The sequence below is a fragment of the Actinomadura vinacea genome (assembly GCF_039532545.1).
Classification (GTDB): Bacteria; Actinomycetota; Actinomycetes; order Streptosporangiales; family Streptosporangiaceae; genus Spirillospora; species Spirillospora vinacea.
The window spans coordinates 281622-503227 of the sequence record NZ_BAAARW010000016.1 but is presented as its reverse complement, the minus strand read 5'-3'; the positions used below and the strand labels follow the sequence as shown (position 1 = coordinate 503227).

Sequence of the window (221606 nt, the reverse complement as noted above, 5' to 3'; positions counted from 1 at the left end):
CACCGCCGAACTCGACATCCACGCCACCACCGCCCACGGCGACATCACCGCCCGCAGCCTCTGAGCGGCCGGCCGCCGGCCTACCGCCCCGCCCCCGAACCGCTCGGCGAGCTGTTCGCCCGAGCGTGACACCCAAGGACGAGGAACCATGAAACCCCAATCCCCTCCAACGCTCACGAAGACCAGGGTCCGGATGCCGTGGCTCTTCCAGCGAGTGGCGGTCACGGCGCTGGCGGCCGCGCTGCTGGCCGGGACGGCCACACCCGGGGTGGCCACCGCAGACGGCAGGCCGGCGCCGAAGGCCGCTGGGCAGGATCGCCCGGAACTGCGGAAGGCCACGCAGGCGTTCGTCGATGCCGGTTTCACCGGGGTGCAGGTGCGCGTGCACGATGAGCGGGGCGAGTGGGTCGGCAGCGCCGGGGTGCGCAAGCTGGGCGAGTCCGTCAAACCGCCGACGAACGGGCGGTTCTGGGTGGGCAGCAACGTCAAGACCTTCACCGCCACCCTGGTGCTGCAACTGGTGGCCGAGGGCGCGATCGGGCTGGACGCCCCGGTGGCCGGCTATCTGCCCGAGTTCGGCTTGGACCGGCGGATCACCGTGCGGATGCTGTTGCAGCACACCAGCGGCTTGTTCAACTACACCGGCGACTTCGACCCCGACGGGGCGTGGGTGCCGGGCATCGCCGCGACGGGCAAGGAGTGGTTGGACAACCGGTTCCGCAGCTACCAGCCCGAAGAGCTGATCCGGTTGGCGTTGTCCAAGTCGGCGCGGTTTGAGCCGGGGACGGACCAGAAGTACACCAACACCAACTACACGCTGGCCTTGCTGCTGATCGAGAAGGTCACCGGCCGCTCCTACGCCGAGGAGATGCGGCGGCGCATCCTGCGGCCGCTCGGGCTGAAGGGCACCCTGGTGCCGGGCAACCGGACGCGGCTCCCCGGGCCGTACGCCCACGGCTACTACCGCTACCAGGACGCCGCCGGCCAGTGGAAGGTGGTCGACGTCAGCCGCCAGAACCTCTCCCTGCTGGCTGGCGCCGGTGACCTGGTCTCGACCACCCAGGATCTGCACAGGTTCTTCTCCGCGCTGAACGGCGGCAAGCTCCTGCCGAGCAAGCTGCTGGCCGAGATGCGCAAGCCGCACCCGAAGATGGGCTACGGTCTTGGGCTGTTCGTGGAGGACTTGGGCCCGAACTGCGGCACGGCCCTCCGCCACAACGGTAGCCCCCCGCACGGCTACGGGGCGCTGATGTACAGCTCGCCCGACGGCAGGACGACCGTGACCGGCTCGGTGACCTGGGTGGACGAGGCCACAAGGGGCCCGGCGGCGAAGGAATTCCAGAAGCTGGTGGACAGCCTCGTCAAGGAAGTGTTCTGCGGCCGGCAGGCCGCGGGCTGACGGGGCCGAGCACCGGGGACCCGTACACGTCTGAGGGTCGACTCCTTCCGATCGTGCATCAGATAGAACGCGAACCGAGCCCAACGGGCTCGGCCGGCCGGTCCGCATGCACGGACACCGGGCCGAGCAGGCAACACCGCTCGACGAGTTGGGCCACCCCACCGTTGCGTCCCCGTCCTCGGTGAGTTCCTGGACAAGAGCCGGGTCGTGCCCACGTAACTTCGCCTTCCGGATGGGATAGTTCGGGTATGCGACCGAGTCAACGGAACCTGATCCTGGACGCCGCGATCCGTGTGACGGAGCGCGAGGGCATCACGGGCCTGACGCTGGAGTCGGCTGCCGAGGAGGCCGGCGTGACCAAGGGCGGGCTGATGTACCACTTCCGCACGCGGGACGAACTGCTGATGGCGATCCAGAAGCATCTGACCGGTGCGTGGGAGGAAATGCTCGCGGCGGAGCTGGGCAAGCCGCTCGCTGAGGCGTCGTTGCGGGAGACCACGGCGGCTTACATGCGGCTCGGCGCACATGGCGCGGCGAGCAAGGCCGATCTCGCGTTCATGGTCGAGTCGGCCACCACCCCGGAGTTGGCCGCGGTATGGAACGAGCTCCTCAGCCGCTGGGCCCCGCCGCCCGCCTCGGCGGAACCCCATGACATCGACCTTTTCCTGGCCCGGTTGGCCGTCGACGGCCTGTGGCTGCACCAGGCGGCCGGCGGCGTCCCGGTGTCGGAGCCGGTCAAGAAGGCCCTGCAAGAACGGCTGGCAGCACTGATCGAGGCGGCGGAGAACGACGCCGGCTGAAGACCGGCGCCCAGGACGACCTCCAGGGTGCACACCGCCGGACGAATTCGTGCGCTCAGGCGACGAAAAGGGGGCCGGCGCCTCGCCGGGCGGGGCCGACGTGTGGTCGGAGGCGCGATCAACAAATACCAGCACGCCACATAGCCCCGGCTCAAGCCCCGAACCTCAGTTATCTGGACACCTTTGGTCCTTCTTGGGCCGGATCGCCGTCTTCTATGGACGTGTCGCGCCCTTAAGGGCTCGCTATCGCGCCCGGCTCCGGGGGCGGTTCGTGGAGGAGCGCCTCGACGAGGTCACGGATCACGCCGCGATGGTCGTCGGGCCGCCACGCGAGCGCCAGTTCGCTCGGCGGCAGTCCCGTGACGGGGATGGCCCGCACTCCCGGACGCTGGTAGATGGCGGCGTTCCCGGAGGCGAGCAGGACGATGCCCGCGCCGCTCTCGATGGCCGCGAAGGTCTCCTCGGCGTTGGTGACCGTGGCGCCGATCCGCACCGGCTTGCCGCCGCGTTCGTCCAGGGCGAGCCAGTGGTCACGCAGCGGTCCGGCGCTCTCGGGGAGTGCCAGGAACGGCTCGTCCAGAAGCTCGGCGAAGTCCACCTCGTCGCGGTCGGCGAGCCAGTGGTCGGCGGGGAAGGCGACCCAGCGCGGCTCGCGCGCGATTACGCACACCTTGAACGCGTCCTGGTCGGGGATCGGGAGCCAGACGAACGCGACGTCCACTTCGCCATCGGCCAGCCCCGCGGAGGCGTCGTCCCAGTTGAAGTGACGCATCCGCAACCGCCAGGTGGGCCGCCGTTCGGTGAACCGAGCCCGCATGGTCGACAGCAGGCCGCGGCCGACGCTGGTGGACATGCCGACCGTGAGCCGGGCGGCGTCGGTCGCCGCGGCGTCGCTCACCGCGCGCTGCGCCTCGTCCCACTTCTGGAGGATCTCGCGAGCGGCGGGCAGCAGTGCCCTGCCGGGGGCGCTCAGCGCCACCGTGCGCCGGTCCCGGTCGAACAGCTTTACGCGGAGGAGGTCTTCGAGCTGCCTGATCTGCTTGCTCAGCGCCGGCTGCGAGACGAACAGCCGCTTCGCCGCCCGGGTGAAGTTGAGCTCCTCGGCGACCGCCACGAAATAGCGCATGTCGCGCAGATGGGCGTCCATAGCCGATAGCTATCACAGCGGGTATTGGACGCGCCAAGCCCGGCGCTCCGATGATGTCGGCCATGAGCGGCACCCTTGAAGATCGATTCGCGGTCGTCGAGACCTGCACCCGGATGGCATGGCACGCGGACCAGCGCGAATGGGACCGGCTGGGCGGCGTCTTCGCCGACTCGGTGATCGTGGACTACACCAGCCTGAACGGGGGCGAGCCCGCAGAGCGCAGCCCCGAGCAGATCGTGGCCGGCTGGTCGGCGACGCTCGGCGCGTTCGACGCGACCCAGCATCTGATCACCAACCACCTGGTGGACGTCGACGGCGACACCGCGGTGTGCACCGCCTCGTTCCAGGCGACGCACCGGCTGGCCGACCCGCACGGTTCCCCGCTGTGGACGCTGGGCGGGACCTACCGCTTCGATCTCGTCCGGGCCGGATCCGGATGGAAGATCAGCGGTGTCGTGATGACCGCGACGTGGGCGGACGGCAACAAGGATCTGCTCTCGCTCGCCGCCGCGGGGGCACGGTGATCGCACTCGTCACCGGCGCCAACCGGGGCCTCGGCCGGGAGGTGAGCCGCCGGCTGGCCGACCAGGGCCACACCGTCCTGGTGAGTGCCCGTTCGGCGGAGGCGGCGGAGGAGACCGCGCGCGAGCTGGGGCGGGCGGCCGTCCCGCTCCGGCTCGACGTCACCGGCGACGACCTGGACGAGGTGGCCGCCACGATCGGCGAGCGGTACGGGAGGCTCGACGTCCTGGTCAACAACGCCGCCATCACCTACGACACCTGGCAGCGGGCCGTCGAGGCCGACCTGGACGTTGTCCGCGAGGCGGCCGAGACCAACTTCTACGGCCCGTGGCGGCTGATCCAGGCGGTCCTCCCGTTGCTGCGGCGCAGCGAGCACCCCCGGATCGTCAACGTCTCCAGCGAGGCCGCCTCGCTCACCAACATGGGCGGTGGCACTCCCGCGTACAACGCCTCCAAGGTCGGGCTGAACGCGCTGACCCGCATGCTGGCCGCCGAGCTGCGCGGCGACGGCGTTCTCGTGAACGCCGTCTGCCCCGGCTGGGTGGCGACCGACATGGGGGGCCCCGGCGGCCGCCCCGTCGCCGACGGCGCGGCCGGGATCGTCTGGGCCGCGACCCTTCCCGACGATGGCCCGACCGGGGGTTTCCTCCGCGACGGCCGTCCGCTGCCCTGGTGACGTCCAAGAAACGGCCGCGGCCCCACGACCGGCTGCGGCTCCGAGAAGGGATACCTGACGATGTACCTGGTAACCGGCGCGACCGGCAATGTCGGCTCCGAAGTGGTCAAGGCCTTGGCTTCGGCGGGAGAAGGCGTCCGGGCGCTGGTCCGCAGGCCCGACACCGTGACGCTCCCCGAGGGTGTCGAGGCGGTCGGCGGCGATCTCAACCGGCCGCAGAGCCTCAAGGACGCGCTGACCGGCGTGCGTGCCGTGTTCCTGCTGCCCGGGTACGAGGACATGCCGGGATTGCTGGGCGAGGTCCGTTCGGCCGGAGTCGAGAAGGTCGTTCTGCTGTCCGGCGGGTCGGCCGGGAACGGTGACCTGACCAACGCGGTGACCCGCTATATGGCCGCCTCGGAGGCGGCGGTGCGGGCGTCCGGTCTGCCCTGGACGTTCCTGCGGCCGAGCGCGTTCATGTCGAACGCCCTGCGCTGGCTGCCGCAGATCCAGGCGGGCGACGAGATCCGGGTCTCGTTCCCGGCGGTGCGCACGGCGAGCCTCGACCCGTTCGACCTCGGTGCCGTCGCGGCCCGCGCGCTGATCAGTGACGACCACCGGGGTGAGATCCTCTGGCCGACCGGCCCCGAAGCGCTGCTGCCCGCCGAGCAGGTCGCCGTGCTGGCCCAGGTGCTCGGACGCGACCTGCGTGCCGTCGAGCTGACGGACGAGCAGGCCCGCGCCGAGATGACGGCCGCGATGCCGGTCGAGTACGTGGACGCGTTCTTCGACTTCTACGTGAAGGGGACGCTCGACGAGTCGATCGTCCGCCCGACCGTTCTCGAGGTCACCGGCCGCCGGCCCCGCACCTTCGTGGAGTGGGCGAACGCGCACGCCGGCGACTTCCGCTGACCTTCGAAGACGCGGGTCCGTCGCCGTCCGCCGCCCAGGAGCGGCTCGATTCACGGCTGCGTCCTCGGGTCCTCAGTCGGATCGGGGCGCAGTTCGTCATGCCAAGGCTCATCGCCATAGGTCTGACACGGCCCGTACGCGGCGCCGTGCTCAGGCAGCCAAGCTGCCGCACCGGGATGCGGCAGCTGGACCGGCTCGACCGTGCGGTACTCGAAGTGCCACCACTCGTTGGCGTAGATGCGGTAGAGCCCGTACCGTCCACCGTGCTCTTCGAGCCACCGCGCGCCCTCGGTCGGCCGGACGTCGAGCGCGTGCCCCCGCACGTGGCTGGATTCCTGCGGTGGCAGCACCCGGCGCCGCGCCGCGGACACCGAGCCGGTGCGCCGCACCTCCGCGGTGAAGATCCGGTGCTGTTCCGCCGCGTCGCGGTGTCCCGAGGTGAGGCCGATCAGCTGCCCGTCGCGCCAGAACGCCTCGGCCCGCGCGTGCGTGAACGCCGTCAGCGTTTCCGGTGCCAGCCCGCGGAGGTCCTCGGCGGGGTAGCGCAGGCCCAACGCCCATTGGCAGGCCAGGAAACGGGCGCGGCCCGGTGCGCGGCAGAAGGCGATCGGCACCAGCAGCACCGCGACGAGCCGAGTGACGGTCGCGAGGACGTGCGCTTTGATCTCAGAGGGTGGATTCGCCACAACTCACCACCGAAGGGTCAGGCCGTACGCAGGGCCTCGGTCGGCGAGAGCCGGGCGGCGCGCAGCGCGGGCATCAGGCCGGCGATCGCGCCGATGACGATGGCCGAGCCGATACCGCCCGCCCACGCCTCGGCGGGGATGACGACCGTCCAGCCCTTGACGCCGGCGTACACCGCGGTCGCCACGGCTCCGGAGGCCACGCCGGCCACGCCGCCGAGGACCGCCAGCATGATCGCCTCCGACAGGAACTGCGTGCGGATCTGTCCCCGGGTCGCCCCGAGCGCGCGGCGCAGGCCGATCTCCGAGCGGCGTTCCAGGACGGAGATGATCATGATGTTGGCCACTCCTACCGCCCCGACGATCAGCGCCACGACGCCGAGTCCCAGGAACAGGCTGTTGAACGCTCCTTTCGCCGCGGCACGGGCGGTGAGCGCATCGGAGGGCTGGCTCACGTCGACCTCGTTCGGAGCCTCCGGGTTCGCGGTTTGCGCGAGCACCGACTGCACCTCTTCGACCGCGTCGGTCTGCGACCGTACGTAGAGCGTGCTCGGTGGGCCGTCCGCCGGCTTGCCGCGGGCCATGCTGGTGTGGCCGAGGTAACGCCGCGCCGCCGGGTATCCGACCAGGGCACTTGTGTCGATGTCCGGCGCGAGCGTCGCAGGGGCGAGGATCCCGGCGACGTAGAACCACTGCCCGTCCAGCCACACTCGCTGCCCGGGATGGACGCGGTTGAACCCCAGTCGCCCCGCGGCCGCCGCACCGAGCACGACGGCAGGCTGCGTCGCCGTCGCCTCGTTGAGCCAGCGGCCATGGGCGACGCCGGCGCCGGCCACCCGCGGCAGGTTCAGACTCGCCGCCTGGACCTTCAGCCCGTTGGTGTTGATCGGAGGTATCAACGGGCTCCGGTACACGTTCGCGTCGCTGACCGTGCCGGTATGCGCCACTGCCTCGACGGACCCGAGCCGCGACATCCGGGCGGGCGCGGCGACCGGCATGACCGCTTCCTCCTGGGTGAAACTCTGGCCGGTCTTGGCGGTCAGCAGGTTCGTGCCGAGCCGGTCGATCTCCGCCAGCAGACCGGCCTGGGACGACGACGACAGCCCGAGGACCGCGACGATCGCCATGGTGCCGATCGCGATCCCGAGCGCGGACAGCACCGCTCGCAGCGGCCGGGCGCGCAGCCCGGTGCTCGCCACCCGGGCCTGGTCTCCGGCGCGCAAGCGTGCCGGCACGAGATGGGTCGGGATCCGCATGTCACTCCACCTCTCCCGGCCCGCTGTACGCGGCCGAGCCGGCGAACGCGCCGGCGCCGTCGTCGGAGACGATCCGGCCGTCCAGGACGTGCACCTGGCGAGGCAGCCGCGCGGCCAGGTCGCCGTCGTGCGTGATCATGATGATCGTCGCGCCCTCGGCGTTGAGCTCTCGCAGCAGTTCGAGGATCGAGGCTCCCGTGGTGCTGTCGAGGTTGCCCGTCGGCTCGTCGGCGAGGACGATCGCCGGCCTGCCCACCAGTGCGCGGGCGATGGCCACGCGCTGCCGCTCGCCTCCGGACATCTTCGTGGGACGGAAGTCGCGGCGATGCGCGAGCCCGACACGATCGAGTGCGTCGGCGGCACGGCGCCGCCGCTCGCCGACCTCGACGCCCGCGTACAGCAGGCCGTCCGCGACGTTCTCCAGGGCGGTGGAGTGCTCGGCCAGGAAGAACTGCTGGAAGACGAACCCGATGCTGCGGGCGCGCAATGCCGCGAGCCGCCGGTCGCCGAGCCCCGCCGCGTCGACTCCGTCGATCCGGATCAACCCGTCCGTGGGCCGCTCAAGCGTCCCCATGACGTGCAAGAGCGTCGTCTTCCCCGACCCCGACGGCCCGACGATGGCGACCAGTTCGCCGCGGCGGACGGTGAGGCTCACGCCCCGCAGCGCGGACACGGGCGGCTGTCCTCCGTAGATCTTGGTGACGCCTTCCAGCTCGAGCGCGGGCGCCCGGCCGTCTCGCTCGTGAGTCGTGCTCATGAGGCCGGCACCACCACTTGATCGCCGACGGACAGGCCCCCGGACACCTGCACGAGCCCGTTGTCGTTGTCGAACATGCCGAGCGTCACGGGAACCAGACGGCGCCGCTGGCCGCCTGCCGGGTCGGCCACCTCGACGACGTAGCCGCCTCCGGCCTTGCCCATGAGCGCGGTGACCGGGACGATCAGCGCCTTCTCGACCCCGTCGATCGTGATCCGCACCCGAACCGGGGCCTCGTCCAGCTTTCCCGCGTCCTTCGGGCGGTCGAGCGTGATGTACACCGGGATCGTGGAGCCGGACGAGTCCTTCTTGTCGTCGTCGGATCTCGCGACCGTCCCGATGCGGCTCACCCTGCCCGGGGTCGTCCTGTTGTCCGGAAGCGTGATCTGGGCACGGTCACCGACCTTGACCTGGGACTGCTGACCGGCGCCGAGTTCCGCCATCACCTGGCGCCGGGCCGAGGTGGTCTGGGCCACCTGGGCTCCCGGCGCCGCCCCCGTGCCGGCCTTGGCCATCGCCTTCGTCACCCGGAGCGGACCGGGCAGGAACACCGCGTCCCCGAGGGCCAGACTCCCGGTCTCGTCGACGCCCAGCTCATCCTGCAGTTCGGCGACCGCCTCCGCGGTCTCCGATCCGTAGTGGTCCGAGTCGGGATCGAGTTCGGACTTCTCGGCGTACCCGAGCTTCACGAGGTTCTCGTTGAGGTCGCGCACCTCACGGCCCTCGTCGCCCACCGACAGAGCGCGGTAGGCCGGTGTGCCGCCGCAGATCAGCACCACCGGTTTCTCGTCCACCCGGTACAGGGCCTTGCCGCAGCCGATCTCCCTGCCCTCGCCGGGGACCCAGGTGTAGATCCCCTTGGCCTGGTTGACCACCGCGTACGGGGTTCCGTCACCATGGGCCGCGTACGAGAGCGTCCCACTCTGCGTCACCTGCGTGGACAGCGGTCCTTCCCGCACGGCCGCCAGCGAGGTGCCATCGGTCGAGGACGCGGGCTGGGCGTCCCCGTCATCGAAGGGATCCATGACGGCGACACCCGCCGCGGCCAGTAGCACCAGGACCCCCGTCCCGGCGAGCACCTTCCGGCCTCTGCGCCGGCGCGGCTTCCGGCGGTCCGGAACCGGGACGCCGGGGGCGGTGTCCCCGGCACCGGGCGTACCGGAAGGCGCCTCGTTGACATCGGTGCTCATCCCCCAGCACCCGCCGGCCGCAGTGACTGGCATTTCTGCGCCGCGGCCTTGAACTGCGGCGACTCGGGATTGACGTCACCGGGGTCCAGTGTTCCGCCCTGGGGGTCGGGGAACTCGGGCACCCCGTTCTTGCGCATGCACTGCGCGTACTTCAGCATTTTGGCCTGCGCCGCCGGGTCCTTCCGGGAGGTCCATCCCGGCGGCCGCACCGACTCGCATTTCCGCCCCGCGGCCTTGAACTGCGGCGAGTTCGGATCAACGGCCCCCTTGGACGGCATCCGGAACTTATTGCCGTCAACGGGGTCAGGCCACTGCGGGACTCCGTTCTGGCGCATACATTGCGCGTACTTCACATACTGGGCGTTGTCGTTACCAGGGGTACCACCGCCCGCCGCCGCACTCGAACGGCCGCCCGCTGTCGCACCCGAACCGCCGGTGGAGGCGTCCGATCCACCGCAGGCCGCGAGCACCGGCAGGAAGATCGCGAGCGCCACCAGCGGCAGCGCCAGGGGCCGTCTCGGCTTCGCCTTGGACATGTCATGGTCTCCTTCGCGTCAGTGGATGGGCGCTGGAGGCCATTTCTAGGGAACGGGCGGTCACACCACGGTCAGAGCTCCTGTGACCCGGCTGTGACCGCGGCAGGGGCATCCTGATTGCACGATGAGAGTGCTGGTGGCCGAGGATCACGCCGAGCTCGCGGCGTCCGTGGCGAGGGTCCTGCGCCGCGAGGGGATGGCCGTCGACGTGGTCCACGACGGCCAGGCGGCCATCGAGCGGACCTCGCTGCTGGACTACGACGTCGTCGTCCTCGACCGGGACCTGCCCGCCGTCCACGGCGACGATGTGTGCCGCTCGCTGGTGAGCCGGACGCAACGCACCCGTGTCCTGATGCTGACCGCGTCCGGCACGATCGCCGACCGGGTATCGGGCCTGAGCCTCGGCGCCGACGACTATCTGCCGAAGCCGTTCGCGTACGCCGAGCTCGTAGCCCGGATCCGGGCGCTCGGCCGCCGGGCACAGCCGGCGCTGCCGCCGGTCCTCGTCCACGGTGACCTGCGACTGGACCCGGCCCAGCGGATCGCGACCCGGGCAGAAATGCGCCTGGCGCTGAGCCCGAAGGAGTTCGCGGTCCTGGAATACCTGCTCGGCGCCGACGGCCGTGTCGTGTCCGCCGAGGAACTGCTCGAACGGGTGTGGGACGAGATGGCCGACCCGTTCACGACCACCGTCAAGGCCACGATGAACCGGCTGCGGTCCAAGCTCGGCCCGCCACCGGTGATCGAGACCGTCCAGCAGGGCGGCTACCGGATAGGTGATGCCCGTGCGCCTTCGTGAACTGCTCCGCCCGAGCGTCTCCTCTCATCTATCGCTCCGGACCGTGCGCGTCCGTCTCACGGCCCTGTACAGCGCACTGTTCACGATCTACGGTGCGATGCTTCTCGCGATCACTTTCTGGTTCATGCGCCGCTCCAAGTGGGTGATCATCGTCCACGACGACAGCGGGCCGGAGGTCCGCGAGCGGCTGGAACGGCTCAAGGCAGCACAGTTGCGCGAGCTGCTGATGCAGTCCGGGGTCTCTCTCGCGATCATGATGGTGCTCTCGGTCGCGCTGGGCTGGCTGGTCGCCGGACGTGTCCTGCGGCCACTGCGCACGATGACGGCCACGATCCAGCAGATCTCCGCCCGTAACGTGCACCAGCGGCTCGCCGTCACAGGCCCCCACGACGAGATGAAAGACCTCGCCGACACCGTCGACGGCCTGCTCGGCCGTCTGGAAACCGCCCTCGACGCACACAAACGCTTCGTCGCCAACGCCGCACATGAACTGCGCACACCGCTCACCCTGGAGCGTGCGCTCCTAGAGGAGACACTCACCGACCGCGAGGCCACGCTGGAGTCCTACCGGGAGACCTCTGAGAGACTGCTCGCGATCAGCAAGGACCAGGGGCGGCTGCTGGAAGCCCTGCTCACCCTGACCAGCAGCGAGCGTGGTCTCGACCGCCGAGAACCCTTCGATCTGTCCGATCTCGCCCGTCAGGCCCTCGACTCAGCACACCTTGAGGCGGACGCACGCGGCGTGCGCATCCATACCCGGATCGCGCCCGCCCCGTCCGCGGGCCACCCCGCGCTGGCCGCACGCCTGGTCGCCAACCTCGTCGACAACGCCGTGCACCACAACGTGACCGGCGGCCACGTGGAAGTCGCGACCGAAACCAGGGCAGGGCGAGCGTTCGTCTCGGTGGTCAACAGCGGACCGGTCATCCCCCCGCAGCAGGTCGGCCGGCTCTTCGAGCCCTTCCAGCGGCTCGGCGGACGGGCCGCGCGCGGCGATGGCCACCACGGCCTCGGCCTTTCGATCGTCCACGCCATCGCGACGGCGCACGGCGCCGACATCACCGCACACGCGCGCCCGGGCGGCGGCCTCTCCGTCGAGATCTGCTTCCCCGCAACTGTCGCACCCAGGCCCCAGTACGCGCACACGCCTGACGACCCGCGGCAACCCGGCCTGCGCACGATCCCGGCCGCGCCCGCGACCTCCTCACCCGGGCGGTGGCCGCCGAACCGCACGGACAGGTGACACCAGAGCGGATCGCGATGTACGGCAGCCCTCGTGCTCGCCCACACCGCCGCCGTCGAAGACCTCAGCCGCACGACTACGAAGATCAACGCGCGTGCCGAGCGGCGGGTGGAGAAGCAGCCGACGGCGGAGCCGAAGAAGCTCCGGGGCAGGAGGACATCCTCTTCGAGCCGGAGGAGAAGGCCCGCGGCACCAGCGATACCAACCGGTCGGTGCGCATACGAAATCTCTCCAGGAATACACGACACAGGATGTCGTGTATTCCTGGAAGGCTCTTACCCGCACGACAAAGACCGATCGCACACAAGAGGTGATCCACATGGCACACGCCATTGTCAATCCGGACGGTTTGCACGACCCGGTCCCGTTCGGCTACAGCCACACCGCCACCGTCCCCGCGGGTACGGAACTGGTGCTTATCGCGGGTCAGTACGGATCGGGCCCAGACGGCGCGGTTGTTTCCACCGACTTCGCCGAGCAGGTGAAGCAGACGTTCCGCAACATCGGCGTCGCCCTTGCCGCCCATGGGCTCGACCTTGGCCATGTCGTCCAGCTCAGGACGTATGTGGTGAACCATGACGTCAGCAAGCTTGGGCCGATCGCCGGGGCCGTGCAGGAGGGCTGGGGTGCGAAACCGCCCACGCAAACCCTCATCGGTGTCGCGAGCCTGGCTGCGCCTGACGTGCTGTTCGAGGTCGAGGCCCTCGCCGTCCGGCCCTGACCGGTAACGGGGCGGCGTAGCAATGTGAACGGGCGCCATCGGACGCGAAAGTCCGGCAACACGTCGCTCTGGTGAGGGACCGCCTCGTAGGCGAGTGCACGCGGCTCGCCTACGAGGCGTCGACGAATTCGGTGTCGGGCTGTTGAGCCTGCGCGAAGCCCAGGTCGCCGCGATCTGGAGTTGAAGTGACGGGACGGGCGGCGATGAGGTCGCGGGGACGTCATCGCGGTACAAATAGGAAACTCTGTCGGGAGATAGGGATGACAGGCGGCATGCAGGCGACTCGGGATGTGGTCGACCTGATCCCCGGTAGGTGGAGGGCGCAGGCACTCTACACCGCGGTCGAACTCGGACTGCCGGACTTTATCGAAGCCGGCCGGACCACCTGCGGCGAACTCGCCGAATCGACCGGGGCGGAGGAAGCGGGTATTCACCGCCTGACGCGAGGTGTATTCGAGGGGAGCGAGCGGACCGGTTACCGGAATACCGAAGCGAGCACGGCCCCCTCGGGTTTTGAAGTGGCCCACAGTCAGTCGTTTTACGCCTATCTCAGTCCGCACGAGGACACCGCCAAGCGACCTCCGACCGATGGCAGGGGGGAGGGGTGACCGCCGAGACGGAGGGGCTGTTCAGGTTGCCTGCGCCCGACACTCCGCCCGCGGATCGGGTGCGGGCCACCGCGCCGTTGGCGGTGCGGATGCGGCCGCGCACGCTCGACGAGGTCGTCGGCCAGGCGCACCTGCTGCGTCCCGGTGCGCCGCTGCGGCGGCTGTTGGAGGGCGGGGCGGCGGCGTCGGTGCTGCTCTACGGCCCGCCCGGCACCGGGAAGACCACGATCGCGCGCCTGCTCGCCACCGTCGAGTCCCGGCACTTCGTCGCCCTCTCGGCGCTGTCCAGCGGCGTCAAGGAACTACGCGAGGTCATCAACGACGCGCGCCGTCGCCGCGACCGACACGACCAGCAGACCGTGCTGTTCATCGACGAGGTGCACCGCTTCTCCAAGACCCAGCAGGACGCGCTGCTCGGGGCCGTCGAGGACCGTCTCGTGCTGCTCGTGGCGGCCACGACGGAGAACCCGTCGTTCTCGGTGGTGTCGCCGCTGCTGTCGCGGTCGCTGGTGTTGCGGCTCCAGTCCCTGACCGGGGACGAGGTCCGCGACTTGCTGCGCCGGGCGGTGACGGATCAGCGCGGCCTCGACGGTTCGGTCTCGCTGTCGGCCGAGGCCGAGGACGCACTGGCGCGCCTCGCCGCCGGGGACGCCCGCCGCGCGCTGACCGCGCTGGAGGCGAGCGCCGACGGAATGGCGGACACGGGCGGCTCGGTGATCGACGTGCCGGCCGTGGAGCGGGCCGTCACCGAGGCCACAGTGCGCTACGACCGGCAGGGCGACCAGCACTACGACGTCATCAGCGCGTTCATCAAGTCGATTCGCGGCTCGGACCCCGACGCCGCGCTGCATTACCTGGCCCGCATGCTCGTAGCCGGGGAGGACCCGCGGTTCATCGCGCGGCGGCTGCTGGTGCACGCCAGTGAGGACGTCGGGCTGGCCGATCCCACCGCGCTGCAGGCCGCCGTCGCCGCGGCCCAGACCGTCCAGATGATCGGGATGCCCGAGGCCCGCCTCGCCCTGGCGCAGGCCACCGTGCACCTGGCCACGGCGCCGAAGTCGAACACGCTTATCGTCGGGATCGACGAGGCCATGGCCGACGTTCGCGCGGGTGCCGTCGGTGTCGTGCCCGCCCACCTGCGATACGGCCGCTATGCAGGCGCCGAGAAGCTGGGCAACGCGGTTGGCTACCGCTACCCCCACGCCACCCCCGACGGAGTCCTGGAGCAGCAGTACCCGCCGGACGCGCTGGTGGGGAAGGACTACTACCGTCCCACGCAGCACGGCGGGGAACGCACCCTGTACGAGCGCCTCGCGAAGCTCCGCCGCGCCGTCCGCGGCGGGTAGATGTTACCGACGCAATCCCACCTGAACCCGGTAGGTGAGTGATTTCCGGTGTTCAGGATGGCGACAGTCGGCGTCCATGGCCTCGACGGCGAGTCCGGCCAGGCGAACGCTCGGCGGGCCCGAGTTCGGGCCGACTGCTCTCAGGATGACACTGCGTAGCAGGCGGCGGTCGCGGCGGCGCGGTTGCGCAGGGCGGCGCGCAACCACTGCGGGGACAGGGCTTCCGCGCTCGTGGCGAGCTGCCACAGCGCCCATTCGGCGTGTCGTGAATCTTGGAAGGTCACCTCCAGCCGCAGCCGGCCGTCTGCGTCGGTTTCTTCGGCGTGGACGGCCAGCGCGGTGCTCACCAGGTCCTCCCGCCGCGTCGGGTTCATCACCACCAGCACGGTGACTTGGTCGCCGCCGGACCGAAACCGCGTGCTGCGTTCCTGCCAGGCCCGGTCCAGATCGACCCGGTCCGGGCGCTGTGTGGGCTCGGGGAGTTCCTGGGCGGCCAAGACCCGGGACAGCCGGTAGGTGCGGTCCGCGCCAGACCTCGTGGCCAGCAAGTAGCCCTGGTCGCGTACGGTGACCAGGCCGATCGGGTCCACCGTGCGCCACTTCGGGGTCTGGCCCACAGCCGCGTAGTGGATGCGCAGCTTGTGTCCGGCGAACACCGCGCGCCGGACCTCGGCCATTATGGTGTCGGGCACCTCCTCAGCGACCAGCCGGCGCGAGAGGAGGTCGGTCTCGGGGTCGATGAGCAATCGCTGGGCCGCGCCGGTCGCGGTGTCCCGGTAGCTTTCGGGTAGCGCGTCGACCACCTTGAGCATGGCCGAAGCGAGCGCCGAGCCGAGGCCGAACGCCTGCGCGCCGCGCCGTGATCCGGCGACCAGCAGGGCGAGCGCCTCGTCGTGGTTCAGTCCGGTGAGCTCGGTCTGGAAACCCGGCAGCAATGCGAAACCGCCGTGCCGGCCGCGTTCGGCGTAGACCGGGACGCCGGCCGCCGACAGCGCCTCGATGTCGCGCAGCACAGTGCGGGTGGACACCTCCAGTTCGCGGGCAAGCGTGGCCGCGGACAGCCGACCGTGCTGCCGCAGCAGCAGCACCAGCGATACCAACCGGTCGGCGCGCATGCGAAAACGCTACAGGAATACACGACACAGGATGTCGTGTATTGCTAACCGTTCGCGGCCCGGTCAAGCCAGTGGCCCCCGGATAGCCGGGGGCCACTGGGGGTTTGGCGACGGCGCTGTAGTCAGTCGGCTACAACGCCATCGCTTTCGGGCGCGCCACCAGCGCACATCGCGTCGATGAGCGCCAATGCGCCCTGCGGCGGGCCGGCCACGAACAGGTCGACCTTGTCCCGCAGTTTCTCGCCGACGCCCACCTTGAGCGTCGGCACGCCCTCGGCGCGCAGACGGTCGAGCTCGTCCATGGCGGCCTCGTCGGGCTTGCCGTCGCCCACGACCATGACCGCAGAGGGTTCCCGGGGAACAATCCTTTCGAGCCTTTCGAGGAATCGCCGGAGCGAGATCCCCTTGTCGAGTTCCTCGGGGACCAACCTGACCATGCCAGGGTCGTGCAGCAGCGTCAGATCCCCGGCAGCCTCGGCCACCTTCCTGAGCGGGGCGAGCAGCAGCTCGACCACCCTCGGGTCGGTGTCTTCCGCGTACCGGAAGGCCAACATGTACGCCTTGAGGTGAATGTGCCTGGTGTCCAGACCGAGTTCCTTCACCACCTTGTGCAGCTTGTCGGCGGCCGTGCTCAGCCCGGACGGTGGCAGCATCAGCGGGGGGCGGACACCGTTGTGCCAGTGCTCGGCGCCGAATTGCCCCAAGATGTGACAGTTGCGGACGGTCAGGTCGAGTTCATCGACTTGAGCGACCGACCAACCCGTCAAAATCCCAGCGACGCCGTACAGTTCCCCCATCTGGAGGAGCCCCTCGCGAAGGCCGGGGTCAACGCGCGGCGTGCCCCCAGGCGGGACGTTCTCCACCAGCGTCCCGGTGAGGTCCCACAACACGACGGCCCTCTTGGGGTGCTCCATGAGAGCGTCCCAGCCTTCCTTCCCCGCATCCGTGAGGATGGCGGAGCGTACGTCTCCTCCGGTGTAGAGAGGAGCGTCTCGGGTCCGTAACTCTCCGGATACCGAACTCATAGTTAGGGTTCTCCCTTCTTTGTTCGCGACTCGCATCGCCACGTTGTGGACCGTCCGCCGCCCGGAGCCGGACGCACGTCAAGGCTTCCGCGGCGAAGCTGCAACGAAGGGAAACCGCCCGATCGAGCTGACCAAAAGCACGATCAATGCCTGGCCTGGGGTGGAAATGGGAACACGCCGAAAGGCGAGACCGTGCACCAGCGTGCCGAACTCCGGGCACACGCACGGCGACCAGCCGACGTCGTGGACAGGGTTTCGGACCTGACCGTGCGGTGCGGTCAGGGCTACATACTGCGCGTCAGCGCCGACTCCTTGCCCGCTGCCTGCCCTCGACGGCGTCCAGGTCGTCCCGGTGTCAACGCCTTCGCGGCTACGACCGGATCGTGATCAATCGCAGCGCCAACGGCTGTACCGATATTCCCCGAGGCCCTCGGCGGTCTGCGAGGACCGCGAGATCCTCCGGGTGCTCGGTGTCAGGCGTCGCCGTTGAGCATGGCGGCGGTCAGGACGTTGCCGGCGACGCCCCAGCCGCCGTCGACGACTTCGTCGATGAGTACAACGGTGGTGGGGCGGGCCCGCTCACCGTAGATCTCCGCATACAGGTCGGTGGTGCGCTCAACGAGCTTCTTCTTGTCCTCGGCGGTGAGGGTGCCTGCGGGGACCTTGAAGTTGGCGAAAGGCATAGCGGTCTCTCCTGGGAGTGGGCCCTTTGCGGGCGTGGACGTATCTGTTCGTGCTGGTGTCGGTGGTCAGAGGCCGGCTTGGGGGGCGAGTGCACCACCACATCGAGCTGTCCCCGCTCGGCCGTCACCTGGTCGATGGCGGCGTCGACCGAGTCCTGGTCCTGGACGTCCAACTCCACAGCCGTGATCTGCTTCTTGGCTTGGGCGAGCGCGGCGACGGCGGGTGCGTTGCGGCCGGTGGTGGGGCTCATGCCGGCGACCGGCCCCGGCCAGAGCCCGTGCGGTGAGGTTGCCGCAGCCACTGGAGGCGCCAATGACCACCACGACCTTCGGCTGCCCGCTCACACCATGCCCCCGTTGGCCCGCAGGATCTGGCCGTTGATCCAGTGCCCCTCGGAGCTGGTGAGGAAGGCGACGACGCGGGCGATGTCCTGCGGGGTGCCCAGCCTCTCCAGGGGCGGGGCCTTGGCGAGCTGCTCGATCTGTTCGGGACCCTTGCCGTCGAGGAACAGATCCGTGGCCGTGGGGCCGGGCGCGACGGTGTTCACGGTGATGTCCCGGCCGCGCAGCTCACGGGCGAGGATCAGCGTGATCGACTCGATGGCGCCCTTGCTCGCCACGTACGCGCCGTAAGCGGGGAACCGGGTGGCGACCACGGAGGTCGAGAACGCCACGAACGAGCCTCCCGCACGCAGTCGCCGGGCGGCCCTCTGAGCCACGACGAACGTGCCGCGGAGATTGGTGCGCAGCACGGCGTCGAGCACCTCGAGGTCGAGGTCGGCGATGGGGGACAGGGCGAGTCGGCCGGCCGCGTTCACGACGACGTCGACGCCGCCGAATTCCTGCTCCGCCCGGTCGAACAGCGCGGTGACGGCGTTCTCGTCCGCCACGTCCGCCTGTACGGACACTGCCCGGCCGCCGGCGGCGGTGATCGTTGCCACCGTCTCCTTGGCGGCCGCCGCGTCGCGAGCGTAGTTCACCACGACGGCCAGCCCGTTCTGGGCGAGCCTTTCGCAGACCGCCCGGCCGATGCCGCGCGATCCGCCGGTCACGACGGCGACCCGCGCATGAGTTCGGTGGTCCGTAGTCATGTCCTCCACGATGCGCGGCCTTGACCAGGATGACCAGGGGATGTCATCCCCTGGGTCCGTGACCCGGCCGAGCGCAGAATGGAGTGCATGGCTTCTGCGAAGTACACCGAACTGGGCACCTTTCTGCGCTCGCGGCGTGATCGCATCCGCCCGGGCGACGTCGGGCTGCCGACCGGGCCCCGGCGCCGCGTGCCCGGGCTGCGCCGTGACGAGGTCGCCCAGCTTGCCGGGGCGTCGGTGGACTACTACAACGAACTCGAACGCGGAGCCGGATCCCAGCCCTCCGATCAGATGCTCGCGGCGCTCGCCAGGGCCCTACGCCTGACCGCCGACGAACGCGACTACCTGTATCACCTGGCGGATCGCCCGATCCCCGTACAGGGCGGAGCCGCCTCGCACGTGCACCCCGGCATGCTCGACCTCCTCGATCGCCTGACATCGACACCGGCGCAGGTGATCACCGACCTGCATGTCACCCTCGTGCAGAACCCGCTCGCGGTGGCCCTGCTCGGAGACCAATCCGGTTTCCGGGGCGCGCGGGCCAGCTTCGTCCACCGGTGGTTCACCGATCCCGACGCCCGGCAGCTCTACCCCGAAGCCGATCACGAGGGCCAGTCCCGCGCCTTCGTCGCCGATCTACGCGCGGCCGCCGCCCGGCGGGACGCCAAGGACACCGAAGCAAGCTCCATGATCAGCTCGCTGCTCGACACCTCCGCCGAATTCGCCACACTGTGGGCCGACCACGACGTCGCGTTCAGGCGGGACGACCGCAAGCGCCTCATCCACCCCACGATCGGCCTGATCGAGGTCAACTGCCTCAACCTGTTCAGCGAGGATGGCCGACAGCGACTGCTCTGGTTCACCCCCGCACTCGGCACGGACAGTGCCGACCTGCTCAACCTGCTCTCGATCATCGGCACCCAGGAAGTCGCCGAGCCGACACTCGAAAACCCGGCCAACTGAACAATGCCGGGGGATCCGTGGGCAAGGCGAGGAGGACGGTGCGCTCGGCGGCCGGATCCAGTGGAATCGCATGCAGAAAACGTCATAGCGCAGCAGGCCGACAACCTGCGGGAGGCCGCCCTCGGGTATGGCCGAAGAACAGTTACAACGGCGATGTAGGTCGTGTCGAAGGGCTTGCCGGTCTCCACCAGGCGGCCGACACCGCGCATCTCGACCACGATGGTCCCCGGATCGGTGGTCTGATGGATCCGCAGGTCGATGTGGTCGGGGTAGTCGCGCATGTAGGCGGCGACGGCGTCCTTGCCGTCCAAACGCTCGGGCCGGCCCTGGGGGGCGAAGGGGAACTCCACGATGCCGTCCTCGGCCCACAGGCCGACCCAGCCGGGAATGTTCTTGTCCAGCAGCAGTCGCAGGCTGTGGCGGCCCAGATCCGCTGCCCGAGGCAAGCCTCGCAAGGACGCCATCCGTAACCGGAGGGCCGTCCTCGCGGCCGCCGACACCCTCTTCGCCCGCTGCGAGAGCCCCGAGGACGTCCATATGGTCCACATCGCGGCAGCGGCCGGGAACGCTCTTCCGTGCCTTCGGCGACCGCACCGGACTGATCCGCGCCCTGTACGAGGCGCGACTCGAACCGATCAGGGACGCCGTCGAATCGGGCCCACCGCCCCTGGGGCCCGCCACTCCGCCGCTCAGCGCATACCCGCACTGCTCGACGCCCTCCTGTGCTTCAAACTCGAAAACTGCCGTCTCGCCTTTGCCCTGGAGGAAACGGGGAGCGCCAGTCCCTATCAGGCAGAGCATTACGGGCCATGCTGGAGCAGCTCCCCGGCCTGGTCGGCTGCGACTTCACCGCCCATGCCAATGACCGGCAGCGGATAAGGCCATGGACGAGCGTACGACCCTGAGGGCCCTCATCCAGTTCTGACGCTTGGCCGACCCGCTCTGAACAGGGGCGATTCCAGGTTATCCACGGACTGCCGCACGATCATGGCGAGATGCTGAACAGTGGGTATTGGGGCTACCTACTGGGCGGCGAAGCAATGAAAAAGGCAAGGAGGAATATCCACTCCTTGCCACTACCAATATATAGCACATGGGGGGCCTTGCCACAAGGCCCCGGTCATACCGCACAATCACCCCTCGACGCCGGAACGTACGGAAAGTGGGAGTCGCGGAATGCGCGTTGTGCTGGTGACCTACGGGTCGCGCGGGGACGTCGAGCCGATGATGGGGCTGGCCCTGCGGCTACAGGCTCTCGGCGCCGAGGTGCGGGTGTGCGCGCCGCCGGACTTCGCGGAGCTGCTGAACGGTGTCGACGTTCCGCTGAGCCCCGTCGGCTGGCCGATCCGCGCGCTGGCGACCGGGGCGGTCCCCGGCAAGGCGAAGGCGGGCCTGTCCGACATCGCCGCCGAGCTGACCGCCACGGCCTACGAGGCGGTCGTCGCGGTGTCCGAGGGCTGCGCCGCGGTAGTGGCCACCGGCTCGTTCCCGGCCGCGGCCGGTGCGCGGACGGCGGCCGAGAAACTGGGCGTGCCCTATGCGTTCACGTCCTTGTCCCCGAGCTACCTGCCGTCGCCGCACCACCCGCCTCCCCCCTGGCCGGGCCAGGTGATCCCCGCGCGGGTGACCGACAACCGGGGACTGTGGGACCTCAACGCCGAGCACAAGAACGCGCTGTTCGGCGAGACGATCAACAACCATCGGGCCTCGGTCGGCCTGCCGCCGGTGGACGGCATCCGGGACCACGTCTTCACTGACCACCCGTTCCTGGCGACCGACCCTGTCCTTGGCCCGTGGCAGGAGACGCCGGAGCTCGCCGTGGCGCAGACCGGCGCATGGATTCGGCCGGACGAGCGCCCGCTCCCGGCCGATCTGGAGGCGTTCCTGGCCGCCGGTGCGGAGCCGGTGTACGTGGGCTTCGGCAGCATGCCGATGCGGGGCGCGAACGCGCAGGACCTCTCCCGGGCCGTCATCGAAGCGGTCCGGACGCAGGGCCGCCGCGTCCTGCTCGGGAGCGGTTGGGCCGATCTGGTCCTGATCGACGACCGGGACGACTGCTTCGTCGTCGGCGAGGTCAACCAGCAGGCGCTGTTCCGCCGGGTGGCCGCGGTCGTGCACCACGGCGGCGCGGGCACCACGACGACGGCGGCCCGTGCCGGGACGCCGCAGGTGCTGGTGCCCCAGGTCGCGGACCAGCCGTACTGGGCGGGCCGGGTAACCGAGCTGGGCATCGGCACGGGACACGACGGTCCGACGCCGACCGCCGAGTCGCTGGCGGCCGCACTCGAGATCGCCCTGGCCCCCGCGACCGGTGCCCGCGCGGCCGTAGTGGCCGAGACGGTCCGCACCGACGGGGCGGAGCTGGCCGCGAAGCTCCTGCTCGACAAGATCGGCCGGAGTGCGTCCGCGGTGTCCGCAGACTGATCCCCCCGGAGGCCGCTCGGGCGGGCCCCCCACCTGTCCGCGCGTGCCCGCGGCCTGGTCGGGCTGCCGCCCCCCGACCAGGCCAGCAGGCCCTCCAATTGGTCCGTGCGACCAAGTGAAAGTAACTGGGCGTAGTCGTGGCGGCTGATGGTGAGCTGGTGCAGCTGCGTCGGAACGAGCCCTCCGCCGACCTGGCGCCGGCGTTCGGGGGCGGCGCCGCCACAGCGCACCGCTACGTCACCGAGGTGGTGGACTGGCACACCTGACCTGCGCCAAGCGCTGCGCATCGCGGCCAAGAAGGCCTACGTCATCCTGGATGGCACCCTCATCTCGACCGACCGGCTCTCGGGGTGCCAACGACCGGCTGTACGACTCGGCCAAGCACCGGGGCCACGGGATGAACGTGCAGTTCTTCACCGATCCGCACGGCGAGCCGATCTGCGCGTCATGGCCGGGCTCAACTCACGACCTGACCGCCGCGCGCCGGCACGGCATCGTGGCGGGACTGACCGCGCGGGCGGTGCGATCGGCACGCCCTGCAAACGCAAAAAGCACTGCAGGCTGGGCAAATACAAGAAGCTGTTCAACCGCCGCCACGCCACGGTCCGCGCACCGGGCGAGCGCGGCGCAGCCATCCTCAAGGGATGGCACATCCTGCGCAGAGCTCGGTGCTCATCCAGCCGCCTGACCGCTGTTGTCCAAGCCGTTCTCGCCCTTCACCACCCGGCCGGATGAGGATGGAATCACCTCAGTGTGCGGCACAATTCGGCACAGGTGCGGTCGGTGCTGCGGTTGTAGTCTCCTGGTGTACCGGTTCTCGCACGCGAAGGTGGGATCGACTGTGGCAAACCTGTTCGAGGCTCCGCGACTGGAAGTAGTGGAGACCCCGCATGACCTGCACTATCAGTTGAGGGATTCGAGTGCTGACACCGTGCTCGCCGACGTCGCACCGGTCGCCGTCGGCGAAGGGCAGACGTCGAGCTGGTTCAGCCGGTTAATGAAAAAAGTCCCCGGCAGGCCGGAGCGATACCGCCCGATGGAGCGGCATCACATCCCGCGGATCACCTTCAGGGTGTCGGACGCGCGGAACACCACAACTTTCTTTGTCGACCGATGCGACAGCCTGATCGGCAATCCGTGCATCCCGCAATACGCGGTCGTCGACGCGACTGGCGATATACTGGGATTTTACACTAACGACCATTACCAAACTCTCGCAATGAACCCGCCGACCGACGCCCAGGGATTTATCACTATGCAGGGGCGGCTCCATTTGCGTGACCGGAACCAGGAGATCGTGAGCGAGATCGTCCAGCGGGCACCGGCCACGAAGCCGGCGATACAACGCGGCTGGGATCCCGGGGACGCCGCCGTGCGATTTGTGGGGCCGGACGGCACCGTGTGGGCGAAGATACAGGGTGGAGAGCTGGCCGTGGAGTTCGCTCCGACGACTCCACAATGGATCAGAGCGCTGATCATAACCTTTCTCGTCGCCGGCAAAATGAATGAGCGACTTCATGTGGCCTTCTTTACGCCCGGCTATGTTCCGCCTGAACCGTTGGCGCCGACGACGGTGCCATATTCGGGATACGGCGACGTGCATTCCTCCTACATGCGCTATCAGGAGGAGTTCATCGAGTGGTTCAAGAAGGAGGCCAACAAGCTGGCCCGACAAGCGGCGGCAGCAACAGATCTTTGACCCGGATCCCCGCAGTTCTCCCGCCCTGCCCGGTTGGTCATTACCTTCGCCCTCATCGAAGATGATCTCGCATGACCCGAGGGAACCATGGACATCCTCATCTCGGGTGCCGGCGTGGCCGGACTCTCGGCCGCGGTCAACCTCGGCGCGCGCGGGCACCGCGTCACACTCGTCGAGCACTCGTCGCATTTCCGGGTCAACGGCTCGCCGATCGACGTCACGGAGAGAATGGGCCTGCTGGACCGGATCCGCGACCGGAGGCTGCGGATGGCCGAGAACGGCGTGTTCGTGGACGCCGGCGGCACGGTTCTCGCGCGGCTCCGGTGGCCGAGACCAGCGACTCCGACGACGACATCGAGATCGCCCGCGAGGACCTCGCGAACCTCCTGGCCGAGGCTCTCCCGGCGGACGCCACCGTGCTGTTCCGCGACTCCGTGGAGTCGCTAGTGGACGACGGCACCGGCGTCGACGTGCGTCTCCTGTCCGGTCGCGCCGAACGGTACGACCTGGTCATCGGCGCGGACGGGCTGCACTCCATGGTGCGGCGGCTGACCTTCGGCCCCGAGTCGCGGTTCAGCAAGCACCTCGGGGTGTACGCGGCCATCGCGGACCTGCCCGGCGCGGTCGGCAGCGCCGAGCGGCACAACCCGACGTACAACTTCCCCGGCCACATGGCGAGCATCATGCGGTACCACGACAAGGCGCTGGCGGTGTTCCTGTTCCGCTCAGCCGACTGTCGCTGATCTTGTGATGTCTTCTTGGCCGGCGGGGAGAACGCGTTTGCGGAGGAGGCCGAGTCCTGCTCTGCCGTACACGCGAGCGGCCGAGCCGTCGAGGCGGCCAACGTGCTGTCGATCGGTTCGGGTTCGGCCAACGCCACGATTCAGCAGGGCGTCGCGAGTCCACGGTACCGGCGACGCCCGGCCCGGGCCGTGGGCGGGCCGGGCCGGGCGGGCCTCTCACTCAGTGACGGGTGTTCAGCACCGCTGGCCGCGGTTGATGCAGGAGACAGCGCGGCGCATGAGCTTGTCGGACATCACGTTGATGAAGTCGCCGTGGTCGGTGACGGGCTTGTGCAGCTGTTCGGGGAAGCTGTCCAATGCGAACACCCGTCCCTGCGGGAGCTTGTAGCTGATGCGCTGCTCCAGCCTCGGGATGGCGCGCATGCCCGCAGGGCAGTTGCCCTTGGCGTCGGGGAAGGCCACGTGCGTGCGGTGGTTGGCGCTGTCGGTGTTGGTGCCGTCCCAGCAGCTCTGGAACTCCAGGATCCGCGTGACCTGGCTGCCGCGCGGGCACAGCGGGTACTTGTCGGTCAGCCGCCGGTTCTCGAACCCGCTGCAGGTCCACGACGCGCGGGCGTTGGCGGTGCCGTTGGTGAACGACTTGGCGTCCCCGGTGATGATGCGCAGGAACCGCGGCATCGCGGAGACCTTGCCGCGGGGGTTGCCGCTGAACGTCAGATTGACCCGGGCCGGGGTTTGGATCTTGCCGACGTTGCCGTCCAGGCCACCACCGGGCTTGTCGGCGTCGACGTCGTCACCGGCGTTGGTCAGCCGGACCACCGGCCAGTAGTGCGTGGACTTGTCGCCGTTGGTGCAGGTGGTCCGCGCCGCGGCCAGGCTCTCGTCGGTGGAGAAGCCGTTGGTGTCCTGGTTGCCCACATAGTCGTGGACGTGGTGGGCGCCGTTGGACACGCCGGGAGCGGCGATCACGTTGTCGGAGTTGAACTTCCCGTTCTCGTTGCGGCCGCACCGGGTGGTGAAGGTTCCGCGTGAGCCGGTGCGCCCGGGACGCGCGTTCTTGACGTTGGGCCGGACCTTGCGAATGTCGACGAAGTCGCTCGCGACCGGTCCCTGCTGAGGAGGCTGGCCCGCTCCGTTGCCTTGCCCGGCTCCGTTGCCCTGGCCGGCCCCGGCGCCGTTGCCCGCGCCGTTCCCCTGGCCCGCGCCGGCGTCGGGCGTGCCGGCCACGGTGCAGGTGGCCAGGGCGTCCAGCCCGGCGGGGCGCTCCGCGACGCGGCCGATCGCGGTGGCGATCCGGTTGATCGCGGCGAGGCGCTTGTCGCGCAGCGGCCCCACGATCGCGTTCTGCGCGAAGTTGGGCCCGCCCTGGTTCGCGGTCGCGGCCAGCCGCTGGTTGGCCTCCTGGATCTGCGTGTTGAGCTGGGCCAGGTTGCGATCCACCTCGGCGCGGGCCTGCGCCGGAACCGCAGGCAAGCCGGACGCTACGTCCGGGCATTGGACGGTCTGCGCCCGGGCGGCGGCGGTCCAGGACGAGGCGTTCGCCGGGACGATGCCGGACAGTTGGGCCAGCAGTATGCCGCCACCGGCGGTGAGGCCGATGACGTTGAAGAGTCTTCGCGATCGCCGTGCGTGTCGCATGCGGCGCTCCCTCCTTGTTAAGGGTGTGAGGAAGGGCACCCGGCTCCGTTCAGCAGGTACGGGCCCCGATCCAAGGGGGGTTCAACGCGAACTCGAAATTCACACTGCGTGACCAAGCCGCTGGGAACGGCGATGCGCGCTTAGGTGGCGCTCAGCGGTAGGTCAAGTGAGCCTTAAGAACCCGCCCAAGGCCCCTATCGGGTCTAATCTCAGCGACGTCACATGCACGTCATCCGAGGGCGGACGGCCCGCGCGGGATCCTGATAATCACCCGGCTTCCTGCCGCGCGGGCCGTCACCCTCTGACCCGAGGAGGCGGACGGAGGGGAACTCCGTTACGCGAAAGCGCATTGCACAGACCGACCGCGCCGGCGCGGGCGGCCCCCCATTTGCGAGTCTTGTCGCAGCGGATTGGTGGACTCCGGGATTTCACCGTTGGTACGTGCCATCACGGTGGTGCGTTCAACGACTGCCAAGAACACAGCCGTTCAAACCGCGCCCGGCCGGTACCGCCGCCAGCGCACCGGTCAGCTCGACCACTGGCAGCCGGTTCCCGAAACGGACCAAATGCGCCACATGCTCGGCAAAGGTCCGGGGCGGGCCCGGCCACGCCAGACAGCTCCGAGGCGGCGGAGCTCGACGCTCTGGAACGCCACCGCGCCGCCGACCGTGTCGTGGGCAGCGTCCAATCGCTGCGGTCCTAGCCGACGTGCACAGAGTCGATATCGTGTGCCGCGACATCAACCCCCAATGTGGTGATCGTCGACGGCGGCCTGGACTTCGGCATCGTGAGGCCGCTCTCGACCATCTCCTCGGGCGGCTGGCCGATGTCCCCAGCCCGGCCGGGCCGACGCCGCGCCAACAGTTGCACCGGCTGCCGCCACGCTCCTGCCGATCGTCGATGCCCGCCAAGGCCCTACACAGGGGACTCCGTAGCGGGTGGCGGCGCTGCCAGTGACGGGACGTGCGGAACGGCGGAGGCGGGATCGAAGCCGGCGAAAGCCAGCCCGATGACGAAACCCGCGACCTCCTCAAGCTGAGGAACGCGATCGAGCGAGCCCAAAACGGCCGGCGCACCGCCGACATCGCGCACCAGCTCACCGACTACCTGCAGCGCTGCCGGATCGTCGCCGCACATCGCCACCGTCACCGGCTGCTCGTCCTGGCCGGGCGCGCTGGTCCACTGTTCGGCCGGAAACAGGTGGAAGGCTTTGACGACATGTGCTCCCGGAGCCAGTGCGGCGATCCGCTCCGCCATCGCCTCGCCGCGGCCGGTCAGCGACACACCGACGCCATGCTCGACGGCATTGATGGGATCGATCAACGGGGTCCCCTCCAGCGACCCCTCGGACGCGCCCGCGCTTTGCAGCATCTCATCGACGCCGTCCCACGACACCGCGAGCAGCACCGCATCCCGTCCAGTGACCGCCTCACGCGGCGCGGCAGCGCGCACACCCCGGCCAAGCCGATCAGCAAGCTTCTGCGCCTTGGCCTGCGACCGCCCACCGATCACCAGATCATGTCCTGCGCGCGCCCAGCCCTCACCCAGGGACTCCGCCAGCGTTCCGGTTCCCAAGATCCCGATTCGCATCGTTGCTTCCCTCTCGTGCAGTGATCGTTGGGGCAGCCACGGTAGTAAGGCCGTTACGCACCGATCGGTGCCTAATGAACGCACGACAATGGAAGGCGAGATGAGCGATCACGAAGGACACTGCTACGAACTGGTCGCCGATTGCCGCCTGCGCGCGGCCATCGACCTCTTCGCCCACACATGGGATCCCGTCGTACTCGCGGCCCTGCGCTCGCGTCCGCGTCGACGCCGCGAGCTGCGCACCGCGATCGGCGGCATCAGCGACAAGGTACTGACCGAGACGTTGCACCGCCTGCTCGCCAACGGCCTGGTCGAGCGACGGGCCTTCGCCGCGGCCCCGCCTCGTGTCGACTACAGCCTGACCGACCTGGGCAAGAGCCTGGTTGATGGCCCGATGATGGCGCTCGGAGGCTGGATTATCGAGCACGGCGACGAACTTCTCGACGCCCAAGAACGCGCCGCCCGGACGCAATCGACCCGCGGGTGACCACCACGGCGACGCTCAACGAACCGGGTCACTGCTCTCACCAAGAGTCCGCTTGACAGTCGACCGGGGGAGCCCTGTCGGGCCGCAAGCCGCCAACCAGCAGAGCTGGACAGCGCTTGACTACAGATAAAGACCAAACCTCTCAAGAGGCAGATGTACGGCCGGGGAGGCTTCCATCTCCTGCGTCACCGCGTCCTCCTCGACGAGTTACAGGCCCGGCGGCTGGGGACAGCTTCGGGAGAAGGGCGCCGTGTCAGGTGTTGTCTGGGACAGGCAACACCTGGGCAACACCTCGCCCCTCCCATCGCGCCTCGGATCCAGATTGTTTTGAGACGCGCTCAGCCTGACAAGGGCGGCGGCCGCGGCGATCAGTTGTCCGGTGACGCCCAGGAGCCGCGGAAGTCGGCGGCGTGATCGGCTGCCCACTCCCGGAACGCGCGAGGAGGGATGCCCGCGACGTCCTTGAACGTCGTGGTGACGGGTGCCGGATCGGTCACCATCGCCGCGTACCCGTCGAGCATGAAGTCCACGAAGGACGGCGGCAGCCCGTGTGCGAGCCTCTTCCTCCTGGCCTCCTCCCGCGAGATCTCCTCCCAGCGCACCGGCCGGCCGATCACCTCGCCGATCGTCCGGGCGGACTCGGCCTGAGACAGGACCTCCTCCCCGGTGAGCACGTACCTGCTCCCCGCGTGCCGGTCCTCGGTGAGCGCGCGTACGGCGACCTCGGCGATGTCACGTTCGTGGATCAGCGGCATGGAGGCGCCGCCGTGGACGTCCCGGACGACGCCCTCCGCGCGGATCTCGGGCGCCCAGGCCAGCGTGTTGGCGGCGAAGGTCCCGGGCCGCAGAAAGCACCACTGCAGGCCGGACCGTTCGATCGGCCGCTCTAATGCGGCATGGAGTGCTCCGATGGGGTCGGTCTGCTCCTGGACGTCATCGCGTACGGTGATCGAGGAGAGCAGCACGACGCGGCGTGCGTACCGGGCGATCGTCTCGACGACGGGGACGGCGGCCTCGGGCGAGCCGAACGGCCACGCCAGGAACACACTGTCCACCCCGGCCAGGCTCTGCTTCAGGACGTCGAGGTCGGAGTGGTCTCCGCGCACGACGTCGACACCGGACGGCAGTCCGGCCTTCTCGGGCGACCGGGTCAGGGCGCGGACGTCCGTCCCCGCGGCCACCAGGCCGTCGACGACGTGGCGGCCGACCTTGCCGGTCGCGGTGGTCACGAGGATCATCAGGCGCCCCGCAGGCTGCGGTACGGACGGAAGCGCTTGATCCGGCGGGAACCGGTGTCCTGCTGAGGCGCCAGGTACGCCTCGAAGGCCGCATCATCGGTCCATTCGGAGTAGTCCAGGATCCGGCTGCCATCGGAGCTGACATGGAAGCCGGCGGTCAGCAGCCCCGACGGTCGGGCCTTCTCGCGGGCGTCGGCCATCGTGCCGACCCGGCGGCGGGCGTCGTCGGGTCCCCCGGCCGCGACGAACTCGGTGACGACGATCCCGGGCTCGTCGGAACCGATCGTCAGGCTCCGGTGCAGCCGGTAGAAGGCGAGATCATGCCGTTCGATGCCGGGAACGGCGGCGTCGACGCGCTCCATGCGCGGCTTGCGGCCGCTCTCGACGAAGTCCCGGTATGCCTGGTCGTCCCTCCACTGGGAGTAGTGCAGGATCGTGGAGCCGTCCGTGCCGGCGTAGAAGGTGTAACTGTGGAGACCCTCCGGCCAGTCGGCCTCGCCCCAGACCTCGGCCTGCAAGTCGAGCGCCTTGCGCTGGCGCTGTGGGCTGTGCACGGTCCACTCGCTGGACATGACCGTGCCGACGTCCGGGCGATCTATTCCAGGCACGACCCTTGATGCGCTGTTCATGATGGTCACGCTAGAAGCTCAAGTTGACTTGACGTCAAGCCCCGGTGGCATGAACCACCACCCACGTTCCTGGGGGGCGAAGAATCCAAGAACGGTGGTCGTCGCTGAGGTTGATCACGATCCCGGGCGTGGTGACCCGCTGGTGGCCGTTCCGTTCGGGGGACCTTCAACGAGACACTCCGGTCGACGCTGTACAAGCACGTGCCGGAGCCGTCCGGCGGCCGCCGCGCCGAACTCCAGGAGACCCCGTGAACGCCCCCTGCCGCACCTGCTCACCGCCGCCGCCCGCGCTCACGGGTGGGCGGCCGGGCGGCTCGCCACCGGCGACGGACGGCGCACTCGGCTCAGCCACTCAGAACGCTGTCGACGGCAGCGAACAAGGTTGCGGTCTCGGATGCGAGGAGAGACTCCGAGCCTGGAAGTGCCCTTTCGACCGAGAGACCGTTGATGACAGTGAGCAGGAACTTCGCGCGTTGAGCGTTGTCGCCGTCAGGGAGTGATCCTTCGTCGGCGAGGACGGACAACCAATGCTCCACGCGGTGTTGCGTTTGCCGTTCCAGGGCGAGGTACGCCGCTCGGGACTCCTCGGTCGGCTCGGGAGCGATGAGCATCTCGTAGATCTTGTCCCCATGCCTGCCTCGCCTGTTTCCCGGTCCCGACAGGCGCAAGTATCTGCCGCAGGCAGCCGACCAGTCGGTCCCGCGCGGGCAAGGCCGTGTCGTGGATGGGATCGCCTGGAAACACCATTCCATAGATGCTGGCGAGCACCCGAGTGCGCGCGGCTCAAGGTGCCGCTCGACTACCAGAAGCCGGAGGGTAAGCAGGCGGAGCTGGCGCTGCTGCGGGTGCCCGCGCGCGGCAAGGATCCGATCGGGTCGCTCGTGCTCAACCCCGGCGGTCCCGGCTGCCCCGGCACCGATCACGCGGCCCTGACCGCCGCGTGGGCGAGATCGCCGATCACCGAGCGCTTCGACCTGGTCGGGTTCGACCCGCGCGGCGTCGGCGCCTCCAAGCCTGCGCTCGACTGCCACACCGACGCCGCGCGCGACCGCGACGCGAAACTCACCACGATCCCCGCCGGCCTGGACGTCTGGACCGAGCAGCAGACCCACCGGCTCGTCAAGCAGTGCGCCAAGCGCTCGGGCGGCAAGCAGGTGCTCGCGCACGTCGGCACCCGCGACGTCGCGCGGGACATGGACGTGCTGCGCCAGGCCCTGGGCGATGACAAGCTCTCCTACGCCGTCAGCAGCTACGGCACCCGGCTCGGCGCCGTGTACGCGGAGATGTTCCCCAAGAAGGTCCGCGCGCTGGTCCTGGACGCGGCGGTGGACAACCTCAACGGCACCCGCAAGCGGCGCCTCCAGCAGGCCGCAGGGATGCAGGCCGCGTTCGAGCGCCTGGCCGCCGCCTGCGCCACCGAGCAGAAGCAGGACTGCCCGCTCGGCACCGATCCCGAGCGCGCCACCCAGGAGCTCCAGAAACTCCTCCGGCCGCTGATCGACAAGCCCGCGCGGACCTCCGACGGGCGCGAGCTGACGTTCAGGCAGGCGGTCGACGGGGTGGACACCGCGCTGTACAGCAAGGCGAGCCGGCCCACCGCGATCGCGGGCATCGCCGAGCTGAAGGCCGGCAAGGGCGACACCCTGCTGAAGCTGCGCGACAGCTCCCACGGGCGGACCGCCGACGGCGCCTACTCCGCCGCGTCCGAGGCCACGATGGCGATCAACTGCCTGGACGAGGAGCGCAGCACGCCCGAGCAGGAGACCGCGCTGGCAAGGGAGTGGCACAAGGCTGCGCCGTACTCCGACCCGATCAGGGAGGTGCGCGACGGCTGCGAGCAGTGGCCCGTCAAGCCGACCCTGGGCCACCCCTACGCCACCGGCATCAAGGGCCTGCCCGACACACTCACCGTCTCCGTCACCGGCGACGCCATCACCCCGCACCAGGGCGGCATCAACCTGGCCAAGACCCTGAACGGCAGCCTGCTCACCGTCGAGGGCGAGCAGCACGGCGCCATCCTGCCCGGCAACGCCTGCATCAACAAGGCCGTGGCCGCCTACCTCATCGACCTCAAGTCCCCGGCCGACGGGGCCCGGTGCAAGCTCTGAGCCGGGTACTGGCACGGCCGCCAGGATCACCGCAGGCAAGACGCATGCCGTCGTTCCAGGTGCGTCCGAACGCATTCCGCGCCGACCGTTCAGACCTGCCGGAAAGCATTGCGGACGCAGACCACACCCCATTTTTACAGATAGTGACTGATGATGTACATATAGTCACGCTCGGGTCGCTCGTGACGCGGGCGCGCACGGCATCGAAAGGGAACAGCCATGACCCTGCAGACGATCGACACCGCCATCGAGCCCACTGCCAGGCGTGCCGCCGAGGCGATTTCCACCGGCTTCGCCTACTTCGACACGTACGGAGAGGTGATCATCAACGCCACACTGGGCTCGTTCACACCGTCCACGCTGGTGACCGTCTCGATCGTGGAGGTGGACCACAACAACGCCCCGATGATCGGGGCCGCGCGCATGACCGTCCACAACATCCAGCCCTACCAGGGAGGCGTACAGACCTGGGTCAACATCGAATGGAACAGCCCCCTGCGCGTACGGGTCAGCTATTTCTGGCAGTGATGACCCGCCACGGAGCCCGTTCACCGGGAGATGACGTTCCCTCTCACATCAGAAGACGCCCTGCCCGATGGTCATGCCCACCAGGCGTTACCACTCCGAACGCCCGACCCGTGACAACCACGAAGAACCACCGACCCGCTATCTGACGGCTGGGTCACGCTCGGGAGAAGACCGCCGCATCGGAACGAGAAGCCACGCCAGCGTCAGCCAGGGCGACCACCTAACGCGGCTGGTCGAGCCCGGTTCTGATACGTGCGCTCAATGGTCCTGTGAGCGGGGCAGATAGCGGTGGGTGAAGGCCATCATGCCGCCGAGGTCGGTGGAGTTGCTCCAGCCGCGGTCGTTGGCATGGGCGCGTTTGCGGGCGGCGATGGCGGGGGCGTGGTGAGGGTCGGCCAGATAAACGCTCCGGCGAATGGTTCATGTGTCGGATTTGGTTTCGAACGGTCATTTGCCGTCGTTTCGCACGTCCACCGCCGCGGTCACGCCATATCACCCGTGAGCGCTCGAGCAGGTCATCACCGGTGACCGTGGTCGGGCAGGTGCAGCACATCCAGTGAGACTGGACCGTCCCGCGATCGCTCCATCCGGCGAGGGAGGTTGCGGGGCCTCTGGCCAAAGTCGCTGGGCCTGGATGCGACCCGGCCGACGCGCGTTGCCGGTCCGCGGTCTTGTCGACACGGATATGTGCCGACGTCCAGAGCCTTGGTGGCATCGGGCGCTCAGCCATGAAAGGAAGGACAGCGCATGCCCAGATCAGGACCCCGGGCGGCTCGCCGAGGTGCTGCCGCGGTCATCGCCGTGGCGGTGGTCTGCTCGACGGCATGCGACGGGCCTCACGTCGGCGCGGCCGGCAGACCGTCAGCTTCGGTGCCCGCCCCGCGACTGGACTGGAGCCCCTGCGTTCAAGGCAGTCAGTTCGACTGCGCGACCGCGAAGGTACCACTGGACTACGACAGCCCAGGTGGTCGCACCATCGAACTGGCCGTCGTCAAACGGAAGGCAACCGGCCCCGGGCGGCGCATCGGCACCCTGTTCTTCAACCCCGGCGGCCCCGGCGGGCCCGGGACGGTGCAGATGCCACAGAATTACGAGCTCTTCCCGCGGGAGGTGCGGGAGCGGTTCGACATCGTCAGCTGGGACCCCCGCGGGGTCGGCAGCAGCACCGCGGTGAATTGCTTCGAGAGTTCCAAGGAAGCCGACGCCTGGGTTTCGAGCAAACCGGCCGGCTTCCCTGTGGGCGAACAGGAGCGGACGACCTGGATTGCCGCGTACAAGGATCTGGGCTGGCGCTGTCAGCAGCGCGACCCCGAACTCCTGCGTCATGTGTCGACCGTCGACAGCGCTCGCGACCTCGACCACCTCCGCCAGGCGGTGGGCGACCCACGACTCACCTACCTCGGGATCTCCTACGGCACGATCCTCGGCGCCACCTACGCCAACGTCTTCCCCGGCAAGGTCCGCGCCATGACCCTCGACAGCAATATCGACCCGCAGGCCTGGACGAACCACGCCAACGACGCCCCCCGGCTCCCGACGCTCCTGCGCATGGGGGCGGACCTCAGCGCGGCCGCGACCCTGGACCAGTTCCTCGCCCTGTGCGGGTCCACGACTACCGCCGGCTGCGCCTTCTCCGCCGGCGGCCCGAAAGCGACCCGGGACAAGTTCGACCAGCTGATGCGGCGCCTCCGGGAGCATCCGGTGGGCACGTGGACCTATGGCCGTACGGTCGGTGACGCAGTGAACAGCCTCTACACCGTCCACCCCGGATGGATGGACCTCGCCGGCAGGCTGCAGGACCTGTGGCAGGGGCGCGTCCCGGAGCCGTTCCCACCCCCACCCGCACAACCGGTCCCGAATCCGAATCCGTACCTGGGCGAGGAACAGGCGGGTGCGGTGTTCTGCGGCGACAGCCCCAATCCGCGTGACCCCGGTGCCTACCACGCCCTGGAGGAGGCCAGTGCCACCCGTGCGGGCGACGCCGGACGCTTCTGGACCTGGGCCGCAGAGCCGTGTGCCACCTGGCCGGCCATAGCGGCCAACCGCTATCGCGGCCCGTGGAACAAACCGACGGCACACCCCGTCCTGGTGGTCGGCACCACCTACGACCCAGCCACCCCCTACTCGGGCTCGCAGGCCATGGCCAGTGAGCTGGCCAACGCCCGCCTGCTCACCAACCGCGGGTATGGGCACACCGCACTGATCAACCCCAGCAGCTGCATCAACAAGCACGAGAGCCGTTACTTCATCGATGGCACCCTCCCCCCGGCCGGAACCGTGTGCCGACAGGACACGCCGCCGATCTCGGCAGCCGAGTCCCAGGGCTGCGGCGGCAGCGTTGCGCTTGCCGAAAATCACGTCCATCCAGGTGGATGGCTTACGAGTCGGTGGGCTCCGCCGCGCTTGATCAGATGCAGGACGGGCCGCGGCAATGCGGTCGCCGCGGGATGATCGGTCAGCGGCCGAAGCGGTACGGCCGGAATGGCCAGGGAAGGGGCCGCCGGGGCAAGCCCGTTGTCGGACGGTGGGGATGCCGCCGAGCTGCCTATCGCACGATCTTCATCCGGTGCGGCTCCTTCTCAATGAGCGGTTGAGCTGGAACTTGTTGATCACGTTTCGTCCAGCTAGGCGATCAACAAGCGTTGGACGGTGCGCGAATGGACGCGAGTACCTGGACACTTTGCAGGTGACCAAGGGCGCCTTCGACTGGCAGGTCCTCTTCACCCAGGCGCCGCTGGGTGAAGAGGAGTTCGAGTCCGTGCGGAGGCGAGTGGCGGGCATGCTTGAAGCGTTGCCACCTGCTGACCCGGCTTACGACTCCGTCGGCTTGCGGGCGAGGAGACGGCCGTGCTGGAACCTCTCGTTCTCACCCGGCTCGCGGCGCAGCCGGCCGACCTCCGTGAGCCCGGCCTTGGACGCCAGGTCCGCGACGTGGTCGATGGAGAGCCGGTAGGCGAGAGAGACCTTGTGGTCGAACGGCTCGGCCGGGTGCGGCGAGTCGTCGTCGGTCGCGAAGAACCCGACGAGCAGGTGACCGCCCGGCGCCAGCACCCGTGCGAACTCCGCGAAGATCACCGGCAGGTCCTCCGGAGGCGTGTGGATGATGGAGTACCAGCCGAGAACGCCGCCCAGCGTGCCGTCCGCGATGTCCAGCGCGAGCATCGAGCCCTCGTCGAACCGCAGGTCCGGGAACTCCTGGCGGGCCAGCTCGATCATCGCCGGCGACGCGTCGACACCGAAGGCGGTCACACCGAGGGAGGCGAGGCGCGCCGTAACGCCGCCGGGGCCGCATCCGAGGTCGGCCACCGGCCCGGCGCCCGCGGCTCGTACGAACTCGGCGAACGCGGCGACCAGGACGCGGTCCAGCGGATGGCCTTCGACCGAGTCGCGGAACAGCTCGGCGTAAAGGGTGGCGACGGCGTCGTAGGCCGCCCGGGTGGTGTCCAGGGAGGAAGACTCGATCATGGTTGACGACCCTAGTCCGCGTAGTCCGACGGACGCGGTTCTCAGCCCGTCCCGGCGGCCCAGACGCCGCACGTCCGAAACCGCTTGCCCCAGCACTCACGCACGGCCCGAATCCGACCGATCTTTCGACAGGACTACCGGAACCCTCCAGGCCCCGCCGCTACACGATGCGCTCGGCGGACTCGACCATCTCCCCGAGCCGAGGCAACAGAGGCCCGGGAGGGGCGCCGGGGCGGCGTGAAAGCAAAACCAATGTCCGGCGGAGTAGAGGTGTGATGACCATCCCCGCACCTGCTGTCTAGGCGGGGTCCCGGAAGCAATCGCCGAAGAATCCAACCACCAGCTGCGGCCATCGATGCGCAGTGAACCGGCCCGCGCGGGCGAGCACCTGCTCAAAGCAGCTGATCGAGCAACACGGCGGCCGCGTCTTCGAGGGCGCGGCCGTCCGCGTCGCCCAGCGGATCCTGGCCATGACGGCGGCGCTCTGGCACAACCACCGCACCGGTCACCCGCTCACTGATCGCCTACGTCCATGAGGAGTCACTGTCAGGCGATGGCGCCGAGCCCGAAGCCGCCGTCCGCGACGATCTCGGATCCGGTTGCGAAGCGTGCCTGGTCGGAGGCGGCGAAAACGATGAAGTCGGCGATCTCGTTTGGGGTGGCTCGGCGGGGGATGGCGAAATTGTCGACCGGTACCAGTTCGTTGCCGTCAGGGCCGTAGGCGAGAGGCGTGTCGATGATATCGGGGTGGACGGCGTTGACGCGGATGCCGTCGCGGGCCAGCTCTTTGGCGGCTGCGCGCATGAGGCCGCGTAGCGCCCACTTGCTGCTGCTGTAGGCGACGAGGCCGGGAGCGGCCGCGAGCCCGGCGATGGAGTTGACGTTGACGACCACCCCGCCGCCGGCCTTGCGCATCGATGGGGCTGCGGCGCGGATGCCGAGCAGTGCGCCGGTGAGGTTGGTGTCGACCACGCGCCGGAACTCGTCGACCGGGATGCTCTCCGTTGTGCCGACGTGCAGGTAGGCGGCGTTGTTGATCAGGATGTCCAGCGGCCCGAAGTGTTCCTCGGCCCGGGTGATCGCCTCGGCCCAGTCGGACTCGCTGGTGACATCGAGGCGAACTCCGAGGTTTCTGCCACCGGTCTCGGCGGCGACCTCGTCGAATCGGGTCCGGGCCGCGACGACGGTGTTGGCGCCGGCCTGGGCGAATCGGGTGGACAGTGTCGCGCCGAGGGTGCCGGAGGCGCCGGTGATGAGGACGGTCTTGCCGGTGAAGTCGAACATGACGAGCTCCTTTTAGTCGCTGGTGGCGGGGGTGTGGGCGACGTCGTCGGCGTCGGTGGAGTAGGCGAGGCTTCGCCCGGCCTCCAGGGCTTCGAGACGGTTGCGCAGGGCGGCGGTTGCCAGCTCGTAGGCATCGGAGCCCAGCGTCAGCCGAAGCGGCGCCTCGGCCCGGTCGGCGGAGGCGATGATGGCCGCCGCGATCTACGCGGGGTCACCGGGGGCGGGCAGCGGCGGTAGTTCGCCGGAGAGCACGCGTCGCAGCCGCCCTGACGGACCGTCGGCGTACTCGGGCAGCGGCGCGCCGAGGACCGAGCCGCCGGCGCCGAAGTCGGTGCGGGACATGCCGGGCTCGACGATCGTGACGCCGATGCCGAACGGCGCGAGCTCGGCGGCGGACGACTCCCAGAATCCCTCGATTCCCCACTTGGTGGCGTGGTAGAGGCTCATGGCGGGGAAGGCGATCTGGCCGCCGACGCTGGCGATCTGGATGTACCGCCCGCCGCCCTGGCGGCGCAAGTGCGGGGTGGCGGCGCGGGCCAGCTGGATCGACCCCGTGAGATTTGTCGCGATCTGCCGGTCGATCTGCTCGTCGGTGAGTTCTTCGGGCGCCCCCAAAAGCCCGTAGCCGGCGTTGGACACGACGACGTCGATCCGGCCGAGATCGGCGAACGCGCGGTCCACGACCGCGCGCAGCGCGGTCGTGTCGGTGACATCCAGAGGGGCACGCCAGAGCTGCTCGCCGTAGCGGTCCGCCAGGTCGTCAAGGGTCTCCGGACGCCGCGCGGTGGCGGCGACCCGGTCCCCTCGGGCGAGTAGTTGTTCGGTGAGGCCGGCCGAAACCGGAGGACGTGCCGGTGATGAACCAGGTGCGGGTCATGCTTGCCCCCCGTAGGTAACTAACTAGATGCATTCATACTCCATCGCGGGCCGCATGTAAACATCTGGATGGTTATGTACGATGAGCGCATGCCACCTGATGCCACCGAGACCAAGCGGCGACTCTTGAAGGCGGCGGTCGACGAGTTCGCCAAGTACGGCCTGGCCGGCGCCCGGGTCGACCGCATCGCCGAGACCGCCGCGGCCAACAAGCGGTCGATCTACATGCACTTCGGGACCAAGGAAGAGCTGTTCGACAAGGTCGTCGCCGACAGCATGGTGGAGTTGGCGGAGGCGGTCTCGATCGACGCCGGCCACCTGCCCAGCTACGCCGGCGCACTGTTCGACCGGCTGGAGCAGCGGCCGCACGTGCGGCGGCTGTACCTGTGGGCAGGGCTCGAGCGACAGCGGCCCATCGAAGCCGAGGTCAAGGAGTACCGGCGGAACGTCGCCGCGATCAAGGCCGCCCAAGAAGCGGGCCACGTCCGCGCCGACATCCCGGCGATAGAGCTGATGGCCATGGTGATCGCGATGGTGATCAGCTGGGACACCGCCTCCTGGTCATTGAAGGCGCTGCAGGCGGAGACCGATCACGAATCCTTCACCGGCCGCAGGGCGGCGGTGATCGCCGCCGTAGCCGGACTCATCCAGCCGCTCTCGCCATCGGCCGCAAGCACATCAACGTGATCGGCACCTACTCCTTCACCGCTCCCGATCTCGGCCCGACCGGCGTCCGCGAACTTCGTGCCCCCGACGACGACTGACTCACGCGGCGACGACGGCGCCTGGCACGCCGTCGCCGACCGCAGGAAGATCCGTCCGCCCGCGCGGCCGCCGGGTGGGACCATCGGCCCAGGTCGGCGGGCAGATATCGGCAGCCGCAGTGCACGCGGGACAGTGCTGGGGGCGCGGTGGTCGGCCAGGAGCACCAGCCCGATTTGAGCAGGCGGGGCAGGAGCCGTGCGGTGCCGGGGGCCCAGTGCACATACTCGATCGCGCCGCCCTTGGAGGTGACGCGGGGCGCGGCGGAACTCGGGGTCCAGGTCCTCGATGTTGAGCGAGAGGAGTCGGCCAAGGCGCGCCTTCGTGCGCGAACCTGCGGCTGTCAGTCGTCAATGGCCTGGTAGAGGGTGCGTGGATGGCCCGTGCCGAGTCGGGTGAGCAGGATCCGTGCGGTCTAGATCGGGAGCGCGCCTTTGAAGTGCCAGGGAGTCACCTCAGGGTGGGTGGTGGCGAGCCAGCCGTCCGAGAGGTCGTCGGCCAGCATCAGGGCGTCGGGCGTGACGCTCATGTACGTGGCGACGGTGTCCGGGTCCGCTTTCTCGTCCTCCTCGTCCTCGAAGGCGAACGGCCCGCGGTGGCGGGCGCCGTCGCGTGCGATGTACCAGGAGCTGTCGTCACTGTCGTACTCGTCGTTGTAGTAGGCGTGCGCCTCGCCGCAGACGCGGCTGAGCCGCTTCGCCCAGTCGGTCAGGTGGCCCAGGCTCTCGTGGCCGAGGAAGAGGATCCGCCACCCCTCCACCGGCGGCGATATGAAGATCCGTTCGGCGTACTGCCGCTCACCCGCGGGGCCGGTGACGGTGATCGAATGCTCCTCCATCACCGCCGCGTGCACGCCCATCGGGACGGTCGCGCGGGTCAGGTGGTGCAGGCCCAGCTCGGCCGTGATCGCCTTGAGGCCGTCGCCGCGCACGGTCATCCAGAAGCCGGGCCAGTACCTCGGCCACCGGGCCAGGTCGTCCCCGTCGTCCGCGGCGTACTTGAGTCGGAGCCGTACCAGCCGTTCGACGGCCGCGCGGTCCCGGCGGTCCAGGCGGTGCGCGGCGCCGATGCTCGCGAGGGCCTCCAGCGCGTACCGCCGCAGCCGGCCCGGCCCCTCGCGCCGGACGCGCAGCAGCTCGTCGGCCGCTCCGCCGATCTTCTCGAACCAGCGTTTGAAGGTGTAAGGAAGTGTGCCCTCCTCCGCCGCGATCTCCAGCAGTTCCGGGACGAGCGGCGCGCCGCGATCCAGCAACTCCCGCTCAACCGCCCCCTTGCCGTCGAAGTAGGTGCCGCGCAACTCCTCGACGGTGGAGCGGATCTCGTCTCGCATGGTCACCTTCATGATTGTTCAAGGTATCGACACGTTGGCGGATCTGCTGATCGGGCCCTCTTCTTGCCGGAACGCCTTATGTCAGCGGTGCTGAAGTCGACTCCGGACAGGCCCAGGTGGCGCAGCTTCGGTCGGCACCCGCCGACTCGGCCGCGGGCCCGTGCGGAAGCGAGCCCATCGTTGGTGTTGGCCGTAGCCGGTGAGCATGTGTCGGAATCCATCGGGCAGACCGTTCACCGACGTTGATCCACGACACGGGTTGCCGACACTTCCCACCTGCGGGTTCGCTATTACGGGCGCGAGTGTCGGCAGACGGCCGTTCGCCGACACTCGGGGGTTCCTAGGCCGGTCGGCGTTGCACGGCGTCGGCGATGACCGCTGTCACGAACTTGTCGACGGCTGCCGTGGCCGGCGGGCCGGGGTCTCGGTCTGCGAACAGGAGATGCCCGCCACCGACCAGGGAGAGGGTGAGCGAGTCGATGTCGGCGTCGGCCGCGATGCGGCCCAGTTCACGCTCGTCGGCCAGATACGCGGAGATCGCGGTCGTGGCCTGGGCGAGGATTGCGATGCCGCCTCCGGGCCTGGCTTGCCGCAGCCGTGCGCGCAGCTCGTCCCGGAAGGTGATGAGCGGGATGATCGCCACCGGAATCGGTCCGAACAGGGTGGTCAGCCCGCTGGTGAGGTTGTCGGTCACCGTGCCGGTGCCGGCGGAGGCGCGCAGCGCGCTCGCCTCTGTCTCGAGCTGCGCGGCCCGGTCGAGCACGAGGTCGGTGAGGAAGGCGTCGAAGTCGGTGAAGTGCCGGTGCAGGACGCCTTTGGCGCAGCCCGCCTCGTCGGTGACGGCCCGGCTGGTCAGCCCGTTCGGCCCGTCCCGCAGAAGCACGCGTTCGGCAGCGTCGAACAGCTGCTGCCGCGCGTCGTGAAGGTGCACCCCAGTCGGCACTCACAACTCCTCTCGTGCGTCGACCCGCTGGCATCCGTTGCCTAGTGGGCGTATGCCCATTAAGGTGGGCGCATGCCCATACTATCGCGAGAGCAACCAGAACCGTCCCCAGCGGAGCCGAATAAGGCCCGGCGGATGGCCGAGTCGTTCGGCGTGGACGCGCCACGCTACGACCAAGCCCGGCCCGGCTACCCCGATGCGTTGGTGGCGCGGATCGTCGCCGGGAGCCCTGGGCCTGACGTGCTCGACGTCGGCTGCGGTACCGGCATCGCAGCCCGCCAGTTCCAGGCCGCGGGCTGCGCCGTGCTCGGCGTCGAGCCCGATGCGCGGATGGCCGACTTCGCGGGAGCTCGTGGCCTGCAGGTCGAGGTGGCGGCCTTCGAAGCCTGGCAGCCGGCCGGCCGGACGTTCGACGCGGTCATCGCCGCCCAGTCGTGGCACTGGGTGGATCCGGTCGCCGGCGCCGTGAAGGCGGCACGTGTGCTGCGCCCAGGGGGACGACTGGCGATCTTCGGGCACGTGTACGAGCCGCCTACCGAGGTGGCCGAACCGTTCGCCGCCGCCTACCGGCGGGCGGTGCCCGACTCCCCGCTCAACGGCCAACCGGCCCGACGTCCACTCGACCTCTATCAGGCGGCATACGCGCAGGTCGCCGACAAGATCCGCGAGACCGAACAGTTCAACGATCCCGAGCAGTGGCGATTCGACTGGGAGCGGTCCTACACGCGCGACCAATGGCTGGACCTGCTACCCACCACCGGCGGCCTCACCCAACTCCGTCCCGATCAGCTGGCCGAGATCCTGGACGCGGTCGGGGGCGCCATCGACTCCCTGGGCGGACGCTTCACGATGAACTACACCACCCTGGCCGCGACCGCCGTACGCGCCAGAGACCTGAACCCGTGACCGCCCCGCAGCTCGACGGCCCCTTCGTCCTCCCGCTTTCCCCCTCCGACACTCTCGTGCCGGCCGGGCCATAAGCCCGATGTTCCCCAACCTGGGGAGCAGGTTGAAGTTCAGCAAGTGCGCGAACGCAAAGCCACGATCGTATCCGTTGGCGGTCGATCTCCCCGCTCGTCAGGTGGCGGAGCAGACCCTCGATCATCGAGGCCACCTCGGACGCCGTCGTACTTGTGACCTGCGAATACATGCAGACCGACGTGCGTTCGACATCCGTATCTTTGGTGCCACTCGGTCATGAAGTGCGCCGACCGGGACGCGTCCACGGCGAGCGGCGTGGTCGGACGGTTCAGAACGGGGAGCGGCTGCGGGCGCGGCGCCCGGCCGACCCGCTGCGGCCGACGGCCCGCGAGGAGCTGCGGAACGGCTTGCTCAGCAGCCGCCCGAGAGCGCCGGGGGCCGAGGAGCCCGCGCGCGAGCCGATACCGAGCGCACGCTGCGTACCGCGCTGCGGGTGCCGCGAGAGCCGTGGCAGCAGGAATGCCAGGACGAGCAGGACCGCGCAGACGGCCACGATGGCGACGATGACCATGATCTTGACCTTTTCGAGCGGCTACATTCGCAGGCGCTTTACCCACACCCAGGCCGCGCAATCGGCCGTCCCGGCGCGCCGCGGTCCTCGAATGCGTCGCCGCCCGCCCGGTTGTCCACGGGTGACGGGCCTGGTGTTCATCGAGCACGGCACCCGCGGACTTCACCTGGGCGGAGTGACCGCGCGCCCGACCGGGGCGTGAGCGGACCTGGGCGAACGCCTCGACACGCCGCGGTTTGTGATTCATGACCGCGATCCGGTGTTCGCCGGGGTGTTCACGGCCGGAGGTCTGCCGATCATCACCACCCCGCCGCAGACGCCGCGGATGAACGCCGGCCCGCGGGGCCCTTCGACCGAGGCGAGCCACCCGGCCGCCCGCTGAGCGAAGGCGAGCGCCGAATTCTTCGAACGCGCCCGTCTAACGGAGTGCCCGCAGTCCTACGCGAAGATCTTCGGAGAAGTACTGCGGCTGTTCCCAGGCGGCGAAGTGCCCGCCCTCGTCGAACTTGTTGTAGTGCTCGGGGTACGCCCTCTCTACCCAGCTCCGGGGAGCCGCGTAGATCTCCGGATCACGGCATTCCCGGGCCCGCCGCTGCGTCGGCTAGGGAGTCCCCATGTCGCGGTCGGTGGTTTGGGCCCCCTGTCCTCGGATATCCCAACTGTGATGGTAAAAGGGGCCGAGAAGACCACCAAAAACGGTGAGGCGCGGCTGTCGAGGGCTTCGGCGTTCATCCAAGAAAGTCCAGACGCTTGGATGAGCGCGCCAAGGACACTGCGGCGCTATGCCGGAAATGCGAGTTCCGGCGGCATGGACGTTCGAGGTCTGCCTGCAGTGTCAGCGCATATCAAAACCGCGCTGGCGGCGCCGATGTCTCATCACCGATTCGAAAGCGGCTCACCGCCCATCGTGTTGCCGACTTGATGATCGAGGAGATGTGTCGATGACCATTCCACCTGCCCAAAGTCAGCCTTATCCGGGGGAGACCGGGCAGATGACGCCCGAGCCGCGAGACGAGATGCGCGATTATCCCGGGCGCGGGCTGTTGTCAGGGAAGCGGGCCTTGGTCACCGGCGGTGACTCGGGGATAGGCCGTGCGGTTTCGGTGGCGTTCGCCAAGGAGGGCGCTGATGTGGCCATTGCTTACCTGAGCGAGGACGCCGATGCCCGGCACACGGCCGGGCTGGTCGAAGCGGAAGGCCGCCGCTGCCTGACCATCGGCGGGGACGTGTACGACGAGCGACACAGCCGGGGCCTGGTCGCCCGCACCGTGCAGGAGTTCGGCGGCATAGACGTGCTCGTCCTGCACCACGGTACGCAGGATCCGGTGGACGATGTAAGAGAGATCGACACCGATCACCTCGAACGGACATTCAACGTAAACGTGCACAGTCTCGTCTGGATCGTGCAGGAGTCCTTGGCCCACATGCCCGACGACGGTGCGATCGTCGTCACCGGCTCGATCAACGGGCTGCGCGGCAACAAGACCCTCATCGACTACTCCGCGAGCAAGGCGGCGGCGATGAACTTCGCCCAGTCGATGGCCCAGGTACTGATGGACCGCGGTATTCGGGTCAACTGCGTCGCCCCCGGCCCGGTCTGGACACCGCTCATCCCGGCCACCTTCGACGCCGAACGGGTCGAGGGCTTCGGCGAACAGGCGCCAATGAGCCGACCGGCCGAGCCGGATGAGATCGCCCCGTCGTACGTCTTTTTCGCCAGTAACCGGCTCTCGTCTTACTACACAGGTCAGACCCTCGTCCCTGCGGGCGGTGAGATTCACCCAGGCTGACTGGGGCGGGGTGAGCCGCAGTCCCCGCGGGCTCGCGGCGCGGGCGGGCCCTCCCGTTCAGCATGCGGGGCGGCGACGATCGCGATGAGCTCACTGCTTCGAGCTCGTCCTTGGTCATGCTGGAGCGGCCCGAGATGCAGCCTTGGCGACGTCGCCGCAGGTCCTGCTTGGAGACGTTGGCGTCCAAGCGGCCCCGGCCGTCTTGCGCGAGGTGCCGCGGCCGCCCTTCGTCTGCTCGTCGGAGGGCCCCTCGGCACTCTTGGCTTGGGCTCCCAGTGGTCGCGGATCTTCTCGTGCGTGTGCCTGCGGGCGGCGCAGGAATGCGACATCTGCCGGGCCGTCGGAAGCGCATCACGATGCCACGCCCGGACGGCGTGCATCCAGACGCGTGATCGGCCCTGGCACGGGCTGGGTCACAGTGCTGACACCGGTGCCAGGATGAATCGCTCTCGTTTGAGGTCCGGCGCGCGGGATAGGGGCCCCTTGAACCCGATAGCGATGGAGGGAGGAGACGATCATGACTACGAAGGCGGCGGACGTCGTCAGCATTCTCACCCATGACCACCGTGAGGTGGAGGAGCTGTTCGAGCAGCTGGAGGCGGCCCGGCCGGACGACGTGGAGACCCGGCGGCGGCTCACCGACCAGGCGATCATTGAGCTGGTACGGCACTCGGTCGCCGAGGAGATGTACCTTTACCCGGCCACCCGGCGGTTCGTGCCCGACGGCGACAAGATCGCCGACAGGGAGCTCGCCGACCATGCCACGGTCGAAGAGATCATGAAGGACCTGGAGGAGGCCGACGCGGCCGACCAGGAGTTCTCCACCCTCCTGGCTCGGCTCATGACCGAGGTCCGGCTGCACGTCCGTGATGAGGAGGAGAACCTCTTCCCTGCCCTCTCACGGCACGCCGGGGCGCCCGAACTGGCCGATCTGGGCGAGAAGGTGCAGGCCGCCAAGGACAGGGCGCCCACCCGTCCGCACCCTTCGGCGCCTGACTCGCCCACGCTGCTGAAGATCCTGGCGCCCGGTGTCGGGCTGGTCGACCGGGCACGCGACCACCTGTCCGGCCGCGGCAAGTGACCGTCCAGACAAGTCAACGGAGCACATGAGCGATCCGGAGGCGGGGGCGCGAGGACGGCTTCCGCTTCCGAGCTCGTGCTCCTCAAAGGGGGAAAGCTGCTTGACGGCACCGGCCGGGCACCCCTGCGCCGGTGCCCGCCCCGGCGGCCGGAAGCCGGCGACGAACTGAGCGGTCAGGACGGCGGAGTGGGAATAGAGTTGTCGGCCGGCGCCGAGGCGACCGCCGACCAGCCCCGGCCCTCCTCGTTATCCAGGTAGCTCAGCCTGGGCCGGGGCCCGATTCCAGTACGTTCGCGCCTGGCCGGGGCTCATGTAGCCGAACTCGTTGAGTGCGCCGCTCAAATTGTTGATCACGTGGTGAGCGCCCGGCCGCGTTCCACCAGCTCCTTCGACTCGCGCCCGGCGCTGCGAGTCCAGCGGCCTCCAAGTCGGCGGCTCGCGCCCGCGACACCTGGCCGTACGGCTGGGTCCGCCGGGCCGCGACCGATGCCGCCAGCCCCTGCGCGCTCAGCGCCTCCAAGGTCGCTTGCACCCCCGAGACGGCCGACTGCACGATCAGCAGCTGCGCGGCGAACCCGGCGGGGTGCCCGCTTGCAGATCCGGTCGAGCAACGCCCGGCCGGTTCGCTACGTTCATGTCGAACGACTGGCTGGCCACCGGCCCGAGCAGGTCGCCCCGAAGCACCTTGATCTGCAACCGGTTCAGCCAGGCGTTGGCCCTGGGCGGCCAGCACAGCCCGCTCCGACGCGTCCGCGGCCGTCACTCGGCTGGTCATCGAGCGGTGATGATCTGTTTCGGGGGCACCTGGACCGGTGCCGTCCGACCCGGTCCCGGCCCCAGCCGGGTCCGTGGCGATCCGGCGTGCTCGTCCCGTGTGATCCATGCCCGCGCGGCGACGAGGGGTCACCTGCATGACTTCCGTGGAGCCTTTCTTGGTTGTTTGGGGCTGTATGCGTCGGGCAGGGGCGGGGACGCCGAGCGAAGGAGCAGGATATGAGCACGATCGAGCAGTCGATCGACGTTGCGGTCCCCGTCCGCACGGTCTACGACCAGTGGACGCAGTTCGAGGAGTTCCCCCGGTTCATGGGGGCGTCGACCGGATCGAACAGGTGACGTCGACGAGGACCCACTGGGAGACGAGTATCGCCGGGGTCCACCGGGAATTCGACGCGGAGATCAGCGAGCAGCACCCGGACGAGCGCATCGCCTGGCACTCGACCGAGGGCCCCCAGCAGGCGGGTGTGGTCACCTTCCACCGCATCGACCCCTCGACGACCCGGGTGATGCTCCAGATCGAGATCGAGCCCGAGGGAGTGGTCGAACAGGCCGCGGACAAGCTCAACATCGTCCAAGACCGGGTCAAGGGCGACCTCAGGCGGTTCAAGGAGTACATCGAGGAACGCGGCGGCGCGTCAGGCGCCTGGCGAGGCGAAGTCCCCCAGGACCCCCGCCGCTAACGGCCGACCGGCCCCGGTAGGAGCGGCGGCGGCTTTCGCGGCAGCCGTTCCTACCTGAGGCGGCCAATCGGTGTCGAGGTGGTCACGGCCGGCATCGGCCTGTCGGACGCCCCGCCCGTCGGCGGAGCCGGAGTCCGGCGCGGACCGGCCGATACCCGGCCTGCCAATTCCACCCACTTTCGGCCCGTCTTGCGCGGATCGCACGGCTCTCCCCATGGCATAAGGCTGCCCTGAGGGCCACGGGGGTGTTCTGGATCAGGTGCGGCGGGCGGCCCAGACGGTGCGCTCGGTGCGCACCGCCAGGTCGTCGCGGCACAGGATGCTGTGCGGGCCGCCGGTGTCGAGGAGCTGGTCGAGCGCGGTGAGGTCCTCGACGGAGAGCGTTCCGGCGACGGCGGTGCGGATGCGTTGCAGGATGCCGAGGGCGTAGCGGCCGATCGCTTCACTGGAGGAGCCCTTGATGTTCACGGCGACGGTGCGTTCGCCCTCGACCGTGAATCCGGCGGCGGTCAGCATCGGGCCCCAGTCGGCGCCGCGGTGGGGCACGCGCTCGGCGTGGAGGCGGTCGGCCGCGGCGTGGCAGCGCTCTTCCAGGCCGGGCCGGTCCTCGGGGGCGCATTCGGGTAGGAAGCGGGGGTGGCCGGCCAGTTCGACGACGGCGAACAGGCCGCCGGGCGCGAGCGCGTCGTGGACGGTGCGCAGTGCGCCATCGGGGTGGGCCATGTGGTGCATGGAGGCCGACGCCCACACCAGGTCCGGTGAGCCGAGGTCGGGCCAGGCGGGGTCGTCGAGGTCGGCCAGCACGGTGCGCACGCGCTCCTCCACACTGCGGGCGCATGCCTTTTCGCGCAGGTGCTGGAGGTGTCCGGCGGACGCGTCGACCGCGGTGACGTGCGCCTCGGGGAAGCGGTCGAGGAGGGCGAAGGTGCCCGCGCCCGTGCCGCAGCCCAGATCCACGATCCGGCGCGGGCCGGTCGTCAATGGCAGCCATGCGGTGATGGAGGCCATGTGCTCGGCGAGGATCTCGGCGTCCAGGTCGAGAAGCTCTGCCTGGCCGTCGGTTCCGTGCTCCTGGTGGCGTCCGTGCGGGTGCGCTTGGGTCATGTCTTCACGCTAGGACGGTCATGCGCCTGCGGCACGATTTCTTCCCGTTTACGCAAGACGATGGTCGGGTGTGCTGCCCGACGCGCAAGATGTCACCGCTGCGGAGGCCGTCGGGCGGCCCGCGCCGTCATGCGCGCGGGCCCTGAGCGTCCCGGACGCCGTCCTCGCGCTGGTGGCCGCGGCGGGCGTCGCGGTCGAAGATGCCCAGGATCTCGCACGGGCCGCCCTCGGCGCCGATCGCGTGCGGCATCATCGTGGGGAACTCGGCGGCCTGGTTGGTCTCGATGCGGATGCGGCGGTGGCCGAGCATGAGGCTCGCGGTGCCGGACAGGACGACGAGCCATTCGCGGCCCGGGTGGGCACGCATGCGCGCCGGGTTCTCGGGGGGTGGTTCGGTCATGCGCTGGCGTACCACGCTCATGCCGGGGTCACCCTTTACGGTCCAGCGCATCGAGCCGTGGGTGCTGTCGATCATCGGGCTGGTGACCACGTCGTCGGTGGCGGTCTCCACGAGCTGATCCAACGTGGTGTCCAGGGCGCGGGCGAGAGTGACCAGCTGATCCAGCGCGAGGCGGCGCCGGCCGTTCTCGATGCGGCTCAGTGAGGACTGGCTGAGGCGGGCACGGGTGGCCAGTTCCTCCAGGGACCAGCCCTGCGCCACCCGCAGGGCGCGGATGCGTTTGCGTACGAGGCTGTCCAGCTCTCCATCTTCTTGCGTCATGGGCAACACCGTATGCCCCATGTGCAAGACGGGGTGCTGCTGTCCGGCGCGATGCGGCATCTACCTGCGATCGCCTCCAGCTTCGTTCGGAAATGCGGATGCGTAGCCGAGTGACGATCGACAAAGCCCACGATCGCACCAGCCAGAAACGCGCCCAGGATGCTCTCGAGACCAAATCCCTCGGCGAGCACGACGAAGGCCACGAGCAGCGCTGAGCGGGCGCTTTGCGGCCGCCTGGGCGATGTGGTCCTGGTCGTCACCGCCGATCTGGCGGGGACGGCCTCCCGCCCACTGAGGGTCCAGGGCGGCCGGTCCCTGCTCGTTGAAGGCGTGGACGACGTCCCGCACGGTGTCCTCATGCGCCGCGACCAGTCGCGCCGGGACCGTCGACGCCATGATGATCAACGCCCGGCGGACCCGGATCGACTCATGCTTGCCCCGTCGCACGATCTGCTGCGGCTCCCGGCCTTCCAGGCCGGTCGGCCGCCGTGCTCTCACCTGTTCTGCCATCCGCGCCCTCACTCTCGACAGCGATCACCTCGCTACGAGCGTGAGGGCAACAGGCATCGATGCCGCGGACCCCAGTGGGCGTGTCGCCTGACCTGGCGAACGTATGTGGTCAGCGCACCGGTCAGGTGCCGATCCCCTCGAGTAGCGACTGAACGATGAGGTCGGCGCCCTGGGCGGGGGTGAGCTCCGGCATCTCGTGGGCGGCGAGGTTGGTCAGGTGTATGAGCTGGGATCGGGCCCAGCGGTCGGGCAGGCCGGGCCTGATCACACCTTCGCGTGTCGCCCGTTCCATGAAGGCGTCGAGGCATCCGATCAGCTCGTGCAGGCGGAGGGCTGACTGTTCGTCCTGTTGCAGTCGGCTCAGGTCGATGGGCCAGCGGCGGCTGACGTCGATGATGCCCTCGGCGTAGCGGTGCAGCGCGATGGGCACCGGTGCCTCGTTCAACCGCGCCTGGTCGACGACCTCCTGGCAGGCCTCGAGCTTGGCCCGGTAGATGGCGGCCACCAGCGTCTCGCGGTCGACGAACCGGCGGTAGACGGTGCGCCGGTCGACGCCCGCCTCCGCGGCGATCGTCGCGATGCTCGTGGCCGGGTCCTGGTGTAGCAGGCGCGCGCCGGTCTGGAGGACCGCGTCGAGGTTGCGTACAGCGTCGGCTCTCATGGCGACCACGATCCTACCCATCAGCCTGACGACTCACGAGCGAATCGCCCCACTATAGAGGCATCTACATTTTTAAGTGCTACAGTGATGTGACGCTAACTGATGAGGAGGTCATGGCATGGCTTTCGGCATTGCGATCGAGAAGGTGAGGGAGATGCTCGACTCCCCTGTGTTCGCCACCGTGGCGACGATCCGGCCGGACGGCTGTCCGCAGCAGTCGGTCGTCTGGATCGGACGCGACGGCGACGGGCCGCTCTTCGTGACGGCCGCCGACAACGTCAAGGGCCGGCACCTGCGGCGGGACCCGAGGGTGAGCGTGCTCCTGAATCCCCCCGGGACGCCCTACACCTACGCGGCGATCCGCGGTACCGCGACGCTCGAGCGCGGCACCGGACGCGAATTGGTGGACGCACTGTCGATCAAGTACACCGGACTGCCCTTCGCCGAGCACAACCCCCAGGCCGCGGCCCGCGCCACCGACCTGATCACCGTCCGTGTCACCCCTGAGGAGATCCTCGGAAGGACGTTCTGATGAAAACCTTCGTCATCACAGGCGGCACGGACGGCATCGGCCGCGCGGTGGGGCTCGCCTGCCTGGACAGCGGCCACAAGGTGGCGATCGTCGGGCGCAATGCCGACAAGGGGGCCGCCTTCCTCGATGCGGCCGGGCGGCTCGGCGCCGCCGAGCGGGCCCGCTTCGTCCGCGCCGACCTGAGCCTGATGGACCAGACCCGCCAGGCCGTCCGAGAGCTCAGAACGCACTTCGCGAAGGTGGACGCGCTGATGTTGTGCGCCCGGCACTTTCGCTCCACCCGCCTTGTCACGGCCGAGGGGCTCGAGAACACCTTCGCGCACTTCTACCTGAGCCGGTTCGTCATGAGCTATGAGATGACCGACCTGCTCGACGCCGCCGACGAGCCGGTCATCCTCAACGTCGCGGGTCCGGGGCCGAACCCCGAAGAGATCCGCTGGGACGACCTCGGCCGCGAGCGGGACTACGACGGCCAAGGCGCGATCATGCAGGGCGGCCTGCTGAACGACCTGCTCGGCACCGGATACGCCCGGATCCGGCCCTCACGCAAGGTCCGGTACGTGCTGTACAACCCCGGCAGCGTCGCGACGGCGCTCTCCGGCGAGTACGACGCGCACGTCGCGGCCCAGATCGAAGCAATGCGCAAGACCGCACAGCCGGTCGAGAAGGCCATCGTGCCGATCCTTGACCTGCTGAACGATCCACCCGCCGAGCCGCTCACCGCTTCGCTCATGGGCCGCCCGATCGCCATGGACGGCCCGGGGTTCGATCCCAAGGCCGCCCAGCGGCTCTATGACCAGACCCGCGAGCTCATCGCCTGAAGCGGCTTTCTGAAAGGGGAGGGTGTTCCATGCTTCGGTGAGGGCGGCGACGCGTTTGCCAAGCCAGGCCCGTTCGGACGGTGTCAGAACGCCGGAGTGGTGCTGGATGCTCGCCAAGGGATCGGTGAGTCCACGAATGGGGGCTGCCTGCGGAATCTTCCTTGAGATCACCGTGCCCGGCTCAGCCCGAGGCAGAAGCAGGCACCGCCCTCCTCGCTCGGTTCGTACCAGGCGGTGCCGTGATTGGCGCGGGCGAGGGTGCGGACGATCCACAACCCGAGACCGGTTCCTTCGGCTTGTCGCGCGGCGCTGGGGGCGCGGGTGAAGCGCTCGAACAGATCGGGCAGGAACTCCTCGGGTACGCCTGGACCATGGTCACAGACCCGGATCACCACCCGCGCGCCGTCCTCTGGCTGCGCCCGGATGTCGATCGGCGGGCGGCCGTAGGCGAAGGCGTTGTCCAGGTAGTTGCTGAGCATCTCGAAGAGCTCGCTGCGGTCGGCGAGGACGTCCAGGTCGGACGGGCACGACACGCGCACTTCCCGCGCTGGGTCTTCGCGGTCGGCCAGTCGCCCGAGGACGAGTTCGAGCACGGACACCCGCGCCATGTGGCCGGGCTCCGTCCTGGCTTCCAGGCGCGACGCGGTGAGCAGTCTGCGTACGAGCTCCTGGAGGTAGGCGGTGCGCTCGGCGATGCGGTCGAGGGCCTGTGCTCGCCGCTCCTCGCTGAGCCGAGCCTCGGGGTCGCGCAACGTGGACGCCAGGGCGCCGATGGCCGCCAGCGGGCTGCTGAGCTCGTGCGCCGCCATGGCGATCACGGTGTTCTGCCGTTCCAGTGCCCTGGACAGCTTGAGCTCCGCCTTCCGACGTCGCGCGGCGTCCCGCAGCACCACCAGGTAGAGTTGCTCGCCCTCCAGGTTCATCGTGGTGACCCGCATCTCGACCACCCGCTTGCGTTTGCCGGGGATGGCGAGATCGAGGTCGGTCGAGGCACCGGCGGTCAGTGGGAAGCCGAACGGGCTGCCGACGAGTTCGTCGGCCGGTCGGCCGAAGAGCTCTTCAGCGGTCTGGTTGCACAGCCGGATGATCCCGAGCTCGTCGACCGCGACGATCCCGTACTCGGACGTCCACTCCGGCAGTCGAGGCTCACCCATCGCGTCTCACTTAGGCGACTCGTCCGGCGGTTCCGGGATAAATTGCACCTCGGTCGCGTAACCACTGCCTGGAACGATCTGGGCGAGGGTGGTCAGGGGCGCACCGATGTGCATGCCCGCGCTGTCGATCGACACCTGGCGGACGCTCTGGTCATGGTCGGATCCGCGGGTCTGCAGCACGGCGATGCAGCGATCGACCGACCCGACGCGCTCGACGTAGCGCAGCAGGATGGTGACGTCGGCGAGGCTGGCGATCTCCATGGCGATCGCCGGTGTCGCCACCGGCGTCACCCGCCCGGTCGGGGCCGAGGTGAGCAGCGTGGTGATCTCGTGCTGGCGGAGCAGCGCGCCGAGTGCGATGACGAAGTCGAGCAGTGCCCGCGGGGTGACGATGCGTTCCAGCGCGGACAGCGGGTCGATGATCAGCCGCTGCGGTCGGAAGTCCTGGATCGCTCGGTGCAGCCTGAGGAAATGGTCTTCCAGCGAAGCCACCTCCGGGTAGTCGGCGAGTATCCGGGCGAACCCGGAGGACTCCATGGCGTGCAGGTCCATCCCCCAGCCTGTGGCGTTGCGGGCGAGCTGCTCGCGGGTCTCGTCGAAGGTGTAGAGCACGCAGCGCTCACCGGCCTGGTACGCGGCGTCGGCGAAGCGCAGCGAGGTCAGTGTCTTGCCCGTGCCGGTCGGTCCGCTGATCAAGGTGACCGCGTCCCGGAACACCCCGCCGCCGACCATCCGGTCCAGCGCGGCGTTGCCGGTGGAGACGCGTTCGCGCGACGCACGCTCGCGCGGGACGAGGAAGGCGAGCGGGATGATCACCATGCCTTCCCGCGGGTCGATGGTGAACAGCCATTCCCCGGTGTGGTGCGCCGCCCCGCGCAGCTTGACGATCTCGACCGTGCGGCGGCGCCGCTCCCCCCGCAGCACGTTGCGCAGGATGATGACGTTGTCGAGCACGAACTCCTCGACTCCGTAGCGCGACACGGAGTTGTACTCCGCGTGGCGTTCAGCGGTGAGCACAGCGGTGACGCCCAGCGTCTCGAGCGCTCCGGCCATCCGGAACAGCTCGTGGCGCACCATCCCGATGTCGCCGAACCGGGTGAAGATCGCGCCGAGTGAGTCGAGCGATACCCGGCTGGCCCCGACCCTGCGGACCGCGTGGTCGATGCGGGCCACGAGCGCGCCGAAGTCGTAGGTGCCGATGGTCGGCCCCTCCTGCGTCGTGTCCGCCGACGCGTCGACGAAGATCCACTTCCCATCCGCCTCCCAGTTCGCGATGTCGAAGCCGAGGGACCGCGAGTTGCGGCGGATGTCGGCCGCGGTCTCCTCGAAGGTCACGAAGACGCCGTGCTGGTCGTAGCGCTGAATGCCGCGGGCGAGGTACTCGACGGCGAAGAGCGTCTTGCCGCTCCCGGTCGTGCCGGTCACGAGCGAGGACCGACCGGTCGGCAACCCGCCCATCGCGACCTGGTCGAAGCTGCTCATGCCGGTGGCCAGCCGCTCGATCGGGTCTGAGTCGGTGCCGGTCATCGTCACCACCTTTCCGGGAACTCGTCCAGACCGGGGAGGCCGAGGAAGGCGGCGGCCCGCTCGTGGTCGGACAGGTCCCCGATCACCCGCAGCTGCGGCAAGGGGGCCAGCCTGAGCACGGTCGGGGTGGCGATGATCCGTTCCTGCTCGGCCAGTTCGGGCTGCTCCACGGCGTCGACCACTTCGAGCTCGTAGTTGCTTCGCAGCCGCGACTCACAGAGAAATCGCAGGTTGGACGCCGCCGCCTGGGATCGGGCCGTGTCCCCGGCCACGTACAGTCGAAAGGCGTAGATCATCTCAGCCCCGCTCCCACTGGCCGCCGTTCGCGGGTTGAGATGGCCGCCCCTCCAATTTCGTGATCACGCCCATCCCCACACCGTCACCACGGGAGGACCCGTTGACCAGACGGCGGTGCCAACGCCCCGCGGGCGTCGTCCCAGAGCCTGCCGGAGGCCGCCGGGTGCCGGACCGTGCGTTCTCTGGTTAGTTGCGCGAGACCCATGCTCAGGTCCGCCACCTCACACAATGTTACGGCCCGGTGCTCGGGGAGTATGGGCTCTGAGCAGCGTGTTTGGTTCTCGTCGTGGTAAAGGACCAGCTGGTTCCCGCCGAGGCGCCGTGAACCGCCGTCGACACCAAGCAGGGCTTTGCATGGGCGGCCAGGTCCGGCGGGACTCTGCTTCGCGACGACCCGCCGCGGGTAGGCTCGGAATGAGGGCCGCTGGACGAGGCCGTGGGGCATCTGGTGCGATCGGCACGGTTGAACATGGCTCCCCGAGCATGTCGGTCCGGCTCTCTACAGGTGTTTCGATCATTGGCGTGCGGCGGTATCCGATGACCCGGATTCTCGTGGTCGACGATCAGCAGACGCTTGCGGGCGCTCTGGAGATCGCGATCGACGCCCAGCCCGACATGGAGTGCGTCGGCGCGGTGGGAACGGTCGAGGAGGCCGTCCGGCTCGCCGTGGCGGAGAACCCAGATGTCGTGCTCATGGACCTCCACCTCCCCGATCTCGACGGAATCGAGGGCACAAGGCGGATCAGGCGATCTTGCCCGGAGACAAGGGTCCTCATCCTGACCGGGCATGCCACCGCCGGCAACCTCACGGCCGCGGCGGGGGCGGGCGCCGCCGGTTTCATCGCAAAGGACAGCGCCTTCCCGGACATCCTCGCGGCGATCCGAGCCCCGGTCAGTACGAGGATCCTGGTGGAGAGCCTTGCGCTTCCCGTGCTTCTCGAAGGCCTCAGGACCGGTGCGCAATCGCGGGCCGATCGTGCAAAGCGTGCGGGACTGACCGGGCGCGAGTTGGAGGTCCTGACTCTGATGGGGGAGGGGCTCGATCCCCGTGCGATCGCGGAGCGGCTGGTCGTGAGCGTGCACACCGCTCGTGGGCATGTCAAGAACGTCCTGATGAAACTGGACGCGCACAGCCAGCTCGAGGCCGTCCTCGTGGCCACCCGGGCCGGTCTCCTGCCCGACCCGCGGACGCGCGGAGAACGCCGCTGATCCAGCCCATTTGGGGGTGGCCATCGGACCATCTGGGGGGTGAAATGCGCTGTTTACTCATTTTAGCCTCGCTATATCGGAGGTTGATGAGAGGCCGTCGAGGTCTCGAAACCTCGGGTGAAAAACGCCGGGCCCCAGGTACGGGGCAGTGACGGCATCCACGACTCGGAGGCGCTGAGAGGGTTGACGTCCATCGAAGAGGAGCGTCGAACACAGGGATGGACGATCGCTGAGGTCGCGCATGACCTGCGATCCCCGCTGGCGGGGCTGCGTGCACAGCTGGAGCAGGCTTGGCTGGCCCCCGGGGAGACGCCACTGCGCGAGACACTTGAGCGCGCATTGGGCGATGTGGACCGGCTTGAAGCGATCATCACCGACGTCCTCGCGCGGGCTCGCCTAGGCGATGGCAACGGGACCCGGGAGAATCTGGACTTGGCGGAGCTGGTCTACGCAGAGGTCTTGCGACGCAGCGACCGGGTGAGCAACGAGCTCCGGTTGGAGCCCGGAGTGATCGTCAACGCGTGCCGTGTCCAGCTCGGCCGGTTGCTCACCAACTTGCTGGACAACGCTCAGCGGCACGCCGCGGGGAGCGTTGAGATCGAGGTCCGCCAGGACCGGGACGGCGCCGAAGTGGTCGTCGCCGACGATGGTGCGGGAATCGCCGAGGCCGAACGGGAAAAGATCTTCGAAAGGCACACCCGGCTTACGGCGGGCTACGAGCTCGACGGCCGGGGAGCCGGCCTCGGCCTGACGATCTCCCGCGAGATCGCCCATGCCCACTCGGGGATGCTGGATGTCGGGGACTCGGCCACCGGCGGCGCACGCTTCGTGCTCCGGCTCCCCGCTGTGTGACGCATGGTCCGGTACATCATTGAGGTCAACGGGGTGCCGTTGCTGAATTCGTTCGATGACAGGTATGGCCGACGTCGTCGGTGTGCATCCGGACCCGTTTCGATGGCGTACGAACCGCCGTGGTCGAACCCGTAGGCGGCCGCGGTCTCACGGCCGGTGGCGAAGACGATGTGCTCGACGTTGAAGTGGAGCGCGGCCATGTAGCACAGGGCGCACGGTTCCCCGGAGGCGATCAGCGTGGACCCCGCGGTGCCGAACCGGCCGGCCTTTTTCGCTGCGTTGCGCAGGGCGACGATCTCGGCGTGCGCCGTGGCGTCGTTGGTCTCCCGCACCTGGTTGAAGCCGGTGCCCAGGACGCGGCCGTTGCGGACGACGAGGCCGGAGAAGGGAATTCCACCCTCGGTGACGTGTTCCTGACTGATCCGCACGGCGTGTCGGATGTGCGGGATGAGGTGGTCGATGGTGTCGGTCTTCATCACGTGCTCCGGTCAGACGGCCGTGAGGCGCAGCAGGACGGCGCCGCCGATGATGGCTGCGAAGGAGACCAGGCGGGCAGAGGTGATCTTCTCCTTGAAGATGACGGCGCCGAAGATCACGGTGCCGACGCCGCCGAGCCCGGTCCAGAGGGTGTAGCCGACCGAGACGTCCAGTTCGCGCAGAGCCAGGGACAGGGTGTAGATCCCGGAGGCGGCGGCCAGGAGGGTGAGCACGGACGGCCACAGGCGGGTGAAGCCCTTGGTGGCGTTGGTGCCGAGCGCGAAGATCACTTCGAAGACGATGGCGATGCCGAGGTAGACCCAGGTCATGATGATGTACTCGCTTTCTGCTGCGGGGACGGGCTGAGATCAGGGCAGGCGGGTCAGGCGACGGGCTGCGGCGTGCGGTCGGCGCCGTTCTGCTCGGCGGCGGTCTTCTTGGCGGCGATGCTGTCGGAGATGCGCAGGCCGAGGGCGCCGCCGATGATCAGGGTGAAGGCGAGCACCTTCCAGACGGTCATCGGCTCGCCGTAGATGAGCGTGCCGAACACCACGGTGCCGACCCCGCCGATGCCGGCCCACACCGTGTAGCCGACGCCCACGTCCACGGTCTTCAGCGCCTGCGAGAGGGTGAAGATGCCGGCCGCCGCGGCCGCTGCGGTGAGCAGGGACGGACCGAGCCTGGTGAAGCCGTCGGTGGCCTCGGTGGACAGCGCGAAGGTGATCTCGAACAGTGAGGAGAACAGCAGCCAGGCCCAGCCGATGCTGGCGTTGTGGCGGTTGGTGTGCTGCGGGGCGGACATACGGCCTCCCAAAAAATATGCATGTACGTGCAAGTTCTGCGAAGTCGCAAAGCTCCTGCTTTGCGGGCTCGGCACGAACAGAAGCATGCATGTACATGCATGCTGTTGTCAATCGGCGCTCGGAAGGCACGCCAGTCATGATCGATTCCCGTCCCGCCCCCGAACACCGCACGCGCCGCTGTCCGAGGGCCGCTGCGCGATCTGCTACCGCGTCAACCCAGCGGCTGGGAGTAATCGCTGCCCAAGCGTCTGGACTCGATACCCGTGTTCCACGGTCGGGCGGTCATGTCCGGTCGCGGTAGCGTTGTGGACTGATCCCGCGTTCGCGCTTGAATGCGGTGCTGAGCGCGAACGCGCTGCCATAACCAACCTGACGGGCTACGGAGTCGATCGTGGCGTCCGACTCCCTGAGAAGATCGGCGGCCAGGTCGATTCGCCACCCGGCGAGGTATGCCATTGGTGGCATACCAATGAGGTCGGTGAAGCGGCGGGCCAACGTCGCCCGGGACACCCCGGTCCGCCCCGCGAGCGCGGCCACCGTCCAGGGATGGCCCGGGTGGCCGTGTATGAGCCGCAGGGCGGTGCCGACAACGGGATCCCCGTTGGCTCGGTACCAGGCCGGCGCTTCGGCATCGGGCCGGGAGAACCATGCGCGGAGGCTTGCGACCAGCAAGAGATCCAGAAATCGATCGAGCACGAGATCCTGGCCCGGCTCGTTTCGCATGGTCTCCTCAGCGAGTAGCGACACCAGCGCCGATTCGACGTGGGCGGCCCTGGGGACCACCAGAAACGGCGGCAACGCGCCGAGCAGGTGCGTAGCGATCTCGCCCCATCCCCGGTACTTGCCGATCAGCAGCACCGACGAACCGTCCGCGCCGTCGTCTCGCATGCCGTTGACCCAGGTGCGCACACCCATGTCCGCGACCTCGGGCAGTTCCGTGCCGGCTGAGGTCGTCCGTCGGGGGCCGGGCTGAATGACCACCTGGATCGGAGTGCGGGGATCATCGGCGAAGGTGAACGCGTCCGGGCCACGCATGATCGCGATATCGTCTGCATCCAATCGCACCGCATCGCCGGTGCTGGGCACAACCCAGGGCATCCCTCGTAGGACGGCCACCACGTTGAGCGGTGCCCGGTCCCGCACCTGCACCGACCAGGGTGGGGTCTGGACGGTCCGCAGCACGAATGCGCCCCTGGCCCTGACTCCGTCCAACAAGATCGACAAAGGGTCCACCGGCGCAGTGTAAGACGCACGATTATGGACCTGCGAGGCTCGACCATGGCCCGTGGCCCCGCATGTCGATGGAATGTGGAACATGACACCGACTGCGCCGACAACTTTGGTCCTCGCGGGAACAGGCAAGACCGGAAGCCGGGTCGTGTCCGGGCTCGTAGCGCGTGACGTGCCGGTACGGGTTGGCTCACGGCGTGCCGAGCCGCCGTTCGACTGGCAGGACGACACCACGTGGGAACCTGCGCTGCGAGGCGTGGACGCGGCTTATGTGGCCTTCTATCCTGATGCGGCGTTCCCTGGCGCGGCCAGGATCGTGGGTTCCTTCGCAGACCTGGCCGTGGCTTGCGGCATCCGTCGCCTTGTCCTGCTTGCTGACCGCGGTGCTGCCGAGGCTGAGCGGTGCGAACAGGCGGTGCGGGAGTCGGGTGCGGAGTGGACTGTCGTGCGGGCGGGGTTCATCACGCAGAACTTCAGCGAGGCGTTCCTCGGAGAACAGGTCCGGGCCGGTGTGGTCGCACTTCCGGTCGGCGATGTAGCGGAACCGTTCACCGACGCGGAGGACATCGCGGATGTCGCCGTCGCGGCGCTGACCGAGGACGGTCACGCCGGCCAGATCCACGAAGTGACCGGACCACGACTGCTCACCTTCGCCGATGCCGTCGGCGAGATTGCGAGGGTGACCCGCAGGGAGGTTCGTTATCTGCCGGTCACGCCCGAGCAGTTCGTCTCATCGCTGACCGGACGAGGTGTGCCGACCGAGTACGCGGCGCAACTGGCCGGCCTGATGGTCGAGGTCTTCGACGGCCGCAGGGCCAACGTGACCGACACCGTCGAGCGCGTTCTCGGCCGACCGCCCCATGACTTCGCGGAGTATGCCCGCAGGACCGCCGCTACCGGTGTGTGGGGTGTTCGCGCTGAGTCCTCCGATGGCGCCTGACAGACCAACAGCCCAAGATCGTGATCAAGTTCAGAGACACGTCAAGGTCGGCAAGACCCTCTACTCGGTGCCGTGGCGGCGTATCGGCCCACTGATGGCGTCGCGTAACAGGGTGTCGTGAGTTCGTGGGCCGGCGGCGATGGGAGGCGGCATGGTTGCCCGACGCCTTCGGCCTGTCCAGCCGGAGGCGTCACAGCGTCAGGTCCCACACGCCGACGGCCCCGCAGCCGGTGGTGATGGCGACCGGTGATCTGCGTGGTGGCCACCGCCCAGACACCCTCAGCGTAGGTATTCGGCTCCTGGCCTCCCTTGGTCTTGTGACCTGTGATGGCCTCACCTACCCGTTGTCCGCGCGTCAGGTCCCATATGCCGATCGTTCCGTCCTGGATACCGGTCATCGCGACCATGCCATGGTCGAGCCGGGCGGTGGCGATGGAGTGGATGGGTCCGGTGTGCCCGGACATCAGTCGTCAAAGACAGGATGTTCGTCGGGCCGTGGCCGGTCAGGATCTTCCGGCCTGTTTCCAGGTCCCAGATTCTGACGGCACCGCCCCCGAAGCCGGTTCCCAGGATGAGGGCGAGGTCATGGAGATGCCCCCGGTCACCACCGATTGCTCGGTGGGCCGATGCCGAGACCGTCTTCTTCGATCCAGGCGCCCTCGTTCCAGATCTCCCCGTAGAGATCGGGGACTGGATCCTCAGGAACTCTCACGAGGCTTGGTCGCGCCCTCGTTCATGTCTTCCAGCGGTCGACGGGCCGTCTCCGGCAGGACTGTTGCGACCACGACGATGGAGGCCAGGGCGAAGGCGGCGTACAGGGCGTAGCTGCCGGGGAGGGAGAGGTCTCGCAGAGTGGGGAAGGTCAGGTTCACGACGATTCCCGCGACCCAGTTGGCGGCTGCGGCCAGCGAGGCCGCACGTGCGCGCATGAGGTTGGGGAACAGCTCGCCGATGAGTACCCAGACGACCGGCCCCCAGGTGACCGCGAAGGAGGCGACGAAGAGGTTGGCGGCGATGAGTGTGATCGCGCCCCACGGGGCGACGAATGCCACCGTGTCGCCGGACGACGTCGCCTGCGCGAAGCCGACTGCCATGGTTGCGAGGGACACCGTCATTCCGACGGAGCCGGCCAGCAGCAGCCTGCGGCGGCCCACGCGGTCGATCAGGGTGATCGCGACGATGGTGGCGACCACGTTGATCAACGAGGTGAAGGCCGAGAGCCAGAAAGCCATCTCTTCGCCGAACCCGGCCTGGGCCCACAATGACGTGGAGTAGTAGAAGATCACGTCGATGCCGACCAGGGCCTGCAGTGCTGCGATCGCGATGCCGACCCAGACGATCGGCTTCAGCCGCCATGGCCCGGCGAACAGGTGCGACCACGCGGGCCGCTTCTTGTGCAGTGCCGAGCGGATCGCCTCGACGTCGTGTTGTGCTTCGGCCGGTGTGATGTGGTGCAGTCGCTCCAGCACGCGAGCGGCAGCGGACTCTTTGTCTCGCGTCACGAGGTAGCGCGGAGACTCCGGCAGCAGGAGGCCGGCGGCGACGTAGAGAAGGGAGGGCGCCGCGGCGACGAGGAACATCCACCGCCACGCCGGCAGCCCGGATACGAGGGTGGCGTCCGCGCCGCCTGCTGCGCGCACCAGGGCGGCGTTGGCGACGAGGGCGGCGAAGATGCCGAGCACGATCGACATCTGTTGCGCTGACGCCAGGCGTCCCCGCATGCGAGCGGGTGCGATCTCGGCGATGTACAGGGGGCCGACCACGGAGGCGATGCCCACGCCGAGGCCGCCGACGAAGCGCCACAGTGCCAGGACGGTGCCCGTGTGCGCGAATCCGCTCAGGAGCGATGTGGTGACGAAGAGGAGGCCTGCCAGCATCATGAGCGGACGTCGGCCGAGCCGGTCCGCGATCGGGCCCGCGCTGAAGGCCCCCACGGCCGCGCCGAAGAGGGCGGCCGCGACGATGGTGCCGACCAGTGCGTTCCCGATGCCGAACTCGCTTTTCATGGCGTCGACGGTGCCGTTGACGACGGCGGTGTCGTAGCCGAACATGAACCCGCCCAGCGAGGCTCCGAGCGTGGCCAGGACGACCAGTGGCGACGCCGGGGTGGCGCGGGGTGTCGCTGTGCCCGGTGTCGTCGTGGTCATGGCGTCTCCTCCAGGGCACTGCAGGGGAACGCGATGGTGCTGAACAGGGCGTTCGCTGCCTGGCGCGAGTCCAGGCGGGTGTGCTGGACCACGACGGGGCGGGACGAGGTCACGACCGCGGAGAAGTCCGTCGCGACCGGTACGGGCTCGGGCTCGTCGAGTTCGTTGAGCGTCACGTGCCGCACGCGGGCGGCGGGAACCGTCACTCGGTAGGGGCCGGCGGGCGGGCGGTCGGCGAAGTACAGGACGATGGCGACGTCGGCGTCCTGGCGTCCGCTGTTGAGGATGCACACGCTTTCGTGGCTGCGGAGCGCCGGGTCGTCTCCCGTGCTGTACGGGGGGATCCACCCGTCGCCGATCGCCCAGCGTGTTGCGCCGAGCTCGCGTTCGTGTGAGGGCTGATGCTGCACGGTTTCTCCCTTGCTAGACACTGATCGAGGACTTCGCCAGGACCCCGCCGTCGCACGGAAGCAGGGATCCCGTCGTGTAGGAGGCCCGGTCGGACAGCAGCCACAGCACCGACTCGGCGATCTCCTCGGGTTGTGCCATGCGCCCGAGGGGGACTTCGCGTTCGACCTGGTCGCGCATGCGATCCACCTCCGCCGGCGGCACGTTGGCCCACATGAGGGGTGTTTCGGTCGGTCCCGGGACGATGGCGTTGACGCGGATGCCGAAAGGCGCGTAATCGACGGCGAGCGTCCGCGTCATCGAGCTGATCGCACCCTTGGATGCGCCGTACGCGGTGGCGCCTCCGGCGGCGAACCCGACCTGGGCGGCCGGGGAACCGCACAGCACGATGCTGCCGCCGCCGGGCATCATCGCCTCCAGCGCGCGCTGGACGACGAGGAAGGTGCCGGTGGCGTTGACTTCGAGCACCCGCCGCCACACCGCGGGGTCCAGCTCGTGAGCGGCGCCGCCGGTGTCGATGCCCGCAGCCGTGAACAGGCCGCGCAAAGGGGCCGCCGCGGAGTCGAGTGCGGTGAAGGTCTGCGCGACCGCGGCGGCGTCGGTGACGTCGAGGCCGTGGCCGGTGCCGTGGCCGCCGCGCTGTTCGACCTGCTCCAGCGTCTGTGCGGCGGCCGCGTGGTCGATGTCGGCTGCGTGGACGTACCAGCCGTCGCGGGCGGCGGCCAGGCTGACGGCACGTCCGATCCCGGATCCGGCCCCGGTGATGAAAAGCGCAGGCGTGGTCATCGGGTCCTCCTGGAGGATGTGCGGGCCGGGCCGGTCATGCCAGGCCCAGCAGGTGGGCGGCGTCGGTGTAGTGGGCGAGCTTGTCGTGGTCGAGGTCGATGCCCAGGCCGGGTTCGTCGGGGATGGTGAGCATGCCGTCGGCGTCGAGCCGCCAGGGGCGGGTGGTGATGTCGTCGATGTAGGGCGATCCGGTGACGTACTCGACGAGATCCGTGTCTGGCAGCGCGGACGCGAGCTGGAGGTCGGTGGCGAGGCCGACGGCGGTGTTCCAGCCGTGCGGGATCAGCTTGATGCCGTGGTCGTGCGCCGCCCAGCCGATGCGCCGCAGCTCGCTGGTGCCACCGACCTTGGTGACGTCCGGCTGGACGATATCGAGCGCGCCGGCCTCGATCCACGGGTGGAACGACTGCCGGCGGGTCAGCACTTCGCCGCCGGTGATGGCGACGGGCGCAAGCCGGCGCAACTGAGTGTAGTCATCCAGCGCGTCCGGGGGCAGCGGCTCCTCGAACCAGGCCACGTCGTGGTCGCGCAGCATGTGTGCGGTCCGCAGCGCCCACTTGTAGCCGTGGCTCCAGGCGCTGTCGCTGCCGCCGGCGTCGACCATGAGCATCGCGTCCGGGCCGACGGCTTCACGTGCGGCTGCGACGATGCGCTCGTCGAGGTGGTCATCGACGCGGCCGAACGGGCCCCAGCCGATCTTGAACGCCGTCCAGCCGTTCTCCCGGAGCCGGAGCAGGTGGTCGCGCAGGGGTTCGGGCCGGTCCATGAGCAACGACGCGTACGGGCGGACGCGCTCGCGGTAACGGCCGCCGAGGAGGCGGCCGACGGGCTGCCCGGTGGCCTTGCCGAGGATGTCCCACAGCGCGGTGTCGATGCCGCTGATGGCGTGCGTGATCGAACCGCCGCGGCCCATCCAGAAGGTGCTGCGGTGCAGCCGCTCGCTGGTGCGCTCGGGCTCCAGCGCGTGGGCTCCGATGAGCAGGGGACGCAGCGTGTCGAGCGCGGCTCGCACCAGGTTCTCGCTGGTGAAGACGCTGCCGATGCCGACCATTCCGTCCTCGGCATGGACGGTGACGAGCGTGTGCACGACGTCTTCCGGCGTCAGCTCCTCCTGCCAGCCTCCTTCGGGCGTGGCTCCGCGCAGTCCGGCGGCCCTGACGTCGATGATTTTCACGGGGTTCCTTTCATGGTGGCGTGATCTGATGTGCGGTCAGCCGCGGGGCAGGTACTGACCCGCTCGGGTGCCGAGGTGCAGGCTGTCGTGGACGACGAGCCGGCCGTTGACGACGACGTGCGGCACCCCGGATGCGTAGCGTCCGGTGTAGGCGAACGTGTCCTGGGCGCTGAGGGCCGGCAGGTCGAGCACGGCGAGATCGGCATGTGCCCCCGCCTGGATGCGGCCGCGCCCGTGCAGGGCGAAGCGGTCGGCGACCATCGAGGTCGTCTTCCGCACGGCCTCCTCGAGCGTGAGGGTGCCGGCCTGCAGCACGTGGTGGGCGATGTAGTGCGTGTGGCCGGTGAAGAACAGCGGGTGCCGGGTCCGCTCGGCGAGGGGCCCGTCGGTGCGGCTGGTGAACCCGTCGACACCGAGGCAGAACAGCGGGTGGGCGATCGCCTCGGCGACATGCTCGGGGGTGAACAGTCTCCCTATCAGCTGGACGTCCTGCATGTCCGCGCCGGCCGCCCGAAGAATGTCGAAGTACGTGTCCCAGCAGTCCTGATCGAGGCGTTCGGCAAGCTGCGGGATGGACAGACCCTCCCACTCCGGTGTCGCCGGGCTGGACGCGAGGGTGACGCGGTCCCATTGGCCCTGGTGCACGAACCGCCAGTACCGGTCGCAGTCGCCGCGCAGCCGGGAGCGGACGGCGGCGTCACCCAGCAGCCGGGCTGCCCGGTCAGGACCGTCGGCGAGCAGCCAACCCGGCAGCAGGCCGGTGGCGAAGCCGATGCCGTGCGGGTAGGGGGTCATGTCGGCGAGCACGTCCATCCCCGCATCGCGCTGGGCGGCGAGTCGGTCGGCGGCCTCGTGCCACGCGCCCGCAGGGGCACCGGTGCCGTGCCGGACGTTGAGGTGCGACAGCTGCGCACGAAGGCCGCCCTGCCGTGCGATGGCGAGGAACTCGGCTACGGCGTCGAGAAGGTGGACGTCGCGGTTGCGGATGTGGCTGGCGTAGATGCCGTCATACCGTGAGAGTGTGGCGGCGACGTCGGCGAGTTCTTCCGTGCTCGCATCACGTCCGGAGCCGTACTCCAGCCCGCTCGACATCCCAAGTGCCCCCGCGTCCATTGCCTCTTCGAGGTGTCGGGCCATCCGGGAGACGCCGTCGGCGTCCGCACCCGAACCCCGCACTTCGGCGGCCTCGCGCAGCGCCGAGTGCCCGACGAACCAGGCGAGGTTCTGCGACGTTCCCCCGCCTTGGCGGTGCACGGCCTCGAGCAGACCCGGAAAGCCGCGCCAGGTGACCTCTCCGTCGTACCCGTAGGCGCGCAGGGCCTTGCGGGCCGCCGCGACCCCCGTCGGCGACAGGGGTGCGTACGTGACCCCGCAGTTGCCGACGATTTCGGTCGTCACGCCCTGGCGGATGGTGCTCTGGGCGTCGCGGTTACCCAAGATCGACCAGTCGCTGTGGCTGTGCGGGTCGATGAAACCGGGGACGACGGTCAGGCCGGTGACATCGACGCGCCGGCCTGCCTGAGCACGCAGACCTCTTCCTACCGCGACCACGCGGCCGTCCTTGACCGCGACGTCGGCCGGCCGCGGCGGCGTTCCGGTGCCGTCGACGACCTCTCCGCCGAGCAGGACGAGGTCGACGGCGGGGGACGTGTTCGCGGGCATCAGCGGAGCTCCTGGTCGTGGTGATCGCGCAGGCGGCTGAGAAAGGCCAGCGAGACCAGCGCCCCGAAGATCAGGTAGAACGCCGGGGCGACGTCGACGCCGGTCGACGTCGCGAGGAAGGTGTTCACGAAGGGGGCGGTGCCGCCGAAGACCGCGACGCCGATGTTGTACGAGCTGGAGAACGCGGTCGAACGAACCCGGGTGGGGAACAACTCGACGAACATCGCGGCCATCGGGCCCGACACCATGGCGAACAGGACGACGAAGACGACCTGCCCGATGAGGGCACCGGCGATGGTTCCGTTGGTGACGAGCATGAAGACGGGGTAGGTGCTGAGCGCGAAGAGCGCCATCGCACCCATCATCGGCTTCTTACGGCCGACGCGATCGGACCAGGCGCCCGCGGCGATGATCAAGGGGACTTCGATCAGCAGGGCCACCACGTTGGTTGTCAGGGCGTCCGCCAGGGGAAGCGCGTCGATGCCGGTGAGGAACGCCGGGAAGCTGGTCGCTGTGTACCCGTAGAGCGTCACGCCGAAGACGGTGCCGAGTACGAGCAGCCAGTTGCGGCGCGCAGTCGTACGCCACGCGTCGTCTGCGCCCGGTGAAGGTGAGCGCGCAGGCTCGTGAAGCTCTCGGTAGGCCGGGGATTCGTCGAGTTTGAGGCGGACGAACAGCCCGATCGCAGCGACGACGCCGCCGACGAGGAACGGCACGCGCCACCCCCACGCGTCGACCGTCTGCTCAGGAACGCCACGGACAATGGCGGTGGCGACGCCCGTCCCGAGCAGGAATCCGGTGACGGTCGATGCCTGCACGATGCCTGAGTACAAACCGCGCCGACCTGTGCGGGCATACTCGATGAGGAACGTCGCCCCACCGGTCCACTCGGCGCCCACCGCCAGGCCCTGGACCATCCTCAGCGCCACGAGCAGTGCTGGTGCGAGCACGCCGACCGAGTCGTAGGTCGGGAGCAGGCCGATGAGGGCGCTGGAGGCGCCGACGATCACCATCGTCAGTGCGAGCATGCTGCGACGGCCGGCGCGGTCGCCGAGCCGACCCAGGACGATCGCGCCGAGGGGGCGGCACACGAATCCCACGGCATATGAGCCGAGGGTCACCAGGAGCGAGACCGTCGGGTCGTCCGATGGGAAGAACAGACGGCCGATGACGGAGGCCATCGCCGCGTAGACCGCGAAGTCGTACCACTCCAGCACGGTTCCCAGTACCGCGGCGCCCGTGACCTTGCCCGGTACCCGGCGCTCCGGGGCGGTGCGCTCCTGCTGCCGTGCCGATGTTCCTGGTTCCATTCCGAACCTCCTCACGCGATGACGTGGACGTTAACCAGTAGATGGCAGATGGTCAACCATCAGCCATTTGCTAAGATGCGAGCGTCCACCGAAGGAGACCTGGAAGATGTCCGTGTTGCCTGCTTCACCGCCCGAGTCGCGGCGCGACTGGATCCTGCACAACCTGCGCGAACGCATCGCCTCCGGTGACCTGGCCGCCGGCGACAGGCTCGTCGAGCGCGACATCTCCGCGACCTACGGCATCAGCCGCGGACCCGTGCGCGAGGCGATCATGATCCTCGAACAGGAGGGGCTGGTCGTCTCGCATGCCTATCGGGGGGCCGTCGTCGCCGAGATCACCCAGAAGGAGATCTCCGATATCCTCGTGCCGATCCGACTCGTCATCGAGAAGGTCGCATTCCGTGGCGCGGCCGAGACCGCGAACGACGACCTCCTCTCCGCGCTCGAGGGGATCGTGCAGAGCATGGAATCAGCGACCCAACCGCTCGACGCACAGCGGCTCGCGGATTTCGACGTCGCCTTCCACGAGACCGTGATCGCGGCCGCGCAGCACACCCAGTCGCTGCAGATCTGGCGCACGATCCAGCCCCGAGTACGGGCCTACTTCCTCCGCGACGCCCCGCACCACGACAGCCCGCACGCCGTCGTCGAGCAACATCGCACACTCCTCAACGCCCTGCGCTCCGGCGACCCGCAGCGCGCCGAGGCCGAGATCACAGAACACATCGGGACGTACCTCGACGACTGACGGGCGGATGCACCACTGCCGTGTGCCGGACCAGCACCCGCATCTGTCAGTGGCTGGATCACTGGGAACGGCCGTCCGATGGCAGCGACTGATGGCCGGAGATCATCACGCTCGATGAGCTGCGCCGGGGCGACTCTAGCGTTGCTCGCTGGCGACAACGCCGATGTCGGCCGTCCCACCCGGCTAGCAACAAAATCCCACGGCACGGGAATGTCGAGCGCCTCCGCGCGAGCACGACACCGACGCCGCAGCGATCCTCCGGCACCCGCCACATCCCTGCTGTCCGCGTCCGCAGCCTCATCCACTCGCCGGACTTAACGCAACCAATGAACTGCGGATAGTGATCGTGTCGCAGGTGTCTCAACCGCCCGGGGAATCCTCATCATTCGGCTTGGCCCTGGCGCGCGTGCTGTCGCCCCGGGTGACAAATAACCCATTCATCACCTTTTTGCTCTGGTGACATAATTGGAGTAGATGTGCGTTCCTCTGGTGTCTCTGCGGGGTGCAACTGCATCTCAGGAGGTGGAGGAGGACGCTGCTGGGAGGTCGACAGGATTCTGAGAGTCGCTCCTGGATCCCAGTAGCATTCCTGCTGATCTGCCTGATGGCGTGCACCCGGGCGGATCTGCTCGGTCGAGCTTGACCAGCCCCGAGCATGAGCACGACCAGAGCGGGCGGCCCCAGAGGCGACCTCGGTCTCCAGACACAATTCCCCGGCGACCGCGCGGCCGTACCCGGCATGCTGCCCCCACCGGTCAGCCGGCAACTGCCCTGCCTCGTTCCTGGCCGTCCCTACTGCTGCGTCGTCGGCGGGTCCATCGACTCGACCCAGACCAGCACGATGGTCACCAACGCGCTCGGCACGGCCGTCCTGACCCACTGCGATCAAGGGGTATTTCCCGTTGCCTCCACTTATGTCACGTATGTCATACGTCTTTCGTAGATTTACTTTGGAACTTCACCTGTCAGGTTTGATGGGGTAGGGGAAGGGCATCTCCTTTGTGCAAAGCGAAAAGTTTCAGAGTTGCGGCATATCTAGGCGACTGTTTGCATGCAAGAATCACCCGGGCGATAGCACTTCTCGCCTCCGAGGTGAAGGGCGGAGTCGTCTTCGCCTGCCGTGTTGCCCTCGCCTGAATCCGCCATACCCCAGCGAGTTTCCCCCTCCGCATACATCGTCACCAACATAAAGGAACTTCGCGTGCGGCCGGCGCGCCGACCGCAGAGCGTCGAGAGAAAACGACAGCACGGATAGCCCGGTCGCGGATAAATCAATCCACGCACCGTAACGGGTTGCGCCGGGTCATCACTTCACATGCTGAGCGCTCCGATGCGCGCTCAATACGGCCATACCCCACCGGAAAAGGAGAATCGCATGGCCACCATCACCTCGCTCGCCTGCGGCCCGCAGGCCACCAACCAGGGAAATACCGGGCAGACACTGCTCATCAACGGCACCGCTCTCACAGGAGCCACCGCCGCCAAGATCGGCACCAGGACGGTCTCCGTCACCGTCAACGGCGGCGGGACACAGGCGACGTGCACCGTCCCGAGCGGCTGCGGAGTCCAGAACGTCACCATCACGGCCACCAGCGGTACGAGCAACGCGCGGCCGTTCTACTACATCTCCCCTCCGAACCTCTCCGGCATCGATCCGGTCGAGGGATCGGCGGCCACCCCCGCGCCCATCGCGATCTCGGGCGACAGCCTGCTCACCACCAACCAGGTGTCGATCAACGGCGACCCGACGACGGCCCCGCCTACGGTCAGCAGTGACAACTTGGTCACGGCGACCGCCGACGTCGGCGCCATCACCCCCGTGGGGGCGAACCCCTGGTTCCAGTCCGTGGACGTCTCCGTCCGCACCGCCGGCGGCACCGCCACGCTCGCGGACGCCTTCCTCGCCTACGACACGCCGGTGGTGACCACCCTGACGCCCGACACGGGGCCCGCGGGCACCGAGGTGGTCATCGACGGCCAGGCATTCGTCAGCGACAGCATCCAGGTCACCTTCGACGGGGTCCAGGCCGACCTCACCGCCCTCTCGGACGTCCAGCTCCTCGCCACCGCCCCCACCGGCCCGACCGGCGCGGTCGACGTCGTCGTCACCACGCCCGGCGGGTCCAGCGCCGCGGTGACCTTCACCTACGTGTAGGCACCCGGCGGCGGATCCGTACGAAGTAGTAACCCGCAGAACCCGCGTCCTGGCCAGCCCGAGTCCGGCCAGGACGCGGCGGCGATGCAGAGGGCGTGGTGGTCGATGGCCCCCCCAGTGGTCAGCAATCTGAATCCGACTCAGGGTCCCGTGACGGGTGGTAACACGGTCGTCATCACGGGTATCCGTTTCTACGGGACGACGAAGGTCAGGTTCGGCGGCGCCGCCGCGGCCTTCACCGTCAACTCCAACACCCAGATCACCGCGACGGCACCTCCCGCGGCCGGACCCTCCACGGTCAATGTGACCGTCGCCGGCCCCCATGGGACCAGCCAGCAGACCGTCCCTTACACCTATTCCGGCGCGGTCGCCGGCCGGCCCGCCGTCGTCGAGGTGGCGCCCGGCGAGGGCCCCGTCCAGGGCGGCAACACCGTCACGATCACAGGCACGAACTTGGCGCAGGCCGGCTCGGTGCTCTTCGGCACGGCCGCGGCCGTGTCCTTCACGATCATCGCCGACGACCAGCTGGTGGCCACGGTGCCCGCGGGCTCGGGAAGCGTCCAGGTCACGGTCGTCTCGCCGGGGGGCACCAGCAGGACGACCCCGTGCACCCTGTACACCTACCTCGCCGTTCCGGTCGTGGCGAGCCTGACCCCGGACGAGGGACCGTCCTCGGGCGGCGCCTCGGTCGTCATCACCGGCTCCTCCCTCACCCAAGCCACCGACGTGTTCTTCGGCGCCGTTCCGGCCCCCTTCTCCGTCGTCTCCGACGAGCAGCTGGTCGCCAGAACGCCCGCCGGCTCCGGGACGGTCACCGTCACCGTGGCCAACGCCGCGGGGACAAGTTCCCCGGGCGTCCCCTACTCCTACCAGTGAGGGGTGCTGAAGCACACTCTCCCGCCGTGGGCGCGCTCGTGACCGGGTCCAGGAGATCACCGCTGGCGCGGGCCGCCTGCGAGGCGGGGGAGGTTGACGCACCGGGTACGAGCGCGTCGCCGCTGCTCACCTGGCGTCCTTGCGCGGCCCGGTCCCGGCCCCGGGCCGTGTTCAGGCCGCGCAGCCCGGGATGGTGCCCGCCGGGTGGCAATTGTCCGGTTGGTTGAGCCAGATCGTCGAGCGCGTGGCGGTGACGGTTCCGGGCGGGGAGATGTTCTCGGTGACATTGTAGATACCGCCACCTGGGAAGGCGTTGGCGGGGGAGTTGCGGTTCTGTGTGATCAGGACCTGGTCGAGCGAGGTGGCTCCGAAATTCAGGATGCCGGCTCCACCGAACGCGACGGTGTTGTATTCCATGATGGTGTCGGCGATGGTCGTTGTGGCGTTCTGTTCGGTCAATATTCCGCCACCCCCGCCGGTCGGCGAGGTGTTCGCAGTGATACGACTCCCGGTGATCTTGGCCGTGCCGGAATTGGCGATGCCACCGCCGCCGGCGGCCGTGTTGTCGCGGATGACGCTGCGGCTGATCACCGCCTCGGCGTCGGCGGAGCCGTTGGCGAGGCCGCCGCCGTCCGCGGTCGTCGCGGTATTGCCGCTCAGGGTGACGTCGGTGAGCTCGACCTTGCCCGCGTTGAGGATGCCGCCACCGGTGGCGTCCTTGCCGTTCTCGATGGAGAGGCCCGTCCCCTGGAGCCTGGCGTCGTCGCCGACATCGATGATGCGGAAGTTCGTGGGTGCGGACAGATCGCGCCTGATCTTCGTTCCCAGGCCGCCGACAAGGGCGATGTTCCCGGTGATCCGCGGCAGGCCGGAGGAGGGCACCGCGGGGGTGACGATGCGGTACGTGCAGAACCAGGAGAGCTGGAGCGTCGCGGAGTTCATGTTGTTGGCCGTATTGATGGCCGCGTTCAGAGAGGCCGTGCTGCACGGCACATTGATCACACCTCGGCGCGCCGCCGCGGGCTCCGCCGGCTGTCCGGGCGCTGCCGACGCGGGCGCGGCCAGGACCGTTGCGGCGAGCATCGCGGCAGCTCCCATACCGACGGCCGCTCCACTGGATGAACCCATCAGGTTCCTTCCGCATTAAAATATGAGAATGATCTTTGCCATACCTTTTCGGGTTGCTGGGTTGCTGATATGAGTGAAGCAGATGAGGGCCTGCCGGATGGCAATGGGAATCACATGATTTCGTATTGGTGCGGTAATATGGCCCGAGATCTCTGGCCGCGGAATCTGCCGTCCGTGTGCACGAACGCGTGAGGTTCGGGACGCAAAGGCGTTCTATTCGGCCAGGCCGCATACAATGAACCGCCTTTTCGACATTCGACGGTTTTGCGGCGTTTCCGGACGCTGTAGAACCCAGGTCGCGATCTTCAGCCGCGGATGGCGAACCCCGGCGACCGGCGGGCGAACGCGATAAGCCGCGCCCCGCGGTCCGTCAGCGGGCGCCGTAGAGGTGTTCCAGCGCGAGCTGGTCGAGGCGTTCGAACGCCATGCCGCGCTTGGCCGGCGCCTCGACGCCGGGCGTGCAGTCGCGCACGGCCTGCCGACCCTCGCCCGCGGCCTTCCAGCGCCGCGGAGTCGGTGGCTGGGTAACTGTTGCGCCTCCGAATGGTGAGACGAACATGGCCGAGCATCCTCCTCACTTTGGAAACTGACAGTGATAATCTGACTTCAGAAAGTAACTATCTGGCGTCGGGGCAGCCCATGGGAGCGGCTGCCGACGCAACGCCGAACCGATTCCAGGCCGCTAAGGCCGTATCTCGGATCCGGTGTGGACGCCCCGCACACAACTGTTTCGGCCCCCTGATCCTGTTGGACGATCAAGTTCGCAGGAGGTTCGCATGTCCAAGCGCCTGTACCGGCCACCGTGCAGATCACGGTTCGCCTCCCGATCTCTCCTTGCCCACGGCTCGGCGTTGGCGGCCCCCACCGGCCTGTTCTTCGGGGGGTCCGAAGCCACCACTCGCCGATCACGTCACCTCTCGAGGCACCCATGAAGGTGAAGCACGTCATGGGCATCGTCACGGCCGGTCTTGTCACCGATGCGCTGTGGCGGCGGAGTCGGGCCGCGCGGCTACGGTCGCTTCCGCCCTCCGCGGAGCCTCTCGACGGTACCCATCGCTTCGTCACGGCCTTCGGTGTCGAGCTTGACGGGGACACGAGAAGGGCCGCCGTCGCGTACGCCCGGAGCGAAGGTCTGGAGGTTCTCGATCTGGTGCCGCAGGGCTTGGACTCACTCCGGGCGATGGAGCTCGTCCGGCGCCTGGATCCCGCGTCGTTCCGGACAGCCCGGCTGGCACAGGGAGCAGGCGGCGGGCACGCTTTGGTGGTCTCCGAGGACGTGGCGAGACGTGCAGGGCTGGGACGTACCGATGGCCTGAGCGCCGCCGAGATGGACGAGCTCACCGCGAGGCTCAAGCGGTACGCGCCGACGGCGACCGACACCGTCGTCACAGCGTCGATCAAACCGGTCGGCTGCACCCCGGAAGATCGCCGGGCGATCCTGCGCCGGCGCTGGCTGAACGACTTGCCCACGTATCTGAGCGGCAACATCATCGGCCTCGGCGCGTTCGCGGTGGGCGCCGTCCTCAGCCGGGGATGGGGCGTCGCCTCAATCGCAGCGGTGTGCGCACAGCCGTATCTGACCACCCTGGGGACCCCGTTGCGCCCGCATGATCGGCGCCGGTTCGCCCTGTGCCGTCCGGTCACGGCACCGTACCGCTGGCTGAGCGTGGCCGCCGCGCTCGAGAAGCCCGACCTTGAGCTGCTCTGGCTGCGCGGCGAATTCGCCACCGAACTCGCCGGTGGCACGGGCCGGTTCTTCGAGCCGCACCGCGCCGACTGCCCATGGTGCGGCGGCAACCGGCTGCGACACCTGCTCACCAGCGGAGATCTGCAGCATCATCGGCCCGGTGTGTTCCGGCTGGAGCGTTGCGGCTCCTGCGGTCACATCTTCCAGAATCCGCGGCTGAGCAGCGCTGGGCTGACCTTCTATTACAAGGAGTTCTACGACGGCACTGGCGGTGCCGAGGTGGAGCGCGGCTTCCGGCTCGGCGCCCCGCACTACCGCGACCGTGCCAGGATGCTGCGCGGGCACGCGACTCCGGAGGCCTGGCTCGACGTCGGCGGCGGGCACGGGCACTTCTGCAACGCCGCGCGCGACATCTGGCCGGAAACGCGGTTCGATGCGCTCGACATGAGCAGCAGCGTCGAAGAGGCCGAACGCCAGGGCTGGATCGACCGCGGCCATCGCGGATTGTTCCCATCGCTGGCCGACGAGCTCGCCGGGGCCTACGACGTTGTGAGCATGCACCACTACCTCGAGCACACCGTCGACCCGTACGCGGAGCTGGACGCGGCGGCCAAGGTGCTGCCGGTCGGCGGGCACCTGCTCATCGAGGTCCCGGACCCGGAGTGGCCGATCGGCCGCATCGCCAGGCGCTGGTGGCACTGCTGGTTCCAGCCGCAGCATCTGCACCTCATCCCGGTGCGCAATCTCGTCGAGGCTCTCGCGGACAGGGGACTGGAGACGGTCGAGGTCCATCGCGGCAAGGCTCATCAACCGCTCGACCTCACCATGATCGTCATGCTCATGGTGCACCGTCTGGTGCCCGACCCGAACAAGCCGTGGCGCTTCGAGCCCCATCGCCGGATACGGCTGGCCGCGCGGGCGGCCGCGTTCCTCGCCGGCATACCTCTGATCATGACCGCCGCGATGATCGATCAGCTGATCTACCCCGTCATCCGGATGAGCCGCCGGTCCAATGCCTACCGGGTGCTCGCCCGCAAGCAGCGATGACATCACCCGGACGGCGACCCGGTGCACCTGCCGTGTCGCTCGGCGGTGGAGATGGACACCGGCATGACCTGGACCGCCTGGGAGCGGTCCTGAGACCGGCGAGACGGTCCCCGAAATCGCGGGCCACGCCCGGTTCCGGGAGATGATCCGTGGCCGATACGACGGCAGGAGGAGATGTGGCCGGCCGACGGGTTGTGATCCTGGCCGCCGGGTCGCGTGGTGACGTACAGCCTTGTGTCGCCCTTGGCCGGGGACTCGCCGCACGCGGCTCCAGCGTGCGTGTCGCGGGCATCGGCGACTACGAGAGGCTGGTCACCGACGCCGGGCTGGAGTTCGGACGGCTGCACGGCAGCCTGAGCGACCTGATGGCAGGGGAGGAGATGCGGAGATGGCTGGACGGGGGCCAGAACCCGGTGAAATTCGCCCTGAACCTGAAACGGCTGCTGGCATCACTGGCCGCGCCGCTGCTGCGCGACGTCGCGGCGGCATGCCGGGACGCCGACCTGATCCTGTATCCGACCATCGGATTCCTGGGCGAGCACATGGGCGAGCGCCTCGGCATCCCCCGCGCACTGATCCATTTCCAGCCCAACCAACCCACCCGGGCATTCCCTCATCCCCTCATCCCCCAGGCCCACCTCCTCGGCCCGCTCGGGAACGAATGGAGTTTCCGCGCGTTCGACCAGATCGCCTGGCAGGCATTGCGGCCGATCCTCAACCCGTGGCGGCAGCAGTCGCTGGGGCTGCCGGGAATGCCGCTGCGAGGCCCGATGACGCGGCTCCGCCAGGCGCGGCAGCCGGTTCTGTGCTGCGTCAGCCCGGCCGTGGTGCCGCGTCCGGCTGACTGGCCGCCGTACGTCCACCTGACCGGCTACTGGTTCCTCGATCCGGCACCGAACTGGACACCGGACCCCCGGCTCGCCGACTTCGTCTCCGCCGGACCCCCGCCGGTCTACGTCGGGTTCGGCAGCATGGTGCCGCGCGACCCTGCCGATACCCAGCGGATAGTACGGGCGGCGCTGCGGCAGGCAGGAGTACGCGGTGTCCTGCTCGCCGCACCACCGCACGAACCGCCCGTGGACGACGACGTCTTCGTCGTGGACGACGTACCGCACACGTGGCTGTTCCCGCGGATGGCCGCCGTCGTCCACCATGGCGGCGCGGGCACCACCGCCGCCGGGCTGCGAGCCGGCGCGCCGACCGTGGTCTGCCCCTTCTTCGGCGACCAGGCGTACTGGGGGAGAAGGGTCGCCGCGCTCGGGGCGGGACCGAGGCCGCTGCCGATCCGCCGGCTCACCGTCTCCGGGCTCGCCGCCGCGATCCGCCAGGCCGTCGGCGATCCCCGCATACGGCGACGAGCGGCCGAACTGGGGCGCCGGATCTCCGCCGAGAACGGCGTCTCCAACGCCTGCGCGGCCTTGGACGGGACGACGCGTCGGCCGGAAGGGGCCTGACGGCGCGGCTGCGGCTTGCGAGGATGAGGGGACCCCTCACCGCCGCGTTCCGCCGGTCAGGCAGAGCTTCCCGTTTTCGCGGCGCCGATCGCGCTCATCAGCGACGGCCAGACCGCGTCCAGCTCACGGCGCCAGTAGGGCCACGAGTGGCTTCCCGGACCGTACAGGCGAGCGGTGACGGGTATGCCGAGCTCGCGCAACCGGTTCCGGAACTCGATGTTGGTCGTTCCGGTCGGAGCTTCGATGAGACCGCCCACGACCGTGCTCTCGTCGTCGAGCGGACCGGGCAGCCCGTTCGTGCCGGAGGCGATGAACAGACCGGTCCCGCGCAGCCGGGGTGCCAGTGCGAGCGGGTCGTGCGCTCGCCAGTTCGCGTCGTCGACCCCGGGAATTCCCCAGATCCGGAACGGGTCCAACGCGTTCAGCAGGTTGGTGACCGTCAGGAGGCGCGGAATGCCCGGCGAGAGCAGTGACAGGATCCCGCTCATCGAGGCCGCGTAGCGGAAGGCCCCGGGGTGGCGCGCGGCGTAGGCGATGCAGCCTTGGCCGCCCGAGGAGTTGCCCATGCAGGCGCGGACCTCACCCGCGCGGTAATTACGCTCGACGAGCTGCCGGACCTCGGACATATGGAACTGCTCCCATCGCGGGGTTCCGCGCTTTCCGTAGTTCCACCAGTCGGCGTACCCTCCATTGTCGGCCTCGGGCATGACGACCATGACGTCGTAAGTGTTCGCGATCGTTTTGATCTGGCTGCTGCGGGTCCACGAGACATAGGTGTCACGCCCGCCATGGAAGGCGAACAAGACCGGCCAGGTCCGCGCCGACCGCGAGCTCCATCCCCTTGGTACCAGTACCCGCACTTTCTGATCGGAGCCGATCGCCGGGGAAGCGACGGTGAAGTCGAATGTGGACGTGTCCAGCCATTCCTGTGAGACGATCCGTGCGCCGTTGTCCGCGGTGCGGAGCCCGTGCGGGGCCGCCACGGCACGGGCGGGCGCCGCTGTGCCGAGTATCACCGCGGTGGCCGCGATCGTACCCAGTCCTCGCAGGTGAAGAGGGGTTCTTCTCGACGTCATGCGCGATTCCTTCACTCTTCTTTCGCTGGCACCCGACCCCGGGTAATCGTATCGGTCCGCCGGTCGTCGTCTAGGCGAATCCATCCCCTTTAAGAGTGATGACGGTTCCGTCGAAATTGGCGCACCATGTCCGATTCGACATTACGGAAGCTTCACCATAAGCTGCGAAATTTGTCGCTATGACCGTACCGGACTTTGTATCTAAATAGCGATGAAATGGCCATTCATTCTAATATGGATTTCCTAATCACTTAAGTCGCCACACTCTTGGCGCTATTTGTCCGGAAATATGTGCTATTGATCGTGATAGTGGAAGCTGGGTGGGGGTCGTGAGTTGTATCGTTCGAGTCAGGCTCACGGGTCTTAACCTGTAAAGGTCACACATAAATGCGATTAGCGATCACGGCGATACTTGGTGTGGTGATCGTGAACGCGGACACACGGGCGGGTTCATGGCACTGGGAGATCATGGGGCGCGGTTCGCCGATGTCGAGCCTCTTGCCGACTCGGTGGCGAGGTGGGCCGAGGAGAGACCGGACACGCCGGCGTACACGTTCGTGGACTATGGCACCGACCGTGCCGGCCGCAAGACCACGTTGAGCTGGGCGGACGTTCACCGGCTCGCGTGCGCGACGGCTGCGCGGCTGCGGCGGTCGGCCGCGCCCGGTGAACGGGTGGTGCTGCTGCTGCCGCAAGGCCTGGAATACCTGACCACCATGCTCGGCGCGATGTACGCGCGGCTCATCGCGGTTCCGCTGTTCTCCCCGGATCTGCCCGGTCAGGCCGATCGGCTCGTCCGGGCGTACGCCGACGCGGGCGCGGCAGTGGCCGTCACCACCTCCAGCCGCCTGCTCGACGTCCGGGCGTTCTTCGGTGATCACGGCCTGCCGCGCCCGCGCGATCTCGTCACGGCCGACACGATCGAGCCGGCGGAGTGGAACTGCGAACCGGGTCCGCTCGATGACACCGCCTACCTCCAGTACACCTCGGGCTCGACGCGGGAGCCGGCCGGGGTCGAGGTCAGCCATCGCAACGTCGCGGTGAACGCGCGCCAGTTGTGGGCCCATTTCGGGGTCGATGGCGGGCCGCGCGGCGGGCAGCGCCGGGTCGTGCTCGTGAGCTGGTTGCCGCTCTTTCACGACATGGGGTTCATCACGACGCTGGCGGCGCCGATCACGCATGGCGCCCACGCCGAGTTCACCGAGCCGATGGCGTTCATCCGGAACCCGGCGCGGTGGCTCAAGTTGGCCTCTGACCACCGGGACGCCGAGGTCCTGACGGTCGCCCCGAATTTCGCCTACGAATACTGCCTCTCCCGTGCTCAGGCCGAAGAGGGCCTCGACCTGCGGAGTCTGCGCTGGTGCCTCAACGGGGCCGAGCCGGTCCGGCGGCGCACCCTGGATCGTTTCACCGCCGCATTCGGCCCGAAAGGGCTGCCGTCGGCCGCGTTGTCGCCCTGCTACGGACTCGCCGAGGCGACCGTGTTCGTGACCGCCGTCCCCGGTGACAGCCCGCCGCGGTACCTCACCGTCGATCCCGAAGCCCTGGCGACAGGCGTCGTGCGCCTGTGTTCCGCTGACGCCGAACGTCCCGCCTGCCTGGTCTCCTGCGGCACGCCGACGGGACAGCATGTCGCGATCGTCGACCCCGAGACCCACCGGGAACTACCCGATGATCGTGTCGGGGAGATCTGGGTGCACGGCCCGAACGTCGCGCGCGGGTACTGGCGCAAACCGGCGCACACCAGGGAGATCTTCGCGGCCCGCCTCCAGAGTCCGGCCGACGGCGTCCCCGCGGGGCCATGGTTGCGCACCGGAGATCTAGGGGTGATCCACGAGGGCGAACTGTACGTGGCCGGCCGGCTGAAAGACCTCATCATCGTGGACGGCCGCAATCACTTCCCGCAGGACATCGAGGCGACCGTGCAGGGGGTGCATCAGGCTGTACGCCCCGACCATGTGGCGGCGTTCGCGATCGAGGGGGAGACGGCGGAACGTCTGGTCGTGGTGGCCGAGCGTTCCCCGCGCATTCCGCGCGGCGCACTCGACCTGGAGGAGATCCACCGGGCCGTCCGCAACGCGATCGGCGTCGTCCATCAGCTGGCAGTGCACGACTTCGTGTTCGTACGCCCCGGGGGCGTGCCTCGGACCTCCAGTGGCAAGGTCGCCAGAACCGCGTGCAAGCAGCGTTACCTCAACGGTGAGCTGCCCGTGATCCAGGCAGGCGGATCCCATGGTGGACCTACTGAGGAGTAGCGGCCTTGTGTTCCCGAGGACCCGTTACTACTACCTGAAGGCAATTGACTGCATATTGTAACTATGTTGCACTTAAAGTGAGAAGTTAGCTACGAAGAGTGTCTGGTCTATGGGACCGCGCCCGATGCCCCCTTCATTTCTGGCACGTGACGGCGTCCAAGGCCAAGGCAAGTCTCCGCGGCGCGAGAGCCTTCCGCGTTGTTGTGCGTGGAACGTTCCTGCGATCTCTGCGGGGATCCTGACCCACCAGGGGCACACCATGCCGACCGTCGATCGCGCTGGGACACCACCGGAGGAGTCCTCGATCCGGACGTTCCTCATCCAGCGCGTGGCCGAACACTGCCGTCTCTCGCCGCGCGAGGTCGATCCGGACCGCCCACTGGCCGAGGTCGGCCTCGCATCCCGCGATCTCATGGCGCTCGTGGGCGAACTCGAGGAATTTCTCGACCGTTCGCTGCCCGCGAGCCTGGTGTACGAGTTCTCGACCATCGCCCGCCTGGCGCACGCGCTGGCGCGCCGTGCCGACGAGCAGAGTCCACGACCCCGAGAGGCCAAGTCCGCAGATATCGCCGACAACACCGATATCGCCGTGATCGGCCTGGGCTGCCGCCTTCCGGGCGGAGTCCAGGGGCCGGAGGCGTACTGGCGCCTCCTGCTTGAGCAGGACGACGTGATCGCAGAGGTGCCGGCCGGCCGGTGGGAGCACTTCGACGGCGTCATCACGCCCGTAAGCCGGCTCGGCGGGTTCCTCGCCGACGTCGCCGGGTTCGACTCGCCGTTCTTCGAGATCACCCCCGGCGAGGCGGACGCCATGGACCCGCAACAGCGGATTCTGCTGGAGGTCGCCTGGGAGGCGTTCGAGCACGCCGGGATGGCCCCTGCTTCGCTGCGCGGAAGCCGTACCGGGGTGTTCGTCGGCGTCTCGGCGCCGGAATACGCGCTGCTGACGGCCGGCCGCCCCGACGCGTCGGCCTGGACGACGACCGGAACCGCGCTGAGCATCACCGCGAACCGGCTCTCCTACCTGCTGGACCTGCGCGGCCCGTCGATGACCGTCGACACCGCGTGCTCATCGTCGCTGGTCGCGGTCCATCTCGCAGCGCGGTCCCTGCGCAGCGGGGAAAGCGATGTGGCCGTGGCGGGCGGCGTCAACGTCCTGGTCTCCCCCGCGATCACCATGACGTTCGAGCAGGCGGGCGGCACCGCGGCGGACGGGCGTTGCAAGGCCTTCGACGCGTCCGCGGACGGGATGGTGCGCGCCGAAGGCTGCGGCATCGTGATCCTCAAACGTCTGGGCGACGCGCATCGCGACGGCGACCGGGTGCTCGCGGTGATCCGGAAGACCGTCGTCAACTCCGATGGCCGCTCCAATGGCCTGGTCGCTCCGAACCCCGAAGCCCAGGAGGCTCTGCTGCGGGATGCGTACGCGGGTCGCGAACCGCCCGATTACGTCGAGGCGCACGGCACCGGAACCCTCCTCGGCGATCCGATCGAGGCGCACGCCCTCAGCGCGGCACTCGACCTGGATCGTTCCACGCCCCTGCTGATCGGCTCCGTCAAGACCAACCTCGGGCACCTGGAGGCCGCGGCCGGGATCGCCGGGCTCATCAAAGTCGTCCTGGCACTGCGGCACCGGACGATCCCGGCGAGCCTGCACTACCACCGGCCCAATCCGCACATCGATTTCCCGGAGCTGGGCCTGAAGGTCGCCGCCGAGCAGACGCCCTGGCCATCGCATCCGGGATCGGCGGGCGTGTCGTCGTTCGGCTTCGGCGGGACGAACGCGCACGTCGTCCTCGAGGAGGCCCCCCGCGTCCCGTGGACGGGCCCCGAGGCGGCCCCGGTGCACACGCTCCTGCTCTCCGATGTCTCGGCCGACCGGATCGGCGAATACGCCGGGCTGCTCGCCGATGACCTCGGAGACCCCGCCGACGTCGCGTACACGCTCGCTCGCCGGTTCGGCCGGGGCCGATACGGCGCCGCCGTGGTGGGACGCGACCGTGACGCACTCGTCGCGGGCCTGCGGGCGCTGCATTCCGGACGTCCCTCTCCCGCCGCCGTCACCGGGGCCGACGTCGACGCGTCCGCGCCGGTCTGGGTGTTCTCCGGATACGGCTCGCAATGGCCTGGCATGGCGCACCGGCTGCTCACCGAGGAGCCCGTGTTCGCCAGAACGATCGAGTTGCTCGAACCGTTCATCGAAATCCACACCGGGCTCTCGGTATGGGATGCGCTGGACCGGGAGGAGACGGCCGGCGCGACCCTGCCGGGAACGGTTTCCGACCCGGCCGACGCCATGATCATACTGTTCGCGGTGCAGGTCGGGCTGGCAAGGCTTTGGCAGTCCTACGGCGCCGAACCCGCCGCCGTGATCGGCCATTCGATGGGCGAGGTCGCGGGCGCTTTCACGGCCGGAGCGGTGTCGTTGTGGGACGCCGCGAGGGTCATCGCGCGCAGGGCCCGGCTGCTGAGGACCATCGCAGGCGGCGGTGTCATGGCCGTGCTCGGCGCCTCTGCCGAAGAGACGGCCGAGCTGAGCGCGGGCTGTCCCGGCGTGGAAGTGGCCGTGCGCTCCGCTCCGCGGCAGACCGTCATCACCGGTGACGCGGACCAGGTCGCCACGGTGGTGGACCGGGCGGAGCGGCGCGGCATGTTCACCCGCGTCGTACGGGCCGAGGGCGCGGGCCACTCGTCCCAGGTCGAGCCCCTGATGGATCCGCTACGGCAACGGCTGGCGGATCTGCGACCCGCCGCGCCCCGGCTGCCGTTCTATTCCACGGTGCTCGACGACCCGCGAGCCGTCCCGGCGTTCGACGCCGACTACTGGGCGGCCAACCTGCGCAATCCGGTCCGGCTCGTCGACGCCGTCCAGGCCGCCGCCGAAGACGGGCACCGGACCTTCGTCGAGATCTCCCCGCATCCCCTCCTCACCCACGCGCTCACCGAGACCGTCGAGGACGCCCATGTGTTCTCCACCCTGCGGCGCCCCACCGACGGCGAACGCGCCGACGACACGATCACCTTCCACGCCCGGCTCGCCGAACTCAAACTCGCCGGGCTGCCCGTCCGGATACCCACCAGTGGCCTCATCACCGACGTGCCCAGCCCGCCCTGGCGGCATCGACATCACTGGGAACAGGCCCCGCGCGTCCAAGCGTCACCGTTCCATCCGCTGCTCGGCGCGCACGTCCAGCTGCCCGACGAACAGGACCGGCACGTCTGGACCACGAACGTGGGCGCAAACCCGCCGCCATGGCGCCCCGTACACGGCGTCGACGTGCTGCCCATCGCCGCCCATGCGGAGATCGCGCTGGCGGCCGGTTCCGAGGTGCTCGGCTGCGACGCCCTGGCCGTCTCCGGACTCCGGGTCGAGCGGCTGCTGCCGCTGGACGCACGAACGACGATCACCACCACCTGCACGGTCGTCCGAGCGGCGCAGGAGGCCCGGATAACGGTACAGATGCGTACGCCCGCGGGGATCTCGGCGGTGCTCTCGCGCGCGACCGTCGTCGCCGACACCGGAACCGCCGCGACCGCGCGGCCCTACTCCGGGAAGCGCGTCACCGTGCCCCCGGCCCAAGCCGGCGGCCACCGGTTCCGGTTGCATCCGGTCGTGCTCGACGCCTGCCTCGCCGCGTTCGGCACCGAATGGACCGCCATGGCCATCGGCCGTCTTCGCGCGCCGGGCCCGGCATGGCAGGGCGGACACTGTGAACTCACCGTCCCGCGGCCCGAGGACGGCACGGCAGTGGCCGGACTGCGACTCCTCGACGACGCCGGCACGGTCCTGTTCGAGGCCGACGACGTCGTGCTGCACCGTCTGCCCGCCACCGCCGTGCCGGTGCCGCTGGCGGCCAAGCTCATCGAGGTCGGCTGGCACCGCACTCCCGTGACGCCACCGGGCACCGCCCCCGCTGACGTCCTGCTGCTGTGCGACCCCGCGGACACCGACGCCGGCGGAGTCACCGAAGCGCTGACCGCGGCGGGCGCGCACGTCGCCCGGCTCCGACACGACGCGACGCCGGACGAACTGCGAGAAGCCCTGTCCCGCGACCCGGCGCGCCTGGCCGACGTCGCGGTGCTGGTACCGTCCGCGCTCGCCGACGAGGACCTGCTGCTCGCCATGACCGGCTTGATCCGCAGGCTGCCACCGGTGCGTCGGCTGTGGATCACCACCCGCCGGGCCATCGCCGTCGAGGACGGCGAGGCCGGGAGACCGGAACAGGCATTCCTGCGCGCCCTGACGCGCGTGCTCGCCTTCGAGCAACCCGCGCTGCGCGCGACGCTCGTCGACGTGGACGACCCCGCCGTACTCTCCCGAGAGCTGCTGGGCGACGGCGCCGACACCGAGGTCGCCTGGCGCGACGCCGTCCGGTACGCCGCGCGACTGCGGCCGGCTCGGCTCGGCGAGGGGCCGCCGCGCTCCGTGGTACGGCCGGGCGGGGCCTACGTCATCAGTGGTGGATACGGCGGCCTCGGCCTGGTGACGGCCCGGCTGCTGGCCGAGCGGGGAGCAGGACGCCTGGTGCTGGGCGGCCGATCCGGCCCCGGGCCGGACGCGCAGAGGGTCATTGACGAGCTGCGTTCGACCGGCGTCGAGGTGGAGATCGTCACCGGCGACGTCGCGGCGGCCGGGACCGCCGAACGCATGGTCGCCGCCGCGCGCCGTGACGGCCTGCGACTGTGCGGGGTCGTGCACGCCGCGGGCGCGCTGGACGACCGGCTCGTCGCCGACCTCGGGCCGCACGACCTGCGCCGGGTCTGGTCGCCCAAGGTGGACGGCGCGGTCCGGCTGCACGAGGTCACCCAGGAGATCGACCTCGACTGGTGGGCGGTGTACTCCTCGGCCGCCGCGTCGCTTGGATCACCGGGCCAGGCCGCGTACGCGGCGGCCAACGCGCGGGTCGACGCGCTCGTCGACCAGCGGCGGGCCCGCGGCCTGCCCGCCACCACGATCAACTGGGGCCCCTGGGCCGAGGTCGGCGGCGCCGCCGGCCGGACGGTCGCGGCGCTGGATCCCCTCACACCCGAGGAAGGCGCGGACGCGCTCGAGGCGCTGCTCGCCCACGACCGCGCCGCGACCGGCGTGCTCCGCTTCAACGCGACCCGGGCACTGGCCGCCTTCCCCGAGATCGGCGAGCTGCCCTACTTCGCGGCGTTGATCGGCGCGGGCGCCGCCGAGACCACCGGCCGGGACGACTGGCCCGGCCCGGCGGCATTGCGCGCCGCCGATCCGGACGCGGCACGGCGGATCCTTACCGCGCGGGTACGCGACCGGGTCTCGGCCGTGCTGGGCTTCACCCCCGACCCGACGCGGCCGCTGACCGAGCTGGGACTCGACTCCCTCGTGGCCGTACGGATCAGAAGCGCGCTGGAACACGACTTCGGCGTCACCGTGCCGTCGTCGGTCCTGCTGAGGGACGCGAGCCTCACGGCCCTGCAAGAGCGGCTGTGCGGCCTCCTCAGCCTGCCCGCCGGCTCCGCCCCCACCGCTGCCGAGAAGGCGGTCGCCCGCCGCGTCGTACGGCCGCTCACCGAGGGCGCACGGTGGCACCTCGCCGGTCACGCGACGCCCGGCCCGCAGCCGTTCTTCTGCGTGCACGCGGCCGGCGGTGACAGCGGCGTGTACCGGCAACTGGCCGCGCTCCTCGGAGAGGACCAGGTGTTCTACGGTCTGGAGCGGTTCGAGGACGCGCCAGGGGTGGAAGAGCGCGCCGCGCGGTACACCGCGGCGATCCGGGCGGTTCAGCCCGAGGGGCCGTACCGGCTGGGCGGCTGGTCGTTCGGCGGCGTGCTCGCCTACGAGATCGCCCGACGGCTCGGCAGCGCCGTGGTCGAACTGGTCGCACTGATCGACGCGGGCGTGCCCCGGCGCGTGGCCAACCCGGCCGAGGCCTCCGCACATCGGTACGCCGACTTCGGCGCGTACCTGACCAGGACCTATGAAGTGCCGGTCAGCCTGCCGTTCGAGGAACTCGCCGCGCTCGACGAGGAGCAGCAGCTCGCGCTCGTCATCGAGCGCACGGAACCGGTGATGCGGCTGCTGCCGCCTGCGGTGGCGGCACACCAGTTCACCTCCCACCAGGACACCCGGGCGCTGGAACGCTACAGCCCCGGCCCCTACGACGGGCGGACCGTGCTGTACCGGTCCACCGAACCGACACCGTGGACCGTCCACGACGCCCGCTACGACCTGGACGAGGCCAACGGTCTCGCCGACCTGTGCCCGCGTCTGGAGATCGTCCCGGTGCCCGGTACGCACCACCTTGACCTGCTCGACCAGCCCGGGGTGCAGATCATCGCCGATCACCTGCGGGCCCTGCTCGGCGGCGCCACGGGGGCGCCCGCCGTTCCGGGCCGGCGGGACCACCGCACCCACCCAATCAAGGAGGCAGCCGATGTCCGGTCTGATCCAGGCGGTCCGCGCGGAGGCGGCGCCGGCTGACCTGCTGGAATGCGAGCTGCCCACACGCTTCACGGCGGCCTACGTCGTCAAGGACGAGGTCGGCATGTTCGCGGGGCAGACGGACAAGGACGTCCGCCGCTCGATCCATGTCGGCGAGGTCGCGATGCCGGATCTCGCCCCGGACGAGGTCGTCGTCGCCGTGATGGCCTCGGCCGTCAACTTCAACAGCGTGTGGTCAGCGATCTTCGAGCCGGTCCCGACGTTCGCCTTCCTGCGCAAGCGGGCCGCCGAAGGCCCGTGGGGCGAGCGCCACGACCTGCCCTATCACATCATCGGCTCGGACGCCGCCGGCGTCATCGTGCGCACCGGCACCGCCGTGTGGCGCTGGAAAGTCGGCGACCGCGTGGTCGTCTTCCCCGGCGTCATCGACCCGGCCGACCCGGCCTCCCAGGACGACGGCGTCAAGGCGGCCGATCCACTCGCGTGGGGGTACGAGACCAACTTCGGCGGGATGGCCGAGTTCACCGTCGTCAAACAGACCCAGCTCATCCGCAAACCGGCCTGCCTGACCTGGGAGGAGGCCGCGGCCAACACCCTGTGCGCCTCGACCGCCTACCGCATGCTCGTCAGCCGGAACGGAGCACGGATGAAACAGGGCGACATCGTCTTGATCTGGGGCGCCACCGGAGGGCTGGGCGGCTACGCGGTCCAGTTCGTGCGCAACGGCGGCGGAATCCCGGTCTGCGTGGTCGGCTCCGAGGACAAGGCCGAGATCATCCGCGCCATCGGCGGCCGGCACATCATCAACCGCGCCACCCTCGGACTCGGCGACGCGGGATTCCGCTCACCCGACGCCTGGCGGCTCCTCGGCGCCCGCATCCGCGAGCTCGCGGGCGGGGACCCCGACATCGTCTTCGAGTACCTCGGCCAGGAGACGTTCGCGACGTCCGTCAGGCTCGCCCGGCGCGGAGGCTCCGTCGTGACCTGCGGCTCCAGCACCGGCTATCGGCACGAGTACGACAACCGGCATCTGTGGATGAAGATCAAACGGATCATCGGCAGCCACGGTGCCAACTACGACGAAGCCGCCCAGGTGAATCGGCTCATCGCGCTCGGCATGATCACCCCGACGCTGTCGACGGCCTATCCGCTGGCCCAAGCGGCCGACGCCGTACGCGCGGTACAGACCAACCGGCACATCGGCAAGGTCGGCATCCTCTGCCTGGCCCCCGAAGAAGGACTGGGCATCACCGACTACGCCCTTCGCTGGCACATCGGCGAGGACAGCATCAACGCCTTCCGCCGAACCGGCCACGAGCGATGAGAGAACCACCCTCCAGGCGATCGCCTGTGAAGGCCGACCGGGGACCCTCATCGAGACACCTGTGATCCGCTTAAGCCATCCGGCCGGGCACGGCTTCATGAGCTTGAGCGGGAAAATCAGGAAATGCGGCGAAGGTCCCTTCCTGGAAAAATTGCGGTCGACTTCGAGTCGGATTAGTGGTGGGCTATAAGTGCATGCTTATCGCCGCCGAGCATGCTGCTGGTAAGCCCACCGGAACGGCCGGGGGCCGTCCATCGTGAAGATGTGCTCCGTGAGACGGAGTCTCAAAATACGGCTACCTCGGGTGCGCTTGGGCTTCCACGTGCGGGCCGGGGTGTCGAGGGCGGGCATCTGCGCCTAGGCGGTGATTTCCGAGGCAGCCGCGACCAGTTCCAGCCAGATTCGTTTGTGGGCGAAGCCGTGCAGGGGCCAGGTTGCACAGCCCGGTGTCTTTGCCACATTGGATGCGGCCCTCGCTCCCGCCAACGATGCCGTAGCCCCAGGTCGACCGGCTGACCGTGCCGGGGTGCGGGCGTTCGCGGCGGACGGCGACCCGCATCCCTTCAGGGTACTTCCAGGCCGGTGCCGCCTGTCGCTTGTCCGAAATACTCGGTCATGGTCGCAGCGTCCGGCTCCGATAATTCTCATTTCTGAATGATTTCTGAATGATTGCTGAATCCGATACTCGGCAAAACCTTGGCTGGTGTCACATCAAATTGTCACGCTGTGACCCCTGCAGAACGCAGTGAGCGCTGGCCGGGTGCTACGGAGTCCAGCAGATGTGCCAACAACTCGGGGGTGCGGATAGGGGCAAGGTCATCCTCAGTCGCCGACCGGGCGAACCAAACTGCCGACCAGGGGCCGGGCCTTTTTTGCAGGACCTGCAATACGCAGAATGGCCAGCAGGTATGTCCCAAACAACAAAAAGTCATCCATTACTTTCCGTATTGATATAGACACATAAAGTGATATTGAGGGAAGGTGGAGCTCCACCCCACTGAAGGAGTGATCACCATGGGAGCTTTCGCCTCCCGGATCGCCGCCACCGCCGTGGCGGGCGCGCTGGCCACGGCCGGCGTGGCCGCGGTGTCGGCCCCGACCCCGGCCCACGCCGACACCGCGGCCTGCGTGGCCTACCTCACCTCGCAGAACCAGTCCACCTTCGTGCGGCACCAGATCTGCGCCACGGCCGACACGCTGGCCAGGACGGTCTCCCCGCAACTCGCCGACCTGCTGTGCAACGTGCTGATGGCGACGACCGGCCTGCCGTCGGCCACCGCACAGCAGGCCTGCACCCTGGCCATCGCCGCCCCGGCGGCCGCCAAAAAGAAGAACTAGCCCCAACGAATCGCAGAAGGTCACCTGCGACAGCTCCAACGCCTCCGCAGCGAGCCGTTCAGTGCGATCAAATCGCCCAGCTGGTCGCTCACTGCCGGAGCGGGGCGGGCTTCCGCCCGGAGTGATCACTAGTCCCACCGCCGACAGGTGATCAGGCCGCCCCCGGAGTACCGGGGGCGGCCACTCCGCTTGAAGGGGAAGGGGCATCCATGTCGACCAGCCCGCCGCCGACCTCGTGCGGGTTTCGTACACCGACCGGCGGCCTGCCGGGCGCTGGGCGTGGTGCAGTCGATGTATACGCGCGACCTGAAGCGATGTCATTCGTCGACGGTGAGTCTTTCGATGGCTTTCTGACGGTCGTGGTGGGTGGGCAGGCTGTAACGACGGGCGGTTTCGACGGTGTGGCCCAGGAGTTCGGCGACGACGACGATGTCGGTCCCTTGGCGGGTCATGATGGCGCCGGCGGTGTGCCGCAGGACGCGGGGGGTGAAGACGCCGTCGCGGCCGATCGGCAGGTTCGCGGCCGCGGCGATGGCGCGCAGCACGGTGTAGGCCGAGCGGGCCGACAGGCGGCCGCCGCGGCGGTTGAGGAACAGTGCGGGGCTGGCGTCGGCGCCTTTCCAGTCGGCCCGCTCGCGCAGCCACTCCTCCAGCACGGCGCGGAGCTTGGGGTGCAGGGGGATCTCACGGTATCTGCCGTTCTTGCCGGCCCGGACGATCAGATTGCCATTGCCGGCCGAGGTGCGGACGTCGCTCGTGTCCAGGCGGGTGGTCTCGCTGATGCGGGTGCCGGCGTAGAAGGCGGTGAAGGCGATCGCCTTGTCGCGCAGCGGTGCACGGTCGGCCTCACGCAGCAGGGCGAGCTGGTCGCCTTCGTCCAAGGGCCGGGGGGCGGCCGGGGGGATCTCGGCGCGTTCGGCGGCGGCGGGGCCCAGTCCGCGGCGGCGGTAGAAGTCATCGACCGCGGTCAGGTGCGCGTTGATGGTGGCGGGTTTGCGTTTGAGCACGGTCTGCAAGTGGGTGCGGTAGCCCCGGGCGGCACGGTCGCTCGCGTCGGGGTCGGTGAGCGGGTCGCCCTCGGCCGTCCCGTCGGCGAGAGCGATGGCGAGCCAGGCCAGGTACTGGCGGACCCGGGAGGCATAGACGCGGACCGTATCGGCATCCAGTGACTCGCTCGGGAGGGCGATGCCGCGCTGGTAAGCGGCGAAAACCGCCTGCAGGCCCTCGGGAAGCGGGGTCGGCCGAGCGCCCCGGCGGCGCCCGGCCTGCGGGGTCGCGCCGCCGGGCGGGCGCGGCGAGGTCTCGGAAGCCGGTGCTGAGGGAGGGGAACCAGTCGGGGGCGAAGTATCGGAAGTCATAACTGAAGTTTACTTCAGATATTTCTCGATATCGGAAGTTCTTGGAGTAGAGTCGAGATATCCGGCAACGACGACATCCCCACCCTGAGGGTGACCCGCCACACCGGCTCACCCCGACGAGGGGATGTACATGCCGATGTTCAATCGTGCTCGTCGACCCGACCGGCCCGGTGCGATTCCGGGCAGGAGGGTTTCCCGGATGGACCAGGTCCGGCCCGCTGTGATCGCGCTCTCCGCGATGATCGTGTTCGTCGTTCTCCTGGTCCTGGCCGGCATGCCGATGGCGGTGGCCATGGCGCTGACGACCCTGGTGGGCGGCGCGATCCTGGTCACGCTGGTCGGAACCGCGTGGCTCACCCGGCTTCGCCGTCTCGCCCCGCATCCGCGGGGACACCACTGACCCGTCCGGCCGGCCCATCCCGATCACCATCCGTCCCGAGCCGCCATCCGGCGGCCCGGGGGAAAGGGGTAACGGCCCATGTGGACCCTGACTGAAACAGGAACAACGATCGGCCTTCCGCCGCCTTCGACGCCACGGCTGCGCCTGCGGCCGCCGCGGGCCGCGGGCTCGCCCCGAGCGCCGCTGGAGGGCGGCTGGTGGCCCCGCTCGGCCGACCCGGCCGCCGAACTGCCCGGGCTGGCCCATGCCCTGCAAGCCCACAACGCCAATCCGCCAGACGATCACCGGCCCATCACCCACATCATGCTGAGGGTCGCCGACTGGGACAGCCGGCCCCGCAGGCTGCGCGTCAACAGTGCCGACGGCATCCGGACGGTGGGCCTGAGTTGGTTCGACACCCTGCCCGCCGGGCTGCTCACCGCGATCTGGGCCGACGGCAGGCGCGTCGACCTGCTCACCGTCCCGGCATCCACACCTCACGCGGAGGCCTACGCGGCCATGGAACTGGCCGCCCATCCCGCCAACCATCTGCACGCCCCCGACCTGCTCGCCGCCCTCACCACACCGGTCGGCCCGCGTGGCCCGGCGGGGAGCGAGACGGCATCCCACAACGCCTGGGAGAGCGAGGGCGGGCGGCTAGGCCGACAACCGGCGGCGCAGTGACCGGCCCGCCACCCCGGCCGGACCGGCCGGGTCTGCACACCTGCGATCGGAGATCGCCATGACCATCATCCCCATCCCTGCCACCACCGCGTCCACCGCGACCAACTGGTATGCCGGATACCCCGGGTTCACCAACGTCCGGCACCCCCAGGCCGCGGCCAAAGCGGACATGCCCACCCATGGACGTCCCGGCCAGACCATCGTCGCCCTTCACGGCGAACTCGACATCGCCTCCGCCCCGGCGCTGCGCGAGCACCTGCTCGGCACACTGCACCACAGCGCCCGGCTGCTGACCCTGGACCTGGGCGAGGTGTCGTTCTGCGACGCCACCGGCCTGGCCGTGCTGATCGGTATCCAACGGCGCGCCACCGGAATCGGCATCACCCTGCACCTGGCCAACCCCCGGCCGCAGGTCGCCAAACTGCTGCGCATCACCGGACTGGACCGCAGCCTCACCGTCCACCCGGCCTCCGCCCCAAGCGCCGAGCCCGCACTCCAAGCCTGACTCCACGCCTGCGGCCCCTGGCCGAACCGGCCGCATAAGCACCTGAACGCCGGGCACAGGACCGGCGATGCGACCAAACCGGGTCCGATCCAACTGCCGCCGACCGAGCCCGGGCCCCGGCCCGGGCCTGCTTGTGATGGAGAACTCCGTGACCACCGTGCCCTATCACCACGCCGCCGGCGCCGCACCACCGGCGCTGCGCACCGGCCGATGGCGACTGCCCGGCGGGCGGTCGGCGACCGCCCACACCCGCCGGGCGATCCACACCGCCCTGCGGCGGTGGGGACTGGGCCCCGCCGCGGACGCCCTCGCCCATCAGGTGGTGTCACTGATCCAAGAGTCGCCCACCCGCTCCGCAGCCCACTCACACGGCCCGATCGACCTGCGGCTGGAACTACGCCCAGCCGACCGCCTGCTGCTGGGCGAGATCCAAGCCGCCACCCCCGACCGGCTCGTCCCCGATGACCCGACACCCGCAGGCCGCCCAGAGCCCCGTCGCAGCATCATCGCCCTCACCTACGGGCACCGCCCCGCCCGCAACGGCACCGCCACCTGGTACACCCACGCCTTCACCTGGTACCAGTCGGACGCCAACAGCACCGATCGCCGACCCGTCCCCCCTGCCTGATCACACGGCGGTCGGCCGGCTACCCGGAGGGCTCGTTGATCACTAACAGGTGCCTGACCCGGCATAACGCTTGGCACCGCGCGCAGCGCCTCCGGCGCGCCCAGCTCCCGGCCGCGGCCTCGATCAGCTCGCTCACCGGTGACCACCACCTCTGCGGCGCTTTACGCGCTGCGTCATCTCGATCGCGTGCACGCACGAGCGCGCCAGCTTCCCGCGGCTCAGCCCCGAGTACCGCAGCCGCTCCAGCTGTTCGCGGATGGCCTGCTCGTGGTGCACCGCCTCGGCCGCCAACACGCGATCGAGACGGTCTCGCAACCGTGCCCGCCCCACGCGCAGCACTCCGGCGGCCAACAGCCCGCCGCACGCCGCGCAGTTCACCGCGAGCACGAGCCTGCCCCTCCGGCCCCAGCACAGGCCGGAGGCGATCAGCGCGCCCAGCACCAGGCCACTGGCGGCACCGCTGCACACGGCGATGATCGCGGTCTGCCGCATGGTCCGCTCGTAGCGGACCAGGTCGTCCTGCAACTCCCGCACCGGCCCGTGCGCCCGGCTCACCTCTGGGACCGATCGGTCGGTTATGTGCATGAGAGACTCACTCTCTGTCACGTGCCGCTGCCCAGTCTCGAAATAGCTTCTTCCCATCGCGCCCCACTTGAGGCCATGCCTCTCCCCCCGTTGCTGACCTTTGCCTGCCCGTTCGTCCCGCAAGGTCCAGCGCGCCGGCACATGTGACGCCTGGCCCGTGCCCGGCCGCGGGCGCCTGTCGTGTATCCGTGCGGGCGGAGTACCTGTACAAGATCGCCCCGGCCAAGGTCGCTCGCACGGGCCAGCACTCTGCACCGGCCAAGCCACTCGGCCCTGAGTCCCCAATCATGATCTTGGTGTCGTCGAGTGATGGGTGGGTGGCCGCCGAGAGGTGAGTGGGGGGCGTAGCTGCTCGAGCCAGGGGGAGGGCTTGGGTGCGCCGGTCGTTGCTGGTGCAGGGCTGCCGGTAGGCCCATTCGGTGGCCAGGGTGCGGTCGAGTCGCTCAGCCTCGGCGGGCGTCCGCGACGGGCAAGGGCGGCTTCGCTGCGCCGATCAGCGGAGCGTCCCAGCCCCGGGTGTCGGCGGCGGTGACCGTGGTCAGATTTCCAGGGTGGCCAGATGGTCGGCGCTGCCTCCATTCCACTCGACCAGCAGGAGTGTGGCGTCATCGGTGGTGATCCCGCGTCGTTCCCGCATGAGGGTGTGGGAGTACCCGCGTACGAGCGCTTGGGTGTTCATGCCTTCGTGGGCAGCCTGGTCGATGACGTCGATGAGACGCTTCTCCCCGAACTGCTCCCCACCGGCTTGGCGCTCCTCAACGAGCCCGTCGGTGAAGAACAACAATTGATCACCTCGCTGGAGCGCCAGCTCGCTGACCTGTGGCTGGTCGCCGCCGAACCCGACCGGCAGGGTGGTGGGGGACTCCAGCCTGCGGACCACCCGGTGATCGCGGATCAGCAGCGGGGCGGGGTGACCGGCGTTGACCCATTCCAGGTGCCCCGTCCTGATGTCCAGCCGCGACATCTGCGCCGTGACGAACTGCTCGGGTTCGAACTGCTCAACGATCGCCGAGTCCATGAACGCGTACAGTTCGGCCAGCCCGACATCGGCCCGCCGCGCGTGGCGGTAGGCGCCGATGGCGACGGTGGCCAGCACGGCGGCGTTCAAGCCGTGGCCCATCGCGTCGATGACGGCCAGATGCAGGACGTCGTCGTTGAGGGCGTAGTCGAAGCTGTCGCCGGCGACGTTGTAGGCCGGCTCCAGGATCCCCGCGACCATGACCTGCGGGGTGGTCATCCTCAACGGGGGCAGCAGCGACCATTGGATCTCGGCGGCCACGCTCATCGGTTCGCGACGTCGCACCTGGAAGAACTGGTCGGTGTAGCTGTTCTTGGTGACCAGCATGTCGGCGACCAGACCGGCCAGCCGGCGCAGCAACCGCCGGTCATCGTCATCGATGGAATCCAACGTCAAAGCCAGTACCCCGACCTGATCACTGCCGTCCAGCAGCGGCAGGAACACCCGAACGGCAGCGGCCAGCGGCTGCTCGACGGTGACCACATCAAGGAAGGCCCTGCCGGCCACAGAGCCGTCGATCAGCTCGGGCTCACCGGCTATCAGGTACCTGCCCGGCAACGGAACCAGCAGCATCTGGTCATAGTCCTGCAGCAGGATGGAGACGTCCCGGCCGCCGATCCTGGCGACCTCCTCAGCGACCAGCGGCGCGATCAACTGCGGCGGCATCTCGTGCGCCCGGTCCAGCAACACGCCCAGCAGCCTCTCACCGAACCCCTCGGACCGGTCCACCACAACCTTGTGCCGCTGTGCCTTCCCCTCTGCCATGGCCACTTGATTCCCCGTACCGCCCGCTCATAGAAGCCGACCGGCCGCGGCCACGCAAAAGATCGTTCAAGATTGCCGGGACCCCTGCTTCTCTGACCGTCCTGACGGGCGAACCGGAGAATGCCCAGGCGGCACCACCACGGGCGGGGCGGGAGTCGTCGGAGGTGTCACCGAGATCATGACCAAGTACACCTAGAGTGGTTCGCTGACCCAACGCCAGACATCACCGTCGTGATGCGCGCGGACCAGTTGCGCCCCGCTGGCGTCGGCGAGTTCGGCGACCGTCCGGATCAGCAGACGATGGAAATCACCGGGTGGCCGGCCGCGCGACGAGCCTTCCAGGAAAGTCACAGTGACTCTGGCCTCATCATGGAGCTGAGCGGTCAGCCGACCGGCCTCGTCAAGGCGGAGCATCACGATCGCATCAGCACGGACCAGGTCGCGGCCATCGTGGCACGCGACCCACACCTCGGTCGCCGTCGCATTCATGAGCCTCACTCCTCACGGCTTGTCCGTGTCCTATCGCTCCGCTTCCGCGGGCCCGGCCGCGGAAGCGTGCGATCCGGCCGGGATCGGCGAGCGATCCTCGTTATGGGGCGGGGCGCCGCCGGATGCTCTCGCGGCCGTCCGCCCTCGGGTTTCTGGGTTTCTTCCAAGTGTCCTGTGGTTCTCAGGGGTCTGGTGATGTACATGTCCGGGCTGGTCGTCGTGGCTGCCGGTCCGGTCGGTGTGACGAGTGCGGCCGGCAGCGGCCAGCAGGCCGCCGGCAGCGGCCAGCAGCTTGGGGGCGGGCAGGCGGTTGGTGTCGTGGGCGGCCAGTTCCATGGCCGATCGTGCCGCCGCGGGGGAGGTGGAGGGCGGGACGGTGAGCAGGTCGACGCGGCGGCCGTCGGCGTAGATCGCGGTGAGCAGTCCGGCGGGCAGGGTGTCGAACCAGCTCAGCCGCACCACCCGGGTGTAGGCCGGGCCGTCGACGCGCAGCCGGCGCGGCCGGCTGTCCCAGTCGTCCGGCCGCAGCATGACATGGGTGATGCGCGCGTGGTCATCGGCAGGCCCGTCTGCCTGCAGCCCGGCTTGCAGGGCCAGGATCAGCCCGGGCAGTTCGGCGACCGGGTCGGTCGAGCGGGGCCACCAGCCGCCGTCCAGCGGCGTCCGGGGCGGACCCGCAGGGCATGAGCGCATCCGCAGCCGGGGTGTCGAGGGCGGCGAGAGGCTGATCGTTGTTCGTCGTTCGGTGATGGTGTGCACGGGGCACAGCCCCTTCCCCCGAGCCGCCGGGTGGCGGTTCGGAGCAGATGGCTACCGGGATGGCCGGCCGGAGGGGCCGGTCGGGTGGGTCAGCGGTGTCCCCGCGGATGCGGGGCGAGGCGGCGCAGCGAGGTGAGCCACGTGGTTCCGGTCACCAGCGTGACCAGGATCGCGCCGGCCACCAGGGTCGTCAGCGCCATGGCCACCGCCATCGGCATGCCGGCCAGAACCAGGAACACGATGAACACGGTCATCGCGGCCAGCGCGATCACAGCGGGCCACACCTTGTCCATCCGGGATGCCGGGCTGTTCGGCATTCTCCCGGGCCGGTCGGGTCGACGAGCGCGGTTCGAGATCGGCATGTGCATCTCCCTTGTCGGGGTGAGCCGGTGTGGCGTGTCACCCTCAGGGTGGGGATGTCGTCGTTGCCGGATATCTTCACTCTACTCCAAGAACTTCCGATATTGCGAAATATCTGAAGTGAACTTCACTGATCTCCAGGGACACCCCAGCCCGGGCTGACTCGCCTGACCCGCTTGGCAAGGCCCGCAGGCGCATGCGTCGCTTGCCCGCGCAACCTGCCTGACTTGGCGTTTGATGATCGCGAGCGCTACGGGGTGGAGACGAGAGCCGGTTGGGTCGGGTCAGAGGTATTGGCCGGTTGTGGTGCTGTCCTTTCCGGACACGCGGACCGAGACGACGTTGGCCAGGTTGATGACCACGGCGTTGGTGTCGGGGTCACGCTTGTAACGAGCCTGGTGCAGGGTCAAGCACCGTTGGTGGTCCAGGGCGCGGGTGATGGCCTCAAGCGCTTGCGCGGGATCGTCGAAGTCGGTGGTGGCGACGGTGACGTCTTCGCCTCCGACCGGGTGGAAGCGGATGATCAGTTCATCGTTGTCTGGCATGACGAAGCCTCTTCCTGTGTCATCGCGGCCATACCCGGTCTCAGAGGGTGATCACCTCTGCTGATGGGCCCTGCTCGGATTGCTGGTTTCTCCTTGGTCGGCCTCAGGCTTGACTGGAACTTGATCGGTTCCGCCACGGCGGGGTGTTCACCGGTGCGGTGCTCGTGCATTGCCATGTTCTGCACGGACATGGGGGCTTGAGGGCGTCCGTGTCCGATATCGACGGCCGGCACCGTGCCGTGAGCGCCTGGACGAAGAAGGCGCCCTGTCCCGGCTGAAGCAGGATCGCGTGCCTTCCCGAGGAGAGCACCATGACCAGAACCGTTGCCGCCGACGCTGCGAGCCAGAGCGCCGCCCGAGGCCGGGACGATGCCAGAGGGACGCCGGCAGGCGGCCGGGGCAGTGACTACGCGGTGTTGTCCCGCGAGGTGAAGCGGGCCGGGCTGCTGGCCAGGCGCCCCGGCTACTATTCGGTCAAGATCGGGGGGAACCTGATCCTGCTGGCCGCCGGCTGGGTGGCGTTCGCGCTGATCGGGTCGTCGTGGTGGCAGCTACTGGTGGCGGTGTACCTGGCGGTGATGTTCACCCAGACCGCCTTCCTCGGGCACGACGCCGGTCACCAGCAGATCTCCGCTTCCAAGCGCGTCAACGACCTGCTCGGCCGCCTGCACGGCAACCTGCTGGTCGGGCTCAGCTACGGCTGGTGGACCTCCAAGCACAACCGCCACCACGCCCACCCCAACCAGGTCGACCGCGACCCCGACATCTCGCCCGGCGCGATCGCCTTCACCCGCGAGCAGGCCCGATCCCGCCGCGGAGTCGGCGCATGGCTCGCCCGCCACCAGGCCTGGCTGTTCTTCCCCATGCTGCTGCTGGAAGGGCTCCACCTGCACATCGCCGGAGTCCGCGCCCTGCTCACCCGTTCCACCGGCTCGCGGGCGGCGAAGCTGGCCGAGACAGGCCTGCTGATCGCCCACCTGGGCGGATACCTCACCGCCCTGCTCTGGGTGTTGTCCCCGGTCCAGGCCGTGTGCTTCCTGCTGGTTCAGCAAGGGCTGTTCGGGGTGTATCTGGGCTGCTCGTTCGCGCCCAACCACAAGGGCATGCCGGTCTTCGCCAGAGAGCACAAGATCGACTACCTGCGGCGGCAGGTGCTGACCTCACGCAACGTCCACGGCGGCCGCCTCACCGACCTCGCCCTCGGCGGGCTGAACTACCAGATCGAACACCATCTCTTCCCCTCCATGCCCCGGCCCAACCTGCATCGCGCCCAGGGGTTGGTGCGCGCCTTCTGCGCTCAGAACGGCATCGCCTACTGCGAGACAGGCTTGTTCCGTTCCTACGCCCAAGTGCTGCAGCATCTGCATGCGGTCGGCGGGTCCCTGCGCCCCCGACTGGAGTACTGAACCGCTCTCAGGCCGACGCTCCGGCCACTGGGCGGGCCGCAGATGACATCACCGGCTACACCTTCGGCGCAGGTCCGAGCCGGCCCTTCGACTCGAAAGGACGGTGGACGATGCCCGTCGCCGCCGGTACCGCTCTCCTCACCGTCGGGGCCATCCTCACCTTCGCCCTGACCGGATCCCTGCGTGGCCTGGACCTGCACACCGTGGGTGTCATCCTGATGCTCGCCGGCGCGGCCGGACTCGTGCTGCCGTTGCTGACAGGCACCAGATCGCGCCCGAACCGGCTACGCAGCTGGCCACCCGGCCGCCCGCCCGCCCGCAGCCGCCAGGACGCCATCGACGACGCCATCGACGACGGCAACGGCGACGGCAACGGCGGCGTCCCACGCACCCGCCTGGTTCCGCGACGCCGAGAACCTTCACACGATGATGGCCGCCGCGCTCGCGACGGCCACCGTCGTTGGAGACGCACTGGCCGACGCTGAACCGAGGAGTGCTCGTCGCCGAGGACGGCGCGTTGGTCGCAGGCCTCGGATCTAGTCATCAGAGGTGGCATCGAGGGGCCCTGGCCGGTCCGCCATCCGATCGGCGGTGGACAGCCAGCCCAGCCTCTGAGACATGGCTCGCGCGCAGCCGACGATGGCCGCTACGTGGTCGGAGTCGTCGCCGACTCGCCAGAGAACCGACCAGGGGTAATAAGAGGTCGGCTGGGTGAGCGGACGCCAGATGGTCCCGGCCAGCGCCGTAAGGCAGGAGGACGGCACGCAGTACAGGCAGCGTCCCTGGGCGACCAGATCGGCGGCCGCGCGAATGCTCTCGACCGTTCCCGCGTACACGGCGGGAGTGAAGCCGGCGGCCCGGCACATCTCCACGGTGAACTGGTTGAACTCCGGCGCCTGGGCGTCTTCGGCGAGCAGCAGCGGCTCCTGGGCGAGCGCGGCGACGGGCACCGCCTCGAGGTCGGCGAACCGGTGACCGTGCGGGATCAGCACCCCGAGAGGGTCGTGGCGGAACAGGTGCGAGGCGATCGCGGTGGGGGCGAGCGCGGCCCGGCCGATCCCGACGTCCAGGCGCCCGTCGACCAGCTGCTGGTACTGCTCGGGCACCCCCGCCTCGACCTGGTGGATGACCAGATCGGGGAAGCGGGCCTGAACCTCGTGCAGGATCTGCGGCATCGAGTCGTAGCTGGGGTCGATGATCCCGACCCGGAGCGCCGGAGAGGCACCGACCGCGCTCCGGGCCACCTGGACGGCCCGGTCCACCTGGGCCAGTATCTGCCGCGCCTCGACCAGGAACAACGCCCCGGCGGTGGTCAGGGCGACATGGTGGGTGCTGCGTTCCAGCAGCCGAACCCCCAGCTCACGCTCCAGCCGCTGCACCTGCTGACTCAACGCCGACTGCACGATGTGCTCGCGGGCCGCCGCCCGGCCGAAGTGCAGTTCCTCGGACAGGGTCACGAAATAGCGCAGCTGGCGCAACTCCACACCGCCACCCCCTGCACACGAGCCCACCGACGCCCGCCACCACACTCGTATCCGCTGGTACCAGGATGGCCTACCCGATCGCGGACCCAGCAGATGGCCGGAGCCGGATGCGCGGGGCGTCAGTGGCGATCCTACTTCGCCACCCGAACCCGCATGAAGGCCCGTAGGACCCGCCCGAGGCGATCGGCCCTGGTGATGGGCCCTGCTCGGCTTGGCCGTTTCCCCCGCGGCCTTGACAGAGTTGACTCAGAGACAAGGATCAGGCCAGTCGTTCGTTCGAGTGCTGAGGAAGGGGGCCGCACATGGGCGCCGGCCGCAAGAGAACCGACCAGAACATGTCCCTGAACATGCCCTCGATCAGCCCGAACGGATCGGCGCCGCGCTGTGAGCACCTCGACGGGCTGGTGCCCGTCGCCCCTCGATCGAACGGATGCCCGGAGTGTCAAGCCCGCGGTGACAACTGGACGAACTTGCGGGTCTGCTTGACCTGCGGGTGGGTGGCTTGTTCCGACGACTCACCCAACCAGCACGCCCGAGCGCACTATCGGGAGACCGACCACCCGCTCGCCGCCGACGTGGAAACCGGATCGCGCCGCCGATGGTGTTACGTCCACCAGCGCCTCGTCTGACCAGAGCGAGGCTGCTCCCATCGCCGCACACGCCCGATTCGCCAGGTCGCCATCCCCGTCCTGGCGGCAACCCGCCTGTTAGCCGTCGCACGTGATAGCCCTGTCGCAGGGCGTGCCCGGTGATCGATGGCGGTGAGGTTGGGCCGGGAGTGGCGGCGGTAACGCCGGTGGAGCATTGCGGCGTGAACAGCTCGGCGGCGTCCAGGCCGCGCAGGAACGCCGGCGCCTATGGCCACCGGCGTCACTGGGGCGTCGGGGTCGGCGCCAAATGACGCTATTGCCCGGCGCAGGTTCCCCAGTCTTCGTCGTCCAGCTCGTCCCAGATCGGCTGGTCTACGGTCGGCCTGTGCAGCCAGTTGGGTTCGTCTCGTGCGGTGGCACGGCCGGGTAGCGGTGGGGGTGGTGGGGCGGCCGGTTCGTCCAGGCGGGGTTTGAGTTGCCGATAGCGTTCCAGGGCTGCTTCGGCGCTGAGACCGAAGATCGCGGCGATCTGGTCAAAGCTCATGCCCGAGGCTTGCGCGGTGTTCAGCAGACGTGCCTCGGTCTGGTCCAGGTTCAGGCGGACCGCACCCAGCACCACGAGTGCCGCGGCGACCTCCACCAGGCCGGGGTGATCAGCTGTGCCTCGTTGAGCTCGGGCGGAGGCGGTGATGATCGCGTCGATGGCGTCGCGGTCGGGCATCGGCCGTTCCCTGGCCTCCCAGAGGACTTCGTCCACCCCGGTGGCGTAGCGGGGGGTCAGGTAGGCCCGCGCCTCCTGTACCCGCGCCGGTACGGGCGCGGGAAGACTGGTGGACGGCAAGGGACCGGCTGGGAGGGGGTGGGCGGCGGCCCTGCGTGAGGTGACTCGCTGCCGTTCTGGGGTGGCTCGGCTCGGGCTGGTCGAAGGGGTGCGGCTGGCCGGTTCACGGTTCGTGGTGGTCATCAGGCTCTTTCTGGTGCACCGGTGCGTGCGGTGTTGCCCGGGTCCACAAGGGCGGGCGTGATGCGGTTTTCTGCGGCTCCTGGCCAGGGCCGTCCGTCGCCCTGAGGCGCGGACGACCCTGGGATATCGGCGCAGCCTCCCCAGCCGTGGCTGCCCACCTCCCAACCAAGACCACCCGCCAGACCACGGAAACCGGCACTTTGCGCAAAGGTCATCACCCAGGCTGATCGCCTCACCTTCACATATGCGGGTGGGTTCAGGCGGTCGCCGTGTCGTGCAATGGTGCGCGCCAAGAGCGTCAGGCGGTGGGGCGCCAGGAGTCGCCCGTCTCGCGTTCGAACGCCGTGCGGGTGGTCACGGTGTCGTAGAAGATGCGCAGTGTCGTGATCAGGCCTTCGTCGTCGAGTTCCAGCATGTCCACGCATTCGAAGCCGGCCGCGGTGCCCGAGGGCAGCGTCCAGTCGAAGCGGAACCAGACGCCGACGAGACGCTCGCCCTGGGTGACGCCACGGAGGTGGAGTTCGGAGCGGCCGGTGTCGGCTAGCAGTCTCGGGTAGAACTCCGCGGCGGGTGACGGCCCGTACAGCGGGGAGTGGACGATCGCCTCAGGGTGGAAGAGCGCCAGTACGCCCTCCAGGTCGCCGCGCTCAAGGGCGGCGAGGTAGGTCGCGGCCAGCGTGCGGGCGGTCATGATCGCTCCTTGATGAGGGCGGCCAGGCCGTCGAGGAGGCGGTCCAGGCCGAAGGCGCGGGCGTTGTCGTCCAGGGCCGGGGTGGGGCCGCTCAGCGCCTCGCTGAGCTCGGGGAACAGGTCCGCTCGGCCGCGGATCAGTTCGGCCATCTCGCTGCCGCCCGACCAGGCCTGGGTACCGGCCGTGGTCATCGACTGGGTGTTGCGGACGTGCCCGAACAGCAGGAACGCGGCGGCCATGCGCTCGTCGCCGGTGAGGCCGGTTCCGGCCAGTGCGGCCACCGCGCTCTCGGTCCATCCGGCCTCGCGGGGGCCCATGACGCGGCTGCCCACGGTGACGGTGGGCAGCCAGGGATGCCGCCGCCAGACCTCGGCGAGCCGCCGGACGAACTCCTCCAGCTTGGCCCGCCAGCCGTCGGGCACCTCGCTGAGGTCGGGCGGTTCTCCCACCGCCGTGTCGATCATGATGCTGAGCAGCTCGGACTTGTTCGAGACGTGGCGGTAGAGCGACATCTTGGTGAAGCCGAGATCGGCGGCGATGCGCTGCATGGAGACCGCCTCGATGCCGTCCCCGTCGGCGATCGCGATGGCCGCGTCGACGATCGCGGACACCGAGAGCGGCATGCGCGGTTTCTTCTCCGGCTGGTCGCGGAGATCCCAGAGCGCCTTCATCTCACCAACCTCTTGTCAACCCGGCCTGGATGTGTCTAGCTTACATCAAGTGTCCGACGGATACATTGCTTCCATTGGATATCACCCTCACGCGAAAGGTCAGGTCAGACCATGACGAGCAACGTCACCTCCGGCAGCCTCGGCACCGCCCAGGCCGCGATGACCGCCGCCCGCACCGTCCCGATGTGGCACGCCGGCCTGTTCGCCTGCGTCGCCGCCGCCGTGGCCACCACCGTCGCCGCCGCCGTCGCCAGGGGCGCGGGGGTGTCCCTGGAGATCGACGGCGAGCCGATCCCGCTGCTCGGATTCACCCAGTTGACACTGCTGTTCAGCGCGATCGGCGTGCTGCTGGCCGTGGCGCTGCGCCGCTGGGCCGCGTCGCCCAAGCGCATGTTCCTCGCGGTCACTTTCGTCCTCACCGCGCTGTCGATCGTGCCCGACCTGCTCATCTCGGCGACGGTCGCGACGAAGCTCACCCTGATCGCCACCCACCTCGTGGCCGCGGCGATCGTCATACCGCTGGTCGCCGGCCGCCTGCCCGCCCGCACCCGTTAGCGACCGGCCGACCGACGCCGCCACCTCCTCGCGGACCGCCCGACGGCGAGGAGGGCGGCCTCGGCGAACCCTGCCAGCTGGGCGGGGAAGCCGAACCGGCCAGTCAGGAAAGGAACCCCGAGCAGTGGGCCGATGGCCACTCCGACGGCTGTCGGGCCACCTTGGTGATGGACAGGAGCGCGGTGGACACATCGGCGAGCATGTCCCTGGACGGCTACATCGCGGGCCCCGGCGAGAGCGGCTTCGACCGCCTCATGCGCCGGCACGACACGGGTGACGTCGAGATCCCCGTGCTCGGAAGAACGTTCCTGGGCAGGATCGCTGATGCTTGACAGGAAGCTCACCGCGAAGGCGACGGAGGTCGCTACGAGGAGGAGAGCAGTGACCAAACGTACGGGCAGGGTGATCTGCGACATCACGATCTCGGCCGACGGGTACTCGGCCGGGCTGAACCAGACCGAGGAACGCCCGTTCGGGGACGACGGCGGCAACGGCTGGGGGGACAAGCTGCACGCCTGGTTCGCCGAAACACCCGAGGAGAACCGGGCCGAGGTCGACTGGATGACCGCTGCCAAAGCATTCATCATGGGGCGCAACATGTTCGGCCCGGTGCGTGGCGAGTGGGATCGGCAGTGGAACGGCTGGTGGGGAGACGATCCGCCGTTCCACGCCCCGGTCTTCGTGCTCACCCACCACGCGCGCGAGCCGCAGCCGATGGACGGCGGTACCACGTACCACTTCGTCACCGACGGAATCGAGTCGGCGCTGGCACAGGCACGCGCGGCGGCCGGCGACGGCGATGTCGCGATCCTGGGCGGCGCGACCACAATCAACCAGTACCTCGCCGTCGGCTTGATCGACGAGCTGCGGCTGCACATTGTGCCGCTCACGCTCGGCGCCGGCACGCGGCTGTTCGAGGGCGTCCCGCCGCTGAAACTCGAGCAGGTGAAGTCGCGGGAAGCGAGACTGGTCACGCACGTGACCTACCGTGTGCTGTCCTGAGCTGGGGGGCGGTGTTGCACGACTCCCACGGGTTGCAGCACCGCGGTGGTCGTCCCTGATGCCGCGTTTCCAAACAGACCGGCCGATCGTGGAGAATCGCCTTCGGGCCCTGGCCCGAGGTGCCCCAAGGCCGCGACCTGGAGTATCGCGCCGCGCACCTGTTCGCGCCGACCCCTGGGCACCCGACCGGCCGCTCGCTGCCGACCCCGACGGCTCCAGAACGACCTGCGTCGTCGCGGTGCGATGATCGTCGGTCACCCACGCGGCGGCCGGGCAACGCTCCTCGCGCAGGCCGCGGCGCTGACAGCGGCAACGCCGACGCGTGGTGGCTGTGGCAGTGGCCGCGTGTGATTTCCGGGCGCAGCGGGCTGTAGGTCGTTGCTGCCTCAGCGGCTCACGGCGGTCTCCCGCTCCACACGCGACAGCTTCTCGGGATTGCGCACGTGGTAGGCGCCGGTGATGTAGCCGTTCTCGACCCGCACCGCCACCACGCCGTCGATCTCCCCATCGACTCGGACGAGCAGCCCCGGGCCACCATTGATCTGTACCACCTCGACCGATCTTTCGGCGTCGCGCTTCCACCAGCCGGCGGCCAGCAAGCGAGCCACCTTGCCGGCCCCCACGATGGGCCGAAGCAGGGCATGTTTGATTCCGCCGCCGTCGCTCAAGGCGACGACGTCCGGCGCCAGGATGTCGAGCAGGCGCTGCAGGTCGCCGGTTTCAACCGCGCGCTGGAAGGCCCCGAGTGCGGCCCGGGTCTCGGCCGGGGAGACGACGCCGCGTGGCCGGCGCGCGGCGACGTGCGCCCGTGCCCGGTAGGCGAGCTGGCGTACCGCCGCCGGGGTCTTGTCGACGGCTTCGGCGATCTCGTCGTAGTCCAGGTCGAACACCTCGCGCAGCACGAACACCGCCCGCTCGACCGGCGCGAGCGTCTCCAGCACCAGCAGCATCGCCATCGACACGCTGTCGGCCAGCTCGACGTCCTCGGCCACATCGGGCGTGGTCAGCAGCGGCTCAGGCAGCCACGGCCCGACGTAGGACTCTTTACGCCGACCGAGCGCACGCAGCCGGTCCAACGCCTGCCGGGTGACGATCCGCACCAGGTAGGCGCGCTTCTCCCGGACGGTGGCCAGATCGACGCCCACCCATCGCAGCCAGGTCTCCTGCAGGACGTCCTCGGCGTCGGCGGCCGAACCGAGCATCTCGTAGGCGACGGTGAACAGCAGGTTGCGATGGGTAACGAACACCTCGGTCGCCGAATCCACGGGGTCCACGCGGTCGGCACGATCGAGCGGCTCGGCTGTGTCCGTCGTTCGTTCGCTGCGCTGGCCCATGCCCGGCTCCTGCCTGTTCAACCTTGGTCCTGCCACACGCACTAGACGCCGCTCCCCACCGCTTTGTAACACCCACGAGCGATGACCCACGTCACACGCCCGCGCTGTTACAGGGCCCGGGTCGCCGGCGTCTTGTGATCGTCAGGACGCCGCGCGAACGATCCGCGCGGCACGCAGCACCACGAGTGAGGACGAAGTCATGGCAACCACGAAGGCGCAGGCCCCGGCGGCCGATTCGCGCCGCTGGGCCGCGCTGTTCTTCATCGGGTTGGCCCAGCTCATGATCGTTCTGGATGGGACGGTCGTGAACATCGCGCTGCCGTCGCTCCAGCGGGATCTGGGGATCTCCGACGGCGACCGCCAGTGGATCATCACCGCGTACACGCTGGCGTTCGGCAGCCTGCTGCTGCTCGGCGGCCGGATCGCCGACCACACCGGCCGCAAGCGGACCTTCCTGATCGGCCTGCTCGGATTCGCCGGCGCGTCGGCGCTCGGCGGCGCGGCGGACGACTTCGAGGTGCTGCTGATCGCCCGTGCCCTGCAGGGCGGGTTCGCCGCGCTGCTCGGTCCGTCCGCGCTGTCGCTGCTGACCGTGACGTTCACTCAGCCCAAGGAGCGCGCCAAGGTGTTCGGGATCTGGGGCGCCATCACCGCCGTGGGCGGCGCGATCGGGCTGCTGGCCGGCGGGGCGCTGACCGACTACCTGGACTGGCGCTGGTGCCTGTACGTCAGCGTCCCGATCGCCCTGATCGCGGTGGTCGGCGGATACGCGATGCTGGCCGAGTCGCGGAGCGGGGGCAGGGCCCGGTTCGACATCCCCGGCGTGCTGCTGGTGACCGGCGGGCTGGTCGCGATCGTGTACGGCACGAGCCAGGCGGAGTCCGACGGCTGGGGCTCGGCGAAGGTCATCGGTCTGCTGGCCGGGGGCGCGGTGCTGCTCGCCGCGTTCGCCTTCGTCGAGAGCCGGGTGTCGCAGCCAATGCTGCCGCCGCGCCTGATCGCCAACCGAACCCGCGGCGGCGCCTATCTGAGCGTGGGACTGGCCATGGTCGGAATGTTCGGGGCGTTCCTCTTCATGACCTACTACTTGCAGGTCGTCAAGGGATACTCGCCGATCAGGACGGGCGTGGCCTTCCTCCCGATGACCGTGGCGGTCCTGATGTCGGCCGGCGGGCTCGCCACCCGGCTGCTGCCCAAGGTCCCGCCGCGGATGCTGATCGTGCCGGGCATGCTGCTCATCGCCTCCGGCATGCTGTGGCTGCGCACCTTGGAGACCGACACCGCCTACGTCGAGGGCGTGCTGGTCTCGGGACTCCTGCTCGGCTTCGGGGCTGGCATGATCATGCCGGCGGCCTTCGACTACGCCACCCACGGCGTCGACCAGCGCGACGCGGGCGTCGCCTCGGCCAGCGTCAACACCGCGCAGCAGATCAGCAGCTCGATCGGAACCGCGCTGCTCAACACCATCGCCACCGGCGCGACCGCGGACTACCTGGCCTCGCATGCCTCGCAGGGCAGGAGCCCGGCCTTCGCCAAGCAGGCGATGCTGGAAGGTTTCGTGACAGCCGGCACCTGGGCCGCGGGGATCCTCCTGGCCGGCGCGCTGATCGTCGCTGTCCTGATGAACACCCCGCGCCCCAGACACCAGGCCGTCACCGAGGACGCCCAGAGCGCGGGAGTCGCCGAGGACGCCGAGCCGGTGCTCGCTCAGCCCTGATCCCTCCGGCGGAGGTCCACTGCGGCGCTCAGCCGCGGGGACGTCGGTATCACCCACCTCACCTGCTGAAACCGCCTGCCGTACGGCCCCGAACCCGAGGCCCGGTGCGCGTCCACGTACCGGCGGCAGACAATCGCATCAGCCGGTCTCCGAAAACCTCTGCCGATCAAGGTAGATATTCGCGACGGAGTGGGGTAGTGTTCCTGTCATTGAAGAGGAACAAGTCCATGAGACGCGGCAGATGACGAACTGCCCGCACAGATGGATGGCGCGGGCCGAACGTGCCGGGGTCAACGCAGTGAAAGGGACCCCGGCAGTCGGCCGCGCACCCGGCGGCCAACGGGCCGTCGGAGGCACGAAGGCAAGTGGCAGCACCACAGAAAACACAGGTAACGCAGGTAGGGAGAACACGGAAGGAGGTCGGCGGCACCATCGGGATCGCCCGTCGCAGGCTCCAGTCACGCCGCGCGGGTACCGCAGCCCCACGGATTGGACGGTGGTCTACGGTCACGCATTCGCGATCCCCGCGCCCCCGCCCCAGGCGGCTGGCGCGGAAGTCAACCGGCCGCAGCGCCGGATAGATGGTGTTGTACCTCATGGCCCCGGCGCCGCCCTTGGCGCCGGGGCCCCGTCGTTTCCCCAGAACGCATCCGGCATCTACCCCCACGACAGTACGGAAGGTTTTGTGACAGCACCCCAGCCGGTTAGACCCGGCACCCACCCAACACACCACGACCCGCACCCCGCCCAGCCCGGTCCGGTGCAGGACGACCGCGACACCAGGCCCGCCGGCAGGCTGGACGACAAGCTGGACGACGAGGACTACCCCGCCTACAGCATGGGCCGGGCCGCCGAACTCCTGGGCGTCACCCCGGGGTTCCTGCGCGGCCTGGACGCCGCCAAGCTGTTCGTTCCGCAACGCTCGACCGGCGGTCACCGCCGCTACTCCCGCTACCAGCTGCACCTGGCCCAACGCGCCCGCGACCTGGTCGACCAGGGCACCGCGCTGGAGGCGGCCTGCCGCATCATCATCCTGGAAGACCAGCTCGCCGAAGCCCAGCGCGTCAACACCCAACTCCAACAGCGCCTCGACCAGGACGCCGAACGGGACTGATCCGCCACGGCCGCCGGCACCGACGCCGACGCCGCTGAGGTACCGGCGCGCCTCCTCCAGCAGCGCAGCACGCCCCGGGCCGGAACTCCGGCCGGGGGCGGCCGTGGCGAGCGGGACCACTCCGGCGGTGACCCCCGAGGGCATCGAGGCGAAGGTCACCTCACTGCCGGCTGGCCTCCGCCTTCCGCCGGCGTTCGCGGGGCGGCCGGTGGTAGCGATCTTCGACCGCCTGATCCGCCCCGGGCGACCAGGCGTTCTGGGACATCATCCACTCCTCAACGGCTACCGGGCGTGCCACTCCGTCCCAGCGCGACACCTGCACCAAGGCTTGCGAGTAATCGGGACGAAATAGGCGGGGGACATACCCGGGCGAACTCATGTTTTCCCAGGTCAAGCGGGGTGGGTCGTGTGGGACCCGGTCAGCACCAGCAGTCCCTCGGAGATGGCGCTTCTTCGTCGAACGTCAGTTGGCTGTCGCGAAGGTCGGTGCCTGAGGTCCGTATGGCACTGGCCCGGGTCGCCGGCATGCCGGGTTGCAGAGACCGAGTCCCGGCGGAGCCGGTGCCCGTCAGCCTTGGGCGACGTCTTCGGACGCTGCCCCGGCGAGGGTGTCCGCCACCGTTGTGCATGCGAGCCGTGCCACGGAGCGCAGTTCGGCGTCCGAGGCGCCGGCACGGCTCAGTACGGCAAGCGACTGGTTGACGGCGACGACGAACGTGGCGAGCTCGTCGAGCGTTTGGGGGGCGGCCGAGGCGTCCGCCAGTGCCGCGTGCACCCGTTGGCGCTGCATGTCGAGCAGGCCGCGCACCTGACTGCTGTTCTCCTCCTTCAGCGTCAGTGACTGCGCGGCGGACTGGGCGATGAGGCACCCCACGGGGACCGCCGGGTCGGCGATACGGCTCAGGATGACGTCGAAGAATGCCTCGACCGCGCGCACCGGATCTCCGGGGTGCGCCGTGAGCGCCTGCTCGTACTGCGCGCCGTAGATCGACGCATAGCGGTCGAGGCACTGGCGGAACAGGGCGTCCTTGTTGCCGAAGGCGCCGTAGAGGGAGCCGCGGCCGAGGCCGGTGGCTGAACCGAGGGCGTCGAGTGAGGCGTCTGCGTACCCGCGCTGCCAGAACACCCGCATCGCCTGGTCCAGGGCCGCACTCATATCGAACTGCTTCCGGCCAGACACAGCGTGTACCTCCGTTTCGCGTTCCTGCTGTGAGTCTACACACATCTTGGACCGATCAGTCAAACTATCTTTGACCGATCGATCCAAGATGGCTGGCGTGGCGGCTTGAGGTTCTCGTACTCGAAAGGCCGCACCATGATCGACAGCATCACGCCAGACGTCCGCGCACAGGCCGTTCCGCCCGTCGACGGGCGCCGGGCGCGCACCGGGTTCTGGCTCGTGGCCGCGGTGTACACCCTGGTCATGCTGGGCGGGACGCTGCCGATTCCGCTTTATGCGCTTTGGGCGCCACAGATGGGCTTCGGGCCCTTCACCACGACGCTGATCTTCGCCGTCTATGCCGTGGGGACCGTGCTCGCGCTGATGGTGTTCGCGTCGCTGTCCGACCGCGTGGGCCGCCGTCCCCTCCTGGCTGCCGCCGTGCTCGCCGCGGCCATGAGCACAGCGCTGTTCCTCCTCGCCGACGATGTCGGAACCCTGCTGGCGGCACGGTTCCTGTGCGGCCTGGGTACCGGTGTCTTCACCGCCACGGCGACCGCGGCGCTGGGTGAGCTCGCCGGAACCGAGCACGCCCGGCGGGCGTCGACCGTCTCCACGGCGGCGAACATGGGCGGGCTGGGGCTGGGCACCGTTGTCGCCGGCCTGTTCGCGCAATACGGGGCGAACCCCACGCACCTGGTGTTCTGGGTCTACCTCGCCAGCCTGGCCCCAGCGTTCCTGGCCGTCATCGTCACCCCGGAGACCATCACGGCCCGGCAGCGTCCTACGTTGTCCGTGCGCCGCCCGACCTTTCCCGACCGGCGGGCAGCGCGGACCGAGTTCCTGCGGGCCGCCACAGCCGTCCTCGCCGCGTTCGCGGTCAGCGGACTGTTCTCGTCGTTGGTGCCTTCCTTCCTCCGTGAACAATTGCACGTCCACAACATCGCAGCTGTCGGCATAGTCGGGCCGTCCGACAAACCCTCACTGCTCAGGGCACGCGAGCCGGGCTCCGGCAACGAAGACCTCGTGGTACGCAGCTATCTCTCCGAGGACTCGGGCGAGGCCGTGTCGGCCTTCCTGAACAACAGGTCTCCGCGCTGGCGCGGTTGCTGACCTGACGCACCACGAAGTTCTCGAAAGGGTGCACGGCCACACCCCATCCGTCACCAGGAGCCGTGATGGTCGCCTGCAGCTCCGAGACGGACCGGCCACGGGTCACCCGGCTGCTCCTTCGCTGGGGCCTGTCGATGACCGTCATCGGGCCGATCGTGACGTGCGGATCGCTGGTGCTTCCCAGCCTCATGTAAGGCGGGCCTGGTGCTGGGGCGTCGCTGTGGGCGACGGTCGTCTCCGCCATCCAAGTCCTGTGGGGGCGGGGACGGCCAGACGAATTTCTCTGCCGCTTCCGGAGCCCGTTTTGTCCGCTGTATCGCTACTTCCGGGCATTTGCCACCCCCTCCCCCTCCGCAAGTGGTCTAGCCACTCAGCCTCTTTGTGTGCTACACCACTGTGAACCGTTCGGTCCCTGCCTTCCGCCACGCCTGGCAGAAGACCGCGGCAGTGAGGTTCAAGGAGGCAGGATGTCACCGGAGTTGCTGTCCATCGCGGCCCTGGCGATCGCGTTCGCGGTCGCCACGACGCTGTCGATCAACATGGGGGTGCTGGCCTTCGCCGCGGCCTTCCTGGTCGGACGGCTGGTGGGTGGCCTCTCGGAGGACGACATTCTCGCGGGGTTCCCCGGTGACCTGTTCGTGGTACTGGTCGGGGTCACGTATCTCTTCGCGATCGCCCGGGCCAACGGGACGACGGACTGGCTGGTGCACCGCGCCGTGCGGCTTGTCGGCGGTCGGATCGCGCTCATCCCCTGGATGATGTTCGGCATCGGCGCGCTGCTCACGGCGATCGGCGCCGTCAGTCCGGCGGCGTGCGCGATCGTGGCCCCCATCGCACTGGGCCTGGCGGCCCGCTACCGGATCAACCCGCTGCTGATGGGCATGTTGGTCGTGCACGGCGCCCAGGCCGGGGCCTTTTCGCCGATCAGCATCTACGGCACGATCGTGAACGGTGTGGTCGACAAGTACCACCTGCCCGGCAGCCCGCTGGTGCTCTTCCTGGGCAGCCTCGTGGTCAACACGGTGATCGCCGGGGTCGTGTTCGTGTTCTTCGGCGGCCTGCGCCTGATGCGGGCCGACAGCGGTACCGAAGTCCGCGACCGCGAGATGTCAACGGCAGGCGCCGTCACCGGTGGCGAGGCCGGAGGGACGCCGCGGGGGACAGGAGGCGCAGGTGGCGGGGAGCCGCCGAAGGCCGGGGAGATCGACGACCGCTCCGGTGCCATCGGCGAACCCGAGGTCTTGCGCCTGGACCGTGACCGGGGCCTGACTCTGCTGGGGCTGGCCGTGCTAGCGATCAGCACGCTCCTCTTCGACCTGGACGTGGGCCTGGTGGCGATCACCGTCGCCGTCGTGTTGAGCATGATCTCGCCCAAGGCGTGCCGCAAGGCCCCCTCCGAAGTTGCCTGGAGCACTGTGCTGCTGGTCTGCGGTGTGCTGACTTACATCGGCGTGCTCCAGGAGATGGGCACCATCGACTACGCGGGCAAGGCGGTCGCGGGCGTCGGGGTACCGCTGCTGGCCGCGCTGTTGCTGTGCTACATCGGCGCCCTCGTCTCGGCCTTCGCCTCCTCCACCGCCCTGATGGGCGCCCTCATCCCCCTGGCGGTGCCGTTCCTGATGCAGGGCAGCATCGGAGCGATCGGCATGGTCGCCGCCCTGGCCGTGTCGGCCACCGTGGTGGACGTCAGCCCGTTCTCCACCAACGGGGCGATCGTCATGGCCAACGCGAAGGACGTCGACCGGGACGCCTTCTACCGCCGGCTGCTGGCCTACGGCGCCGTTGTCGTGGCCGCGGTGCCGCTCATCGTGTGGTTCGTCTTCGTGGTCCTCGGGCTGGTCTGACGGCCGTCGGGGCTTCAGTCGTCCGCGTCGGGCTTCCAGTTCAGCAGCCGTACGGCCCGCACCGTCGCAAGGTGGGCGCGCATGGCGGCGACCGCGGCGTCGGGCTGCCGCGCGCGGACGGCGTCGGCGATCCGCACGTGCTGGGCCAGCGACTGCGCGGGGCGGTCGGGCTGCTGCAGCGACTCGTGGCGGCTCTCGGCGATCTGGTCGGCGATCTCGCGCATGAACTCGGCCAGGAGTTCGCTGTGGGCGGCGGCCGTGACGGCGCCGTGGAAGCGGCGGTCGCCCTCCTCGCCCAATCGGCCGCCTTCGACCTCGGCGCGCATCGCCTCCAGGGCGGCGTCGATGGCCGCGAGATCGTCCTCGGTCCGGCGGAGGGCCGCGAGTTCGGCCAGCTTGGTCTCCAGCGCCTCGCGGGCGTCGAGCACGTCCGGCAGCCGGCGCCGCCGGTCGACCAGTACGGCGACGGGCTCGGCGCGCAGGCTGTCCTGGCGCAGGAAGGTCCCGCCGCCATGGCGGATCTCTACCAGCCCCTGCACTTCGAGTACGACGATGGCCTGCTTGATCGACGCCCGGCTGACGCCGAGCCGCTCGGCGAGCTCTCGCTCGGAGGGCAGCCGGTCTCCGCGCTTCAGCCCGGCCGTCGCGGCGTATTCCCGCAGCTGGGCGACCACCTGCTCGTACAGGCGCAGGCGGGTTACCGGACGCAACGACTCAGAAGTGGACACTCGACTCCCCCTTGACAGGCGCCCGGCCAACATAACAGGATCGCCCACACAGGCCCAATGGATAAGTGGCTCAGCCACTCGGCCACTCTCGTATCTGCTGGAGGCGGAACCCACCATGCACGCATCGGCACAGTCATCGCCGTGGCTCGAACATGACGGCGCCCTTGCCGGGCTCCGCGTGCTCGACCTGTCCCGGATCATGTCCGGCCCCTTCGGCACCATGGCCCTCGCCGATCTCGGCGCCGACGTGATCAAGATCGAGGACCATCGCCACGGGGACGACACCCGAGCGTGGGCCCCGCCCTACCAGGGCGATCAGGCCGCCTACTTCCTCAGCGTCAACCGCAACAAGCGCAGTGTCGCCGTCGACCTCAAGGACCCGGAGTGCCGCGAGCTCGTGCGCGGGCTGGCCCGCACCGCCGACGTGATCGTGGAGAATTTCCGGCCCGGTACCGCGGCCCGGCTCGGATTCGGCTATGAGGAGATCTCGGCCGGCAACCCCGCCGTCGTCTACGCCTCGATCAGCGGCTACGGCCAGACCGGCCCGTTGCGTGACGCGCCCGGCTACGACGCGATCGCCCAGGCCTTGTCCGGGATGATGAGCGTGACGGGCGAGGCGGAAGGTCCGCCCGTCCGCTTCGGCGTGGCCGGCGCGGACCTCGCCGCCGGCATGTGGACCACGATCGGCATACTCGCGGCCCTGCACGAGCGTCGTCGCACAGGCCGCGGACAGTGGGTGGACGTATCGCTGCTCGACGGCCAGATCTCCTGGCTGACGTACGTGGCCTCCGGCTATTTCGCCACCGAGCGGATCCCGGGCCGGTTCGGCTCGGCCCATCCGACGATCGTGCCCTACCAGGCGTTCCCGACCGCCGACGGGCACATCATGATCGCCGTGGGCAACGACGGCCTGTGGCGGCGCTTCGCACCCGCGGTCGGTCTCGGCCACCTCGTGGACGACCCGAGATTCGCCACCAACCCGGACCGGGTCCGCAACCGGGACGAACTCCTCCCCCTGATCGAGAAGGCCCTGGCGGCGCGCTCCGCCGAGGAGTGGAGCGAGGTGCTCTCGACCGCGGCCGTGCCCGCCGGCAGGATCAACACGGTCGAGCAAGCACTGGAACACCCACAGGTCATCGCCCGCGGGATGGTCGTCGAGACCGAGCACGCCACCGCGGGAGCCGTGCGCACCATCACGTCACCGATCAAGCTGTCGGCCAGCCCGCCTCGGGTCCGCACCGCGCCGCCCCGGCACGGCGAGCACACCGGCGACGTCCTGGCCGCACTGGGCGTGGACGCCGCCCGGATGGCCGACCTGCGTACCCGCGGGGCGGTGCGATGACCGCCGGACTCGACCGCCCCGGCACACCCTTCCGGCCCGTCGTCCCGCTCGTCGAGACACGCACCGACGGGCCCGTCGCGAACATCACCATCGGAAGCGGGTCCAGGCGGAACGCCCTGTCCGGCGCGGGCTGGAGCCAGGTGCACGACCGCGTCCGCGAACTCGGGGAGTCCGACGCGATACGGGCGATCGTCATCCGCGGGCGAGGCGGCACCTTCTGCGCCGGGTCGGACATGACCGAGTGGCGGGACACCGAGCCCGAGGCGGTCGAGGACTCCTTCGCCCGGATGGAGTCGGCGTTCCGCGCCGTGGAGGAATGCCCGGTGCCCGTGCTGGCGGAGATCCACGGTGTCGCCGCCGGGGCCGGCTGCCAGCTCGCCCTGTCCTGCGACCTGCGCTTCATGGCCGACTCGGCACGGATCGGCATGCCGATCGCCCGCCTGGGCATCATGGCCAGCCCATCGTTCGCGGCACGCATGGTCGCGGTCGCCGGCCCCTCGGCGGCGCGCGAACTGCTGTACACGGGGCGCCTGCTCGACGCGGAGGCGGCCGTGGCGGCCGGCCTGGCAGACCGGCACCTGCCCGGCCCCGAACTGGCCACGTTCACCGAGCGCACCCTGGCCCGCATCGCCGAACAGCCGCCCGCCGCGGTCCGCGCCGCCAAACGTGCGGTGGGCGCGGCGCTTGCGCCGATCCGGGAGGCGACCCGGAGCAACGACCGGCCGGCGGTCTCCCTTGACGACTTCCGCCTCGGGATCTCCGCATTCCTGGGCTGAGCCCGGGCTCTCGGCGATGCCGGCGAGGAACCGCCGCCCGCCGGTTCAGCGGCCGCTGAACCGAGGGGCGCGTTTCTCCGCGAACGCCCGCGCGCCTTCCTCTGCGTCATCGGACTTCCAGACCGGTGACACCAGGCCGTGCTGGCGTTCCCATGCCTGGTCCGGATCCCAGGACGGCGACGCGGTGAGCACGTCCTTGCTCGCCAGCACACCGAGCGGGGCGTTGCGCGCGATCGCGCGTGCCAGTATGAGCGCCTGATCGAGCGCCTGCCCTGGCTCGGCGACGACGTTGACGAGGCCGAGCTCGTGCAACCGCCCGGGAAGGACCTCGGCACCGGTGAGGGCGATCTCCATCGCGACGTTCGCCGGCAGCCGGCGGGGCATCTGCAGCAGTCCTCCGCCATCGGCGACCAGCCCCCGGCGCACCTCCGGCAACCCCATCCTCGCATCGCGCGAGGCGACCACCAGATCGCAGGCCAGGACGATCTCGAAACCGCCCGCCAGCGCGAACCCCTCGACCGCGGCGACGACCGGTTTGCGGGGCGGTACGCGGGTGATACCGGCGAAACCCCGCTCCGGGTCTTCGCCGACCTCGCCGCGCAGAAAGGCCTTCAGGTCCAGGCCCGCGCTGAAGCCGCCGCCGGCGCCGGTCAGCACGCACACGCGAAGCCGAGGGTCGGCGTCGAAGTCGCGCATGATCGCCGCCGCCGCGGCGGCGAGCGCGTCGTTGACCGCGTTGCGCGCCTCGGGCCGGTTCAAGGTGACCACCAGGACGCCGTCCTCGCCCTTGTCGGCGAGGACCGGTTCGGTCGACGGGTTCATCGGTCTGCTCCGATCAGGACACGGCCGATGGCGAGCCCCGCCGGGGGCCCTCCTTCGGCTTCTACGTGGGCCACTCCGGGCGGCGATCCGGCGCGGACGACGAGGGAGCGCCGCCCCCATGAGATCCGGAGTTCGTCATCGCCGTCCCGGCGCACCGATCCGCCGAGAAGGTCGCCGAACAAGGACGCCGACGCGCCGAGATCGACCGAGTGCAGCACCGTGGGTCCCAGCGTCGCCGTCCGGAGTGGTGCTTCGTCCCAGACGGAGGTCCACCAGCACGGGTCCGCCGCTCCGCGGTTGCTCGGGTATCGGGAGGCGTCACGGTCACGGGAGGCCAGCAACTCCGCATCGCCGGGAAACCGCCGCGTGGTCTGGGCCAGCTGGACGACGACCCCGTGGATCGCGTCCGGAGCGAGGAACGCCTCGCGCCAGGGCGGATGGCCGAGATCGTCGTTGACGACCGCGAGCCCCTGGCGGCGCGCCCGCTCCACGGTCGCCGCGAGGTCGGAGACGATGAAGGTGAGGTGGTGCGGCGCGTCCCCGTGCCGGGCGAGGAATCGTGTGAGGAAGCCGTCGCCCCGGGCGTCCATCAACTCCAGGCGCGCCCCGGCCCGCTCGTCGCCGACATGGAAGAGCAGGTACCGGAATTCGGGCAGTACCTCCCCCGCGATCGGCGTCGCTCCCAGGTCCCGCCTCAACCGGCGCACCCAGTACGCCATATCGCGGACCGCGAAGGAGGTGTGGTCGAACTCCGTGCCGGTCACCCGCTGATCGACTTGAGCCACGCCCTGTCCTCGATGAGGTCACGGCACGTCTCCGCGTGCCGCCACTGGTCGGTCGCGAGGAGGGCGCGGTGGAACGGGATGAGAGTGGCCACGCCCTCGATGCGTTAGTCCTCCAGCGCGGCGAGCATGTTGGCCGTCGCCCGTTCCCGGTTCTCGCCCCACACGACCAGCTTCGCCATCAGCGGGTCGTAGTACGGCAGGACCCGCGTCCCCTTTTCGACTCCGGAATCGATCCGCACGTGCGGCCCTGCGGGTTCTGCGTATTCGGTGATCTCGCCCGGTGCCGGCAGGAACCGCTTGCTCGCGTTCTCGGCGTTGATCCGGCACTCGATCGCGTGCCCGGACAGCCTGATCTCGTCCACCGGGACGGCGAGCGGGAGTCCCGCCGCGACGAGCAACTGCTGCTCGACGATGTCCACTCCGGTCACCATCTCGGTGACTCCGTGTTCGACCTGGATGCGGGTGTTCATCTCCAGGAAGTAGTAGTCCGCCCCCACCAGGAGGCCCTCGACGGTGCCCGCCGAGCGGTAGCCCACGGCGCGTGCGGCGTCGACGGCGATGCGCCCGATCCGTTCCCGCAGTTCCGGTGAGACCTGGGGCGCGGGCGATTCCTCGATGAGCTTCTGGTGGCGGCGCTGCACCGAGCAGTCGCGCTCGAAGAGGTGGATCACGTTGCCGTGGGTGTCGGCCAGGACCTGCACCTCGACATGGCGCGGGTCGTGGAGATAGCGCTCGAGGTAGACGGTGCCGTCGCCGAAGAAGCGCTCGCTCTCACCGCGCGCCTCCTCGATCGCCCGGCCCAGTTCCTCCGGCGAGTTCGCGACACGGAACCCCTTGCCGCCGCCCGCACCCGACGCCTTGACCGCCACGGGATACCCGATGTCCCAGGCGAGCGTCAGCCCATGCTCGAGGTCGCGGACCGGTTCGAGGGAACCGGGCACCACGGGCACGCCGGCCTCGGTCATCACAGCGCGAGCGGAGATCTTCGAGCCCATCGCGCGCGTCGCGGACGGCTTGGGGCCGATGAACACCAGCCCGGCCTGTTCGCATGCCTCGGCGAACTCCGCGCTCTCGGCGAGCAGCCCGTAGCCGGGGTGGATCGCCTCCGCTCCGCTCTCGCGTGCCGCCTCCAGGACGCGGTCGATTCGCAGATAGCTCTCAGCGACAGGTGCGGGACCGATGCACACCGCGCGGTCCGCGGCCTTGACGTGGAGAGCGTCGGCCTCCGCCTCGGAGTACACCGCGACGCTCTCGATGCCCATGCGCCGCAGGGTGCGGAACACCCGGATCGCGATCTCGCCGCGGTTGGCGACGAGGACGCGTGAGAACACGGCCGCGCTCATCCGAGGGTGACCAGCGTGTCGCCGTCGGACACGGCCGCTCCTTCGGCGACGTGCACCGTGACCACGGTTCCGGATTCCTCGGCCTCGATCGGGATCTCCATCTTCATCGACTCGAGGGCGCCATCGTCGACCTTGTCGCCCTCCTTGACGAGGACCTTCCACACGACCGCCGTGGTGTCGGATTCGATAACGCTCATGGCATTTCCTTTCGTGACTTGCGGAGCAGCGCCGGGGGCGGTGTCAGGGCCGGACGCTCCAGCGCCGCCGCTGCGGCCCCAGGCTGGTGCGGACCCTGGCGAGCGAGGCGTTGAGGAAGGCGCACACGATCTCGCGGGTGTCGCGCGGGTCGATCATGCTCTCGACGCCGAACGCCTCGGCGGTGCGCCACGGGTCGGCGAGCGCCAGCATCCGCTCCTCGGCGAGCCTGCGGTATTCGACGGGGTCTTCGGCGGCCTCGATCTCGCGTTTGAAGCCTGCTTCGACGCCGCCCTCCACCGGCAGGTCGCCCCATTCCGCGGTCGGCCAGGCGATGCGCAGGCTCAGGCTGTCGGGGCTCGAGGTGGCCGAGACCGCCATGCCGTAGGCCTTGCGCACCTGGATCGTGACGACCGGGACCTCGGCCTCCACGATGGACTGGATCGCTCGCATGCCCCATCGCACGACATTGCCGCGCTCGGCTTCGGGTCCGACCATGAAGCCGGGGACGTCCACGAAGTAGACGATGGGCAGGTGGAACGTGCTGCACGTGTCGACGACGGCCTGCCCGCGAACTCGGCCAGGCCGCACACGTAGCTGGAGGGAAGTTTGCCGAGGAGCTCGCCCGTGGCGTCGACGTCGTCGTAGGCCGCGAACTCGCCGACCTCGTAGAACGCGCTCGACGCCCGCGCGATCCGTTCACGGATCGTGTAGCGCCCCTGCTCGTGGGCGCGGTCGACGCGCCGCTGCCCGCCCAGCTCTCGGGCTCGCACGCGGCGCCGTTCCAACTCCTCCAGCGCGTCTTTCCAGCTGAAACTCACTACATGACCTTTCTGTCCGCGGCACCATCGCCGGTCCCGCCGCCCGCCGCGGAGGCTTCGCGGGCGAACACGCCCACACCGTGCTGCCGCTGGAAGCGCCGGTCCATCTCGGCGAGCAGCGTTCCCGGTTCGGGGAACACGTCCGCCGGGTCCATCTGGTAGTAGTCGCCGGCACCGAGCGCGGACCCGGCCGACTCGGAGAACGTGGTGCCCCATCCTTCACCGAGGAAGTCGACGAAGGGCTGGGTCATACCGGCGGCCCGCATCTGGGCGGCCATCTTGCCCGCGTCGGCTTGGAACGCCCCGCTCATCAGGACGTCGGGGCGTGCGTTGTTCGCGCGGGTCAGCAGCGTGGAGTATTCGGCGGCCCCGTCGGCGTAGGTCTGCCGCGAGACGCTGGCCACGCCGTTTCTTTTGAAGACATCGTCGAGGCCGCCGTAGTAGGAGTCGAGGAACGAGAAGTCACCGGCGATGCTCGCGACCCTCCTGACCCCGAGAACGGAGGCCGCGAAGTCGGCGGCGACGCGCGCGAAGTTGGAGACCGAGGCCGAGACGATGACGAGATTGTCGGACTGGGCGGTCAGGTAGTCGGCGGACGCGAACGACACGACCGCGCCCAGCTCGTACCGCCGCAGCACGACGCCGGCCGCCTGCGCCTGACCGCTGGTGACGAAGCCGGTGAGCGCGAAGAGGTCGCCGTCGCCCGCGAACTTCGCGGCGATCGTGGTCGCCGCCTCGGTCTCGAGCTGATCGTCGGCCTTCCTGAAGACGATCCGCTTCCCCTTGAACGGGCCGGCCTGGATCCCGCCCTTCTCGTTGAGGTACTGCGCGGCGAGTCTGGCGCCGTTGACCATGTCCCGGCCCGTCTCGGCCGAATCGCCGGTCAGGGGTGCCGCGACAAGGATCCGGATCTCATCGACGTTGCCGCCCTCGCGCTCGAAGGCGCCGCACGCCGCCAGCGTGAGTGAGAGCGCGACCAGGACCGCGGTGCCGACCGACCGCCGTATGCGGTACTTCATAGGCATTCCTTCCGTCCGTACACCCCGGAGGCCCCGGCCGCACGCGGTCGCGAGCCCGAAATCCTCAGGACAGTCGTTCCAGGACCATCGCCATGCCCTGGCCTCCGCCGACGCACATGGCCTCGAGCCCGATCTCCTTGTCGTTCGCCTTCAGCGAGTGCAGGAGAGTCGCCGTGATCCGCGCGCCGGTCGATCCGAAGGGATGGCCGAGCGCGATCGCTCCTCCGTTGACGTTGAGCCGGTCGTCGGGAATTTCCAGCTCCCGCTGGCAGGGCAGGACCTGAGCGGCGAAAGCCTCGTTCACCTCGAACTGGTCGACGTCGGCAACGGTCATTCCGGCCAGGGCGAGCGCTCTGCGCGTCGCCTCGACGGGGCCCACGCCCATGATCTCCGGCGACAGCGCGGTCACCGCCGTCGACACGATTCGCGCCAGCGGCCGGATCCCGAGTTCGCGTGCGCGCCTGTCGCTCATGACGACGAGCGCGGCGGCTCCGTCGTTGAGCGGACAGGCGTTGCCCGCGGTGACGCGGCCGTCCGGGCGGAACACGGTGCCAGCGCCGCGAGGCCCTCGGCCGTGGTCCCCGGCCGCGGCGAGTCGTCGGTGGCGACCGTCGTTCCGTCGGCGCGGACGTACGGAGTGATGTCGGCCTGCCAGAACCCCGCCTCGGCGGCGGCGCGGGCGCGCTGCTGGGAGGCGAGCGCATAGGCGTCCATGTCGGCGCGAGTGACGCCGTAGTGGAGCGCGACGTTCTCGGCCGTCTGCCCCATCTCGAGATAGACGTCCGGCATCCGCTTCCACTGTCGCGGATCGTTCCACCCCGTGGAACCGGCGACCTGTGACGCCGAACGCTCACGCGCCTCGTCGAACGCCGGATTCATCGTGCCCGGCCAGGAGTCCGACTCGCCGCGCGCGTAGGCGGAGACCGATTCGACACCGGCCGACACGAACACCTCTCCCTCGCCGGCCCGGATGGCGTGCATGGCCATGCGCGTGGTCTGAAGGCTGGACGCGCAGTACCGCGTCAAGGTCACGCCCGGGATATCGTCGCGGCCGATCAGAACGGAGACGACACGGGCCATGTTGAAGCCCTGCTCGCCACCCGGTGATCCGCACCCCAGGAGCAGATCGTCGACCGGCACGCCCTCCAGCTGGGGCAGCGAGTCCAACACCGCCTGAACGACCTGGGCCGCCATGTCGTCCGGTCGTTCGTCCCGCAACGACCCCTTGTCCGCACGGCCGATCGGCGTCCGCGCCGTGGCCGCGATGACCGCCTCAGACATGGGGCTGCTCCTGCCGCCGCACCGCGGACCACGCAGCGGCGTTGTGCCGCTCGGCGTCCGTGAGGGGTCTGGGTTTGCGCAGGACCCTGTCCCACATGACGGCCGTGACCGCGGCCCGCACGACATCCCTGCCGTCCGGCGTCCGGACGAGTTCGGTCGTCGTCAGGCTGCTCGACCCGACCCGCGTGATGTCGAAAGTGACGTCGATGCGATCGTTCGACCGAACGGTCTCGGCCAGAAAGTCGATCTCGACCCGCGCCACCACGTACTCGTCCGGGGACTCCACACCGACGGCCGCGCGCAGCCACTCGGTCCGCGCCTCGTCCAGGAGCGTCAACATCGTCGCGTGGTAGACGTGGCCCTGGTGGTCGAGATCACGCCACCGCAGCGCCACCGCGACCGAGGCCTGCCCGTCCTGATGCACATGATCTCCGATCTATACATATCGAACGATCCAAAAAAATAGGCACCTCGCAACCGAGACGTCAACCCTTACGAGCAGAGGTTTCTTGAGGTCAGCCCAAGAGAGGGCCTGTTACAGTGGGCGTCGCCCCACCCTCAAGCCTTGTCTATATAGATCAAGTGACATAATTTAGAGCTCGGAAGGAGAGACGGTGCCCAAGGTCGTGGATCATGACCTGCGGAGGTCGGAACTCGCGGACGCGGCGCTGGCCATCGCCGCTGAGCACGGGATCAAGGCCGTGACGACCCGGGCGGTCGCGGAACGGTCAGGCTGGTCGACAGGGGTCCTCAACCATTACTTCAAGTCCCACCGCGACCTGCTCCTGGGCGCGCTGCGCCGCGCCGCCGAGATCCAGGGCCGCATGTTCCGCGAGTTGCGGCTCGACGCGACCACCGATCCCCTGCGGCGCCTGAAGCTCTTCGTCGAAAGCGTCCTCCCCCTGGACGACCGGCGCGTCGCGATGACGAGGATCTTCCTCGTCTTCTATGCCGAGGCCGCCGCCGACCCGGCTGCTCGCGAGGAGGTGGCCGACTACCTCCACAACTGGCGACGGGTGGTCGAGCGCATCATCGTCGAAGCCCAGAAGACGGGGCAGGTCGACCCCGCGCTGTCCGCTTCGCGACTGGCGGTCGAACTGGTGGGCCTCTCGGACGGCCTGGCCATGCACGCCATGCTCGACCCCGACATCCTCGCGCAGCTGACAGCTCACGGGTTCGAACTCACGCTGCTCGACAGACACTGGCGCTTGGCCCCTGCGGGACCGTGACGCCCTGTTTGTGAGGTCCTGCGAGGAGCAACGCCGTCGGGCCTGGCTGACCTGACCGGAGCACAGCTCCGCCGCAACGCACTTTCCACACGAAAGACGACGCGATGACCGACAGCACCAACGACAACCGGGTGAAGGACACCGGCAAGCCCGGCACCACAGAGACCATCGCGGCGATCACGTCCCAGACCGCCGCCTCCGAGACGGCGCCCCCGGACGGTGCCGAGCAGACTCTCACCGAGCCTCGCCAGAGCGTTCTCGCGCCGCAAGACCTCGCGCTCATCGCGCTGTTCGCGGCGGTCATCGCCGTTCTCGGCCTGCCCGGCGCGATCCCCGTCTTCGGCTCGCCCGTGCCGGTCACCGCACAGACCCTCGGCGTCATGCTGGCACCGAGCATCCTGGGCGCACGCCGAGGCGCGCTGGCCGTCATCGCGTTCCTCGTCCTGGTCGCGGCCGGTCTGCCCCTGCTGTCCGGCGGACGCGGCGGGCTGAGCGCCCTCGCGGGGCCGACCGCCGGGTACCTGGTCGGATGGGCCTTCGGCGGGTACGTCACAGGCGTGCTCGTCGACCGGGTCCTCCCCAGGTACCGGTTCTGGACAGGTCTGCTGTTCAACGTCGTCGGCGGTATCGCGGTGATCTACGCGTTCGGCATCCCGGTGACCGCCTGGCGCACCGGGAGCTGGGAGCTGGCGACCCTCTGGAGCGCGATCCAGTACCTCCCCGGCGACGTGGTCAAGGCGGCCTTCGCCGCCGCCATCGCCGCCGGTGTGCACCGCTCGTACCCCGTCCCGCGCGCCGGACGTCCCCAGGGGCGCGCGTGATCGAACTCGCGAACGTCACGCACGGGTACGGCGACCGCCCGGTCCTGCACGACATCTCGCTGCGGCTGACGGAACGGCGGATCGGGCTGATCGGTGCGAACGGCTCGGGCAAGTCGACCCTGGCCAGGCTGCTCAACGGCCTGATCCTGCCCGACTCGGGACAGGTCCTGGTCGACGGCCTGGACACCATGAAGCAGGGCCGGGCCGTACGGCGGAAGGTCGGCTTCGTGTTCCCCGACGCCGGAACTCAGATCATCATGCCGACGGTCGCCGAGGACGTGACGGTCGGCCTGCGAAACCGGGGCCTGTCCAAGGAGGAAGTGGCCGCCCGCGTCACCGACGTCCTGGCCAGGTACGGGCTCGCGGACCACCACGACCATGCGGCGCATCTGCTGTCCGGCGGCCAGAAGCAGATGCTCGCACTGGCGGCGGTCCTGGTCACCGAGCCGGAGATCCTGGTCTGCGACGAGCCGACCACCCTGCTCGACCGGCGGAACGTGCGAACCGTCATGGAGACGCTGCGCACCCTGCCCCAGCAGGTCATCCTGCTCACCCATCAACTGGAGACCTTGGACGACTTCGACCGGGTCCTGGTCGTGGGCGAAGGGCGCGTCGTCTTCGACGGATCCCCCGGCAACGCGATCGACCACTACATCGAGTCGATCGACGCCGGGGCGGTCCCGGTGGGCGACCAGGCCGGCGAGCCGATCCGCGACCTCTGAAGCACGCCGCGCCCCTGACCAGGAACCCTGTGGGGTGCGGAAACCGATGCGGCGACCCCAAACGCATCGGCCCCTACCGGCTGCGCGCCCGTCTGGGCTGACCACTCCGCATATCCCGATCCGACCACTGCCCTTGGGACGTCGTTGGCTACGACAGCTCATCGGCACCGCTGATGCCAGCGCTCTCGCTCGACAAGCCGGCGCCGTGGGGCGCACTACTGGGGATCACTGTGCGCGACCTCGCGGATCGCTTGTCCAGCGGAGCTCACAGCAGTCCGTAGGCGGAGAGCGTCTTGTCCGTGGAAGTCCACAAGCGGACGTCCGAATTACCGATCTTCTCAGACGGTTGTACCCCTTGAAAATTAACTTGTTCGGGGCAAAGTATCACCAGAATGGGGAGTATGGGCACCTTCATGCCGGCGACAGTTTCGACGTGAGTGTAGATGTGCTGTTTGAATTCCTGAAGCGTCCCGAGGTCCGTCTGAGCCTCCCTGCTCGCTTCGTTGCCGTCATTCTTGGCTTTCCACTGCGTCAGTATCAGGGGCTTGTCCGGGGTGATCGGGACATTGGAGGGCAGGTTGTAGGCGATATCGAAGGCTCTTCTCAGGCCCTTGACTTTGAATTCGCGCTGGTAACTCACCGTCGGGCGGCGTGCGGTCTGCCAAAGCAGAAACTGGATGAGCGCCCATTGCTCCCATCCGCCACCCCCCTTGAGGGCGCGGGCGGTTTCGATACTTTGAATTTCCGCATTGATCCATGTCCAGAAGTCGTTGAAGCCTTGCTGGGGGGTGATGGCTTCGGGCATGGATCTTCTCCTGTCAGTGCGTGGACGCTCCTGACTTCACTGCATCCGAGTAGCAGGCGGCAGTCAAGTGAAAGGCGGCATTCGGCCATTGTCCTCGTGTGGCCACTATGTTTGTGCGAATGCCAGGGCGAGGCTCAAACAGGTTTCGAGTCACTTTGCTTCTCTGTCGCATCCTGAGCCACGCCCCACACCGTTCCACGGCCTTACGGATCCGCTGAGATCGCGGGTACGGAGGGTGAGCTGCGGGGCGAAAGGTGCCGGGCCGGTGCACGCCGCCGCGCGTCCGGCGGACCGGCGGTGCCGACCTGGCTGCGTCCCGTGAGCCGCACCACGGACCGGACGTGCCCCGTCTTGACGCGGCTGGTCGGTGGTCCGCTGCACAGAGGCCATACGGCAGTCACCCGTTCAGGGGACCACATATGGCTCGCCCGGGTGACGACATCGAGTGGGCACAGTTCCTAGTCTCTGTCGCGTGTTCGACGCCTCTCCCTTCATAGTTCGACGGTGTCGAGCTGGATCTGGCCGGCAACCACCTGACGATGGCCGACATCGCCAAGACCCGCTCCCGCGGTCTGGGAACCGAGTTGGCCGCACTCGACATGACCGTGGCGGACGTCATCGCCGCCGGGCACGAGTACAAGGTCGTGCAGCGGGAACTCTTCGACCTGTGGACGGAACACCCGGAACTGGCACCGACCGAACGTCCCGATCTGGCCACTGAGGTGCGCCCCGAGCTAGACCGGATCACCGTCGCATTCATCGATCAGCTGGTAGGCACGGTGGAACTACGCAGCTCGCCCCTGCGCTGCAAGGCCTTGCTGAACATTGCCAAGATGAAGGCCAACCATCAATACGGCCTCGACCGGCTGCACCGCCGTGCCCTGCGGGGAGCGATCCAGCCGGTATGCGCGTGATTCCATAACGGTCGCCTCGCCACGCTTCACGTGTCTGTCGCAAGGTCCTGCGTTCTGGAAGAGCCGATCGAGGCCGCCCGCAGATCTGGTGGCCCAGGGGCACTCAGGCCGCGGCGGGTTCAGCGTGTGACCTTGTGGTCGAAGGCCCGGAGTCCGGCGATCAGGCGTGCGGTTTCCCGCGGTGAAGCTGGGACCCACGCGATCACCTGAACCGAATCCGCGATCGACCTGGTCGAATGCGCTCGGCGGCTACGTATTGGAGTCAACCTTTGATGGAGCATGAAGCGGTCATCGGCCGGTCCCGGGACTCGGCCCGGCCGGAGCGCGGGGCGGAGACCGCGCAGGGGGAGTCGCTGCTCGACTTCACTATCGGCAGCGTCAACGAGGGCGGTACGCCCTACATCGGTCACCGCCAGGTCGAGGTCCTGCTGTGCCTGGAGTACCCGCGTACCGAGCAGGCGGCGGAGCTGTTGTTCTACGTCACCGGGAAGACGCAGGAGTTGTTGTTCAAGCTGTTGTTCACCGAGGTCAACTGAGCGCGGGACCTGCTGCTGGACGACCTGCTGGAGCCGGCCTTATGGCGCCTGCGCCGTGCCGTGCACGTCCAGCGGATGCTCACCGCCTCCTGGAAGCGGCTGAGCAAGATCACGCCTGCGGAGTTCGCGGCGCTGCGGGACGAACTGGGGACGGAGTCGGGGGCGCAATCCGCCATGTACCGCTCTTTCAGGTACCGCCGGCTGGAGTTCGCGCTCGGTGGCAAGTCGCCGGAGGTGGCCGCGGCGTTCTCGGCGGTGCCCCGGCTCCACACCTTGATCCAGGCCACGCTGCGGGCGCCGAGCCTGTACGACGCGGTGCTGACGCTGTGCCGCATCGGGGTGCGGACATCCCCGCGGAGTGCGTCGAACGCGACTTCGCCCGGCCGTACGAGCCGCATCCCGCGGTCGAGCAGGCGTGGGCCGGGATCTACCGCGAGGCGGACGGCGAGTTGTACTCACTCGCCGTGGCGCTGAACGAGCTGGACCACGGGTCGGTGGTGTGGAACCAGTCGTAGAACCAGTAGACCGCGCCGGTGAGATCGCGATGAGTGCTGGGCATGGTGCGCCTCAGGGATGCGGGTCCGAGCAGTCGTACGGCCGGCGTCATCGAGAAGCGGGCGCTGGTCTGCACTCGCAGTGGTGAACCGCGTCACAACGTCCGCCCGTTATCCGGGCCACCTGACCGGTGGCCCCCCTTCGGGTCGTTTGGTGGCTGCGGTCCGGTGGTCAGGCAGGGGGAGAGGGTGAGGTGTCCTGGTGGGCAGGCTCGGGGTTTCCGGTCATCCAGCGCAGCAGGCGGAAGGCGCGCTCGCTGGTGGTGCGCGGGCTGAAGACCGCTGCGGTCAGGATGAGTAGAACGACGGCGAGTTCGGCGGTGAAGAGGATGGCCGCGAGTCCGGGGTCGAGGAAGGCGACGGCTGCCGGGACGGCCAGCAGGGTGGCGGCCAGCCCGAATGATGCCTTGCGGCGTGCGGGAGTGGAGTTGGTGGCTGGGGTGGTCATTGCCTCGCTCCGGGAGGGGCCGGCTAGGGGCGCCGGCGGGACAGGTGAGCGGTCCAGCTGCGCACGATGACGGCCGGCGCGTGGACCGAGAAGTCGCGCAGCAGCTCGCGGTGTTCGTCAGGGGCGTGGTCGTGCAGCGCCTCGGCGATGTCGTCCAGCCACCGTTGCCGGGCCTGCGGCGGCATGAGCAGCGAGACGGCCCAGGTCGGCCACCCTCCCACCTCGACGCGGGTGGGGTGCCGTGTGGCCTGGCCCTGGCATCGCTCGCCCCAGTAGGTGATCCCGCCCGTCACCAGACGGCGGGCCCCGTTCTCAACGGGCAGTCCCACGAAGCCGTCGACCAGGCCGTAGAGACGTCGGAAACAACGCCATAGGAAACCCCCGGCTCCGGTGCGGGGAATGGCGAGGGCGATGACATGGCCAGAGGATTGGCTGCTGCCGCCGGTGTGGGGCTCGGTGCCAGCAGCGATCAAGAGGACGAGGGCGAGGCCGGCCCCACCGATCACGCCGGTCAGTATCGACGCGCTGATGATCCCGACGGTGAGGACACGGGCGCCACGGGTGAGTGCGGCGACCATCAGAGGGTGCCGCCTTCTCCGGCCAGGTCGCGCAGGGCGGTGGTGCGGGGGCGGCGGGCTTTGGCCAGGGCGGCGCCGGCCTGGGCGGCGCCGGTGGCGGTGAGCCGGTAGTACCGGCGGGCGGGGCGCCCTTCGGCGTGGGGGTCGATGTCCTCCTTGCGGGAGGTGACCCAGCCGGCCTGCTCCAGGCGGAGCAGGATCGGGTGGGTGGTGCCGGGCATCAGTCCGGTCTCGTCGGCGAGCTGGCGCCCGTACATCTCGTGGGCGGGGTTGCGCAGCAGTGCCCGCAGCACCAGCTGGGTCTGCAACGTCATCCGTGGGGGCATGTCTGAACTCTAACTAGGGTCCAGCTGGATGTCCATCTATGGAATGCCATGTCGCCGGGGCCGATGTCGACGTCTTCGCGGCCGCGCGGAACAGCTTCGACTGCCTGGTCGGACGGCTCGCCGAACGCCTCGGTGACGCCGGTGCCGCGCACGGCCGAGGAACTCCTGGTCATCTTGACCGACGCCAAGGGGATCGTGATGCGGGTGCGCGGTCAGCGGATCATGTAGCCGACGCCGCGTACGGTGTGCAGGATCTGCCGGGGGCCGAGCTTGCGGCGGAGCTGTGCGATCAGTACGTCGAGCACGTTGGAGTTGGGGGGCACGTACTCGTCCCAGACCTCCGCGATCAGGTCGCGCCGGGTGACCGGTTCGCCGGCGGCGGCCACCAGCCGGTGGAGGACCTGGAATTCCTTGGCGGTCAGGATGAGCAGGGTGCCGGCGCGGCGGGCCTCGTGTCGGCCGGTGTCCAGCTCCAGGTCGCCGTGACGCAGGACCGGGAGCGTTACGGTGGTGCCGCCGCGCCGGCAAAGGGCGCCCACGCGGACCAGCAGTTCGGCCATGGCGAACGGTTTCACCAGGTAGTCGTCGCCGGCCCGAAGGCCGTCGGTGCGGTCGCGCACGGTGTCCCGTGCGGTCAGGAAGAGCACCGGTACGGGCCAGCCGCCGCGGCGCCGTTCGATCACGTAGGCGAGCGCGTCGCCGCCGGGCAGCATGCGGTCGAAGACCGCGCCGTCGTAGGCGTTGACGCTGAGCGCCTCGTCCGCCTCGGGCAGGTCGGCCGCGGTGTCCACGGCGTAGCCCGCGCCGCGCAGCGCACCGTCGACCGCGATCCGGAGATTCTCGTCGTCCTCAGTGACGAGTATTCGCACAACCACAGAAGATAGCTCAGCCCCCGGACGAGTGATCCCACGGCCCTCCCGGGGTCATGTGCGGCGGACGCCGTCTATGGCGGTTCGTACGTCGTCGGCGGTCAGAAGGCGGAGCTGGTCGGGGCCGGGCATGTGGCCGAGGCCGCGGAGGCGGCGTGCCTGGGCCGTGCGGGCGCTCTCGAAGAGCTTGCGCGCGTCGCGGGCGTTGCCGAAGTCGGTCTCACGAGAGATCCGCGTGAAGTACGCCCCCAGCTCCGGTGTGCCCGACGGGTCCAGCTCATAGTCACCGGCCCGCACCATCCGCCCGATGATGTCGGTCAACTCCGCCGGCGTGTAGTTCTCGAACTCCACCGTACGGGCGAACCGGGAGGCCAGCCCGGGGTTGGCGGCGAGGAACCGCGCCATCTCGCCGGTGTAGCCGGCCACGATCACCACGATCTCCTCGCGGTGGTCCTCCATCAGCTTGACCAGCGTGTCGATGGCCTCCTGGCCGAAGTCGTTGCCGCCGCCCCCCTGCCGGGACAGCGTGTACGCCTCATCGATGAAGAGGACACCGCCCAAGGACTCCTCGAAGACCTGCGCGGTCTTCTCGGCGGTGTGCCCCACGTACTGGCCGACCAGGTCGCGCCGGGCCACTTCACGGAAACCCCCGCCGGGCAGCACACCGAGTTCGGCGAGGAGGCGGCCGTACGTGCGCGCCACCGTCGTCTTACCGGTGCCGGGCGCGCCGGCGAAGACCAGGTGGTGGCCGATGGTGCCGGTGGCGAGCCCGGCCTGGCGCCGCCAGGCGTTCACACCGATCTCGTCCACCAGGCCCCGTACCTCGGACTTCACGCCGGGCAGCCCGACCATGGCGTCCAGCTCGCCGAGTAGTTCCTCCAGCGTGGTGCCGCCGCCGCGGGTACGCTCCGCGGAATCGCTCACCTTCGTCTCCGAGCCGGGCGCGAGCAAGACGCCCGGCTCGGCGGTGTTGCTCACCTCGCAGGCCTCGACCGCGCCGGCGCAGCCGGCACTGATCTCCACGCCGACGCCGCGGGTGTCGGAGATGCGTGTTTCCCGGAGCACGGGCGCGGCGCGGTGCGCCACCACGACCCCGGCGCCTCCGGTACGCCCGATCGCGCAGCTCTGCAGCACCGGCCGGGCGTGCTGGAAGACGTAAAGCCCACGTTGCCCGCAGCCGGTCACCGTGCAGGAGCGCAGCACCGGATCCGCGCCGAGGCCGATGATCATGCCGTCCCCGGCGACGTTATCCACGATCACGTTCTCCAGGGAACCGGACGCCCCTTCGATCAGCAGCCCGTGCTCGGCGTCGGCGACGGTGGTCTCCCGTACGCTCACCGGCCCGGTACCCCGGATCGCGATGCCCGGCCCCCGTAGGCCCTTCAGCGCGCAGCGCGCCACCGTCACCTCGGCCCCATCGGCCTGCACCCCACCGGCACCCCCGGTCACGGTCAGCCCGTGCAGCCCGATCGAACCGCCGCTGACCCGCAGCACCGGCCGGTCGGCCCCGGAGCCGTCCAGCACCACCTCGGCGCCCTCGAAGGCCCGGAGCGTCACCTCGCGCCGCATCAACTCGAACGTCTCGGCGTACGTGCCGGCGGCTATCAGTACGGTGGTGCCGTCCGCGGCCTCGGCGAGCGCGTCGCCGATGGTCGCGTACGCACCATGCCGCTCCGGGTCCACCAGGACCGACCGGCCCTGGCTCGCGGCCGTCAGCGTCATCGGCTCGCCTCCGCCAGCCAGCCGCGGTCGGCGGCCTTGAGGCCGGCCTGGAAGCGGCTGCGCGCGCCGAGCCGACTCATGATCGCGGCCATGCTGCGCCGCACGGTACGGACCGAGACCTCCAGCCTCGCCGCGACCGCCGCGTCCGTGCAGCCCGCCGCCAGCAGCTTCAGCAGTTCCCTCTCCCGGTCGGACAGCTCCCCGTGCTCATGCGCCCCGCAGGTGCGGATCGGCACGGCGGCCGCCCAGGCCTGGGTGAACAGCCGGGTGATGGCCTCCACCACGCTGGGCAGGCGGAGCAACGCGACCCCGATCGCAGGCTCCTTGCCGCGTTGCTCACCGGGGAGCACCGCCAGCGCCCCGTCGATGATCACGGCATGGCCGGGCACCTCGGGCACGGTCCGTACGTCGGCACCGGCAAGGGCCAGCGCCTTCAGCCGAGTGGCCAGCGCGGGCACGATGCGGGCATGGTCCGGGAAGAGCACCCGGTAGCGCACGCCGCGCCGCAGGTTGTCGAGGTCGACCTGGCGGGGGATGCCGATCGGCTCACCGGTGGCGGCCGACAGCGGGCAGAGCACGACCACCTCGCGGGTGGCCGTGGCCAGCGCCGCGTCGATGCCGGCGTGGGCCGACGGCCGTGGCAGGCGCCGGGGCCGGTCCGGCTGGACCGGGCGGGGGGCGTGGCCGTGGCGGCGGACCGGCGTGGCCGGCGGACGCCGGTGGGCCGGCGGCTTCGTGAGGTGCGTGGTGGTCATGACAGTTCTCCTCCGATCGGCAGGGTGAGCGCGACGGCCGGCCCGTGCAGCCCGTCCAGCCGTTCCAGTCGAATGCGCAGGTCCTTGCTGTGCGCCGCGAGGCGCGCGGCCGCGTTGTCGGCCAGTTCGGGGGTGGTGGCGGCGATCCGCAGCATCCCGGAGAGTCCGGCGGTGTCCGCCGCGACGGCGACGGTGAGCGCGACACCGGGCTCGAGGGTGAGCAGCCGGTGCAGGGCGGCGGCCCGGTCCGCAGGCCCGTCCTCGTGCGCGGAGAGCGCCATGGCGAGCTGGGTGATCGGGCCGGCGTGCCAGTACCGCCACTGCTCGTGCAGGCGGTGGCGGCCCGGCCCGGTGTGGGTGAGTGCGATCAGCGTGGTGTGCAGCTCGTCCTCCGGTACGGCGCACAGAGTCACGCCCAGCCGGCGGGTGCGGCGCAGGATGCGGCGTACCGCGTTGCCCAGCGGGATCGCCACGGCCTCGTCGGAGGCGAAGTCCACGTCGCGCCGGGCCCGTACGGCCAGCCAGGCGCGGGGCACCTGCTGGTTCGGGCCCCGGTGGAGCACCAGCCGCAGCCCCAGGCGGGGGACGCTGTCCTCCGGCTCCGGCAGCAGCGCGTCGGAGAACACGGCGCGGGTGAGCGTCCGCGGGTCGCCCTCAGGCCGCAGCACCGCGACCAGTTCCTCGCGGCGGCTCACGGTGCCCGCGGGCACGCCGCCGAGGTTGGTGGAGCCGGCCCGTGCGCCGTCCGCCAGCCGGGAGAGCAGCGTGGCCGGGCGGTCGGCCGCGGTGGAGAGGTCGTGCGTACGGAAGCGGAGCGCCAGCCGTACCCGCCGTGCCAGGACCGCGGAGAGCCACTGGCGGTTCACCCGCAGGGCGGAGAGGGCGAGGAGCAGGACGGCGGCGCCGGCGAGCGCGACGGCCGGCGGCCACGGGCGCCCGGCCGCGGTGAAGGCGAGCACCAGGGCCAGCTGCCAGCAGATGATCCGGACGATCGGCAGCTCACCGGTCGGCTCCGGCGGCTGCGGCCGCGGGGAAACGGGGGTGGCCGGCGCGGGCAGCCCCACCGCCGCCGCGGCGGCCACCTGGGGTGCGGACTGCGACCGCTCGGCCGCCGCCTTGGGGCGTACGGCGGTGGCCGCCGCCTCGGCGGCCTGCTGCGCGACCTGGAGGGCCTGGGCCGGGGCGGTGTTCGCCCGCGCGGCCTGGACGACGGGGGGAGTGGGGCGAAGGTCGGTGTGCCGGGGCGCGGGCGCCGGAGCCTCCTGCCGCTCGGCCGTGGCCGGGCCGGTCTCCGGGCTGACCGTCTCGCCGGTCTCGCTCATGGGCACTCGTCCTGTTCCTGCCAGTAGCCGCAGCCCCGGTTCGTCGGGGTTAAGCTGCGGCTGCCATCACCGGATGCGATGACCTCGCGACCCCTACGATCCGGCGGGCAACATGAGGTTCCGATGACACGGGGAAAGGCCTGGTTATGCGGGTGCTGGTCGTGGAGGACGACGCGAATCTGCGGTTCGCCGTGACCACGGAGCTGGCCGGCAAGGGCCTCCAGGTGGATCAGGCGGCCGACATCGCGGGCGCGGACGCGTACCTGCGCGCGGGTGCGTACGACTGCGTGGTGTTCGACCGGATGCTCCCGGACGGAGACGCCGTCACGTACGTGCATGCGCGCCGACAGCGGGGCTGGGCGCTCCCGGTGCTCTTCCTGACCGCGCTGGACTCACTGGCTCAGCGGGTGGTCGGGTTCGAGCACGGCGGCGACGACTACCTGGTGAAGCCGTTCGCGATGCCGGAGATGACCGCCAGGGTGCTGGCGCTGGCCCGGCGCTCGGGTGCCAACCGGCCTTCGGTGCTGCGCCTCGCGGACCTGGAGTTGGACTCCGCGCGGCGCGAGGTGCGCCGCGGGGGCGTGATGCTCACCCTGACCAGCAAGGAGTTCGCCGTTCTCGAGTACCTGCTGACCCGGCCGGAGCAGGTCGTCGGCCGGGACGAGCTGATCGAGCACTGCTGGGACTCCAGCACCGACCCCATGTCCAACGTGGTCGACGTGACGGTACGCCGGCTGCGGGGCAAGCTTCGTACGCCTGAGCTGATCCACACCGTGCGCGGCCGCGGCTACCGGCTCGAAGGCTCGGGCGCGTGAGCACCCCCACGACCATCAGGGGCACCAGCGGCTCCGCCTCGGAAGGGTTGCGGCGGCTGCGCTGGTTGCTGACCGGGCTGTTCGCCGCGATGAACGCCGTCGGGCTGATCATCCTCGCCTGGCTCTTCATCGACCAGGACGCACAGGCGCGTGAGCAGGAACTGAACCTGGAGCTGCGCACGGTGACCGCGGTCGTGCAGCGTCTCGTGGTGCAGGACAAGGACGGTTCGCCGGATCTGGAGTTCGTCCCCGCCGACGAGATCGACCGCAAGTGCCCGCAGTTCGCGGTCCTCCCCGGCGGCGCGGGCAGCTTCACGCCGCACTACAGCAAGCAGGCCTGCGTGCCGTTCAAGGGCGTCGACCTCGCCGGCCACGCCGCGGACGCCGTGCGGACCGGAACCGTGAGGAGCGGGCTCGTCGAGGTCCGCGACGGCGACGGCGAGCCGACCGGCCGGTTCGCGGCGATCCGGGTGGAACCGTTCCGTAACGGCAACGGGCAGTTCGCGGGGGCGGTGGCCGCGGTCGCCGACGCCTCGCAATCCGACGACGCCCACGATCTGCTGACACTCACCGTCATCGGCGGCTGTACGCTCCTCATCCTCGCCCTCGTGGGTGCCGGCCACGTCATATCGGGCCGCGCCATCCGCCCCGCGGCGGCGGCATTGGAGCAGCAGGAAGTGCTGCTCGCCGAGACCGCGCACGACCTGCGTACGCCCGTGGCCGCCCTCCGCGCCCTCGCCGAGACCGCCATCACCAACCCCACCATGCGCGACGACCTGCTGTCGCGGACCGTGAAGCTCGCCGCGGACATGGGCGCCATCATCGACGGCCTGCTGGTCCGCGCCCGGCTCGCGGCCGGGGTGGAGCAACTCGCCATCCAGCCCGTCTGGCTCGACCAGCTCGTCACCACGGTGGTGGAGGAGACCCCCGCCGAGGGCGCACGCGTCGCGGTGAGCGCCGCCCCCACCAAGGTCAACGCCGACCCGGTGCTGATGCAGCGGGCCATCCGCAACCTGCTCACCAACGCGCTCCGGCACGGCAAGCGGCCCGGCGCTCCGGTGGCGATCGTGTCCATCACCGTGGCCGGCGGGCGGGTCGTCGTGGCCGACCAGGGGCCGGGCATCGACCCCGAGGCGGCCCGCGAGACCTTCGACCGCTTCACCAGTGGCGACGGCTCCACCGGCAGCGGCCTCGGCCTCTCCATCGTCCGCTGGGTGGCCCAGGCGCACGGCGGCGTGCTCCGCGTCTACAACGCCGAAGAGGGAGGTGCGATCTTCGAGCTGGCGCTGCCCCACGCGGACGGCGCAGGACTGTAGTGGCGCGACCTCCAGGCCGGGCCCCCTCCCGGGGCCGTGGCCATACGGTTGCGGCCGATGCCGGTCAGATTCGAGAAGTGGGACCGATGCTCGTTTACTGTCAGCGCGTGATCGCTTTGCTGCGCCGCGTTCTGTCTCCCCGCACGCGGCGGGATGGCGATGGGCCGGGCCCGCGTCGGCTACCTCTCGTCCTGGTGGCCTGCCTCTGCGCGGTGGCCGTGGCCGCGGCCGTGGTCGCGGGGGTGCGACCCGTCTCCGGTCTGGAGCTGCTGCAGGGCGGTCACTGGGTCTACAACGGCTCCGACGGTTCGATCTACCACGTCAACGGTGCCGCCAAGACGGTGGACGCCGGGCTGAAGCTTCCCGGTCTGGGGGCCGACACCCAGGTCGTGCAGAGCCCGTCGAGCGGTTTCGTGCTCGGCCGGAACCGGGTGACCGAGTTCGGCAAGTCGGACCTGCGGGTGCTGCGGACGTACCAGGCCCCGGCGGCGGACGAGCGCCCGGTCGCCCTAGAAGTCCCCGGCGGCCCCTATGCGGTCTACCGCAAGTCCGGCGTCATCTTCCGCATGAGCGACCCGCCCGCGGTGATCAGGGCCGGCGGCGGCTACCAGCTCGGCGATCCGGTGGTCACCCCCGACGGCTCTCTCTGGCTGCACCGCCTGGGTTCGACGGGGCATTTCTGCAAGCTGAGCCCGAAGGCCACCAAGGTGACCTGCCCGGCCTACGCCCCCGCGGGCCACAAGGGCGCGCTGACCGTGGTCGGCGACCGCCCGGTCTTCGTCGATACCACTTCGGACGAGCTCGTCCCCGTGGAGGCGGGCGAGCTCGGCGAGGGGACGCCGGTCGGCACGGACCTGAGCGACAGTGCGCTGGTGGCGCCCGTGGGCGCCGCCGGCAAGGTGGCTGTGGTGGACCGCGGGCAGCTGCACATGGCGGACGCCTCCACCCTCGGCACGGACCGTGCGGGAAGGGTCAAAAGCGTACGGCTGCCGTCCAGTGGCACTTTCTCCCCGCCCAGCGTGAGCGGCACCTCGGTCGTCCTGTTCGACCAGACGAACAACACGGTCCACGCGTACCGGCCGGACGGCGAGCCGATCCCGGGCGGCCGCATGACGATGCCGCCCGGCAGCGGCGGGCCGGCCGATCCGGCGGCGCCCCGGCTCCACCGCGGCGAGGACCAGCGTGTCTACGTCGACGACCCCAAGGGCCAGCACGTCATGGTGGTCGATCCCAACGGCCGGGTCGGCCAGGTCGACGTGCCCGGCAAGTTCAAGCCGAAGCGCAAGCCCCCGCAGCCCCCGCCCCCCGAGGAGACGGTCACCCCGAGCCCGCCCGAGCCGGAGAGGCCATCCCAGCCGGAGAGCCCGCCCAGGCCGGAGAGGTCGTCCGGGCCGGAGAGGTCGTCCGAGCCTTCCCGACCCCCAGCGCCGCCGCCGGCCAGGCGCGATTCCGTGCCGGCGGGCCCGCCCGGGGCGCCGTCCGTCAAGTACGACCGGCAGGGCGGCACGGTGGTGGTCAACTGGACCGCCCCAGAGGACAACGGTGCTCCGGTGACCGGCTACATCCTCACGTGGAGGGGGGACAAGTCGGGCGAAGCCAAGCTCGGTAAGGGCCGGCGTTCGTACGACCTGGCCCGGCTGACCCCCGGCGAGACCTACACGATCACGGTCCGCGCGAGGAACCGCGCGGGGCTGGGCACGGCGGCCAGAGTCAAGGTCGACACGGGGCCGGTCGTGGTCCTCACCCGCGGCCGGACCGGGGACTACAACGAGAACTGCCAGGCGCCGGAGTGCGCGAAGATGCATATCGAGATGTCCGGCTTCGAGCCGAACACGGAATACCACATCAAGCCCGTCGCTCCCAACGACGATTACTCCAACCCCGGCGCGACAGTGACCACGAACGGCAGCGGCCGCAACGAGACGGACCGCTTCGACTACAACGGCGTGGGCGAGCAGGTCTACATCGTGGTGGAGAAGGGCGGCACCGAGGTGGCCAGGTCCAGGACCATCGTGTGGCCCAACGGCTAGTGAGGACGACAGTGAACGGTGGCAATCCGGCGGAGGTCGCGGCGGCCATAGCGGCCAACGTCCAGCAGGTGATCAAGGGCAAGCCGGAGCTGATCCGGATGGCGCTGGCGGCCCTGCTGGCCGAGGGCCACCTGCTGATCGAGGACGTGCCCGGCCTCGGCAAGACCACGCTCGCCCGCTGTCTGGCCCGCAGCATCGGCGGGCGGTGGAGCCGCATCCAGTTCACCCCGGACCTGCTGCCCGGCGACGTCACCGGCGTCACGGTCTACCACCAGAAAGAGGAGCGGTTCGCGTTCCACCCCGGCGCGGTCTTCGCCAACATCGTGGTGGCCGACGAGATCAACCGCGGCACGCCGAAGACCCAGTCGGCGCTGCTGGAGGTGATGTCCGAGCGGCAGGTGACGGCGGACGCCATGGCCTACCAGGTGCCCCGCCCGTTCCTGGTGGTGGCGACGCAGAACCCGATCGAGATGGAGGGCACGTACCGGCTGCCCGAGGCGCAGCTCGACCGGTTCTTGATGCGGCTCTCGGTGGGCTACCCGGATCTGGCCGCGGAGGTCGAGGTGATCATGGACGACCGGGCCGGGGTGAGCCCGGACGACCTGCCCGAAGTGGTGGGGATCGAGGCCGTCCGGGACGCCGTGACCACCGTACGCGAGGGCCACGTGGATCCGGCCGTCGCCGATTACGCCGCACGGGTGGCGCGGGGTACCCGGGAGCACACGGACGTACGGTACGGCGCCAGCCCGCGGGGCTCCATCGCGCTGGTCCGTGCGGCCCAGGCGCTCGGGGCCGTCCAGGGCCGGCACTTCATCACCCCGGACGACATCAAGGAGGTGGCCGTCCCGGTCCTGGCCCACCGGCTGGTGCTCACTCCGGAGGCCGAGCTCAGCCGGCGGCCCACCCCGGACGTCGTCGGGGAAGTGCTCTCCACCACCCCCGCTCCCATGGCGCGCGCCGGGTCCTGACGAAGTGTCCTGCAGCGTTCGCCTGACCGGGCGTGGGGCCGCACTGCTCGCCTTCGGCGTGCCCATGCTGGGATTCGGGCTCTGGGGTGCGTACCCGTTCATGGCCGCGCTGGGGGCCGCCGCTCTCGGCGCCGTGCTGGCGGCGGTGCTGCTCACCGCGCGCACGCTGCGGGTCGAGGTACGCCGCTCCGTCTATCCGGGCCGCGTGGAGAAGGGCGATCCCGCCATGGCCCGGCTCCGGGTGAACAACTCGGGGCGTCACCGCCTCGCCGCGTTCACCACGACCGACGCGCTGGGGGAGGCCACCCGGACGATCCGCGCACGCCCTCTGCGCCCGGGGGCCGGTGCCTCCTACACCTACGAGATCCCCACCGGCAAACGCGGCCGTCTCACCGTCGGCCCCCTCACCCTGCACCGGGTGGACCCGCTGGAGCTGGCCCGGAGCCGCCACCCCAGCGGCGCCACCGACACGCTCTGGGTGCACCCCCGGCAGTATCCGGCGCGCGCCCTGACCGGCGGCCACCGCCGCCACCACCACGACGGCGCCACCACGGACGACGCGCTCCGCGGCTCGATGGAGTTCGTGGACCTGCGCGAGTACGCCCCCGGCGACGAGTTCCGCCTGTTGCACTGGAAGGCCACCGCCCGGACGGGCCGGCTCATGGTCCGCGAGCTCGCCGACCCCGAACAGCCCCGTTTCACGTTGCTGCTGGACACCCGGACCACCACCTTCGCGGAGGGCCTTTTCGAGGAGGCGGTGGACACCGCGGCCTCGCTGCTGGCGGCCTCCGCCCGCGCGGGGTCCCACAGCCGGCTGATCACCCCCGCCGGGCTGGACGTACCGATGCCGGGCGGCCCGAAGGCGGCGCTGCGCCTCCTGGACGAGCTGGCCCAGGTCGGGCGGGAGGGGGGCCGGAACAGCGCGCTGGTGCCCGCCGCGCTGTCGGCCGGGCGAGGGGCGGGCGGCGTACTGGTGGTGGTGACCTCCGTGACCACGCGTCCCGCGGAGCTGGCCCGGCTCCGGCACCGGTTCCCCGCAATCCACATGATCGTGCTGGCGGAGGAGAAGCCGGTGGCCGTCACGGTTCCAGGGGTGCGGATCCTCGGCGCCGCCGGTGCGGAAGAGGCGGTTCGGCGTTGGAACGAGGTGGCGACGGCATGATCCGGCTCCTCATACGCGCCCGGCCGACGGTCTGTGTGGTGCTGGCGGCCGTCGTCGCCGGCCTGCTGTACGCCGGGGTCTTCGAGTTCAGCGCCCTGCTGGTGCCGGTGTGCGTACCGGCCGTCGTGGTGCTGGCGACGGCGCCGGCCTTCTCGGGGCGGCGGCTGGAGCCGTGGCGGCCGCTCGCCACGGTCGTCGCCGGCGTGATCGCCGTCGGCGTCACCTCCCTCTGGACGACCACGATCTTCGGACTCCCCACGCCACGCACGCTCCAGGCCATGGCCGCGGGAATCACCGACTCCTGGCAGCTCACCCTGCAGTTCACCTGGCCCGCCCGGCCGGAGGCGCCGAACCTGCTCTTCATCCCGATCATGGTCGTCCTCGCCGCCGTGTTCGGCGTGGAGCTCGTCCACCGCCTCCGCGGCCCGCTGCCGGCGCTGCTGCCGAGCCTCGCCATCGCGATCTTCCGCCAGTTCTACGGCCCGCTGGAGGCGGAGCCCGGCGTGGCGGTGCTCGGCTCCCTCGCGTACGCCGCGGCCGCCGCCTCGCTGCTGGCCGCCGTCCGTGCCGGGTCGGCCACCGAGACGGCACGCGCGGAGCGGCAGCCTGGCCTGGCCCTGACGCGGGCCGCGGCGCCCGTGATCCTGGCCATGGCCGTGGCGGTGCCGGCCGGGCTGCTTCCGGGGGCCCGGCCGGAGGCGTACACACTGCGGAACGAGGTCTCCGCACCGGTCACCAACGTCCAGACGACCAGCCCCCTGGACGACCTCGGCGGCCGGCTCACCGCGTCCGGCTCCCCGGTCTTCGAGGTCCTCAGTGGCGGCGCGGGCGTGACCCACTGGCCGCTGGTCGTGCTCGACGAGTACGACGGGGTCAACTGGACCGGCACCCAGGGCGGGTTCCGCCGCCTCGGCTCCGGCATACCGCAGGGCCCGCTGCTCACCGGGCCGGTGAAGCGCCGTACGGCACGGATCGAGGTCGTGGACACCGGCGGCCCGTGGCTGCCGAGCCAGCAATCACCGGCCCAGGTGGACGGTGCCACCCCGTTGATCGATCCGGAGCGCGGCACCCTCCTCCTGCCCGAAGGCTCCGCCGCCGGTGCCGAGTACCTGCTGTCGTGGTGGGAACCCCAGCAGATCAGCAAGGACACCCTCCGCAACGCGGGCCTTGACTGGGACGCTCCGGGCGGCCGCGATCCCCTGGGCGAGGACGTGCCGGCCTGGGTGGCGCCGAAGGCGAAGGAGGCCTCGGGGGACAAGCGCGCCACCCTGGAGACCGCCCTGGCGATGGAGGCGTATTTCCGGGACGACTTCACGCACGTGACCTCGGGGGAGCTGCCGACCGGGCACTCCTGGCTCAAATTGGAGGAGTTCTTCGATGAGCGGAGGGGGACGAGCGAGCAGTTCGCCGCCGCCTACGTGGTGCTGGCCCGGACCAGGGGCATCCCCGCCCGCCTGGTGGTCGGGTACAAGGCCCCGCCCGCGTCCGGTGGGGCTTACACGGTTCGCGGCGGCAACGCCGGCGCCTGGCCCGAGGTGGCGGTGAAGGGAGTCGGCTGGGTGCCGCTCAACCCCGCCGGCACCGCCGAGGCCTCCGGCGCCGGAGGCGGCGGGCTGGCGGAGCCCACCCAGAAGCTGCGCGACGAACTGCCGCCCCCGGAGGACCTCAGCGAGCCGCCCGTACGCCCTGACGCCCCCGCGGGCCGGCGGCGGAACGACGGAGACGCCGGGCTCAGCGTGCCGTGGTCCCTGCTGCTCCTTCTGCCCCCGGGCCTGCTGCTCGCGAGCTGGCTGTTCGGGGTGCCGGCGGCCAAGGCGTTGCGGACCCGGCGGCGTCGGCTCCGGCCCGGCGTGGGCGCGGTGGTGGGGGCCTGGGAGGAGGTCCGCGACCAACTGAGGGCGTACGGCGTCCCGGTCTCCGCCGGCATGACGCTGCGCGACCTCACCACCGAGGTCGCCCGTACCGCCGATCCGCCCACCGTGACCGCCCTCGACCATCTCGCCGACGCCGTCGACGTAGCCCTCTGGGCCGGCAACACCCCCGGAAAACAGGTCGACCGCCAGGCCTGGACCGCCGTGCGCACCGTCCGTCTCGGCCTGGCCCGCCAAGGCCCCTGGCGCCGCCTCCGCGCCACCCTCAACCCGCGCCCCCTACTCCCCCTCCGCAACACTCAGAGGGAAGGCTTTCGGTGGAGAAATCGCAGGTCGCCGCTCCAAAAGTCTTCCCCATAGCGCTTGCCCAGGGTGCGTTCCTCAGAGCCCGATAAGTGCCCCGGACGGCCGGTGGGGCCTCACGATTGGCAGGTGGCTTTGCGGATCGGCTTTGGTGCGCTCGTCCAGTGGCGGCCGCTGCTGTCTATGCCCATGACCTCGAAGCAGTACGCCTTCTCCGGGTCGATCTTCACGACGGACTCCGTGGCCCGAGTGGGCGGGAGCGACTTGGTCTCCTCCGCGGTGGCATAGGTGACGACGAAGTCGATGGACCGGCTGCTGGTCCACTTGAGTTTCACGGAGTTGGCCTGATCCCTGACTTCGACCAGCTCTATCTGGACGTCGGGGCCGGGAGCCGGGGTGGGGGCCTTGCTGGTTTGGGCCGCGCGGGGCGGTGTCTTCGGGTCGGCGAGCCCCTCGGGGCGGTTGACGATGAGCAGTACGGCCACCACGGCGAGGAGCGCGAAGCCGGCTATCGCCACCGGCCCCCATGGCGAACGCCGCTCCTCCTTCGGCCGGTCCTCCGGGGTGAACTCCAAGATCGGCTTGCCCAGCGGCAACGGCTGGGGCTGGGCAAGGGGCGCGCCTGCGGGCAGCGAGGGGGCGGGCGGCTCCGGCGTCGGCGGCGGGGACTGGGCGGGCAGCGGCGGCGGCACGTTCGCCGTCGCGCCCGCAAAGTCGTCGAAGGCATCGCCCGGTTGCGCGGGCCGGTTCTGCCCGGTGACGCCGGCGTGGAGCGCGGTGAGCCGGCCGGCCACCGAGGCCGCGTCGGCTGGACGGGCCGCGGGGTCCTTGGCGAGCAGTCCGGCGACCAGGTCCGCCAGGCCCGGCGGCAGGTCGGGCCGGTCGAGCCGGGGCACCGAGGTGCTGAGCGCCCGTAGTACGCGCTCCTCGGGCGGCTCGCCCGGCGTGCCCGCGTACGGGGAGCGGCCGGCCAGCGCCAGATAGAGGATCCCGCCCAGCCCGTACAGGTCGGAGCTCTGGTCCGCGGAGCCGTCCCGGATGCTCTCCGGCGCCGCGAACTCCGATGGATCCGGTGGGAACACCTGCCGCAGCGTCACCCCGAAGTCCGCCAGAATCGGTTCCCCGGTGGCCCGGAAGAGCACGTTGCCCGGCGTGACGCCGCCGTGCACGATCCCGCTCCGGTGCGCGGTGGCCATCGCCGAGGCGATCGCCGTGCCCAGGGCGAGGGCGTCCGGCACCGAGAGCGGGCCGAACGACCCGATCAACTCCGGCATCGACTGCGGAAACAGCTCCATGCGGAGCGCGTGCCGCCCGTCCGGCATCTCCTCCAGGCGGTCGGCCACCAGGATCGGGGCCTGGCCGCGGAGCGCCGCCAGCCGGGCCAGCTCCTTCTCCACGTCGCCGCGGGTCCGCCGGTCCAGCGGGCCGGGGAGGACCTTGAGGGCGTACGCCTCGCCGGCCGGCGACACGCCGGCGTACACGGTGGCCGTGGGCCCGGTGCCCAGCGGGACGAGCCCGTCGTCACCCGTTCCGGTCGTCACGTGGCTGCCCTCGCGTTTCACTCGCCTGCCCCCATGGGCCCACTGCCGTGTCAGCTACCTGCCGCGTCCGCCCCAGGGCGGGCACGGCGGCCCATCGTAGGAACACCAGAACACACCCCGGAGCCCGTGACAGCAACCTGACGCGGCTCCTCACCAGATGGGAAGGCCGGGATGACGACCACGGGCCTGGTGCGGGTGACCATCGCGGCACCGCGGCGGCGCATCGACCTGGCGCTGCCGGAACGCTCGCCGGTGGCCGAGATCCTTCCGGGGCTGCTCCGCATGGCGGGCGACGGCCTCGCCGACGAGGGGGTGCCGGACGGCGGCTGGATGCTGCGCCGCGCGGACGGCACTGCCGTGGAAGGGGCACGTACGCTCGACGCCCATCAGGTCCGCGACGGCGAGGTCCTGCACCTGGTTCCGCGCCGTACGCAGTGGCCGGAAGCGGAGTACGACGACCTGGTCGACGCGATCGCCGACGGCGCGGGCCGTGCCGGGCGGCCCTGGGGCCCGGTGCACACCCAGAGGGCCGGGCTGGTCACCGCGGGAACGGCGGTGGCCCTGATCCTGTACGCGATCGTCCGCGCGGGGCCACCGTGGCCACTGCCCGGCCTGGTCGCCCTCGCGGTCGCGGTCCTGCTGATGGCCGGTGGGACCGCACTGGCCCGCGCCGGCGGCGACGCCCGGTCCGGCGCGGCGCTGGCCGCCCTGGCCCTCCCGTCCGCCTTCGCCGGCGGTGCGATGCTGCTCGGCGCCGGCCTGCCGCTGACCGAGTACGGCGCCCCGCAACTGCTCAGCGGGAACGCGGCGCTGCTGCTGGCGGCGGTCCTCGGGCACCTCGGCGTGGTCGGCCGTGCGGCGATCTTCGTCGGGGCGGCGGCCGTGGGCCTGCTCGGCGCTCTGGCCTCGTGGGCGGTGACCACGGGGGCGGTCGACGCCACCGGCGCCGCCGCGGTGGTGGCCGGCCTGGTGATGGTCTTCTCGCCGCTGTTCACGCCGGTGGCGGCGCGGCTCGGGCGGCTGCCGCTGCCGGTGCTGCCGCGTACGGCGGCCGACCTGGTACGCGACGACCCGCAGCCGCCCCGCAAGGCGGTGTACGCGGCGGTGCTGCGTACGGACGCCCTGCTCACCGGCCTGGTGGGGGGCGGCGCGCTGGCCGCGATCGTGGCGGAACTGACGATGCTCCGTACCTCCGGCAGGTCGGTGACGATCCTGCTGGCTCTGCTCGCGCTGGGGTTCGGCGTACGGGCGCGGCTCTACCCGGCGATCCGGCAGCGGGTGCCGCTGCTGGCGGCCGGTCTGCTCGCCGCGGCCTGCCTGGCCATGGGTCCGCTGATGGCCGACCGGGAGGACCTGCTGGTGATCGCCGTCCCGCTGCTGGCAGTGACGGCCACCGCCGGCGTGACCGCGGGCCTGGTGTACGCGCGCCGGCCGCCGGGCCCCGTCCTCGGCCGCTACTCCCAGCTGTTCGAAGTGGTGCTGGTGCTGGCCTGCGTACCGGTCGTCTGCGCGGTGCTCGGCCTGTACGGGCTGGTCCGCGGGCTGGGGGGCTGAACCGGTGGCGACCAAGCGCGACCAGCTCCAGGCGTACCGGTTCATCGGCCAGCGGATCTCGTCCGCGCTGGTGAGCCGGGAGACCGACCCCGAGCAGCCCCCGTTCCGCCGGATCACCAACTCGGCCGCCGGCGGCCTGGTGATCAGCGCGATCGCGCTGCTGGTGGTGTACGTCTACGGCATCGTCGTGCCGGGCGGCAACACGTCCTGGCGGGACGGCAGGTCGGTGATCGTGGTCAAGGAGACCGGCACCCGTTACGTCTACCTCAACGGCCGCCTGCACCCCGTGCGGAACTACACCTCGGCCCTGCTGGCCCTGGGCGAGAACGCGGAGACCCTCTCGGTCTCCCGGAACTCGCTGATGGGCGTGGCCCGCGGCCCGGTCATCGGCATCCCCGACGCCCCCGACGCGCTGCCCGGCCCGGAGGAGCTGCTCCGTGCGGGCTGGACGCTCTGCTCCCGCCCCACCGAGGAGTCCTCCGGCACCGCGGCCGAGGACTCCGCGCTGCTGGTCGGCACGGACCCCACCGGCGGCCAGGCCCTCGGCGAGAGGGCGCTGCTGCTGGAGGTGCCGGACAGCAGGGACCACTACCTGGTCTGGCGCGGCTACCGGCACCGCATCGACGAACGGGACACCGTCGACGTGGGGCTGGCACTCGACGCGGAACGGCCCATCCGGGTCGACGCCGGGGTGGTGGACATCCTGCCCGCCGGCGACGAGATCGCGCCGATCAAGGTGCCGGAGGCGGGTGAGCGTTCGACCGCGGTGCCGCGCATGCCGAAGTTGCGCGCCGGGCAGGTGCTGGTGGCGCGTACGAGCGGCCGTGCCCAACACTTCCTGGCCGAGCCGAACCGGCTGCGCCCCATCTCGGAGCTCCAGTACGAGATCCAGCTCGCGTACAAGGGCAACGCCAAAGCCTACGGCGGCGGTGAGCCCGCGGGGGTGGAGCTGGGTTTGGTCGCCCTGTCCGAGGCCGCCCAGAGGTCCGCGCCCGCGCCTTCACGCGGTGCCGCACCGCCCCGCCGCCCGGTGATCGTCGGCGCCGGACGCGAACCGGCCACGGTCTGCGCCACCTTCGACTCCGGCGCGATGGTGCCCCGGCTCCGTCTGGACGGCCGGATGCCGAACGGGCCGATGGCCTCGACCCCGGGCCGTACGGCCGAGGGGCTCCCCGTGGCGGACCACGTGTACGTCCCCCCGGGCCAGGCGGCCCTGGCCCGGGTCATGCCGAGCGGCACGGCCGGCGCGGGCACGCTCCTCCTCGTCACCGACCAGGGCCGCGCCCACGCCCTTGCCGACCGGCAAGTCCTCGGAATCCTCGGCTACCTCCGGGCCAATGCGGTCCTTCTCCCCGTGGGCCTGGTCACCCGAGTCCCCCAAGGCAGCGCACTTTCCCCCGCCGCCGGCCGATCCACCTGACCCCGAGACGTGGGAGCAACCATGATCCAGATCGGGCCCCGGCACCGCTGCGGAGAGCGGGGGCGCTGACCCATGCCCCCCGGAGCGCTGACGCCCGTTCCCGAGCCGACGCATGAGCTTTGGCAGCGGGTGAAGGCACAGGGGGCGCAGTGGCCGCAGCCGGACGAGGCGGGGCTCCAGTCCCTCGCCCAGTCCTGGCGCACGGCCGCCGCGGACTTCGCCGCCACCGGCCGCTACGACACGAGCGGGCTGAACGGCCCCTGGGCCGATGCCGTGGGCGGGCAGTTCGCCGCGCGCGTACAGGGAACCACCGCGCGCGCGGGCGAGACGGCCACCGGCATGGAGGCCGTGGCCGTACGTACCGACGATTTCGCGTACGAGGTCTGGCGCCTCAAGAGCAAGATCGCCGAGACCATCAACGCCAACATCTGGGTCTACGATCTGGCGGCCGCCGATCCCACGGGCATCGCGCAGGCCGGGGTCGTCAACATGGTCGCGTCGATGATCGACGGGCTCGTCCAAGAGGCGGTCGCGCACATATCCGCGTACGGCACGGCGTTGGGCACCGCCCTCGATATCGGCCGGGAGGTTCAGGGGGTCGGGCAGGGCATCGCCGACCACGCGGCCGAGACCGTCCGGGGCCTGCTCGACTTCCCCTCCCTCCAAGAGCTCAAAGAAACCGCCCAGCGGGTCGTAGAGGATCCGGTGGGGGCGGCCCAGGACGTCGCCGAGGGCCTCGTCACCCCGATCGTGGAGGACTGGAACGCCGGCAACGAAGGCGAGGCGATCGGCCGGAGCATCGCCACCCTCGCCGAACTGGTCGGCGGCGGCAAAGGCCTGACCAGGATCAGTGATCTCGTCAACAGGACGGACGGAGGGTCACCGGACCCAGACCCGGCGCCTGCTCCCGCTCCCTCACCAGAGCCGGCCCCCGCCCCCGCCCCGGCCCCGACCCCGGCGCCAGCGCCGGAGCCGGCGCCGGAGCCAGCTCCTGTGCCTGCTCCGGCTCCATCACCCCCAGGCCGGCCTAATCCTGGCCCCGCGCCCGCACCCGGCCCGGACGCCGGTGCCCCGGATCCGGGCACCGGTGCCCCAGGGCCGGACCCGGAGCCCGCACCCGCCACGGACGGTCCCGCCCCGGCTCCCGTTCCGCACGCCCCTGCCCCTCCGACCGCCGGCGCCCCCGGCAACGCCCCCCACCCACCCGCGGGCGCGCCCGGTGGCGGGAACCCCGATGGCCCGGACCCCGACGACGACGGGGGCGGCGGCCCGGACCGACCACTGGCGCCCAGCGAACCCGAGCCCGGGCCCTCCACACCCGAGAGCCGCCCCGCCCAGAGTCCCCCTCCACCACCCACCCCACATGGCGATGGGCCTAGCAGGCCAGACCCGCCGGAGCGATCCAGCGACTCACCGGAGCCCCGCGACGTCGCAGAGCCTCCGGAGGCACGCAAGCCCGAGCTCCCGGATGGGATTCGGGAGGTCCAGGACGGGACCAGGGAGGTTCCGGCGTCGGACGGGATCAGAACGACTCCGGAGTCCGGAGCCCTCGGCTCGCAGCCGACTCCCTTCGGCGGTGCCTTGAATCCGTACGGCAACGCGGCCATACCGGACCTCGGCGGACATGGCGACTCGCCGGGCGACAGGGGGATCACGACGGGCGAGGACTTCCGCGAGCCGGAGCCCGCGCTTGCGCGCACCGGAGGCGACGGTCCCGGGGCCGCCGACGCGGGCAGCGGCGCGAAGGACCCCCTGCCGGTACGGGCCGGGGCCGGCGAGTCGTCACCCAGCCCGATCGCGGGTGACAGCGGACCGGCCACGGACCTCACGTCCGCCAAGTCCGGCAACCCCGCGGACCCCCCGATGCACACCAAGGCCGGGGACGAGCGGATCCCCGCGATGGCACACGGCGAGCCCGGCGGTGGGCCGGGCCTGGCGCCGCCTCCTCACCGGGGCATCGATATGCCACCTCCCGTTCCGCTCCACATCTCACCCGACGCCGACCCGAGTCCGGCGAGAGGCGGCAGACCGGGCGGGGCCCCGGCCCGCAATGAGAGAGGCGGTCTGGACGATCCGCGCGAGCTCGACGATCCGCGGGACCCGAATGAGGAGGATCCGGGGCGGCTCGACGATCCACGGAACCCGAATCAGGAGGACCAGGGAGAACCGGACGAGCCGGATGGCTCACAGGACGAGCAGGACGCCCAAGACCCGGCCAAGCGGGGCCTGCGGAACGAGAACGAGGGGGATTCCCAGGACCAGGGGGGCGACGACGCTTCAGGAGATGCCGGTCCCGACCGCGGTGACAGGCATGACGTGCCCGCCAGGTTCGACGACGGCTTCGAACCGGACGAGAATGAGCCGTTCTTCGACCCCGCCGAGCTGACTCCGGAGCAGAACATCGCCCGCGACCTGCTCAGCAAGCTGGCTTTGTACGGCGGGAATGTCAAAGCTCGCGCGGAGATCGTCGCGAACTTCCTCGCGGATCTCGCGGACACGGCCGACCCGGATCGTGTCGCCCGCGCACACAGGCTCGCCGCCATGGCGGCGGAAGCGGTCCGGGATCTCCCCGCCGTGGTGAAGAGGCTGCTCGGCCAGGTCCTCAGCAACGGGGCGGTCGTACCGGACGAGGTAGAGATAACGAGACCCGGCCTCCTCAACGACGCCGCCCAGGTCGTGGCGGCGGTCGAGGCTCTGGTGAACGAGCACAACAAGGCCGTGGAGGCGACGGAGCGAACGGGTGACCCGCACGACATCGTGAAAGCGGTGGAGAAGCTCGTCCCGGCAGCGGAGGAGGCGCAGAAGAAGATAGACGACTTCGTCGCGTCCGCCTTCAGCCGCCTCGGCGCTGCGGCATTGCGCGACGCACTGTCCGCTGCACGCATTGACCTGTCCAGATACACGCTCTACGGCAACGAGGACACTGGCTTTCTCGCGGCCGCTGCGACATTTGCGGAGTGGTTCATGCGGCGCCCGAGGCTTAAGGGGATCAGGGAGAAATGGAGGCAGGAGGAGCGTGCCGCGGATGACTCCGAGGGGACGGACGATGATGCCGAGCAGGACGATGACGACCCGAGCGACGGCGGGCCGTAGGGGGAACGGTGACCAGGTTCGAGGCCGTGCGCGTCTTACTGCCGGATGAACCACGGCCGTTGGCAGCAACCGGTCACCCGCCTTCGCGCGGCTCCGAATCTCGTCATAATCGAAGGTCATGGCTATCGCCGAAGGCGCATACGGTGGCCATCGAAGGCCGGACACGGCCGCAGGCCTGCGGGGCTCGCTGGACCGCGCGGCGCCGGTCACGACGGCCATCGGTACCGGCCGTGCTGGGAGGTGGATCCGATCATGGCGCCTGACATGGACATGCAGCCGGCCGACGCCGCCGCGAGGATGGAGCAGCTGGCGGCTGAGAGCCGGAGGCTGAACAGCGCCTGGACGGCCAAGCAGGGTGAGATCGGCTCCGGCGCGGCCGCCATCGGCGGGGACCTGTTGAGCGCCGCGTTCAGGCCGGGCTATGACGCGGACTCCCAGGCCGCGAGCGATGCGGCCAACGCGGTGGTCTCGGCGCTGGCCAGGGACGCCCAGGTCGGGAACGCGTGCGTGCAGGACTACATCCAGGGCGACGACCGTGCGCGGGACGCCCTCGCCAACGTCATCCCATCGATTCCGCTCTCGCCGGGCCGACCCTTCTGACACCGGCGAACATATTGGTGTGGAGGGTCACCGGGGAGGCCTTTCGGCGTTGCCGTCCAGGCCATCGCGGTGTCTTTGGATCTCTCCCGGGTTGTCGCCTATCGAGTACTGATCGAAGTACGTGGCGTATTGGTCGTACTCTTGCTCATAGTTGAGGAAGCCCGGCTTTGTCCGCGCTGTCTGTGCGAGCCAGTCGGAGTCCTCGTTGCCCAGCCCGGCCGAATTCTGCACGATCTGGTCGAGGCCCGCTTGGGTGCTCGGCTGCAGCCCCAGCCGCCGCATTGGCCCGGGGATCCCCCGGATCCTCGGCGATCCAGTCGGTCAATCCCGCGACCGCCGCGCCTCGGTCGCTCCACTCGTACCGGTAAAGGGAGTCGAGCAGGCCGCCTTTCTGCGCGGTCAGTTGCCACCGCCGCGGATCGCCCCTTCGCCGGCGCGGTCGCTTTCGACGTACTGATCGGCGGAGGTGTTTCCGACCTGCGCCCAGGCCAGGCAGATGGCGGGGACTTCGTCGGTAGCGATCTTCAGGAACTCGGCCGGGGAACGGTAGACGCCGCTGAACGCCGCGGCGATGGGATCGGTTCCGATCCCCGCCTCGCCCAGCCCGATCGTGACCTTCGCGGCGGCCCATTCGGTGCCGAAGGTCTCGCTCTGCTGGGAGAGCATCCGCATCGCGGTGCGGTCGCCGGTAGCGAAGTGGGCCACGCCGCTCTGGGGCTCAGCCATGGTGGCGGCCTCTTTCCAGAGTGCGGTCGAGTCGGTGGATGAGGGGGTCGAAGCCGAGGTCGGTCTCTTCGCGGCGTACGCCGACGGGAAGGAACGGCTTCAGGAGTTCGAAGAGCTGCTCCTGCGTACGTTCCGCTGCCTGTCGCAACGTCTCGATGATCGCCTCCGCCAGGGGTCGGGGGTCGGTGCCGCGGTAGACGCGCGGATCCAGACGCAGCTCCGTGAGGGAGCCGCGTTCGTCGACGGCCGCGTGGATCAGCCCGTCCGGTGACTCGGCCACCGACCGGACCGCCGCCATACCTTCCCGGAGGTGGAGTACGGACCGGGTGAGCTCCCGATCTTCGCTGGGCAGGGGATCCGGGCGAGGTACCCGGCCTGCGGGAGGCGGGGTGGCGAACACCTCGGCGGCGAGTGCGGCGAGATCCTTGCCCGCCTTCTCCCTCGCCCGGCCGAGCGTTTCACTGATGGTCGCGGCGAGCGCTCGCGAATCCGGGGCGCGGAAGATGCGTACGTCCAGGTCGAGGTGGAGGAGCCGGCCTCGGCTGCCGACGGTCGCCGAGACCAGCCCGTCCTCCGACTCCGCGGTGGCCTGTACGGTATCCGCCCGCTCGCGGATCGTGCGCAGGTCATCGCGGAGTTTCCAGATGTCGACGACGCCGCCGCGGACCGTCATCGGACGGTCCTGCGGGTTTGCGGAGCCTCGACCACGGGCGTCTGCTCTTCGACCTGCCAGAGTTCCTCGACCAGCGGCTGCGAGGTCTCGTTCTCCACTTCGGCATCGCGCTTTGCGGCCGGGCCGTTCGCCGTACCGAGGAACTCGGGCGAGGCATCGAGCCGTCCCGTACGCCCGCGCAACCGCGGTGGCACGCCGGGCACGTTGCGGGGCGACCGGTCGCGGTAGCGGGGGTCGTCGTCACCGGGCTTTGGCGGCCCACCCGAGCTCGAGCCTCCGCCGCGCGGCGGCATCATGGGCGGCGGAACGGCAAGCCCGCGCATGCCCACCCCGCCACCACCGGAACCCGTGGCGGCCGGCCCCGGACCCACCACGCCGGGCGTCACCGGAGTGGCGGCGGTCGACGTGGTCGGACCCGCACCGATCGTTCCCGGGGCGACCCGTGCAGGACGGGCCAGGCCGGCGCCGACAGCGCCGACAGCGCCGATCGGCGCGGTGTACGGCACTCCGCCGGGCGAGGCCGGCGTGGACACCGGGATCGAGGGCGGCGTGGACGCCGGCATCGAGGGCGGTGGCACAGCCATGGGTGGCACTACAGGTGAGGGCGCCGCCGCTACCGGACCACCGGCAAGCGCCGGCCCCGGTGCACCCCCGGCCATCGGTGCGCCCCCGGCCATCGGTGCCCCCTCGGGCGCGCCGCCCGCAGCCCCCGAGGGAGCACCACCCGCGCCCGCTGGGGCCGCTGCCGGAGACCCCGCTGGGGACCCCCCTGGGGCGGCCGCCGGGGCGGCCGGGCCGCCCGCGGATGGGGCGGAACTGGTTTGAGCGCCCGAGCTTGTAGCCGGTCCGTCCCAGGGGGTTCCGTTCGGAGCCCCGGCGATCACCGACCCGACGCGTGCGAACTCGCCGCTCAACGTCCTGATCAGGCCCTCGGCCTCGGCCACGATGGCCGTCATTCGCGCGCGGATCTGCGCCAGCCGTTGAATGATGTACTGGGCCCTGGCCGGAGTCACACCGGCGCTCAGTTCCGCCTGGAGCCGGTCGTACTCCTGCGCGAGCGTCTGGGCCTCCTGGTTCAGCGTTCTGAGCTGCTGGGCGGTGGTCGCAATGACTTGGCTGAGACCTTCGAGCTGGGCCGGGATCCCCGCTGAGCTCAGCTGCTGCGTCCAGGCGCCCACCGACGCCGAGCTGCGGCCCAGACGCTGGCCATAGAGCTCGCCGGCGGCGTCCTGCCAGATGGGTGCGACTTCGCGGGTCTTGGCCTGAAGGTCGTCCCGTGTCTTCTCCATCTCCGCGAGCATCGTCTGCCAACGGGCGATGCTGCTTCTGAGGCGGGGCGTGTGGTCCGCTTCCTGGGCCTCGGCCTGCTTCAGCAACTCCTCCACCCGGGCGGCCAGCGCGGCGACGCTCATCGGGGTTCTGCCCCGGCCTGCGGCAGGGCACCCGGGAAGGACGGCCGCGGGCCCATGCCGCTTTCCTGCAGGGGGAGCGGGAGCTCGTCCTGTGGAGAGTTCCCAGACCTCGGCAGCATGCTGAGATTCAGGGCGCGCTCAACCTCGGCCCGGCCGACATCGTCGCGATTGGCGTAGTCGGTCGCGCTGTCATTCGCGACGGATTGGTAGCCCGCGTATCCCTGCTCGATGGTGTTGAAGTAGGCGCCGAACTGTTCAAGAGCGGTATTGACGCTCTGGATGTAGGTATTGCAGCCGCCGCCCTCGAGGGGCATGCCACAGGGCAGGTTGTCCTGTTTGAGGCCCTCCGCCTCCGCCGCCGCCAGCCTGGCGTTCGCCGGGATCATTCGCCCGGCGAAGCTGCGCAGGTCCCCCGTCGCGTTGTCGACTCCGTCGGATGTCATCGGTTCCTCCCTCGTGCGGTCCTGGTTCTCAGGCAACCTGTTCGTGGCCTGGCGCGGGGGCGTGGGACAGCAAGCTGCCACCGCTCCTCGTGCCTCACTCCTCGGTGGGTGGGAGCCAGGCGAGTTGGAGGAGCCGGGGGTTGTGGCCGCGGGAGATCAGGCGGCCGCGGCCTGGGGGCAGCGGTTCCGGCTTGAGGCCGCCGAGCAGCGGGCCCTCGTCCTTGCTGCCGGAGAGCAAGAGGCCCGGAGAGCCGACGTCCCGTACGCGGGCCAGGAACTGCTCGTAAAGTCCGCGGCCGGCGCCGCCCGTACGCCGGGTGACCACCAGGTGCAGGCCCAGCTCGCGGCCTTGCGCCGTGTACTCCAGGAGCGGCAGGAACGGGTTGTCCACCGGGGTGGCGACCAGGTCGTAGTCGTCGACCAGGACGAACAGCTCGGGCCCGGTCCACCAGTTCCGCCTCCGCAGCTGCTCCGGGGTGATGTCCGGCCCGGGTCTGCGCAGCGCCATCGCGCGGGCGGCCTCGGAGATCAGGTGCCGGGAGCTCTCGGAGTCGGTGCCGTGGCCGAGCAGATACTCGTCCGGGACCTCGCCGAGCAGGCTGCGGCGATGGTCGATGAGCAGGATGCGGGCCTGGGCCGGCGTGCACGCGTCGGTGATCCGCCGCGCCACCAGGCGGAGGAACGCGGTCTTGCCGGCCTGCGCGTCACCCAGGAGCAGGAAGTGCGGGTCGGCGGCGAAGTCGATGGCGACCGGGCCCAGATCCTGCTCGGCGATGCCGACACTGAGCCGGACCTTGCCGTCGGCGACCGTGTCTCGTGCGGGAAGGGAGTTGTAGGGAACCGTCGAGGGGAGCAGTTTCACGCGCGGGGCCGCCTCGCCCCGCCATGCCTCGGAGACCGCCGTCACCAGCCGGTCGGTGGCCTCGCGGAGCCCGTCCTCGGCCTCCACACCGTCGATGCGCGGCAGCGCGAACAGCAGCTGGTGCTTGTCCCCGGTGACGCCGCGGCCGGGGGAGCCCTCGGGGACGCTGAGCGCGGCCATCCGGTCGACGGTGGTGTCGATCGGGTCGCCGAGGCGGAGTTCGGCTTTGCTGCCGAAGAGGTCGCGTACGGCGGGGCGGAGGTCGAAGGCGCGGCTCGCGGTGGCGATCACGTGTACGCCGTAGGCCAGCCCGCGGGTGGCCAGGTCGCCGACGGCCGTCTCGAGGTCCTCGAACTCCTTGCGGAGCGTCTGCCAGCCGTCCACCACCAGGAATACGTCGCCGTACGGGTCGTCGACGAACTCGCCGCGGGCCCGCGCGGCCCGGTATGCGGCGATGCCGTCCACGTCGTGCGCGGCGAAGCGCCGTTCCCGCTCCTCCAGGATGCCCGCGACCTGCGCCACCGTGCGTCGTACGGCACCCGCGTTCTGCCGGCCCGCGATGCCGCCCACGTGCGGCAGGCCGCGGAGTGCCGCCAGGGTGCCGCCGCCGAAGTCCAGACAGTAGAACTGGATCTCGCGTGGGGTGTGGGTGAGGGCCAGGCTGCTGATCACCGTACGCGCCGCGGTGCTCTTGCCACTGCGCGGCCCGCCCAGCACCAGCACGTGACCGGCCGCGGCCGACAGGTCGAACACCAGCGGATCGCGCCGCTGTTCCCGCGGCCGGTCCACGATGCCGGCGATCGCGTGCAGGCTTGCGGCCAGCCCGCGGCCACTCGCGCAGAGGCCGCGCTCCGGGCCGGTGGAGAGCTCGCCGAGGAGCGCGTCCAGCGCCGGCGGCTCGTCCAGCGGCGGCAGCCAGACCTGGTGGGCGGGGGTGCCGCGGCCGCTCAGCCGGTCCACCAGGATGTCCATCAGGCTGTCGACCGTCGGGTCGTCCAGGTCCTCCTCCTTGGCCGGCTCCACCGGGAGGACCGCGGGCGGCAGGTAGCCGGTGCCGTACTCCAGCGGCTCGGCGCCCCCGCCACCCGTGGGGCCGCCACCGGCCTCGGGCCGCCGGTAGGCGCCCGAGACGTACGCGGCGCGGAATCGGATCATGGGCTCCGAGCCGAACTTGAGGAACCCGTGCCCGGGGGCGGTCGGCAACTCGAACGCGTCCGTCACGCCCAGCACGGTCCGGCTGTCGATCGCGGAGAAGGTCCGCAGGCCGATCCGGTAAGCCAGGTGCGTGTCCAGGCCGCGCAGCCGTCCCTCCTCCAGCCGCTGAGAGGCCAGGAGCAGGTGTACGCCGAGCGCCCGGCCGATCCGCCCGATCTGCACGAACGTATCGATCAGGTCGGGCTTGGCGGACAGCAGCTCGCTGAACTCGTCGCAGATGACCAGCAGCGTGGGCACCTCGGGCAGCGGCGCGCCCGCCACGCGGGCCTGCTCGTAGTCGCGGAGTGAGGCGAAGTCGCCGGCGGCGCGGAGCAGCTCCTGGCGGCGGATGAGCTCGCCGTTGATGGCGTCGGTCATCCGATCCACCAGCGCCAGCTCGTCGGCGAGGTTGGTGATGACCGCGCTGGTGTGCGGCAGCCTGTCGAGCCGGGTGAAGGTGGCGCCGCCTTTGAAGTCGATCAGGGCGAAGTTGAGCGAGTTCGGCGGGTGATGGATGGCCAGGGCGAGTACGAGCGTACGGAGCAGCTCCGACTTGCCGGAGCCGGTCGCACCGATCAGCAGCCCGTGCGGGCCCATACCGTCCTGGGCCGACTCTTTGAGATCCACCTCGACCGGCGAGCCGTCCTCCCGGATACCGAACATCACCCGCAGCCGGTCCCGGTTCGGCCGCTTCACCCACGTGGACGTGGGATCGAAAGCGTACGGGTCGCCGAGGTCGAGCAGCTCGGCCAGGCCCAGATCGTTGCCGAGCGCTTCCCCGCTCACACCACTGGTGAGCCGGAGCGGCGCCAGGACACGGGCCAGCCCCTCTGCCTCGGCCACCTCCAGCATGTCGGCCCGGCCCAGCCCGGTCTCGCCGTCGAAGGTGGCGGCGGCCAGCGCGCCGTCGGCGGCCACGTCCAGCACGAGGGTCGTACGGTCCAGCGTGCGTGGCGGCGGGGTGGTGAGGTCGATGACCGTCACTCCCTCCAAGCCCGGGGGTGATGGCGGGGTGCCGGCCATCAGGTGGTCGGACCCGGCGACGGCGCCGCCGTCGATGATCACGACGAGGTGGGGGAGGGAGCCGCGCCGCGCGTCCGGGTCGAAGCGGGGACGGGAGCCGAGCAGGTCCTCCAGCATCGCCTCGATGCCGGGCACGGCCGGCGCCACCAGCCGCAGCGGGCCGGCGGCGTCGGACTTCTCCGGGTGCAGGGCGTGCGGCAGCCACTTCACCCAGTCCCAGTCCGCGGTCTCCCGGGGGCCGGCGCAGACGGCGATCCGCAGGTCGTCGGGTGCGTGCACGGTGGCGAGCTGCGCGACCATGGCGCGGAGGAGGCCGAGCGCGGCCGTACGGTCGCCGCGGACGTGCAGCCGCGCGAAACCGGTGAGCGCCACCGCCAGCGGCAGATCGCCGATGGCGCTGTAGGTGGTGAGGAAACGGCGGAGTGCCAGCGCCGACAGCGGCTCGAGCTGCTCCAGCGGTTTGGTGTCCGGCGGGATCAGCCGTGTTGCCGGGCTCTGCGGGCCGGTCCCGACCCGCACGACGGCGAAGTCGGCGTCCTCGGGCCTGCGTTCCCAGAGCCGGTGACTGGCCGCGACCGACCATAGGGCGCCCGGCTCCGGGTGCAGGTACATCAGGGCGTCCCGCTGCCTGGCGACCGAGCGGCGCATCCGCATCCGGTGCTGGGCGAGCCCGCGCATGTAGAGCCGCCTGCCGGTGTCCATCTCCTGTCTGCTCGGGCCCGAGCTCCGCATGATCGCGAAGATCACGATCGCCACGACGATGACGACGAGTACCGCGAGGACGACGTTGCGCAGGGCGGGCGACAAGCGGCTGGAGGAGTTCAGCAGCACCATGCCCATGATCCCGACCATGGGCAGCAGGAAGAGCATCTGCGTCCACTGCCGGGCGCCGGGCAGCGGGATCTCCGGCGGCGCCTCCAGCACCAACTCCCCGGAGGGCAGCGCCGGGCCGGGTTTGCGTGCGTGGCGCCGTACGACCTCGGTGCCCACGGTGTTCCTCCTGGCGTCGACGGCTCGTCTCAGCGGACTGGCCTATCGTCACCCGGTGGTCGTACGGCGTGCGGGTGCTGGCAGGAAGGTGACGGTCGCCAGGGCCGTCCGGGGCTGGCAGGAAGCGGACCGAGCCCGCCAAGGAGGCGTACGCGCATTTACGTTTCCGAGGACTTCCCGCGTCCGGCGGGGACGACAGTGAAAGGAGGGAGCGCATGACGGAGCAGCTGCATGGCGTGATCGGAACGCTCGACCGGGCGGCCGTCATGGCCGGCAACGTGGCGGGCAACATCGAGGGCCACCGGGCCTCGCTGCAGCCCGTCGTGGCCGCGCTGCAGGGCCAGTGGGTCGGGCAGGCGCCGATCGCCTTCACCCAGGCCCACGCGAACTGGGAGCAGGGCATCACCCGGCTCGTCGCGGCCTTGAACAACCTGGGCGAGAACACCCGGTTCTCGTCGGCCCAGTACGTGACGGCCGACGAGACCGGCACCGCGGCGGTCAACCAGGCCGCCGGTGGGGCGCCGTTCAACGGTGCGCTCGCCTAGGAGAGGAGGAATGCTCACATGACCGAAGTGATCAGAGGCAACTTCGGCCAGCTGGACGACCTCGCCCAGCAGATCATGAACGCGGTCGGGCGCGTCCAGGAGGAGATGGACACCTGGCGCAGCACCTCCGGTGCGACCGAGGCGGACTGGATGGACGCGGCCGGTGGCCAGTTCGCGGAGGTCAGCGCAGCCTGGCAGCAGGTGTCCACCGCGCAGCAGCAGATGCTCGACGCGCTGCGCGGGGGTGTCATCACCGCCAACGGTGAGCTCCAGCAGGCGCTCTCGGCGGCGGTCGCGCGGGTCGGCAGCACCACGATCTGACCCGCAACGCAGAGAGGGAGCAGCGTGGGCTGTTCCCTCTCTGCACTCGGGGGTCAGCGTTCGGGGGAGGGCGGGTCGAGGAGGAAGACCTGGTCCGGGGGTTCCTCGCGGCCCGGCGCGGGCGGCAGGGCTTCGGCGGGGCGCGGGCGCCAGCCGGTGCGGCGGCCTCCGGCGAAGATCACCGCCATGATCAGCATGAGCGGGGCGACCCCGGCGGTGGCGATCAACACGGTCTGGGCGGAGTCGTCTCGCCGCTCCCACCAGGCCTCCGTACGCTCCCGCTTCGGGTCGGCGACGGCGGGCCGCACGGTCGGCGGTGGGGCGGGGGCGGCCGTGGTCATCCCGTCGATGACGGCGCGGTACGGGTTGATCAGCCCGGCGCCGTACGCAGGGCCGCCCGGGCCCCCAGGTGTGGGTGTCGCGGTCGCCTTGAGACGTTTCGCGACCTCGTCGGCGGAGAGTTCCGGCCGGCGTGCGCGGACCAGTGCCGCGGCGCCCGAGGCGAAAGCCGCGGCGACACTGGTCCCGTCCCAGTACCGGTGCCCACCCGCGCGTACGGCGGCGAGCACGTCCCCACCCGGCGCGACCAGGTCCACGTGCGGCCCGGTCTGCGACCCGGAGAGCAGCACGCCGCTCTGGCCCACCGCCCCGACCCCGATCACCCCCGGATAGGCGGCCGGGTACGCGGGCCCACTCCCGCCCTGCCGGGCGTTGCCCGCGGCCGCGAGCACCAGAACGTCCTTGGAGCGGGCTTCTCTGATGGCGTCCTCCACGTAGTGGTCCTTCGCCGTGCCGGCCAGGGACAGGTTGATCACCTTGGCCCCGGACTTGACCGCGTACCAGATGCCACGGGCCAGAACCTTGGAGTCGATCCGCTCCGCATCACCGTTCGCGCCGACTTCCCGGTCGCTCACCCGTACGGGCAGGATGCGCGCTTCCGGCGCCAGCCCGGCGAAGCCGACGCCCGAGGACCGGCGGGCCGCGATGATGCTCGCCACGGCGGTGCCGTGTGAGGTGCAGTCGAAGTTGCCGGGGTAGTCGCCTTGGAGGTAGAAGTCCTCGCCGCGCAGTACCGCGCCGTCCCGCATCTGCGGGTGGTCCGAGTCCACTCCGGAGTCGATCACGGCAACGGTCACACCCTTGCCTGTGCTGTGCGGCCAGACCGACTTCGGGTCCAGCATGCGCTGCGCCCACGGCAGCTCCTTGATCGCTGGCAGTGCCTCGTCCGGGTTGGTGCAGACTCCCGCGGGCGGCTCCGCCGCGGCGGCCATCGGCGCGAACGCCACGGCGCCCACCGCGACCACCGCCGAGACGAGCGCCCGGCCGATCGTAGGCTTCATGCCCGCAACATAGATTCGCCGCCGGGACCGACGGCGGCGCTGGCACGTTCCTGCCGGGCCGGTCAGAAAGCGCGGCCCCCAGCCGGGCGAGCCCCGCTGGCTTGCTCCGATGCCGGGGGCAGATGGTGTTGGCAGTGTTCAGGCCGGCTGGGCCGCGACAGGCCGCGGTGGCCCGGTCACCTGAGCGTGCCGCGCAAGAGACCCCACGTGACCCGACCCGACGAACCGGCACCATCCGCCATCGCCGGCCAGTGAACCTCAACGGCGGCCGCAGTTCCGAGCCGCCGATCCGCCCAGCCAGATGTCCGGTTTGAATGGATACGGGCGGTACTCGGGGACCAAGATCGTCCCCGGTTCGGCCCCGCGAGCCAACATGGAACCAACGTGGGGACGAATCGGGATGGAACCGGCGGTGGGCAAAGCGGGGCATTTTCGCGTTTGCCCAGGTCAAACGTGGTGGGTCGCGTGGGGCTCGAACCCACAACCTACGGATTAAAAGTGCCCAGGGACCATATTAATCCGGAGCTTTCAGTGCCGGGCAATGCCATTCTGTCCACGTCCAGCCCGATTTCCGTACTGGGCAGTGCCGTCGTATGACGGCCGGTACCGATTCCGCCGAGCCAACAACGAGCCAACATGGTCGCTGTTGACCGTGGCCTGTGAACGTCAGCACCCTCGCTACCGTTTGCCGGTTCGCGCTGCTGCGCCTCGGTGGTGGCGGGATGTGTCAGGGGCGTAGGCCGGCCCGGTCGAGTTTGGCGATGAACGAGGTCTTGCGTTTGTGTCGGTCACGGAAGTCGGTCAGGTACAGCGGGAAGCGTGCTTCGTCGCCGGACCGTCGATAGACCTCGCCGAGCCGAGCGATCATCTTGATCGCCTTGTTGTAGCGGTACTTGTCGCTGGTGTTCTGCAGTCGAAGCTCGATGAGGTCCTGATAGGGCGCCCGCACGTCGCCGGGATGATCGACTTCGCGGAGTTCGATGAGCTGGAGCCAGTGTGATTCGTGGAGTTCGTTTGAGTGTGTGATGGCGAGTTCCCATGCCTCGTCCAGCAGGTTCTCGTCGATCAACACGTTGAGCAGTTCGGTCACGTACCGTCGGTCGACCCCGGCCCTGCCCCGTATCACGCTCAGCGCCTGGGCTCGCTCCTGTCGCCATCGGCCGATCCGCTCAGCCGTGCGGCGCAGCGCCGTGTAGTCGCGGTGCATTGTGCGCTGCTCCAACGCCGAACGCCGCAGTTCTAGTGCCTCTTCGCCGCGATCGTTGTCCAGCAGCAGGTCCACGAGTCGGTCGCGCAACTCGTCGGCCTGGTGTCCCGCCACATCCAGTGACAGGCCCTTGCGTGCCCACAACTCTGCGTCCTGGGCGCGTCCGGCCGCGTGAAGCACTTTCACGATCTCGGTGTAGCGGTAGGTTCCGCGCAGGTCCTCGGCCAATATCGCGACGTGTGCGTCGACGTCGCCGGACACCGCGGCCAACTGCTCCCGCAGATCCCGTACGCCCACAGTGGCCGTCCAGGAGTCCGGGTCTTCGGTGATGCGGCGTTCGGTCACAAGGCGGGCGAGTTCGGCCAGGCCACGTCCTCCCAGCGCGTCCTTGAACTCCGATAGCCGGACGTCTGGCCAGCCAGGCCCGTCCAGCCGCGTCTTGACCAACCATGCGGCCAGCCGTTTGGGGTCCGGTGGTGCCGCCATGCACGCCTTGGCGTAAAGGGACATCAGTTCGTGCAGCGGGTCGCCCACGATGCCCGATGAATCGTCCAGGTACAGCAGCGCCGCGGTGACTCGCTCTACCGCACGCCGGGCCAGCGGCACCGCCTGCGCCGCCTGCCCGTGCTCGATCAGGCTATCGATCTGCGCCGCGACCTCATCGGCCCGTGTTGCATACTCCCGACGCCCCTTGGAGGGGTGTCGGCGGCGGTCCCACCGCAGCCCGTCGATCAACCTCCGCACCTCATCGACCTGCGTGTTCGTCATCAGACCATTCAAGCGGAACGACCGGCCCCGACCGGCGGCGCATTGGCAGTGTCTTTCACTACGCTGATGGGCGTGGCGGAACCGGCCAAGGCCGATCTGGACGCGTTGGTGGCGCAGGCGATCGTGGACGCCTACGACGAGCACGAGCAGCGCACCGGTTTCCACGTCATGATCGAGGACGGTCTGGACGTCCCCTTCCAGACCTCCGTCCTGGGTATGACGCCTACCGGCACTGGGTCGGCTGACCGGAAGCCCCGACGAGCGAATACCAGTACTACGAGTTCCTCGCCGTCGACGAGCCCTTGGAAGAGCAGCGGCAGGCCGAGGTCCGTTGCGCTGTCGACCCGGGCCCGCATCACCGCCACCAGTTTCACCAACGAGTACCACTGGGGCGATTTCCGGGGCGATCCGCGCAGGATGATGCAGCGTTATTACGACGCTCACCTGTACGTCGCCAACTGGGGGACCCATCGGGTCATGCTGCGCCTGCCCCGTGCGCTCCTGGCGTGCCACGCGCCCGGTCAACGAACTCACGGTGCCGATGGGCATGGACGCTGACTAACCGTCCCCGCATTTCCTTCCATGCCTTCATCGCCTGGTTGGTCGGGACGAGCACGCGCCGCCAAAGGCCAGCCCGCAGTGAGATCTTCAGCTCGAGGGCAGGGACCGGGGGTGGGGAGCCGGGCAGCGCGTCCAGCAGTCGTGCGGCTTGGGGGTGGCCGCTGGCCCGAACCGCTTGGGTCGAGGTCGCCGTCGAGAGTGTCGAGGAGGGTGTAACGTGCCTCGGCCGGGCCGTACCGGTCGAGCGCGCCCAGGGCCCGGTCGACGGTGGTCCAGGCGAGATCGGCGGTTCCGGGCGGGTGCCTTGCCCGAGGTAGGCGATGGCACACCGGGCGTGCGCCGCGAGCATGGGATGCCCGGTGGCTTCCGGCGAGCGCGCCTCCGTGCGGGGACCTGATGGAACGGTTCTCCGCCGCAGACGTGACGATCAAGGTGCTCGACCTGACGGCCCAAGCCAACGCGGTGCCCTGCTCCGCCGCCGTCATCTGGTCAGCCGACTACCCGCTGCTCTCCCACGGCTTCGGGCCCACTCGGACCCCGTGGTCGCGCTCGCCCGCGCGCTGACCGAAGCGGCCCAGAGCCGGTTGACGAGCATCAGCGGGCGTTTCAGCGCAGTTGATCACTACGGCGCGCATGGGCGCCCGTCCCGGCTGCACAGCGCGGGCGCGGCGGTGCGCACGACCGCCGGTAGGGGACGCCGGCACCGCGCTGCACCCGGCTCGGGAGGGAGGCGATCCGTTGACGGCCATGCCGGGCTCGGGTACAGGCCGTGTCGGGGGCGACCGGGAGATCGCCGAGCGTCTCGACGTCGCCAAGATTTCCTACGAGCGGCTGGACGACCTGGCCCTCGCTGCCCGAGTTCGGCGAGGGTGCGAGCTGTGGCGCTGGCCCGGTTCTGGCCGCCACATGCTCGCCCTGCAGGGCGAGCAGATCGGCGACGCCGAGCACGCCGGGTTCTCCGCGCAGTGGAAGGACTCCACCATGGCCGGCGTTGCCATCACCGTTGATGCCTCCCGCCGGGGCGCCTAGGCCACCCGGCGCCTAGGCCACCCGCAAGCAAGCCCTGGCCCAGATCGTCCTAGCGCACAGAGCGTGTGCAAGAACCGCCGGGGACGCTGACGCCCGAACCTGTGCAGACCAAGCGCCGTCCCGCCGGGTTCCACGCGGGGCGGCGCTTCGGCCGTTTGGCGGTGGCGTCTCGGTAAGGGCGTGCCGCGATCGGCCGTCAGGGCCCTCCGCTCAGGTCGGTGTCTCGGGCGCAAAGCAGCTCTGCGTGGTTGACGTCACGCACCGGCGGTAGATAATCGCATCAGTCAGTCTCCGAAAATCTCTGCCGATCAAGGTAGATATTCGCGGCGGACTGGGGTAGTGTTCCTCCCATCGAAGAGGAACAAGTCCATGAGACGCGGCAGATGACGAACTGCCCGCACAGATGGATGGCGCGGGCCGGACGTGCCGGGGTCAACGCAGTGAAAGGGACCCCGGCAGCCGGCCGCGCACCCGGCGGCCAACGGGCCGCCGACGGCAAGGTAAGTGGCAACACCTCAGAAGACACAGTTAACGCAGGTAGGGAAAATACGGAAGGAGGGTGTCGGCACCATCGGGATCGCCCGTCGCAGGCTCCAGTCACGCCGCGCGGGTACCGCAGCCCCACAGATTGGACGGTGGTCTACGGTCACGCATCCGCGATCCCCGCGCCCCCGCCCCAAGCGGTCGGCGCGGAAGTCAACCGGCCGCAGCGCCGGATAGATGGTGTTGTACCTCATGGCCCCGGCGCCGTCTTTGGCGCCGGGGCCCGTCGCTTCCCAGAACGCATCCGGTACCTACACCCACGACAGTACGGAAGGTTTTGTGACAGCACCTCAGCCGGTTAGGCCCGGCACTCAGCCCGCACACCGCGACCCGGACCCCGCCGAGCCCGGTCCGGTGCAGGACAACCGGGCTCGACAACGAGTCCGCCAGCGGGCTGGACGACAAGCTGGAAGACGAGGACTACCCCGCCTACAGCATGGGCCGGGCCGCCGAACTCCTGGGCGTCACCCCGGGGTTCCTGCGCGGCCTGGACGCCGCCAAGCTGTTCGTTCCGCAACGCTCGACCGGCGGTCACCGCCGCTACTCCCGCTACCAGCTGCGCCTGGCCCAACGCGCCCGCGACCTGGTCGACCAGGGCACGGCGCTGGAGGCGGCCTGCCGCATCATCGTCCTGGAAGACCAGCTCGCCGAAGCCCAGCGCATCAACACCCAACTCCAACAGCGCATCAACCAGAACGCCGAACGTAACTGATCCGCCAAGGCCGCCGGCACCGACACCTCCACCAACATTGACGCTGAGGTCCTGGCGCACCTCCCCCGGCAGCGCAGCACGCCCCCGGCCGGAACTCAGGCCGGGGGCGTGCCGTGGCGAGCGGGACCACTCCGGCTGGATGCTGCACTTGCCGAGAGCCACGTCCGTGCAGGGAAAGGGCGTAGGGTCTGGGGGCTCTGGCGCCGACCTTGATCAGTCGCGGAGCAGGTCACGGCAAAGCGTGGCCGCGGGCAGGGCGAGCGGCTGTGCTGTTGCGACTGGCCTACTTGACCGTGGCGAACACGTTCGCGGTACTGCGTCTTCTTCCGATGACCGATCAGGAGAAGGACGCCGAGATTCGTGTGCCACGAACGTTGATGGAGGTTGCGATGTAGAAGGTCGTGATTTCTGGATGCGGTGCTGTGTCGGTGATGGAGGTGGGCCCTCCGGGATCGCTCTGCAGGGGGAGATCTCAAACCACCGCAAGCTGCTGCGGTTAAGAGCCGTGGTGGTGAGCGTTGCGGAAAAGGCGCACAAGATGCGTCAGGTGTGAACCGAGAAGGCGAACGTGAGTGAACCGCTGATGAAGTGTCGAAAGCGTTCAGGTGGCATCGAAACCGGAGTCGGAATCTTGCTCCGGGATGAGTCTGGCGGGTGCCTGCTGATTGGCCAGATGGTGTCCGGCATGAAGGTGGCGCGAGCTCGGTTCAGGCGCTGGCATGGAACGTGGGAACCTGTCGCCCCGGCGATGTCGGCCGGGTGTTGGACCGGCCGGCCGAAGGGAGTACCCCAAGCAGCTGAAACTGCAAGGGGCCGAGTACCGGTGCGGGGCACAGGGGCGGACCGGTTCGTAGTAGCGGTGATGCCCGGTAATGCGGGCGGAGCGAAGGGATCGGGTTGCCCGGGTTCGTTCGACGACCAACCGGAATGCCCGGGAGGAGTCGGGTGAGCGGACCGAAGTCGCAGGACAAGCCGTTTGTGATCGACAAGATCGTGGTGTGGGAGGCCTTTGGGAGGGTCAAGAGCAACAAGGGTGCGGCGGGAGTCGACGAGGAGTCGATCGGGGAGTTCGAGGCGGATCGGGACCGGAATCTGTACAAGATCTGGAATCGGCTTTCCTCGGGTTCTTACTTCCCGCCGCCGGTGAAGGCGGTGGAGATCCCCAAGGCAGATGGCAAAGGGGTGCGTGTCCTGGGCATTCCGACGGTCGCTGATCGGATCGCCCAGACGGTGGTGCGGATGTATCTGGAGCCGGAGGTCGAACCGATCTTCCATCCCGATTCCTACGGCTACCGGCCTGGCAGGTCCGCGTTGGACGCGGTCGGGACGTGCCGTCGGCGGTGCTGGCGGGCGGACTGGGTGATCGATATGGACATCCGGGCGTTCTTCGACACCGTGCCCTGGGATCTGATGCTCAAGGCGGTCGCCCACCATATTTCGCCGGACCGCCGGTGGATCCTGCTGTATGTGGAGCGGTGGCTCAAAGCACCGCTCCGGCAGCGGGATGGCACCGTGGTCGCCCGGGAACGCGGAACCCCGCAGGGATCGGCGATCTCACCGTTGCTGGCGAACCTGTTCATGCATTACGCGTTCGACGCATGGATGGTCCGGGAGTTCCCCGCCGTCCAGTTCGAACGATATTGCGATGATGTGGTGGTGCATTGCCGCAGTGAAATGCAGGCCCGGCAGATTCGGGCTGCGATCGCTGCGCGCTTGGCGCAGGTCGGTCTGGAACTGCACCCGGACAAGACCCGGATCGTCTACTGCAAGGACGCGAACCGGGAGGGCATCTTCGCGCTTACCCAGTTCACGTTTCTGGGGTATACGTTCCGTCCTCGGCTGGCGCAGAGCAGGCACGGCAGGTATTTCGTGTCGTTCCTGCCCGCGGTCAGCAAGGAAGCGGTGACGCGGATAGGCCGGGAGATTCGTTCCTGGCATGTCAGCACACGCAGTGACAAGTCCCTCGGCGACCTGGCCAGGATGTTCAACAACGTTCTGCAAGGGTGGATCAACTACTACGGGCGCTTCTACAAGTCTGTGTTGGTCCGCCTCCTGCGTAGGCTCAACCGGCATCTGGCATGGTGGGCCTGCCAAAAGTACAAACGGCTGCGCCGTCGACGCAGGCGCGCGATGGCATGGCTGGCCGAGGTCGCTCAACGCGCACCCGGCCTATTCGCGCACTGGCGCTTTGGCGCACGTCCTGGCGGCCGGGTAATGGGAGCCGGATGAGCTGAGAGGCTCACGTCCGGTTCTACGAGAGCCGGGAGGTGAAATTCCTCCCGGCTACTCACCTGGTGCTGCGGCATCAGATCACGGTGCTGGAGCGGCAACTCGACGGGACGAGGGTGCGGTTTACCAGTCCGGACCGAGCACTGCTCGCGGCGCTGCTGCACCGGTTGCCTCCCGTGGCACTGCGGCGGATGCGGCTCCTGGTACGGCCGGACACGGTGCTGCGCTGGCACCGAGACCTGATCGCAGGTCGGCACGCCGCCCGATCCAAACCCAAACGGCCAGGCCGCCCACCCACCGTCCGCTCCATCCGGCTGCTCGTACTTCGCATGGTTCGCGAGAACCCGAGCTGGGGCTACCGGCGGGTGCACGGCGAGTTGCTGGTGCTCGGCATCCAGGTGGCCGCATCCACGGTCTGGGAAATCCTCAGGGACGCTGGCATCGACCCGACACCTCAGCGTTCCTCCGCCACCTGGGCCGGCTTTCTGCGCTCGCAGGCCGAGGCGCTGCTGGCGTGTGACTTCCTGGAGACCGTCACGCTCACGGGTACGCGCATGTACGTGCTGGCGGTGATCGAGCATCACATCCGCCGGATCCGCGTCCTGGGCGCCACCGCCCACCCGACCGCGCCGTGGGTGACGCAGGCGGCCAAGAACCTGGTCATGGACCTGGAAGACGCCGACTGCCGGGCGCGCTTCCTGATCCGTGACCACGACGGCAAGTTCCCCGACCTGTTCGACGCCGTCCTGGCCGATGTGGGTATCCGGGTGGTGCTGACCGGGGTGCGGATGCCGAGGATGAACGCGGTCATGGAACGGTGGGTGCAGACCTGTCGCCGTGAACTCCTCGACCGCACGCTGATCTGGAACCAGCGTCACCTGCTCCACACACTTCGCGAGTTCGAGACCTTCTACAACCTGCATCGGCTGCACCAGGGCATCGCCAACGCACGCCCGACGAAGCTGCTGCCTCCACCGATCACCGGACCGGACGAGATCGCCCACCTGAACATCCGGAGAGCGCAACGTCTGGGCGGAATCCTCAACGAGTACGAGCATGCCGCTTGACCTGCGCATGCCGTCTGGCTCGTCCGAAATCGGGCGAGCCAGACGGCATCTCCGGACCCATGACGGCCCGATTACCCAGGCGCAGTGCAACAGCAACACCGACGACAACCAGTTGTGGAACCTGGAGAAGAAGTACGGCATTGCAGGGCCCCGGCGGGACGCCCCTCTTCCAGATCCGCAACGTCATGGACTCCAAGTGCCTGGACCTCGGCGGATACGGAGGCAGCCCGAGCGGCACGAAGGTGCAGGAGTTCCCGTGCAACGGCACGACCGCGGACAACCAGCTGTGGTGGCTGGACGAGCGGGCGGACGGCACGTACTGGATCCGCAACTTCGCCAGCGACAGCAAGTGCCTGGACCCCTACGCGAAGAACGACGACAACAGGAACCTGATCATCTGGCCCAGCGCGCCGGAGAACCGCAACAACCACGCGTGGATCTTCACCCGCAAGTGACGCCGTCACCAGCGAGCCCGTGAGCCCTCACCGCGTGGCCCCGGCGGCTTCCCGCCGGGGCCGCCGTCGTGGCATCAGGCCCCTTCCTCGGTTCCCGGGGCCGTCGCGATATCGGGCAGGTCCGTGATGAGGCCCGGCCGGTCCCCGGCGGTTTCGGGCTCGGGCCAGCCACTGAACGTGCCGGGCACGGGCCACTCGTCCGCGGCCTGTGCCTCGTACCGCTCCAGATCGGCCTTGCTCTGCCGCAGCGCACTCACCTCGACAAGCTGCGCCACCGGCGCGGAGGAGCTGAGAAACAGCACTTCCTTCCCCTCGGGGACCAGCAGCACGGGCTGCTCGGCGGACAAACCCACGGGGGCGTGGTCAGATCCGCGAGCTTGATGTCGCGGGCGGGGTCCAACGGCGGCAGGCCGGCGTCCGGCACATCGGCCTCGGTCACCCGTCCGACGGCCCAGCCACGCAGGCCCCCCTCGGTCACCGGCGGCTCCACGTCGGCCTCCTCCGGGGCGCGGGCCTACGCCGGTCATTCGTAGGATCGGTGAGCCCGAGGACTCCGGGTATGGCAGTCAGCTTGTCGCCGCTCGATGGCTGAAAAAACTTGGCCGCCGCCGCGCTCAAGTGCGTCTACATGGCGTTGATGAGCCTGGACCCGACCGGCAAGGGGCGCAAGAGGTGGACCATGCGCTGGAAGGCACCCCTGAACGCCTTCCAGATCGCCTTCGAAGGCCGCCTCACCCCAGCCAGCCACTGACATCCAACGACCAAGATCAGCCGTTAAATTGACACACCCCTGCTCGTCGAAGGCGTCGCCGGGTGCTTGACCCACGTGATCCAGGACGGCTCAGGGGAAAGCCCAAGGACTTCCGTTCCATCCGGGAGTTACCGGCAAGGGAAAGACCGGACGGGTGAAGAATATGAACTCCCGATGATGACTCGTGATCCCAAGCCCTGACGATGGAATGCGCGAGTGGGGTGTATGGCTAGCCGTTGAGAAGCGGCAGGCGCTGGCTGGTAGAGGTCACTCCGGCCAGGTGGACACCGCCGTCTCGGGGTAAAGGGAGCACCCACCCCGGTCGTATCTCATTCGTGTGGAACGTGGAAACCCCGTTGGGGTCCGGGCTGTTCCGGCTCGGTCAGCCGACCGCGAGGAAGGCTTAACTCCCCAGTGGGAACAGGACGGCCCAACAAGCGAACGCCGGAAGCCGAAAGGAAGCGGGAACCCGGGGCGTCATGACCGGCCTCTCCGCCGGTTGCCCCGCATAACCGTCCGGATACGGGCCCGCTGCCCGAACCCGAAAGGGTGCTGACGTGGGCCGGGTGAGCCTGTGCAGAATCACTGGATAAAGGCGACGGAACCGAGGGGAAAGTTGGACACCACGCTGATAACGGACGAGGCGGCTTCGGCCCTTCCGGCTGCATCTGCTTCGGTGAACGGACCCGAGGGCGAAGACTTGGACTGGACGTCGATTGACTGGCGACGGGTCGAAGAAGACGTGCGGCGTCTGCGGCAGAGAATCTTCACGGCATCGCAGGCAGGGGATCTGAAGAAGGTCCGCAATTTGCAGAAGCTGATGCTCCGGTCCCGCGCGAACACGCTCCTGAGCGTGCGACGGGTCACGAGATCAACGCTGGACGCGCGACGGCGGGAGTCGACGGAAAAGTCGTGCTGTTCTCCCAGTCCAAGGCCGCATTGGCCAACTGGGTCCAGCAGCGCGCCCGACCGTGGACTCCCAAGCCCGTCAAGCGGGTGTTCATCCCCAAACCGGGGACCATGAAGAAGCGCGGACTCGGAATTCCTGTGTTGTTGACCGGTGCCTACAAGCTGTGGCATTGGGAGCATTGGAGCCCGAGTGGGAAGCGCGGTTCGAGCCGAAGTCGTACGGCTTCCGGCCCGGCCGCGGCTGTCACGACGCGATCGGGGCCATCTACTCCACGCTCAACGGGAAGAACCCACAGCGGGTGTGGGTACTCGACGCGGACCTGACGGCGGCGTTCGACCGCATCGACCACGCCCGGCTCATGGCCGCTCTCGGCACCTTCCCCGCCCGGGGACTGGTCCGACAGTGGTTGAGGGCCGGGGTCGTGGATCGGGGTCGGTTCGCCCCGACCGATGAGGGGACCCCGCGGGGCGGGGTGATCAGTCCGTTGCTCTTCAACGTGGCCCTGCACGGAATGGAGAAAGTACCCGACCGGGGCGTGGGCGGTGCAGCAGGCCCGCAACCTGGCCATGGACCTGGGCAAACGCGTCGGTGAGCTGCGCGTGGTGATCCACGATCGCGACCCGCTTTTCACCGCCGCGTTCGCAGAAGTGTTCAAGGCCGAGGGGGTGCGGACCATCACCACGTTGCCCCGGACGCCGCGGATGAATGCGGTTTGCGAGCGGGTCATCGGCACCCTCCGCCGCGAGCTGCTGGATCGGATCCTGATCCTCGGTGAGCGGCACCTGTCGCTGGTGCTGGGCGAGTACATGGTCCACTACAACGGTCACCGGCCGCACCAGTCCCGACACCAACGACCTCCGGACGTCGACACCGGGGCGGTCCCGGAGACCACCGACCTTGCCGACTTGCTATCCATCCGGCGAAGACCTGTGGTTGGAAGCGTGATCAACGAATATCACCACGCCGCATAACCGCAGCTCAGATCTCGCAACTCAATGTTCGAGCGGTACAGGGTCTGGCTGTGCCCCCTGGGGTTGGAACAGCATTGTCCAGGGCCATCCTCGACGGCCGGGCCGTACTCGCGGTCTTCGGCAACGCCTGAACTCCGGCGAGGTCGCGGTGGTGGCCGGTCATTCAGGCACGGCGTACTGCTTTCCGTGAGTTGACGATGTGCTCTGACCTGGTAAGGGGCGCCCGTCAGGGGCGCGAGGTCCGGCCCGCTCGTGGACGTGGTCGTTGATTGACGACGCCGCCTGACTGACGGACGTCCTGACCGAGTTCTTGCACGCCAGATGACTGACTGACGGAGTTCGAGCAGATTCGTCCCTACTAGTGACTGAAGTTGCGCATGGGTGTTAGGTTCCCCGCGTGACCTCAAGCAAGCGACGTGCGCACATCGTGTCTTCGGTGCGTACCAAGGGAGCGGCGTCGGTTCGGGAGCTGGCCGAGAGCCTTCAGGTGAGCGAGTCCACGATCCGCCGTGATCTGGACGTGCTGGACCGCAACGGCGAGCTCGTGCGCACGTACGGTGGGGCGGCTCAGTCACCGCAGTCGTCGGTGTCCGAGATCTCCTTCGGGGCGTCGGCGGAGCAGGACCCCGCGGCTAAGGAGGCGGTGGCCGAGCGTGCCGCCGCGATGGTCGAGGACGACATGGTGGTCGTGCTGGACATCGGCACCAGCACCCGGCAGATCGCCCGGCGGCTGCGCGGCCGGCCCATCACCGTCATCACCGCCAACCTCGCCGTCTTCGACGAGCTGCGTGACGACGACGCCGTCCGGCTGTGCCTGCTCGGCGGTGTCGTGCGGCGCAACTACCTCTCGCTCGTCGGGTCGCTCACGGAGACGGCGCTTCGTCAGGTCAGCGCGGACCTGGTGTTCCTCAGCTGCACCGGCGTCCGGCCGAACGGCCATGTCGTGGACGACATGGAGGTCGAGACGCAGATCAAACGGGCGATGATCGAGGCCTCCGACCGGGTGGTGCTGGTCGCTTCCGAGGCGAAGTTCCCCGGTACCGGATCGTTGCGGGTCTGCTCGCTGGACCAGATCGACACGCTGGTCACCACGTCCGGTGCCGATCCCCAGACTCTCGAGCTCTGCCGGCAGGCGGGCGGAAAGGTGTTCATCGCATGAAACTGGCCATTCTCGGCGGTGGCGGGTTCCGGGTGCCGTACGTGTACCAGGCTTTGCTGCATGACCAGGGCTCTCCGCGCATCGAGGAGGTCTGGCTGCAGGATTTCGACCCCGGACGCCTGGAGGCCATGGCCACGGTCCTCGCGACGTTCGCCGAGGGGGTTCCGGAGGCGCCAAGGGTCCACATCTCCACCGAGCTGGACAAGGCGCTGGAGGGGGCGGACTTCGTGTTCGCGGCCATCCGGGTCGGTGGGCTCGCCGGGCGGGTGTGCGATGAGCGGGTCGCCCTGGACCTGAACGTGCTGGGCCAGGAGACCACCGGGCCCGGCGGCCTGGCATACGGGCTGCGCACGATCCCGGTCATGGTCGACATCGCGCGCCGGGTGAAGGAGCTGGCGCCGGACGCCTACGTCATCAACTTCACCAACCCCGCCGGCATGATCACCGAGGCGATGCAGGGGGTGCTCGGCGACCGGGTGCTCGGCATCTGCGACACCCCGTCCGGGCTCGGCACGCGGGTCGCCGCGGCGCTCGGCCTGGACCCCGGACGCGTCCAGCTCGACTACGTCGGGCTCAACCACCTCGGCTGGATGCGGCGCATCCTGCACGACGGCGTGGACGTCATGCCCGGCCTGCTCGCCGACGACGACCTGCTCGGCGGGCTGGAGGAGGGCGTGGTGTTCGGCCGTGACTGGCTGCGCGACCTCGGGACGATCCCCAACGAGTACCTGTATTACTACTACTTCAACCGTGAAGCGGTGCGCGCCACGTTGGACGTTCCCCAGACCCGCGGAGAGTTCCTGCTCAAGCAGCAGGCCGCGTTCTATGAGCGGATCGCCGAGGCATCGGGTGGCGCCGCCATGGAGCTGTGGCGCGAGACGGTCGCCTCCCGCAGCGCCAGCTACATGGCCGAGATGAAGGGCGCCGGGACTGGCGAGGCCCTCGACGACCACGCCGGGGTCGACCCCGTGGACCAGGGGTACGCGGGGGTCGCGCTGAACGTGATGGGCGCGATCAGCCGCAACGAGCACGCCACCATGATCCTCAACGTGCGGAACGGCTCGACCGTGACCGCGCTGCCGCCGGACGCGGTGGTCGAGGTCCCGGTCATGGTGGACGCGCACGGCGTCCACCCGCTGTCCCTCACACAGCCCGATCTGCATCAGACGGGGCTGATGCAGCAGGTCAAGGCCGTGGAACGACTGACCATCAACGCCGCACTCACCGGCTCGCGGGCCGACGCCGCCAAGGCGTTCGCGCTGCATCCGCTGGTCGACTCCGTGCCGGTCGGGCGGCGGTTGCTGGACGGCTACATCGACCGCATCCCCGAGGTGGCGGCCGTCTTCGCGGCGGACCGCCGGTTGTGATCCCCCGACAGGAGCGTAAGGAATGACCAGACAGCCACCGAGTGTCCGAAGAATCGCGAGTGTGCTCGCCGGAGCGCTGGTGATGGCGCTGCTCGTGGGCGTCCTACCTGCCCATGCCGCGCCGGGCGGCCAGGCCCGTGCGCGCGCCCGGGCGACCGCGGCCGTGGACGCGATGATGAAGTTCTACGACCCCGCCTCGGGACGCTGGGATCCGGAGGCGCCGTGGTGGCAGTCGGGGAACGCGCTGCAGGCCCTGCTCGACTACATGGCCAAGACCGGCTCGACCCGTTACATGCCCCAGGTGAAGAACACCATCAATGAGCAGCGCAAGCCGCTGCCGTGGTGGCCGGAGGGCGGCGGCGAGTTCCGGGCGGACTCCACCGACGACACGGGGTGGTGGGCCCTCGCCATGATCCGGATGTACGACGTCACGCGGGACAAGCAGTACCTCGACATCGCCAAGACCGGCGCGGAGTACATCCACAAGTACTGGGACGACATGTGCGGCGGCGGTGTCTGGTGGGACATCCCCAACAAGTCCTACAAGAACGCCATCAGCCTGGAGCTCCACTTCAAGCTGCTCGCGTCCCTGCACAATCGTGTTCCCGGTGACCGCACCTACCTGGAACGTGCCAAGCAAGCCTGGCGGTGGTTCGCCGGCAGCGGCATGATCAATAGCGCGGGCCTGGTCAACGACGGCCTGCAAACCCAGAGCGGGAGCTGCGCCAGCAACCACGGCACGACCTGGACCTACAACCAGGGCGTCGTTCTCGGCGGGCTCGCCGAGCTGTACAAGGCGACCGGTGACCGCAGCCTGCTGACCTCCGCGCGCCGCATTGCCGACGCCGTGATCGCGAGCCCGGAGCTGTCGCCGAAGGGCATCCTCACCGAGCCCTGCGAGCCCGACGGCACCTGCAACTCCGATCAGGCCGCGTTCAAGGGGATCTTCGCCCGCAATCTCGACGAGCTGGACCGGGTCGTGCCCGGCCACCCGTACCGCGGCTACCTGCGCGCCCAGGCCGATTCCCTGTACGCCCACGGGCGCGACGGCCAGAACCAGTACGGGCTGAGCTGGAAGGGCCCGTTCGACCGCGCCGACATCTCCCGCCAGGACTCCGCAGTGTCGCTGTTCGTCGCCGTCCTCTGACCCGCCGCGACCCCGTAGACCGAACAGACCTTCACGTCATCACTGACGGCCTGTGAGGAGGTGCCATGACAGCAGAGACTCTGAACGAGGCACGGGCCGCGGCTTCCGGTGAGCCGCCCGCGCCGTCGCTGACCGATCCGTGCGCCGAGCGCGGGCTGGTCGGCGACCGGCTGCGGCAGGCCCAGGACGCCGGTGACCCCGGCGCGGTCCCCGACCTGGACGTCTTCCTGACCGGCCAGGTCTTCATGGACATGATCTTCACCGGCCTGCCGGGGCTGCCGCCGCCCGGCACCGAACTGTTCACTGACGGGCTCGGCTCGGCACCGGGCGGCATCGCCAACATCGCGGTGGCGATGAGCCGGCTCGGCCTGCGCGTCGGCCTGGCCGCGCCGTTCGGGGACGACCTCTTCGGTTCGTACCTGTGGCGGACGCTCGCCGAGCAGGAGGGCGTCGACCTTGGCCAGTCCCGGCGGGTGACGGGCTGGGCCACACCGGTCACGGTGTCGCTGGCCTACGACTCCGACCGCAGCATGGTCACCTACGCCCGGCCCCTGCCGGACCTCGGTGTGAGCGCCGAGGCCACCGCACCCGAAGCCACCGCGGCGGACGGTGACATGCGGGGGCTGGTCGGCTCCTCGCCGCCATCGGCGCGGGCGTGCTTCGTCGACATCGAACGGCCGGTGCCCGGTTGGGCGAAGGAGATGCGGCGCGCGGGCACCACGGTGTTCGCCGACCTCGGCTGGGATGAGACCGAGACCTGGTCGAGCGAGGTCCTGGACCGGCTGGAGCACGTGGACGTGTTTCTGCCGAACGCGGTGGAGGCCATGGCCTACACCCGTACGGACTCGCCCGAGAAGGCCGCCCGTGCGCTGTCGGAGCGGGTCCCGATCGTGGTGGTCAAGCGCGGCGGGGACGGTGCCATCGCCATCGACTCGACCACGGGCGAGGTCGCCGAGACCGACGCGTTGCCGGTCGAGGTGCTCGACGCCACCGGCGCGGGCGATGTGTTCGCCGCCGGGTTCATCTTCGGAACACTCGCCGGGCTGCCGCTGGCAGAACGGCTGAGGTTCGCCAACCTGTGCGCGGGCCTGTCGGTCCGGCACCGCAGCGGCTCGCTCGGGGCGCCCTGCTGGGCGGAGATCGCGGCGTTCGGTGAGTCGGGTGAGGTGCCCGACTCCGTGCTTGAGGGCTACTCGTTCGTCGTCCCCTTCATCCCCGATTCGACGACCGAGAACGTTGTCCGAGCCGGGCCCACGTTGCGGGCCGACCTGGAGCAGCCCTCCTGATCCCCAATCCGTACGCAGAAGGAGCCGCTGGAAATGCCGAAACCAATGAGACGAGGGGCGACCGCGGCGGTCGCGGCCCTCGTGACCGTCCTCGCCGCCGCCTGTGCCCCGGGCTCGTCGAACGACAAGCCTGACAGCACGGTGCCGGCGGCCGTCAGCACCGACGTCGCCGAGGCCGGAAACGTCACGCTCACCGTCTGGGACCAGGAGGTTCAGGGCGGGGCGAAGGAGCAGATCGAGAAGCTCAACGACCAGTTCGAGGCCAAGTACCCGAACGTGAAGATCAACCGGGTGTCCCGGTCGTTCACCGACCTGCAGAAGACGCTGCGGCTCGCGCTTTCGGGCAACAATCCGCCCGACGTGGTGGAGGCCAACCAGGGCTACGCGTCGATGGCGCAGTTCGTCAAGGCGGGGATGTTGCTGCCGCTGGACTCCTACGACGCGGTGTACGGGTGGAAGAAGCGCTACCCCAAGGGTCTGACGGATCTCAACAGCGTCACCAAGGACGGCAAGCTCATCGGGTCCGGCAACCTGTACGGGGTCTCGCTGAACGGTGAGATCGTCGGTCTGTACTACAACAAGGAGAAGCTGGCGAAGCTGGGCATCCAGCCGCCCAAGACCTGGGCGGACTTCGACCAGGCGCTCGCTACGGCCAAGAGCAAGGGCGAGGTCCCGATCGCGTTCGGGAACGTGGAGAAGCTGCCCGCCATGCAGCTCTACGGGGTCCTCCAGGACGGTCAGCTCGACAAGGAGTCCGTCCGCAAACTGGTGTTCGGCGGCGGCGGGTCGTGGACGGACGCGCCGAACGTCCAGGCGGCGCAGAAGCTGTCCGACTGGGCCAAGAACGGCTACCTCACCAAGGACGCCAACTCCATCAAGTGGGACGACACCCCGGTGAACTTCGCCAAGGGGCAGGGCGTGTTCATGTTCGGCGGCACGTGGTGGGCCCCAGACCTCAACGACCGGATGAAGGACAAGGTCGGCTTCATGCTGCCGCCGCCGTCCCAGGCCGGGACGCCCACGGCGACCATGGGTGGCGAGAGCCTGCCGTGGTCGATCACCGCCAAGTCCAAGCACCCCGATGTCGCCGCGGCCTACATCAACTTCATCACCTCGCCGGAGGCGATGGACGTCGCGGTCGAGACCGGGAGCCTGCCGGTGCTTCAGGCGCCGTCCAAGCAGCCCACCAAGCCGTTGATGAAGGAGGTGTCGACGGCCTGGGCCGCGCTCAGCCAGAACGACGGCACCACCCCGTACCTCGACTACGCGACGCCGACCTTCACCGACGAGTTCGGCGGTCCGCTGCAGAAGCTCATCACCGGTAGGGCGACGCCACAGGAAGTCATGCAGGCGGCTCAGGACGACTACGCCGCGTTCCAGAAGAAGAAGTAGGAATCACCCCGGTGTCCGTCACCGGCCGCGCGGCGGCCGGTGACGGACACGGGTTGACGACCGATGCAAGGGAGCCCGCACATGACGACTGTCGCGCGGCACAAGACCCCGGAGGCCGGGCGAGGGGGGGCAGCCAAGCGCCAGGCGCGATCCCAGAGTGGACGGGATGGGTCCCGTCCACCGGGGCAGCCCCGCCAGATCGGTTGGTTGTACGTCCTGCCCGCACTGCTGGTGTACGGGGGATTCCTGCTGTGGCCGCTGGCGCGCGGGGTGCAGTTCTCCCTGTTCGAGTGGGACGGTCTCGGCACGGCGACGTGGGTGGGGATCTCCAACTACACCAGCACGTGGTCGGATCCGGAGCTGCGTGGCGCGTTCGGGCACCTGCTGATCCTGGTGGTGTTCTACGCCGTCCTGCCGTGCTGTATCGCGTTCGTGCTGGTCGCCGCGATGTCGCGCACGAAGATCCGCGGCCTGACGTTCTTCCGCACCGTGCTGTTCCTGCCGCAGGTCATCGCGATGGTGGCGGTGGCCGTGGCGTGGCAGTGGGTGTACTCCGCCGACGGACCGGTCAACACGGTGCTGGGGTGGCTGCACGCGATGGGCCTGCCGGATTGGCGGCACGGCTGGCTGGGCGACTTCACCTTCGCGCTGCCCGCCGTCGGGGTCATCGGCACGTGGGGCGGGATCGGGCTCGCGCTGGTGCTGTTCCTGGCCGGGGTGCAGAAGATCCCGACGGAGCTGTACGAGGCGGCGCGGATCGACGGTGCTGGTCCGGTCCGCGAGTTCTTCGCGGTCACGCTGCCGGGGCTGCGGCGTGAGCTTGCGGTGGCGCTGACGCTGACCACGATCATGGCGATCCGCAACTTCGACCTGATCTACATGGCCACCAGCGGCGGTCCGGGCAACTCCACGTCGGTGCCCGCCTACGAGGTCTACAACCGCACGTTCAACACCGGCGAGGTCGGCCTGGGCTGCGCCATCGGCGTGACGCTGGCCGTGCTGGCGTTCGGCGTCACCGCCGGCATCGGCCGCCTGGCGGAAGGGAGAGGCGAATGACCACGCGGGGCGAGCGGCTCTTCAACCACGCGTTGCTGGTCGTCTTCGCGTTGATCGCGGTGTTCCCGATGATCGGCATCGTGGTGCAGGCGCTGAAGCTGCCCGATGATCTGGACTTCTCGTCGTTCGAGGTGGCGTGGCGGGAGGGGCACTTCGCCACGTACCTGCGCAACAGTGTGATCGTCACAGTGATCACCGTCGTCGTGGCCACCACCCTGTCGATCATGGCGGGGTACGCGCTGGGCACCATGCGCTTCCGCGGCGCGTCGGTGGTGTTCCTGCTGTTCCTGGCGGGGCTGACGATCCCGACCGAGGCCATCGTGGTGCCGCTGTACTTCGACCTGCGCTCGATGGGGCTCGACAACACCTACGCCGGGCTGATCCTGCCGCAGGTCGCCATGTCGGTCGCGTTCGGGACGTTCTGGATGCGCGCCTACTTCCGCAGCGTGCCGCCGTCGCTGGTGGAGGCGGCGCGGATGGACGGCGCCTCGAGCTGGACGACGTTGTGGCGGGTGCTGGTGCCGATGGGCCGTCCGGCCATCCTCACCATGGTCGTGCTGACCACGATGTGGACCTGGAACGAGTTCCTGCTGCCACTGGTGATCGTCAACTCCGACGAGGCGCTGCGCACCGCGCCGCTCGGCCTGTCGTTCTTCCAGGGTGCGCACAAGACCGACTACTCACTGCTCATGGCGGGCGCGCTGATCATCGCCGCGCCCATCGTGATCGTCTATGTCTTCCTGCAACGCCAGTTCATCGCAGGAATGCTCTCAGGGGCCATCAAGGAGTAGGGCGTCCGGGGCCTCGCATCGGGCGGGCCCCGGACGGCAGGGACAACCGAACATGGGAGACTTCATGCGAAGACTCGCCCTACCCGCCGTCCTGTCCGCCGCGCTGGCGGCCTCGGCCATCGCCATGGCCGCACCGCCCGCGTCGGCGGGGGCGGCGCCACCGGCCGGCAAGGGGGGCCTGGACGTCCTGTTCGTCGGCGCTCATCCCGACGACGAGGCGGGCGCGCTCTCGACCTTCGGCCAGTGGAACGAGTTCGGCAACGCCAAGACCGGCGTCCTCACCGTCACCCGCGGCGAGGGTGGCGGGAACGCCTCCGGAAACGAGGAGGGGCCGCCGCTCGGCCTGCTGCGCGAGAAGGAGGAGCGCGGCGCGGTCGGCAAGGCGGGTGTCACCGACGTTCACTACTTGGACAAGGTCGACTTCTACTACACGGTGAGCGCGCCGCTCACCGCCGGCACCTGGGGCCACGACAAGGCGCTCGAGAAGATCGTCCGGCTGGTCCGCGAGACGCGGCCCAAGGTCATCGTGACCATGGAGCCCGCGCCGCTGCCCGGCCAGCACGGCAACCACCAGGAAGCGGCGCGGCTGGCGGCCGAGGCGTACTTCGCCGCGGCCGACCCGGGCGCCTACTCCTCCCAGCTCGGCAAGGAGGGGCTGCGAGCCTGGGCTCCCGGACGGCTGTTCAGCACGGGCGGCGCGTCCGGGCCGACCGGGGCCGCGTGCGCCAAGGACCTCACGCCCGCCGCCCAGGGCGCGCTCTCCTACGGCGTCTGGGGCGGCCGCGCGTCCGCCCGCAACGGCGGCAAGACGTGGGCGCAAATCGAACGCGAGGCGCAGCGGACATATGTGAGCCAGGGCTGGGGCGGTTTCCCCGACGTTCCGTCCGACCCGGCCAAGATCGGTTGTGACTACTTCACGCAGATCCACAGCCGGGTGCCCTTCACGCTCGGCGACAGCGACCCGATCGCGATGCTGGAAGGCGCGCTGACGCCCGCGAAGGGTGGCCTCGCGCTGGGGAGCCGGTTCTACCTGACGACCGAGTCGTACGGCGTGACGGCGGGCCGCGCGTTCAAGGTGACCGCGCACGCCGGCTCGCCCAAGGCCCTGCGCGGTGTGAAGGCCGCGCTGTCGGTGCCGTCCGGTTGGACGGTCACGGGCTCCGGTGACCTTGGGAAGGTCGGGTCGAAGGAGCGCACCACGGCGTTCACCGTCACGCCCCCGGCCGATGCCGGGAACGGGCGCGTGCGTCTCGCCGCGACGCTCACCGCGAGCAAGGCCACGGGCCAGACGGCGACGGTGGCCGAGGTGCGACCGGCCGTCACCGGCGTCCAGGAACCGCTGCCGCGCGTCGCGGACTTCGACGACTGGGCAGGGAAGACAGGTGTTCCGGCCCTGACCGGCAGGGTGAAGCGGGTGCTCACCCTCGCCTCCGGCGCGTCCCGCAAGGTGCGCGTGGACCTGACCAACACGACCGCGTCCCCCCAGAAGGGAACGGTCCAAATCGGCCTGCCGACGGGCCTCGCCGCCGACTCCGCCACCAAGCCGTACGAGCTGGCGGCCGGAGCGAAGGGCTCGGCGACCTTCACCGTCACCAACACCGACGCCTCCCTGCCCACCTCCAACCAGGGCGGCACCAACGGCGACTACGAGATGACCATCACCACGACCTCCGGTTCCGGCACCGACGTGCAGAAGGGCGGCTTGGAACTCGTTCCGGCCGCCGAACTGCCGAAGGCATCGTCCGCCCCGGCGGTGGACGGCAAGGAGGCGCCTGGCGAGTACCCGGGCAAGGAGCTTGACTTGTCGCGCCTCTGGGAGGGGACGGCCTGCGAGTCGGCGGCCGACTGCTCGGCCACCGGCAAGGTGACCTGGACCGACGACGCGCTCAACGTCCTGGTCAAGGTCCGCGACGACAAGCCCGGCACGACCCTGGGCGCCGACGACTGCAAGCGGCACTGGCGCACCGACTCCGTCGAGATCGCCATCGACCCGCGCGGCGACTCCGAGAACACCTCCACCACATTCAAGACCGGCATCTTCCCTCGCATGTCCGACGGCAAGCCGTGCTTCCAGCGCGACGCCGACGCCCACCAGGGCGGGCCGGAGACCGCGCCCGGCATGCAGGTCGCCTCGATGGTGAACGAGCCGTACGACGGTTACACGATCGAGGCGAAGATCCCGTTCAAGGCCATGCCGAGCGCCGTGGACCCGGCGCGGATGGGCCTGAACATCTTCGTGTACGACTCCGACACCCAGGACAAGATCGGCCAGACCCGGATCGGCTGGTCCACGTGGGGCGGCGTGCAAGGCGACCCATACCGCTGGGGTCTGGTCTCGCTGCCAGGCCACACCCCGCCGTCCGGCATGCCGACCACGCCTCCGCCGCCGGTGATGCCGACGGCCGCGGCCGCCTCGGTGAACTCGCCCGAGTCCATCATCCAGTCGGTGCGCACGGGGATCCCGCTGGCCGCGGGACTGGCCGCGCCGCCGTCGGACACGGCGCACATCCACGGGAAGCCGGTCGTCTCCGGCGGATCGGTGACGTTCAAGCTGCACGCCACCGGGCCGGGCACCGCGTACGTCCACGTATGGGACGGCAAGGTCCTCGGCACCACGAAGGTCACCGTCACGGGCGCGGGCACCAGGACCGTGACCGTGCCGGGCACGAGCGGCGTCCTGGCCGTCGCCTTCGAGGCGAAGAAGGGAGGGACAGCGAGCAGCGTCGCCCGGCTGTCCGGCTGACGGCCGCTCCATGGAAGAGATGACACCGCACAAGAGATGACACACCGCCGCGCTGAGCGCCGGACTCGGCGCGGCGGTGACAGAACCGGAGTGGACGCAGGAATTGGGGAGGGCGGTATGAGGATCGGGCTGGCAGGGGTCGGACGGATCGGTGCCGGGCATGCCGAGACGCTGAGGGGTCTCGCCGAGGTCGAGGAAGTCGTGGTCGCCGACGCCGACCCGGGACGGGCGCGCGAGGTGGCGGGCAAGCTGGGTGTCCGCTCGGTGGACGAGGTCGACGCGCTGTTCACGGCGGGGCTGGACGGTCTGGTCGTCGCCACGCCGACCGCCGCGCACGCGCCGCTGGTGATCGCGGCCGCGGCGGCGGGGGCCGCGGTGTTCGTGGAGAAACCGGTGGCCTCGGACATAGATGGAACGCTCCAAGTGCTGGCCGCGATCCGCGGGTCCGGCGTGCCCGTCCAGGTCGGCTTCCAGCGGCGCTTCGACCGGGGCCACCTCGCCGCGCGGGAGGCCGTGCGGTCCGGGCGGCTCGGCCGTGTGCACACGGTGCGCGCGTGCACGCTCGATCCCGTTCCGCCGCCGGACGCCTACATCCCCACCTCGGGCGGGTTGTTCCGCGACTGCTCCGTGCACGACTTCGACGGCGTCCGGTTCGTCACGGGCCGGGAGGTCGTCGAGGTGAGCGCGACCGGGGCGAACCAAGGCTCTTCGGTGTTCGCCGAGTCCGGCGACGTCGACACCGGTGCCGCGGTGCTCACCCTGGACGACGGCACCCTCGCGGTCGTTTCCGCGACCCGCTACAACGCCGCGGGCTACGACGTCCGGCTGGAGGTGCTCGGCTTCCGCGGCAGCGTCGTCGCCGGGCTGGACGACCGGACGCCACTGACCTCGGCGGGCGACGGGTTCCATCCGGCGGGGCCGCCGCACACCGCGTTCCTCGAACGGTTCGCCGAGGCCTACGAGGCCGAGCTGCGCGCATTCGTCGACGTCGTGGCGGGACGCACGGACAACCCGTGCCCCCCCGAGGAGGGATTGGAGGCGTTCTACGTGGCCGAGGCATGTGAGATCTCCCGGCGCGAGAAGCGCACCATCACGATCGAGGAGGTCCGCAGGTGACCCGCGCCGTCCCCGCCGGCCGCGTGGCGGCGGCCCCGATCTCGTGGGGTGTCTGCGAGGTGCCGGGCTGGGGCCACCAGCTCGATGCCGGACGGGTGCTCGCCGAGATGCGTGACCTGGGCGTCGTCGCGACCGAGTCCGGTCCCGACGGGTTCCTGCCCGCGGGGCCGGGCGAACGGTCCGCGCTGCTCGGCCTGCACGGGCTGCGGCCGATCGGTGGCTTCGTCCCGCTGGTCCTGCACGACCCCGACCGCGACCCGCTGCCGGACGCCGCGCGTGCGCTCGAGGCGTTCGGGGACACCCCCGGGACGGTCGTGCTCGCCGCCGTCACGGGCCTGGACGGCTACGACGAGCGGCCCGCACTCGGTGCGCGGCACTGGGCGGCCCTGTTCGGCAACCTCGGCCGCGTGGCCGCCCACGCCGCCGAGCGGGGCCACCGGGCCGTGCTGCACCCCCACGTCGGAACGGTCGTCGAACGACGCGAGGAGGTCGACCGGGTGCTCAACGGCTCGGACGTCCCGCTCTGCCTGGACACCGGCCATCTGCTCATCGGCGGCACCGATCCGCTGAGCCTGGCGCGTACGGCGGCCGACCGGATCGCCCACGTCCACCTCAAGGACGTCGATGCCGCGCTGGCCGAGGCGGTACGGGCCGGGCGCACCGGTTACACCGAGGCGGTGCGGCGGGGGATCTACCGCCCGCTCGGCCGGGGCGACATCGACATCACCGGCATCATCGACGCCCTCGAGGGCACGGGCTACGACGGCTGGTACGTCCTGGAGCAGGACACCGTCCTGACCGCGGAGCCAGCGCCGGACGCCGGGCCGTCCGAGGACGTCCGCGCGAGCATGGCGTTTCTCAGAGGGGAGGCGGCGTGAGCGAGTCTCAGAGGCGAGGCGGCGTGAGCGAGCGAAGCGGGCGCACGCCGCGCATGGTTCCGGGCGACGGCATGGCGCACGACGTCGTTACCATGGGACGGGTCAGCGTGGACCTCTACCCGCTGCAGGTGGGGGTCCCCCTGGACGAGGTCGAGTCGTTCGGCAAGTACCTCGGCGGGAGCCCGACCAACGTGGCGGTGGCCGCGGCGCGGTACGGGCACCGGACCGCCGTGATCACGCGGACGGGCGCCGACCCGTTCGGGCGGTTCGTCCACCGGGCGCTGGGGGAGTACGGCGTGGACGACCGGTTCGTCACCGACGTCCCGGGCCTGCCGACGCCGCTGGCGTTCTGCGAGATGTTCCCGCCCGACCATTTCCCGCTGTACTTCTACCGGTATCCGAAGGCGCCCGACCTGGAGATCTACCCGAACGAGCTGGACCTGGACGCGATCGGGAAGGCGCGGATCTTCTGGGCGACGGTCACCGGGCTGGCGCGGGAGCCCAGCCACGAGGCGACGCTTGACGCGCTCGCGGCGCAGCCGGGCACGACCGTGCTGGACCTGGACTGGCGGCCGATGTTCTGGGAGTCGCCCGAGCAGGCGCGGGCGCGGGTCGGGAAGGCCCTGGAGCACGCGACCGTGGCGGTCGGCAACCTGGAGGAGTGCGGGGTCGCGGTCGGCGAGCGGGAACCGCGTGCCGCCGCCCGCGCCCTGCTGGACAGGGGCGTGTCCATGGCGATCGTCAAGCAGGGCCCGCGCGGCGTCCTGGCAGCCACCCCGGACACGATGGTGGAGGTCCCGCCCACGCCGGTGAAGGTCGTCAACGGGCTCGGTGCCGGTGACGCGTTCGGCGGGGCCGTCTGCCACGGCCTGCTGCTGGGCTGGGACCTCGAACGGATCGTCGCCTTCGCCAGCGCCGCCGGGGCGATCGTCGCCTCGCGGCTGTCGTGCGCGGACGCCATGCCGACGTCGGCCGAGGTCGAGGCCATGCTCGCGGGAGAGCCCACGACCGGAGACATCGAGAACACCGAGAAGAAAGCCATCCGATGAGCACGAGCACGTTCGCCGAACGCCTTGCCGCCCTGGTCGAGACGAGGGCGGTGCGGCCGGAGGCCGTCGCCGAGGCCGCGGCCAGGCGCACCCGGTTCGAGGGGGTGCCCCGCAACCGGCTGATGATCGTCGCTGCCGACCATCCGGCGCGCGGGGCGCTGCGCGCTGGGACCGCCCCGCTGGCGATGGGCGACCGCGGTGACCTCCTCGAACGGATCTGTGTCGCGCTGGCCAGGCCCGGCGTGCAGGGCGTCCTCGGCACCCCCGACATCATCGAGGACCTCCTGCTGCTCGGCGCGCTGGAGGGCAAGCTCGTCTTCGGCTCGATGAACCGCGGCGGCCTCGCCGGCGCCTCGTTCGAGATCGACGACCGGTTCACCGCCTACACCGCGCCGGCGATCGCGGCCGCCGGTCTGGACGGCGGCAAGATGTTGCTGCGCGTCGAGCCGGACGACCCCGAGACCGCCCGCACGCTGGAGTCCTGCGCGCACGCAGTCACAGGCCTGGCCGAACGCGGGCTGACGGCGATGGTCGAGCCGTTCATGTCGACCCGGAGCGGTGGCAAGGTCACCAACGTGCTGACACCCGAGGCCGTGATCCGAGCGGTGTCGATCGCCTCCGGGCTCGGCTCCACCTCCGCGCGCACCTGGCTGAAGGTCCCGGTCGTGGACCGGATGGAGGAGGTCATGGCGGCCTCGACGCTGCCCGCCCTCCTGCTCGGCGGCGAGGTGCCCGACGATCCGGACGCCGCGCTGGCCGGCTGGCAGAAGGCGCTCGCGCTGCCCACCGTCCGCGGCCTGGTCATCGGCCGGAGCTTGCTTTACCCGCGCGGCGGCGACGTCGCCGCGGCCGTCGACGCCGCGGTGGGGCTGCTGTGAACGGCGCGACCCATGTCACCCCGGAGAACGCGGGCTGGACGTACTCGGGTCTGCGCGTCCTGACACTCGGACCCGGTGAGGAGATCACCCTGGAGACCGGCGAGGCCGAGACGCTGGTACTCCCGCTCGCCGGCTCGTGCATGGTGACGGTCGGCGTTCCGGCCGACGAGGTCGCGGTGACCTTCGACCTACGGGGCCGCCGGGACGTGTTCTCCTGGGTGACCGACTTCGCCTACGCGCCGCGCGACGCCACCCTGATGATCTTCTCCCGCGAGGGCGGCCGGTTCGCGCTGCCGTGCGCCCGTTGCGACAACCGCCTGCCGCCCCGCTACGGTCCCGCCGACAAGGTGCCGGTCGAACTGCGCGGCGCCGGGCAGGCCGCCCGCCAGGTCAACAACTTCTGCACGCCCGAGGCGTTCGAGGCGGACCGGCTGATCGCGTGCGAGGTCCTGACGCCCGGCGGCAACTGGTCGTCCTACCCGCCGCACAAGCACGACGAGCCGACCGCGACCGAGGCCGTCCTGGAGGAGATCTACTACTTCGAGGTCGCCGCGAACCCGGGCGGCGGACCGGGAATGGCTTACCAGCGGGTGTACGGGACTCCCGACCGGCCCATCGACATCCTCGAAGAGGTGCGGACCGGCGACACGGTGCTGATACCGCACGGCTGGCACGGCCCGTCCATGGCCGTCCCGGGCCACGACCTCTACTACCTGAACGTGAGGGCCGGGCCCGGAGCCGAACGGGCCTGGCTGATCTGCGACGATCCGGCGCACGCCTGGATCCGCGACACCTGGCTGGGACAGCCGGCCGACCCGAGGCTGCCGATGACCTCGGCCGCCGGATGCGAGGGGGAACGATGACCGCGACCCAGCGGCTGACCGTCGGGCAGGCCATCGTGGTCTTCCTGGCCAACCAGTGGACCGAACGCGACGGGGAACGGCGCCGCTTCTTCGCGGGCTGCTTCGGGATCTTCGGCCACGGCAACGTCGCGGGCCTCGGCCAGGCGCTTCTGGAGCGCGCCGATGACCTGCCGTACCGCTCCGCGCGCAACGAACAGGCCATGGTCCACGCGGCCGTCGGCTACGCCCGGATGAACGACCGGCTCAGCGCGTACGCCTGCACGACCTCCGTCGGGCCCGGCGCGACCAACATGGTGACCGGCGCGGCACTCGCAACGATCAACCGGATTCCGGTGCTGCTGCTCCCGGGCGACATCTTCGCCACCCGCACCGCCAACCCCGTTCTCCAGGAACTCGAGGACGCGCGTTCCTACGACGTCTCGGTGAACGACTGCTTCAAACCCGTCTCCAAGTACTGGGATCGCGTCAACCGGCCCGAACAACTCCCGGCCGCGCTCCTCGCCGCGATGCGGGTGCTGACCGACCCGGCCGAGACAGGCGCGGTGACGCTGGCGCTGCCCCAGGACGTCCAGGCCGAGGCCTACGACTGGCCGGCGGAACTGTTCACCGAACGGATCTGGCGAATCCCGCGCCAGGTCGCCGAGCCCCCTGTCCTCGCGGAAGCCGCCGCGCTCCTGCGGGACGCCCGGCGCCCCCTGATCGTCGCGGGCGGCGGCGTCATCTACTCGGGCGCGACAGAGGAGCTGAGCGCGTTCGCCTCGGAAACCGGCATCCCGGTGGCCGAGACGCAGGCGGGCAAGGGCTCCCTCCCCTGGGACCACCCGGCCTCGGTCGGCGCGATCGGCGCGACGGGCACCACTGCCGCGAACGCGCTCGCCCGCGACGCCGACGTGATCCTCGGGATCGGCACCCGGTACAGCGACTTCACCACCGCCTCACGCACCCTCTTCGCCAACCCGGGCGTTCGTTTCGTCAACCTGAACGTCGCGACGCTGGACGCCGTCAAGCACTCGGGCGTCCCCCTGACCGCCGACGCCCGCGCCGGTCTCGCGGACCTCCGCACCGCGCTGGCCGGTCACACGGTGGCGGCGTCCTACCGGCGAGAGGGCGCGGCGTTGACCGCCCGGTGGAACGACGCCGTCGACCGTGCCCAGGCCGCCGGGCACGGGCCCATCCCGTCCCAGCCAGAGCTCATCGGCATCGTCAACGAGGTGAGCGAGCCACGCGACGTCGTGGTCTGCGCGGCTGGCTCGTTGCCGGGCGACCTGCACAAGCTGTGGCGGACCCGTGACCCCAAGGGCTACCACGTCGAGTACGGCTACTCCTGCATGGGCTACGAGATCGCCGGCGGCCTCGGGGCGAAGCTCGCCGACCCGTCCCGCGAGGTGTTCGTCCTGGTCGGGGACGGCTCGTACCTGATGATGGCGCAGGAACTGGTCACCGCCGTGGCCGACGAAGTCAAGCTCGTCGTCGTCCTCGTTCAGAACCACGGTTTCGCCTCCATCGGCAACCTGTCGGAGTCGGTCGGCGCGCAACGCTTCGGCACGAGCTTCCGCCTGCCCGGCGACCTGGCCGCGAGTGCCGCCGCGACGGGCGCCGACGTGCTGCGCGCCACCACCGCCGCAGAGTTCCGTGCCGCGCTGTGCAAGGCCCGCGACGCTGCCCACACGACCGTTGTCCACGTCGAGACGGACCCACTCGTCCAGGCGCCCGGCAGTGAGGCCTGGTGGGACGTCCCGGTCGCGGAGGTCTCCACCCTGGAATCCACCGCACAGGCCCGCTCCCGCTACGCCGAAGCCAAGAAGGCGCAGCGTTCCCTGCTCTGACACCCGTCGCGAGAGCGGAGCCGGGTTCTTCCGGGTCAGCGGATCGACCCGGAGGAACCCGTGACCTCCAGGGCAGACCTTGGGCCACGTCTGCAGATGCCGCACGATCGACCGAAGAACAGGCCGCGGGTCTGGCGCGAGCCCGGCCGCATCTCGTTGCGGATCTGACCAGACCTTCGGTGTAACTGATCTGATGGTTTCCACTTGATGTCTGTCGCCCTGGCCCATTGATCCGCTGGTGCTGCGGATCATTTGGTGCTCCCGGATCGACTGAGCTGCCCCGGCTTCCATGACGGACTTCAAGCCAGCCTTCTGGGTTGCTGAGACGCCGGAGCCCCACGGCCTCAGCGAGTTCGGTTCTGTGGTGCTTTCGAGATAGCGGCGGCGCTTCGTCGCGCCCACGATGAGCTCATGGGAAGAGCGAGGAGCGCCGGTGGGGTGTACCGGCGATGCGGCTGTGAGGATCTGCAGACCGGCCGCCCGGTGGGCAGCAGGTGTCTGCGGCTGGCAGCGGAGCGGAGCCACGGCAGTTGGTATCTGCGGTTGGAGTTGGGGTCGGGGGTGGACGGTCGCCGACGCCGCGTCCGCCGGGGTGGTTTCCCGACCCGCAAGTCCGCGCAGGAGGCGTTGGTGCGGTTGCGTGGTCCGGCGGGGAGCCCGCTCACGGTGTCGGAGTGGCTGCGGCGGTGGCTGGAGAATCACCCGGGTGCGCCGTCGACGGTGGGCGGTTATGCCGATCACGTCCGGCGGTATCTGAACCCGCTGTTGGGTCATCTCCTGCTGGCGGAACTGTCGGTCGTGCACGTGGAGGAGATGTTCGCGGTGATCGCTCGCGAGCATGAGCAGGCCGGGCGGCGGTTGACGGCAGCGACTCTGGACCGGATCCGCGCGACCCTGCGTGCGGCGTTGAATGCTGCACTGCGCCAAGGGCTACTGGAGGAGAACCCGGCGTCGCTGGTGGCGCTGCCGCCGACGCGGCGGCCCCGTGCGGTGGTGTGGACCGCCACCCGGGTCGAGCACTGGCGCAAGACCGGCGAGCGGCCTGCGGTGGCGGTGTGGACCGCGGCGCAGACTGCCCGGTTCCTGGACGCGATCGCGGCGCACCGTCTGTACGCGGCCTTTCACCTGATCGCGTTGCGGGGGCTGCGGCGTGGTGAGGCGGCGGGGCTGCGGTGGTGTGATGTCGACCTGGACGAGGGCACCGCGGTGATCTGTCGGCAGCTCCAACCGCGCGACGGGCGGCTGACGGTGTGCCCGCCCAAGACCGCGCACAGCACCCGGACGATCGCGTTGGATCGCACCACGGTCGCTGCTCTGCGTGCGCACCGTTCCCGGCAGCAGGCGGAGGCGGACGCCTACGGCGAGGGTTACCGCGACAGCGGGCACGTGTTCACCAACCTCAACGGTGACCCGGTCGCCCCGGGGCGGCTCACGCACGTGTTCCAGAAGCTGATCGCTGAGCACGGGGTTCCGCCGATCCGGTTGCACGACCTGCGGCACGGCGCGGCCACCCTCGCCCTGGCCGCTGGGGTGGAGTTGAAGGTGGTGCAGGAGATGCTGGGGCATTCCAGCATCGTGTTGACTGCCGATACCTACACCTCGGTGCTGCCCGAGGTCGCGCACCGCGCGGCGGAGCAGACCGCCGCGCACCTGCTGCGCGCCGCGGGTGTCGTGCCGGGGACCGCTCGGCGCCGTGGCCGCGCCCCGGCTCGCCGTCGACGCCTCGCGGCGAGCCACACCTGGGTGGGCCTGGTGCGGCGCCGGAGGAGCAGCCTGCGTCCCGAACCGGCCCGGCCTCGCACCCGTGCACGGTCGCCCGGTCCTGTCCGCACGCGAACCGCGGCACCAGCGGCGTGATCGAGAGCAACCGCTCCCTGTCCCTGCCTGACGACCTGCGAAAGGACTAACCGCGCACCGGCTGCGCACCGGTCCGATCAGGTCGGTGCGGGGATACGGTCTTGCTGGCATTCTTCCCAGCGGGAGGAACGACGCGTGGTGCCAGTGTGTGCGGTGTCCCGGCCCCAGGGTGGCCTCAGGCCGGCCCCAGACATGATCGCCGGGATGCTCGGCTGGGTGTGTTTGCCCAGGTCAAACGTGGTGGGTCGCGTGGGACTCGAACCCACAACCTACGGATTAAAAGTCCGGAGCTCTGCCAATTGAGCTAGCGACCCGCAGGGACAGGGTATCGAGATCGTCGGTCGGTTCGCATCGGGGTTGTTTGGGGCGGCTCAGCGGGAGATGTGGAGGGGGAGGTGCTTGAGGCCGTTCTGGAAGTTGGAGGCCAGGCGGATCGCGGGGGCGGTGCGGACGATCTTGAGGGGGAGGAGCTCGCGGAAGATGGCGCGCATCTGGACGCGGGCCAGGTGGGCGCCCAGGCAGAAGTGCGGGCCGAAGCCGAAGCTGACGTGGTCGTTCGGGGTGCGGGTGATGTCGAAGGCGTCGGGGGAGCGGAACACGGTCTCGTCGCGGTTGGCGGAGGCGTGGTAGACGACGACCTTGTCGCCCGCCTCGATCTTCTGGCCGGACAGTTCCAGGTCGGCGGCGGCGGTGCGGCGGAAGTCCATGACCGGGGGCCAGTAGCGGAGCATCTCCTCGATGGCGGTGGGGAGCAGGGACGGGTCGTCGCGGAGCCGGGCGTGTTGGTCGGGGTGCTCCAGGAGGGTGAGAAGGCCGCCGGGGATGCCGTTGCGGAGGGTCTCGTTCCCGGCGACGGCGAAAAGGAAGAACATGTTCTCGAATTCGGCGTCGGTGAGGCCGCCGGTGAGCATGCGGGACATGACGTCGTCGCCCGGGTCCTTGCGTTTGGCGTCGGCCAGGGCGTGGGCGTAGGCGAACATGTCGCGCAGGGCGGCACGGGAGCGGGGGTTCATGGGACGGCCGTCACGGCGCAGGGTGGGTTTCCGCTGGACGGCGGCGCGGCCCATGGGGCTCAGGGAGGCGGCGTCGGCCGTGGCGAGGCCGGCGTACTCGGCGTCCTGGTAGCCGATCACCCGGGACGCCCAGTCGTACAGGAGGCGGCGGTCCTCGGACGGGACGCCCATGATGTGGGCGAGCGTCCAGACGGGCAGGTCGGCGGCGACCTCGACGAAGTCGATCTCGCCGTCGGCGGCGGCGACGAGGGTGCGGGCGCGGTCCGCGATGGTGGACTCCAGGGCCCGGACGGCGCGGGGGGTGAACGCGGCGGCGACGATGCGGCGCAGGCGGGAGTGGCCGGGCGGGTCCTGGTTGAGCATCATCGCGCGGACGAACTCCAGGTCCTCCGGCGTGTCGGGGTCGCGGATCTGGGTGGCGCCGCGGTTGGAGGAGAACAGTTCCGGCGTGCGGAGCACGTGCTTGACGTCGGCGTGCCGGAAGACCGCCCAGTAGCCGGGGCCGGCGGGCCAGGGGCCGACGGGGGGTTCGGGGATCCGGCAGACCGGGGACTGCGCGCGGAGCCGCCGGTATGTCCCGTAGGGGACGCCCGAGGCGTAAGTGGCGGGCAGAAAGATCTCCTCACGCATGGCTCCAGCGTGCATCATGGCGGGGTGACGGTGAAGCCCGAGGACGGCGACAGGATTCTCCGCGACAACTTCGCACCGTGGGTGCTGGATCTGGGCCTGCGGGTCGAGGAGGTGGGGGAGCGGCGCGCGGTGCTGCGGCTGCCCTGGTCGGACCGGCTGGCCCGGGAGGGCGGCGGGATGTCCGGCCAGGCGCTCATGGCGGCCGCCGACACCGCCATGGTGATCGCGGTGTCGGGGGCGCGGGACGGGTTCGTGCCGATGACGACCGTGCAGCAGAACACCACGTTCCAGCGGCCGATCGTGGGCCGGGACGTGCTGGTCGCGGTGCGGATCACCAAGCTGGGCCGGACGCTGGCCTTCGCGGACGTTACGATGACGGCGGAGGGCGAGGAGGAGCCCGCCGCCCACGCCACCACCGTTTACGCGGTCATGGGTTGATCAGGAGAGTCATGTCGACACGTACGGTCGTCGTTCCGGACGGCGAGTTCGCGCTGCGCGTCTGGGGGACGGAAGGGCCGGGGATCCTGCTGGTGCAGGAGATCTACGGCGTGGGCGCCTACATGGAGGCGGTGGCCGAGGACCTGGCCGCGCTGGGGTACGTGGTGGCGGCGCCCGACCTGTTCTGGCGGATTCGTCCAGGGTGGGCGGCCGCGCACGACGAGGAAGGCCTGAAGGCGTCGCTGGAGCTGGCGTCGCAGTTCGACGCCGAGAAGGGGCTCGACGACCTGGAGGCGTCGCTGGAGGCCTTGCGTGGGCTTACGACGGGTGGCGTTGGCCTACTGGGCTTCTGCTTCGGGGGGACGTTCGCGTACCTTCTCGGCGCGCGCGCAGACGACCTGTCCGCAGTGGTGTCGTTCTACGGGTCGGGCGTCCCAGACCAACTGGGGTTGCTTGACCAGATCGAGTGCCCGCTGCAGTTCCACTTCGGTGGGTCCGACCCTTACATCGCTCGCGAGAAGGTCGCGGCCGTGGAGAAGGCTGTGGAGGGACGCGCGAACGTGGAAATGCACGTTGAGGAGGACGCGGGCCACGCGTTCCACAACCGCAAGGCGCCCATGTTCTACAACCCTGAGGCCGCTGCTCGTGCGTGGCGTCTCACTGAGGAGTTCCTGGCCCGTCACCTGCCCACGAAGTAGCCACCCAGGAGGGGAGCGGCTCGCACGCCTCAAGCCATCTGGGGGGCAGGTCGGTGCGGGTGGCGACTATGCCACCGACTATCGCGCAGGTGGTGTCGACGTCTCCGCCTGCTGCGGAGGTCGTCCAGAAGGCGTTCTCGTAGTCGTCCAGGTGCCGGGCAGCGGCCCACAGGGTGTAGGGGACGGTGTCGTGGGAGGCGACCTGCCTCCCGTTGCCGAGCACTGCGGCCGCCGAGCCGGGGTCGCGGATGGTCAGGAGTTTCCTGGCCTCCAGGATTCCTTGGCGGACCTGGGTCGCCGGTACATGTTCCAGCACCCGGTCTAGGAAGACGCCCGGGGCGAGCCGTTCAGGGGTTGATGCGGCGATCGCTGTGGCCACGGCAACGGCGATCGCTCCCGCCACGGCCTCCGGGTGTGGATGCGTAACGGAGGCGGACAATTCTGCTTGCCGGGCCGCTTCGCCTAGGTCGTCCGCGTACCAGGCTCCCAGTGGCGCCACGCGCATTGCCGCGCCGTTCCCCCAGGAGCCCTGCCCGTCGAACGGTTCGCGCGCGAGTTCACGCCAGTCGCCGCCCTCCCGGACGAGCCGCAGGAGGCGGTTCGTGGACGGCCCGTACCCGCGGTCGAAGTCATGGCGGTGGGCGAAGCCGGCGGCCAGGGCGTCCTGGTCGATGGTTCCGTGCCGGGCGAGGACGAGCAGCACCGAACAGGCCATCTCAGTGTCGTCGGTCCACTGCCAGGGCGCGGGTGGGAGTTCTCGCGTCTCGAACGCGGCACGGTTGGCGGGGACGAAGAACTGCGAGCCGAGCGCGTCCCCCAGCGCCAGGCCGAGAAGCGAGGCGCGGGCGCGCTCGATGCGGTCAGATGTCATTGCCCGCAATTGTGCCCGGCCCGCTCTATGTTCCGCGCAGCCGCGACAGCTCCCTGCGGGAGGACACGCCCAGTTTCGGATACGCCTTGTAGAGGTGGTACTCGACCGTGCGCGGGCTGAGGAACAGCTGGGCGGCGATCTCCCGGCTGCTCACGCCGTCCGCGGCCAGCCGCACCACCTGCAGTTCCTGCGGCGTGAGCCGGTCGAGCAGGCCGGGCCCCTGGCCTGCGCCGGCGCCCTCGCCGGTCGCGCGCAGCTCGGCGCGGGCCCGGTCGGTCCACGGGACGGCGCGGAGCCGTTCGAAGATCTCCAGTGCGGAGCGCAGCGGGACCCGGGCCTCGGACCGCTGCCGCGCCCGCCGCAGCCACTCCCCGTACAGCAGCTCGGTGCGGGCCTTCTCGAACGGCCGGCCGCCGGGGCCGGCCTCCCGCGCCGCACGCTCGTGCAGCTCCAGTGCCCGCTCGTACGCCGTGCGCGCCGCTTCCTCGGTGTCGTCCAGGAGCGCCTGGCAGCGCAGCGCGACGGCGTGCGCCCAGGTCTGCCGGCCGGCCTCGGCCCAGGCACGGAGCCGGTCTGCGGCGGGCCGGGCACTATCCGGCCGGCCCGCGCGCACGGCCGCCTCCACCTGGTCGGCGGCCGAGAGCATGACGTCGGCGGTGGGCCGGTGCGGGTCGCGGCCGATCTCCTCCAGCCGCCGCAGCGCCTCGTCGTACCGGCCCAGGCCCAGGTCCAGCAGGGCGAGGGCGCCCGCGGCGAGGGCGCCCGCGGCGAGGGCGTCGGACGGGCCGGGCGCGGTGCCGGTGAGCTCGCGCAGCCGGGCCTCGTCGCCCTCGATCGCCGCGATCCTGGTCAGGACGAGGCCGAGCCGTCCGGCGCGCCGTTCGAAGCCGGTGGCGCGGGCCAGGCCCATCGCCTCGGCCACGGTCGCCTCGGCGTCCTGATGCAGTCCGGCGGCGATCTGCGCCTGCGCGAGGGCCTCCAGGACGCTGGGCAGCGCACCGACCAGGCCGTGCCGGCGGTAGTGGGCGGCCTCGGCGGAGGCCAGGCGCAGGGCGCTCGCGTCGTCCCCGATGATCAGGGCGGCCAGGGTGACCTGGACGGCGTGCGCGTGGTCGTCCACGGAGGTGCGGGAGGCGGCCGGGGCCGCGGCCGCGGCGGGCCGGGCGGCGGCGACGACCTCGGCGAGCAGCGGGAGCCCTGCGGCGTACTCGCCGTCGACGAGCCGGGCCATGCCCTGGACGGCCCGGTCCGGGGCCGGCAGCAGCTTCGCGGCCTGGCACAGTACTGATGTCTCACCGCCCATCCAGGCATAGGCGGCGGCGGTGCGCAGCAGGGCGGCGTGGTCACCGTCGGCCCCGCCCGGTGCGTGCGCGACGTGGTCGGCGAGCATCCGTGCCGCGGCACGGGGGTCGCCGCGTTCGAACTCGACCGCCGCGCGGACCCGTACGAGCCGGTCGTACTCGGCGGGGTCGTCGGTGAGCCGCTCGGCCGCGCGGACCAGGTCCTCGGCGTCCCCGACGGCGCCGGCCTGGAGCGCCGCGGCCGCCGCCGCGCCCAGCCGGCGGGCCTGCGCGGCGGGAGCGGGGGTGAGGTCGGCGGCCTGCCGGAAGAGCCGGGACGCGGTGCCGTAGCCGGTGCGGTCGCAGGCCCGCTCCGCCGCGCGCTCCAGCCCGGCGGCGATCTCCTCGTCGGGCCGGGTCGCCGCGGCCGCCCGGTGCAGCGCGTTGCAATCGGGCTCGTGGGAGGCCGCGGCCAGCGCCCGGTGGGCCTCCAGCCGCTGGGTCAGCGGCGCGCCCTGGTACACGGCGGAACCGATCAGCGGGTGCCGGAACAGGATGGAACGGCCGGTGATCTGCACCAGGCGGGCCCGTTCGGCCTCGTCCAGGTCGTCCAGACTCACGCCGAGACGCTCGGCGGCGGCCAGCGCGTTGGCCATGTCGCCGCGCCCTTCGGCGGCCACGATCAGCAGCATCCGCCGGGTCGGTTCGGGCAGCCGGGCGATCCGGTCCTGGAACGCGGAGGTGACGCGGTCGGCCAGCGGCAGCGGCCCGGTCACGGCGGATCCCCGCGCCCGGGCCGCGCCGAACTCGATCACCGCGAGCGGGTTGCCCGCCGATTCGCGGACGACGCGGTCGCGGAGCGGGGGCGGCACGTCCTGGTGCCGGGCCAGGACCCGTTCGGCGTCGGCGGGCCTGAGCCGTTCCAGGCGCAGTTCGTCAAGGCCGCCTGCTGTGAAGCCCTCGTCGCGTGCGGCGAACAGCATCACCACGCCTTCGGCCGCCAGCCGCCGGGCCGCGAACAGCAGCGCCTCCGTGGACGCGGGGTCGAGCCACTGCGCGTCGTCGACGAGGCACAGCACCGGCCCCGTTTCGGCGAGGTCTGCCAGGAGGGTGAGGACGGCCAGCCCAACGGTGAAGCGGTCTCGCCCGCGCGCGCTTGGCCCGTTGGGAGGCGGGGTGAGGCCGAGGGCGCCGCGTAGTGCGGAGCCTTGGGGCTCAGGCAGATTGTCCAGGCGGTCTCGTACGGGCCACAGCAGTTGGCTGAGGCCGGCGAAGACGATGTTCCCCTCGGCCTCATAACCCGTGGCGCGCAGCAATAGTGCGGCGTCGTGCCGCATCGGCGGGGTCCGGAAACTCGACCAGGGCCCCTCTTCGACGATCCAGTCGAGCAGCGCGGACTTGCCGATGCCGGTCTCGCCGCGGATGACCAGGGCACGGCTGCGCCTCGACTCGCGCGCCTCGCCGATCAGCCGCGCGAGCCGCTCCTGTTCTGCGTCACGCCCGTAGAGCACCCCTCCAAACTACGGGGCCCAGTACCGAAACCTTACGGATTCGGTGGGCTCGTCCCTGTTCGTACGTTCATGCCAGGTACGTGAGCTACGACCTTTGGACCGGGAGCGTGTGATGAAGGAACTGTTCGAGCCGGTGAACGTCGGGAAGCTGGAGCTGCCCAACCGGATCCTCATGGCCCCGATGACGCGGAGCAGGGCGCCCGAGGCAGGCCAGGTGACCGACCTGACGGCGGAGTACTACACGCAGCGCGCCGGGGCCGGGTTGATCATCGCGGAGGCCACCCAGCCGAGCGAGCTCGGCCAGGGCTACATATGGACGCCCGGCCTGCACTCCGACGGACAGGTCGCCGCCTGGCGGAAGGTCACCGACGCCGTGCACGCCGAGGGCGGGCGCATCTTCGTCCAGCTGATGCATGCCGGACGGATCGGCCACCCGAGCCTCTACCCGGACGGAGCGCTGCCGCTGGCCCCCTCGCCGATCGCCTCCGGCGAGCAGCTGTTCACCCCCGAGGGCATGCTGGACCACCCGGAGCCCCGGGAGATGACCCTGGACGACATCGCGCAGGCGATCGAGGACTACGTCGCCGCGGCGCGCAACGCCATCGACGCGGGCTTCGACGGCGTCGAGGTGCACGGCGCGAACGGCTATCTGATCAGCCAGTTCCTGGCGGACGGCACCAACCGGCGCACCGACGCCTACGGAGGCGGCATCCCCAATCGGATCCGCTTCGGCGTCGAGGTGGCGCGGGCGGTCGGCGAGGCCATCGGCCCGGAACGGGTCGGCTTCCGCGTCTCCCCCGGAACCACCGCCAACGGCGTCTCCGAAAGCGACCCGGAGGAGCTCTACACGGCACTGCTGCGCGCGCTCGGCCCACTGGGTCTGGCGTACGTCCACATCATGGAAATGGGCGACCGGGAGCTGACCAGGCGACTGCGCGCGGAGTGGCCCGGCACGCTGCTGCTCAACCCGCACCCGAGGCCGGACGCGTTTCCGGCCCGTCCCGAGTACGGGGTGGACGCTTTGCGTGAAGGCGTGGCCGATGCCGTGGTCTTCGGCCAGCTGTGGCTGGCCAACCCGGACCTGCCCGCCCGCATCAAGGCCGGCGGCCCCTACAACGAGGCCGACCAGTCCACCTTTTACGGAGGAGACCACACCGGCTACACCGACTACCCGTCCCTAGAAAGCTGACCCGACGTGCGGACCGAAAGCCGAAGCGACGACCACGTCGTCAAGCCGACGGATACTCCGCTGCTGCGCCGTGCGGCCCGCGGTGCGGCCGAACCCACCGGCGGCGACGAACCCTGAGTGGCACTGGGGCGGCGAGCTCGTCCCGCTCACCCCGGCCGAACTGCGGCTGCCGCTGGGGGAGACCGTGGCCGAGTCCGCCGCACCCTGCGAGTGCGCGCCGTGGGCCCCGGCATGGCCCGGGCCCACGGCGCGGTCGTCCGCGCGTCTGCGGGGGGATGCGTGCTACGCGGCTCGGCGTACTCAGTAGCCGGGGCGGACGCCCCCCTTGAAGTTCCGCTTGTAGTCGCGGTTGAGCTTGATCTTCTTGACCTTCTTGCCCGAGCTGGGCGCGTGGATCATGTAGCCCTTTCCGACGTAGATGCCCATGTGGCTCTTGCCGGAGTAGAAGAACAGCAGGTCACCCTTGACGGCGCCCTTCCAGGACACCTTGTGCTTCACGGCCTTGTAGATCTGCGTGGTGGTGCGCGGCAGCTTCACGCCCGCCTTGCGCCACGAGCCGCCGGCCAGTCCGGAGCAGTCCCACGAGCCGGGGCCGGTGCCGCCGTAGCGGTACCGGTCGCCGATCTGCTTGTAGGCGTAGTTGACGGCCTTGGCCGCGCGCTGCTTCTGCTTGGCCTTCCGCGACTGGGAGATCTTGGCCTGCGCGCTCACCAGCGTCATCTGCGCCTGCTGCCGCGGAGCCGCGGCAGGGGCGGGGGCCGCGGGTGAGGTGCGGGGCGCGGCGATCGCGTTCACGGGCCCGGCCGCCAGGAGCGAGGCTCCGAGTGCGGCCGTCCCGCCGAGTACGGCGACGCCTCCGGTGAACGGCGCGAACTTTCGGGGGACTTCGGTCTTCGAGGGGTTACGGGACGTACTCAGGACGGCTCCTGACCTCGCGGGTGGTGCCTACCGGGCAGCGCGCACCGCGGGCGGGGACTCCGCTCGGCGGTGGGGCTGCCGCGCTTTCCGGCACAGCGGGGCCCCAGGGGTCGTGGAGGGGGGCGCCGATGGCCTTGGGCGCTTTCCGGCTCCGTGCTTCTCGTCTGCACGGACGCGGCGGCCGGACGCGCGGAGGGGGTGCATCGCGGCGGATGGGGCAGGCGAGCCCTGGAGGGACAGGCGTGCCTCGCCGTGACCGCGCGTCGGCTGAATGTTCTGTTATCTGGGCGGCTTCTGTGCCGCTACGGAACGGCTTGAAGGTAGCCACGGATCTCGGCGCCCGGCAAACCCCGTGGTGATCGAACCGGGTGGACGGGGGTCCGCGGAAATGGTCCTCGCTGGGCGCTGCCAGCGCTTTTCCGGTAAACGATCGAGAAAAAGTGATGTGGGTCACTATTGGCGTCGGAGTGCTATTTCGCCCCCCGCGGGGCTGCTTTCCCGTGTCGGGTTTGACGGAGAATGGCGGTGATTCGTCGCCCTTTGGGGTCGAGTCATCATCACTTGGCGTTATTGTCGCGACACATTCCGATAATGCGTATTTAGCGTTTTGTGATCATCGGCACATTGGCATCTCGAGGCCGAAGGTGGGCGTGCGGACGTTTCCGGGGGTGCGTGAAGGCGGAGGTCTGGCCGGATCCGGCCATCGCCCCGTCCTTGACGGGAGCCTCTCCCCCACCTGTTATCCGAATAATCTTCACGTTTGCTCCGGGAGGGAGACACCGTGTTCGGAAGGGCCGGTCGACCGCGCACCTCGCACGCACGTTCCGTCCTCGCCCACCTCGTGTCCGCCACACTGACGGCGACCGCCGTCCTGGCGGCGACGTCGCCCGCCGCCGGCGCCGCGCCACCGCCCCCCGCCGTGGCCAAGTTCCCCGCCGGCTTCATGTGGGGCGTGTCCACCTCCGGCTTCCAGGCGGAGGGCTCGTTCCCCGACAGCAACTGGACCAGGTACGCCGAGAAGAAGGACCCTTACAACGACTCGGTGGACTTCCGGAACCGCTACCCCGGCGACGTCAAGCTGGCCCGCGGACTCGGCGCGAACGTCTTCCGCACCTCCCTCGAATGGGCGCGGATCGAACCGCGGCGCGGCGTCCGGGACGAGCGGGAGCTGGCCTACTACGACGATCTCGTGCGCCGGATCAAGGCCGCCGGCATGCGTCCCATGCTCACCCTCGACCACTGGGTCTATCCAGGCTGGGTGGCCGACCAGGGCGCCTGGGACGACCCGCGCACCTCGTCCGACTGGCTGCGGCATGCCCGGTTCATGGTCGAGCGCTACCGCGGCCAGGGCGTCATCTGGATCACCTTCAACGAGGCGAGCCAGTACATCTTCAACGAGACGGTGTCCCGTCCGATGAACCCGGCACAGCTGTTCACCATGCGGGACGCGCTGATCCGGACCCATCGCGCCGCCTACGACATGATCCACGAGGTCGATCCGGGCGCTCCGGTGTCCAGCAACGTGGCCTACGGCTCGATCGTCAACGGCCTGTTCGACGCCGCGCTGTTCAACGAGGTGACCGACAAGATCGACTTCATCGGGATCGACTACTACTACGGCGCGAGCCTGGAGAACATCAGCGCCGTCCACGCGCTGACCGGGGAGTTCTGGAAGATCGACCCGGAGCCGGACGGACTCTACTACGTCTTGAAGAACTACCAGCGCAGGCTACCCCACCTCCCGGTCTACATCGTGGAGAACGGCATGGCGACCGACGACGGCAAGGCCCGTCCCGATGGCTACGGCAGGGCCGACCACCTCCGCGACCACCTCTACTGGGTGCAGCGGGCGATCGCCGACGGGGTGAAGGTGATCGGCTACAACCACTGGAGCCTGACCGACAACTACGAGTGGGGCAGCTACCGGCCGCGGTTCGGCCTCTACCGGGTGGACGTCCTGGGCGACCCGTCGCTGGAGCGCAAGCCGACCGAGGGCGTGGCCGCCTACCGATCGGTGATCGCGAACCGCGGAGTGCCGTCCGGGTACGTGCCGGTGCGCAGGCCCGCGTGGTGCTCGGTCGAGGACCCGGTGGCGACCTGCTTCGGCCGCACCCCCACCCCGCCCGCACCGTATCGCGCCCTCTACTGACGGGAACGGGCGGGAATCTCCCACTTCCACGCTATGGAATGAATATCATTTTCGTGCGAGCCTGGTCCCTGACCGACCACACGGAACGGTGAGAGGGGAGAACGGTCATGTCCTTGACTGTCGACGGCCGGCTGCTGGAGCAGGCGCAGCGAGGGGAGGTGGACGACGCCGCGTTCGTGGCGTGCGTGCGCGACTCGCTGCCGTACGCCTGGCAGGTCATCGGCGAGGTCGCCGCCCGGACCCGGGCCTCCGGCGACGGCTTCGCCGACAACCGGACGCCGCCGCCTGACGAGCGGTCGCGCGGGGAACTGCTGCGAGCGCTTGCCAGCGACGCGATGCGCGGCGCACTTGAACGCCACTTCGGTGTCCGCTTGGCGTTCCAGAACTGTCACCGCGTCGCGGCGTTCGCGCCGGACGCCCCGGGCACCGCCGAGCGCTACGCGGAGTTCGTGTCGCCTCGCGCGCAACTGCTCAACCAGTCCCCGGAACTCGTGGACTGCTGATCGTCCGGCCCGCACGTGCCGTCCGGCCCGGCCAGCGTCGCCGGTCCGGACGGCACCCGGCCGTCCCCTGAACCGGTGGGCCGGACGCCGCCGGTCCGAACGGCACCCGGCTGCCCCCTGAGCCGCCGGGCTGGACGGTATCTGGCCGTTCCCTGAGCCGGAGGCCGACGTCCTTCATCGAGGACGTGCGGCGTCGTCCCGGCTGGCACCGGCCCGCTGTCCGCGTGGCGCCGCGTCCCCGGCCGGGCTGTGTCTTGCCGCTCTCGGGTTCTGATCGCCCCGCTGTTCGGCCTCACCCACCGCCGCGCTCCCTCCGACGCGTCGCCAGGGAGACGTCCTACTCCCCGTACGCCTACGCGTTCCTCACGTTGCCGGTGAGGCTCGGCTCCATCGAAGGGGGGATTGTTGTGAATGCCCCGTCCACCAGGTCAGGGCGATCCGAGAATTCGGGCCATCCGGTCACCCCGGCCGCTGCGAATACTCCGGGGGACCAGGCACGGTTCCCCACCCCGCGCGTCGACGTCCGAGGAGCGGCGCCGCGTCCGCGGGATCGCGGCTGCAGGAGGGGGCGATCCCGCGGACGGTTCATCCGGCCCGGCGGAGCAGGTTGGGAACTGCGTGCTCCGCCGGGCCGCCCGCGTGTCCGCGCGCGTCCTGGGTAGGGCCGACTCTGTGCGGGCGGTTCGAGGGGTGAACGTGACCCGTACGGTGACGCCTGGGTAACATCGCCCCGAACCACATTCGGTCCCTCACGTAAGGTGCTGCGCATGGACCTGAACGGAGTTTCCGCCGTCGTATCCGGCGGTGCGAGCGGGCTCGGCGAGGCCACCGTCCGCGCCCTGGCCGCCGACGGTGTCAAGGTGGTGGTCGCCGACCTCAACGAGGACAAGGGCAAGGCGCTCGCCGACGAGGTCGGCGGCGTCTTCGTCAAGACCGACGTCACCGACGAGGCCCAGGTGCAGGCCGCCGTCCAGGCCGCAGTCGACACCGGCGCCCCGCTGCGCGTCATCGTCAACAGCGCCGGCATCGGCTGGGCCTCCCGCACCGTCGGCCGCGACGGCGCCCCGCACGACCTGGGCTCGTTCGAGACCGTCATCCGGGTCAACCTGATCGGCACCTTCAACCTCATGCGGATCGGCGCGGCCGCGGTCGCCAAGACCGACCCCGCCGACGAGGACGGCCTGCGCGGCGTGGTGATCAACACCGCGTCGGTGGCCGCGCTGGAGGGCCAGACCGGGCAGGTCGCCTACTCGGCGTCCAAGGGCGGCATCGTCGGCATGACGCTGCCCGCCGCCCGCGACCTGGCCGCCGTCGGCGTCCGCGTCAACACCATCTGCCCCGGCATCATCGACACCCCGATCTACGGCCAGGGCGAGGCCGCCGACGCGTTCAAGGCCAAGCTGTCGGCGCCGGTGCCGTTCCCCAAGCGGATGGGCCGGGCGGACGAGTTCGCCCACCTGGTGAAGTCGCTGATCGAGAACGACTACATGAACGGCGAGACCATCCGGTTCGACGGCGGCATCCGCTTCCAGCCGAAGTGAGGCATTCATGACCGACGCGGTTCTCACCGAAGAGGACGGCGCCGTCCTCGTCATCACCATCAACCGTCCGGAGGCCAAGAACGCCATCAACGGCGTGGTCGCGCAGAGCATCGCGGCCGCGATGGACGAGCTGGACTCCCGCAAGGACCTGTCGATCGGCGTGCTCACCGGCGCCGGCGGCAGCTTCAGCGCGGGCATGGACCTAAAGGGCTTCCTGACCGGGGACAACCCGATCGTGGAGGGCCGCGGATTCGGCGGGATCGTGGAGCGCCCCTCGGCCAAGCCGCTGATCGCCGCGGTCGAGGGCTACGCGCTGGCCGGCGGCTGCGAGGTCGCGCTGAGCTGCGACATGGTCGTGGCCTCCCGGGACGCCCAGTTCGGGCTGCCCGAGCCCAAGCGCGGGCTGGTCGCGGCGGGCGGCGGGCTGCTGCGGCTGCCGCAGCGGATCCCTTTCCACATCGCCATGGAGATGGCGCTCACCGGTGACAAGTATCCGGCCGAGCGGATGGCCGAACTGGGTTTCGTCAACCGGCTCACCGAACCGGGCCAGGCGCTGGCCGCCGCCAAGGATCTGGCGCTCAAGGTCGCCGAGAACGCCCCGCTGGCACTGGCCGCAACCAAGAAGATCATCGTCGAGTCCCCGGACTGGGACACCGCGGAGGCGTGGAAGAAGCAGGGCGAGATCACCCTGCCCGTCTTCACCTCCAAGGACGCCCAGGAGGGCCCGGCCGCCTTCGCCGAGAAGCGCAGGCCGGTCTGGAAGGGCGAGTAACGATCGAGGACGCCCGGAGCCGCGAGGTCTCCGGGCGTCCCCTTCCGAACGCACCGCTAGTCGGCTCACAACTTGTGCAACGCGGCTTGCAGTGCCGCGGCTACCCGGCCGGTGTCGGTTTCGGTGGTCTGCCAGTTGCTGAAGGCGGCTCGCAGTGCGGGCACGCCGTCGAGGACGGTGGGAGTGAGGAAGGCCTCGTCGGCCATCTGCTCGGTTAGTGCGGTGAGCCGTTCGGCGGTGGGGTCGTCCGCGAGGGTGAAGCAGACGACGTTCAGGCGGACCGGTGCCAGGAGCCGCAGGCCGGGGATGCCGTCGACGGCGTCGCCCAGGGCGCGTGCACATCCGATGCACCTTTCGGTGATCTCGCGGTGGCCGTCCCGCCCGTAGGCCCGCAGGGTGAACCACGTGGCGAGGGCGCGCAGGCGACGGGAGTTCTCCGGGGTGAGGTGGGCCATGTCGGGGGTGTCTCCGAGCGGGCCGAGGTAGGCCGCCGCGTTCTGGAAGACGCTCGTCTGCAGGTCCGGGCGGCGGGTGAACTGCACGGCGCTGTCGTAGGGGACGTTCAGCCATTTGTGCAGGTCGACGCATATCGAGTCGGCCAGGTCGAGGCCGTCGACCAGGTGCGCGTGGTCGGGGGACAGGGCGGCGAAGGCGCCGAAGGCGGCGTCCACGTGCAGCCAGAAGGGGTAGCGCTCGCGCAGCGCGGCGATGCCGCGCAGGTCGTCGAAGTCGACGGTGTTGACGGTGCCCGCGTTGGCGACCACGATGCACGGGCCGTCGGCCTCGCCCTCGGCAAGCGCGTGCTCCAGCGCCGGCAGGTCGACGGCTTCCCGTCCGGGTCGGGTCGGCACACTGACCATGGCCCGGCGTCCCAGGCCGAGCATCGACAGGCCCTTGGGCACGCTCGAATGCGCCGCTCCCGACAGCACCCGTACTGCGCCGAGCGAGCCGGCTCCGTGCTCGGCCGGTGAGACGCCCCGCTGTTCTCCGAGCCATTCGCGGGCGATGGCGAGCCCGACCGTGTTGGACATGGTGGCGCCGCTGACGAAGGTTCCGTGCTGCCGGTCGGACAGGCCGAACAGGGAACGCAGCCAGCCGATCGTCTCGCGCTCCAGGTGCTGTCCCGCTCCGTCCAGGGACGAGAAGGCGTTCTGGTCCCACGTCGAGGTCAGCCAGTCGCCGGCCAGCGCGGCCGGCGTCACCCCGCCGGTGACGAATCCGAGATAGCGCGGTCCGGCACTGGCCGACAGCACCGGCTCCCAGCGAGCGGCGAACTCGTCCAGCGCCGCCTGCAGCCCTGCCCCCTGCACGGAGAGGGAGGCCGGCTCCGGCAATGGCGCCGCGGGGACGACCTCCTGTTCGGCGATCCGGGCGAGCACGTCGGCGGCGTGCTGCCGGACGGTCTCCAGCAGGTGCGGCAATCCGTCGCGGTCAGTGGCGAGTCGCGGGTGCATGGCATGCCTCCGTTCGTGTCGTGTGATCACGACCGTATGGAGCCTGCCGGTCCGGTGCCTGGTCCAATCCTGGGAAACTGGACCAGTGCGAATGGGAGACGACCAGCTGGTGCAGGCCCTCGGGCCCTGGCGGAATACCGGGGCGCCGCTCAGCGCGGCGCTGGCCCGTGCGATACGGGAGGCGCTGCTCGACGGCCGCATCCGCGCCGGGAGCGAGCTGCCCGCCGAACGCCGTCTGGCCGCCGCGCTGGGGGTGAGCCGTGGCACGGTGACGGCCGCCCTGGAGCGGCTGCGCGATGCCGGATGGGTCCGCACCCGGCACGGCAGCGCCAGCACGGTGCGGCTCCCCGCGGCCGCGGCGGAACGGATCGCCCCCCTCTCGGCGACCGGGGAGACCGGCTCCCTGGTCGACCTGCGCCGGGCCGTTCCAGCCGCGCCGCAAGAGCTCTACCTGGAGGCGACGAGGCGAGCCGTCGAGCGGGCTGGTCCCTTGCTGGCCGAGCATGGCGAACCAGGGCCGGGCATCGCGGAGCTGCGTGCCGCGATCGCTGCGAAATACAGCCGTGAGGGCATCGCGACACTGCCCGAGCAGATTCTCGTCACCAGCGGCACACGGGCCGCACTGGCCCTGCTCGCGGCACACCTGCGGCCCCGCGTGGCGGTGGTGGAGGTCCCCACGTACTTCGATGCGCTCCGGGTGCTGCGCGCTTCCGGAACGAGGCTGGTGGGCTGCGGGGTCGGCACCGACGGCTGGGACCTGGACCAACTGCGGGACGCCTTCGCGGCCGCGCGCGGCCATCTCGCCTACCTGGTGCCCGACTTCCACAACCCGACGGGAGCGCTGATGCCCCCGCACACCCGCCGGGCCGTGGCCCGGCTCGCAGCCGAGCATCGGGTGACCCTCGTCGTGGACGAGACCATGCGCGACCTCGATCTGCGCGACCGGCCGGACCCCGCGCCCCGGATACGCGGCGCGCTGCTGATCGGCTCGACCAGCAAGTCCATCTGGGGCGGCCTGCGCATCGGCTGGATCCGGGGCCCTGCCTCGTTCGTCAGGGAACTGCAGGACCATCCTCTGGCCGGGCCACTGTCCGCGCCCCCGATGCAGCAGCTCGTCGCCACCGAACTGCTCGGTGACCTGGAACCGGTGCTCAGACGACGCCGACAAGAGTTGCGCCACCAGCGCGACCATCTCGGCGACCTGCTCGCCGCCGACGGCCGTTGGCACTTCACCCTCCCGGCCGGCGGGCTCGCCCTGTGGCTGCGGCTGACCACCGCCCTCGCCGACACCATCGTCGAACGAGCCGGCAGGAACGGGGTCGCACTCGCGGCAGGCCCGCGCTTCGCGGCCGACGCCACCCTCGTCCACCATCTGCGCGTGCCCTACACCCCGCCCCACCGCGTACTCGATCAGATCGCCGCCGTCCTCGACGACGCCTGCCGAGACCGAGCACCGTGACACCTCCTCAGAGTGCGGTCGGGCGGTGGTTCAGGAGGACGTCGACGATCTCTTCGGATGAGGCCGACTCCAGCTCGGGGGATGGCCAGAAGATCAGATCGGTCGGTGCCGGATGGATCGTGTTGGTCTTCAGAACCAGCACATACCAGTCCTGGTCCGGGGGCGGGCATGTGCGGATCCGGTGGACGATCTCCACGAGCTCGTCCCGCGTGATGTCCGGAACCCGCGGATGCCTCGGCCGCGCCGCCCGGGTGGCGGCCGCCTCGCGCGACTCCGCGCCCCAGTACTCGAAGAATTCCCCGTAGTCGTGGCCGGTGGCCTGCTGGAACGCGGCCATGGCCGCTCGGGCGTCGTCCCCCCTCAGAGCTGCGATCCTGTCGATCTCACGGCCCAGGTCCTCGATGTGCCGGGCGCTGACTCGCGGGGGCAGCAGTTCAGGACGCAACTCCATTCGCGCATCCTCTCAAGGGTCGGCGTTACGGCGGGTGGGGGTGAGGGCATGTTGGTGCTCACTGGCAGGCTTTCTTAACCGCCGCCACGTTGATGGCGATCACTCCCGGGGCCAATCAGCTGCTCTCGTTGCGTAACGCACTGCCGCAGGGCGCGGCGGACGCGCTGGGAGTTGACTCGCCAGGAGTTCTGGGTGGCCCTGACCAACCCGAAGGGGGCGGAAGGCGCGGTCCCGGCGCAACTGCTGGTACTGGGCGGCCTGTGCCAGGAGGTCGAGGCCCTGGCCGATCTCATCGGCCTCTGTCCAGACCGGCCAGGCCTGCTGGACGGGTCCCGCGCCGGCGGTCGGGACGGTGTCGGTGGTGTAGATGGGGATCACCGGCCCATCATCGGGCCGAGGGCCGAGGGCCGAGGGTGGCCAACGTTCGTGGCGTGCGCGCCGCGGCAGGGGTTCAGGATGTAGGCTGATCATGTCGGCGAGTGGGGAAGCTCGTTCGGCCGGGGCGGCCCGTTCTCTTCGGAGGACGGGCCGCTTCGTCGTTGCTAGGGAAGGCTCAGTGGGTATTCAGGAGGCTTTCAGGAAAAGGTGGCAGCCTCTAGGAGTATGGCGGAGGGGGACTGGGCCTTGGCGGAACGTACGGTGCAGGCCAGGAAGGCGTCGGAGGGGTTGCTGCTCGTCGTGGAGGACGAGCCCAACATCCTGGAGCTGCTGGCCGGCAGCCTGCGCTTCACCGGCTTCGAGGTGATCACGGCGACGAACGGTGCGGACGCCGTGCAGGCCGCGCGGCGGCGCCGGCCCGACCTGATCGTGCTGGACGTCATGCTGCCCGACATCGACGGTTTCGACGTGGCCCGGCGGCTGCGGTCGGGCGGTGATCACACGCCCGTGCTGTTCCTCACGGCGCGGGACGCCGTCCAGGACCGGATCAAGGGGCTGACGATCGGCGGTGACGACTACGTCACCAAGCCGTTCAGCCTGGAGGAGGTCATCGCGCGGATCCGCGCGGTGCTGCGGCGGTTCCGCGGCGGCGCGCAGGAGCCCACGCCGCGGATGGTGTTCGCCGACATCGAGCTGGACGAGGACAGCCACGAGGTGTGGCGCGGCGGGAAGCCGATCCAGCTGTCGCCGACCGAGTTCAAGCTGCTGCGGTACCTGATGGCCAACGCGGGGCGGGTGCTGTCGAAGCCGCAGATCCTCGACCACGTGTGGAACTACGACTTCGGCGGGGATGTCGGGATCGTCGAGTCCTACGTGTCGGCGCTGCGGCGCAAGGTCGACAACGCCGAGCCGAGACTGATCCACACCCTGCGCGGTGTCGGCTACGTGCTGCGATTGCCGCCGGGCTGATGGCCTTCCAGGCGTTGCGCGCTCTCCCCGGGCGTACACCGCTGCGGCTCAAGCTGATCGCGGGCATGCTCGTGCTGGTCGCGCTGGGCATGACGGTCATGAGCGGGGCCGGGGTGTCGGTGCTCAGCCAGTACCTGGTGGGACGTTCCGACGCGCAGCTCCAGGACACCATGGAGCAGGTGGTCAAGCAGGTCGTCCCGCAGATCGGCAGGACCGACATCCTCCGGCTGCGGCTGCCCGGTGAGATGTACGTGCTGGTGCAGGGCGCGGACGGGCGGGGGCGGCAGAGCATCGGGGCGCTCAACGAGACCGGCAGCCCGAAGGTGCCCGCCGACCTGGAGAGGCGGCCGGGCGAGCCGTTCACCGTGCCGGGCCGCGGCGGTTCGGGCGCGGACTGGCGGATCCTCGCGCAGCCGCTGCCCGGCGGCGGGATCCTCGTCCTCGGGCTGAGCCTGGACGAGGTGCGCCGCACCGTGAACCAGCTGGTGGTGATCGACGTGATCGTGGGCCTGCTCGTGGTGACCATGCTCGCCGCCGTCGGGGTCTGGGTGGTGCGGGCCAGCCTGCGCCCGCTGGCGGCGATCGAGCAGACGGCCGGTGCGATCGCGGCCGGCGACCTGGCGCGGCGGGTGCCCGAGGCGGATCCGCGCACCGAGGTGGGGCGGCTCGGCCGTTCGCTCAACAGCATGCTCGCGCAGATCGAGTCGGCGTTCGGCGCGCGTGCCGAGTCGGAGGCGGCGGCGCGGCGGTCGGAGGAGACCGCGCTGCGCTCGGAGGAGCGGATGCGGCGGTTCGTCGCCGACGCCAGCCACGAGCTGCGCACCCCGCTGACCGCGATCCGCGGCTTCGCCGAGTTCTACCGGCAAGGCGCCGCGCGGACCCCGGAAGAGGTGGACCGGCTGATCGGCCGCATCGAGGAGATGGCCGAACGGATGGGCCTGCTCGTGGAGGACCTGCTGCTGCTCGCCCGGCTCGACCAGCAGCGGCCCATCGAGAAGCGGCCCGTGGACCTGCTGGCCGTGGCGGCGGAGGCCGTCCAGGAGACCCGGGTGGTCGCGCCCGACCGCTCGATCGAGCTGGAGGTCGAGGGCGGCGTGGCGTACCAGGTGGTGGGGGACGAGCCGCGGCTGCGCCAGGTGCTCGGCAACCTGCTCACCAACGCGATCACGCACACCCCGGAGGGGACGTCGGTGACGGTGCGGCTGAAGCCCGGTTCGCTGGGCGAGGCTCCCGCGGTGGTGTGCGAGGTGGCCGACGAGGGGCCCGGCCTGTCGCCGGAGCAGGCGGAACGGGTCTTCGAGCGGTTCTACCGGGCCAACCCGTCCCGTTCGCGTGAGGACGGCAGCACCGGGCTCGGCCTGGCGATCGTGGCCGCGCTGGTGGGCGCGCACGAGGGGAAGGTCGAGGTGGACTCGGCCCCGGGCGAGGGCGCGGTGTTCCGGGTGATCCTTCCGCTCGCCGGCTGAAACGTGCGGGGAGCCTTGATCACGGATTCAGGGGCCTCTCAGGTTCGTGGGTTCGACTGATCGGCACAGGGCGCCCCCCGGGCTCGCGCGGGGGCGGGCGCCCTGGCCAGCCTCTCGGTCATTTCCGGCATTCAGGGGACTTTCAGGTTGGTTCCAGGTCGGTTGCAGATCCGCTGGACATTCTGAGGGTGAGAGATTCAGGGGGTCCGAATGAACGCCGAGCAGCCGAACCAGAACCCGTACGGGAACCGGCACCCTTGGCAGGCGGGGCCGGGGCCGGAGGACGTCAGAGTCGCGGGCGCTCCGGGAGCGGGAGTACCGGGCGCCTCGGGGGCGCCCGGTGCTCCGGGCGCCGCGCCTGGAGGGTACGGCGGGTGGCCGCCGCCCCCGCGGCCCGGCGACCCGTACCTGCCTGCGCGGACGGGCTGGTCGGTGCGCCGCAAGATCGCCGCGGCGGGGGCGGTGGTGGCGCTCGCGCTGGGGGCCGGGAGCGTCGGCGCCCTGGCCGCGGTGGAACTGGCGGGTGCGGAGGCCGGGACGTCGTCCCCGACGGCGGTGTCCGGGGTGGGCACGGGCGCCACGGTCGCGCAGGTGGCGGCCGCCGTGCAGCCGAGCGTGGTGTCGGTCGAGACGCGGGCGCAGGCGGGTGAGGGCGGGGGCTCGGGCGTGATCCTGCGTTCGGACGGCACGATCCTCACCAACGCGCACGTCGTGCAGAACTCGGACCAGATCACGGTGCGGTTCAGCGACGGCAGGACCGCCCCGGCGACCGTGCTGGGCGCCGACCGGTCCAAGGACGTGGCCGTGATCAGGGCGTCCGGGGTGTCCGGGCTCAAGCCCGCCACGCTCGGGAACAGCGGCTCGCTCGCCGTCGGCGACACCGTGCTGGCGGTGGGCAGCCCGCTCGGCCTGGAGGGCTCGGTGACCTCGGGGATCGTCAGCGCGCTGGGCCGGGAGATCCAGGAGGGCGGGCAGCAGCCCGACTCGCAGCTGCCGCCGTACCTGCGCGAGCGGGTCTCGGCGCAGCAGAGCACGGTGATCAAGAACGCGATCCAGACCGATGCCGCGATCAACCCCGGCAACTCCGGCGGGGCGCTGGTGAACGGGTCGGGGCAGGTGATCGGGGTCAGCACCGCGATCCTGACCTCGGGCAGCGGCTCGGGCAACATCGGGCTCGGCTTCGCGATCCCGATCAACGACGCGAAGCGGGCGGCCGACTCGATCATCGCAGGCGACGGTCTCTGACGGCCCGTCCCGGGCGGCCGGGACGGACCGCAGGGGCGAATGAACCCGCTGGTGGCGGGGCCGCGGTAAAGGCCGGAGGGGGTGTGCCGCGGCGGTCAGGGGAGGCGGCGGCCCGGTGATCTCCAGGGGGTGGGATCACCGGGCCGCCGCCATTCGCCGTTCCGGAGGGCTTGCACGGCTAACGCCGTTAGCCTTACCGTAAGGCTAACGCTGTTAGCCAGGAGGTTTCGACATGCCGCTCCGTGCCACCCTCATCGTGATCCTTGTCGTGCTGGTCGCGCTGCCCGCCGCCGTGTACATCAAGACGCTGGTCTCCCCGCGACGGCTGCGGCACGAGATCGAGATCGACGCCGCCCCCGACCGGGTCTGGGCGGTCCTGGCCGACCTGCGCGCCTACCCCGAGTGGAACCCGTTCATCATCAGCTCCGAGGGCGAGGTCCGGAAGGGCGGCAAGCTCACCAACAAGCTGTCGAACAAGGGCGGCACCATGACCTTCTCGCCCACGGTCCGCGTCGCCGAGCCGGGACGGGAACTGCGCTGGCTCGGCCGCTTCGGGGTCCCCGGCGTGGTGGACGGCGAGCACTACTTCACGCTGGAGCCGATCGGCGACGGGACCCGTACGCGGCTGGTCCAGGGCGAGACGTTCACCGGCGTGCTGGTGCCCTTCGCCGGAAAGGCCCTGGACGTCCAGGACGGTTTCGCGGCAATGAACGCGGCCCTGAAGGCGAGGGTTGAGAAGATGGGCCGGTGACCAAACGTCAACCGGCGCTCACGCCGCTGACACCGCGGGCGGCCGAGATCGTCTCGGCCGCCCGCGACCTCGTGGAGGAGAGCGGCCCGGAGGCCCTGACCATGCGGGTCCTGGCCGAGCGCATCGGCATCCGCGCGCCCTCGCTCTACAAGCACTTCCCGGACAAGACGGCCGTCGAGGCGGCCCTCATCGAGCGGGGCCTGGCCGAGCTCGGTGCCGCCATGCGCGCCGCCCTCGCCGCCGAACGGCCCGTCCTGGAGCTGCTGCGCACCTACCGCGCGCAGGCCCTCGCCAACCCCAACCTCTACCGGTTGAGCACCAAGGGGCCGCTGCCCCGCGAGCGCCTGGCCCCGGGCCTGGAGGACTGGGCGGGCGAGCCGTTCTTCCTCGCGGTGGGCGAACCGTACCTGGCCCAGGCGCTGTTCGCGTTCGCGCACGGCATGGTGATCCTGGAGATCGACCGCCGCTTTCCCGAGGGCTCGGACCTGGACCGCACCTGGGCCGAGGGCGCCCGCGCCTTCACCGCCGGCTCCTGAGGAAAACGATGCGACATGATCGCGCGACGGCAGGGATAATCGGGGCATGCCCGGCGACATCCATGTGCGCGGCTCGGTCTCCATCCCGGAGTCCGAGCTGGGCTGGCGTTTCTCCCGTTCCTCGGGGCCGGGCGGCCAGCACGTCAACACCAGCGCCACGGCGGCCGAGCTGTCGTTCGACGTCGCGAACTCTCCGTCGCTGCCCGAGCCCTACCGGCGGCGCGCGCTGGAACGGCTGGCAGGACGCCTCAACGACGGCGTCCTGACGATCCGGGCCGAGGAGTACCGGTCCCAGGCGCGCAACCGTGACGCCGCCCGCGCGCGCTTGGCCGCGATCCTCTCCGAAGCCATCGCGCCACCGCCCAAGAAGCGCATCCCCAAGAAGATCCCGCGCGGCATCAACGAGCGCCGCCTGGAGAACAAGCGCCGCCGTTCCGACATCAAGAAGCAGCGCTCGAACCGCTGGCACTGACGCTCCCGGTCGAGGCCCTGTTCCGGTCACTCTCAGCGCGGTGGGAGGGGCCAGGCCCCAGGACGGGCGGCTCGACCAGCAACCGCGGTCCATGTAGCGGGGCGACGGATCCCTCTACAGCTTCGCGGTGCGGATGGCTCGCATGGCCTCGCGGCGGGCTTCGCCTGAGAGAACGTCGATGTAGACCTCGCCCCGCAAGTGGCCGCACTCGTGCTGGAGGCAGCGGGCGAAGTAACCGGTGCCCTCGACGCGGACCGGCTCGCCCTGGATGTCGACGCCCTCGACCACCGCGAGGGCGTGGCGCGCGGTGGTGAAGTGGTGGCCGGGCAGGGACAGGCAGCCCTCCGGCTCCTCGAGGAGTTCGCCGTCGGCGGCGACGAGCGCGGGGTTGGCGACGTGGCCCACGTGGCGGCGGCCCTTGTCGTCCTTGCAGTCGTAGACGAACAGCTGGAGCGGGACGCCGATCTGGTTGGCGGCGAGGCCGGCGCCCTGCGCCTCGTACATCGACGTGAACATGTCGTCGACGAGCCGTTCCAGAGAGGCGTCGAACGAGCGGACCGGATCGCACTCGGTGCGCAGGACGGGATCGCCCAGCATTCGGATCGGCCGTGGGGTGCCGCGCCGTTCCCGAACCGCCTCGCTCATGGCCGAGATCCTACAAAGCGAGTGCGGTGCCCGGCGAACCGCCGGGCACCGCACTCGGATGCCAACGAACCTCCGTGCCGGACGCTCAGCCGGGCTCGCCCGGGCCGCGCCCGGACGGCGGCAGCGGGCCGTCGGACGGCTCGTCCAGGTCAGCGGCCTTGGGCTGGGACGGCGCCGCGGGCGCCGGCTTGTCGACCATGGTGGGCTCGGGCTCGGGCTTCTTGACCGCCGGGTGCGGCTGGCCGGGTCCCGAGGGCGGCGCCCCCGGACCGGTGGCGGGCGCGGACGGTGCGGACGGCGCGGGGCCGGCGACGGACGGTGCGCCCGGCGTCGGGGCGGCGTGCTTGGGCGCCGAAGGCGCGGCGGGTGCGGCGGGTGCGGCGGGTGCGGCGGGCTTGGAGGCGCCGACCGGGGTGGACATCGGGGCCGGTGCTCCGGCGGGCTTGGCGGGAGCCGGAGCGGCCGGAGCCGGGGCCGGAGCCGGGGCCGGAGCCGGGGCCTGGGCGGGAGCCGGGGCCTTGGCGGCGGGGGCCGGCGACGGTGCGGGCGCGGGCTGCTTGCGCTGCGGGGCCGGGGCGGGCTGGACGGGGCCGGAGTGCTGCTTGACCGCGTCCTCGACCATCTTCTCCAGCGGCCCGGCCTCGTTCTCGGCCGTCAGCAGCCGGTGCAGGGTCTCGCTGATCTCGGTCAGCCGCTGCAGCGACTGGGTGTGGTTCTTGGTGAGCTGGGTGAGCCGCTGGGTGGCGCCCTCGTTGATCACGCTGGCCCGGCGCTCGGACGCGGTGAGGGTGCGCTCGGCCTCCAGCCGGGCGCTGGTCACCGTCTGCTCGGCCTCCTGGGTGGCCGCGCTGAGGACGCTGTCGGACTCCTTCTTGGCCGCCGCCAGGACCTGCTCGGCCTTCTGCTCGGCCTGGGACAGGTCCTTGTCGGCGTGCGAGCGGGCCTCGTCGATGATCCGCTTGGACTCCTGCTCGGCGTCCTTGCGGATCTGCGCGCCCTTGGACTCGGCCTCGGCCACCTTCTCCTTGGCCTCGTCCTCCGCCAGGTTGATGATCTGGCGGAGCCGGTCGCTGAGGTCGTCTCCGGTGGGCTTGCGCGCCTCGCGGACCTCGGCCATCTCGCGGCGGGTGCGCTCGACGTCGTCGAGCGCGCGGGCGAGCCGGGTCTCCAGCTCGCGGATCTGGTTCTGGCTGCGGGCGATGTACTCGTCGACCTGGCGGCGGTTGTAGCCGCGCATGACGATCTCGAAGGTCTCCTCGCGGAGGAGGTTCGGCAGGATTTCTGCTTCGTTGCTCATGGTGCCTTGGGGGTCGTTGGCGGGGGTGATCACCCCGTCAGGGTCGGAGACAGCACAGCTCGTGCATCCTCGCCCGCGTGCCACGGCGGCGCGCGCCACGGTGGGCTGCACATCATCGGAAACGTCCAGGGTCGACTCTTGTCCGGTCCACCCCATTCGCGCAAGCGGAATGCCTGTTCCCGCTGCAGTTTCTTCGTCCACAGTGGGCCGTCAAGTCACCAGATTTCAGGAAATTTCGTGTCTGTCGCTGTGCGGCGGCCGACTCACTCCGCGGCCCGCGACGTCCGGTTTCCCGACCCGCCGCCGCGCCGTTCCGCCGGCCGGTCATACCATCGGCGCCATGAGCTATGTCGGGTCTTTGGGCGAGAACGGGCCGCGCATCCATCCCGAGGCGTGGGTCGCGCCGGGCGCGGTGGTGGTCGGCAGGGTGACGCTGGGCCGGGCCTCCAGCGTCTGGTACGGCTCGGTGCTGCGCGGCGACGACGAGGAGATCATCGTCGGGGACGAGTGCAACATCCAGGACCTGAGCTGCCTGCACGCCGACCCGGGCACCCCCGCGGTCCTGGAGGACCGGGTCAGCCTCGGCCACAAGGCCATGGTGCACGGCGCCCACGTGGAGACCGGTTCGCTGATCGGGATCGGCGCGATCGTGATGAACGGCGCCCGCGTCGGCGCCGGGACCCTCGTCGCCGCCGGCGCCCTCGTCACGCAGGGCAAGAAGATCCCCTCGGGCGTGCTGGTGGCCGGGGTCCCCGGGAAGGTCGTCCGGGAGCTCACCGACGCCGACCGCCTCATCCTGGAGCACACCGTGCCCAGCTACGTGGAAAAGGCCCGGCGCCACGCGAACGCGGAGTGGCGAACCACTTGAGGCGTCCGGGCGTCTAAGGGCGCCTGCGAAGCCCGGGGCGGAGGCCTTCCTTTGGGACATCGCGGATCCCTTTGGAAAGAAGGGCTTTGACCTGCACGTACGCGAATTTGTCGTGCTCGCGGGGAGTTCGGTCGGTCTTGGGCTGACTACGATGACCACGTGGTGTGGGGACCGGGCTATGGCAGTGCTCAGCCGCCCAGCCCCCCGAGGGGGGAAGATCCGTTCTCGGCGGCAGAGCGGGACACGCGCGCGATGGTGGCGGCCGGATGGTGGCCGTCGGCGCCGCCTCAGCAGCGCCAGCACGCGATCGGGGGACGGCTCCTCGTCCTGCCCGACGGCACCTGGTGGGTATTCGGGGCGTGGGCCAGGTGGTACCGGCTGCACCCCTCCGACGGCCAGTGGTACCTGTGCCCTCCGCCCAGCGCGCCGCAGGTCCGCATGGCGGCCCGGCCCGCCGCCCAGGGCGGCGGGCAGGCGCCCACGCTGCCGCCACATGTCGTCCCTGCGGGCCCGGACTTCTCCTTCGACCCGCCCGCGGCACGGCCGTTCGTTGGGCGCGGGTTCGACAACGACCTGAGCCTGCGCGTGCGCGCGACCGTGGATTCGGCCGCGGCGCTGTCCGTGCAGGAGTACCCGCACTGGTCGTCGCAGTTCAACCCGCAAACGCCCTCGACCGTGGTCGCCTCTTGGGGCGTGATGCAGTGGTGCTGCGCGGCCCCGGTGTTCGACTCGCGCTTCGACGCGCAGATGCTCGACCACTGGAAGCAGTACTTGGCCAAGCCGCTGCCCGATGTGGACGGGCCGCGCTGGCTCACCCCTCCTCCTCTGGAAACCCTGGTCGCGCTTTACGCCGAACGGCTGCGCGCCAGCCGCGTCGACGCGGCAGTGGTCGTGCTGCGGACGATGTGGGCCGTCGCAAGCGCGCTTCGCGAGGACACCCGGTTCCAGATTCGCGCCGACGCCCTGCTGGCCATGCTCAGCGCGACCCTCAGCAACCCGACCGTCGACTACGGGGCGCTGCCCTACGGCGACCAGGCGATCGTGCAGCAGTGGCTCACCCGATGCCCGCCCCACCTGGTGCCCGCGCTGCGGAACGAAAGCTCACCCGGCGATAACTTCCGGCACGCCTTCTACTCTCTCTCTGAAGAGGTCGCGCGTCACGTAGGAGACCCCAGCGACCCCTCCTACATCGAGCCGCGCCTCGTGGCCGCCGCGCTGCTGGCGTCCGACCTGGCCGTCGTCCGGAAGGACGTGGCGGCCAACGTCGTTCCGTGGCTCGACCCAGAGGTTCGCTACACGGTCCAGGCCGTGCTGCACCAGAACGGGCATCCTCTACGGCGCCTATGGCCGGAGGACCTGCGGCTGCCAAGGCCCCTGGGATCGGTCTCTGGAAAGGGCGCCGAGACTCTTCTGGCGACGATGTACGAGCTGGACCTGGCCTGGTGCAAGCTCGCCGGGGGCATGCCCGCGCGGCCCAGGGGCTTCCCCGTCCCGAACGCGGTCGTGGCGGGTCTCATGGGCCGCAGCCGGGTCCGGGCCGCCGCCGGGGCTCCCACCATGGCCCCTTCGTCGCCTGGACGCTCCCAGCAAGCCTCACCACCGCCGCCGCCATACGGCGCCCAGTCGCAGCCCGGGTTCCCTCCAGGGGCTCGTCCGCCGTCGCAGCCTCCGGCGGAGCCGGACCGGCCCTTCGTGCAGCCTCCGGCTCAGCCCCCGGCAGGGCAGCCGGCCGCGTTCGCGCCACCGGACCCTCAGATGGCCAGGTTCTCCGGTTCCGACGGGGAACAGAAGGCGGAGAGCGTCGTTCCGCCGTATACCCAGCTCGGGTTGAACCGGCCCGGCGCGGCGCCTGCCCCCGGGCCTGCGCAGCAGGTGCCGCCTCCGGGGGCCGCTTTCGGCATGCCCGGCGCTCCGAACGCCCCGAACGTTCCGCAGGCACCGCCCAACCCGGAACCGCCGCAGCCGCCCCAGCCGGCGTACAGCCCACCGGCCCCACCGGCCCCGAGCCCGAGCCCACCGGCCCCGAGCCCGCAGGGGTACGCACCGCCTCCAGACTTCCCTTCCCACGAGGAGGAGAAGGCGGAGGAGGACGTCGTTCCTCCCTACACGATGCTCGGATACCAGCCGTCCGGGGCTCCGCAGGCACCCCCCGCTCCGCTTCAGCAGCCTCCTGGGCCGCCGCAGCCCGTCCAGCCCCCGCCCCCAGGGCCGGGTGGCCAGCCGCCTATGCAACAGCCCCCCGCGCAGCAGCCGCAGCAGCCGCCGATGCCGCCGATGCCGCCGATGCCGCAGCAGCCGGCCGCGCATCAGCAGGAGGCCCCGCCGCCCGTCCCCCCGGCCCAGCCCGACAACCATCCCCGCACGCGGGTGCTCGGTGCCGGCGATCTGGAAGAGGCCGCGTCCGAGCAGCAGGCTCCCGGCCCGCCCCCGCCACCGGCCCCTGCCGGAGGCGGCGGCGCCGGTCCGGGGACGCGGATCATGTCCGAGACCATGGTCGGGAACTTCGACTTCCTCGACGACACCCCGTCCCCCGAGACGCCCGTCCACCAGATCCCGCCGCCCAAGGACCGGTCCGAGCGGCGCTCCGTGGAGCGGTTCGGCATCAGCTTCGTCTCCGGTACGCAGGACGCGGGCGAACTGCTCGACGGCCTGCGCGTCCAGGCCGAGCAGTGGAGCCCCCCAGGGGGCGGCGAGGCCATGGAGCAGACCCGGGTGGACGGCGGGCCCGGCCCCGCCACCCGCCTGGACTCCGGCCCCGCGACCATGCTGGACGGCGCCGGCGGCGCCGGCGGGGCGGCCGGTGTGGGCGACGCGACCCGTATCGACCAGGGCCCGTCCCCGAACTCCGGCGTGCCCAACGTGCTGATCGTCGGCGCCCCGCACAGCGGCCAGCGGCGGCTGGCCCGGCTGATCGCCCTGACGCTGGCCGACGCCGGGCTCGGCGACGGCGCGATCCGCGCCCACGACGCCGACGACGTCCGCGACGCCGCCGCCGAGCGGCTGCCGGGCATCCTCACCCGGTCCGGCCCCGCCATCCTGTTCGAACGGCTCGACGTCGCGATCACCGGCGCGGGCGATCCGGTGGCCGCCGCCACCGCGGTGCGCCGGGCCCGCCGCGGCCCCGCCGCCACCGCGCCCCTGATCGCCACCTGCGAGCCGCGCGCGTACAAGCGGCTGCTGCAGGACCATCCGCGCCTGATCGAGGGGTTCCGGGTCTACCGGCTGCCCGACTTCAGCGATCTCGACCGCCGGATGACGCTGCTGCACCTGCTCGCCGACGAGCGGCGGGTCACCATCGGGTCCTCCGCGCTGGAGGCCGCCCGCGCGGACCTCGACCGCCTGCGCGGGCCCGGCGACCTGGTGAACGCCCGGCTCGTGGAGGCCTACCTCGACCAGTCCTGCCAGCGGCATCTCGAGCGGGCCGGCGGCGCGTCCCGGGACCGGCTCGTCCTCACCCCCGACGACCTGGCCGGCGTCGCCGAGGGCATCGAGCCCGCGCTGCGCCCGCCCGGCGACATCGACGGCTACCTGCGCCAGCTCGACCAGCTCACCGGCCTGCGCGAGGTCAAGCAGGCGGTGCGGGAGCTGGCGGAGGAGGCCGGGCTGGCCGCCGACCGGGCCCGGCACGGCGTGGGCGGCGGGGAACCGCTCCACCTGGTCTTCGTCGGCCCGTCCGGTACCGGCAAGACCACGGTGGCCGGGCTGCTCGGCGGCATCTACGCCGCGCTCGGCCTGCTGGACTCCGGGCACGTGGTGGCCTGCCGGCCGGTCCATCTGGCCGGACGCGACCGGATCGACACCGAGGGCCGGGTCGCGAGCATGGTCGAGCAGGCGCTCGGCGGCGTGATGCTGATCCAGGAGGGCTACCGGCTCGACCGCACGCCCGAGGTGGTGGACGAGTTGCGGCGGTGCATGCGCGAGCGCGGCCGCAGGCTCATGGTGGTCTGCTCCGGCCTGGCCCCCGAGATGGAGGGCTTCCTGGCGGGCAACCCCTCGTTCGGCTCCGAGTTCGGCCGGACGCTGGAGTTCGAGGGCATGGGCGACCGCGACCTGGTCGGGCTGTTCCAGACCTATGCCGAGCGCGACCTGTACATCCTGGACGAGGAGCTGCGGGTGGAGTTGCTGGCCCGCTTCGCGGGGCTGCGGGAGGACCCGCAGTTCGCCTTCGCCCGCACCGTCCGGCAGTTGTTCGAGCAGACCGTCGCCCGGCAGGCCGCACGGCTCGCCGGCGCCGACGTCAACGCGGCCACCGTCGCCCGTCTCACCGCCCGCGACCTGCCCGAGTCGCCCCTGGAGCAGATGATGGGAGATTTCCGGGAGCGCGGGTGACCATCGGCGGATAGTCCGCATCCATTCCCCGCGACCGGGAAGACCGGTCATGAGAGTGGCCCGTGAATGGTCCTCTTGGGTCATGTGCCCGCGATGTGCGGGCGCGTAGCCTCGATACGGGTGTGGGGAACGAACGGAGGTGGACGCGGTGCACGCTTTTGACCTGCGTGTCCACGACCGGGTCGCGCTGGACGAGATCGAACTCTATGCCGAGATGCTCAGCGCGGTGGCGGCGGCCGAGCGGCCGCTGACGCTGGCCGAGATCGACATGGTGCTCGGGGTCCGTTCCGTTGAGGCCGGTCGTCGCGAGCTGACGTCACAGGACCGATAGTTCCGTTACGGGCCGGGGTCGCCCCTGAGGCGGTGCACCCCGGCTCTCGCTTTGCTCGACCCCGGCTCCCGCTTTGCCCGGTTTGGCTCCTGTGCGGCCCACTTTTAACACTCCTGTCTCTTCTGTCGTGTTAGTTACCTCACGTCCCACTCGACTACACTTCGTGACCCTATGGTCGCGCAGCATGTTTCCGTTCGGCAAACCGGCCCGCTCCGGGCCGATAGGGGCCTGTCGCGGGCGTGTGCATTGTTGTTCAAGGGGCAATCTTGTAGGTGAGAGGATGGCGGACGGCAGCCGAAGGTGAGGCAAAGGTTCTTTTTACGCCTGGTTGCGCCTACGATCCTCAGCGGACCGTTACGGCACTTCAGGAGTACGAACGTGCGCTTGCGTCTCACGCCGCGTGAGGACAGCTTCTACGACATGTTCGCCGACTCGGCGAACAACCTGGTCACCGGCGCCAGGCTGCTCGTGGAGCTCATCAGCGACGGCGCCGACCGGGAAGCGATCGCGGAGAAGATGCGCGCGTGCGAGCACGCGGGCGACGAGGCGACTCACGCGATCATGCGCCGGCTGAACGAAACCTTCATCACGCCCTTCGACCGCGAGGACATCTACCGGCTGGCCTCCACGATCGACGACGTGATGGACGAGATGGAGGAGGCCGCCGACCTCGTCGTGCTGTACAAGATCGACGAGTTCCCCAAGGGCATCGTGCAAATGGTCGAGGTACTCGAGCGGGCCGCCGAGCTGACCGCCGAGGCGATGCCCCGGCTGCGCTCGATGAAGGAGCTCAACGAGTACTGGATCGAGATCAACCGGCTGGAGAACCAGGGTGACCAGGCCTACCGCAAGCTGCTGGCGCACCTGTTCGGCGGTCAGTACGACGCGCTGACGGTGATGAAGCTCAAGGAGGTCATCGACCGGCTGGAGGAGGCCACGGACGCCTTCGAGCACGTGGCCAACACGGTCGAGACCATCGCGGTCAAAGAGTCATGAGTTCCTCGGGCGAGGTGAGGACCTCCGCGGACGCCGCGGACGCCCCCGTGACCGGCCGCGCCACCGAGGACGACGACAAGGCCGCCCCAGCCCCTGCCCCCGCCGCCGCCGGCTCCGGCGGCGCGGCCGGGCTCGCCGCCAAGACGCCGGTCAAGGACCAGCCGCCGGGCGCCACGCCGACGCTGGCCGAGCAAGCCCGCCGCGGCCCGGTCAGGTTCTGGCCGGTGCTGCTGGTCGGCGTGCTGCTGGTCATGGCGGCGGGCGCGGCCGGGCTGCGTTCGGACGCGCAGACCGCGGTGCTGGTCCTGGTCGTGCTGGTCGCGCTGGTCTTCGACTACACCAACGGCTTCCACGACGCGGCCAACGC

205 protein-coding genes, 1 tRNA gene and 11 pseudogenes (1 of these 217 only partly in view) are annotated in these 221606 nt (G+C 70.1%); 127 read left to right on the top strand and 90 right to left on the bottom strand.

All coding sequences use genetic code 11. The features are described from left to right. Window positions 1–148 precede the first annotated feature (148 nt). Window positions 149–1399 (top strand): serine hydrolase domain-containing protein, encoded by a 1251-nt coding sequence (locus tag ABD340_RS23655; RefSeq protein ID WP_344591658.1) that lies wholly within the window; start codon window positions 149–151, stop codon window positions 1397–1399. Between the two features lie 248 nt (window positions 1400–1647). Then, window positions 1648–2199 carry a TetR/AcrR family transcriptional regulator gene (locus ABD340_RS23650; RefSeq protein WP_344591656.1) on the top strand — a complete coding sequence of 184 codons (552 nt, stop codon included), beginning with the start codon at window positions 1648–1650 and terminating at the stop codon, window positions 2197–2199. Between the two features lie 232 nt (window positions 2200–2431). Here the strand turns inward: ABD340_RS23650 and ABD340_RS23645 are convergent, their stop codons facing one another. Further along, window positions 2432–3346, bottom strand: coding sequence for a LysR family transcriptional regulator (locus tag ABD340_RS23645; protein ID WP_344591655.1), 915 nt, complete (start codon window positions 3344–3346; stop codon window positions 2432–2434). A 62-nt stretch (window positions 3347–3408) separates the two neighbouring features. Between ABD340_RS23645 and ABD340_RS23640 the strand changes: the two genes are divergently transcribed. Genes ABD340_RS23640 through ABD340_RS23630 form a run of 3 tightly spaced genes read left to right on the top strand, consistent with a single transcriptional unit; the run spans window position 3409 to window position 5435 of the window. Next, entirely contained in the window at window positions 3409–3870 is a 462-nt protein-coding gene (locus ABD340_RS23640; protein WP_344591654.1) for a nuclear transport factor 2 family protein, read from the top strand. Continuing rightward, window positions 3867–4544, top strand: coding sequence for an SDR family NAD(P)-dependent oxidoreductase (locus tag ABD340_RS23635; RefSeq protein WP_344591652.1), 678 nt, complete (start codon window positions 3867–3869; stop codon window positions 4542–4544). Before ABD340_RS23640 ends, ABD340_RS23635 begins: the two co-directional genes overlap by 4 nt. 60 nt (window positions 4545–4604) lie before the next feature. Beyond that, window positions 4605–5435, top strand: a complete 831-nt coding sequence (locus ABD340_RS23630) for an NAD(P)H-binding protein (protein WP_344591650.1) — start codon at window positions 4605–4607, stop codon at window positions 5433–5435. A 50-nt stretch (window positions 5436–5485) separates the two neighbouring features. Here ABD340_RS23630 and ABD340_RS23625 read toward each other — a convergent pair whose 3' ends face one another. Genes ABD340_RS23625 through ABD340_RS23605 form a run of 5 tightly spaced genes read right to left on the bottom strand, consistent with a single transcriptional unit; the run spans window position 5486 to window position 9857 of the window. Continuing rightward, entirely contained in the window at window positions 5486–6121 is a 636-nt protein-coding gene (locus ABD340_RS23625) for a M15 family metallopeptidase (protein ID WP_344591649.1), read from the bottom strand. Window positions 6122–6138: 17 nt separating this feature from the next. Then, on the bottom strand, window positions 6139–7374 hold the full coding sequence (locus tag ABD340_RS23620) for an ABC transporter permease (RefSeq protein ID WP_344591647.1): 1236 nt from the start codon (window positions 7372–7374) through the stop codon (window positions 6139–6141). A 1-nt stretch (window position 7375) separates the two neighbouring features. After that, window positions 7376–8131 carry an ABC transporter ATP-binding protein gene (locus ABD340_RS23615; RefSeq protein WP_344591646.1) on the bottom strand — a complete coding sequence of 252 codons (756 nt, stop codon included), beginning with the start codon at window positions 8129–8131 and terminating at the stop codon, window positions 7376–7378. Next, window positions 8128–9321, bottom strand: coding sequence for a peptidoglycan-binding protein (locus ABD340_RS23610; RefSeq protein WP_344591645.1), 1194 nt, complete (start codon window positions 9319–9321; stop codon window positions 8128–8130). The genes ABD340_RS23615 and ABD340_RS23610 overlap by 4 nt, the downstream gene beginning before the upstream one ends. Next, entirely contained in the window at window positions 9318–9857 is a 540-nt protein-coding gene (locus ABD340_RS23605) for a hypothetical protein (protein ID WP_344591643.1), read from the bottom strand. The genes ABD340_RS23610 and ABD340_RS23605 overlap by 4 nt, the downstream gene beginning before the upstream one ends. 124 nt (window positions 9858–9981) lie before the next feature. On the opposite strand from ABD340_RS23605, the gene ABD340_RS23600 reads away from it, so the two are divergent. From ABD340_RS23600 to ABD340_RS23580, 5 genes are all read left to right on the top strand, one after another. Then, window positions 9982–10656 carry a response regulator transcription factor gene (locus ABD340_RS23600; RefSeq protein ID WP_344591642.1) on the top strand — a complete coding sequence of 225 codons (675 nt, stop codon included), beginning with the start codon at window positions 9982–9984 and terminating at the stop codon, window positions 10654–10656. A gap of 43 nt (window positions 10657–10699) precedes the next feature. Further along, a complete protein-coding gene (locus ABD340_RS23595; protein WP_344591641.1) occupies window positions 10700–11899 on the top strand; it encodes a sensor histidine kinase in 1200 nt (399 codons plus the stop codon). Between the two features lie 319 nt (window positions 11900–12218). Continuing rightward, complete coding sequence (locus ABD340_RS23590) at window positions 12219–12620, top strand: RidA family protein (RefSeq protein ID WP_344591640.1); 402 nt, start codon at window positions 12219–12221, stop codon at window positions 12618–12620. Between the two features lie 260 nt (window positions 12621–12880). After that, the gene (locus tag ABD340_RS23585; RefSeq protein ID WP_344591638.1) at window positions 12881–13228 is read left to right on the top strand and encodes a methyltransferase family protein; all 348 of its coding nucleotides are present in this window, start codon (window positions 12881–12883) and stop codon (window positions 13226–13228) included. Beyond that, a complete protein-coding gene (locus tag ABD340_RS23580; RefSeq protein ID WP_425547426.1) occupies window positions 13225–14574 on the top strand; it encodes a replication-associated recombination protein A in 1350 nt (449 codons plus the stop codon). The genes ABD340_RS23585 and ABD340_RS23580 overlap by 4 nt, the downstream gene beginning before the upstream one ends. Before the next feature lie 140 nt (window positions 14575–14714). On the opposite strand, the gene ABD340_RS23575 is transcribed toward ABD340_RS23580, so the two are convergent. The 4 genes from ABD340_RS23575 to ABD340_RS23560 form a co-directional block, all read right to left on the bottom strand. Then, window positions 14715–15689 carry a helix-turn-helix transcriptional regulator gene (locus ABD340_RS23575; protein ID WP_344591636.1) on the bottom strand — a complete coding sequence of 325 codons (975 nt, stop codon included), beginning with the start codon at window positions 15687–15689 and terminating at the stop codon, window positions 14715–14717. Between the two features lie 122 nt (window positions 15690–15811). Beyond that, window positions 15812–16603 (bottom strand): HAD family hydrolase, encoded by a 792-nt coding sequence (locus ABD340_RS23570; RefSeq protein WP_344591635.1) that lies wholly within the window; start codon window positions 16601–16603, stop codon window positions 15812–15814. A 584-nt stretch (window positions 16604–17187) separates the two neighbouring features. Continuing rightward, a complete protein-coding gene (locus tag ABD340_RS23565) occupies window positions 17188–17397 on the bottom strand; it encodes a 4-oxalocrotonate tautomerase family protein (RefSeq protein WP_344591633.1) in 210 nt (69 codons plus the stop codon). Window positions 17398–17738: 341 nt separating this feature from the next. After that, window positions 17739–18488, bottom strand: coding sequence for an SDR family oxidoreductase (locus ABD340_RS23560; RefSeq protein ID WP_344591631.1), 750 nt, complete (start codon window positions 18486–18488; stop codon window positions 17739–17741). An 87-nt stretch (window positions 18489–18575) separates the two neighbouring features. Between ABD340_RS23560 and ABD340_RS23555 the strand changes: the two genes are divergently transcribed. Then, complete coding sequence (locus tag ABD340_RS23555; protein WP_344591630.1) at window positions 18576–19451, top strand: helix-turn-helix transcriptional regulator; 876 nt, start codon at window positions 18576–18578, stop codon at window positions 19449–19451. 149 nt (window positions 19452–19600) lie between these two features. Here ABD340_RS23555 and ABD340_RS23550 read toward each other — a convergent pair. Then, window positions 19601–19915 (bottom strand): annotated as a pseudogene (locus ABD340_RS23550) (nuclear transport factor 2 family protein); the annotation flags it as partial. 712 nt (window positions 19916–20627) lie between these two features. Here ABD340_RS23550 and ABD340_RS23545 point away from each other — a divergent pair. The 6 genes and pseudogenes from ABD340_RS23545 to ABD340_RS23535 all read left to right on the top strand — a co-directional run bounded on the left by ABD340_RS23545 (window position 20628) and on the right by ABD340_RS23535 (window position 24317). Next, window positions 20628–21875, top strand: a complete 1248-nt coding sequence (locus tag ABD340_RS23545; protein ID WP_344591629.1) for a glycosyltransferase — start codon at window positions 20628–20630, stop codon at window positions 21873–21875. Window positions 21876–22033: 158 nt separating this feature from the next. After that, window positions 22034–22141, top strand: coding sequence for a helix-turn-helix domain-containing protein (locus ABD340_RS48295; protein ID WP_486303563.1), 108 nt, complete (start codon window positions 22034–22036; stop codon window positions 22139–22141). A 181-nt stretch (window positions 22142–22322) separates the two neighbouring features. Next, window positions 22323–22610, top strand: coding sequence for a transposase family protein (locus tag ABD340_RS48025; protein ID WP_425547425.1), 288 nt, complete (start codon window positions 22323–22325; stop codon window positions 22608–22610). A gap of 106 nt (window positions 22611–22716) precedes the next feature. Further along, window positions 22717–23574 (top strand): hypothetical protein, encoded by an 858-nt coding sequence (locus tag ABD340_RS23540; RefSeq protein WP_344591627.1) that lies wholly within the window; start codon window positions 22717–22719, stop codon window positions 23572–23574. A gap of 87 nt (window positions 23575–23661) precedes the next feature. Next, window positions 23662–23793: pseudogene (locus ABD340_RS48020) on the top strand (FAD-dependent oxidoreductase); the annotation flags it as partial. Between the two features lie 104 nt (window positions 23794–23897). Beyond that, a complete protein-coding gene (locus ABD340_RS23535) occupies window positions 23898–24317 on the top strand; it encodes a Rossmann-fold NAD(P)-binding domain-containing protein (protein WP_344591626.1) in 420 nt (139 codons plus the stop codon). Window positions 24318–24551: 234 nt separating this feature from the next. Here ABD340_RS23535 and ABD340_RS23530 read toward each other — a convergent pair whose 3' ends face one another. Together ABD340_RS23530 and ABD340_RS23525 are read right to left on the bottom strand one after the other, a co-directional pair. Further along, window positions 24552–25955 carry a DUF1996 domain-containing protein gene (locus ABD340_RS23530; protein ID WP_344591625.1) on the bottom strand — a complete coding sequence of 468 codons (1404 nt, stop codon included), beginning with the start codon at window positions 25953–25955 and terminating at the stop codon, window positions 24552–24554. 915 nt (window positions 25956–26870) lie between these two features. After that, on the bottom strand, window positions 26871–27545 hold the full coding sequence (locus tag ABD340_RS23525) for an NADPH-dependent F420 reductase (RefSeq protein WP_344591624.1): 675 nt from the start codon (window positions 27543–27545) through the stop codon (window positions 26871–26873). A gap of 100 nt (window positions 27546–27645) precedes the next feature. On the opposite strand from ABD340_RS23525, the gene ABD340_RS23520 reads away from it, so the two are divergent. After that, on the top strand, window positions 27646–28032 hold the full coding sequence (locus ABD340_RS23520; RefSeq protein WP_344591623.1) for a winged helix-turn-helix transcriptional regulator: 387 nt from the start codon (window positions 27646–27648) through the stop codon (window positions 28030–28032). Window positions 28033–28400: 368 nt separating this feature from the next. Here the strand turns inward: ABD340_RS23520 and ABD340_RS23515 are convergent, their stop codons facing one another. From ABD340_RS23515 to ABD340_RS23505, 3 genes are all read right to left on the bottom strand, one after another. Next, window positions 28401–29270 carry an NAD(P)H-binding protein gene (locus ABD340_RS23515; RefSeq protein WP_344591622.1) on the bottom strand — a complete coding sequence of 290 codons (870 nt, stop codon included), beginning with the start codon at window positions 29268–29270 and terminating at the stop codon, window positions 28401–28403. After that, the gene (locus ABD340_RS23510) at window positions 29270–29899 is read right to left on the bottom strand and encodes a hypothetical protein (protein WP_344591621.1); all 630 of its coding nucleotides are present in this window, start codon (window positions 29897–29899) and stop codon (window positions 29270–29272) included. The genes ABD340_RS23515 and ABD340_RS23510 overlap by 1 nt, the downstream gene beginning before the upstream one ends. A gap of 344 nt (window positions 29900–30243) precedes the next feature. Beyond that, entirely contained in the window at window positions 30244–30510 is a 267-nt protein-coding gene (locus ABD340_RS23505; protein ID WP_344591620.1) for a hypothetical protein, read from the bottom strand. A 177-nt stretch (window positions 30511–30687) separates the two neighbouring features. On the opposite strand from ABD340_RS23505, the gene ABD340_RS23500 reads away from it, so the two are divergent. The 3 genes from ABD340_RS23500 to ABD340_RS23490 all read left to right on the top strand — a co-directional run bounded on the left by ABD340_RS23500 (window position 30688) and on the right by ABD340_RS23490 (window position 34986). Next, window positions 30688–32007 carry an alpha/beta hydrolase gene (locus ABD340_RS23500; protein WP_344591618.1) on the top strand — a complete coding sequence of 440 codons (1320 nt, stop codon included), beginning with the start codon at window positions 30688–30690 and terminating at the stop codon, window positions 32005–32007. Between the two features lie 219 nt (window positions 32008–32226). Continuing rightward, window positions 32227–32535: a hypothetical protein gene (locus tag ABD340_RS23495; protein ID WP_344591617.1), complete on the top strand. Its 309-nt coding sequence runs from the start codon at window positions 32227–32229 to the stop codon at window positions 32533–32535. An 870-nt stretch (window positions 32536–33405) separates the two neighbouring features. Further along, entirely contained in the window at window positions 33406–34986 is a 1581-nt protein-coding gene (locus ABD340_RS23490) for an alpha/beta hydrolase (protein WP_344591616.1), read from the top strand. 360 nt (window positions 34987–35346) lie between these two features. Here the strand turns inward: ABD340_RS23490 and ABD340_RS23485 are convergent, their stop codons facing one another. Beyond that, entirely contained in the window at window positions 35347–36000 is a 654-nt protein-coding gene (locus tag ABD340_RS23485; RefSeq protein WP_344591614.1) for a class I SAM-dependent DNA methyltransferase, read from the bottom strand. Between the two features lie 343 nt (window positions 36001–36343). On the opposite strand from ABD340_RS23485, the pseudogene ABD340_RS23480 reads away from it, so the two are divergent. Beyond that, window positions 36344–36536: pseudogene (locus ABD340_RS23480) on the top strand (IS982 family transposase); the annotation flags it as partial. A gap of 10 nt (window positions 36537–36546) precedes the next feature. Here the strand turns inward: ABD340_RS23480 and ABD340_RS23475 are convergent. Together ABD340_RS23475 and ABD340_RS23470 are read right to left on the bottom strand one after the other, a co-directional pair. Then, entirely contained in the window at window positions 36547–37284 is a 738-nt protein-coding gene (locus tag ABD340_RS23475; protein WP_344591612.1) for an SDR family NAD(P)-dependent oxidoreductase, read from the bottom strand. Between the two features lie 201 nt (window positions 37285–37485). Continuing rightward, window positions 37486–38055 (bottom strand): annotated as a pseudogene (locus tag ABD340_RS23470) (SDR family NAD(P)-dependent oxidoreductase); the annotation flags it as partial. A gap of 195 nt (window positions 38056–38250) precedes the next feature. On the opposite strand from ABD340_RS23470, the gene ABD340_RS23465 reads away from it, so the two are divergent. After that, entirely contained in the window at window positions 38251–38847 is a 597-nt protein-coding gene (locus ABD340_RS23465) for a TetR/AcrR family transcriptional regulator (protein WP_344591611.1), read from the top strand. Between the two features lie 490 nt (window positions 38848–39337). Here the strand turns inward: ABD340_RS23465 and ABD340_RS23460 are convergent, their stop codons facing one another. Beyond that, a complete protein-coding gene (locus tag ABD340_RS23460) occupies window positions 39338–40258 on the bottom strand; it encodes a hypothetical protein (protein WP_344591609.1) in 921 nt (306 codons plus the stop codon). 334 nt (window positions 40259–40592) lie between these two features. Next, window positions 40593–41195, bottom strand: a complete 603-nt coding sequence (locus ABD340_RS23455) for a TetR/AcrR family transcriptional regulator (RefSeq protein ID WP_344591608.1) — start codon at window positions 41193–41195, stop codon at window positions 40593–40595. Window positions 41196–41330: 135 nt separating this feature from the next. Here ABD340_RS23455 and ABD340_RS23450 point away from each other — a divergent pair, with 135 nt between their 5' ends. Then, window positions 41331–42101 carry a class I SAM-dependent methyltransferase gene (locus ABD340_RS23450; protein WP_344591606.1) on the top strand — a complete coding sequence of 257 codons (771 nt, stop codon included), beginning with the start codon at window positions 41331–41333 and terminating at the stop codon, window positions 42099–42101. 343 nt (window positions 42102–42444) lie between these two features. On the opposite strand, the gene ABD340_RS23445 is transcribed toward ABD340_RS23450, so the two are convergent. Continuing rightward, the gene (locus tag ABD340_RS23445) at window positions 42445–42687 is read right to left on the bottom strand and encodes a DUF6411 family protein (RefSeq protein WP_344591604.1); all 243 of its coding nucleotides are present in this window, start codon (window positions 42685–42687) and stop codon (window positions 42445–42447) included. On the opposite strand from ABD340_RS23445, the gene ABD340_RS23440 reads away from it, so the two are divergent. The 5 genes and pseudogenes from ABD340_RS23440 (at window position 42680) to ABD340_RS23420 (ending at window position 47015) form a co-directional block, all read left to right on the top strand. Beyond that, window positions 42680–42889, top strand: coding sequence for a hypothetical protein (locus ABD340_RS23440; protein ID WP_344591603.1), 210 nt, complete (start codon window positions 42680–42682; stop codon window positions 42887–42889). The genes ABD340_RS23445 and ABD340_RS23440 overlap by 8 nt on opposite strands. 36 nt (window positions 42890–42925) lie before the next feature. Then, on the top strand, window positions 42926–43069 hold the full coding sequence (locus tag ABD340_RS23435; protein ID WP_344591601.1) for a hypothetical protein: 144 nt from the start codon (window positions 42926–42928) through the stop codon (window positions 43067–43069). Between the two features lie 559 nt (window positions 43070–43628). Next, a complete protein-coding gene (locus ABD340_RS23430) occupies window positions 43629–44477 on the top strand; it encodes an SDR family oxidoreductase (protein ID WP_344591600.1) in 849 nt (282 codons plus the stop codon). 517 nt (window positions 44478–44994) lie between these two features. Next, the gene (locus ABD340_RS23425; RefSeq protein ID WP_344591598.1) at window positions 44995–45558 is read left to right on the top strand and encodes a hemerythrin domain-containing protein; all 564 of its coding nucleotides are present in this window, start codon (window positions 44995–44997) and stop codon (window positions 45556–45558) included. A 993-nt stretch (window positions 45559–46551) separates the two neighbouring features. Continuing rightward, window positions 46552–47015 (top strand): annotated as a pseudogene (locus ABD340_RS23420) (SRPBCC family protein). Between the two features lie 255 nt (window positions 47016–47270). Here the strand turns inward: ABD340_RS23420 and ABD340_RS23415 are convergent. From ABD340_RS23415 to ABD340_RS23400, 4 genes and pseudogenes are all read right to left on the bottom strand, one after another. Continuing rightward, window positions 47271–48119, bottom strand: a complete 849-nt coding sequence (locus ABD340_RS23415; protein ID WP_344591597.1) for a class I SAM-dependent methyltransferase — start codon at window positions 48117–48119, stop codon at window positions 47271–47273. 127 nt (window positions 48120–48246) lie between these two features. Next, window positions 48247–48840, bottom strand: a complete 594-nt coding sequence (locus tag ABD340_RS23410; protein WP_344591595.1) for a helix-turn-helix domain-containing protein — start codon at window positions 48838–48840, stop codon at window positions 48247–48249. Window positions 48841–49119: 279 nt separating this feature from the next. Further along, window positions 49120–49236, bottom strand: a pseudogene (locus ABD340_RS23405) (helix-turn-helix domain-containing protein); the annotation flags it as partial. A 235-nt stretch (window positions 49237–49471) separates the two neighbouring features. After that, window positions 49472–50011: a TetR/AcrR family transcriptional regulator gene (locus ABD340_RS23400; RefSeq protein WP_344591594.1), complete on the bottom strand. Its 540-nt coding sequence runs from the start codon at window positions 50009–50011 to the stop codon at window positions 49472–49474. Between the two features lie 118 nt (window positions 50012–50129). Between ABD340_RS23400 and ABD340_RS23395 the strand changes: the two genes are divergently transcribed. Continuing rightward, on the top strand, window positions 50130–50543 hold the full coding sequence (locus ABD340_RS23395) for a PPOX class F420-dependent oxidoreductase (protein ID WP_344591593.1): 414 nt from the start codon (window positions 50130–50132) through the stop codon (window positions 50541–50543). Then, entirely contained in the window at window positions 50543–51364 is an 822-nt protein-coding gene (locus ABD340_RS23390) for an SDR family NAD(P)-dependent oxidoreductase (RefSeq protein WP_344591591.1), read from the top strand. The genes ABD340_RS23395 and ABD340_RS23390 overlap by 1 nt, the downstream gene beginning before the upstream one ends. Before the next feature lie 167 nt (window positions 51365–51531). Here ABD340_RS23390 and ABD340_RS23385 read toward each other — a convergent pair whose 3' ends face one another. Genes ABD340_RS23385 through ABD340_RS23375 form a run of 3 tightly spaced genes read right to left on the bottom strand, consistent with a single transcriptional unit; the run spans window position 51532 to window position 54341 of the window. Then, window positions 51532–52518, bottom strand: coding sequence for a sensor histidine kinase (locus ABD340_RS23385; RefSeq protein WP_344591590.1), 987 nt, complete (start codon window positions 52516–52518; stop codon window positions 51532–51534). A 6-nt stretch (window positions 52519–52524) separates the two neighbouring features. Then, window positions 52525–54045, bottom strand: coding sequence for a circadian clock protein KaiC (kaiC, locus tag ABD340_RS23380; protein ID WP_344591589.1), 1521 nt, complete (start codon window positions 54043–54045; stop codon window positions 52525–52527). A 2-nt stretch (window positions 54046–54047) separates the two neighbouring features. Next, window positions 54048–54341, bottom strand: coding sequence for a circadian clock KaiB family protein (locus tag ABD340_RS23375; RefSeq protein WP_344591587.1), 294 nt, complete (start codon window positions 54339–54341; stop codon window positions 54048–54050). A gap of 484 nt (window positions 54342–54825) precedes the next feature. Here ABD340_RS23375 and ABD340_RS23370 point away from each other — a divergent pair, with 484 nt between their 5' ends. After that, window positions 54826–55551, top strand: a complete 726-nt coding sequence (locus ABD340_RS23370; RefSeq protein ID WP_344591586.1) for a response regulator — start codon at window positions 54826–54828, stop codon at window positions 55549–55551. 183 nt (window positions 55552–55734) lie between these two features. Next, entirely contained in the window at window positions 55735–56403 is a 669-nt protein-coding gene (locus tag ABD340_RS23365; protein WP_344591584.1) for a sensor histidine kinase, read from the top strand. A gap of 158 nt (window positions 56404–56561) precedes the next feature. On the opposite strand, the pseudogene ABD340_RS23360 reads toward ABD340_RS23365, so the two are convergent. From ABD340_RS23360 to ABD340_RS23345, 4 genes and pseudogenes are all read right to left on the bottom strand, one after another. Continuing rightward, window positions 56562–56879 (bottom strand): annotated as a pseudogene (locus ABD340_RS23360) (nucleoside deaminase); the annotation flags it as partial. 12 nt (window positions 56880–56891) lie between these two features. Next, window positions 56892–57209, bottom strand: coding sequence for a DMT family transporter (locus ABD340_RS23355; RefSeq protein WP_344591583.1), 318 nt, complete (start codon window positions 57207–57209; stop codon window positions 56892–56894). Between the two features lie 53 nt (window positions 57210–57262). Further along, window positions 57263–57682, bottom strand: a complete 420-nt coding sequence (locus ABD340_RS23350) for a DMT family transporter (RefSeq protein WP_344591582.1) — start codon at window positions 57680–57682, stop codon at window positions 57263–57265. 283 nt (window positions 57683–57965) lie between these two features. Beyond that, window positions 57966–58916, bottom strand: coding sequence for an AraC family transcriptional regulator (locus tag ABD340_RS23345; RefSeq protein ID WP_344591581.1), 951 nt, complete (start codon window positions 58914–58916; stop codon window positions 57966–57968). Between the two features lie 82 nt (window positions 58917–58998). Here ABD340_RS23345 and ABD340_RS23340 point away from each other — a divergent pair, with 82 nt between their 5' ends. Further along, the gene (locus ABD340_RS23340) at window positions 58999–59853 is read left to right on the top strand and encodes an NmrA family NAD(P)-binding protein (RefSeq protein WP_344591580.1); all 855 of its coding nucleotides are present in this window, start codon (window positions 58999–59001) and stop codon (window positions 59851–59853) included. Window positions 59854–60551: 698 nt separating this feature from the next. Here ABD340_RS23340 and ABD340_RS23335 read toward each other — a convergent pair. From ABD340_RS23335 to ABD340_RS23310, 6 genes are read right to left on the bottom strand one after another with little or no spacing between them, the layout of a single operon-like run. Further along, window positions 60552–62000: a sugar porter family MFS transporter gene (locus ABD340_RS23335; protein ID WP_344591579.1), complete on the bottom strand. Its 1449-nt coding sequence runs from the start codon at window positions 61998–62000 to the stop codon at window positions 60552–60554. Continuing rightward, window positions 61997–62410, bottom strand: a complete 414-nt coding sequence (locus tag ABD340_RS23330) for a sensory rhodopsin transducer (RefSeq protein ID WP_344591578.1) — start codon at window positions 62408–62410, stop codon at window positions 61997–61999. Before ABD340_RS23330 ends, ABD340_RS23335 begins: the two co-directional genes overlap by 4 nt. A 13-nt stretch (window positions 62411–62423) precedes the next feature. Beyond that, window positions 62424–63194 (bottom strand): SDR family NAD(P)-dependent oxidoreductase, encoded by a 771-nt coding sequence (locus tag ABD340_RS23325; RefSeq protein WP_344591577.1) that lies wholly within the window; start codon window positions 63192–63194, stop codon window positions 62424–62426. A gap of 34 nt (window positions 63195–63228) precedes the next feature. Further along, window positions 63229–64368, bottom strand: a complete 1140-nt coding sequence (locus ABD340_RS23320; protein WP_344591576.1) for a mandelate racemase/muconate lactonizing enzyme family protein — start codon at window positions 64366–64368, stop codon at window positions 63229–63231. 36 nt (window positions 64369–64404) lie between these two features. Beyond that, window positions 64405–66030: an N-acyl-D-amino-acid deacylase family protein gene (locus ABD340_RS23315; RefSeq protein WP_344591575.1), complete on the bottom strand. Its 1626-nt coding sequence runs from the start codon at window positions 66028–66030 to the stop codon at window positions 64405–64407. Next, window positions 66030–67340: an MFS transporter gene (locus ABD340_RS23310; RefSeq protein WP_344591574.1), complete on the bottom strand. Its 1311-nt coding sequence runs from the start codon at window positions 67338–67340 to the stop codon at window positions 66030–66032. The genes ABD340_RS23315 and ABD340_RS23310 overlap by 1 nt, the downstream gene beginning before the upstream one ends. Before the next feature lie 106 nt (window positions 67341–67446). Here ABD340_RS23310 and ABD340_RS23305 point away from each other — a divergent pair, with 106 nt between their 5' ends. The 4 genes from ABD340_RS23305 (at window position 67447) to ABD340_RS23290 (ending at window position 71119) form a co-directional block, all read left to right on the top strand. After that, window positions 67447–68088 carry a GntR family transcriptional regulator gene (locus tag ABD340_RS23305; protein WP_344591573.1) on the top strand — a complete coding sequence of 214 codons (642 nt, stop codon included), beginning with the start codon at window positions 67447–67449 and terminating at the stop codon, window positions 68086–68088. A 655-nt stretch (window positions 68089–68743) separates the two neighbouring features. Continuing rightward, window positions 68744–69031: a hypothetical protein gene (locus tag ABD340_RS23300; protein WP_344591572.1), complete on the top strand. Its 288-nt coding sequence runs from the start codon at window positions 68744–68746 to the stop codon at window positions 69029–69031. Between the two features lie 432 nt (window positions 69032–69463). After that, the gene (locus tag ABD340_RS23295) at window positions 69464–70243 is read left to right on the top strand and encodes an IPT/TIG domain-containing protein (protein WP_344591570.1); all 780 of its coding nucleotides are present in this window, start codon (window positions 69464–69466) and stop codon (window positions 70241–70243) included. An 84-nt stretch (window positions 70244–70327) separates the two neighbouring features. Further along, window positions 70328–71119, top strand: a complete 792-nt coding sequence (locus ABD340_RS23290; protein ID WP_344591569.1) for an IPT/TIG domain-containing protein — start codon at window positions 70328–70330, stop codon at window positions 71117–71119. A 171-nt stretch (window positions 71120–71290) separates the two neighbouring features. Here the strand turns inward: ABD340_RS23290 and ABD340_RS23285 are convergent, their stop codons facing one another. Beyond that, window positions 71291–72202, bottom strand: coding sequence for a right-handed parallel beta-helix repeat-containing protein (locus tag ABD340_RS23285; RefSeq protein WP_344591568.1), 912 nt, complete (start codon window positions 72200–72202; stop codon window positions 71291–71293). 847 nt (window positions 72203–73049) lie between these two features. On the opposite strand from ABD340_RS23285, the gene ABD340_RS23280 reads away from it, so the two are divergent. Together ABD340_RS23280 and ABD340_RS23275 are read left to right on the top strand one after the other, a co-directional pair. After that, window positions 73050–74981 carry a class I SAM-dependent methyltransferase gene (locus tag ABD340_RS23280; RefSeq protein ID WP_344591567.1) on the top strand — a complete coding sequence of 644 codons (1932 nt, stop codon included), beginning with the start codon at window positions 73050–73052 and terminating at the stop codon, window positions 74979–74981. Between the two features lie 149 nt (window positions 74982–75130). After that, the gene (locus ABD340_RS23275; protein WP_344591566.1) at window positions 75131–76435 is read left to right on the top strand and encodes a glycosyltransferase; all 1305 of its coding nucleotides are present in this window, start codon (window positions 75131–75133) and stop codon (window positions 76433–76435) included. Between the two features lie 56 nt (window positions 76436–76491). On the opposite strand, the gene ABD340_RS23270 is transcribed toward ABD340_RS23275, so the two are convergent. Continuing rightward, the gene (locus ABD340_RS23270) at window positions 76492–77526 is read right to left on the bottom strand and encodes an alpha/beta hydrolase (protein ID WP_344591564.1); all 1035 of its coding nucleotides are present in this window, start codon (window positions 77524–77526) and stop codon (window positions 76492–76494) included. Between the two features lie 437 nt (window positions 77527–77963). On the opposite strand from ABD340_RS23270, the gene ABD340_RS23265 reads away from it, so the two are divergent. The 4 genes from ABD340_RS23265 to ABD340_RS23250 all read left to right on the top strand — a co-directional run bounded on the left by ABD340_RS23265 (window position 77964) and on the right by ABD340_RS23250 (window position 88834). Then, the gene (locus ABD340_RS23265; protein ID WP_344591562.1) at window positions 77964–79766 is read left to right on the top strand and encodes a fatty acyl-AMP ligase; all 1803 of its coding nucleotides are present in this window, start codon (window positions 77964–77966) and stop codon (window positions 79764–79766) included. 259 nt (window positions 79767–80025) lie between these two features. Next, complete coding sequence (locus ABD340_RS23260) at window positions 80026–86211, top strand: SDR family NAD(P)-dependent oxidoreductase (protein WP_344591561.1); 6186 nt, start codon at window positions 80026–80028, stop codon at window positions 86209–86211. Beyond that, on the top strand, window positions 86165–87496 hold the full coding sequence (ccrA, locus tag ABD340_RS23255) for a crotonyl-CoA carboxylase/reductase (protein ID WP_344591560.1): 1332 nt from the start codon (window positions 86165–86167) through the stop codon (window positions 87494–87496). The genes ABD340_RS23260 and ccrA overlap by 47 nt, the downstream gene beginning before the upstream one ends. A gap of 1014 nt (window positions 87497–88510) precedes the next feature. Continuing rightward, window positions 88511–88834 (top strand): hypothetical protein, encoded by a 324-nt coding sequence (locus ABD340_RS23250; RefSeq protein WP_344591558.1) that lies wholly within the window; start codon window positions 88511–88513, stop codon window positions 88832–88834. Between the two features lie 317 nt (window positions 88835–89151). Here the strand turns inward: ABD340_RS23250 and ABD340_RS23245 are convergent, their stop codons facing one another. After that, complete coding sequence (locus ABD340_RS23245; RefSeq protein ID WP_344591556.1) at window positions 89152–90192, bottom strand: tyrosine-type recombinase/integrase; 1041 nt, start codon at window positions 90190–90192, stop codon at window positions 89152–89154. A gap of 199 nt (window positions 90193–90391) precedes the next feature. On the opposite strand from ABD340_RS23245, the gene ABD340_RS23240 reads away from it, so the two are divergent. From ABD340_RS23240 to ABD340_RS23225, 4 genes are all read left to right on the top strand, one after another. Further along, window positions 90392–90592: a hypothetical protein gene (locus ABD340_RS23240; RefSeq protein ID WP_344591554.1), complete on the top strand. Its 201-nt coding sequence runs from the start codon at window positions 90392–90394 to the stop codon at window positions 90590–90592. 78 nt (window positions 90593–90670) lie between these two features. Then, window positions 90671–91255, top strand: a complete 585-nt coding sequence (locus ABD340_RS23235) for a DUF5994 family protein (protein WP_344591553.1) — start codon at window positions 90671–90673, stop codon at window positions 91253–91255. A 58-nt stretch (window positions 91256–91313) separates the two neighbouring features. Further along, the gene (locus ABD340_RS23230; RefSeq protein ID WP_344591552.1) at window positions 91314–91760 is read left to right on the top strand and encodes an STAS domain-containing protein; all 447 of its coding nucleotides are present in this window, start codon (window positions 91314–91316) and stop codon (window positions 91758–91760) included. A gap of 148 nt (window positions 91761–91908) precedes the next feature. Continuing rightward, the gene (locus tag ABD340_RS23225) at window positions 91909–92388 is read left to right on the top strand and encodes a hypothetical protein (RefSeq protein ID WP_344591551.1); all 480 of its coding nucleotides are present in this window, start codon (window positions 91909–91911) and stop codon (window positions 92386–92388) included. A gap of 132 nt (window positions 92389–92520) precedes the next feature. On the opposite strand, the gene ABD340_RS23220 is transcribed toward ABD340_RS23225, so the two are convergent. The 6 genes from ABD340_RS23220 to ABD340_RS23190 form a co-directional block, all read right to left on the bottom strand. Further along, the gene (locus ABD340_RS23220) at window positions 92521–92973 is read right to left on the bottom strand and encodes a hypothetical protein (RefSeq protein WP_344591549.1); all 453 of its coding nucleotides are present in this window, start codon (window positions 92971–92973) and stop codon (window positions 92521–92523) included. Window positions 92974–93511: 538 nt separating this feature from the next. Further along, window positions 93512–94756, bottom strand: coding sequence for a PP2C family protein-serine/threonine phosphatase (locus tag ABD340_RS23210; RefSeq protein ID WP_344591548.1), 1245 nt, complete (start codon window positions 94754–94756; stop codon window positions 93512–93514). Between the two features lie 192 nt (window positions 94757–94948). After that, entirely contained in the window at window positions 94949–95245 is a 297-nt protein-coding gene (locus tag ABD340_RS23205; RefSeq protein WP_344591547.1) for a hypothetical protein, read from the bottom strand. Window positions 95246–95275: 30 nt separating this feature from the next. Continuing rightward, a complete protein-coding gene (locus tag ABD340_RS23200) occupies window positions 95276–96004 on the bottom strand; it encodes a DUF5994 family protein (RefSeq protein WP_344591546.1) in 729 nt (242 codons plus the stop codon). Between the two features lie 89 nt (window positions 96005–96093). Continuing rightward, window positions 96094–96366 (bottom strand): hypothetical protein, encoded by a 273-nt coding sequence (locus ABD340_RS23195; RefSeq protein WP_344591545.1) that lies wholly within the window; start codon window positions 96364–96366, stop codon window positions 96094–96096. Window positions 96367–96648: 282 nt separating this feature from the next. Then, complete coding sequence (locus ABD340_RS23190; protein WP_344591544.1) at window positions 96649–96909, bottom strand: hypothetical protein; 261 nt, start codon at window positions 96907–96909, stop codon at window positions 96649–96651. Between the two features lie 311 nt (window positions 96910–97220). Between ABD340_RS23190 and ABD340_RS23185 the strand changes: the two genes are divergently transcribed. Beyond that, window positions 97221–98315, top strand: coding sequence for a fatty acid desaturase family protein (locus tag ABD340_RS23185; protein WP_344591543.1), 1095 nt, complete (start codon window positions 97221–97223; stop codon window positions 98313–98315). A 110-nt stretch (window positions 98316–98425) separates the two neighbouring features. Beyond that, window positions 98426–98800: a DUF6458 family protein gene (locus ABD340_RS23180; RefSeq protein ID WP_344591541.1), complete on the top strand. Its 375-nt coding sequence runs from the start codon at window positions 98426–98428 to the stop codon at window positions 98798–98800. A gap of 51 nt (window positions 98801–98851) precedes the next feature. On the opposite strand, the gene ABD340_RS23175 is transcribed toward ABD340_RS23180, so the two are convergent. Further along, window positions 98852–99799: a LysR family transcriptional regulator gene (locus tag ABD340_RS23175; RefSeq protein ID WP_344591539.1), complete on the bottom strand. Its 948-nt coding sequence runs from the start codon at window positions 99797–99799 to the stop codon at window positions 98852–98854. A gap of 302 nt (window positions 99800–100101) precedes the next feature. Between ABD340_RS23175 and ABD340_RS23170 the strand changes: the two genes are divergently transcribed. Next, complete coding sequence (locus ABD340_RS23170) at window positions 100102–100428, top strand: UBP-type zinc finger domain-containing protein (RefSeq protein ID WP_344591538.1); 327 nt, start codon at window positions 100102–100104, stop codon at window positions 100426–100428. Between the two features lie 274 nt (window positions 100429–100702). Here the strand turns inward: ABD340_RS23170 and ABD340_RS23165 are convergent, their stop codons facing one another. From ABD340_RS23165 to ABD340_RS23155, 3 genes are all read right to left on the bottom strand, one after another. Beyond that, a complete protein-coding gene (locus ABD340_RS23165) occupies window positions 100703–101146 on the bottom strand; it encodes a hypothetical protein (RefSeq protein ID WP_344591537.1) in 444 nt (147 codons plus the stop codon). A 505-nt stretch (window positions 101147–101651) separates the two neighbouring features. Then, window positions 101652–102044, bottom strand: coding sequence for a nuclear transport factor 2 family protein (locus tag ABD340_RS23160; RefSeq protein ID WP_344591536.1), 393 nt, complete (start codon window positions 102042–102044; stop codon window positions 101652–101654). After that, a complete protein-coding gene (locus ABD340_RS23155; protein ID WP_344591535.1) occupies window positions 102041–102715 on the bottom strand; it encodes a TetR/AcrR family transcriptional regulator in 675 nt (224 codons plus the stop codon). The genes ABD340_RS23160 and ABD340_RS23155 overlap by 4 nt, the downstream gene beginning before the upstream one ends. Before the next feature lie 111 nt (window positions 102716–102826). On the opposite strand from ABD340_RS23155, the gene ABD340_RS23150 reads away from it, so the two are divergent. The 3 genes from ABD340_RS23150 to ABD340_RS23140 all read left to right on the top strand — a co-directional run bounded on the left by ABD340_RS23150 (window position 102827) and on the right by ABD340_RS23140 (window position 104272). Next, entirely contained in the window at window positions 102827–103270 is a 444-nt protein-coding gene (locus ABD340_RS23150) for a DUF6069 family protein (RefSeq protein ID WP_344591534.1), read from the top strand. Window positions 103271–103452: 182 nt separating this feature from the next. Beyond that, a complete protein-coding gene (locus ABD340_RS23145; RefSeq protein WP_344591533.1) occupies window positions 103453–103602 on the top strand; it encodes a hypothetical protein in 150 nt (49 codons plus the stop codon). Window positions 103603–103651: 49 nt separating this feature from the next. Further along, a complete protein-coding gene (locus tag ABD340_RS23140) occupies window positions 103652–104272 on the top strand; it encodes a dihydrofolate reductase family protein (RefSeq protein WP_344591532.1) in 621 nt (206 codons plus the stop codon). 386 nt (window positions 104273–104658) lie between these two features. On the opposite strand, the gene ABD340_RS23135 is transcribed toward ABD340_RS23140, so the two are convergent. Then, window positions 104659–105606 carry an RNA polymerase sigma-70 factor gene (locus tag ABD340_RS23135; RefSeq protein WP_344591531.1) on the bottom strand — a complete coding sequence of 316 codons (948 nt, stop codon included), beginning with the start codon at window positions 105604–105606 and terminating at the stop codon, window positions 104659–104661. A 199-nt stretch (window positions 105607–105805) separates the two neighbouring features. Between ABD340_RS23135 and ABD340_RS23130 the strand changes: the two genes are divergently transcribed. Further along, on the top strand, window positions 105806–107323 hold the full coding sequence (locus ABD340_RS23130; protein WP_344591529.1) for an MFS transporter: 1518 nt from the start codon (window positions 105806–105808) through the stop codon (window positions 107321–107323). 838 nt (window positions 107324–108161) lie between these two features. Beyond that, complete coding sequence (locus tag ABD340_RS23125) at window positions 108162–108437, top strand: MerR family transcriptional regulator (RefSeq protein ID WP_344591669.1); 276 nt, start codon at window positions 108162–108164, stop codon at window positions 108435–108437. Between the two features lie 568 nt (window positions 108438–109005). Here the strand turns inward: ABD340_RS23125 and ABD340_RS23120 are convergent. After that, on the bottom strand, window positions 109006–109593 hold the full coding sequence (locus tag ABD340_RS23120) for a TetR/AcrR family transcriptional regulator (protein WP_344591528.1): 588 nt from the start codon (window positions 109591–109593) through the stop codon (window positions 109006–109008). A 159-nt stretch (window positions 109594–109752) separates the two neighbouring features. Here ABD340_RS23120 and ABD340_RS23115 point away from each other — a divergent pair, with 159 nt between their 5' ends. From ABD340_RS23115 to ABD340_RS23105, 3 genes are all read left to right on the top strand, one after another. Next, entirely contained in the window at window positions 109753–110709 is a 957-nt protein-coding gene (locus ABD340_RS23115; RefSeq protein ID WP_344591527.1) for an MFS transporter, read from the top strand. 65 nt (window positions 110710–110774) lie between these two features. Further along, complete coding sequence (locus ABD340_RS23110) at window positions 110775–110903, top strand: hypothetical protein (RefSeq protein WP_344591525.1); 129 nt, start codon at window positions 110775–110777, stop codon at window positions 110901–110903. Window positions 110904–111176: 273 nt separating this feature from the next. Beyond that, entirely contained in the window at window positions 111177–112553 is a 1377-nt protein-coding gene (locus ABD340_RS23105) for an SLC13 family permease (protein WP_344591524.1), read from the top strand. Between the two features lie 14 nt (window positions 112554–112567). On the opposite strand, the gene ABD340_RS23100 is transcribed toward ABD340_RS23105, so the two are convergent. After that, a complete protein-coding gene (locus ABD340_RS23100; RefSeq protein WP_344591523.1) occupies window positions 112568–113281 on the bottom strand; it encodes a FadR/GntR family transcriptional regulator in 714 nt (237 codons plus the stop codon). A 115-nt stretch (window positions 113282–113396) separates the two neighbouring features. Between ABD340_RS23100 and ABD340_RS23095 the strand changes: the two genes are divergently transcribed. Together ABD340_RS23095 and ABD340_RS23090 are read left to right on the top strand one after the other, a co-directional pair. Then, window positions 113397–114623, top strand: coding sequence for a CaiB/BaiF CoA transferase family protein (locus ABD340_RS23095; protein ID WP_344591522.1), 1227 nt, complete (start codon window positions 113397–113399; stop codon window positions 114621–114623). Then, the gene (locus ABD340_RS23090; RefSeq protein ID WP_344591521.1) at window positions 114620–115399 is read left to right on the top strand and encodes an enoyl-CoA hydratase/isomerase family protein; all 780 of its coding nucleotides are present in this window, start codon (window positions 114620–114622) and stop codon (window positions 115397–115399) included. The genes ABD340_RS23095 and ABD340_RS23090 overlap by 4 nt, the downstream gene beginning before the upstream one ends. A 45-nt stretch (window positions 115400–115444) precedes the next feature. Here the strand turns inward: ABD340_RS23090 and ABD340_RS23085 are convergent, their stop codons facing one another. The 8 genes and pseudogenes from ABD340_RS23085 to ABD340_RS23050 all read right to left on the bottom strand — a co-directional run bounded on the left by ABD340_RS23085 (window position 115445) and on the right by ABD340_RS23050 (window position 122089). Then, the gene (locus ABD340_RS23085; protein WP_344591519.1) at window positions 115445–116221 is read right to left on the bottom strand and encodes a crotonase/enoyl-CoA hydratase family protein; all 777 of its coding nucleotides are present in this window, start codon (window positions 116219–116221) and stop codon (window positions 115445–115447) included. Continuing rightward, the gene (locus ABD340_RS23080; RefSeq protein WP_344591517.1) at window positions 116218–117006 is read right to left on the bottom strand and encodes a VOC family protein; all 789 of its coding nucleotides are present in this window, start codon (window positions 117004–117006) and stop codon (window positions 116218–116220) included. The genes ABD340_RS23085 and ABD340_RS23080 overlap by 4 nt, the downstream gene beginning before the upstream one ends. Before the next feature lie 104 nt (window positions 117007–117110). Next, window positions 117111–118337, bottom strand: coding sequence for an acetyl-CoA carboxylase biotin carboxylase subunit (locus tag ABD340_RS23075; protein ID WP_344591515.1), 1227 nt, complete (start codon window positions 118335–118337; stop codon window positions 117111–117113). 8 nt (window positions 118338–118345) lie between these two features. Next, window positions 118346–118546, bottom strand: a complete 201-nt coding sequence (locus ABD340_RS23070) for an acyl-CoA carboxylase biotin carboxyl carrier protein subunit (RefSeq protein ID WP_344591513.1) — start codon at window positions 118544–118546, stop codon at window positions 118346–118348. A gap of 43 nt (window positions 118547–118589) precedes the next feature. Beyond that, window positions 118590–119135 carry a carboxyl transferase domain-containing protein gene (locus ABD340_RS23065; protein ID WP_344591512.1) on the bottom strand — a complete coding sequence of 182 codons (546 nt, stop codon included), beginning with the start codon at window positions 119133–119135 and terminating at the stop codon, window positions 118590–118592. A gap of 229 nt (window positions 119136–119364) precedes the next feature. Next, the gene (locus tag ABD340_RS23060; protein WP_344591511.1) at window positions 119365–120384 is read right to left on the bottom strand and encodes an ABC transporter substrate-binding protein; all 1020 of its coding nucleotides are present in this window, start codon (window positions 120382–120384) and stop codon (window positions 119365–119367) included. A gap of 64 nt (window positions 120385–120448) precedes the next feature. Further along, window positions 120449–121665 (bottom strand): annotated as a pseudogene (locus tag ABD340_RS23055) (acetyl-CoA C-acetyltransferase). After that, window positions 121658–122089, bottom strand: a complete 432-nt coding sequence (locus ABD340_RS23050) for an acyl-CoA thioesterase (protein ID WP_344591510.1) — start codon at window positions 122087–122089, stop codon at window positions 121658–121660. Before ABD340_RS23050 ends, ABD340_RS23055 begins: the two are co-directional and overlap by 8 nt. Window positions 122090–122279: 190 nt before the next feature. Here ABD340_RS23050 and ABD340_RS23045 point away from each other — a divergent pair, with 190 nt between their 5' ends. From ABD340_RS23045 to ABD340_RS23035, 3 genes are all read left to right on the top strand, one after another. Next, complete coding sequence (locus ABD340_RS23045) at window positions 122280–122894, top strand: TetR/AcrR family transcriptional regulator (protein ID WP_344591508.1); 615 nt, start codon at window positions 122280–122282, stop codon at window positions 122892–122894. Between the two features lie 104 nt (window positions 122895–122998). Then, window positions 122999–123715: a biotin transporter BioY gene (locus tag ABD340_RS23040; protein WP_344591506.1), complete on the top strand. Its 717-nt coding sequence runs from the start codon at window positions 122999–123001 to the stop codon at window positions 123713–123715. Next, window positions 123712–124437, top strand: a complete 726-nt coding sequence (locus ABD340_RS23035) for an energy-coupling factor ABC transporter ATP-binding protein (RefSeq protein ID WP_344591504.1) — start codon at window positions 123712–123714, stop codon at window positions 124435–124437. Before ABD340_RS23040 ends, ABD340_RS23035 begins: the two co-directional genes overlap by 4 nt. A 265-nt stretch (window positions 124438–124702) precedes the next feature. Here ABD340_RS23035 and ABD340_RS23030 read toward each other — a convergent pair whose 3' ends face one another. Beyond that, window positions 124703–125242, bottom strand: a complete 540-nt coding sequence (locus ABD340_RS23030) for a hypothetical protein (protein ID WP_344591503.1) — start codon at window positions 125240–125242, stop codon at window positions 124703–124705. Between the two features lie 539 nt (window positions 125243–125781). On the opposite strand from ABD340_RS23030, the gene ABD340_RS23025 reads away from it, so the two are divergent. From ABD340_RS23025 to ABD340_RS23015, 4 genes and pseudogenes are all read left to right on the top strand, one after another. After that, entirely contained in the window at window positions 125782–126156 is a 375-nt protein-coding gene (locus ABD340_RS23025) for a chorismate mutase family protein (RefSeq protein ID WP_344591501.1), read from the top strand. A 272-nt stretch (window positions 126157–126428) separates the two neighbouring features. Beyond that, window positions 126429–126692 carry a tryptophan 2,3-dioxygenase gene (locus tag ABD340_RS23020; RefSeq protein WP_344591500.1) on the top strand — a complete coding sequence of 88 codons (264 nt, stop codon included), beginning with the start codon at window positions 126429–126431 and terminating at the stop codon, window positions 126690–126692. A 9-nt stretch (window positions 126693–126701) separates the two neighbouring features. Beyond that, window positions 126702–126911: pseudogene (locus ABD340_RS48015) on the top strand (tryptophan 2,3-dioxygenase family protein); the annotation flags it as partial. Between the two features lie 107 nt (window positions 126912–127018). Further along, window positions 127019–127207 carry a tryptophan 2,3-dioxygenase gene (locus tag ABD340_RS23015; RefSeq protein WP_344591498.1) on the top strand — a complete coding sequence of 63 codons (189 nt, stop codon included), beginning with the start codon at window positions 127019–127021 and terminating at the stop codon, window positions 127205–127207. A 211-nt stretch (window positions 127208–127418) separates the two neighbouring features. Here the strand turns inward: ABD340_RS23015 and ABD340_RS23010 are convergent, their stop codons facing one another. From ABD340_RS23010 to ABD340_RS23000, 3 genes are read right to left on the bottom strand one after another with little or no spacing between them, the layout of a single operon-like run. Further along, entirely contained in the window at window positions 127419–127694 is a 276-nt protein-coding gene (locus ABD340_RS23010; protein ID WP_344591497.1) for a hypothetical protein, read from the bottom strand. Window positions 127695–127717: 23 nt separating this feature from the next. After that, window positions 127718–128272, bottom strand: a complete 555-nt coding sequence (locus tag ABD340_RS23005) for a hypothetical protein (RefSeq protein WP_344591496.1) — start codon at window positions 128270–128272, stop codon at window positions 127718–127720. After that, window positions 128272–128598: a PadR family transcriptional regulator gene (locus ABD340_RS23000; protein WP_344591495.1), complete on the bottom strand. Its 327-nt coding sequence runs from the start codon at window positions 128596–128598 to the stop codon at window positions 128272–128274. Before ABD340_RS23000 ends, ABD340_RS23005 begins: the two co-directional genes overlap by 1 nt. Window positions 128599–128661: 63 nt before the next feature. Here ABD340_RS23000 and ABD340_RS22995 point away from each other — a divergent pair, with 63 nt between their 5' ends. Further along, entirely contained in the window at window positions 128662–128826 is a 165-nt protein-coding gene (locus ABD340_RS22995) for a hypothetical protein (protein WP_344591494.1), read from the top strand. Here the strand turns inward: ABD340_RS22995 and ABD340_RS22990 are convergent. From ABD340_RS22990 to ABD340_RS22975, 4 genes are read right to left on the bottom strand one after another with little or no spacing between them, the layout of a single operon-like run. After that, a complete protein-coding gene (locus ABD340_RS22990; protein WP_344591492.1) occupies window positions 128811–129467 on the bottom strand; it encodes a winged helix-turn-helix domain-containing protein in 657 nt (218 codons plus the stop codon). The two genes, ABD340_RS22995 and ABD340_RS22990, sit on opposite strands and share 16 nt — an antisense overlap. A 54-nt stretch (window positions 129468–129521) precedes the next feature. Then, on the bottom strand, window positions 129522–131189 hold the full coding sequence (locus ABD340_RS22985) for a right-handed parallel beta-helix repeat-containing protein (RefSeq protein ID WP_344591490.1): 1668 nt from the start codon (window positions 131187–131189) through the stop codon (window positions 129522–129524). Further along, window positions 131186–131944, bottom strand: a complete 759-nt coding sequence (locus ABD340_RS22980) for a helix-turn-helix transcriptional regulator (RefSeq protein WP_344591488.1) — start codon at window positions 131942–131944, stop codon at window positions 131186–131188. The genes ABD340_RS22985 and ABD340_RS22980 overlap by 4 nt, the downstream gene beginning before the upstream one ends. Beyond that, window positions 131941–133266, bottom strand: coding sequence for a hypothetical protein (locus tag ABD340_RS22975; RefSeq protein ID WP_344591486.1), 1326 nt, complete (start codon window positions 133264–133266; stop codon window positions 131941–131943). Before ABD340_RS22975 ends, ABD340_RS22980 begins: the two co-directional genes overlap by 4 nt. A gap of 146 nt (window positions 133267–133412) precedes the next feature. Between ABD340_RS22975 and ABD340_RS22970 the strand changes: the two genes are divergently transcribed. The 6 genes from ABD340_RS22970 to ABD340_RS22945 all read left to right on the top strand — a co-directional run bounded on the left by ABD340_RS22970 (window position 133413) and on the right by ABD340_RS22945 (window position 141788). After that, on the top strand, window positions 133413–134081 hold the full coding sequence (locus ABD340_RS22970; protein WP_344591485.1) for a response regulator transcription factor: 669 nt from the start codon (window positions 133413–133415) through the stop codon (window positions 134079–134081). After that, window positions 134078–135397: a sensor histidine kinase gene (locus ABD340_RS22965; protein ID WP_344591484.1), complete on the top strand. Its 1320-nt coding sequence runs from the start codon at window positions 134078–134080 to the stop codon at window positions 135395–135397. Before ABD340_RS22970 ends, ABD340_RS22965 begins: the two co-directional genes overlap by 4 nt. A gap of 194 nt (window positions 135398–135591) precedes the next feature. Beyond that, window positions 135592–137427 (top strand): fibronectin type III domain-containing protein, encoded by a 1836-nt coding sequence (locus ABD340_RS22960; RefSeq protein WP_344591482.1) that lies wholly within the window; start codon window positions 135592–135594, stop codon window positions 137425–137427. 11 nt (window positions 137428–137438) lie between these two features. After that, entirely contained in the window at window positions 137439–138395 is a 957-nt protein-coding gene (locus ABD340_RS22955; protein ID WP_344591481.1) for an AAA family ATPase, read from the top strand. Window positions 138396–138399: 4 nt separating this feature from the next. Beyond that, window positions 138400–139557: a DUF58 domain-containing protein gene (locus tag ABD340_RS22950; RefSeq protein ID WP_344591480.1), complete on the top strand. Its 1158-nt coding sequence runs from the start codon at window positions 138400–138402 to the stop codon at window positions 139555–139557. Next, window positions 139554–141788: a transglutaminase TgpA family protein gene (locus ABD340_RS22945; RefSeq protein WP_344591478.1), complete on the top strand. Its 2235-nt coding sequence runs from the start codon at window positions 139554–139556 to the stop codon at window positions 141786–141788. Before ABD340_RS22950 ends, ABD340_RS22945 begins: the two co-directional genes overlap by 4 nt. 59 nt (window positions 141789–141847) lie before the next feature. Here ABD340_RS22945 and ABD340_RS22940 read toward each other — a convergent pair whose 3' ends face one another. After that, window positions 141848–143272, bottom strand: coding sequence for a protein kinase domain-containing protein (locus ABD340_RS22940; RefSeq protein WP_344591476.1), 1425 nt, complete (start codon window positions 143270–143272; stop codon window positions 141848–141850). 171 nt (window positions 143273–143443) lie between these two features. Here ABD340_RS22940 and eccD point away from each other — a divergent pair, with 171 nt between their 5' ends. The 4 genes from eccD (at window position 143444) to ABD340_RS22920 (ending at window position 149939) form a co-directional block, all read left to right on the top strand. Beyond that, on the top strand, window positions 143444–144826 hold the full coding sequence (eccD, locus tag ABD340_RS22935; RefSeq protein WP_344591475.1) for a type VII secretion integral membrane protein EccD: 1383 nt from the start codon (window positions 143444–143446) through the stop codon (window positions 144824–144826). Between the two features lie 4 nt (window positions 144827–144830). Beyond that, on the top strand, window positions 144831–146246 hold the full coding sequence (gene eccB, locus ABD340_RS22930; RefSeq protein ID WP_344591474.1) for a type VII secretion protein EccB: 1416 nt from the start codon (window positions 144831–144833) through the stop codon (window positions 146244–146246). Window positions 146247–146318: 72 nt separating this feature from the next. After that, entirely contained in the window at window positions 146319–149339 is a 3021-nt protein-coding gene (locus ABD340_RS22925; protein ID WP_344591473.1) for a WXG100-like domain-containing protein, read from the top strand. A 252-nt stretch (window positions 149340–149591) separates the two neighbouring features. Further along, window positions 149592–149939 (top strand): hypothetical protein, encoded by a 348-nt coding sequence (locus ABD340_RS22920; RefSeq protein WP_344591472.1) that lies wholly within the window; start codon window positions 149592–149594, stop codon window positions 149937–149939. Between the two features lie 27 nt (window positions 149940–149966). On the opposite strand, the gene ABD340_RS22915 is transcribed toward ABD340_RS22920, so the two are convergent. From ABD340_RS22915 to eccCa, 6 genes are all read right to left on the bottom strand, one after another. Then, on the bottom strand, window positions 149967–150221 hold the full coding sequence (locus tag ABD340_RS22915) for a hypothetical protein (protein ID WP_344591471.1): 255 nt from the start codon (window positions 150219–150221) through the stop codon (window positions 149967–149969). 117 nt (window positions 150222–150338) lie between these two features. Beyond that, the gene (locus ABD340_RS22910; protein WP_344591470.1) at window positions 150339–150665 is read right to left on the bottom strand and encodes a hypothetical protein; all 327 of its coding nucleotides are present in this window, start codon (window positions 150663–150665) and stop codon (window positions 150339–150341) included. After that, complete coding sequence (locus ABD340_RS22905) at window positions 150658–151338, bottom strand: YbaB/EbfC family nucleoid-associated protein (RefSeq protein WP_344591469.1); 681 nt, start codon at window positions 151336–151338, stop codon at window positions 150658–150660. The genes ABD340_RS22910 and ABD340_RS22905 overlap by 8 nt, the downstream gene beginning before the upstream one ends. Next, the gene (locus ABD340_RS22900) at window positions 151335–152750 is read right to left on the bottom strand and encodes a hypothetical protein (RefSeq protein ID WP_344591468.1); all 1416 of its coding nucleotides are present in this window, start codon (window positions 152748–152750) and stop codon (window positions 151335–151337) included. Before ABD340_RS22900 ends, ABD340_RS22905 begins: the two co-directional genes overlap by 4 nt. Next, the gene (locus ABD340_RS22895; RefSeq protein ID WP_344591466.1) at window positions 152747–153193 is read right to left on the bottom strand and encodes a hypothetical protein; all 447 of its coding nucleotides are present in this window, start codon (window positions 153191–153193) and stop codon (window positions 152747–152749) included. Before ABD340_RS22895 ends, ABD340_RS22900 begins: the two co-directional genes overlap by 4 nt. 94 nt (window positions 153194–153287) lie before the next feature. After that, window positions 153288–157262 (bottom strand): type VII secretion protein EccCa, encoded by a 3975-nt coding sequence (eccCa, locus tag ABD340_RS22890; protein WP_344591464.1) that lies wholly within the window; start codon window positions 157260–157262, stop codon window positions 153288–153290. Window positions 157263–157477: 215 nt separating this feature from the next. On the opposite strand from eccCa, the gene ABD340_RS22885 reads away from it, so the two are divergent. Then, window positions 157478–157807, top strand: coding sequence for a WXG100 family type VII secretion target (locus tag ABD340_RS22885; protein WP_344591462.1), 330 nt, complete (start codon window positions 157478–157480; stop codon window positions 157805–157807). 18 nt (window positions 157808–157825) lie between these two features. Beyond that, complete coding sequence (locus tag ABD340_RS22880; protein WP_344591460.1) at window positions 157826–158128, top strand: WXG100 family type VII secretion target; 303 nt, start codon at window positions 157826–157828, stop codon at window positions 158126–158128. 53 nt (window positions 158129–158181) lie between these two features. Here the strand turns inward: ABD340_RS22880 and mycP are convergent, their stop codons facing one another. Then, window positions 158182–159468 carry a type VII secretion-associated serine protease mycosin gene (mycP, locus tag ABD340_RS22875; protein ID WP_344591458.1) on the bottom strand — a complete coding sequence of 429 codons (1287 nt, stop codon included), beginning with the start codon at window positions 159466–159468 and terminating at the stop codon, window positions 158182–158184. A 727-nt stretch (window positions 159469–160195) separates the two neighbouring features. Further along, window positions 160196–161443, bottom strand: coding sequence for a hypothetical protein (locus ABD340_RS22870; RefSeq protein ID WP_344591456.1), 1248 nt, complete (start codon window positions 161441–161443; stop codon window positions 160196–160198). Between the two features lie 72 nt (window positions 161444–161515). Here ABD340_RS22870 and ABD340_RS22865 point away from each other — a divergent pair, with 72 nt between their 5' ends. From ABD340_RS22865 to ABD340_RS22835, 8 genes and pseudogenes are all read left to right on the top strand, one after another. Further along, window positions 161516–162001 (top strand): calcium-binding protein, encoded by a 486-nt coding sequence (locus ABD340_RS22865; protein WP_344591454.1) that lies wholly within the window; start codon window positions 161516–161518, stop codon window positions 161999–162001. A 399-nt stretch (window positions 162002–162400) separates the two neighbouring features. Beyond that, a complete protein-coding gene (locus ABD340_RS22860) occupies window positions 162401–162568 on the top strand; it encodes a hypothetical protein (RefSeq protein ID WP_344591452.1) in 168 nt (55 codons plus the stop codon). Beyond that, a pseudogene (locus ABD340_RS48010) lies at window positions 162544–162597 on the top strand (hypothetical protein); the annotation flags it as partial. The gene ABD340_RS22860 and the pseudogene ABD340_RS48010, both read left to right, overlap by 25 nt. Window positions 162598–162742: 145 nt before the next feature. Beyond that, window positions 162743–163033: a hypothetical protein gene (locus ABD340_RS22855; RefSeq protein ID WP_344591451.1), complete on the top strand. Its 291-nt coding sequence runs from the start codon at window positions 162743–162745 to the stop codon at window positions 163031–163033. 979 nt (window positions 163034–164012) lie between these two features. Beyond that, entirely contained in the window at window positions 164013–164288 is a 276-nt protein-coding gene (locus tag ABD340_RS22850) for a MerR family transcriptional regulator (RefSeq protein ID WP_344591450.1), read from the top strand. A gap of 945 nt (window positions 164289–165233) precedes the next feature. Then, window positions 165234–166517 carry a group II intron reverse transcriptase/maturase gene (gene ltrA / locus ABD340_RS22845; RefSeq protein WP_344591448.1) on the top strand — a complete coding sequence of 428 codons (1284 nt, stop codon included), beginning with the start codon at window positions 165234–165236 and terminating at the stop codon, window positions 166515–166517. Between the two features lie 65 nt (window positions 166518–166582). After that, window positions 166583–167584, top strand: coding sequence for an integrase core domain-containing protein (locus ABD340_RS22840; protein ID WP_344591447.1), 1002 nt, complete (start codon window positions 166583–166585; stop codon window positions 167582–167584). Between the two features lie 140 nt (window positions 167585–167724). Continuing rightward, window positions 167725–168039, top strand: coding sequence for an RICIN domain-containing protein (locus ABD340_RS22835; protein ID WP_344591446.1), 315 nt, complete (start codon window positions 167725–167727; stop codon window positions 168037–168039). 74 nt (window positions 168040–168113) lie between these two features. On the opposite strand, the gene ABD340_RS22830 is transcribed toward ABD340_RS22835, so the two are convergent. Further along, window positions 168114–168392 (bottom strand): hypothetical protein, encoded by a 279-nt coding sequence (locus ABD340_RS22830; RefSeq protein WP_344591445.1) that lies wholly within the window; start codon window positions 168390–168392, stop codon window positions 168114–168116. 254 nt (window positions 168393–168646) lie between these two features. Here ABD340_RS22830 and ABD340_RS22825 point away from each other — a divergent pair. The 19 genes and pseudogenes from ABD340_RS22825 to ABD340_RS22740 all read left to right on the top strand — a co-directional run. Further along, window positions 168647–168790, top strand: a pseudogene (locus ABD340_RS22825) (IS256 family transposase); the annotation flags it as partial. 574 nt (window positions 168791–169364) lie between these two features. Beyond that, window positions 169365–169814, top strand: coding sequence for a reverse transcriptase N-terminal domain-containing protein (locus tag ABD340_RS48005; RefSeq protein WP_425547422.1), 450 nt, complete (start codon window positions 169365–169367; stop codon window positions 169812–169814). Beyond that, window positions 169762–170292, top strand: a complete 531-nt coding sequence (locus ABD340_RS22820) for a reverse transcriptase/maturase family protein (protein ID WP_344591444.1) — start codon at window positions 169762–169764, stop codon at window positions 170290–170292. Before ABD340_RS48005 ends, ABD340_RS22820 begins: the two co-directional genes overlap by 53 nt. Next, window positions 170243–170671, top strand: a complete 429-nt coding sequence (locus ABD340_RS22815; protein ID WP_344591442.1) for an integrase core domain-containing protein — start codon at window positions 170243–170245, stop codon at window positions 170669–170671. The genes ABD340_RS22820 and ABD340_RS22815 overlap by 50 nt, the downstream gene beginning before the upstream one ends. Window positions 170672–171068: 397 nt before the next feature. Next, on the top strand, window positions 171069–171830 hold the full coding sequence (locus tag ABD340_RS22810; RefSeq protein ID WP_344591440.1) for a DeoR/GlpR family DNA-binding transcription regulator: 762 nt from the start codon (window positions 171069–171071) through the stop codon (window positions 171828–171830). After that, window positions 171827–173197: a 6-phospho-beta-glucosidase gene (locus ABD340_RS22805; protein WP_344591438.1), complete on the top strand. Its 1371-nt coding sequence runs from the start codon at window positions 171827–171829 to the stop codon at window positions 173195–173197. Before ABD340_RS22810 ends, ABD340_RS22805 begins: the two co-directional genes overlap by 4 nt. Before the next feature lie 61 nt (window positions 173198–173258). Next, a complete protein-coding gene (locus ABD340_RS22800; protein ID WP_344591437.1) occupies window positions 173259–174344 on the top strand; it encodes a glycoside hydrolase family 76 protein in 1086 nt (361 codons plus the stop codon). A 65-nt stretch (window positions 174345–174409) separates the two neighbouring features. Continuing rightward, on the top strand, window positions 174410–175630 hold the full coding sequence (locus ABD340_RS22795; RefSeq protein ID WP_344591436.1) for a carbohydrate kinase family protein: 1221 nt from the start codon (window positions 174410–174412) through the stop codon (window positions 175628–175630). Between the two features lie 33 nt (window positions 175631–175663). Continuing rightward, the gene (locus ABD340_RS22790; protein ID WP_344591434.1) at window positions 175664–177022 is read left to right on the top strand and encodes an extracellular solute-binding protein; all 1359 of its coding nucleotides are present in this window, start codon (window positions 175664–175666) and stop codon (window positions 177020–177022) included. Window positions 177023–177229: 207 nt separating this feature from the next. Next, window positions 177230–178078 (top strand): carbohydrate ABC transporter permease, encoded by an 849-nt coding sequence (locus ABD340_RS22785; protein ID WP_344591432.1) that lies wholly within the window; start codon window positions 177230–177232, stop codon window positions 178076–178078. Then, window positions 178075–178869 (top strand): carbohydrate ABC transporter permease, encoded by a 795-nt coding sequence (locus ABD340_RS22780; RefSeq protein WP_344591430.1) that lies wholly within the window; start codon window positions 178075–178077, stop codon window positions 178867–178869. The genes ABD340_RS22785 and ABD340_RS22780 overlap by 4 nt, the downstream gene beginning before the upstream one ends. Before the next feature lie 64 nt (window positions 178870–178933). Next, window positions 178934–181612, top strand: coding sequence for a sugar-binding protein (locus ABD340_RS22775; protein WP_344591429.1), 2679 nt, complete (start codon window positions 178934–178936; stop codon window positions 181610–181612). 117 nt (window positions 181613–181729) lie between these two features. Then, complete coding sequence (locus ABD340_RS22770) at window positions 181730–182728, top strand: Gfo/Idh/MocA family protein (RefSeq protein WP_344591427.1); 999 nt, start codon at window positions 181730–181732, stop codon at window positions 182726–182728. Beyond that, window positions 182725–183606, top strand: coding sequence for a TIM barrel protein (locus ABD340_RS22765; RefSeq protein ID WP_344591425.1), 882 nt, complete (start codon window positions 182725–182727; stop codon window positions 183604–183606). The genes ABD340_RS22770 and ABD340_RS22765 overlap by 4 nt, the downstream gene beginning before the upstream one ends. Window positions 183607–183659: 53 nt before the next feature. After that, window positions 183660–184655 carry a 5-dehydro-2-deoxygluconokinase gene (gene iolC, locus ABD340_RS22760; RefSeq protein ID WP_425547427.1) on the top strand — a complete coding sequence of 332 codons (996 nt, stop codon included), beginning with the start codon at window positions 183660–183662 and terminating at the stop codon, window positions 184653–184655. Next, entirely contained in the window at window positions 184652–185533 is an 882-nt protein-coding gene (locus tag ABD340_RS22755) for a Cgl0159 family (beta/alpha)8-fold protein (protein WP_344591424.1), read from the top strand. The genes iolC and ABD340_RS22755 overlap by 4 nt, the downstream gene beginning before the upstream one ends. After that, the gene (iolB, locus tag ABD340_RS22750) at window positions 185530–186396 is read left to right on the top strand and encodes a 5-deoxy-glucuronate isomerase (protein WP_344591422.1); all 867 of its coding nucleotides are present in this window, start codon (window positions 185530–185532) and stop codon (window positions 186394–186396) included. The genes ABD340_RS22755 and iolB overlap by 4 nt, the downstream gene beginning before the upstream one ends. Next, window positions 186393–188222 carry a 3D-(3,5/4)-trihydroxycyclohexane-1,2-dione acylhydrolase (decyclizing) gene (gene iolD, locus ABD340_RS22745; protein ID WP_344591421.1) on the top strand — a complete coding sequence of 610 codons (1830 nt, stop codon included), beginning with the start codon at window positions 186393–186395 and terminating at the stop codon, window positions 188220–188222. Before iolB ends, iolD begins: the two co-directional genes overlap by 4 nt. Window positions 188223–188852: 630 nt before the next feature. Beyond that, the gene (locus tag ABD340_RS22740; RefSeq protein ID WP_344591420.1) at window positions 188853–190079 is read left to right on the top strand and encodes a tyrosine-type recombinase/integrase; all 1227 of its coding nucleotides are present in this window, start codon (window positions 188853–188855) and stop codon (window positions 190077–190079) included. 238 nt (window positions 190080–190317) lie between these two features. On the opposite strand, the gene ABD340_RS22735 is transcribed toward ABD340_RS22740, so the two are convergent. Continuing rightward, a tRNA-Lys gene (locus ABD340_RS22735) sits at window positions 190318–190393 on the bottom strand. A gap of 57 nt (window positions 190394–190450) precedes the next feature. Next, on the bottom strand, window positions 190451–191722 hold the full coding sequence (locus ABD340_RS22730; protein ID WP_344591419.1) for a cytochrome P450: 1272 nt from the start codon (window positions 191720–191722) through the stop codon (window positions 190451–190453). 24 nt (window positions 191723–191746) lie between these two features. Here ABD340_RS22730 and ABD340_RS22725 point away from each other — a divergent pair, with 24 nt between their 5' ends. Continuing rightward, a complete protein-coding gene (locus ABD340_RS22725; protein WP_344591415.1) occupies window positions 191747–192160 on the top strand; it encodes a PaaI family thioesterase in 414 nt (137 codons plus the stop codon). 11 nt (window positions 192161–192171) lie between these two features. After that, window positions 192172–192858 carry a dienelactone hydrolase family protein gene (locus ABD340_RS22720; protein ID WP_344591414.1) on the top strand — a complete coding sequence of 229 codons (687 nt, stop codon included), beginning with the start codon at window positions 192172–192174 and terminating at the stop codon, window positions 192856–192858. Here ABD340_RS22720 and ABD340_RS22715 read toward each other — a convergent pair. Both ABD340_RS22715 and ABD340_RS22710 read right to left on the bottom strand, forming a co-directional pair. Beyond that, a complete protein-coding gene (locus tag ABD340_RS22715; RefSeq protein ID WP_344591412.1) occupies window positions 192818–193729 on the bottom strand; it encodes an ADP-ribosylglycohydrolase family protein in 912 nt (303 codons plus the stop codon). The genes ABD340_RS22720 and ABD340_RS22715 overlap by 41 nt on opposite strands. Before the next feature lie 25 nt (window positions 193730–193754). Then, window positions 193755–196520, bottom strand: a complete 2766-nt coding sequence (locus ABD340_RS22710; RefSeq protein WP_344591411.1) for a helix-turn-helix transcriptional regulator — start codon at window positions 196518–196520, stop codon at window positions 193755–193757. Window positions 196521–196632: 112 nt separating this feature from the next. Between ABD340_RS22710 and ABD340_RS22705 the strand changes: the two genes are divergently transcribed. Next, window positions 196633–197709 (top strand): alkene reductase, encoded by a 1077-nt coding sequence (locus tag ABD340_RS22705; protein ID WP_344591410.1) that lies wholly within the window; start codon window positions 196633–196635, stop codon window positions 197707–197709. Between the two features lie 300 nt (window positions 197710–198009). Here the strand turns inward: ABD340_RS22705 and ABD340_RS22700 are convergent, their stop codons facing one another. After that, entirely contained in the window at window positions 198010–198504 is a 495-nt protein-coding gene (locus ABD340_RS22700; protein WP_344591409.1) for a C40 family peptidase, read from the bottom strand. 964 nt (window positions 198505–199468) lie between these two features. On the opposite strand from ABD340_RS22700, the gene ABD340_RS22695 reads away from it, so the two are divergent. The 4 genes from ABD340_RS22695 (at window position 199469) to ABD340_RS22680 (ending at window position 203592) form a co-directional block, all read left to right on the top strand. Further along, window positions 199469–200776 (top strand): family 1 glycosylhydrolase, encoded by a 1308-nt coding sequence (locus ABD340_RS22695; RefSeq protein ID WP_344591408.1) that lies wholly within the window; start codon window positions 199469–199471, stop codon window positions 200774–200776. 107 nt (window positions 200777–200883) lie between these two features. Then, window positions 200884–201279 carry an SCO5389 family protein gene (locus ABD340_RS22690; RefSeq protein WP_344591407.1) on the top strand — a complete coding sequence of 132 codons (396 nt, stop codon included), beginning with the start codon at window positions 200884–200886 and terminating at the stop codon, window positions 201277–201279. Window positions 201280–202046: 767 nt separating this feature from the next. Continuing rightward, a complete protein-coding gene (locus ABD340_RS22685) occupies window positions 202047–202820 on the top strand; it encodes an SDR family oxidoreductase (protein ID WP_344591405.1) in 774 nt (257 codons plus the stop codon). Between the two features lie 7 nt (window positions 202821–202827). Further along, window positions 202828–203592, top strand: coding sequence for a crotonase/enoyl-CoA hydratase family protein (locus tag ABD340_RS22680; protein ID WP_344591403.1), 765 nt, complete (start codon window positions 202828–202830; stop codon window positions 203590–203592). A gap of 65 nt (window positions 203593–203657) precedes the next feature. Here the strand turns inward: ABD340_RS22680 and ABD340_RS22675 are convergent, their stop codons facing one another. Continuing rightward, the gene (locus ABD340_RS22675; protein ID WP_344591401.1) at window positions 203658–205046 is read right to left on the bottom strand and encodes a pyridoxal phosphate-dependent decarboxylase family protein; all 1389 of its coding nucleotides are present in this window, start codon (window positions 205044–205046) and stop codon (window positions 203658–203660) included. 91 nt (window positions 205047–205137) lie between these two features. Here ABD340_RS22675 and ABD340_RS22670 point away from each other — a divergent pair, with 91 nt between their 5' ends. Next, window positions 205138–206505: an aminotransferase-like domain-containing protein gene (locus tag ABD340_RS22670; RefSeq protein ID WP_344591400.1), complete on the top strand. Its 1368-nt coding sequence runs from the start codon at window positions 205138–205140 to the stop codon at window positions 206503–206505. Window positions 206506–206512: 7 nt separating this feature from the next. Here the strand turns inward: ABD340_RS22670 and ABD340_RS22665 are convergent, their stop codons facing one another. Further along, entirely contained in the window at window positions 206513–206956 is a 444-nt protein-coding gene (locus tag ABD340_RS22665) for a hypothetical protein (protein WP_344591398.1), read from the bottom strand. A gap of 624 nt (window positions 206957–207580) precedes the next feature. On the opposite strand from ABD340_RS22665, the gene ABD340_RS22660 reads away from it, so the two are divergent. From ABD340_RS22660 to arfB, 6 genes are all read left to right on the top strand, one after another. After that, window positions 207581–208303, top strand: coding sequence for a response regulator transcription factor (locus ABD340_RS22660; protein WP_344591395.1), 723 nt, complete (start codon window positions 207581–207583; stop codon window positions 208301–208303). Further along, window positions 208303–209769, top strand: a complete 1467-nt coding sequence (locus tag ABD340_RS22655) for a sensor histidine kinase (RefSeq protein WP_344591393.1) — start codon at window positions 208303–208305, stop codon at window positions 209767–209769. The genes ABD340_RS22660 and ABD340_RS22655 overlap by 1 nt, the downstream gene beginning before the upstream one ends. Before the next feature lie 210 nt (window positions 209770–209979). Further along, window positions 209980–211014: a S1C family serine protease gene (locus ABD340_RS22650; protein WP_344591391.1), complete on the top strand. Its 1035-nt coding sequence runs from the start codon at window positions 209980–209982 to the stop codon at window positions 211012–211014. A gap of 232 nt (window positions 211015–211246) precedes the next feature. Next, window positions 211247–211765: an SRPBCC family protein gene (locus ABD340_RS22645; protein WP_344591389.1), complete on the top strand. Its 519-nt coding sequence runs from the start codon at window positions 211247–211249 to the stop codon at window positions 211763–211765. Beyond that, the gene (locus ABD340_RS22640) at window positions 211762–212301 is read left to right on the top strand and encodes a TetR/AcrR family transcriptional regulator (RefSeq protein ID WP_344591388.1); all 540 of its coding nucleotides are present in this window, start codon (window positions 211762–211764) and stop codon (window positions 212299–212301) included. The genes ABD340_RS22645 and ABD340_RS22640 overlap by 4 nt, the downstream gene beginning before the upstream one ends. 46 nt (window positions 212302–212347) lie before the next feature. Continuing rightward, the gene (arfB, locus tag ABD340_RS22635) at window positions 212348–212773 is read left to right on the top strand and encodes an alternative ribosome rescue aminoacyl-tRNA hydrolase ArfB (RefSeq protein ID WP_344591386.1); all 426 of its coding nucleotides are present in this window, start codon (window positions 212348–212350) and stop codon (window positions 212771–212773) included. A gap of 114 nt (window positions 212774–212887) precedes the next feature. Here the strand turns inward: arfB and def are convergent, their stop codons facing one another. Further along, window positions 212888–213418, bottom strand: coding sequence for a peptide deformylase (gene def / locus ABD340_RS22630; RefSeq protein ID WP_344591384.1), 531 nt, complete (start codon window positions 213416–213418; stop codon window positions 212888–212890). An 85-nt stretch (window positions 213419–213503) separates the two neighbouring features. Beyond that, window positions 213504–214748, bottom strand: coding sequence for a DivIVA domain-containing protein (locus ABD340_RS22625; protein ID WP_344591382.1), 1245 nt, complete (start codon window positions 214746–214748; stop codon window positions 213504–213506). Between the two features lie 307 nt (window positions 214749–215055). On the opposite strand from ABD340_RS22625, the gene ABD340_RS22620 reads away from it, so the two are divergent. The 5 genes from ABD340_RS22620 to ABD340_RS22600 form a co-directional block, all read left to right on the top strand. Beyond that, window positions 215056–215583 (top strand): gamma carbonic anhydrase family protein, encoded by a 528-nt coding sequence (locus tag ABD340_RS22620; RefSeq protein WP_344591379.1) that lies wholly within the window; start codon window positions 215056–215058, stop codon window positions 215581–215583. A 252-nt stretch (window positions 215584–215835) separates the two neighbouring features. Further along, a complete protein-coding gene (locus tag ABD340_RS22615) occupies window positions 215836–219912 on the top strand; it encodes a P-loop NTPase family protein (protein ID WP_344591378.1) in 4077 nt (1358 codons plus the stop codon). Between the two features lie 139 nt (window positions 219913–220051). Further along, window positions 220052–220243 carry a hypothetical protein gene (locus ABD340_RS22610; RefSeq protein ID WP_344591377.1) on the top strand — a complete coding sequence of 64 codons (192 nt, stop codon included), beginning with the start codon at window positions 220052–220054 and terminating at the stop codon, window positions 220241–220243. A gap of 378 nt (window positions 220244–220621) precedes the next feature. Next, window positions 220622–221239 (top strand): DUF47 domain-containing protein, encoded by a 618-nt coding sequence (locus ABD340_RS22605; protein ID WP_344591376.1) that lies wholly within the window; start codon window positions 220622–220624, stop codon window positions 221237–221239. A 251-nt stretch (window positions 221240–221490) separates the two neighbouring features. Beyond that, window positions 221491–221606: the beginning of an inorganic phosphate transporter gene (locus tag ABD340_RS22600; RefSeq protein WP_344591666.1), read on the top strand. Its footprint extends 910 nt past the window's final position; 116 of the gene's 1026 nt are visible here — the first part of the coding sequence; its start codon is at window positions 221491–221493; its stop codon lies off the right edge, out of view.

Bases quoted from the DNA above. Each gene is read 5' to 3' on its own strand.
- ABD340_RS23655 (WP_344591658.1), top strand. From the start codon at position 149: ATGAAACCCCAATCCCCTCCAACGCTCACGAAGACCAGGGTCCGGATG.
- ABD340_RS23650 (WP_344591656.1), top strand. From the start codon at position 1,648: ATGCGACCGAGTCAACGGAACCTGATCCTGGACGCCGCGATCCGTGTG.
- ABD340_RS23645 (WP_344591655.1), bottom strand. From the start codon at position 3,346: ATGGACGCCCATCTGCGCGACATGCGCTATTTCGTGGCGGTCGCCGAG.
- ABD340_RS23640 (WP_344591654.1), top strand. From the start codon at position 3,409: ATGAGCGGCACCCTTGAAGATCGATTCGCGGTCGTCGAGACCTGCACC.
- ABD340_RS23630 (WP_344591650.1), top strand. From the start codon at position 4,605: ATGTACCTGGTAACCGGCGCGACCGGCAATGTCGGCTCCGAAGTGGTC.
- ABD340_RS23620 (WP_344591647.1), bottom strand. From the start codon at position 7,374: ATGCGGATCCCGACCCATCTCGTGCCGGCACGCTTGCGCGCCGGAGAC.
- ABD340_RS23615 (WP_344591646.1), bottom strand. From the start codon at position 8,131: ATGAGCACGACTCACGAGCGAGACGGCCGGGCGCCCGCGCTCGAGCTG.
- ABD340_RS23610 (WP_344591645.1), bottom strand. From the start codon at position 9,321: ATGAGCACCGATGTCAACGAGGCGCCTTCCGGTACGCCCGGTGCCGGG.
- ABD340_RS23605 (WP_344591643.1), bottom strand. From the start codon at position 9,857: ATGTCCAAGGCGAAGCCGAGACGGCCCCTGGCGCTGCCGCTGGTGGCG.
- ABD340_RS23600 (WP_344591642.1), top strand. From the start codon at position 9,982: ATGAGAGTGCTGGTGGCCGAGGATCACGCCGAGCTCGCGGCGTCCGTG.
- ABD340_RS23590 (WP_344591640.1), top strand. From the start codon at position 12,219: ATGGCACACGCCATTGTCAATCCGGACGGTTTGCACGACCCGGTCCCG.
- ABD340_RS23585 (WP_344591638.1), top strand. From the start codon at position 12,881: ATGACAGGCGGCATGCAGGCGACTCGGGATGTGGTCGACCTGATCCCC.
- ABD340_RS23575 (WP_344591636.1), bottom strand. From the start codon at position 15,689: ATGCGCGCCGACCGGTTGGTATCGCTGGTGCTGCTGCTGCGGCAGCAC.
- ABD340_RS23570 (WP_344591635.1), bottom strand. From the start codon at position 16,603: ATGGAGCACCCCAAGAGGGCCGTCGTGTTGTGGGACCTCACCGGGACG.
- ABD340_RS23565 (WP_344591633.1), bottom strand. From the start codon at position 17,397: ATGCCTTTCGCCAACTTCAAGGTCCCCGCAGGCACCCTCACCGCCGAG.
- ABD340_RS23560 (WP_344591631.1), bottom strand. From the start codon at position 18,488: ATGACTACGGACCACCGAACTCATGCGCGGGTCGCCGTCGTGACCGGC.
- ABD340_RS23555 (WP_344591630.1), top strand. From the start codon at position 18,576: ATGGCTTCTGCGAAGTACACCGAACTGGGCACCTTTCTGCGCTCGCGG.
- ABD340_RS23545 (WP_344591629.1), top strand. From the start codon at position 20,628: ATGCGCGTTGTGCTGGTGACCTACGGGTCGCGCGGGGACGTCGAGCCG.
- ABD340_RS48025 (WP_425547425.1), top strand. From the start codon at position 22,323: ATGGCCGGGCTCAACTCACGACCTGACCGCCGCGCGCCGGCACGGCAT.
- ABD340_RS23530 (WP_344591625.1), bottom strand. From the start codon at position 25,955: ATGCGACACGCACGGCGATCGCGAAGACTCTTCAACGTCATCGGCCTC.
- ABD340_RS23525 (WP_344591624.1), bottom strand. From the start codon at position 27,545: ATGCGAATCGGGATCTTGGGAACCGGAACGCTGGCGGAGTCCCTGGGT.
- ABD340_RS23520 (WP_344591623.1), top strand. From the start codon at position 27,646: ATGAGCGATCACGAAGGACACTGCTACGAACTGGTCGCCGATTGCCGC.
- ABD340_RS23515 (WP_344591622.1), bottom strand. From the start codon at position 29,270: ATGATCCTCGTGACCACCGCGACCGGCAAGGTCGGCCGCCACGTCGTC.
- ABD340_RS23510 (WP_344591621.1), bottom strand. From the start codon at position 29,899: ATGAACAGCGCATCAAGGGTCGTGCCTGGAATAGATCGCCCGGACGTC.
- ABD340_RS23505 (WP_344591620.1), bottom strand. From the start codon at position 30,510: ATGCTCATCGCTCCCGAGCCGACCGAGGAGTCCCGAGCGGCGTACCTC.
- ABD340_RS23495 (WP_344591617.1), top strand. From the start codon at position 32,227: ATGACCCTGCAGACGATCGACACCGCCATCGAGCCCACTGCCAGGCGT.
- ABD340_RS23485 (WP_344591614.1), bottom strand. From the start codon at position 36,000: ATGATCGAGTCTTCCTCCCTGGACACCACCCGGGCGGCCTACGACGCC.
- ABD340_RS23475 (WP_344591612.1), bottom strand. From the start codon at position 37,284: ATGTTCGACTTCACCGGCAAGACCGTCCTCATCACCGGCGCCTCCGGC.
- ABD340_RS23465 (WP_344591611.1), top strand. From the start codon at position 38,251: ATGCCACCTGATGCCACCGAGACCAAGCGGCGACTCTTGAAGGCGGCG.
- ABD340_RS23450 (WP_344591606.1), top strand. From the start codon at position 41,331: ATGGCCGAGTCGTTCGGCGTGGACGCGCCACGCTACGACCAAGCCCGG.
- ABD340_RS23440 (WP_344591603.1), top strand. From the start codon at position 42,680: ATGACCATGATCTTGACCTTTTCGAGCGGCTACATTCGCAGGCGCTTT.
- ABD340_RS23445 (WP_344591604.1), bottom strand. From the start codon at position 42,687: ATGGTCATCGTCGCCATCGTGGCCGTCTGCGCGGTCCTGCTCGTCCTG.
- ABD340_RS23430 (WP_344591600.1), top strand. From the start codon at position 43,629: ATGACCATTCCACCTGCCCAAAGTCAGCCTTATCCGGGGGAGACCGGG.
- ABD340_RS23425 (WP_344591598.1), top strand. From the start codon at position 44,995: ATGACTACGAAGGCGGCGGACGTCGTCAGCATTCTCACCCATGACCAC.
- ABD340_RS23415 (WP_344591597.1), bottom strand. From the start codon at position 48,119: ATGACCCAAGCGCACCCGCACGGACGCCACCAGGAGCACGGAACCGAC.
- ABD340_RS23410 (WP_344591595.1), bottom strand. From the start codon at position 48,840: ATGACGCAAGAAGATGGAGAGCTGGACAGCCTCGTACGCAAACGCATC.
- ABD340_RS23400 (WP_344591594.1), bottom strand. From the start codon at position 50,011: ATGAGAGCCGACGCTGTACGCAACCTCGACGCGGTCCTCCAGACCGGC.
- ABD340_RS23395 (WP_344591593.1), top strand. From the start codon at position 50,130: ATGGCTTTCGGCATTGCGATCGAGAAGGTGAGGGAGATGCTCGACTCC.
- ABD340_RS23390 (WP_344591591.1), top strand. From the start codon at position 50,543: ATGAAAACCTTCGTCATCACAGGCGGCACGGACGGCATCGGCCGCGCG.
- ABD340_RS23385 (WP_344591590.1), bottom strand. From the start codon at position 52,518: ATGGGTGAGCCTCGACTGCCGGAGTGGACGTCCGAGTACGGGATCGTC.
- kaiC (WP_344591589.1), bottom strand. From the start codon at position 54,045: ATGACCGGCACCGACTCAGACCCGATCGAGCGGCTGGCCACCGGCATG.
- ABD340_RS23375 (WP_344591587.1), bottom strand. From the start codon at position 54,341: ATGATCTACGCCTTTCGACTGTACGTGGCCGGGGACACGGCCCGATCC.
- ABD340_RS23370 (WP_344591586.1), top strand. From the start codon at position 54,826: ATGTCGGTCCGGCTCTCTACAGGTGTTTCGATCATTGGCGTGCGGCGG.
- ABD340_RS23355 (WP_344591583.1), bottom strand. From the start codon at position 57,209: ATGACCTGGGTCTACCTCGGCATCGCCATCGTCTTCGAAGTGATCTTC.
- ABD340_RS23350 (WP_344591582.1), bottom strand. From the start codon at position 57,682: ATGTCCGCCCCGCAGCACACCAACCGCCACAACGCCAGCATCGGCTGG.
- ABD340_RS23340 (WP_344591580.1), top strand. From the start codon at position 58,999: ATGACACCGACTGCGCCGACAACTTTGGTCCTCGCGGGAACAGGCAAG.
- ABD340_RS23335 (WP_344591579.1), bottom strand. From the start codon at position 62,000: ATGACCACGACGACACCGGGCACAGCGACACCCCGCGCCACCCCGGCG.
- ABD340_RS23325 (WP_344591577.1), bottom strand. From the start codon at position 63,194: ATGACCACGCCTGCGCTTTTCATCACCGGGGCCGGATCCGGGATCGGA.
- ABD340_RS23315 (WP_344591575.1), bottom strand. From the start codon at position 66,030: ATGCCCGCGAACACGTCCCCCGCCGTCGACCTCGTCCTGCTCGGCGGA.
- ABD340_RS23310 (WP_344591574.1), bottom strand. From the start codon at position 67,340: ATGGAACCAGGAACATCGGCACGGCAGCAGGAGCGCACCGCCCCGGAG.
- ABD340_RS23305 (WP_344591573.1), top strand. From the start codon at position 67,447: ATGTCCGTGTTGCCTGCTTCACCGCCCGAGTCGCGGCGCGACTGGATC.
- ABD340_RS23300 (WP_344591572.1), top strand. From the start codon at position 68,744: ATGAGCACGACCAGAGCGGGCGGCCCCAGAGGCGACCTCGGTCTCCAG.
- ABD340_RS23295 (WP_344591570.1), top strand. From the start codon at position 69,464: ATGGCCACCATCACCTCGCTCGCCTGCGGCCCGCAGGCCACCAACCAG.
- ABD340_RS23290 (WP_344591569.1), top strand. From the start codon at position 70,328: ATGCAGAGGGCGTGGTGGTCGATGGCCCCCCCAGTGGTCAGCAATCTG.
- ABD340_RS23285 (WP_344591568.1), bottom strand. From the start codon at position 72,202: ATGCTCGCCGCAACGGTCCTGGCCGCGCCCGCGTCGGCAGCGCCCGGA.
- ABD340_RS23265 (WP_344591562.1), top strand. From the start codon at position 77,964: ATGGCACTGGGAGATCATGGGGCGCGGTTCGCCGATGTCGAGCCTCTT.
- ABD340_RS23260 (WP_344591561.1), top strand. From the start codon at position 80,026: ATGCCGACCGTCGATCGCGCTGGGACACCACCGGAGGAGTCCTCGATC.
- ccrA (WP_344591560.1), top strand. From the start codon at position 86,165: ATGTCCGGTCTGATCCAGGCGGTCCGCGCGGAGGCGGCGCCGGCTGAC.
- ABD340_RS23250 (WP_344591558.1), top strand. From the start codon at position 88,511: ATGGGAGCTTTCGCCTCCCGGATCGCCGCCACCGCCGTGGCGGGCGCG.
- ABD340_RS23245 (WP_344591556.1), bottom strand. From the start codon at position 90,192: ATGACTTCCGATACTTCGCCCCCGACTGGTTCCCCTCCCTCAGCACCG.
- ABD340_RS23240 (WP_344591554.1), top strand. From the start codon at position 90,392: ATGGACCAGGTCCGGCCCGCTGTGATCGCGCTCTCCGCGATGATCGTG.
- ABD340_RS23235 (WP_344591553.1), top strand. From the start codon at position 90,671: ATGTGGACCCTGACTGAAACAGGAACAACGATCGGCCTTCCGCCGCCT.
- ABD340_RS23230 (WP_344591552.1), top strand. From the start codon at position 91,314: ATGACCATCATCCCCATCCCTGCCACCACCGCGTCCACCGCGACCAAC.
- ABD340_RS23220 (WP_344591549.1), bottom strand. From the start codon at position 92,973: ATGCACATAACCGACCGATCGGTCCCAGAGGTGAGCCGGGCGCACGGG.
- ABD340_RS23210 (WP_344591548.1), bottom strand. From the start codon at position 94,756: ATGGCAGAGGGGAAGGCACAGCGGCACAAGGTTGTGGTGGACCGGTCC.
- ABD340_RS23205 (WP_344591547.1), bottom strand. From the start codon at position 95,245: ATGAATGCGACGGCGACCGAGGTGTGGGTCGCGTGCCACGATGGCCGC.
- ABD340_RS23195 (WP_344591545.1), bottom strand. From the start codon at position 96,366: ATGCCGATCTCGAACCGCGCTCGTCGACCCGACCGGCCCGGGAGAATG.
- ABD340_RS23190 (WP_344591544.1), bottom strand. From the start codon at position 96,909: ATGCCAGACAACGATGAACTGATCATCCGCTTCCACCCGGTCGGAGGC.
- ABD340_RS23185 (WP_344591543.1), top strand. From the start codon at position 97,221: ATGACCAGAACCGTTGCCGCCGACGCTGCGAGCCAGAGCGCCGCCCGA.
- ABD340_RS23180 (WP_344591541.1), top strand. From the start codon at position 98,426: ATGCCCGTCGCCGCCGGTACCGCTCTCCTCACCGTCGGGGCCATCCTC.
- ABD340_RS23170 (WP_344591538.1), top strand. From the start codon at position 100,102: ATGGGCGCCGGCCGCAAGAGAACCGACCAGAACATGTCCCTGAACATG.
- ABD340_RS23160 (WP_344591536.1), bottom strand. From the start codon at position 102,044: ATGACCGCCCGCACGCTGGCCGCGACCTACCTCGCCGCCCTTGAGCGC.
- ABD340_RS23155 (WP_344591535.1), bottom strand. From the start codon at position 102,715: ATGAAGGCGCTCTGGGATCTCCGCGACCAGCCGGAGAAGAAACCGCGC.
- ABD340_RS23150 (WP_344591534.1), top strand. From the start codon at position 102,827: ATGACGAGCAACGTCACCTCCGGCAGCCTCGGCACCGCCCAGGCCGCG.
- ABD340_RS23135 (WP_344591531.1), bottom strand. From the start codon at position 105,606: ATGGGCCAGCGCAGCGAACGAACGACGGACACAGCCGAGCCGCTCGAT.
- ABD340_RS23130 (WP_344591529.1), top strand. From the start codon at position 105,806: ATGGCAACCACGAAGGCGCAGGCCCCGGCGGCCGATTCGCGCCGCTGG.
- ABD340_RS23125 (WP_344591669.1), top strand. From the start codon at position 108,162: ATGGGCCGGGCCGCCGAACTCCTGGGCGTCACCCCGGGGTTCCTGCGC.
- ABD340_RS23120 (WP_344591528.1), bottom strand. From the start codon at position 109,593: ATGAGTGCGGCCCTGGACCAGGCGATGCGGGTGTTCTGGCAGCGCGGG.
- ABD340_RS23115 (WP_344591527.1), top strand. From the start codon at position 109,753: ATGATCGACAGCATCACGCCAGACGTCCGCGCACAGGCCGTTCCGCCC.
- ABD340_RS23110 (WP_344591525.1), top strand. From the start codon at position 110,775: ATGGTCGCCTGCAGCTCCGAGACGGACCGGCCACGGGTCACCCGGCTG.
- ABD340_RS23105 (WP_344591524.1), top strand. From the start codon at position 111,177: ATGTCACCGGAGTTGCTGTCCATCGCGGCCCTGGCGATCGCGTTCGCG.
- ABD340_RS23095 (WP_344591522.1), top strand. From the start codon at position 113,397: ATGCACGCATCGGCACAGTCATCGCCGTGGCTCGAACATGACGGCGCC.
- ABD340_RS23090 (WP_344591521.1), top strand. From the start codon at position 114,620: ATGACCGCCGGACTCGACCGCCCCGGCACACCCTTCCGGCCCGTCGTC.
- ABD340_RS23085 (WP_344591519.1), bottom strand. From the start codon at position 116,221: ATGAACCCGTCGACCGAACCGGTCCTCGCCGACAAGGGCGAGGACGGC.
- ABD340_RS23070 (WP_344591513.1), bottom strand. From the start codon at position 118,546: ATGAGCGTTATCGAATCCGACACCACGGCGGTCGTGTGGAAGGTCCTC.
- ABD340_RS23060 (WP_344591511.1), bottom strand. From the start codon at position 120,384: ATGAAGTACCGCATACGGCGGTCGGTCGGCACCGCGGTCCTGGTCGCG.
- ABD340_RS23040 (WP_344591506.1), top strand. From the start codon at position 122,999: ATGACCGACAGCACCAACGACAACCGGGTGAAGGACACCGGCAAGCCC.
- ABD340_RS23030 (WP_344591503.1), bottom strand. From the start codon at position 125,242: ATGCCCGAAGCCATCACCCCCCAGCAAGGCTTCAACGACTTCTGGACA.
- ABD340_RS23025 (WP_344591501.1), top strand. From the start codon at position 125,782: ATGGCCGACATCGCCAAGACCCGCTCCCGCGGTCTGGGAACCGAGTTG.
- ABD340_RS23020 (WP_344591500.1), top strand. From the start codon at position 126,429: ATGGAGCATGAAGCGGTCATCGGCCGGTCCCGGGACTCGGCCCGGCCG.
- ABD340_RS23010 (WP_344591497.1), bottom strand. From the start codon at position 127,694: ATGACCACCCCAGCCACCAACTCCACTCCCGCACGCCGCAAGGCATCA.
- ABD340_RS23005 (WP_344591496.1), bottom strand. From the start codon at position 128,272: ATGGTCGCCGCACTCACCCGTGGCGCCCGTGTCCTCACCGTCGGGATC.
- ABD340_RS23000 (WP_344591495.1), bottom strand. From the start codon at position 128,598: ATGCCCCCACGGATGACGTTGCAGACCCAGCTGGTGCTGCGGGCACTG.
- ABD340_RS22995 (WP_344591494.1), top strand. From the start codon at position 128,662: ATGTCGACGTCTTCGCGGCCGCGCGGAACAGCTTCGACTGCCTGGTCG.
- ABD340_RS22985 (WP_344591490.1), bottom strand. From the start codon at position 131,189: ATGACGCTGACGGCCGCGAGCCAGGGCCGGTCGGTCCTGGTGGACCCG.
- ABD340_RS22980 (WP_344591488.1), bottom strand. From the start codon at position 131,944: ATGACCACCACGCACCTCACGAAGCCGCCGGCCCACCGGCGTCCGCCG.
- ABD340_RS22975 (WP_344591486.1), bottom strand. From the start codon at position 133,266: ATGAGCGAGACCGGCGAGACGGTCAGCCCGGAGACCGGCCCGGCCACG.
- ABD340_RS22970 (WP_344591485.1), top strand. From the start codon at position 133,413: ATGCGGGTGCTGGTCGTGGAGGACGACGCGAATCTGCGGTTCGCCGTG.
- ABD340_RS22945 (WP_344591478.1), top strand. From the start codon at position 139,554: ATGATCCGGCTCCTCATACGCGCCCGGCCGACGGTCTGTGTGGTGCTG.
- eccD (WP_344591475.1), top strand. From the start codon at position 143,444: ATGACGACCACGGGCCTGGTGCGGGTGACCATCGCGGCACCGCGGCGG.
- ABD340_RS22925 (WP_344591473.1), top strand. From the start codon at position 146,319: ATGCCCCCCGGAGCGCTGACGCCCGTTCCCGAGCCGACGCATGAGCTT.
- ABD340_RS22920 (WP_344591472.1), top strand. From the start codon at position 149,592: ATGGCGCCTGACATGGACATGCAGCCGGCCGACGCCGCCGCGAGGATG.
- ABD340_RS22915 (WP_344591471.1), bottom strand. From the start codon at position 150,221: ATGCGGCGGCTGGGGCTGCAGCCGAGCACCCAAGCGGGCCTCGACCAG.
- ABD340_RS22910 (WP_344591470.1), bottom strand. From the start codon at position 150,665: ATGGCTGAGCCCCAGAGCGGCGTGGCCCACTTCGCTACCGGCGACCGC.
- ABD340_RS22905 (WP_344591469.1), bottom strand. From the start codon at position 151,338: ATGACGGTCCGCGGCGGCGTCGTCGACATCTGGAAACTCCGCGATGAC.
- ABD340_RS22900 (WP_344591468.1), bottom strand. From the start codon at position 152,750: ATGAGCGTCGCCGCGCTGGCCGCCCGGGTGGAGGAGTTGCTGAAGCAG.
- ABD340_RS22895 (WP_344591466.1), bottom strand. From the start codon at position 153,193: ATGACATCCGACGGAGTCGACAACGCGACGGGGGACCTGCGCAGCTTC.
- ABD340_RS22885 (WP_344591462.1), top strand. From the start codon at position 157,478: ATGACGGAGCAGCTGCATGGCGTGATCGGAACGCTCGACCGGGCGGCC.
- ABD340_RS22880 (WP_344591460.1), top strand. From the start codon at position 157,826: ATGACCGAAGTGATCAGAGGCAACTTCGGCCAGCTGGACGACCTCGCC.
- mycP (WP_344591458.1), bottom strand. From the start codon at position 159,468: ATGAAGCCTACGATCGGCCGGGCGCTCGTCTCGGCGGTGGTCGCGGTG.
- ABD340_RS22870 (WP_344591456.1), bottom strand. From the start codon at position 161,443: ATGACGAACACGCAGGTCGATGAGGTGCGGAGGTTGATCGACGGGCTG.
- ABD340_RS22860 (WP_344591452.1), top strand. From the start codon at position 162,401: ATGGAACGGTTCTCCGCCGCAGACGTGACGATCAAGGTGCTCGACCTG.
- ABD340_RS22850 (WP_344591450.1), top strand. From the start codon at position 164,013: ATGGGCCGGGCCGCCGAACTCCTGGGCGTCACCCCGGGGTTCCTGCGC.
- ABD340_RS22805 (WP_344591438.1), top strand. From the start codon at position 171,827: ATGAAACTGGCCATTCTCGGCGGTGGCGGGTTCCGGGTGCCGTACGTG.
- ABD340_RS22795 (WP_344591436.1), top strand. From the start codon at position 174,410: ATGACAGCAGAGACTCTGAACGAGGCACGGGCCGCGGCTTCCGGTGAG.
- ABD340_RS22790 (WP_344591434.1), top strand. From the start codon at position 175,664: ATGCCGAAACCAATGAGACGAGGGGCGACCGCGGCGGTCGCGGCCCTC.
- ABD340_RS22780 (WP_344591430.1), top strand. From the start codon at position 178,075: ATGACCACGCGGGGCGAGCGGCTCTTCAACCACGCGTTGCTGGTCGTC.
- ABD340_RS22775 (WP_344591429.1), top strand. From the start codon at position 178,934: ATGCGAAGACTCGCCCTACCCGCCGTCCTGTCCGCCGCGCTGGCGGCC.
- ABD340_RS22770 (WP_344591427.1), top strand. From the start codon at position 181,730: ATGAGGATCGGGCTGGCAGGGGTCGGACGGATCGGTGCCGGGCATGCC.
- iolC (WP_425547427.1), top strand. From the start codon at position 183,660: ATGGTTCCGGGCGACGGCATGGCGCACGACGTCGTTACCATGGGACGG.
- ABD340_RS22755 (WP_344591424.1), top strand. From the start codon at position 184,652: ATGAGCACGAGCACGTTCGCCGAACGCCTTGCCGCCCTGGTCGAGACG.
- iolD (WP_344591421.1), top strand. From the start codon at position 186,393: ATGACCGCGACCCAGCGGCTGACCGTCGGGCAGGCCATCGTGGTCTTC.
- ABD340_RS22730 (WP_344591419.1), bottom strand. From the start codon at position 191,722: ATGCGTGAGGAGATCTTTCTGCCCGCCACTTACGCCTCGGGCGTCCCC.
- ABD340_RS22720 (WP_344591414.1), top strand. From the start codon at position 192,172: ATGTCGACACGTACGGTCGTCGTTCCGGACGGCGAGTTCGCGCTGCGC.
- ABD340_RS22715 (WP_344591412.1), bottom strand. From the start codon at position 193,729: ATGACATCTGACCGCATCGAGCGCGCCCGCGCCTCGCTTCTCGGCCTG.
- ABD340_RS22705 (WP_344591410.1), top strand. From the start codon at position 196,633: ATGAAGGAACTGTTCGAGCCGGTGAACGTCGGGAAGCTGGAGCTGCCC.
- ABD340_RS22690 (WP_344591407.1), top strand. From the start codon at position 200,884: ATGTCCTTGACTGTCGACGGCCGGCTGCTGGAGCAGGCGCAGCGAGGG.
- ABD340_RS22685 (WP_344591405.1), top strand. From the start codon at position 202,047: ATGGACCTGAACGGAGTTTCCGCCGTCGTATCCGGCGGTGCGAGCGGG.
- ABD340_RS22680 (WP_344591403.1), top strand. From the start codon at position 202,828: ATGACCGACGCGGTTCTCACCGAAGAGGACGGCGCCGTCCTCGTCATC.
- ABD340_RS22675 (WP_344591401.1), bottom strand. From the start codon at position 205,046: ATGCACCCGCGACTCGCCACTGACCGCGACGGATTGCCGCACCTGCTG.
- ABD340_RS22670 (WP_344591400.1), top strand. From the start codon at position 205,138: ATGGGAGACGACCAGCTGGTGCAGGCCCTCGGGCCCTGGCGGAATACC.
- ABD340_RS22665 (WP_344591398.1), bottom strand. From the start codon at position 206,956: ATGGAGTTGCGTCCTGAACTGCTGCCCCCGCGAGTCAGCGCCCGGCAC.
- ABD340_RS22655 (WP_344591393.1), top strand. From the start codon at position 208,303: ATGGCCTTCCAGGCGTTGCGCGCTCTCCCCGGGCGTACACCGCTGCGG.
- ABD340_RS22650 (WP_344591391.1), top strand. From the start codon at position 209,980: ATGAACGCCGAGCAGCCGAACCAGAACCCGTACGGGAACCGGCACCCT.
- ABD340_RS22645 (WP_344591389.1), top strand. From the start codon at position 211,247: ATGCCGCTCCGTGCCACCCTCATCGTGATCCTTGTCGTGCTGGTCGCG.
- arfB (WP_344591386.1), top strand. From the start codon at position 212,348: ATGCCCGGCGACATCCATGTGCGCGGCTCGGTCTCCATCCCGGAGTCC.
- def (WP_344591384.1), bottom strand. From the start codon at position 213,418: ATGAGCGAGGCGGTTCGGGAACGGCGCGGCACCCCACGGCCGATCCGA.
- ABD340_RS22620 (WP_344591379.1), top strand. From the start codon at position 215,056: ATGAGCTATGTCGGGTCTTTGGGCGAGAACGGGCCGCGCATCCATCCC.
- ABD340_RS22615 (WP_344591378.1), top strand. From the start codon at position 215,836: ATGGTGGCGGCCGGATGGTGGCCGTCGGCGCCGCCTCAGCAGCGCCAG.